This window comes from Corynebacterium sp. J010B-136 (assembly GCF_002967075.1).
Taxonomy (GTDB): domain Bacteria; phylum Actinomycetota; class Actinomycetes; order Mycobacteriales; family Mycobacteriaceae; genus Corynebacterium.
Genome location: NZ_PUGE01000001.1, coordinates 115344 through 346029, shown reverse-complemented (window position 1 = coordinate 346029; position 230686 = coordinate 115344). Strand labels below are relative to the sequence as shown.

197 protein-coding genes, 2 pseudogenes and 1 riboswitch (2 of these 200 only partly in view) are annotated in these 230686 nt (G+C 54.6%); of the genes and pseudogenes, 110 read left to right on the top strand and 89 right to left on the bottom strand.

The window, feature by feature from the left end:
• The 6 genes from C5Y44_RS01485 to C5Y44_RS01460 form a co-directional block, all read left to right on the top strand.
• On the top strand, positions 1–338 hold the 3' end of the coding sequence (locus C5Y44_RS01485) for an MFS transporter (protein ID WP_105323354.1). Its footprint begins 1006 nt before the window's first position; the window shows 338 of its 1344 coding nt (coding positions 1007–1344); the start codon falls outside the window, past its left edge; its stop codon occupies positions 336–338.
• Between the two features lie 109 nt (positions 339–447).
• Entirely contained in the window at positions 448–1356 is a 909-nt protein-coding gene (locus tag C5Y44_RS01480; RefSeq protein WP_105323353.1) for an exodeoxyribonuclease III, read from the top strand.
• 128 nt (positions 1357–1484) lie between these two features.
• Positions 1485–1676, top strand: a complete 192-nt coding sequence (locus C5Y44_RS01475) for a hypothetical protein (protein ID WP_105323352.1) — start codon at positions 1485–1487, stop codon at positions 1674–1676.
• A 159-nt stretch (positions 1677–1835) separates the two neighbouring features.
• A complete protein-coding gene (gene trpS, locus C5Y44_RS01470; RefSeq protein WP_105323351.1) occupies positions 1836–2888 on the top strand; it encodes a tryptophan--tRNA ligase in 1053 nt (350 codons plus the stop codon).
• Positions 2889–2943: 55 nt separating this feature from the next.
• Positions 2944–4026, top strand: a complete 1083-nt coding sequence (locus C5Y44_RS01465; protein ID WP_105323350.1) for a YhjD/YihY/BrkB family envelope integrity protein — start codon at positions 2944–2946, stop codon at positions 4024–4026.
• 108 nt (positions 4027–4134) lie between these two features.
• Positions 4135–5118: an RDD family protein gene (locus C5Y44_RS01460; protein ID WP_105323349.1), complete on the top strand. Its 984-nt coding sequence runs from the start codon at positions 4135–4137 to the stop codon at positions 5116–5118.
• Here the strand turns inward: C5Y44_RS01460 and C5Y44_RS01455 are convergent.
• Positions 5057–6472, bottom strand: coding sequence for a D-alanyl-D-alanine carboxypeptidase family protein (locus C5Y44_RS01455; RefSeq protein WP_105323348.1), 1416 nt, complete (start codon positions 6470–6472; stop codon positions 5057–5059). The genes C5Y44_RS01460 and C5Y44_RS01455 overlap by 62 nt on opposite strands.
• 39 nt (positions 6473–6511) lie before the next feature.
• Between C5Y44_RS01455 and C5Y44_RS01450 the strand changes: the two genes are divergently transcribed.
• Together C5Y44_RS01450 and C5Y44_RS01445 are read left to right on the top strand one after the other, a co-directional pair.
• Complete coding sequence (locus tag C5Y44_RS01450) at positions 6512–7435, top strand: adenosine deaminase (protein ID WP_233189780.1); 924 nt, start codon at positions 6512–6514, stop codon at positions 7433–7435.
• Positions 7374–8522, top strand: coding sequence for an alpha/beta hydrolase (locus tag C5Y44_RS01445; RefSeq protein ID WP_105323346.1), 1149 nt, complete (start codon positions 7374–7376; stop codon positions 8520–8522). The genes C5Y44_RS01450 and C5Y44_RS01445 overlap by 62 nt, the downstream gene beginning before the upstream one ends.
• A 9-nt stretch (positions 8523–8531) precedes the next feature.
• Here C5Y44_RS01445 and C5Y44_RS01440 read toward each other — a convergent pair whose 3' ends face one another.
• Genes C5Y44_RS01440 through C5Y44_RS01430 form a run of 3 tightly spaced genes read right to left on the bottom strand, consistent with a single transcriptional unit; the run spans position 8532 to position 11066 of the window.
• Positions 8532–9770, bottom strand: coding sequence for a hypothetical protein (locus C5Y44_RS01440; protein WP_105323345.1), 1239 nt, complete (start codon positions 9768–9770; stop codon positions 8532–8534).
• Positions 9771–9792: 22 nt separating this feature from the next.
• A complete protein-coding gene (locus C5Y44_RS01435) occupies positions 9793–10770 on the bottom strand; it encodes a C40 family peptidase (RefSeq protein WP_105323344.1) in 978 nt (325 codons plus the stop codon).
• A 2-nt stretch (positions 10771–10772) separates the two neighbouring features.
• Positions 10773–11066, bottom strand: a complete 294-nt coding sequence (locus C5Y44_RS01430; RefSeq protein ID WP_105323343.1) for a transducer protein Htr23 — start codon at positions 11064–11066, stop codon at positions 10773–10775.
• A 59-nt stretch (positions 11067–11125) separates the two neighbouring features.
• Here C5Y44_RS01430 and upp point away from each other — a divergent pair, with 59 nt between their 5' ends.
• The 5 genes from upp (at position 11126) to C5Y44_RS01405 (ending at position 16047) form a co-directional block, all read left to right on the top strand.
• Complete coding sequence (gene upp, locus C5Y44_RS01425; protein WP_075722420.1) at positions 11126–11761, top strand: uracil phosphoribosyltransferase; 636 nt, start codon at positions 11126–11128, stop codon at positions 11759–11761.
• 218 nt (positions 11762–11979) lie between these two features.
• A complete protein-coding gene (locus C5Y44_RS01420; RefSeq protein WP_105323342.1) occupies positions 11980–12606 on the top strand; it encodes a helix-turn-helix domain-containing protein in 627 nt (208 codons plus the stop codon).
• Between the two features lie 156 nt (positions 12607–12762).
• Positions 12763–13974, top strand: coding sequence for a M20 family metallopeptidase (locus C5Y44_RS01415; protein ID WP_105323341.1), 1212 nt, complete (start codon positions 12763–12765; stop codon positions 13972–13974).
• Between the two features lie 115 nt (positions 13975–14089).
• Positions 14090–15517 (top strand): NAD(P)H-quinone dehydrogenase, encoded by a 1428-nt coding sequence (locus C5Y44_RS01410; protein ID WP_105323340.1) that lies wholly within the window; start codon positions 14090–14092, stop codon positions 15515–15517.
• Between the two features lie 188 nt (positions 15518–15705).
• Complete coding sequence (locus tag C5Y44_RS01405) at positions 15706–16047, top strand: hypothetical protein (protein WP_066840324.1); 342 nt, start codon at positions 15706–15708, stop codon at positions 16045–16047.
• Between the two features lie 45 nt (positions 16048–16092).
• Here C5Y44_RS01405 and C5Y44_RS13220 read toward each other — a convergent pair whose 3' ends face one another.
• The 4 genes from C5Y44_RS13220 to C5Y44_RS01385 all read right to left on the bottom strand — a co-directional run bounded on the left by C5Y44_RS13220 (position 16093) and on the right by C5Y44_RS01385 (position 20338).
• Complete coding sequence (locus C5Y44_RS13220; RefSeq protein WP_146108463.1) at positions 16093–16743, bottom strand: hypothetical protein; 651 nt, start codon at positions 16741–16743, stop codon at positions 16093–16095.
• A 480-nt stretch (positions 16744–17223) separates the two neighbouring features.
• Positions 17224–18015 (bottom strand): Ltp family lipoprotein, encoded by a 792-nt coding sequence (locus tag C5Y44_RS01395; RefSeq protein ID WP_105323338.1) that lies wholly within the window; start codon positions 18013–18015, stop codon positions 17224–17226.
• Between the two features lie 176 nt (positions 18016–18191).
• The gene (locus C5Y44_RS01390) at positions 18192–18968 is read right to left on the bottom strand and encodes an Ltp family lipoprotein (protein ID WP_105323337.1); all 777 of its coding nucleotides are present in this window, start codon (positions 18966–18968) and stop codon (positions 18192–18194) included.
• Positions 18969–19015: 47 nt separating this feature from the next.
• A complete protein-coding gene (locus C5Y44_RS01385; RefSeq protein WP_105323336.1) occupies positions 19016–20338 on the bottom strand; it encodes a short-chain fatty acyl-CoA regulator family protein in 1323 nt (440 codons plus the stop codon).
• Positions 20339–20518: 180 nt separating this feature from the next.
• Between C5Y44_RS01385 and prpD the strand changes: the two genes are divergently transcribed.
• The 4 genes from prpD (at position 20519) to C5Y44_RS01365 (ending at position 28011) form a co-directional block, all read left to right on the top strand.
• On the top strand, positions 20519–22030 hold the full coding sequence (prpD, locus tag C5Y44_RS01380) for a 2-methylcitrate dehydratase PrpD (protein ID WP_105323335.1): 1512 nt from the start codon (positions 20519–20521) through the stop codon (positions 22028–22030).
• Entirely contained in the window at positions 22031–22960 is a 930-nt protein-coding gene (prpB, locus tag C5Y44_RS01375) for a methylisocitrate lyase (protein WP_105323334.1), read from the top strand. It abuts the gene before it with no gap.
• A gap of 10 nt (positions 22961–22970) precedes the next feature.
• Positions 22971–24119 carry a bifunctional 2-methylcitrate synthase/citrate synthase gene (locus C5Y44_RS01370; protein WP_066792556.1) on the top strand — a complete coding sequence of 383 codons (1149 nt, stop codon included), beginning with the start codon at positions 22971–22973 and terminating at the stop codon, positions 24117–24119.
• A 460-nt stretch (positions 24120–24579) separates the two neighbouring features.
• Positions 24580–28011 (top strand): pyruvate carboxylase, encoded by a 3432-nt coding sequence (locus C5Y44_RS01365; RefSeq protein ID WP_105323333.1) that lies wholly within the window; start codon positions 24580–24582, stop codon positions 28009–28011.
• Between the two features lie 97 nt (positions 28012–28108).
• On the opposite strand, the gene C5Y44_RS01360 is transcribed toward C5Y44_RS01365, so the two are convergent.
• From C5Y44_RS01360 to C5Y44_RS01350, 3 genes are all read right to left on the bottom strand, one after another.
• Positions 28109–28678, bottom strand: coding sequence for a GNAT family N-acetyltransferase (locus C5Y44_RS01360; protein WP_233189779.1), 570 nt, complete (start codon positions 28676–28678; stop codon positions 28109–28111).
• Between the two features lie 117 nt (positions 28679–28795).
• Positions 28796–30571, bottom strand: coding sequence for a biotin carboxylase N-terminal domain-containing protein (locus tag C5Y44_RS01355; RefSeq protein WP_105323332.1), 1776 nt, complete (start codon positions 30569–30571; stop codon positions 28796–28798).
• Positions 30572–30806: 235 nt separating this feature from the next.
• Complete coding sequence (locus C5Y44_RS01350; protein WP_105323656.1) at positions 30807–31676, bottom strand: sulfurtransferase; 870 nt, start codon at positions 31674–31676, stop codon at positions 30807–30809.
• A 364-nt stretch (positions 31677–32040) separates the two neighbouring features.
• On the opposite strand from C5Y44_RS01350, the gene C5Y44_RS01345 reads away from it, so the two are divergent.
• Positions 32041–33156, top strand: coding sequence for a Cj0069 family protein (locus C5Y44_RS01345; protein WP_105323331.1), 1116 nt, complete (start codon positions 32041–32043; stop codon positions 33154–33156).
• A 36-nt stretch (positions 33157–33192) separates the two neighbouring features.
• Here C5Y44_RS01345 and C5Y44_RS01340 read toward each other — a convergent pair whose 3' ends face one another.
• From C5Y44_RS01340 to C5Y44_RS01325, 4 genes are all read right to left on the bottom strand, one after another.
• Positions 33193–34749, bottom strand: coding sequence for a GMC family oxidoreductase (locus C5Y44_RS01340; protein ID WP_105323330.1), 1557 nt, complete (start codon positions 34747–34749; stop codon positions 33193–33195).
• Between the two features lie 53 nt (positions 34750–34802).
• Complete coding sequence (locus C5Y44_RS01335) at positions 34803–36290, bottom strand: aldehyde dehydrogenase family protein (RefSeq protein ID WP_105323329.1); 1488 nt, start codon at positions 36288–36290, stop codon at positions 34803–34805.
• 17 nt (positions 36291–36307) lie between these two features.
• The gene (betT, locus tag C5Y44_RS01330; protein WP_105323328.1) at positions 36308–38485 is read right to left on the bottom strand and encodes a choline BCCT transporter BetT; all 2178 of its coding nucleotides are present in this window, start codon (positions 38483–38485) and stop codon (positions 36308–36310) included.
• A gap of 159 nt (positions 38486–38644) precedes the next feature.
• Entirely contained in the window at positions 38645–39601 is a 957-nt protein-coding gene (locus C5Y44_RS01325; protein WP_105323327.1) for a GlxA family transcriptional regulator, read from the bottom strand.
• A gap of 138 nt (positions 39602–39739) precedes the next feature.
• Here C5Y44_RS01325 and C5Y44_RS01320 point away from each other — a divergent pair, with 138 nt between their 5' ends.
• The gene (locus C5Y44_RS01320; RefSeq protein WP_105323326.1) at positions 39740–40378 is read left to right on the top strand and encodes an HD domain-containing protein; all 639 of its coding nucleotides are present in this window, start codon (positions 39740–39742) and stop codon (positions 40376–40378) included.
• A gap of 13 nt (positions 40379–40391) precedes the next feature.
• Complete coding sequence (locus tag C5Y44_RS01315) at positions 40392–41897, top strand: acetyl-CoA hydrolase/transferase family protein (RefSeq protein ID WP_105323325.1); 1506 nt, start codon at positions 40392–40394, stop codon at positions 41895–41897.
• Between the two features lie 17 nt (positions 41898–41914).
• Here the strand turns inward: C5Y44_RS01315 and C5Y44_RS01310 are convergent, their stop codons facing one another.
• The 10 genes from C5Y44_RS01310 to C5Y44_RS01265 form a co-directional block, all read right to left on the bottom strand.
• A complete protein-coding gene (locus C5Y44_RS01310; RefSeq protein WP_105323324.1) occupies positions 41915–42739 on the bottom strand; it encodes an aldo/keto reductase in 825 nt (274 codons plus the stop codon).
• A gap of 81 nt (positions 42740–42820) precedes the next feature.
• Positions 42821–43264, bottom strand: coding sequence for a DUF3151 domain-containing protein (locus C5Y44_RS01305; protein ID WP_105323323.1), 444 nt, complete (start codon positions 43262–43264; stop codon positions 42821–42823).
• A 23-nt stretch (positions 43265–43287) separates the two neighbouring features.
• The gene (locus C5Y44_RS01300; RefSeq protein ID WP_233189778.1) at positions 43288–43956 is read right to left on the bottom strand and encodes a nucleoside triphosphate pyrophosphatase; all 669 of its coding nucleotides are present in this window, start codon (positions 43954–43956) and stop codon (positions 43288–43290) included.
• A 108-nt stretch (positions 43957–44064) separates the two neighbouring features.
• A complete protein-coding gene (locus C5Y44_RS01295; protein ID WP_105323322.1) occupies positions 44065–44328 on the bottom strand; it encodes an acyl-CoA carboxylase subunit epsilon in 264 nt (87 codons plus the stop codon).
• 28 nt (positions 44329–44356) lie between these two features.
• Positions 44357–45916 carry an acyl-CoA carboxylase subunit beta gene (locus C5Y44_RS01290; protein WP_105323321.1) on the bottom strand — a complete coding sequence of 520 codons (1560 nt, stop codon included), beginning with the start codon at positions 45914–45916 and terminating at the stop codon, positions 44357–44359.
• A gap of 62 nt (positions 45917–45978) precedes the next feature.
• Entirely contained in the window at positions 45979–47595 is a 1617-nt protein-coding gene (locus tag C5Y44_RS01285) for an acyl-CoA carboxylase subunit beta (protein WP_066792578.1), read from the bottom strand.
• A 162-nt stretch (positions 47596–47757) separates the two neighbouring features.
• Positions 47758–49404, bottom strand: a complete 1647-nt coding sequence (gene treS, locus C5Y44_RS01280) for a maltose alpha-D-glucosyltransferase (RefSeq protein ID WP_105323320.1) — start codon at positions 49402–49404, stop codon at positions 47758–47760.
• Positions 49405–49406: 2 nt separating this feature from the next.
• Entirely contained in the window at positions 49407–49637 is a 231-nt protein-coding gene (locus C5Y44_RS01275) for a hypothetical protein (RefSeq protein ID WP_105323319.1), read from the bottom strand.
• A 16-nt stretch (positions 49638–49653) separates the two neighbouring features.
• Positions 49654–50490 (bottom strand): carbohydrate ABC transporter permease, encoded by an 837-nt coding sequence (locus C5Y44_RS01270; RefSeq protein ID WP_105323318.1) that lies wholly within the window; start codon positions 50488–50490, stop codon positions 49654–49656.
• Positions 50490–51551 carry a carbohydrate ABC transporter permease gene (locus C5Y44_RS01265; RefSeq protein ID WP_105323317.1) on the bottom strand — a complete coding sequence of 354 codons (1062 nt, stop codon included), beginning with the start codon at positions 51549–51551 and terminating at the stop codon, positions 50490–50492. The genes C5Y44_RS01270 and C5Y44_RS01265 overlap by 1 nt, the downstream gene beginning before the upstream one ends.
• Before the next feature lie 340 nt (positions 51552–51891).
• Between C5Y44_RS01265 and C5Y44_RS01260 the strand changes: the two genes are divergently transcribed.
• Positions 51892–53148 (top strand): FAD-binding oxidoreductase, encoded by a 1257-nt coding sequence (locus C5Y44_RS01260; RefSeq protein ID WP_105323316.1) that lies wholly within the window; start codon positions 51892–51894, stop codon positions 53146–53148.
• Between the two features lie 131 nt (positions 53149–53279).
• Here C5Y44_RS01260 and C5Y44_RS01255 read toward each other — a convergent pair whose 3' ends face one another.
• Positions 53280–54572, bottom strand: coding sequence for an ABC transporter substrate-binding protein (locus C5Y44_RS01255; protein ID WP_105323315.1), 1293 nt, complete (start codon positions 54570–54572; stop codon positions 53280–53282).
• Between the two features lie 161 nt (positions 54573–54733).
• Between C5Y44_RS01255 and C5Y44_RS01250 the strand changes: the two genes are divergently transcribed.
• The 6 genes from C5Y44_RS01250 (at position 54734) to C5Y44_RS01225 (ending at position 59650) form a co-directional block, all read left to right on the top strand.
• A complete protein-coding gene (locus C5Y44_RS01250; protein ID WP_105323314.1) occupies positions 54734–55549 on the top strand; it encodes a biotin--[acetyl-CoA-carboxylase] ligase in 816 nt (271 codons plus the stop codon).
• Positions 55550–55567: 18 nt separating this feature from the next.
• Positions 55568–56050, top strand: a complete 483-nt coding sequence (locus C5Y44_RS01245) for a hypothetical protein (protein ID WP_066792596.1) — start codon at positions 55568–55570, stop codon at positions 56048–56050.
• Between the two features lie 60 nt (positions 56051–56110).
• Positions 56111–57355 carry a 5-(carboxyamino)imidazole ribonucleotide synthase gene (locus C5Y44_RS01240; protein ID WP_105323313.1) on the top strand — a complete coding sequence of 415 codons (1245 nt, stop codon included), beginning with the start codon at positions 56111–56113 and terminating at the stop codon, positions 57353–57355.
• Positions 57356–57385: 30 nt separating this feature from the next.
• On the top strand, positions 57386–57889 hold the full coding sequence (gene purE, locus C5Y44_RS01235; RefSeq protein ID WP_105323312.1) for a 5-(carboxyamino)imidazole ribonucleotide mutase: 504 nt from the start codon (positions 57386–57388) through the stop codon (positions 57887–57889).
• Positions 57890–57900: 11 nt separating this feature from the next.
• Positions 57901–58377: a YdcF family protein gene (locus C5Y44_RS01230; protein WP_105323311.1), complete on the top strand. Its 477-nt coding sequence runs from the start codon at positions 57901–57903 to the stop codon at positions 58375–58377.
• Positions 58378–58615: 238 nt separating this feature from the next.
• Positions 58616–59650, top strand: coding sequence for a bile acid:sodium symporter family protein (locus tag C5Y44_RS01225; protein ID WP_105323310.1), 1035 nt, complete (start codon positions 58616–58618; stop codon positions 59648–59650).
• 188 nt (positions 59651–59838) lie between these two features.
• Here the strand turns inward: C5Y44_RS01225 and C5Y44_RS01220 are convergent, their stop codons facing one another.
• Positions 59839–60963 (bottom strand): HNH endonuclease, encoded by a 1125-nt coding sequence (locus tag C5Y44_RS01220; protein ID WP_105323309.1) that lies wholly within the window; start codon positions 60961–60963, stop codon positions 59839–59841.
• Between the two features lie 388 nt (positions 60964–61351).
• On the opposite strand from C5Y44_RS01220, the gene C5Y44_RS01215 reads away from it, so the two are divergent.
• The 4 genes from C5Y44_RS01215 to C5Y44_RS01200 are packed head-to-tail and all read left to right on the top strand — an operon-like array spanning position 61352 to position 66839.
• Positions 61352–63007, top strand: a complete 1656-nt coding sequence (locus tag C5Y44_RS01215; RefSeq protein WP_066840356.1) for an ABC transporter substrate-binding protein — start codon at positions 61352–61354, stop codon at positions 63005–63007.
• 51 nt (positions 63008–63058) lie between these two features.
• Positions 63059–64138, top strand: a complete 1080-nt coding sequence (locus C5Y44_RS01210) for an ABC transporter permease (protein ID WP_066840358.1) — start codon at positions 63059–63061, stop codon at positions 64136–64138.
• Positions 64139–64144: 6 nt separating this feature from the next.
• Positions 64145–65146, top strand: a complete 1002-nt coding sequence (locus C5Y44_RS01205; protein ID WP_066840359.1) for an ABC transporter permease — start codon at positions 64145–64147, stop codon at positions 65144–65146.
• Positions 65139–66839: an ABC transporter ATP-binding protein gene (locus tag C5Y44_RS01200; RefSeq protein WP_105323308.1), complete on the top strand. Its 1701-nt coding sequence runs from the start codon at positions 65139–65141 to the stop codon at positions 66837–66839. Before C5Y44_RS01205 ends, C5Y44_RS01200 begins: the two co-directional genes overlap by 8 nt.
• A 9-nt stretch (positions 66840–66848) precedes the next feature.
• Here C5Y44_RS01200 and C5Y44_RS13430 read toward each other — a convergent pair whose 3' ends face one another.
• The gene (locus C5Y44_RS13430; RefSeq protein ID WP_233189777.1) at positions 66849–67376 is read right to left on the bottom strand and encodes an RNase H family protein; all 528 of its coding nucleotides are present in this window, start codon (positions 67374–67376) and stop codon (positions 66849–66851) included.
• Positions 67298–67984, bottom strand: a complete 687-nt coding sequence (locus tag C5Y44_RS13425) for a hypothetical protein (protein WP_233189776.1) — start codon at positions 67982–67984, stop codon at positions 67298–67300. The genes C5Y44_RS13430 and C5Y44_RS13425 overlap by 79 nt, the downstream gene beginning before the upstream one ends.
• A 331-nt stretch (positions 67985–68315) precedes the next feature.
• On the opposite strand from C5Y44_RS13425, the gene pcaH reads away from it, so the two are divergent.
• The 14 genes from pcaH (at position 68316) to C5Y44_RS01125 (ending at position 83368) form a co-directional block, all read left to right on the top strand.
• On the top strand, positions 68316–69020 hold the full coding sequence (gene pcaH / locus C5Y44_RS01190; RefSeq protein ID WP_066792615.1) for a protocatechuate 3,4-dioxygenase subunit beta: 705 nt from the start codon (positions 68316–68318) through the stop codon (positions 69018–69020).
• A gap of 28 nt (positions 69021–69048) precedes the next feature.
• A complete protein-coding gene (pcaG, locus tag C5Y44_RS01185; protein ID WP_105323307.1) occupies positions 69049–69711 on the top strand; it encodes a protocatechuate 3,4-dioxygenase subunit alpha in 663 nt (220 codons plus the stop codon).
• Between the two features lie 21 nt (positions 69712–69732).
• The gene (locus tag C5Y44_RS01180) at positions 69733–70959 is read left to right on the top strand and encodes a lyase family protein (RefSeq protein WP_105323306.1); all 1227 of its coding nucleotides are present in this window, start codon (positions 69733–69735) and stop codon (positions 70957–70959) included.
• Positions 70960–70961: 2 nt separating this feature from the next.
• Positions 70962–71375, top strand: a complete 414-nt coding sequence (gene pcaC, locus C5Y44_RS01175) for a 4-carboxymuconolactone decarboxylase (protein ID WP_066792619.1) — start codon at positions 70962–70964, stop codon at positions 71373–71375.
• A 6-nt stretch (positions 71376–71381) separates the two neighbouring features.
• On the top strand, positions 71382–73244 hold the full coding sequence (locus C5Y44_RS01170; RefSeq protein WP_105323305.1) for a sugar phosphate isomerase/epimerase and 4-hydroxyphenylpyruvate domain-containing protein: 1863 nt from the start codon (positions 71382–71384) through the stop codon (positions 73242–73244).
• Between the two features lie 39 nt (positions 73245–73283).
• On the top strand, positions 73284–74153 hold the full coding sequence (locus C5Y44_RS01165; RefSeq protein WP_105323304.1) for a shikimate dehydrogenase: 870 nt from the start codon (positions 73284–73286) through the stop codon (positions 74151–74153).
• Positions 74154–74195: 42 nt separating this feature from the next.
• The gene (locus C5Y44_RS01160; RefSeq protein WP_105323303.1) at positions 74196–74987 is read left to right on the top strand and encodes an IclR family transcriptional regulator; all 792 of its coding nucleotides are present in this window, start codon (positions 74196–74198) and stop codon (positions 74985–74987) included.
• Positions 74988–75249: 262 nt separating this feature from the next.
• Positions 75250–76605: an MFS transporter gene (locus tag C5Y44_RS01155; RefSeq protein ID WP_105323302.1), complete on the top strand. Its 1356-nt coding sequence runs from the start codon at positions 75250–75252 to the stop codon at positions 76603–76605.
• A gap of 4 nt (positions 76606–76609) precedes the next feature.
• Positions 76610–77713 (top strand): Gfo/Idh/MocA family protein, encoded by a 1104-nt coding sequence (locus C5Y44_RS01150; RefSeq protein WP_105323301.1) that lies wholly within the window; start codon positions 76610–76612, stop codon positions 77711–77713.
• A 29-nt stretch (positions 77714–77742) separates the two neighbouring features.
• Positions 77743–78564 carry a sugar phosphate isomerase/epimerase gene (locus C5Y44_RS01145; RefSeq protein ID WP_158255466.1) on the top strand — a complete coding sequence of 274 codons (822 nt, stop codon included), beginning with the start codon at positions 77743–77745 and terminating at the stop codon, positions 78562–78564.
• A gap of 39 nt (positions 78565–78603) precedes the next feature.
• A complete protein-coding gene (locus C5Y44_RS01140) occupies positions 78604–80364 on the top strand; it encodes an FAD-dependent oxidoreductase (RefSeq protein ID WP_105323299.1) in 1761 nt (586 codons plus the stop codon).
• A 62-nt stretch (positions 80365–80426) separates the two neighbouring features.
• Positions 80427–81056 (top strand): TRAP transporter small permease, encoded by a 630-nt coding sequence (locus C5Y44_RS01135; protein ID WP_199185956.1) that lies wholly within the window; start codon positions 80427–80429, stop codon positions 81054–81056.
• Positions 81056–82333 carry a TRAP transporter large permease gene (locus tag C5Y44_RS01130; RefSeq protein ID WP_105323298.1) on the top strand — a complete coding sequence of 426 codons (1278 nt, stop codon included), beginning with the start codon at positions 81056–81058 and terminating at the stop codon, positions 82331–82333. Before C5Y44_RS01135 ends, C5Y44_RS01130 begins: the two co-directional genes overlap by 1 nt.
• Before the next feature lie 12 nt (positions 82334–82345).
• Positions 82346–83368 carry a sialic acid TRAP transporter substrate-binding protein SiaP gene (locus tag C5Y44_RS01125; RefSeq protein ID WP_105323297.1) on the top strand — a complete coding sequence of 341 codons (1023 nt, stop codon included), beginning with the start codon at positions 82346–82348 and terminating at the stop codon, positions 83366–83368.
• Here the strand turns inward: C5Y44_RS01125 and C5Y44_RS01120 are convergent.
• Complete coding sequence (locus C5Y44_RS01120) at positions 83333–84574, bottom strand: PLP-dependent aminotransferase family protein (protein WP_105323296.1); 1242 nt, start codon at positions 84572–84574, stop codon at positions 83333–83335. The genes C5Y44_RS01125 and C5Y44_RS01120 overlap by 36 nt on opposite strands.
• A gap of 424 nt (positions 84575–84998) precedes the next feature.
• On the opposite strand from C5Y44_RS01120, the gene C5Y44_RS01115 reads away from it, so the two are divergent.
• The gene (locus tag C5Y44_RS01115; protein ID WP_105323654.1) at positions 84999–86894 is read left to right on the top strand and encodes a BCCT family transporter; all 1896 of its coding nucleotides are present in this window, start codon (positions 84999–85001) and stop codon (positions 86892–86894) included.
• On the opposite strand, the gene C5Y44_RS01110 is transcribed toward C5Y44_RS01115, so the two are convergent.
• Entirely contained in the window at positions 86891–87793 is a 903-nt protein-coding gene (locus C5Y44_RS01110) for an SGNH/GDSL hydrolase family protein (protein WP_105323653.1), read from the bottom strand. The genes C5Y44_RS01115 and C5Y44_RS01110 overlap by 4 nt on opposite strands.
• Before the next feature lie 155 nt (positions 87794–87948).
• A riboswitch (TPP riboswitch) is annotated at positions 87949–88058 on the top strand.
• A gap of 56 nt (positions 88059–88114) precedes the next feature.
• On the opposite strand from C5Y44_RS01110, the gene thiC reads away from it, so the two are divergent.
• A complete protein-coding gene (gene thiC, locus C5Y44_RS01105) occupies positions 88115–89857 on the top strand; it encodes a phosphomethylpyrimidine synthase ThiC (protein WP_255411975.1) in 1743 nt (580 codons plus the stop codon).
• A gap of 36 nt (positions 89858–89893) precedes the next feature.
• On the opposite strand, the gene C5Y44_RS01100 is transcribed toward thiC, so the two are convergent.
• Together C5Y44_RS01100 and C5Y44_RS01095 are read right to left on the bottom strand one after the other, a co-directional pair.
• The gene (locus C5Y44_RS01100) at positions 89894–90442 is read right to left on the bottom strand and encodes an OsmC family protein (RefSeq protein WP_105323295.1); all 549 of its coding nucleotides are present in this window, start codon (positions 90440–90442) and stop codon (positions 89894–89896) included.
• A 59-nt stretch (positions 90443–90501) separates the two neighbouring features.
• Entirely contained in the window at positions 90502–92499 is a 1998-nt protein-coding gene (locus C5Y44_RS01095; RefSeq protein ID WP_105323294.1) for an FAD/NAD(P)-binding protein, read from the bottom strand.
• Between the two features lie 601 nt (positions 92500–93100).
• On the opposite strand from C5Y44_RS01095, the gene C5Y44_RS01090 reads away from it, so the two are divergent.
• Both C5Y44_RS01090 and C5Y44_RS13420 read left to right on the top strand, forming a co-directional pair.
• Complete coding sequence (locus tag C5Y44_RS01090; protein WP_105323293.1) at positions 93101–93853, top strand: sulfite exporter TauE/SafE family protein; 753 nt, start codon at positions 93101–93103, stop codon at positions 93851–93853.
• A 341-nt stretch (positions 93854–94194) separates the two neighbouring features.
• A complete protein-coding gene (locus C5Y44_RS13420) occupies positions 94195–94473 on the top strand; it encodes an aldehyde dehydrogenase family protein (RefSeq protein ID WP_233189775.1) in 279 nt (92 codons plus the stop codon).
• 229 nt (positions 94474–94702) lie between these two features.
• Here the strand turns inward: C5Y44_RS13420 and C5Y44_RS01080 are convergent, their stop codons facing one another.
• Positions 94703–95464 carry a GntR family transcriptional regulator gene (locus C5Y44_RS01080; protein ID WP_105323292.1) on the bottom strand — a complete coding sequence of 254 codons (762 nt, stop codon included), beginning with the start codon at positions 95462–95464 and terminating at the stop codon, positions 94703–94705.
• A 476-nt stretch (positions 95465–95940) separates the two neighbouring features.
• Here C5Y44_RS01080 and iolC point away from each other — a divergent pair, with 476 nt between their 5' ends.
• The 10 genes from iolC to C5Y44_RS01030 all read left to right on the top strand — a co-directional run bounded on the left by iolC (position 95941) and on the right by C5Y44_RS01030 (position 107711).
• The gene (iolC, locus tag C5Y44_RS01075) at positions 95941–96897 is read left to right on the top strand and encodes a 5-dehydro-2-deoxygluconokinase (protein ID WP_105323291.1); all 957 of its coding nucleotides are present in this window, start codon (positions 95941–95943) and stop codon (positions 96895–96897) included.
• A 2-nt stretch (positions 96898–96899) separates the two neighbouring features.
• Positions 96900–97811 carry a class I fructose-bisphosphate aldolase gene (locus tag C5Y44_RS01070; RefSeq protein WP_199185955.1) on the top strand — a complete coding sequence of 304 codons (912 nt, stop codon included), beginning with the start codon at positions 96900–96902 and terminating at the stop codon, positions 97809–97811.
• A 38-nt stretch (positions 97812–97849) separates the two neighbouring features.
• On the top strand, positions 97850–99361 hold the full coding sequence (locus tag C5Y44_RS01065) for a CoA-acylating methylmalonate-semialdehyde dehydrogenase (protein WP_105323290.1): 1512 nt from the start codon (positions 97850–97852) through the stop codon (positions 99359–99361).
• Between the two features lie 29 nt (positions 99362–99390).
• A complete protein-coding gene (iolB, locus tag C5Y44_RS01060; RefSeq protein ID WP_369831064.1) occupies positions 99391–100296 on the top strand; it encodes a 5-deoxy-glucuronate isomerase in 906 nt (301 codons plus the stop codon).
• Positions 100297–100300: 4 nt separating this feature from the next.
• On the top strand, positions 100301–102214 hold the full coding sequence (gene iolD, locus C5Y44_RS01055; RefSeq protein ID WP_105323288.1) for a 3D-(3,5/4)-trihydroxycyclohexane-1,2-dione acylhydrolase (decyclizing): 1914 nt from the start codon (positions 100301–100303) through the stop codon (positions 102212–102214).
• Between the two features lie 63 nt (positions 102215–102277).
• Positions 102278–103234: a sugar phosphate isomerase/epimerase gene (locus C5Y44_RS01050; protein ID WP_105323287.1), complete on the top strand. Its 957-nt coding sequence runs from the start codon at positions 102278–102280 to the stop codon at positions 103232–103234.
• 40 nt (positions 103235–103274) lie between these two features.
• Positions 103275–104291, top strand: coding sequence for a Gfo/Idh/MocA family protein (locus C5Y44_RS01045; RefSeq protein ID WP_105323286.1), 1017 nt, complete (start codon positions 103275–103277; stop codon positions 104289–104291).
• Between the two features lie 36 nt (positions 104292–104327).
• Complete coding sequence (locus tag C5Y44_RS01040; protein WP_105323285.1) at positions 104328–105200, top strand: sugar phosphate isomerase/epimerase family protein; 873 nt, start codon at positions 104328–104330, stop codon at positions 105198–105200.
• 92 nt (positions 105201–105292) lie between these two features.
• Complete coding sequence (locus tag C5Y44_RS01035; RefSeq protein WP_105323284.1) at positions 105293–106642, top strand: MFS transporter; 1350 nt, start codon at positions 105293–105295, stop codon at positions 106640–106642.
• 43 nt (positions 106643–106685) lie between these two features.
• Positions 106686–107711 carry a Gfo/Idh/MocA family oxidoreductase gene (locus tag C5Y44_RS01030; protein ID WP_105323283.1) on the top strand — a complete coding sequence of 342 codons (1026 nt, stop codon included), beginning with the start codon at positions 106686–106688 and terminating at the stop codon, positions 107709–107711.
• An 88-nt stretch (positions 107712–107799) separates the two neighbouring features.
• Here the strand turns inward: C5Y44_RS01030 and C5Y44_RS01025 are convergent, their stop codons facing one another.
• Together C5Y44_RS01025 and C5Y44_RS01020 are read right to left on the bottom strand one after the other, a co-directional pair.
• Positions 107800–108903: an HNH endonuclease gene (locus tag C5Y44_RS01025; protein WP_105323282.1), complete on the bottom strand. Its 1104-nt coding sequence runs from the start codon at positions 108901–108903 to the stop codon at positions 107800–107802.
• Positions 108904–109026: 123 nt separating this feature from the next.
• Positions 109027–110040: a LacI family DNA-binding transcriptional regulator gene (locus C5Y44_RS01020; RefSeq protein WP_105323281.1), complete on the bottom strand. Its 1014-nt coding sequence runs from the start codon at positions 110038–110040 to the stop codon at positions 109027–109029.
• A 136-nt stretch (positions 110041–110176) separates the two neighbouring features.
• Here C5Y44_RS01020 and C5Y44_RS01015 point away from each other — a divergent pair, with 136 nt between their 5' ends.
• From C5Y44_RS01015 to C5Y44_RS01005, 3 genes are all read left to right on the top strand, one after another.
• Positions 110177–111427, top strand: coding sequence for a Gfo/Idh/MocA family protein (locus C5Y44_RS01015; protein WP_105323280.1), 1251 nt, complete (start codon positions 110177–110179; stop codon positions 111425–111427).
• A gap of 18 nt (positions 111428–111445) precedes the next feature.
• Positions 111446–112453, top strand: a complete 1008-nt coding sequence (locus C5Y44_RS01010; protein WP_105323279.1) for a sugar phosphate isomerase/epimerase — start codon at positions 111446–111448, stop codon at positions 112451–112453.
• 101 nt (positions 112454–112554) lie between these two features.
• Entirely contained in the window at positions 112555–113742 is a 1188-nt protein-coding gene (locus C5Y44_RS01005) for a Gfo/Idh/MocA family protein (RefSeq protein ID WP_105323278.1), read from the top strand.
• A gap of 1 nt (position 113743) precedes the next feature.
• Here the strand turns inward: C5Y44_RS01005 and C5Y44_RS01000 are convergent, their stop codons facing one another.
• The 8 genes from C5Y44_RS01000 to C5Y44_RS00970 all read right to left on the bottom strand — a co-directional run bounded on the left by C5Y44_RS01000 (position 113744) and on the right by C5Y44_RS00970 (position 122951).
• Positions 113744–114295, bottom strand: a complete 552-nt coding sequence (locus C5Y44_RS01000) for a cysteine hydrolase family protein (protein WP_105323277.1) — start codon at positions 114293–114295, stop codon at positions 113744–113746.
• Between the two features lies 1 nt (position 114296).
• Positions 114297–115661: a cytosine permease gene (locus tag C5Y44_RS00995; RefSeq protein ID WP_233189802.1), complete on the bottom strand. Its 1365-nt coding sequence runs from the start codon at positions 115659–115661 to the stop codon at positions 114297–114299.
• A 3-nt stretch (positions 115662–115664) separates the two neighbouring features.
• Positions 115665–115835: a hypothetical protein gene (locus tag C5Y44_RS13415; RefSeq protein WP_233189773.1), complete on the bottom strand. Its 171-nt coding sequence runs from the start codon at positions 115833–115835 to the stop codon at positions 115665–115667.
• Positions 115836–116080: 245 nt separating this feature from the next.
• Positions 116081–117562, bottom strand: a complete 1482-nt coding sequence (locus C5Y44_RS00990; protein ID WP_105323276.1) for a sugar porter family MFS transporter — start codon at positions 117560–117562, stop codon at positions 116081–116083.
• A gap of 483 nt (positions 117563–118045) precedes the next feature.
• Positions 118046–118960: an ornithine cyclodeaminase family protein gene (locus C5Y44_RS00985; RefSeq protein ID WP_105323275.1), complete on the bottom strand. Its 915-nt coding sequence runs from the start codon at positions 118958–118960 to the stop codon at positions 118046–118048.
• A 39-nt stretch (positions 118961–118999) separates the two neighbouring features.
• Complete coding sequence (locus C5Y44_RS00980) at positions 119000–119767, bottom strand: GntR family transcriptional regulator (RefSeq protein ID WP_105323274.1); 768 nt, start codon at positions 119765–119767, stop codon at positions 119000–119002.
• A 151-nt stretch (positions 119768–119918) separates the two neighbouring features.
• A complete protein-coding gene (locus C5Y44_RS00975) occupies positions 119919–121808 on the bottom strand; it encodes a BCCT family transporter (RefSeq protein ID WP_233189801.1) in 1890 nt (629 codons plus the stop codon).
• Between the two features lie 189 nt (positions 121809–121997).
• Positions 121998–122951: a flavin reductase gene (locus tag C5Y44_RS00970; protein ID WP_105323272.1), complete on the bottom strand. Its 954-nt coding sequence runs from the start codon at positions 122949–122951 to the stop codon at positions 121998–122000.
• Positions 122952–123131: 180 nt separating this feature from the next.
• On the opposite strand from C5Y44_RS00970, the gene C5Y44_RS00965 reads away from it, so the two are divergent.
• The 8 genes from C5Y44_RS00965 to C5Y44_RS00930 are packed head-to-tail and all read left to right on the top strand — an operon-like array spanning position 123132 to position 129090.
• On the top strand, positions 123132–123836 hold the full coding sequence (locus tag C5Y44_RS00965; RefSeq protein ID WP_105323271.1) for a GntR family transcriptional regulator: 705 nt from the start codon (positions 123132–123134) through the stop codon (positions 123834–123836).
• Between the two features lie 50 nt (positions 123837–123886).
• The gene (locus tag C5Y44_RS00960) at positions 123887–124528 is read left to right on the top strand and encodes an amino acid synthesis family protein (RefSeq protein WP_105323270.1); all 642 of its coding nucleotides are present in this window, start codon (positions 123887–123889) and stop codon (positions 124526–124528) included.
• The gene (locus tag C5Y44_RS00955; RefSeq protein ID WP_105323269.1) at positions 124528–125079 is read left to right on the top strand and encodes an amino acid synthesis family protein; all 552 of its coding nucleotides are present in this window, start codon (positions 124528–124530) and stop codon (positions 125077–125079) included. Before C5Y44_RS00960 ends, C5Y44_RS00955 begins: the two co-directional genes overlap by 1 nt.
• A 4-nt stretch (positions 125080–125083) precedes the next feature.
• The gene (locus C5Y44_RS00950; protein ID WP_105323268.1) at positions 125084–125836 is read left to right on the top strand and encodes an alpha/beta fold hydrolase; all 753 of its coding nucleotides are present in this window, start codon (positions 125084–125086) and stop codon (positions 125834–125836) included.
• Positions 125836–127317 (top strand): aldehyde dehydrogenase, encoded by a 1482-nt coding sequence (locus C5Y44_RS00945; RefSeq protein WP_105323267.1) that lies wholly within the window; start codon positions 125836–125838, stop codon positions 127315–127317. Before C5Y44_RS00950 ends, C5Y44_RS00945 begins: the two co-directional genes overlap by 1 nt.
• 4 nt (positions 127318–127321) lie before the next feature.
• Positions 127322–127549: a tautomerase family protein gene (locus C5Y44_RS00940; protein WP_105323266.1), complete on the top strand. Its 228-nt coding sequence runs from the start codon at positions 127322–127324 to the stop codon at positions 127547–127549.
• Positions 127550–127587: 38 nt separating this feature from the next.
• On the top strand, positions 127588–128631 hold the full coding sequence (locus tag C5Y44_RS00935) for an LLM class flavin-dependent oxidoreductase (RefSeq protein ID WP_105323265.1): 1044 nt from the start codon (positions 127588–127590) through the stop codon (positions 128629–128631).
• 42 nt (positions 128632–128673) lie between these two features.
• Positions 128674–129090 (top strand): riboflavin kinase, encoded by a 417-nt coding sequence (locus tag C5Y44_RS00930; RefSeq protein ID WP_105323264.1) that lies wholly within the window; start codon positions 128674–128676, stop codon positions 129088–129090.
• Between the two features lie 33 nt (positions 129091–129123).
• On the opposite strand, the gene C5Y44_RS00925 is transcribed toward C5Y44_RS00930, so the two are convergent.
• The 13 genes and pseudogenes from C5Y44_RS00925 to C5Y44_RS00865 form a co-directional block, all read right to left on the bottom strand.
• Complete coding sequence (locus tag C5Y44_RS00925) at positions 129124–132294, bottom strand: DUF3427 domain-containing protein (protein WP_105323263.1); 3171 nt, start codon at positions 132292–132294, stop codon at positions 129124–129126.
• Positions 132291–132683 (bottom strand): (deoxy)nucleoside triphosphate pyrophosphohydrolase, encoded by a 393-nt coding sequence (locus tag C5Y44_RS00920; RefSeq protein WP_105323262.1) that lies wholly within the window; start codon positions 132681–132683, stop codon positions 132291–132293. Before C5Y44_RS00920 ends, C5Y44_RS00925 begins: the two co-directional genes overlap by 4 nt.
• Before the next feature lie 59 nt (positions 132684–132742).
• Positions 132743–133282 (bottom strand): annotated as a pseudogene (locus C5Y44_RS00915) (tyrosine-type recombinase/integrase); the annotation flags it as partial.
• Positions 133283–133306: 24 nt separating this feature from the next.
• Positions 133307–133606 carry a hypothetical protein gene (locus C5Y44_RS00910; RefSeq protein ID WP_146108462.1) on the bottom strand — a complete coding sequence of 100 codons (300 nt, stop codon included), beginning with the start codon at positions 133604–133606 and terminating at the stop codon, positions 133307–133309.
• Positions 133607–134163: 557 nt separating this feature from the next.
• On the bottom strand, positions 134164–134883 hold the full coding sequence (locus C5Y44_RS00905; RefSeq protein ID WP_105323259.1) for a hypothetical protein: 720 nt from the start codon (positions 134881–134883) through the stop codon (positions 134164–134166).
• Positions 134880–135254: an ImmA/IrrE family metallo-endopeptidase gene (locus tag C5Y44_RS00900; RefSeq protein WP_105323258.1), complete on the bottom strand. Its 375-nt coding sequence runs from the start codon at positions 135252–135254 to the stop codon at positions 134880–134882. Before C5Y44_RS00900 ends, C5Y44_RS00905 begins: the two co-directional genes overlap by 4 nt.
• 179 nt (positions 135255–135433) lie before the next feature.
• Complete coding sequence (locus C5Y44_RS00895) at positions 135434–135697, bottom strand: hypothetical protein (RefSeq protein ID WP_105323257.1); 264 nt, start codon at positions 135695–135697, stop codon at positions 135434–135436.
• 93 nt (positions 135698–135790) lie between these two features.
• Complete coding sequence (gene rbsD, locus C5Y44_RS00890; RefSeq protein WP_105323256.1) at positions 135791–136183, bottom strand: D-ribose pyranase; 393 nt, start codon at positions 136181–136183, stop codon at positions 135791–135793.
• Positions 136176–137087: a ribokinase gene (locus tag C5Y44_RS00885; protein ID WP_105323255.1), complete on the bottom strand. Its 912-nt coding sequence runs from the start codon at positions 137085–137087 to the stop codon at positions 136176–136178. The genes rbsD and C5Y44_RS00885 overlap by 8 nt, the downstream gene beginning before the upstream one ends.
• 11 nt (positions 137088–137098) lie before the next feature.
• Positions 137099–138046: a D-ribose ABC transporter substrate-binding protein gene (locus tag C5Y44_RS00880; RefSeq protein WP_105323254.1), complete on the bottom strand. Its 948-nt coding sequence runs from the start codon at positions 138044–138046 to the stop codon at positions 137099–137101.
• Between the two features lie 54 nt (positions 138047–138100).
• Entirely contained in the window at positions 138101–139012 is a 912-nt protein-coding gene (locus tag C5Y44_RS00875; RefSeq protein ID WP_233189799.1) for an ABC transporter permease, read from the bottom strand.
• Between the two features lie 74 nt (positions 139013–139086).
• On the bottom strand, positions 139087–140661 hold the full coding sequence (locus C5Y44_RS00870; protein ID WP_105323253.1) for a sugar ABC transporter ATP-binding protein: 1575 nt from the start codon (positions 140659–140661) through the stop codon (positions 139087–139089).
• 21 nt (positions 140662–140682) lie between these two features.
• Complete coding sequence (locus tag C5Y44_RS00865) at positions 140683–141675, bottom strand: LacI family DNA-binding transcriptional regulator (protein ID WP_105323252.1); 993 nt, start codon at positions 141673–141675, stop codon at positions 140683–140685.
• Positions 141676–141910: 235 nt separating this feature from the next.
• Here C5Y44_RS00865 and C5Y44_RS00860 point away from each other — a divergent pair, with 235 nt between their 5' ends.
• On the top strand, positions 141911–143089 hold the full coding sequence (locus C5Y44_RS00860; RefSeq protein ID WP_105323251.1) for an SLC13 family permease: 1179 nt from the start codon (positions 141911–141913) through the stop codon (positions 143087–143089).
• Here the strand turns inward: C5Y44_RS00860 and C5Y44_RS00855 are convergent.
• The 6 genes from C5Y44_RS00855 to C5Y44_RS00830 form a co-directional block, all read right to left on the bottom strand.
• Positions 143086–144132: an ABC transporter ATP-binding protein gene (locus C5Y44_RS00855; RefSeq protein WP_105323250.1), complete on the bottom strand. Its 1047-nt coding sequence runs from the start codon at positions 144130–144132 to the stop codon at positions 143086–143088. The genes C5Y44_RS00860 and C5Y44_RS00855 overlap by 4 nt on opposite strands.
• A gap of 3 nt (positions 144133–144135) precedes the next feature.
• Positions 144136–145743, bottom strand: a complete 1608-nt coding sequence (locus C5Y44_RS00850) for an iron ABC transporter permease (RefSeq protein ID WP_105323249.1) — start codon at positions 145741–145743, stop codon at positions 144136–144138.
• Between the two features lie 27 nt (positions 145744–145770).
• Complete coding sequence (locus C5Y44_RS00845; protein ID WP_105323248.1) at positions 145771–146820, bottom strand: ABC transporter substrate-binding protein; 1050 nt, start codon at positions 146818–146820, stop codon at positions 145771–145773.
• Positions 146821–146994: 174 nt separating this feature from the next.
• The gene (locus C5Y44_RS00840; protein ID WP_105323247.1) at positions 146995–148659 is read right to left on the bottom strand and encodes a thiamine pyrophosphate-dependent enzyme; all 1665 of its coding nucleotides are present in this window, start codon (positions 148657–148659) and stop codon (positions 146995–146997) included.
• A gap of 57 nt (positions 148660–148716) precedes the next feature.
• Positions 148717–150099, bottom strand: coding sequence for an MFS transporter (locus C5Y44_RS00835; RefSeq protein ID WP_233189772.1), 1383 nt, complete (start codon positions 150097–150099; stop codon positions 148717–148719).
• A gap of 129 nt (positions 150100–150228) precedes the next feature.
• Positions 150229–151368, bottom strand: coding sequence for a helix-turn-helix domain-containing protein (locus tag C5Y44_RS00830; protein WP_105323246.1), 1140 nt, complete (start codon positions 151366–151368; stop codon positions 150229–150231).
• 125 nt (positions 151369–151493) lie between these two features.
• On the opposite strand from C5Y44_RS00830, the gene C5Y44_RS00825 reads away from it, so the two are divergent.
• Entirely contained in the window at positions 151494–153143 is a 1650-nt protein-coding gene (locus C5Y44_RS00825) for an amidohydrolase (RefSeq protein ID WP_105323245.1), read from the top strand.
• Between the two features lie 41 nt (positions 153144–153184).
• Positions 153185–154417 (top strand): M20 family metallo-hydrolase, encoded by a 1233-nt coding sequence (locus tag C5Y44_RS00820; RefSeq protein ID WP_105323244.1) that lies wholly within the window; start codon positions 153185–153187, stop codon positions 154415–154417.
• Here C5Y44_RS00820 and C5Y44_RS00815 read toward each other — a convergent pair.
• Entirely contained in the window at positions 154414–155859 is a 1446-nt protein-coding gene (locus tag C5Y44_RS00815) for a PucR family transcriptional regulator (RefSeq protein WP_105323243.1), read from the bottom strand. The genes C5Y44_RS00820 and C5Y44_RS00815 overlap by 4 nt on opposite strands.
• A 120-nt stretch (positions 155860–155979) precedes the next feature.
• Between C5Y44_RS00815 and gabT the strand changes: the two genes are divergently transcribed.
• Positions 155980–157293 carry a 4-aminobutyrate--2-oxoglutarate transaminase gene (gene gabT, locus C5Y44_RS00810; RefSeq protein WP_105323242.1) on the top strand — a complete coding sequence of 438 codons (1314 nt, stop codon included), beginning with the start codon at positions 155980–155982 and terminating at the stop codon, positions 157291–157293.
• Between the two features lie 158 nt (positions 157294–157451).
• Positions 157452–158621, top strand: coding sequence for an amino acid permease (locus tag C5Y44_RS00805; RefSeq protein WP_233189798.1), 1170 nt, complete (start codon positions 157452–157454; stop codon positions 158619–158621).
• A gap of 1 nt (position 158622) precedes the next feature.
• Here the strand turns inward: C5Y44_RS00805 and C5Y44_RS00800 are convergent, their stop codons facing one another.
• Genes C5Y44_RS00800 through C5Y44_RS00780 form a run of 5 tightly spaced genes read right to left on the bottom strand, consistent with a single transcriptional unit; the run spans position 158623 to position 164803 of the window.
• Entirely contained in the window at positions 158623–160233 is a 1611-nt protein-coding gene (locus tag C5Y44_RS00800; protein WP_105323240.1) for a thiamine pyrophosphate-binding protein, read from the bottom strand.
• Positions 160233–161222 (bottom strand): agmatinase, encoded by a 990-nt coding sequence (gene speB / locus C5Y44_RS00795; protein ID WP_105323239.1) that lies wholly within the window; start codon positions 161220–161222, stop codon positions 160233–160235. Before speB ends, C5Y44_RS00800 begins: the two co-directional genes overlap by 1 nt.
• Before the next feature lie 16 nt (positions 161223–161238).
• Positions 161239–162372, bottom strand: coding sequence for a pyridoxal phosphate-dependent aminotransferase (locus C5Y44_RS00790; RefSeq protein WP_105323238.1), 1134 nt, complete (start codon positions 162370–162372; stop codon positions 161239–161241).
• A 9-nt stretch (positions 162373–162381) separates the two neighbouring features.
• On the bottom strand, positions 162382–163248 hold the full coding sequence (locus C5Y44_RS00785; protein WP_105323237.1) for a glutamate ABC transporter substrate-binding protein: 867 nt from the start codon (positions 163246–163248) through the stop codon (positions 162382–162384).
• On the bottom strand, positions 163241–164803 hold the full coding sequence (locus C5Y44_RS00780; RefSeq protein ID WP_105323648.1) for a sodium:alanine symporter family protein: 1563 nt from the start codon (positions 164801–164803) through the stop codon (positions 163241–163243). Before C5Y44_RS00780 ends, C5Y44_RS00785 begins: the two co-directional genes overlap by 8 nt.
• A 252-nt stretch (positions 164804–165055) precedes the next feature.
• Between C5Y44_RS00780 and C5Y44_RS00775 the strand changes: the two genes are divergently transcribed.
• From C5Y44_RS00775 to C5Y44_RS00755, 5 genes are all read left to right on the top strand, one after another.
• Positions 165056–165766: a GntR family transcriptional regulator gene (locus tag C5Y44_RS00775; RefSeq protein WP_105323236.1), complete on the top strand. Its 711-nt coding sequence runs from the start codon at positions 165056–165058 to the stop codon at positions 165764–165766.
• A gap of 174 nt (positions 165767–165940) precedes the next feature.
• Positions 165941–167131 carry an FAD-binding oxidoreductase gene (locus tag C5Y44_RS00770; RefSeq protein WP_105323235.1) on the top strand — a complete coding sequence of 397 codons (1191 nt, stop codon included), beginning with the start codon at positions 165941–165943 and terminating at the stop codon, positions 167129–167131.
• Positions 167132–167149: 18 nt separating this feature from the next.
• Positions 167150–168550 (top strand): VOC family protein, encoded by a 1401-nt coding sequence (locus C5Y44_RS00765; RefSeq protein WP_105323234.1) that lies wholly within the window; start codon positions 167150–167152, stop codon positions 168548–168550.
• Between the two features lie 18 nt (positions 168551–168568).
• A complete protein-coding gene (locus C5Y44_RS00760; protein ID WP_105323233.1) occupies positions 168569–170092 on the top strand; it encodes an aldehyde dehydrogenase family protein in 1524 nt (507 codons plus the stop codon).
• On the top strand, positions 170092–172974 hold the full coding sequence (locus C5Y44_RS00755; RefSeq protein WP_105323232.1) for an FAD-binding and (Fe-S)-binding domain-containing protein: 2883 nt from the start codon (positions 170092–170094) through the stop codon (positions 172972–172974). The genes C5Y44_RS00760 and C5Y44_RS00755 overlap by 1 nt, the downstream gene beginning before the upstream one ends.
• A gap of 12 nt (positions 172975–172986) precedes the next feature.
• On the opposite strand, the gene C5Y44_RS00750 is transcribed toward C5Y44_RS00755, so the two are convergent.
• Positions 172987–174390 carry an MFS transporter gene (locus C5Y44_RS00750; RefSeq protein WP_105323231.1) on the bottom strand — a complete coding sequence of 468 codons (1404 nt, stop codon included), beginning with the start codon at positions 174388–174390 and terminating at the stop codon, positions 172987–172989.
• Between the two features lie 147 nt (positions 174391–174537).
• Between C5Y44_RS00750 and C5Y44_RS00745 the strand changes: the two genes are divergently transcribed.
• Positions 174538–175683, top strand: coding sequence for a CdaR family transcriptional regulator (locus tag C5Y44_RS00745; protein ID WP_105323230.1), 1146 nt, complete (start codon positions 174538–174540; stop codon positions 175681–175683).
• A gap of 184 nt (positions 175684–175867) precedes the next feature.
• Here C5Y44_RS00745 and C5Y44_RS00740 read toward each other — a convergent pair whose 3' ends face one another.
• The 3 genes from C5Y44_RS00740 to C5Y44_RS00730 are packed head-to-tail and all read right to left on the bottom strand — an operon-like array spanning position 175868 to position 181209.
• Complete coding sequence (locus C5Y44_RS00740) at positions 175868–177964, bottom strand: MMPL family transporter (RefSeq protein WP_105323229.1); 2097 nt, start codon at positions 177962–177964, stop codon at positions 175868–175870.
• A gap of 27 nt (positions 177965–177991) precedes the next feature.
• Positions 177992–179932, bottom strand: a complete 1941-nt coding sequence (locus C5Y44_RS00735; RefSeq protein ID WP_105323228.1) for a fructose-specific PTS transporter subunit EIIC — start codon at positions 179930–179932, stop codon at positions 177992–177994.
• Between the two features lie 17 nt (positions 179933–179949).
• The gene (locus tag C5Y44_RS00730; protein WP_105323227.1) at positions 179950–181209 is read right to left on the bottom strand and encodes an amino acid permease; all 1260 of its coding nucleotides are present in this window, start codon (positions 181207–181209) and stop codon (positions 179950–179952) included.
• A gap of 217 nt (positions 181210–181426) precedes the next feature.
• Here C5Y44_RS00730 and C5Y44_RS00725 point away from each other — a divergent pair, with 217 nt between their 5' ends.
• The 3 genes from C5Y44_RS00725 to C5Y44_RS00715 are packed head-to-tail and all read left to right on the top strand — an operon-like array spanning position 181427 to position 184422.
• Positions 181427–182596 (top strand): acetyl-CoA C-acyltransferase, encoded by a 1170-nt coding sequence (locus tag C5Y44_RS00725; protein ID WP_105323226.1) that lies wholly within the window; start codon positions 181427–181429, stop codon positions 182594–182596.
• 12 nt (positions 182597–182608) lie between these two features.
• Complete coding sequence (locus C5Y44_RS00720; protein WP_105323647.1) at positions 182609–183637, top strand: enoyl-CoA hydratase/isomerase family protein; 1029 nt, start codon at positions 182609–182611, stop codon at positions 183635–183637.
• An 11-nt stretch (positions 183638–183648) separates the two neighbouring features.
• Complete coding sequence (locus tag C5Y44_RS00715) at positions 183649–184422, top strand: enoyl-CoA hydratase (RefSeq protein ID WP_105323225.1); 774 nt, start codon at positions 183649–183651, stop codon at positions 184420–184422.
• Here C5Y44_RS00715 and C5Y44_RS00710 read toward each other — a convergent pair.
• The 3 genes from C5Y44_RS00710 to C5Y44_RS00700 all read right to left on the bottom strand — a co-directional run bounded on the left by C5Y44_RS00710 (position 184409) and on the right by C5Y44_RS00700 (position 187432).
• Positions 184409–184942, bottom strand: coding sequence for a MarR family winged helix-turn-helix transcriptional regulator (locus tag C5Y44_RS00710; protein ID WP_105323224.1), 534 nt, complete (start codon positions 184940–184942; stop codon positions 184409–184411). The genes C5Y44_RS00715 and C5Y44_RS00710 overlap by 14 nt on opposite strands.
• Before the next feature lie 42 nt (positions 184943–184984).
• The gene (locus C5Y44_RS00705; RefSeq protein ID WP_105323223.1) at positions 184985–186715 is read right to left on the bottom strand and encodes an AMP-binding protein; all 1731 of its coding nucleotides are present in this window, start codon (positions 186713–186715) and stop codon (positions 184985–184987) included.
• Between the two features lie 144 nt (positions 186716–186859).
• Positions 186860–187432 (bottom strand): TetR/AcrR family transcriptional regulator, encoded by a 573-nt coding sequence (locus C5Y44_RS00700; protein WP_105323222.1) that lies wholly within the window; start codon positions 187430–187432, stop codon positions 186860–186862.
• 136 nt (positions 187433–187568) lie between these two features.
• Here C5Y44_RS00700 and C5Y44_RS00695 point away from each other — a divergent pair, with 136 nt between their 5' ends.
• The gene (locus tag C5Y44_RS00695) at positions 187569–188777 is read left to right on the top strand and encodes an acyl-CoA dehydrogenase family protein (protein WP_105323221.1); all 1209 of its coding nucleotides are present in this window, start codon (positions 187569–187571) and stop codon (positions 188775–188777) included.
• Here C5Y44_RS00695 and C5Y44_RS00690 read toward each other — a convergent pair.
• A complete protein-coding gene (locus C5Y44_RS00690) occupies positions 188774–189892 on the bottom strand; it encodes an acetoin utilization protein AcuC (RefSeq protein ID WP_199185953.1) in 1119 nt (372 codons plus the stop codon). The genes C5Y44_RS00695 and C5Y44_RS00690 overlap by 4 nt on opposite strands.
• Positions 189893–189903: 11 nt before the next feature.
• Complete coding sequence (locus C5Y44_RS00685; protein WP_233189771.1) at positions 189904–192429, bottom strand: GNAT family N-acetyltransferase; 2526 nt, start codon at positions 192427–192429, stop codon at positions 189904–189906.
• Between the two features lie 308 nt (positions 192430–192737).
• Between C5Y44_RS00685 and C5Y44_RS00680 the strand changes: the two genes are divergently transcribed.
• Both C5Y44_RS00680 and mmsB read left to right on the top strand, forming a co-directional pair.
• Complete coding sequence (locus C5Y44_RS00680; protein WP_105323219.1) at positions 192738–194255, top strand: CoA-acylating methylmalonate-semialdehyde dehydrogenase; 1518 nt, start codon at positions 192738–192740, stop codon at positions 194253–194255.
• A gap of 20 nt (positions 194256–194275) precedes the next feature.
• On the top strand, positions 194276–195151 hold the full coding sequence (gene mmsB / locus C5Y44_RS00675; RefSeq protein ID WP_105323645.1) for a 3-hydroxyisobutyrate dehydrogenase: 876 nt from the start codon (positions 194276–194278) through the stop codon (positions 195149–195151).
• Here the strand turns inward: mmsB and C5Y44_RS00670 are convergent.
• Complete coding sequence (locus C5Y44_RS00670) at positions 195132–195692, bottom strand: TetR/AcrR family transcriptional regulator (RefSeq protein WP_105323218.1); 561 nt, start codon at positions 195690–195692, stop codon at positions 195132–195134. The genes mmsB and C5Y44_RS00670 overlap by 20 nt on opposite strands.
• A 56-nt stretch (positions 195693–195748) precedes the next feature.
• On the opposite strand from C5Y44_RS00670, the gene C5Y44_RS00665 reads away from it, so the two are divergent.
• Positions 195749–197209, top strand: a complete 1461-nt coding sequence (locus C5Y44_RS00665; protein WP_105323217.1) for a GntP family permease — start codon at positions 195749–195751, stop codon at positions 197207–197209.
• On the opposite strand, the gene C5Y44_RS00660 is transcribed toward C5Y44_RS00665, so the two are convergent.
• From C5Y44_RS00660 to acnA, 3 genes are read right to left on the bottom strand one after another with little or no spacing between them, the layout of a single operon-like run.
• Positions 197190–198227 (bottom strand): AbrB family transcriptional regulator, encoded by a 1038-nt coding sequence (locus tag C5Y44_RS00660; protein WP_105323216.1) that lies wholly within the window; start codon positions 198225–198227, stop codon positions 197190–197192. The two genes, C5Y44_RS00665 and C5Y44_RS00660, sit on opposite strands and share 20 nt — an antisense overlap.
• Positions 198224–198691 carry a ribonuclease E activity regulator RraA gene (rraA, locus tag C5Y44_RS00655; protein WP_105323215.1) on the bottom strand — a complete coding sequence of 156 codons (468 nt, stop codon included), beginning with the start codon at positions 198689–198691 and terminating at the stop codon, positions 198224–198226. Before rraA ends, C5Y44_RS00660 begins: the two co-directional genes overlap by 4 nt.
• A gap of 2 nt (positions 198692–198693) precedes the next feature.
• Positions 198694–201168, bottom strand: coding sequence for an aconitate hydratase AcnA (gene acnA / locus C5Y44_RS00650; RefSeq protein ID WP_105323214.1), 2475 nt, complete (start codon positions 201166–201168; stop codon positions 198694–198696).
• A gap of 96 nt (positions 201169–201264) precedes the next feature.
• Here acnA and C5Y44_RS00645 point away from each other — a divergent pair, with 96 nt between their 5' ends.
• The 4 genes from C5Y44_RS00645 to C5Y44_RS00630 all read left to right on the top strand — a co-directional run bounded on the left by C5Y44_RS00645 (position 201265) and on the right by C5Y44_RS00630 (position 205144).
• Complete coding sequence (locus tag C5Y44_RS00645) at positions 201265–201918, top strand: GntR family transcriptional regulator (protein ID WP_105323644.1); 654 nt, start codon at positions 201265–201267, stop codon at positions 201916–201918.
• 110 nt (positions 201919–202028) lie between these two features.
• Complete coding sequence (locus C5Y44_RS00640) at positions 202029–203018, top strand: tripartite tricarboxylate transporter substrate binding protein (RefSeq protein ID WP_105323213.1); 990 nt, start codon at positions 202029–202031, stop codon at positions 203016–203018.
• Between the two features lie 12 nt (positions 203019–203030).
• Positions 203031–203600, top strand: a complete 570-nt coding sequence (locus C5Y44_RS00635; RefSeq protein WP_105323212.1) for a tripartite tricarboxylate transporter TctB family protein — start codon at positions 203031–203033, stop codon at positions 203598–203600.
• Positions 203601–203602: 2 nt separating this feature from the next.
• On the top strand, positions 203603–205144 hold the full coding sequence (locus C5Y44_RS00630; RefSeq protein ID WP_105323643.1) for a tripartite tricarboxylate transporter permease: 1542 nt from the start codon (positions 203603–203605) through the stop codon (positions 205142–205144).
• Positions 205145–205150: 6 nt separating this feature from the next.
• Here the strand turns inward: C5Y44_RS00630 and C5Y44_RS00625 are convergent.
• Positions 205151–206530: pseudogene (locus C5Y44_RS00625) on the bottom strand (NAD-dependent succinate-semialdehyde dehydrogenase).
• A 345-nt stretch (positions 206531–206875) separates the two neighbouring features.
• On the opposite strand from C5Y44_RS00625, the gene C5Y44_RS00620 reads away from it, so the two are divergent.
• Both C5Y44_RS00620 and C5Y44_RS00615 read left to right on the top strand, forming a co-directional pair.
• The gene (locus C5Y44_RS00620) at positions 206876–208321 is read left to right on the top strand and encodes an HNH endonuclease signature motif containing protein (RefSeq protein WP_233189770.1); all 1446 of its coding nucleotides are present in this window, start codon (positions 206876–206878) and stop codon (positions 208319–208321) included.
• Positions 208322–208341: 20 nt separating this feature from the next.
• Positions 208342–208869: a gluconokinase gene (locus C5Y44_RS00615; protein ID WP_233189769.1), complete on the top strand. Its 528-nt coding sequence runs from the start codon at positions 208342–208344 to the stop codon at positions 208867–208869.
• Here C5Y44_RS00615 and C5Y44_RS00610 read toward each other — a convergent pair.
• A complete protein-coding gene (locus tag C5Y44_RS00610) occupies positions 208838–210217 on the bottom strand; it encodes a GntP family permease (protein ID WP_105323210.1) in 1380 nt (459 codons plus the stop codon). The genes C5Y44_RS00615 and C5Y44_RS00610 overlap by 32 nt on opposite strands.
• A gap of 61 nt (positions 210218–210278) precedes the next feature.
• On the opposite strand from C5Y44_RS00610, the gene C5Y44_RS00605 reads away from it, so the two are divergent.
• The 14 genes from C5Y44_RS00605 to C5Y44_RS00540 all read left to right on the top strand — a co-directional run bounded on the left by C5Y44_RS00605 (position 210279) and on the right by C5Y44_RS00540 (position 222191).
• The gene (locus C5Y44_RS00605; protein ID WP_105323209.1) at positions 210279–210620 is read left to right on the top strand and encodes a YidH family protein; all 342 of its coding nucleotides are present in this window, start codon (positions 210279–210281) and stop codon (positions 210618–210620) included.
• A gap of 5 nt (positions 210621–210625) precedes the next feature.
• Positions 210626–210943 carry a DUF202 domain-containing protein gene (locus tag C5Y44_RS00600; protein ID WP_105323641.1) on the top strand — a complete coding sequence of 106 codons (318 nt, stop codon included), beginning with the start codon at positions 210626–210628 and terminating at the stop codon, positions 210941–210943.
• A gap of 25 nt (positions 210944–210968) precedes the next feature.
• Entirely contained in the window at positions 210969–211577 is a 609-nt protein-coding gene (gene nadD / locus C5Y44_RS00595) for a nicotinate-nucleotide adenylyltransferase (RefSeq protein WP_066792784.1), read from the top strand.
• Between the two features lie 52 nt (positions 211578–211629).
• On the top strand, positions 211630–212091 hold the full coding sequence (gene rsfS / locus C5Y44_RS00590) for a ribosome silencing factor (RefSeq protein ID WP_066792785.1): 462 nt from the start codon (positions 211630–211632) through the stop codon (positions 212089–212091).
• 11 nt (positions 212092–212102) lie between these two features.
• The gene (locus C5Y44_RS00585; RefSeq protein WP_105323208.1) at positions 212103–212801 is read left to right on the top strand and encodes a histidine phosphatase family protein; all 699 of its coding nucleotides are present in this window, start codon (positions 212103–212105) and stop codon (positions 212799–212801) included.
• Positions 212801–213592, top strand: coding sequence for a DegV family protein (locus tag C5Y44_RS00580; protein WP_105323207.1), 792 nt, complete (start codon positions 212801–212803; stop codon positions 213590–213592). Before C5Y44_RS00585 ends, C5Y44_RS00580 begins: the two co-directional genes overlap by 1 nt.
• Positions 213592–214488, top strand: a complete 897-nt coding sequence (locus C5Y44_RS00575) for a LysR family transcriptional regulator (RefSeq protein ID WP_105323206.1) — start codon at positions 213592–213594, stop codon at positions 214486–214488. Before C5Y44_RS00580 ends, C5Y44_RS00575 begins: the two co-directional genes overlap by 1 nt.
• Before the next feature lie 236 nt (positions 214489–214724).
• Positions 214725–216065: an MFS transporter gene (locus C5Y44_RS00570; RefSeq protein ID WP_105323205.1), complete on the top strand. Its 1341-nt coding sequence runs from the start codon at positions 214725–214727 to the stop codon at positions 216063–216065.
• A gap of 7 nt (positions 216066–216072) precedes the next feature.
• On the top strand, positions 216073–217818 hold the full coding sequence (locus C5Y44_RS00565; RefSeq protein ID WP_105323204.1) for an FAD-dependent oxidoreductase: 1746 nt from the start codon (positions 216073–216075) through the stop codon (positions 217816–217818).
• Positions 217819–217882: 64 nt separating this feature from the next.
• Positions 217883–218551 (top strand): ComEA family DNA-binding protein, encoded by a 669-nt coding sequence (locus C5Y44_RS00560; RefSeq protein ID WP_105323203.1) that lies wholly within the window; start codon positions 217883–217885, stop codon positions 218549–218551.
• 6 nt (positions 218552–218557) lie between these two features.
• The gene (locus tag C5Y44_RS00555) at positions 218558–220165 is read left to right on the top strand and encodes a ComEC/Rec2 family competence protein (protein WP_105323202.1); all 1608 of its coding nucleotides are present in this window, start codon (positions 218558–218560) and stop codon (positions 220163–220165) included.
• 10 nt (positions 220166–220175) lie between these two features.
• Positions 220176–221147: a DNA polymerase III subunit delta gene (gene holA / locus C5Y44_RS00550; protein ID WP_105323640.1), complete on the top strand. Its 972-nt coding sequence runs from the start codon at positions 220176–220178 to the stop codon at positions 221145–221147.
• Between the two features lie 10 nt (positions 221148–221157).
• Positions 221158–221544 (top strand): ankyrin repeat domain-containing protein, encoded by a 387-nt coding sequence (locus tag C5Y44_RS00545; RefSeq protein ID WP_105323201.1) that lies wholly within the window; start codon positions 221158–221160, stop codon positions 221542–221544.
• A complete protein-coding gene (locus C5Y44_RS00540) occupies positions 221541–222191 on the top strand; it encodes a LysE family translocator (RefSeq protein WP_105323200.1) in 651 nt (216 codons plus the stop codon). The genes C5Y44_RS00545 and C5Y44_RS00540 overlap by 4 nt, the downstream gene beginning before the upstream one ends.
• On the opposite strand, the gene C5Y44_RS00535 is transcribed toward C5Y44_RS00540, so the two are convergent.
• From C5Y44_RS00535 to C5Y44_RS00520, 4 genes are all read right to left on the bottom strand, one after another.
• A complete protein-coding gene (locus C5Y44_RS00535; RefSeq protein ID WP_105323199.1) occupies positions 222188–223501 on the bottom strand; it encodes a hypothetical protein in 1314 nt (437 codons plus the stop codon). The genes C5Y44_RS00540 and C5Y44_RS00535 overlap by 4 nt on opposite strands.
• Positions 223491–224324: a DNA adenine methylase gene (locus C5Y44_RS00530; protein ID WP_199185952.1), complete on the bottom strand. Its 834-nt coding sequence runs from the start codon at positions 224322–224324 to the stop codon at positions 223491–223493. Before C5Y44_RS00530 ends, C5Y44_RS00535 begins: the two co-directional genes overlap by 11 nt.
• Positions 224325–224445: 121 nt before the next feature.
• Positions 224446–224709 carry a 30S ribosomal protein S20 gene (rpsT, locus tag C5Y44_RS00525; protein WP_105323198.1) on the bottom strand — a complete coding sequence of 88 codons (264 nt, stop codon included), beginning with the start codon at positions 224707–224709 and terminating at the stop codon, positions 224446–224448.
• A gap of 186 nt (positions 224710–224895) precedes the next feature.
• Positions 224896–225432 carry a type II toxin-antitoxin system PemK/MazF family toxin gene (locus C5Y44_RS00520; protein WP_191374203.1) on the bottom strand — a complete coding sequence of 179 codons (537 nt, stop codon included), beginning with the start codon at positions 225430–225432 and terminating at the stop codon, positions 224896–224898.
• 90 nt (positions 225433–225522) lie between these two features.
• On the opposite strand from C5Y44_RS00520, the gene lepA reads away from it, so the two are divergent.
• Together lepA and C5Y44_RS00510 are read left to right on the top strand one after the other, a co-directional pair.
• The gene (lepA, locus tag C5Y44_RS00515; protein ID WP_066792807.1) at positions 225523–227370 is read left to right on the top strand and encodes a translation elongation factor 4; all 1848 of its coding nucleotides are present in this window, start codon (positions 225523–225525) and stop codon (positions 227368–227370) included.
• A gap of 32 nt (positions 227371–227402) precedes the next feature.
• Entirely contained in the window at positions 227403–228821 is a 1419-nt protein-coding gene (locus C5Y44_RS00510; protein WP_105323197.1) for a M20 family metallopeptidase, read from the top strand.
• Here C5Y44_RS00510 and C5Y44_RS00505 read toward each other — a convergent pair.
• Positions 228818–230686 carry the 3' portion of a BCCT family transporter gene (locus tag C5Y44_RS00505; RefSeq protein ID WP_199185951.1) on the bottom strand. Its footprint extends 3 nt past the window's final position, so the window shows 1869 of its 1872 coding nt (coding positions 4–1872); its start codon lies off the right edge, out of view; the stop codon is at positions 228818–228820. The genes C5Y44_RS00510 and C5Y44_RS00505 overlap by 4 nt on opposite strands.

Below are 230686 nucleotides of genomic sequence, written 5' to 3'. Positions count from 1 at the left end.
TATTCTCCCTGATTACAATCACGTTGATTCTCGTGGCCTTCTTCTTTACCTCCCACAATCCAATCTTGGGCACCATTAACTTTGGACTTATCGGATTCTTTGGCGCATCCCTGACCCCAAGCCTGCAGATTCGTCTCATGGATGTTGCCGGCGATGCACAAACTTTGGCAGCGTCGCTGAACCACTCGGCATTGAACCTGGCTAATGCGGCTGGTGCTGCCATCGGTGGCGTTGTCGTGGGGGCTGGCATGGGATATGCATCCCCAGCGCTTGCGGGTGCGGCGCTTTCTGCGGTGGCAATTCTGATTTGGATTGGCGCTCAGTTTGTCAAGAAGTGACGTTACTTTTTTCAAGTAATGTCACCGAAGTCGTACCGAAGATGTACGGAGTATGTGCAGGATAAGGCTGATGCAGCAGGGAAGCCTGGCTGGTAGCTAGAATGTTGCCATGTCTTTAACTATCGCTTCGGTCAACGTCAACGGTATTCGCGCTGCCTGCAAGCAGCGCAATGAACTCAACCTGGGAATGAATGAATGGTTGAAAGAAACCAGCGCTGACATCGTGCTCATGCAAGAAGTGCGCGCTAATCCAGCCCAAACTGAGCTGGCTTTAAAACCAGCGCTGGAAGCAGGCTGGCACCTGGCCATGGCTGATGCCCTAACCCCAGGCGCCAAGGGACGCGCCGGGGTCGGAATCTTATCGCGTACTCCATTAACGGATGTTGAGATCGGATTCGGCTCCTTCCTGGAAGCTGGCCGTTGGATTGAGGCCACCACCGCTGGTGTGCGCGTGGCTTCGCTCTATCTGCCATCGGGTGATACCAACTCCCCGAAGCTGGATGAGAAGTACAACTTCTTAGATGAATTCGCGGAAATCCTAAAAGACCGTGCTAACCAGCATCCAGAGATGGTCATCGGCGGCGACTGGAATATCTGCCACCGCGCCCAAGACCTGAAAAATAACAAGCCGAATGAAAAGAAATCTGGCCACCTGCCAGAAGAGCGCGCCTTTATGGACCATGTCTTCGGAGCGTTCCCAGACGCTGAACCACAGGTGAAAAAGGGTCTGGGTGACTGGCTGGGAATTATTGACTATGAAACCAAGACCAACTGGGAAGCAGCTGCGGACCCGCAGTGGTTCGACGTGGCGCGTCGACTAGCGCCTGAGGCAGAAGGTCCTTATACCTGGTGGACCTACCGCGGCCAGGCCTTTAACAATGACGCAGGCTGGCGCATCGACTACCAGGCGGCAACCGATGCGATGCTGCAACGTGCACAGCGCAGCTGGGTAGAAAAGGCTCCAAGCGTTGAAGAGCGCTGGTCTGACCACTCGCCTTTGATGGTGGAATACAGCTAAGTGCGATTGGGGGTAAAGCTTAGTTTTTAGCTATGAGGGTGCTAAACTACCTGTGAACAATATTTGGTGAAGCTGGCTTTATCCTGATTTCACGTAGCTACCGTCATGACAGCAATGGAGTAGACCGTATGTCGCAAGCAATTCTTTACTACGTCCTCGGAGTCATTGGGCTCGTCGTGGGTATTTGGTGGTGGACCGTAGTTGGTCCGTCCTTCGCTTTCCTTGCTCCGTTGATCGTTATGTCCGCAGGTGGCGCATTCCTCGTCGCTGGCTTGGCAACAACCCTTGACGTTATCTCTCCAACGAGCCGCAAGATTTAAGAAAGAACGCTTGTCAATAGCGTGATTTCTTAAACTTTCCTTCATAAAGCGCCTTGGCCGGATAGACACACAAATTTCGTGTGCTCCGGACAAGGCGCTTTTACGGCTTTTTAGGAGCCAAGTCGTGCTCAATTTTTACAACACATTAAGGTATTTACTATGACTGAACCCACTTCCGCACCAGTAGCTGCTCCGACTCCACAGCTTGGCGATCGCATCTTGTCCGGTATTCAGCCCACGGCTGATTCTTACCACCTAGGAAATTACCTCGGTGCGCTTAAACAGTGGATTGATTTGCAGGACGGCTTTGATGCTTTCTACTTCATTCCTGACCTGCACGCGATCACCGTGGAACAAGACCCAGCGGAATTGCGCGAGCGCACCATCGCTGGTGCAGCGCAGCTGATTGCTTTGGGCATTGATCCGAAGCGTTCTACCTTGTACGTGCAATCGCAGGTACCGGCGCACGCGGAGCTGACATGGGTTTTGCAGTGCATGACTGGTTTCGGTGAGGCTTCGCGCATGACGCAGTTCAAGGACAAGGCGACGCGTCAGGGCCAGGACCGCACCTCGGTAGGTCTGTTTACCTACCCAGTGTTGATGGCAGCAGATATCTTGCTCTACTCGCCGGATTTCGTTCCGGTGGGCGAAGACCAGCGTCAGCACCTGGAATTAACGCGTAACTTAGCTGAGCGCTTTAACTCCCGCTACGGTGAGACCTTCCGTGTACCCGAGGCTTATATTCCGCAGGGCTCAGCGAAGATCTACGACCTGCAGGATCCAATGGCCAAGATGTCCAAGTCAGGTCCTAACCCCAAGGGCCTGATTAATCTCTTGGATACGCCGAAGACGTCCGCAAAGCGCATTCGCTCCGCGGTCACTGATGATTTGGGGGTAGTGAACTTCGATCGTGAAAACCAGCCTGGTGTATCTAACTTGTTGGCGATTCAGTCGGCGTTGACGGGCGAGGACATCGACAAGCTAGTAGCGCGTTACGACGGCCAAGGCTATGGTCAATTGAAGGTCGATACCGCTGATGCGCTGGAAACTTTCGTTACTCCGCTGAAGGCACGCTTTGATGAATTGATGGACGACCGCGGCGAAATTGAACGCTTGCTTGCCGATGGCGCCGATAAGGCCACGGAAGTTGCTACGCCACTTTTGGAAAACGTTTATGACAAAGTTGGGTTTCTTCCTGCACGCCGACGCTAAATCCGATCTACGCTAGGTAAAAGCCCGCTGAACGTTTCATAGAAAGGCCTTGACAATGGCTGCTCCAACGAAGCCTCGTGACAACAGGACTGATGAATCCGGCATTGAACGCACCCGGCAAGATGAGCCGGGCGCGGTTGATAAAATTCGTGAACGTTCTGGCTTTGTCGACCACATCATGCGCATGCAAAACCGGTACACAGCGCAGGGCGGCAACCAGTTTTCAGCCGGCGTTACCTACTATTCGGTTTTGGCGATTTTCCCACTCTTCATGCTGATGGTCGCAGTCGTGGCAACCGTGCTGGCCAACCGCGATGACTTGATGCAGCAAGTCCAAGATGCCATCACCGGGGCAGTCGAAGGTGATTTGGGCGAGACCATCAACCAGCTGTTGGTTACCGCCATTGACCAACGCGGCGCCATGTTTGGTGTCGCTGGTCTGACCACTTTGTGGTCTGGACTGGGTTGGATGAATAACCTGCGCATCGGTATTTCTGCCATGTGGGGACTCGATGCTAACGAAGGCGGCGGCAACTTCCTGGTTAAGAAGATTAATGACTTGCTTGGCCTGATTGGTTTGCTCGTTGCCTTAATTTTGGCCTTTGGCGTTACTGCTGCTGGTACCTCGGGCATCATCCCGAAGGTATTTGATTGGATTGGCCTAGACCACTTCCCAGGCATGAACTGGGTTATCTTCGCTGCTGGTCTGGCTATTGGTTTGCTGGCGAACTTCCTGGTGATGTGGTGGATGATTGTAGTCCTGCCGCGCACCAAGGTTCCGCTGAAATCCGGTGTCAAGGGCGCAGCACTGGGTGCCATCGCGCTGGAAGCTATCAAGCAGCTTTCTACCGTCATCATCTCTTCGGCTACTGGTAATCCAGCCGGTGCAGTCTTCGGCCCGGTCATCGTGTTGATGGTCATGATGTATCTGATCTGGCGCGTGGTCATGTACATCAACGCCTGGACTGCGACTACTGAAGAATCCCTGGCTTTGGAAGAGCCCTCTGTTCCCGAACCAGCTGTCATCCGAGTGCGCCAGGAAATCTCTTCTGGTCCTTCTGCTGGAGCCAGCTTCGGCGCTGGCGCTGCCATCGGCGCGATTGGCGCCGGTGCGGTTGCGCTGTTGCGCCGCAAATAATACTTCCGCCCGACCTTGAATAATGGGGTTGGGGTAAGGGTCAGGGGATCCACTGAGGTTGGATTAGTCCCCTGTTGGATGTGTAAGTCGCACGCTATAGTTGGGCATATGAGTCACAGTTTTGCTCCTGATCTGTACAAGCACATGAAGCTTGATAGCGCCGATGAATGCGCGGCCCTTGGCATTTTGCTGGCTGCGCGCGATGCAGACCTAGAAAGCCATGGTGTGACGGCAAATGATCCGCGCCGCAAGGAGATTCAACTGTGCTACTCCATCTTGTCCAAGCCTGAGGTGCGCAAGCACTATGATGACGCCATTTCGGCCGGACGGAAGATTACCTGGCCGGAAATTGAGCATCTCGCTAATTTCGGGAGCTGGCCTGATCCGGTTACGCGTATGAACGTGAGCGAGAACCCGCCGCAGACTCACGGCTGGTCGAGTCCGCAGGGAAGCCCCCAGCAAGGGCCGCAGAGGCAGTCTTTTATTCCGCCGCAGCCCCAGCAACAGCCGCAAGCCCAATCACAGCAGCAGCCTCCGTATGCGGCGCCTTATGCACAGCCCCAGCAGCCGGCGCAAAGCCCGTACGCGCAGCCTTTCAACCCGTATCAGCAAGCCAATTATCAGCACCAGCAGATGGTTCCGCAGCAGGCACAGGGTTTATATCAAACTCCAGTGGATAGCCGGATTGCTGATCGCCCGTCGTCGAGCACGCGAGTGGGCATGGCCTTTTTAGATTATTTCTTGCTATCGATTGTGCCTTTGGGGCTGCTCGCCGGTGACTCGATATTCGCCAGCGTTATCGCCGGAGTGTTGATGGCAGTAATTTTTGTCGGCACCGAAGTTGCCTTCGGCGGTTCCCCAGCGAAGCTGATGATGGGCTACCGGGTGCGCGATGTTGATACGCATGAAAAGCTCAGCATCGAGCAATCCATTAAACGCCAGTGGTTTAGAAGCATCCTGATTGTGCCAGGGCTCGGCCAAACCATCGGTTTCATCGGTGCGGTAGCAACGCAATTTACTATCAACCCAGCTAACGAGCAGCGTGGCGCCCACGACCGCTGGGCGAACGCAGAAGTAGTAAAGAAGAAATAATTACAAGAACCAGCACTGCTACACCGGCCACAATCAGCCACGGCATCCAGGTTGGGTGAGTGGGGCTTTCTGCTGCCGATGCCGCATCAGGTGCTGATACATTTTCTGCATTCGCCGCTGTTGCGGTAGCAGCAGGTGTTTCTTCTTCTTTGGTGATTTTCTCTGTTTCCTCCAGAGACGAGACGCCTTGGCCGGCGGGAATCTTATAGGCTTCATCGAGAAGCATTTGTGCTTGCTCCCACGCACGGGGACCGTGGTCGATGGTGGTGTCCAAAATGACCGCCATCAGCCGGCGCCCATCGCGGTCTAAGGCACCAACGAAGGTGTGGTTGGCATCATCGGTATAGCCGGTCTTACCACCAATTCCATCGGGGTCATTCATAAAGAGGCCATTGTCATTGCCCAGCTCGTAGCCTTCTAAATCACCGTAGCCGGGAAATTTCACGCTGTCGGTGCCCACGATGCGAGCAAAGGTGGGGTTTTCAAAAGCTGCGGTATAAAGCAGCGCCATATCGGCTGCCGAGGTAGACATACCTGGTGCATCGAGGCCAGAGTAGCTAGCCGCGAAGGTAGAGCGAGCACCCAGATCAGTCGCGAGCTTGTTGATCTTGGTTAAAGTCTCCTCATCGCCGCCGAGCTGTTGCGCCAACGCGTGCGCGGCATCATTGCCAGAGGCCATAAGTAGGCCTTGCAAAAGCTGCTCGACGGTATAGCGGCCCCCGGGGCCAAGGCCCACGGCGGAGCCATCGATAGCTGCATCTTCGTCGGTGCCAATGACCACCTTCTTCAAATCCAACTCATCGATAGCCTCGAGCGCCAGCAGGACTTTAAGAATAGAAGCCGGACGATAGCGGCCGTGGGGATCTTTCATCGCTACAATCTCCCCGGTATCCAGGTCAGAGACCATCCACGCGGATGCGCGCACGTCATCATTGACGTCGAATCCAGCAGGAGCTTGCACTCCACAGTTGGAATCTTGCACCTCGGGCAAAGGCGCTGGGGATTGCTGACCAGGTGCTACTACTTCAGAGGTTGTGACAGGTTCTGGGGGAAGCAGTGCCTGCGGGCAATTATCAGTATTGGGTGCGGCCTCGCGGGTCGATGAAGCAGGTGCATCTTCTTCCTCTTCGCCTAGCGGGGTGTCATCGAAAAGCCCATCAAATACCCCAGTAAGACCCTGTTCTGTGGGTTCTAAATCTTGCGCCAACACCGCCGGGACGGAGGTGCTAAGAATTGCCGCGCTGACTGCGGTGGCAACAAAGGTATTCAACGATAACCGCAAGCGTCGTGGAGTAGTTCCAGTACCAGTGGGTTTAGCTTCGGAAGTGGTAGTGCGAGAGGAAAAGACAGTCATTGTATGCAATATCTTAGGCTCAGGCTTAGGATGGCTCCCATGTATGACGCACCTTTAATTAGCCCAGAAAACAAAGATTCTTCCGCCGACACTTTGGCTTCCTTGCCCAAAGTAGCCCTTGCTGCGAAGGTTGCCGCAGGGCACAGTGTTTCTGACGCCGTGAAAACCGTCCTGGACAAGCTGCAGGCCGATAATGTGATTTACGCCGAGTTGCGCTTAAACCCGAATGATTTTGCGGACGCAGACGATGCATCGACAAGTGAAGCATTGCTTAGCGATGTCATCGCGCAGGCCACTTCCGCGCTTCATTCCCACGACGTCGATGCACGCATTATCCTGAGCGCCGATACCCAAGCAGCGAATGTCGCAGAGATTGCCGATGCTGCCATTGCCCACGACGAGGTCGCGGGCTTTGCGCTAGTTGGCGAGAATGTTGCCGCGCACGCAGGGGTTTTGGCCAAGCTGCAGGATAGTTTCGTACCTTTTGTCATCGATGGTGGCTTTGACGATATTGAAGCTGGCGTTAAAGCTGGTGCTACCCGCATTGCTGCTGGTGTGGATATCATCGATGACTTTTCCGCGACTGTCGAAGGAATTGCCCCAGGTAAGCTGACCAGCTGGATTCGGGATCGACACATCGCGGTGGAGATTACTCCCGATGAAAATATCGCCGCCGAGGAAGTAGATTCTTTGGCGGATCACCCCTTGCCGCTGTTGCAGCAGTTGGGCTTTACCTGCGCGGTGGGAGAATCTGCATTGACCGAGCAATTTGTCTCGCTCAATGAAGCTTTAGGTTATGGCCTGGAGGAATTCTTTGAGCTGACCGTGGCTGCGATGCAAAATAGCTTTAGTACCCAGGAACATCGCCAGCACCTGATTGAAAGCGTGATCTTGCCTGCTTATGAAGAACTTTCTGACACCGAGTTTGCCGAAGACGCCCAAGAACCTGAAGACGACGCCTAAGGCACGTGAAATTGCGTCCGCTGCCGTGGCCCTTGGTGTGGGCGCTTTTAGCGTCGGGGCTTTAGGTGCGGGGCTCAAGGCTTATAAGGAAAGCCGGGAGCCGTATCTGCGCCAGGTGGATCCTGAGTTGCGGACTTGGTCGTTGTATCTTCCCAACCACGTTATTTCGCCGGCGTTGATGTTATTTATCATGGGTTTGGTCTCTAAAATTGATGCGATTAGAGAGACCGACCGCGACGTTGACATCCGCCTCATTGATGGTGAAAGCCCTGATGATGGGCATCCGTTTAGCGCGCGGCATATTGTGCCGCAACGGTTAAGGGGTGCTGGAGCATCTGCTCCAGCACCCCTGCGCCCAGCGATGATCTGGACGCATGGCGGCGGGCACCTGATTGGTACGCCCGGATTTTATGACCCACAGAACGCGAAGATTGCTGATGAATTAAATATCTCGGTCTTCGCGCCGAGCTACCGGAAAGCCAATCAAGCTCCTTTTCCGGCGGACCTTGATGATTGCTATGCGCTGGTGCGTTGGGTGCAAGATAATGCGGAAGAATTGGGAGTTGATCCGCAGCGCATTGCCGTGTGTGGCGATAGCGCTGGTGGTGGTCTGGCGGCAGGCATCGTGCAGCGGGCGATTGATGACGGGCACCCCGTTGCCTTTCAAGGCTTGGTCTATCCCATGCTGGACCACCAAAGCGGCAATGTCTCTAGCGCGGGATTTGATGCCCATGAGCGCTCATGGGGGCAGTTTATCTGGACCGCGCGGTTGAATGCCGCAGCATGGAACCTGTATTTAGGCAATGACCATTTGGACTCAGAATTAGCGCCCTATGCGTCACCGCTGTATCGCGAGGACCTCACAGATTGCCCGCCGACGTGGATTGGCATTGGGGATTTGGACTTGTTTTACCCCGAGGCTTTAACCTTCGCGCAGCGCTTAGATAAAGCCGGCGTTCCCGTGGAATTTATTTCTTATGAGGGTGCCTATCACGGGTTCGACCACCTGGCGCCACAGTCGGAGAAAACAGCAAAGCTTCACGCAGATCTTATTGCGGCGCTGCGTGAAGCTTTGGAAACGGATTAGCTGGCGGAGTTAGAACTTCGAAAAACGCTTCGTCAGCATTTCTTCGAGGCCCTTCCACGCCTCTGCGTGATCATTGAAGGGCTTGGAAGGAACATAACCTGCGGTCTCGGTTGAACCCAGCATGTATCCCAGGTAGTCCTGGAAACGTGGGTGCTGCAGCATATACGAGTTAATCGAGTCATCTCCGGCCCAGTCAGCAGCATCCGCGCAGATTTCATAGCAGCTGCTCATCTGCTGTGCATCAACAGCTTCTGGGCCCTTGGTGATATCACGCACGATGCCATTGAAGGTGTACTGGTTATCTGGGTGAACTATAAATTCGAGTTCGCCGGCATTTGCCGCGGTGACCAATTCTTCCCAGGTGCTAACGCGTGCTAGGTCGTGATCATCATTTTCCATGATCCAACGCATGAGCTGCTTGGACGATGGGAAGGTGAAGATTTCGCCCCACTTGCCCAAAAAGACGGGGGATTCACCGATATAAGTGCGCAGGGTGTAAACCGAACGTGCATCGATGGTGATTTTGACTGGGTCGATACCGGCAGCAGCCCACGCGGATCCATCATAAGGATCTGCCGCCTGCTTTTCTTCCTTGCGCTGCTGTTCTAATTGTTCGCGCTTTTCTTGAGCAGCCTGTTTCGCAGTGGAAATCTTTGATGCAGCGGAGGTAACCGTGTCTTCGTTGAACTCAGTAGAAGGCACGATGCGGACCTGGGCGTCGAGGTCATCAATGACTTTTTGCCAATTGGTCAAGACAATGCGACCAATTGCAGTCCATTCCTGCAAACCTTGCTCGCCAGAGAAATGGTCCAAACCGCGTGCAGCGTTGCGCAGCAGGGAGTGGCTGGCGAAGAAAATGCTGGTTTGTTGCGCAGCTGTAACTGATGCGATGACCTCTGCCATCTGGAAGTTGCGTGCCACAGCGGAGATATTGGTGTGGCTCGGGCGGCCGGCTAAAAATTCTGGAGTTCCGATGAGATCGTAGGTATCACGCTCTTCGGGGCTGACGCGGTTTGCTGGACCCTGATTAAACTCTTCCCACTCTGGGTGGTCTTTAAGATCATGTGGTTTATCGGATTCAATGAAGGTCAAAAGCTCTGCTTCAGTGCGAAAGCCCAAGACAGATTCATCATCGCCTAAAAGGGCCTGCCATTCGGTGCCTTGCTGGCGCCATTTCGGGGCCCAAAGAGTATAGTAGTCGCCTTCAGTTAAAGAAATTTTAATCGGAACAATCGCGCGTGAGCTCATGGGCGATAATTCTACCCAAAGCCTAAGAAGTCGGACGCCAGAAGCCCTTGAATTCCATCCCCATGTTGGAGGTTCGCAGGGGATTGACCTGAACTGGGTCGCCGGCTTCGACAATTTGTCCATCACCGGCGTACATAGCAACATGCCCATCCCAGACCACTAAATCGCCTTTGACCAGCTCGTCGGCGCTGACCTGAGTGCCCACGGTTTGTTCTTCTGCCAAACGCGGGATATCTACCCCGGCTGCGCGGTAGGCATATTGGGTAAGACCCGAGCAGTCGAATCCTTGTGGGGTAGTCCCACCCCATACATACGGGGTTCCGACCATAGATAGAGCAGTATCAACTGCCTTTTCACCCGCCGCAGACCCCGTGGAAGAACCTGACGTAGACGAAGCCCCGGCGACAGAGCCTGCTGTATCTTCTTCGGCCATGGGAGCAACGCCCGCTGCCGACGAGCTTGCCGTTGTGGAACCTGCGGGAGTAAAACCTGCTTGCCCAGAGACTGCTTGAAGTTCCTTTAACGCGGGTTGTCCGCCATCGACGTGTGAGGAAATAGTACGCGTCGCGATCTCGGCCAGCGGTGCGCTAATCGCCGCTAGTTCATTGACCAGGCTGCCGGTACGCGCTACAGCCCGGCCAAGGTATTCCATTGCCAACGCTTTTAAGGCCGCCTCTGCACCCAGGCGCGCAGCGGGGTGGGGAACCAATAGTCCAACTGCTAATGGCACAGCGCGCGAGGCCAATTCCATAGCCAGCCCAATGAGATCCTGCGCGCAGGCGCCAATTAAGCCGCTGGCTTCACCGGCGATGCGGCGGATGGTGTCCTGATCTTTTTCCAGCACGCCGGCAGCACTTAGCATCTTGCTGGGGTCGGTTCCCGCAATGTTTGCCAGCGGTGAGACCGCAGAGATATCTGGAACATTTACTAAGGAAAGCTGCGGGAGGGAAGGCGGCTGCAGGCCGGCAACCTTCGCGATGGTATCAACAATGACATTCATCTTTATCCCACCTGGAAGCCATCAAACGCGGAACTGGCGGAAGAATCGGTGGCCTCGGCGGCATCGGCAAGCGCAAAGCCACTGCGGGCAATATGCGCGACATCGCTATGCAATTGCTGCGAACGTGCAGTGAGGTTATCCAAGGCCTGGTTGAGCGTGCCCACAAAATCAGCCAAGGTGGAATCAGTAGGCATGACAGTCGGCTGCGGCGGGGTAAAAGCCGCGGCCACATCCAAATCGCGGGCGAGCGAGCGCGTGTACTCTAGGTCAATTTCAAAAGTGTGAGCTGGGTTCATACTCAATTAAGACTGCGTGAATATAAGAATGGTTCCCGCGATGATTTACGATGTAGCTTATGGATATCCACGTAGTAGACCACCCACTTGCTTCATCTCGTCTGACGCTCATGCGCGATGAGCGCAGCGATAACGCAGCATTTCGTGCAGCCCTGGCTGATCTTGGCGGAATGTTAGTCTATGAAGCCTCTCGCAATCTGCCCGTTGAGCACTTCGAATGCAATACCCCAGTCGCTGTAGCCGACGGCACGCGTTTGCTTGACCCACCGATTATCGTGCCTATTATTCGCGCGGGTTTGGGCATGATTGACCCAGCACTGTCGATGATCCCAGATGCTCAAGTTGGCTTTATCGGCATGGCGCGCAACGAAGAAACTCATGAGCCAGTTCCGTATTTGGAAGCATTACCCGAAGACCTCAGCGGACGCACCGTCTTCCTGGTTGATCCGATGCTGGCCACCGGTGGTTCACTGCTTCACTCTTTGAAGCTGTTGGTGGACCGTGGCGCAACCGATATTGTTGCTATCTGCCTGATTTCAGCACAGCCTGGTGTTGATGCCCTCGCGGAGTCTGGCTACCCAGTGCGTTTGGTTACCGCCTGCATTGATCCTTCCTTGGATGAAAATGCCTACATCATTCCAGGCTTGGGCGATGCTGGTGACCGACTTTACGGTCCGCGCAACATCGATTTATAAAAGCGCACGCTCGGTGCCTAACGTGCGCCGAAGCATGTGTGCAACGCGCACAGTGACATTTTCAACGTGGAAAGATCGCCAAAGCTAGGTTAAGCTCGCAGACGTCCATGACTGCAAGGATCCTGGGGGGGAGCCTGAATGCACGTCAGGGGCGTCTTTTAGCTTTGATTGATAATTTTTAAGCAATCTTTTTGGACAGACCTTGGGGGGTGAGGTCCATGGCGCCAAGCGTTGGACGTTTGCTGTGGGCAAGTTATGGTTTTCGGTTTTCACAAAACCTGAAAAAGATTCGACGAAAACGCGGAGTGACGCAACAAGCATTGGCTGAAATTGCCGGTTTATCGCGGACACAAGTGTGCAATTTAGAACGCAATGAAAATAACTCTGGAACCAGTGCGGATCCGGCGCTATCAACGGTGTACAAGTTAGCGTTGGCGTTAGAGGTTCCACCAGCACTGTTATTGCCGCAACCAGAAGACAATGTGCAATCTGTGTGTGCAACACCTGCACCTCGGGTGCCGCAAGAGAAAATTCAACCCGCAGAACTTGCGGAGATTGCACCTGTCGATGCGATGCCCGCAGGCAGAGTGCAAGCACTTTTGGTGAAATCTGTACCGGCGCATCCAGCACCTAGCCAGCAGCATTTATTAAGCAGCGAGTTACAACAAGAAGGCGAGGGGAGCGGGTCTTCGTTAGAGGAATTAGCGCCATTTTCTCCTGAGTACACGGCGCATAAACGACTCGCAGCGAGCGCGAAGCACAGTGGTTCAGCGCCTAAGACCGCGCATTCACAGCGCACCAAAACTACCCGGAGGCTGCGAATAGGTGGTGTGCAGTTATCTTAAATTCTTTTTAAAATCACAGGTTGGCACATAGGTTGGCCTATCCTTGCACTGCTTGGATTTATGAACCGCACGGTCTAGTTGTAGAATCGGACGGAGCACAATAAATCTATTGCGCACCACTTTTAGGGCGCCGGGTGTATCAAGGAGGGTCTGACTATGACGCAGCCGACCGTTTCGGAATTCGTCAATGACTGGTTTGATACTCACCGTTCGGAGATCATTGGCTGGCGCCGGCATATCCACAGCCACCCAGAAACGTCCAATCAAGAGTTCGAGACCACCAATTATCTCGCCAAGATTTTAGGCGAGTACGGCATTGAAGCTCAGCGTTTTCCAGAAACCGGGCTCATGGTTGATATCGGACCTGATACCGAAGAAGGCCGCATTGCTTTCCGCGCGGATATTGATGCGCTGCCGGTACAAGAAGTAACTGGCCTCGAGTACAGCTCCCAAAGGCCTGGGGTGTCGCACTCCTGTGGACATGATGTGCACACCACTATTGCTTTGGGCGTGGCTTGCGCGGTGGCAGATTATAACCGCGAATTCCCGTTGAGCATTGGTGTGCGCGTTATTTTCCAGCCCGCAGAAGAAGTCTGGGTCGGTGGAGCAACTGACGTTATTGAATGGGGTGCGCTCGAAGGCGTGCACTCTATCTACGCCGTGCACGTGGAGCCCAAGCTGCGGGTTGGGCGCATCGGACTCCGCGCCGGTGCGATTACCTCTGCCACCGATATCGTCGAAATCGATATCAAAGGCCCCGGCGGGCATACCTCCCGGCCGCACCTGTCTGCTGATGTCATCTACGCCATGAGCAAGGTTGTTACTGATTTGCCGGCGTTATTATCGCGCCGGGTGGATCCGCGCACGGGCACGGTTTTGGTGTTCGGCACCATTAACTCTGGCTATGCTCCGAATGCCATTCCGCAAACCGGTTCGATATCCGGCACGTTGCGCACCGCTGATATTGGAATCTGGCGCGAAATTTCTGGCATCTTCCAGGAATTGGTTGAGCAGGTCCTTGCCCCAACGGGGGTCAAGCATGAACTGACTTATCATCGCGGTGTTCCGCCGGTGCTTAACGATGATGTAGCAACCGCGCTGATTGCATCGGCAGCTAAGGCGATTGACCCGCAATCTATCGTGCAAGCTCCGCAATCTTCTGGTGGGGAAGATTTCTCGTGGTACTTAGAGCACGTGCCAGGCTCTATGGTTCGCTTGGGCTGCTGGTCTGGTGACGGTGATATGCACGACCTGCACCAAGGAGACTTAGTTGTGGATGAGCGTGCGATTGGCGTGGGTATTAAGCTATTTAGTTCTGTAATTAGCCAATTTATGACGGCTATTGAAGAAGAAGCTGCCAAATCCTAGCGCTATTTTCTTTCATAGGCTGCTCCAACGGTTGCCCTGGCTAAGAACTTTTAACCTTTAACAGTTAGACTCTAAGGGAATAAATCCCCATGACTTTTAAAGGAGTCGGTTAAACATGGCTGAGCACCAAAAGCGCATTGTTATCATCGGCGGTGGCCCGGGCGGTTATGAAGCCGCGCAGGCAGGCGCCAAGTATGGCGCAGATATTACTGTCGTTGAAGATCAAGGCATGGGCGGCGCAAGTATCTTATTGGACTGTGTTCCATCCAAGTCTTTTATTGCAGGCGCAAATATTAAGACTGACCTCCGCCGTGCTGATGACATGGGGCTTAGCGGAGGATTCGCCAAGACTGAGTTGGCATTGCAAGCGCTTAATGAGCGTGTGACGGCACTTGCTGACCGCCAGTCGGATGACGTGCGAGCGCGTACTGAAGAGCTCGGTGTCCGCATCATTAACGGCCGGGGACGCTTTGACAAGGACCAGGTGTCGGCTTCCAGCGGTGGACACAAGGTCACCGTTACCCACAATGAAGATGGCCGCGAAGAGGTCCTGGATGCAGACCTGGTTTTGATTGCCACGGGTGCAACACCACGCGTGCTGCCAGGGGCAAAGCCTGATGGTGAGCGCATCTTGAACTGGCAGCAGGTCTATGACATCACTGAGTTGCCGGAGCACCTGATTGTTGTTGGTTCCGGTGTCACCGGTGCGGAATTTGTTTCCGCGTTTGCTGAGTTAGGCGTGAAGGTCACCATGGTGGCTTCCCGTGATCGCATTTTGCCTCACGATGACGCCGATGCCGCGGATGTTTTGGAAAAGGTTCTGGCTGAGCGCGGCGTGGAGCTGGAAAAGAACTGCCGCGTTGATACCGTCACCCGCACCGAAGATGGCGGCGTTGTAGTCAAGACCACCGATGGTCGTGAGATTTACGGTTCGCATGCTCTGATGTCCATTGGTTCGGTTCCTTCTACGGCTGAGCTTGGCTTGGAGCACGTCGGTGTGGAAACCGCACCTTCTGGTCACATCATGGTCGACCGCGTATCGCGCACCAATATCCCAGGTATCTACGCTGCCGGTGACTGTTCTGACCTGTTCCCGCTAGCTTCTGTTGCTGCGATGCAGGGCCGCATTGCGATGTACCACTCTTTGGGCGAAGGTGTATCGCCACTGCGTCTGAAGACTGTTGCGACCGCGGTATTTACTCGTCCGGAAATCGCCGCGGTTGGCTTCACCCAGAAGGAAATCGAAGCTGGCGAGGTTGCTGCGCGTACCGTCGTGATGCCTCTGTCGACCAACCCGCGCGCGAAGATGCGTTCGCTGCGCCACGGTTTTGTGAAGCTGTTCTGCCGCGCGACCTCTGGCCGCGTCATCGGTGGCGTTATCGTTGCACCTACTGCTTCCGAGCTGATTCTGCCTATTGCCGTTGCCGTGACCAACCAGCTGACTGTTAACCAGCTGGCTGACTCGATGGCTGTCTACCCATCCCTGTCCGGCACCATCACTGAGGCGGCCCGCCGCCTCGTTGCCCACGACGATCTGGAGTAGGTTCTCGATCGCCTGCTCAAGTTGCTAACTAAAAGAAAATTCTTAGAGATCCAGTGTCCTCAAGTACAGATCACAAATGTGCGAGTGACCCCAGGATTCTCTAAGATTTTCTATTTGCCTGTGAAATACAGTGGCCTTGAAAGCACTTATCTATGATTCCCTACTGAAAGAAACCGTAGACTGGCGATATGCATGTGATTCGACCTGATATTGAAGCATTTAGACTTCCGAACGATGAGAAAGAGAAACTTCCTGACTACATGGTCTTTTTCTGGAGGGAAGTTGAGGAGCAAGAATTCGACTGGAAATACTTAATCCAGGATTATGTCGTAGTCGAAGGAGCAGAAGACGCGTGTGAAGTGATCTCTTGGGCAAAAGATCAAGCGAAGGGCCGTATTATCGCGGTATATCTGATGGCTTATCCCAAGGTATCTCGCGAACCGTCTGTTGCCCAGCTAAGTCGAGTTTATGGCGACTATCCTGAAGGAGAAAAGCATCGTGAAGATGACTTTTTCGAATTCACGGTTTGATATCTCTTCCATTTTTGGGAAGGATTCGAAAGTCCAGAAAAGGGCTTAACAGACAACATATGCTTGTTTGACATATGAAGCGGTTCCTGTTTGAGGCCGTGCACCGAAGGGCGCGATCCAGTTGATATAAGTCGATGCCTTGTAGTGGTGCTTCTTTCCGTCACAACGCATGGATACGTTTTCTTTCCAAGATTTCTTATGCAAGACCCGAGGGCCAGTACTCGTCTTGCTTGTTTTATTATCACGGATGAGACGAACGAATCCATCGATTTCGGGAAGCGGGACCTGGCACGTGATTCGGGCCTGGGAATTTACTGTGCCAGGAACATGGTGAGAGTGATGAGGCGTATCAAGTGATCCTTTACACCGAACAGGCACGACTCCAGCTTTCGTGGTCAAATTGGCACGAGCAGACTGTTCCGACGGATAGGAGTTCGGAACTTTATGTCGCAGATCTTTGTCGCTTTGTTGGGCAGTCGGATCAGCATTATCCGGTTCCGTTGGATCGTCATTTGCAGGTACTTCGACTGTGAAATCGAAGTCGTAATCCAGCTGATTAAACTCTTCTGGAGAGGGCGTATCGCCTGTCAGTATGAGAGGAGCTGTGACTTCAGGGGTCTCTTTAGCAGTTGCTAAAGGCGTAGTAAAAGACAATATCGTGAGGATTGTGATCGCGTACGCGAGAGTTCTTTTCATGCGTAATGGTTCCTAAACCGGTAGGGAGATTTGAATCTCTATTTAAGCACGAGATCGAGCCAATTTGAGCAAACTTATCGGTTCCTACCACTGTAGTGAGCAACACGTAGTATCCAATTGTTTAGTGTGGATTCCTTGGCTTGCTATGGAAGTCACTACTAGCGTGGACTACAACGCGCTAATTGCGAAATTGTCGTTGGGTGGACCTCTCCACTCCGAGCATATGACCGTTCGCGGGGGAGCGGTTTGCGTCATTATTAAGGGGAAAGTACAGAAGTGTTTATTAGTATTCCATTATGAATGAAATTAGGGATAGGGGAAGGCTCCAACAACGTAGTTGCGGAGCCAGATCAGATATTGCCGGTGTACGAAAGTACCAATGCTTAAAATGTAGGTGATTGGCGCCTCGCCTAAATGTGAATGCTGCTCGGCGAGAATGGTGTTCAGAGAAGACCTTGTTCAGGTGGGATGCTAGTTTTGCTAGAGGCCAACTGCAGTGACGGCGTGCTGAGCTTGCTCCGGGGTGAACTTCTCGCCGTAATCGGAGGTGAGCTGGTTGAGCAATTCAGTACCCGACATTGGCATGAGTTCCTGGTAGCTTTCAGCGGCCTCAACAGCCTCGGCGTTCCAGTCTGCGTCAACGGTATCTACCGCGTACTGCGCTTGTTCGGGGGTGAACTGCTCGCCGTATTCAGAAGTGAGCTGGTCGTAGAGCCCCTGGTAGGAGAAGTGGCTGAACTCAAGGTAGTTCTCAGCGGACTCAAGTGCTTCAGTGTTCCAATCAACGGTGACAGTGTCCACGGCGTATTGGGCTGCATCGGCTGGGTACGCATCGGCGTATTCGGACGTCGATTGGTCATAGAGACCCTGGTACGAAAAGGAGCTGAAGTCCAGGTAGCGTTCAGCTGAGCGCAGTGCATTCTGAAATTCTTTGGAAACATTGTCGTCAACCTCGGCGGCAGCAGAGTCAGGGTTTTCTGCCGCGGTGTCTGCGCCACCTGCTGCTTCTGGCTCAGCCTCGGCTTCTGCTTCGGCAACCAAGTCGACGCTCTTGTTGGTATCGGCGGAATCGTCGGTGGTGGTGGCTACGTCATCGTCATCATCATTGTTGGTAAAAGCACTGAAGAGAACAACGACTGCAACGATACCGACGCCCCATTTTAGAAAGCCGCGCTTTTTCTTCTTAGGTTTCGCGGAGTCTTGCGGGGCGAAGTTAGGGGACTGGGAATCCTGGGGAAAGGTTCCATAGGGGTTGGGCTGGGAGCCAGACATACTAAGACATCCTTTGATAAGTGATAGGGAGGGAATAGATACTCAAGCAGCTACTGCTTGGGTACGTCACTTATCATGTCAAAGACGCTGGACAATGCCCTGAGACGAGCTAGAATTTATGTGCTAACCATTCGAAATGGAACAGGTAGAAGCACCTGGCGGTGTTCGAACAGGCTTTAAGAAATGCCCAGTTCGGCTAACGCGTGGTCAGCCTGCTGGTCGGTAAACCGGCCGATGGTATCGGAGACCAAAATATCGCGCAGCTCATCAGGGGTTATATCAATATTGTCATTGCTCCAGTAGGATTCGGCGGCCTCAACGGCCTCGGCATCCCAGTCGGCTTCGACATTATCTACCGCATACCGCGCCTGGGCATCAGTGAAGTTATCTGCTGACTCAGCGCTGAGCTGGTGGTGCAAACCTTCATAAGAGTAGTGGCTGTGTCGCAGATAGCTTTCGGCGGCCTCTAAGGCTTCGGCATTCCAATCGGCATCGATATTATCCAGCGCGTATTGCGCAGCTTGGTCGGTGTAGACCTCGCCATATGGGCTGGTGAGATATTCGGCGAGCTCGGATTCCGAATAATGACTTTGCTCAAGTGCTTCGCGGGCAGCGATCAAGGCTAACTCTCCATCGGTTGATGCATTGAGCTCATTGATGCGGTTGCTGCCTTCATCGATGGCACCGCTGATTCCATCAGTAATGCCGTCCTGGACTTTTTCATCCATCTCTGAATCCCACACGCTATTAAAACCAATAGCGCCGCCGATAACAATCACCATGGCAGCAATAGCAATGATTTTATTTCGATTCCCGCCGGATTTTTTCTGCTTTTTCTCTGGCTTCCGGTCGGAGGCAAATACCGCATTCTGCTTGAGGGATTCTTGGTATTCGGCATAGCTTTGGGTGGAATAATCCGCCTGTGGCTGCTGCTCATAGTTTGGGCCGGACATAAGATTCCTCCGCGGGAGATGAGTAAAAACTTTAGTAGATGCAGATTCTACGCTAGATCAAAAGGCGTATCCGAGGTGGTGTTGAGATTAATTGCATGCTCGCGGCCCTGCTGTGGGAAGGCACGCTGCGGGCAGGCCTCACGCGGGCAAATCGTACATCCCGGGCCGATGGGAGTTGCTGAGGCAGGGGAGAGGTTAAGCGCATCGGAGTAGATGAGCTTATCGGCATGCGAAATCATGCAGCCAAGTCCGACGGCGAATTCTTTGCGCGGGGTGCCGAAGGATTTCACCTGGCCTTGCACATGCCGTGCAATCCACAAATACGTGTGCCCATCGGGCATGGTGGCAACCTGCCGGGTGATGCGGTTCGGGGTTTCAAAGGCGCGGTGAATCGCCCACAGGGGGCAGGAGCCGCCAGTGCGAGAAAAGTGAAACGACGTTGCAGATTGGCGTTTGGAAATATTGCCAGCGCGGTCAGTGCGGATAAAGACAAAAGGTACACCGCGCGCACCGGGGCGCTGAAGCGTCGTTAAGCGCTGCGCGGTGGTTTCAAAACCTGTGCCGAAGATCGATGCAATCCGGTCGATGTCATAGCGGGTATTCTCCGCGGTCTCTAAAAACTCCGTATACGGTAGCGTGACCGCGGCGGCGAAGTATTGTGCCAGGCCATAGCGCCCAGTTTGCCGGGCGAGTCCCGTGGGCAGTTCGTGCACCAGGTTATCCAAGACGTCGGGGTAGGCGAGAAGGCAATATTGCATCGCTAGTTGGAAGGTCAGTTGGGCATCGGAAAGCCCTGCACGCAATGAAAGCTCACGCGAGGAAGCTTCAAAGATGCGCCTTTCGGTCTGCGCGGAGCGGCCAAAGCGCGTGTGCACATCAAATTCACGGTCCAGCAGGTTAGCCAAGTGATTCAGGCGCAAGATTTTATCGCCCAATTTCCCAGCGAGTTCTTCTGCCAACACATCCAATTCATGGATGTAGTTATGTGATTCAAAGAAGAACTTCTGCACCATATCCAGCGGGGAAGTCGGCGTCTCCTGCGGATCCGTTTGCGCAACAGACACCAAGTTCGGCATCAACTCCGGAAAGCGGGCGGCCAAATCATGCAGTGTGTCATCTTCTACCGTGGGAAATAAAGAGCGCAGCTCATTAACCACGCGCAGGTCTTTATCAGAAGAGAAATAGGTGCTATCAACATTGAATGCCTCGGCCAGCTGAATCAGCACGGTAACAGTGAGCGGGCGCTGGTCATTTTCCAGCTGGTTGAGGTAGCTGGTGGAAAGGTTAAGCTGCTTGGCCATCTCCACCTGGGTGAGCCCATGAGTCTTTCGCAGTGCATGGATCCGTGCCCCCGCATAGTGTTTGCTCATCGCATGCCTTTCTTCAAAACCCTGTATCACCTGCGGGTTACGCAAGTTTTGCAAGTTTTACAATTTAACACCACATTATTACACAAATCCATCTTATGGCGTAGGTCATTGGCTAATCTCTAGTGTGATGGGTAGCTCATATATTGGATGTGTTTGAAGAAAAGGACTTGTAAAAGCGACATGATCGAGCATTCAGTACGTACCCATAAGTCAGCAGAAGAATTCCCACTTGAGGAGCACTTGGCCTACAAGATTGCTCAGGTGGCGGCCGACCCGGTTGAGGTTGGGCAAGAAACCAAAGACATGATCATCAACCGCATCATTGATAACGCATCGGTTGCGGTGGCTTCGGTGATTCGCCGTCCAGTAACTTCCGCGCGTGTGATTGCACAAGGCCATGAGGTGGCAGAAGGCGGCGCGACCGTCTTTGGCGTCGATGGCAACTACTCCGCGGAGTGGGCTGCGCTTGCTAATGGCACCGCGGTGCGTGAGTTGGACTTCCACGATACTTTCTTGGCTGCGGACTACTCCCACCCCGGCGATAATATCCCGCCGATTCTGGCCGTAGCGCAGCACAAGGGCCTTGATGGCAAGGCGCTATTGCGCGGTATTGCTACCGGCTATGAAATTCAGGTCAACCTCGTGAAAGGTATTTGCCTGCACGAGTGGAAGATTGACCACGTGGCACACCTTGGCCCATCGGTCGCAGCGGGGCTGGGCACCATGCTGGATTTGGATGTGGACACCATCTATCAGGCTATTGGCCAGGCGCTGCACACCACCACGGCAACGCGTCAGTCCCGCAAGGGCTTGATTTCTTCCTGGAAGGCCTACGCACCAGCGTTCGCCGGCAAGATGGCCATCGAAGCCGTTGACCGTTCCATGCGTGGGGAAGGTGCACCAGCGCCGATTTGGGAAGGTGAAGATGGCTTCATCGCCTGGATGCTGCACTCGCCAGAGCGCACCTACACCGTGCCGTTGCCTGAGACAGGCGAGGAAAAGCGCGCCATTTTGGAGACCTATACCAAGGAACACTCTGCGGAATACCAGTCGCAGGCACCGATTGACCTGGCGCGCCGCATGAAGTCCACCTTGGAAGACAAGGGGCTTGTCACCGCCGATATTGAATCCATCGTCCTGCACACCTCGCACCACACGCACTACGTGATTGGCACCGGCGCGAATGACCCACAGAAGATGGATCCGAATGCCTCGCGTGAGACCCTGGATCACTCCATCATGTACATCTTTGCCGTAGCGCTGGAAGATGGCACCTGGCACCACGTCGATTCCTACGCGCCTGAGCGTGCGAATCGCCCGGAGACCATCGAGCTGTGGCACAAGGTTTCCACGGTCGAAGACGCTGAGTGGACCCGCCGCTACCACTCCCATGACCCGAATGAGAAGGCTTTTGGCGCGAAGGCAGTCATCACCTTTAAAGACGGCACTGTTATTGAAGATGAAATGGCTGTGGCCGATGCCCACCCGCTGGGCGCACGTCCATTCGCGCGCGAGCAATACATCGCTAAGTTCCGCACACTTGCCGATGGCCTTGTGTCCCCCGAAGAGCAAGACCGCTTCTTGGCAGCGGCTGAAAACGTTGAAAACCTCACCGACCTGCGTGAGCTCAACGTCCGGCTGACCGATGAAGCTCTTGCCCAGGCACCGCAGACTCCAGAAGGGATTTTCTAAATGGCTGGCCTGTTTGGCTCTACGAAAACCAATGCTGAGAAGCGCGCGGAGTTTCGTGCATCGCTCGAAAGCTCCGAGCTAACCAAGCTGCCGGGGGCCTTCAACCCGCTGACCGCACGGCTTATCCAGGACATCGGCGGCTTCGAAGGCGTCTACATCTCCGGCGCCGTGCTAGCCAATGACCTGGGTCTTCCCGATATCGGCTTGACCACCTTGACGGAGGTCGCACAGCGCGCCGGGCAGATCGCACGGGTTACGGATTTGCCAGTGCTTGTCGATGCCGACACCGGCTTCGGTGAGCCCATGTCCGCGGCACGGACCATCGCCACGCTCGAAGACGCCGGATTGGCTGGCTGCCACTTGGAAGACCAAGTCAATCCCAAGCGCTGTGGGCACCTCGATGGCAAGGAAGTGGTGCCGACCGATTTGATGGTGCGTCGCATCACCGCTGCCGTGAATGAACGTCGCGATGAGAATTTCATCATCTGTGCGCGTACCGATGCCGCGGGTATCCACGGCATTGAGGAAGCCATCGAACGCGCTAAGGCTTACGCCGATGCTGGCGCGGACATGATTTTCACCGAAGCTTTGTACACCGAGGAGGACTTCGCGAAGTTCCGCGCGGCCGTTGATATCCCGCTGCTGGCCAATATGACCGAATTCGGCAAAACGAAGCTGCTCTCGGCGCAGAAAATCCAGGACCTTGGTTACAACGCGGTTATCTGGCCGGTATCGACCCTGCGCGTGGCCATGGGTGCGACCGAAGAATTCCTCCGCGATATGCAGTCAGAAGGGCTGCAATCCGAGGAATGGCTAGAGCGTATGCAGCACCGCTCCCGGTTGTACGAACTTGTCCGCTATCAGGAATATAACGACTTCGACCAGTCCGTCTTTACCTACTCCCAAGAAAACTACAAGCCCACTTTTTAAGGAGAACACCATGTCTGAAACCCCAGAAATCCGCAAGGGCCTCTACGGCGTCGTCGTTGATGAAACCGCCGTGTCCAAGGTTGTCCCAGAGACCAACTCTTTGACCTACCGTGGCTACCCGGTCCAAGAGCTGGCGCGCTACTGCAGCTTTGAGGAAGTAGCCTACCTGCTGTGGAATGGCCGTTTACCCAAGCAAGAATCCCTCATCCGCTTCTCTGCGCGTGAAAAGGCCCTGCGCCACCTCGACCGCCACCTCATCGACCTGGTGATGTCCATGCCGCTGTCTTGCCACCCGATGGACGTGCTGCGCACCGCAGTTTCGTTTATCGGCGCCCAAGACCCAGATGCCTACACACGTAACTCTGAGCATGTGCGCCACTCGGCGCTCGAGCTGATGGCCAAGCTGCCGACGATCGTCGCGTTGGATATTCGCCGCCGCCAGGGCAAAGGCTACATTGAGCCTTCACGCAAGAAGGGGTTTGCAGAAAACTTCCTGTGGATGGTCTTCGGTGATGAAGAGGGATCGCCTGCGAATTCCCGCTCCGATATCGAAGCTTTTGATAAGTCGTTGATTCTCTACGCCGAGCACTCTTTCAACGCCTCGACATTTACTGGCCGTGTAGTGACCTCGACCATGTCCGATACCTACTCGGCAGTAGTGGCTGCTATCGGCGCGCTCAAGGGCCCGTTGCATGGTGGTGCCAACGAGGCCGTCATGCACAATATGCTGGAGATCGACGACCCATCGAAAGCTGAAGCCTGGGCGAAAGAAAAGCTCGCCAACAAGGACCTGATAATGGGCTTTGGGCACCGTGTCTACAAAAAGGGCGATTCTCGCGTGCCAACCATGGAAGCGGCATTTAAGGAATTGGCAGAAGAGCATGGCCAGACCAAATGGGTAGAAATCTACGACATCTTGGCTAAGACGATGGAGGAAAATACCTCCATCAAGATTAAGCCGAACCTGGACTTCCCAGCGGGTCCTGCGTACTATATCCTCGGTTTCCCAATTGAGTTCTTCACGCCCATCTTCGTCATGGCGCGCATTACCGGCTGGACTGCGCACATCGTGGAGCAAAATGAGAACAATTCCCTCATCCGTCCGCTGTCTGCTTATGTAGGCGAAGAGCAGCGTTCGGTTCCTCCACGCTCCTTCTAAAACCCTTGTTAAAGACTCGGTTGGCTTAAGAAGCGGAACAAATCCCGTATTTGGCAAATTTTGTTAAGTACGGGGTTCGCTTTTTGTTTACGGGCTTGACATGCGGCGAAGCCATGCCGTAGATAAGCGAGATGTCGTACGACAATGTCCACAATCTGCTGGTTGAGGCTCCTGTGTCCGTTGGCAGCGGAAAATTAGTGTGCCGGTCATGGACGTAAATCCACATCGATATAAGGTAGCTAGAATTCAATTTTGCGAAAATGTTTTGTGGAGCCACCAATAGACGTATAGTTATGGACGTCACCCTAGATGCGTCTGTGTTTAGGAGATGCTCTTATTCATCCCAGTCAGCACGATTGGTACTGCGTAACCGACACCCCGATAAGAAACTGGTGAACAAAGAAAAATCCAGTTTCGCGAGTGCTTAGATCTTGTTGGCTTTAGGAAAGGACATGTAACCGTGGTCGATTCCGCGCTTCCATCGTTTAAGAAGATTCTGGTCGCAAACCGCGGCGAGATTGCAGTTCGTGCATTCCGTGCCGCATATGAGACCGGTGCAAAGACTGTTGCTATTTATCCGCGTGAAGACCGTAACTCCTTCCACCGCGCATTTGCGGATGAAGCAGTTCGCATTGGTGTTGAGGGACAGCCTGTTAAGGCTTATCTCAACATTGATGAAGTCATTCGCGCTGCTAAAAAGTCAGGCGCGGACGCTATTTACCCCGGCTATGGATTCTTGTCCGAACGCGCCGAACTTGCGCGCGCGTGTGATGCTGAAGGCATTACCTTTATCGGACCGTCCGCGGACACGCTGGATCTCACCGGCGATAAGGCAGCAGCAGTTGAAGCGGCCACGGCTGCTGGTCTTCCAACCCTGCATGACTCCATCGCATCCACCGACGTGGACGAGCTTTTCGCAGCGTCCAAGGATTTTGAATACCCGATGTTCGCGAAGGCTTTAGCCGGTGGCGGTGGCCGCGGCATGCGCTTTATTGAAAATGAGAAGGAATTCAAAGAGCGCGTCGCGGAAGCCTCCCGTGAAGCTGAAGCAGCTTTCGGCGATGGTCGCGTGTACCTCGAGACTGCTGTAATTAAGCCACAGCACATCGAGGTGCAGATCCTGGCTGATGGCGAAGGCAATGTCATGCACCTATTTGAGCGCGACTGCTCGGTGCAGCGTCGTCACCAGAAGGTTGTGGAGATCGCCCCGGCGCCATTTTTGGATCCAGAGCTGCGTGACCGCATCTGCCAGGATGCGGTGAATTTCTGTAAGCACATCAACTACAAGGGTGCTGGCACCGTTGAGTTCTTGGTCGATGAGCGCGGCAACCACGTCTTCATTGAGATGAACCCGCGCGTGCAGGTAGAGCACACCGTGACCGAAGAGGTCACCGGCATCGATATCGTAAAGTCCCAGATGCAGATCGCCGCTGGCGCGACCTTGGAGGACTTAGACCTGCGCCAAGAAGACGTCAAGCTCAATGGCTTTGCGCTGCAGTGCCGCATTACTACCGAAGACCCTAATAACGGCTTCCGTCCAGATACCGGCACCCTGACCGCTTACCGTTCTCCGGGTGGCGCTGGTGTCCGCCTCGACGGTGCGACTTCCGTGGGTGCGGAAATCTCGCCGAACTTTGACTCTTTGCTGGTGAAGATGACCTGCCGTGGCAAGGATTTCCAGCAGGCAGTGCAGCGTACCCGCCGTGCGCTGAAGGAATTCAACATCGCTGGTGTTGCTACCAACATTGGTTTCTTGCGCGCGCTGTTGCGTGAGCCTGACTTTGTATCCAAGCGCATTGACACCAGCTTCATCAACAGCCACCCAGATTTGTTGAAGGCGCCTCCTGCATCCAATGAGCAAGACCGCATCTTGGAGTACTTGGCTGATATCACGGTCAATAAGCCCAATGGCAAGCGTCCAACGGATATTCGTCCTTTCGATAAGCTGCCAAAGATCGACCGCCAAAATATCGACCTTCCCCGCGGTTCACGTGATGAATTGCTGGAGCTGGGACCAAAGGGCTTTGCGGAAAAGATTCGCTCCCAGGACGCGCTGGCGGTTACCGATACCACCTTCCGTGACGCCCACCAGTCGCTGCTAGCAACGCGTGTGCGTGGTACCGCGCTTGTCACCGCAGCTGAGCACGTCGCGCGTTTGACCCCAGAGCTGTACTCCGTTGAAGCATGGGGTGGTGCGACCTACGACGTTGCTATGCGTTTCCTCTTCGAAGACCCATGGCAGCGCCTGGATCTTTTGCGTGAGGCCATGCCAAACGTGAATATCCAGATGTTGCTGCGTGGTCGCAACACGGTGGGCTACACGCCATACCCAGATAGCGTGTGCCGCGCTTTCGTGCAGGAGGCAGCGAAGTCTGGTGTGGACGTTTTCCGCATTTTCGATGCGCTTAACGATGTCTCCCAGATGCGCCCAGCCATCGAAGCCGTCCTGGAAACCAACACCACCGTCGCCGAGGTTGCCATGGCGTACTCCGGTAACTTGAGCGATCCAAATGAGAAGCTCTACACGCTGGATTACTACCTGAACTTGGCGGAAGAAATCGTCAAGTCCGGTGCACACGTATTGGCTATTAAGGATATGGCTGGTCTGCTGCGCCCAGATGCTGCTGCGACGCTCGTGACCGAGCTGCGCAAGAACTTCGACTTGCCAGTTCACGTACACACTCACGACACCGCTGGTGGTCAGCTGGCGACCTACTACGCAGCCGCATTGGCCGGCGCAGACGCCGTCGACGGTGCCTCGGCACCGCTGGCAGGTACGACCTCGCAGCCATCGCTTTCGGCCATCGTCGGCGCTTTTGCGAACACTCCTCGTGATACCCAGATTGATCTGGAAGCAATCTCCAACATGGAGCCGTACTGGGAGGCCGTGCGTCAGCTGTACGCACCATTCGAAAATGGCATCCCAGGACCTACCGGTCGCGTGTACAAGCACGAGATCCCAGGTGGTCAGCTATCCAACCTGCGCGCGCAGGCTTCGGCTCTGGGCCTGGCGGATCGCTTCGAGATCATCGAAGACAATTACGCAGCTGTCAACGAGATGCTGGGACGCCCAACCAAGGTCACCCCATCGTCCAAGGTCGTTGGTGACTTGGCCTTGCACCTTGTGGGCGCAGGTGTGGCTCCAGCTGATTTCGAAGAGAATCCAACCAAGTACGACATCCCGGATTCGGTTATTTCCTTCCTCCGCGGCGAGCTCGGTACTCCTCCAGGTGGCTGGCCACCGCTGCGCGATAAGATCTTGTCAGGCCGCAACGGTGAGCTTCAGCTTTCCGATGTCCCCGCAGAAGAAGCCGTTCATCTCGAATCGGAAGATTCCGCAGAGCGTCGCCCAGCGCTAAACCGCCTGCTCTTCCCGAAGCAGTGGGATGAGTTCAATGAGTTCCGTCGCCACTACGGCAACACGGAAGCTTTGAATGACGCTGACTTCTTCTACGGCCTCAATGAGGGCGAAGAACGCATCATCCACCTCTTCGCAGAAGGCTCCAACGATCGTGCCGATTTGAAGCAGATGGTTGTGCGTCTGGATGCCGTCGGCGAACCAGACGAAAAGGGCTTGCGTTCAGTCATCTTGAACGTCAACGGCCAGATTCGTCCGCTGAAGGTCCGCGATAACTCCGTCGAGTCTGTCACCTCCACGGTGGAAAAGGCGGACACGAAGAATGACGGCCACGTTGCAGCACCATTTTCCGGTGTGGTTAACCCAACCGTGCAGGTGGGTGACGAGGTCAAGGCCGGCGATCAGGTTGCTGTCATTGAAGCGATGAAGATGGAAGCATCCATCTCTGCTACCAAGGACGGCAAGATTGAGCGCGTTGCCATCGCACAAGCCACCAAGGTTGAAGGCGGCGACCTCATCGCTGTCATCAGCTAGACGCTAGGCGCTAGGCGCTAGGCGCACATAAAATGCCCTCTGCCTCCCATATTCCGGGAAGCAGAGGGCATTTGCGTGCCGTGAATGCGATTTAGAATTAGAAGTACTTGATCATCGCACCTGGTGCGGCATTAGGAATAGTGATGTCTTCAAAGCCGGCGCTTTCGTAGAGCTTGCGGGCGCGCGGATTCTCCGAATCTACCCACAATGCAATAGCCGGCGCGTCTTGTGCACGCGCAAGGTCGACAACATTTTTTAACAGAATCTCGCCCAAACCTTGGCCTGCATAGCGGCGTTCCACAGCGATGCATAGCTCCGGAATGGTCTCCGGATCGAACTCGGTGGCCCACAAGCTTTCATCATGCGGGTCAGCGCCAGGTTGCTGCGCACCCATAAACGCCGCACCCTTGTTCTCACCGGTGAAATAGCGCAACCAAGCCCCACCCGCTGGTACCTCGTGGTCGGATACGGCGATGACCCCGCCATCGACAAGCGGCGACCAATCGCCCACATAGCGCTCCACGTCTGGGATATGGAACTGCGGAATTTCGGCAGTTTCATCCCCAAAGACAGAGGTGAGGTACAAAAGCCGCAAGAGGTAGGTGCGGTCTTCTTCTTGGGCAAGCCGGACACGAAGTTGCGTGTCATTTACTTTGCTGAGATCCATATCCTCGAGCATAACCAGAGTGGGGGAGTATTCGCACGTGCTTATCGATGCATCAAGCTGCAGCACACCATATCCGGTGCCTGCAGCTTGATGCGTTTGCTAAGAAGCTAGTACAGCTTACTTAATCTCGAGAATTGGGTTGCCCTTGTTGATCTGGGAACCAGTTTCAACCGCCAAGTCGGAGATGATGCCGGACTTGTGTGCCTTGACTGGGTTTTCCATCTTCATGGCTTCCAGAACGACGATAACTTCGCCTTCTTCAACCTCTTGGCCGTTCTCAACATTGACCTTGATGACCGTGCCCTGCATTGGCGCTACTACAGTGTCACCGGAGACAGCAGCCTTGGCCCCAGCGCCGCGGCGCTTCTTGGACTTCTTACGTGGAGCTGCGCCGCCACCAACAACCAAGTTGCCAGGCAAAGCGACTTCGACGCGACGACCGTCTACTTCAACAACGTACTTCTGTGCTGGCAGCTCGTCAGATTCTTCTGCAGCTTCAGCTGGATCGACGTACGCAGGTACTTCGTTCTTCCACTCTTCTTCAATCCACTTGGTGTAGATATCGAAGCTCTCGCCATCACCAATGAACGCAGGATCTGCGGTGATTGCCTGGTGGAAAGGAATGACCGTTGGCATGCCTTCGACCTTGTACTCGGAAAGCGCACGACGCGAACGAGCAAGTGCTTCTTCACGGGTCTCGCCCCAGACAATCAGCTTGCCCAGCATGGAGTCGAACTGACCGCCGATGACAGAGCCCACGCGCATACCGGAGTCGACGCGAACGCCAGGACCAGCTGGCTCTTCGTAGCGGGTGACGGTACCTGGGGCTGGCATAAAGCCTGCGGCAGCGTCTTCACCGTTGATGCGGAACTCGAAAGCGTGGCCACGTGGGGCAGGATCTTCCTTGATACGCAGCTCTTGGCCTTCAGCGATGCGGAATTGCTCGCGCACCAAGTCCAAGCCGGTGGTTTCTTCAGTGATTGGGTGCTCAACCTGCAAACGAGTGTTGACCTCGAGGAAGGAGATGAGGCCATCGGAGCCGACCAGGTATTCTACGGTGCCGGCACCGTAGTAGCCTGCCTCGCGGCAGATGCGCTTTGCGGACTCGTGGATGGAAGCGCGCTGCTCATCGGTCAAGAATGGGGCAGGAGCTTCTTCGACCAGCTTCTGGAAACGACGCTGCAAGGAGCAGTCGCGGGTACCAGCAACAATGACGTTACCGTGCTGATCGGCAAGCACCTGAGCCTCGACGTGGCGAGCCTTATCCAGGTAGCGCTCAACAAAGCACTCACCACGGCCGAAGGCGCTAATTGCCTCACGCGTAGCGGACTCGAAAAGCTCTGCAACCTCAGACTTTTCATAAGCAACCTTCATACCGCGGCCACCGCCACCGAAAGCTGCCTTAATAGCGATAGGCAAACCGAATTCTTCAGCGAAAGCCTCTACCTCAGCAGCATCTGCCACTGGGTCCTTGGTGCCTGGGGTCATCGGTGCTTCTGCGCGCTCAGCAATGTGGCGTGCAGTGACCTTGTCACCCAGATCTGCGATGGACTGTGGTGATGGGCCGATCCAAATCAGGCCCGCGTCGATTACAGCTTGCGCAAATTCTGCATTCTCAGCCAAGAAACCGTATCCCGGGTGGACGGCATTTGCTCCTGACTTCTGCGCGGCATCCAACACCTTGTCAATGGCCAGGTAAGACTCTGCGGAAGTCTCACCGCCAAGGGCAAATGCTTCATCTGCAAGCTCTACGAATGGTGCATTTGCATCCGGTTCTGCGTACACAGCAACTGACGCGATGTCGGCATCGCGGGCGGCGCGAATAATGCGGACCGCGATTTCGCCGCGGTTGGCGATCAGAACCTTGGTGATCTTTCGGGATTCAACTGCCACGGCTAATAGACCTTCCTAAACATAACTACTTTGAACTCTAACTATTCTTACACACAGAAACATGAGAATACCGTCATATTTTGCTTTTTCGCAACAAACCATATTGAAAACGCCCGTACCTGCGTAAATACTTGCAGATACGGGCGTGTCTTTGGTTACATCTGGCTCAAACAGCCGTGGCGGCCGAGATGCAGAGGTTAAAAACTCCGTGGTTTAATTCTCAGTTACTTTTCAGTTACTTCTCGATGGGCATGCGAACCATGTTGCCCCACTCGGCCCACGAGCCGTCATAATTCCGAACATTTTCAAAGCCCAAGAGGAACTTCAGAACAAACCAAGTGTGGGCAGCCTGCGCGCCAACGTGGGAGTACAGAATTACTTCAGAAGCCGAACGCAAGTCGGCGTAAGTCTTTTCCAATTCTGCAAAGGGACGGAACGTGGCATTGGGATACGTCGCTGCGTCCCACTTGATGTGGGTAGCACCCGGGATATGTCCGTGGCGGAAAGTCGTGCCGTACTGGGAGTCGCCATTGGTGGAAAAGACAGTTGGCTCGCCGTTGAATTCCTCGGCGCTACGGGTATCAATCAGCGCTCGGTCCGCTTGCTTGTCGACGAGCTCCGCTACAAACGCGCGGTGCGCCGCATCATTGCGTGGGGTCTCTGGGTAATCCGACTCAGGGAAATCAGGAACCGCATAAGAGGTATCGCGCTCTTCGGCCATCCAGGAGTCACGTCCACCATTGAGTAGGCGAACGTCTTCATGGCCGTAAAGCTCAAAGATCCACAGAGCGAAAGCGGCCCACCAGTTGGATTTATCACCGTAGATAACAATGGTGTCATCGCGCTTGATGCCTTTAGAGCGCATTAAATTAGCAAACCCCGCGGAATCCACGACATCGCGGGTATTTTGATCTAATAGTTCAGTGTGGAAGTTGATTCTCGTGGCGGTGGGGATATGCCCGATATCGTAAAGCAGGGAATCTTCGTCAACTTCGATAACACGTAGTCCCTTGATGCCTAAACGTGCGGAAAGCCATGGTGCTGATACCAGGCGACCGGGGTGTGCATAATCCTGAAAAGGAGGGTGCGGATCAAATTCGGTCACGTTGGCGGCCTTTCTTTCGGGGGATACTTTCATGTGCTCCAATGCGTCGACTCAATCTTACAGTGCTCGGCTTTGAATGGTCACTTGGGATGGCAAAATGTGGTATTGGCTACAGCAAATCACACATCCGTATAAATACGATCTGGCCGTGCCGAAAAATCTTTATCTGACCTTGATTTTCTTGAATTCCTATCGTGCTAAAGGCAGTGGTTACCCCCATAAAAATCGCTGCCGTTCTAAGTGCGCACAACACGGGTTCATAGACTATTTTTCTCTAAGGAGGGTGCGGCTAAAAGTGATGAGCCTTGGCAGTACCCGCTACTTATCACTTTTTCTCACTAGCCCTTGAAGGGAGTGTTTCCCCATGCACAAAGCAATTGTGGTTTTCGAAGTCGAAGGCGGATCGGACAAATATTTCAACGGTCACCGCAAAGACACCATGCCGATCGTCAATTCCATTCTGGATGCCGGCTGGCACGCAGAAGTCGTGTATTTTCGCCCAGAATGGAGCGAAGACATCTTCACCTATGTTTCAGAAAACTTTGATGCCTATATCTCCCGCGTCAATCCCGGCAATATCCCCAGCGGAGAAAAGGTCTACTTCGAACTGCTCACCCAGCTTTCAGAGGCAGGGCTCGTGGGGATGTCTACTCCCGAAGAGATGATGGCCTATGGCGCCAAAGATGCTTTGGTCAAGCTCAAAGACACCGACCTGGTGCCATCAGATACCGCGGCATACTACGACGTGGAAACCTTCCACGACACTTTTCCTACCTCTTTGTCTTATGGCGAGCGTGTCCTCAAGCAAAACCGCGGCTCCACCGGCAGTGGTATCTGGCGCGTGCAGATTGAAGACAAGGAACTCGCCGCGAGCATCGTGCCTGGAACCCCGTTGCCGCTAGACACAGAACTCAAATGCACCGAGGCAGTGGATAATCACACGGAAATTCGCCAGCTGGGTGAGTTCATGAATTTCTGTGACCGCTACATCATCGGTGATAACGGCATGTTGGTGGATATGCGCTTTATGCCGCGCATCGTCGAAGGCGAAATTCGCATCCTGCTCGTAGGACCCGATCCAGTATTCGTTGTGCACAAAAAGCCTGCCGAAGGCGGCGATAACTTCTCTGCCACGTTGTTCTCTGGCGCTACCTATAGTTATGACAGCCCCGAAGCCTGGCCGGAGTTGGTGGAGATGTTCGCCGCGGCACGCCCAGTTATCGCCGAAAAGCTCGGCGGGGACAATATCCCGTTGGTTTGGACGGCTGATTTCATGCTTGCCGAGGCAGCCGACGGCCATGACACCTATGTTCTTGGAGAGATCAACTGCTCGTGTGTGGGCTTTACCTCTGAGCTAGACATGGGGATCCAAGAAAAGGTCGCCGCTATTGCTATTTCGCGTGTTGAGGAAAAGGAAAGAGCTCTTGCCGCCGGCGACCGTGGTGGTCGTGACGGACAAGAACTCCTCTTAAACCACTAATGCGTGCACAGGTAGAAACACTTGTGCCTTTAGTAGTTATTGTTCGCTGATTAGTTGTGCAGCGCGTTCCCCGATCATCATGCAGGTGATGTTCGGATTGACAGCAACGAGCTGTGGCATCACGGAGGCATCGGCAACGCGCAGACGGTTGACACCCTTGACTCGTAGTTCAGGATCGAGCGGCGACATGTCATCGTCAGCCGAGCCCATCCGGCAGGAACCTGCTGGGTGGTAAACGGTGTTGTGGGTCTTCGCAATGTAGTCGGCAATTTCCTCATCGGTTTGCACCTCAGGGCCAGGGGAAAGCTCACGCTTGACTACATCGGCAAGCGCTGATTGCGACGCAATCTTGCGGGCCAGCTTGATGCCTTCGACCGCAATGCGCATGTCGTAGCCTTCCTCATCGGTGAAGTAGCGAGGATCAACTGCAGGCTTGTCGCGGAAATCATTCGAGCGAAGACGCACCGTGCCACGGGACCGTGCGTGGGTCACGTTAGGTGTGAGCGCGAAAGAATTCTCCGCTGTTGGGTAGCCCTGACGCAGAGTGTGCATATCAAAAGGCACGGAACCGTAGTGCATCATTAAATCCGGCAGGTCGGTGTCTTCATCGATCTGGGTGAAAATACCGATCTCCCACCACTGCGTCGAATCCGAAACCATGTCAACAGTGGTTTCAAAGTTAATGACTGCTTCTGGGTGGTCCTGCAGGTTAGAACCCACGCCAGGAGAGTCAACGCGCACATCAATGCCGACCTCTTTAAGGTGATCAGCTGGGCCGATACCGGAGAGCATTAACAGCTGTGGCGTGTTAATCGCACCGGCAGAAATGATGACCTCACGCTTTGCGTTGAGAACTGCACGGCGGCCGAAAACATCGCGCTGGTATTCAATTCCGGTTGCGTTATTGTCTTCGTCGAAAACAATGCGGGAAACCCACATATCGGTGAGGATATCTAGATTCTCACGGCCCTCAATAGGGTGAAGGTAGGACACAGATGAAGACGAGCGGGTGCCATCCTGTTTCGAGTTGATCTGGAAGAAGTTTGCACCGTGCTTGACGGTTTCTCCCTTGTTGAATTCTTTTCGCGGAATGCCGGCCTCTTCGCAGGCATCCAACACCGCGACGCCAACCGGATCAGTTGCCGGAACAGTCATGAGGTTGACCGGACCATCATGGCCATTTTGATCACCCTCATGGTCATTGGTTTCCAGCTTTTTAATCAAAGGAAGCACATTCTCGCGGTTCCAGCCGGTTGCACCAAGCTTCTCCCACAAATCAACGTCTTCTGCAGGCGTGTGGAAAGCGATGCACGAGTTGTGGGAAGAACAGCCACCAAGCACCTTTGCGCGAGAGTGGCGCATAAAAGAGTTGCCATTTTCTTGCTTTTCGATGGGGTAGTCCCAGTCCAGCCCCGATTCCAGCAACTCTGGCCAACGGTTGAGTGTGAGCACCTCATCATGCTTTGAATCGTGCGGGCCTGCCTCAAGAAGGGCGACGGTCACGTCAGGGTTTTCACTCAGACGAGCAGCCAATGCAGCGCCACTCGATCCACCACCAACGATGATGTAGTCATAGTCCTTCTGATCAGCCATTAAATTCTCCTTTTCGGTCTTTGCTTTTCTTGCTCTGTCTTGCTCTGTCTTGCTTAGTTGCTGCTGGTCTTGTCTGGGAACCAACCCGTGACCGCAGGCTCAGTGTTTTGGTAGATGTGCTTTGGCTGCTGGTATTCCTCCAGCCCCGATGGTCCCAATTCGCGGCCTACACCGGACATCTTGAATCCACCCCACTCAGCTTGTGGCATGTATGGGTGGTAGTCATTGATCCAGATGGTGCCGTGGCGCAGCTTGCTAGAAACGCGGTGTGCCGTGCCCTGGTTAGAAGACCACACGGCGCCGGCAAGTCCGTAGTTAGTGTCATTGCCAAGAGCAATAGCTTCAGCTTCAGTCTTGAAGGTTTCCACGGTGATGACAGGGCCGAAACCTTCTTCTTGCACAGCGGGGTTATCGGATTTGACCTGGTCAATCACAGTTGGAGCATAGAAGTAGCCGTTAGCTAATTCATCTCCGCCCCAGTGGCCACCACAACGTAGACGTCCTCCGGCTTCGATGCCACGGTTGACGTATGAGGTGACCTTATCGCGGTGCTGCTCAGAAATGAGTGGTCCGGTCTCTGCCTTTTCATCGAAAGGCCCGCCCATGACAATGCCTTCGGCGCGGCGTACGAGCTCATCGACGAATCTCTCGGCGATAGATTCTTCAACAATCAGGCGGGTACCAGCGGAGCACACCAGTCCGGAATCCAGGAATCCGGCATTGAGCGCATTATCCACGGCGGCATCGAAATCGGCATCAGCGAAGACAATATTTGGGTTCTTGCCACCGAGCTCCAACGCGACCTTCTTTACGCCCTGCGCTGCGGATTCTGCAATCTTCTTGCCGGTCTCCAGACCGCCGGTAAAGGAGATGAGGTCAATTTCTGGGTGGGAAGAAAGCACCGAGCCGACATTTGCGCCGTCGCCCATAACTACGTTTGCCACGCCGGCTGGAAGACCAAGGGAATCCAGAACATCAGCAATCAACAGGGTGGTTGAAGGCGTGAGCTCTGAAGGTTTAATAACAAAAGAATTACCCGTTGCCAATGCTGGTGCAATCTTCCATGAAGCTTGCAACAGTGGGAAGTTCCACGGCGTAATCATTCCGCAGACACCCATTGGTTCATAAGCCACGCGGGAAAGAACCGTGGGGTCACCGGCATCAACGATCCGGCCCGGGTTGGAATCAGCGATCTTGCCGTAGTAGCGGAAGCAGTTAGCGATATCGTCCATATCGCCTTCGGCTTCAACAAGACGCTTACCGGTATCGAGTGCCTCTGCACGGGCGAACTCATCTTTGCGGCGTTCGATTTCCTCAGCGACCTTGATTAGGAAATCACCACGCTTGGAAGCTGCAACACCAGACCACACGCCGGACTCAAATGCCTCGCGTGCTGCCAAGATGGCCTTTTCTACATCTTCTTTGCCGCCTTCGGCTACCTCGGCAACGAACTCTCCGTTAGCAGGGCAGGTGATTGTACGAGTTGCGCCGGAAATGGAGTCGACCCATTCACCGTTAATGAAATGTTGATTCTTAGACATTTTCAGTACTCACTTTCCTAGTTAGAGTTGGTGTCATTTTCCGTTAGTTCGGAATCGACGGTACCTGTTCCATCCCACTCCGTGGGGGCCTCGGCTTCGACACCGGTAAAGGACGTGCCCGCGGTACCACCCATGGCCATGTAGGTGAGGTGGGTTTCGTAGGAACTGACAACATCCGCGATGACCTGGTCTTCTGTGAAATCCATGACGTTGACACCACGGGTTCCTCGCGCGGTAAATACCTCAACCGTGTGGTAGCTTTCCTCTTCCTCGTCCTGTTTTGGTGCCCACGTTGGGGTGGCATGTACAACAGGGCACAGTTGGTATTTGAAATCTTCCTGTTCGGGAAATTTGATCGTGAGGTCGACAAAAGGCATGCCATCTTCTGCTGATTCGCCCTTGGAGAGAGAAACGTCTGCACCCAAATTGCGAAGTTCTAGAGCAACAGTCTCTACCGCCGGTGTGCCAGTTGTTTCTACAAAGGATCGGGCTTGCTCCGGTCCTGGGAATGCCATGCGGCCAGCAAGACGCTCTTGCCATGAAAGTTGATCTGTGCCTGAGCCCGTGCCGCGGGATGCTAGAGCCACCGATTGGAGCCTGGAATCAAGGCTGCGGGTTTCCGCACGTAATGCCTTAAGCACACTGGCCATGAGTAGATACATCACCACAGAAAACGGCAGGCCGATCAATACCGCAGCGGCTTGAAGCGTGTAGACACCATCTATAAAGAGCATGACCAGGGTGAGTGCACCAGTAATGACTGCCCAGACAATGCGCAGCCAGGGTGCGCCATCGGAATCGCGTAACGATGCCTTCGATGACATATTGGCCATGACCAGTGAGCCGGAATCTGCTGAAGTGATGTAAAAGAGCATGCCCACGAATACTGCAACGGCGATGAGGACAGTGCCGCCTGGGTATTGCGACAGTAGGTTAAAGAATCCTGATTCGGGGAGATCAACTGCTTCCTGGAGGAATGCATCATCTCCTGCCTGAAAGTGGGACAAGGCTGCGTTGCCGAAGATGGAGACAAACAGCAGGATAAATCCGAATGGAATGATGAGCACGCCGAAGATGAATTCACGCAGTGTGCGTCCCCTGGAGATACGCGCGAGGAAGAGCCCAACGAATGGTGCCCAGGCCATCCACCACGCCCAGAAGAACAGGGTCCAGTCACCTAGCCATTGTTCAGTTGGGTAGCCAGGTGCGCCGTCAGTGTAGGCGAAGTTGTTGAGCAACATGCCTGGGAAACGGCTAAAGAAATCACCAACGTTTTGGACAAGTTGGCCAAGCAGCTCAGCGGTTTTACCCGTAACCAGAATCCATAGAAGTAGCCCGAGAGCCAACAATACGTTGAGCTCAGAGAGCCGGCGAATACCCTTGTCGACGCCCGATACTGTCGAGAAAATCGTGATCAGCACGGACAGGGCGATCAGAGCGACCTGCACGGCAGCGTTGGTTGGAAGCCCAAAGAGCTCTGAAAGGCCGTAGTTGAGAAAGACGACACCAATACCCAACGAGGTAGCGATACCAAAGATGGTTCCTAACGTTGCTGTGATATCAACAGCATTGCCGGTTGCGCCACGGATGCGCTTGCCAAAGATGGGAGCCAATGCCGAGCGGATACTCAGCGGCAAATGGTAGCGATATGCGAAAAGGCCTAGGGCAACCCCCATGAGTGCGTACATAGCCCATCCGGGAATGCCGTAATGGAACATGGTCCAAATTGCTGCCATGCGGGCGGCTTCATCCGAAAGCGGTTCTGCCTCAGGCGGTGTCAGATAGTTAGTTGCTGGCCCTGCGATGGAGAAGAACATGAGGTCGACGCCGATACCGGCGGCGAACAACATTGATGCCCACGTGAACATCCGATATTTGGGTCGAGAATGATCCGGTCCGAGCCGGGTATCGCCCACTCGGCTGAGGGCGATGATAATGACGAAAAGTACGATGATCCCCGCAGTAAGGATGTAGTACCAGCCAAGATTTGCAGCAATCCAATTCATGGAGCCGAAAATCACTGTTTCTGCCTGTCCAGGGGCTAACCAAGCCCACAGGACGAACGCGATAATCAAACCCGCGGCTGTGAAAAATACAGGCTTATTGACAGTTGAATGCTTGAATTCGTCTGAAGGACCAGTACTTGTCGGATCCTCAGAAGTGTCTCTTGAATGAGACTTGGCAAGATATGCCATGAAACCTCCGTAATCCTATTGCACGAAAAATACCTGCGCAGGCACTCGTTCCAGGGTAGGGGGCTAGTAGTTTTTAAGCAAGAATAGACATAATTTATATTTAGGTGGATTTCTTGAGGGTAAACTTATATAATCCCCAGAAGATTTTGCTGATGGTGTTTAACGGAACGTGGTGCGAAAGCGTGCGCGATATTCCGTCGGTGACATCCGGAAGCGGCGTTCAAAAGAGCGCCGCAGATTCTCATCGTTACCAAAGCCGGAATGCCGCGCAGCTGCGGTAATGCTGTGGCCTTCCAAGATCATGTCTTGGGCTGTTTGCAGCCGCATCCTTTCCATCCAGCGTCCCGGCGTCATGCCCAATTCCTGTCGGAAAAGTCTGCCGAGATGCCGCGAGCTCACGGCGACGGCCTCAGCCAGGGTGGTCAAAGAATGATCGCCGTGAGGTTCGGCTTTGAAAGTCTCCATCGCCTTTCGCACGATTGGATTGCTTATCGAAAGTGGTGCGTCGTGGCCGACAAATTGTGATTGGCCACCGGGGCGATGCATAAAGACCACCATGTCTTGGGCAATCGCACGCGCCGTGGCTGCGCCGTGGTCTTCTTCGACCAAGGACAACGCCAAGTCAATGCCGGCGGTAATACCCGCGGAAGTGATAAAACGGCCATCATGAACGTGCAGAGTGTCAGGGTCAACCTTAATCTGCGGATAACGCATGGCCAGCTCACGAGTATTTTGCCAATGTGTGGTGGCGTGCCTGCCATCTAAAAGGCCCAGTTCTGCCAACACGAATGCCCCCGTGCAGACACTTGCAATGCGGCTTTTACCCTCCATATTTGAAACCAAGAGGTCGACAGTCTCGAGCAGCCCTTTCGGCCATGGCTGCGCAGGAAGCCAATCGGCGCCGGCGATGATGAGGGTGTCGAGCAGGGAGGCATCGATAGGCGATGGCTTAACGGTGTCGGCGATAGGGATGTGGCTGGACGTTGCTACCGTGCCGCCGGCGGGGGAGAAGCACACAATCTCATAACCTGCCGCGCGGCTGAGCACTTCCGCGGGGCCGGAGACATCCATCAACGTCACACCGGGATAAACCAGAACGCCGATTCTGCGTTGCATTGTGCCTCAATTCCTAAGAAGCGCCAGCGCCACATGTCGCTTTTTGCTGTTTGTGTGGCCTAAATGACATGGCATCAGTGTAGTGCATCTTGAAAAGGTAATGGGTGAACCCGATATCTACTTCACAAGGAGCACGACATGGCAGAGATTATTTCCGGAATTACTATCCCTGATTCCAAACTTGCGCAGGAAGCGACTGAACTCGTTCGCGAATTCGCATCGCAGCTCATCTACGACCACTCGCGCCGCGTGTATGTCTTTGGCGCTTTGCGCGGGCAACAAGATGGTATTACCTATGACCCAGAGCTGCTATATGTTGGCGCGATGTTCCACGACTTAGGGTTGACGGATAAATATGCGCGCGATGACCAGCGGTTTGAAATCGACGGCGCCGATGAAGCCCGCCGCTTCTTGCTTTCGCACGGTGTGGCAGATGCGGACGCAGATAAGGTCTGGAATGCTATCGCGCTGCACACCACCCCGGAGATTCCACTGCATATGGCAGTGGAGGTCGCTTTGGTCACCCGCGGTGTTGAACATGATGTCCTGGGCATTGGCTTTGACACCATCACCGATAAACAGCGTGCGGAGATTGTGAAAGCGCACCCGCGTCCGGATTTCAAAAATCAGATCCTGCAAGCCTTCACTAATGGCATTAAGCACCGTCCAGAAACCACCTTCGGCAATGTGAAAGCCGATGTCTTAGAGCACTTTGTTCCAGGCTTTGAACGCGGCGACTTCGTGGAAGTTATCCGCGCGAATAAATGGCCCGAGTAGGAAGAAGAAAATCATGTCTGAAAGAATTGCCAGCAAATCTATGGCCGCAAAGGTCATGAGTGCTGAAGAAGCTGCAGAATTTATCAACCACGGCGATACCGTGGGCATGTCCGGATTTACCGGCGCAGCCTATCCCAAGGCCTTGCCTACTGCGATTGCCAACCGCGCGAAAGAAGCCCACGGTAGAGGCGATGAATTTACCATCAACCTGATTACTGGCGCCTCGACCGCACCGGACTGTGACGGCGTGCTGGCTGAGGCCGATGCCATCAACTACCGCATGCCCTATCAATCAGACCCAGAGATGCGCGCGAAGATTAACTCTGGGGAGATGAAATACCAAGACATTCACTTGTCACATTCAGGTCTGCAGGTGGAACAAGGATTCTTTGGCGAACTCGATGTCACCGTCGTGGAAGTTACCCGCATTACCGAAGAAGGACACCTCATTCCTTCCTCGGGTCTGGGCAATAACTTGGAGTGCATCGCTGCTGCCAAGAAGCTGATTATTGAGGTCAACTCTTGGCAATCGCTCGACCTTGAAGGCATGGCGGATGTTTATCATGTGCCGCATTTGCCAAACCGCACGCCGATTCCCATCAACAATGTCGGCGACCGGATTGGTGAGACCTTCATTCAGATTGATACGGAAAAGGTCGTGGCTGTCGTGGAAACCGATGCTCCAGACCGCAACAGCCCGTTTAAGCCTTTCGATGAAACCTCGAAACAAATTGCCGGCCACTTCCTGGATTTTCTCGAAGGAGAAGTCCAAGGTGGGCGTCTGCGATATGACGGATACATCATGCAATCTGGCGTCGGCAATGTGCCGAATGCTGTGATGGCAGGCCTTGTGGATTCGAAATTTGAAAATATCCAAGCCTATACGGAAGTTGTGCAAGACGGCATGCTGGATCTTATCGATGCAGGCAAGATGACCGTGGCCTCGGCAACTTCCTTTGCGCTCTCGCCGGAGTATGCAGAGAAAATGAACCGCGAAGCCACCAAGTACCGCAATCATTTGGTGCTGCGCCCGCTGCAAATCTCCAATAACCCCGAAGTTATTCGCCGCATGGGTCTGATTTCATCCAACGGCATGATTGAGGCAGATATCTACGGCAACGTGAACTCCACACACGTGGCGGGAACGCGCGTGATGAACGGAATTGGCGGCTCGGGAGATTTCACCCGCAATGCTTTTGCCTCGACGTTTATCTCGCCGGCGGCTGCGAAAGGGGATTCGATCTCAGCGATTGTGCCTTTTGCCTCCCACATCGACCACACCGAGCACGATGCCATGGTGATTATTACCGAATATGGTTATGCCGACTTGCGAGGATTAGCGCCGCGAGACCGCGTGCCGAAAATGATTGCGGTAGCGCACCCAGAATACCGCCCACTGTTGGAGGAGTATTTTGAGCGCGCCCGCAAGAATAAGTTCCAGCACACCCCGCATGACCTGCGCACGGCGTTAAGTTTCCATACGCGCTTTGAAGAAACCGGTTCTATGAAACCGGCCTAGGGTAAAGGAAGAATTCTTTAAAATTCTTCGTACACCGCTGGGTCTTGGTCCTTGATGCGGCCATCAGGGCGGCCCAGCGCGGTGATGGTTGCGATTTCTTCCGCGCTGAGCTGGATGTTGACCGCATCCAGGTTGGACTTCTGGCGCTCCGGCTTGGTGGATCGCGGAATCGGCACGATGCCGCGGGCGTGATGCCAGGCGAGCGCAACTTCGCCGCCGCCAACACCGTGGCGTTGGCCAATCTCGACCAAAGAAGGTTCTTCGACTAGGCCACGGCCATTGCTCAATGGGCTCCACGCTTCGGTGATAATGCCGCGGGCGTCGTGCCATTCCACCAGCTCTTGCTGCGGGAAGTAGGGGTGCAGCTCAACTTGGTTCACCGCGGGCAGCTCACCGGTTTCTTTCTCCAGGCGTTCCATGTGTTCAGGTAAGAAGTTGGAGACCCCGATGTGGCGCACGAGGCCGCGGTCGCGGGCATCGATAAGCGCCTGCCACGCCTCAACATAAAGGTCTTGACTTGGATTAGGCCAGTGGATAAGCAACAAGTCCAAGTGATCCAGACTGAGGCGGTAGAGGCTTTCTTCAATGCGCGGGCGCGCAAGGTCGAATTTGTGAAACCGGCCCGGCAGCTTACTGGTCACAATAAGTTCATCGCGCGGCACACCAGATTCACGCAGCGCCACGCCCACAGCGCCTTCGTTCTCGTAGTTATACGCGGTATCAATCAAGCGGTAGCCGGTCTGGATTGCCGAGGTCATTGCCTGGGCGCCGGCAGCGCCATCGAGATGCACCGTGCCAAAGCCAATTGGGGGAAGCGAAAGAGCAGAATTGTTTTTAGCCATGCTCGCCACCCTAATGAAAAAGCCTGCGTATCTCACTGCTTTGAGGAAGATACGCAGGCTACTGGGGTAAAATGCTAAATATTATTGACCGTCGAGCAGCGTTGCGACGGACGCGGGGTCGGCATCGGAAAGCATTTGGCGAAGACGGTCATATTCTTCCGTTTCACCAATTGCCTGAGACGCGTGACCAAGCGCGGCAATCGCGCGCAGCACGCCTTGGTTAGGCTCATGGTCAAATGGAACTGGACCCCAGCCCTTCCAGCCGTTGCCACGCAGGCGGTCGAGCCCGCGGTGATAGCCGGTGCGCGCGAAAGCATAGGCGGTGATGAAAGCAGCAGGCTCCGCGGTGTTATTCGCAGAAGACTGAGCTGCCTTCAATTCGGCTTCGGCAAGCTCGGCCCACGCATAGGGGCTGGCAGGAAACTTCGCCGCTAGTTCTTGTGGAGTGAAGTTTGAAGCCTCCGCCTGAGCCGGGTCTTCCGGCAGCTTTACTGGCGGTGGTGCAAGCATGTCATTAATTTCCATGCCTACCAATCTACCTGCCAGGGTTAAGTGGTGACGGCATTCATCGCGGCATCGGCCGGTTGTACCGCTTGCGCCGGTTGCTGGGCAGACTCGGTCTGGCCGGTATTCCACAATTCGCTGACGGAAAGGCCAAAGGAATACAGCGCGCGGCGAACCACTGGAAGTGAGAGACCGATGACCGAGGAAGGGTCGCCTTCGATGCGATCAATGAACCAGCCACCGATTGCTTCGAGCGTAAAGGCGCCTGCACACTCAAGCGGTTCCCCGGTGGAGGCATAGGCCCGGATATCAGCCAGAGTGGCCTGTGCGAAGCGCACAGTGGTGCGTGAGGTCTCCACATGGACTTGGTCGCCCCAGATGATGCAGTGGCCTGTTAGAAGCTCTGCGGTCTTGCCTGCTTGTTGCTCCCAGCGGGCGACGGTGGCGTCAACGGTGTGTGGTTTGCCTTGCAGTGTGCCATCTAAAAGCAGCATGGAGTCGCCGCCGATGACGATGTCGTTGGGAAAGTCTGGGGCGATTTCTTGTGCTTTGGCCATCGCCAGTTGGGAGACGACCTCAGCTGGAGCAGCATCACCGAGGGATTCGATAAGGCTTGCTTCATTCACGTGTGCCGGGCGCAGAACCGGCTCAACACCCGCGCCGCGCAAAATAGATGCGCGCGAAGGTGATTGAGAAGCGAGAATAATTTGCATGCGGGGAATTCTAGATCACCTTTGGTGCCTACACCTAAAAAGAAGCGGTGGTGCACAGATGTTTGCAATCGTGTGCACCACCGCTTTTACGCGAAGACTGAGCGAACTCTAGTAGAAACGAACATTTCTAAACGCAGCTGGGTTAAATTGCAGCTGGAAGTTGAAACGGTCCTCAGGACGGCCCCACAGGTTGCGCTCGCCGTGCTTGGAAACGCCAGCACCAGCAGCCTCGCGGCGGGACTGGTTGGAAAGCTGCGCAAATACTGCGGTCAGTGCTGCGATTTCACTTGCCGAAGGATTGCCTTTGACCACGCTAAACAGTGGTGCTGAGGGAGCCTTGGCGGCGGAGTCAGTAACAGTTGATGTGGTCATTTCTTTCTACTTTCCTTTGAAATACGGGTTATAGCGTGATGTTGCCGTGCTTTTTCAGCGCTGCGGGAACTACCTTGCGCTCAAGAAGGCGCAGGCCTTCGATGAGATGACCGCGGGTGGCATCAGGGGAGATAACTGCATCCACCATGCCGCGCTCGGCAGCTTGGTAAGGGCCCATGAACTTATCTTCCAGCGCTGCCTTTTGCTCTTCAGTTGCCTCAGCACCGTAGATGGACTCAGCCGCCTGGGAGGTCTGTGCTACTGCGATTTCTGCGGTTGGCCAGCCATAGGCAAGGTCTGCGCCGAGGTCTTTGGAACCCATGAATACATAAGCAGGTCCGAAGGCCTTGCGGGTGATCACCGTGATTTTGCCAACGGATGCTTCTGCGTAGGCATAGGCAAGCTTGGTAGCACGACGTACCAATCCAGCCTTTTCCACCTCCACGGAAGGGATGAAACCGGGGGAATCTACGAAGGTCACCACAGGGGTGTTGAAAGCATCGCAGGTGCGGATGAAACGCGCGGCTTTTTCTGCGGCTGCGGAATCAATGGCGCCAGCACCAGCTAAGGGCTGGTTGGCGACAATGCCTACGCTGCGGCCTTCGATACGTGCAAAACCGGTAAGCACGTTATCGGCAAAGCTGCCGCTGACTTCAAAAAACGATGCTTCGTCGACGATATTGTCAATGACTTCGCGCATGTCATAAGCGGAAGAGTCCTCATCCGGGATGATGCTCAACAGCTTCTTGTCATCTTCGCCGATATTTTCTGCAATCGAGCCAGCCATAATATCTGCCTCAGTGCGAGGTGCTTCCGCGCGGTTATTCACCGGCAGGTAGCCCAAAACATCGCGTGCCATAACCAGTGCTAGCTCATCGGTCTCAGCAACAAGTTGCGCGGTGCCATTATCAGCATGCACGGCAGCGCCGCCTAGCTCCGCAGCGGTGACTTCCTCACCAAAGACTTGAGCCACCGCACTAGGGCGTGCTTGGTGCAGCGCTGACTGCGTGGTCATGATGACAACATCGGACCAACCGGGAAGGAAAGACGCCATTCCTTCGGTATCGCCGACAACGATAGAAACCTGTGGAATCAGACCCGAGGCTGAAGTTGCACGCGCCATGATGCGGCCGTACATGCCTAAGGTGACAATGCCTTCTTCCACACGTGGGCCAGCAGAGGCGTGAATACCGACGATAGGAACACCCGTCTTGAGCGCAAGGTCATATAACTTGATGACCTTTTCGCCGTAAACCTCACCCAAGGTGCCATCAAAGATAGTTTCATCTTGGCTAAAGACACAGACCTTGCGGCCATCGATGGTGCCATAACCTGTCACTACGCCATCGGTTAATGGCTTGTCGTGCTCACGGTTAAAGTCCACCGAACGGTGGCGTGCTAAAGCGTCAGTTTCCACGAAAGAACCGGCATCGAGCAAAGCGTCAATTCTTGTCCGGGCAGTCAGCTGGCCTGCATCTTGGCCTGCGTCATCTGCGCCATCACCTAAAGGATGAACCGATTCGGTGAGACGACGATCTAAGTCTTCGATCTTGCCGGCTGTCGTTTTCAGATCCGGTTTATTAGTCATAAACAGCTAGTTTACAACCCCGACTAACTTCGACATAGCGAGGCCAATCGGGGCGCAACTTCTTACAGCGGAATATTGCCGTGCTTGCGTGCTGGACGTGCAACATTCTTATCTGCGTACAGGCGCAGGTTGCGTGCCACCATCTGGCGGGTTTCGGAAGGCAGGATAACTGCATCGATAAGCCCACGCTCAGCAGCCTTGTACGGGTTGAGCATGTGGTCTTCGTACTCGCGCTCGAAGGACTTCGCCAACTCTGCTACGTCTAGACCCTTCTCGTGTGCCTGCTTGAGCTCCTTGCGGTAGATGAAGCCGACAGCACCGGAAGCACCCATCACAGCAATCTGTGCGGTTGGCCACGCCAGGTTAACGTCAGCGCCCAGGCCCTTGGAACCCATCACGCAGTATGCGCCGCCGTAAGCCTTGCGCATGGTGACGGTGATCTTCGGAACGGTTGCTTCACCGTAAGCGTAAAGCAGCTTCGCGCCGCGACGCAGAATACCGCTGTGCTCCTGGTCCAGACCTGGCAAGAAGCCCGGTACGTCCACCAGCAGAACCAGTGGGATGTTGAAGGAATCACAGGTGCGGATGAATCGAGCAGCCTTCTCCGAGGAGTCAATGTCCAAGCAGCCAGCGAAGACGGTTGGCTGGTTTGCAACGAAACCAACGGTCTGGCCTTCGATGCGGCCAAATGCCACGACAACGTTTTCTGCGCGCTCTGCCTGAATCTCCAAGAACTCGCCATCATCGCTCAAAGACTCAATGACTTCGCGTACGTCATAAGGCTGGGTTGGGGAGTCTGGAATGATCTCATCCAGCTTGAGGTCCTCTTCGGTGATTTCCTCTTCGAAGTCGGTGAGTTCCAACGGCGCCTGCTGGCGGTTGTTGGAAGGCAGGTAAGCCACCAGGTCGTGTACCCAGTCCAAAGCCTCTTCATCGCTTTGTGCGGTGTAGTGGGAGTTACCAGCATTGGTCATGTGTGCAGAAGCGCCGCCCAGTTCTTCCTGGGTAACTTCTTCACCGGTAACGGTCTTAATAACGTCAGGGCCGGTAACAAACATCTTGGACTTCTTGTCCACCATGACGACAAAGTCAGTCAAAGCAGGGGAGTAAGCGTTGCCGCCAGCACAAGCGCCCATGATGACAGAAATCTGTGGAACTACACCAGATGCCTTGATGTTTTGATAGAAGGTCTGGGCAATCCAGTCCAGGGAGACGGAGCCTTCCTGGATACGTGCGCCAGCGCCTTCATAAAGACCAATCAATGGGCGGCCGGTGGTAATAGCCAGCTCCATGATCTTGATCATCTTTTCGCCGTAAACCTCGCCCAGAGCGCCGCCGAAGACGGTGCCGTCCTGGGAGAAGATGCAGACTTCGCGTCCGTCGATGGTGCCCCAGCCGGTAACGATACCGTCGGTGACAATCTTCTTCTTGGACATGCCGAAGTCGGTGGTGCGGTGCTTAGCAAGCATGTCGGTCTCAACGAAGGAGCCTTCGTCGAGCAGGTAGTCTAAGCGCTCGCGAGCGGTGAGGCGTTCTTGGGCGTGAACCTTCTCAACCGCAGTCTCACCCATGGGCAAGGTCGCTTCAGCGCGGCGACGCTTTAGTTCGGCAAGTTTGCCTGCGGTGGTGTTGTCGTCTTCCAAGCTGTCTAGATCCGTGAAAGGTGAGGAAATGGTCATGTTTCGAAATCCTAGACTCTATCCCCGTCAACGTCCACCATTGAATCCCGGTGATTCCCATCACACAACTAAATTGTGCTGGTCAGGGCTTTAAGATTATTCGAAAAAATATGAGAATTCCCTCGTGTTTTGACGAAGGTCACTTATTTTTCCCTCCAAAAGCTACTGCGCGGTAAGCCAGAAAAAGCCGAAAGCGGGAATCACATCGCCGCTGCGAATCTCGGTACCGGCCTCTACTGAGCCGATTTCCACGCGTCCGATTCCGCTGAGATTTGCCAAAGCTTGCGGAGGAATAGCTAGCGGATGGGGCGCAAAATTATACAAACAGACCAAAGGTGCTGAGCTTAAAGGATCTGAGGCAATAACGCGGTCTTCGGCCTTTAGTGTGCGCGTGATGGCTAACAGGGCAGGTTCCGCGACTTCAATTGCTTCATAGTTACCAATGCCAAGTTCTGGATGTGCCTTGCGTGCGGAAATGAGCGAACGGACAAACCGCAGCAGCGAGTGCGGGTCGTGGCGTTGTTCGGCCACCGAAATGCCCTCGCCGCCCACGATAGGGCGCTTGGGTGTGTCGGAGGTAGTAAATCCCGCTCCAGGGCCTGGTTCCCATTGCATCGGGGTGCGCACGGCATCCCGGTCTTGCAGCGAGGAATCATCGTGCATTCCGAATTCTTCGCCGTAGTACAAAAATGGCGCACCAGGCAGTCCGAACATCAGCGCAAACATCAGTTCAATCTTCGCGCGGTCATTATCCATCAAAGGCGCCAGGCGCCTTGCGATGCCCAAATGTGCACGCATCGAATCATCCGGCAAAAATGCCGAGTACAACAGGTCACGTTCAATCTCGGTGACCATCTCTAAGGTCAGCTCGTCGTGGTTGCGCAGGAAATTGCCCCATTGCGCACCTTTTGGCAGATGCAGCAGCTCCGGCATGATTTCTACAATCGGGCTGGCTTGGCTCGTCGCAATAGCCTGATACAGCCTCGGCATCAGCGGGAAATTAAACACCATGTGCACTCGGTCGCCGTCGCCGAAGTACTCACGGGTCTCAGCTGGGGGCTGGTTCGCCTCGGCCACCATAAAAGCATCGGGGTAGTGCTTATCCATGTGCGCGCGCAGCTTTTCGATGAATTCCAGCGTCTCCGGCAAGCTCTCACCTCCCAGGCCATCGCGCTCATAAAGGTAAGGAATAGCATCAAGGCGGAAGCCATCAAGGCCTTTGTCCATCCAAAAATCGATGAGGGATAAGACTTCCTCATGCACGGCGGGGTTGTCGTAATTTAAGTCCGGCTGCTCTTTGTAGAAGCGGTGGAAGTAGTACTGGCCGCGAACTTCATCGAAGCTCCAGTTGCTGGTTTCAACATCGGTGAAGATGATGCGGATTTCTGGATAGCGGTGCGGGTCATCGCCCCACACGTAATAATCGCCATACCGGCCGTGGGGATCCTTGCGGGATTCCTGGAACCAATGATGATCCATGGAGGTGTGGTTAAGCGCTAGATCCGTAATCAACTTCATGCCGCGGGAATGAACTGCGGCGATGAGATCTTCGAAGTCTTCCATGGTGCCGTAATCCGGGTGTACGGCGCGGTAATCTGCGATGTCGTAGCCGTCATCGCGAAGCGGAGAGGCATAAAACGGCGAAAGCCACAGGCAGTCGATGCCTAGCCACTGCAGGTAATCGAGCTTTTCCTCGATGCCCTTAAGCGTGCCGATGCCCCTGCCCTCAGTGTCGTTAAACACCCCGACCAGGATTTGATAAAACACGGCATTTTCATACCAACGGCGCGGAATATGAGCGTGTGTCATGGCTATTTCCAGCTTTCGTCGTAGTTGTCCCGAAAGTACTTTTTCTTCCTGCGGTAACACTGCCAGAAGGCGAACATGAAGCCTGCGGCAACAAATCCGGGCCAGATCAATGGATCGTCAGCAAAGACATTCAAGATTGCTTGCACAATAGCGAGCACGGTCATAAAACCTAGAAAGCCCAGTCCGGTATCCCATATGAGCTTGGCCTGTTCAGGATGGTATTTGCCAGACATACTGCAACCTTTCTGCTTAGCCCTTGACGCCACCGGCGGTAAGACCTGCAACGATGCGGTGCTGGAAAATGAGCACCATGATAATCAGCGGGATGGTCACCAACGCTCCTGCTGCCATGGTTGCGGCATAGGGGTATTCGAATGCAGAGGGGCCAGAAAAGCGCGCGATGGCCACGGTCACCGGCTCAGTTGCGGTTGTGGAGAGCTGTCGCGCAAGCATGAACTCATTCCAGGTGGTGATAAACGCGATAATCGCAGTCGTAAACAGTGCTGGTGCGGCAAGCGGCAACAAGATAAGGCGGAAGGCTTGGGCCTTGGTAGCGCCGTCGACACGCGCGGCTTCTTCCAATTCCCACGGCAATTGCCTAAAGAAGCTGACCAGCGTGTAAATCGTCAACGGCAGCGCGAAGGAAATATTAGGAATGATCATCGCGCGGTAGGTACCGATCCAGCCTAAGTCACCAAAGAGCTGGAACAGCGGGGTGACCAGCGCGATGCCGGGGAACATCGATGCAGCCAAGATGATGCCGGTGACAATACCTTTGCCGGGAAACTCCATGCGCGCGAGAACATAAGCGGTAAATACACCGATGGCCACGGCTAAAGCAGTGGTGCACAGCGAAATCAGCAAGGAGTTGCCAATCGCGCCGAGAAAGTCATTGCCTTTATCGGTAGCCAGGGCGTCTTTGAAGTTGTCTAAGGTGACATGCGTTGGCCAGGGGGTGGTATCGAAGGTGTAATTCGAGTCGCGCAGCGCTGTGACCACCATCCAGTAAAACGGAGCCAGGCCCCAAAACATGATGAAGATGATGCCAGCGTAGTGGCCGACCTGAGAGAGCTTAGACTGCTTCATTAGCGCTCCTCCTTCGTACTTTGCGCGTTGGCGATAGCGCCCACAGGTATCCCGTGATCGCCGTCATCGCCGTCATCGCCGTCGTCGTCAGCAGGCTTTTTCAAGCGCTTTGGCTTGTCGATGCCCGTTCCGCCCGCAATATCAGCCCCCAAGAACTTGATGAGGATGAATGCGACCGCGAAGATGAGCAAGAAGATGAGCGTGGACATGGCTGATGCGGAATTGAAGTTGCCTTGGCGCATGTCTTCGACCACCAGCTGGGAGATGGTAGCGGTAGGAGAGTTGGAAGAACCAGAAATCATAATCACCGGCAGGTCGTACATGCGCAGGGCATCTAGGGTGCGGAACAAGATTGCGACCATAAGTGCTGGTTTAACCAGTGGCAAGGTGATGTGGATGAAGGTTTGCCAGCGCGATGCGCCGTCGATGCGTGCGGCCTCGTAGACATCTTTGGGAATCATTTGCAGACCGGCCAAAATCAGCAGGGCCATAAAAGGAGCGGTCTTCCAGACATCGGCGATAATAACGGCTAGTCGCGCGGCCCACGGGTCGGTAGTCCACGCGATATTCTGCCCCAGCACGGAGTTGATGATGCCCTGCGGAGCAAACATAAATTGCCAGAGCTTGGCGGTCACGGCGGTAGGAATTGCCCACGGGATGAGTACGGCTGCGCGGACGAGTCCGCGGCCGCGGTAGTGGCCATTCATAATCAGCGCCATCATGATGCCCAACAGGGTTTCTAAAATCACCGTGGTGACGGCGAAGAAGAGGGTGATCTTGACGGCCGGCCAAAAGTCCGTGGCGATGACTCCGGGCGGGCAGACCGATACTTCACCGGTCGGTGACATACAACGACTGGTAATCCAGTAGAGGTAGTTTTCTAATCCGGCAAAGGCGCCTTCGACAAAAGTGCCGGTTTCGGGGTCGAGGCGGCGGTTGCCTTGGAAAGAGAGCATGATGGCGCGGATGACTGGGTAGCCAATAACCACGGCCAGAGTTAAAAGCGCAGGCGCGATCAATAACGCTGCGGGAAGGTACCGCTTGGCACGGGAATTTTTCACAGAAATAGTGTCATTCCTTTGTTTACTTGTGCACTGCGGTTGAAAGAGCCGTCCATCTTGGCAGACACTGTGCTGGTGTTGCTGGTGTTGCCTGTCACGTCATGCTCGCCTCAGCGCGTCTTGCCACTTGTTTGTTTGTCTAAAGACATTAGCACCCGCGCGGGACGGAAATAGAGTAAACCCGGGGTGAGACCTACCCCGAAAGAGCGCAATTTCGGTCAAATAACTCACCCAAATAGTCACTAGGTGATGTTAGGTTGCATAATTGGTGGGTGAGTTACAGCTCACATTTCTGTTGGGGTATAGAAAAGAAAGCCTCACAACTTTTCAAGGAGGATATGTGGCACGGGCAATTATCGTGGGTGCGGGCATGGTTGGTTTGGCAACCGCTTGGCATTTGCAAGAACGTGGCTATGACGTCAAGGTTGTTGACCGCAAGGGCGTTGCAGCTGGTTCATCATGGGGCAATGCAGGCTGGTTAGCGCCGGCTAAAACCATTCCACTGGCAGAAAGCGGCCTGTGGGGACAGGCTCCGTCTTTGCTGTTAGACCCAGATGCTGCACTATCGATGCCATTTAAAGTCGATGTTCGCTTGTGGTCATTCCTAGCGCAGTTCATGGCACATGCCTCTGACTCGGCGTGGGATAAGACGATGGAAAAGCTCACACCGATCGACAAGGTCGCTCTCGATGCCTTCGACGAGCTAGAACTCGGAGGCGTGGATGCAACGTCCCACAAGGGCCCATTTGTCATTGGTTTTAAGTCTGAGCCAGATTCTCGCGGCTTCTTTAAAGAAATTGCTGGCGCTATTCGCTATGGCCAGGAAGTTGAGATCAACCGCGTGGAAGATCCACAGTCCATGGTTCCAATTCTCTCGGATGAAATCCAGGCTGTTTACCGCCTCGAAGGCCAGCGCTTTATTGAGCCTGGCCCATACGTTGAAGCAATCGCTAAGGCCGTGACCGACCGCGGCGGCGAGGTTGTTACCGGAAAGACCGTCGAATCTGTCGAAGGCGGCGCTAAGGCAGCAGTAGTTTACGCTGACGGCACCCGCGAAGAAGCCGACAAGGTTGTCGTTGCTTCCGGTGCATGGCTATCCGACCTGGTCCGTGACCACGGCGTGAAGGTGCCAGTGCAAGCTGGCCGCGGCTACTCCTTCTCTGTAGCTACCCCAGAGCCCATCAAGCACTCGGTCTACCTGCCACAGCAGCGTATTGCATGTACTCCTTACCAGGGCCGCTTCCGTATCGCCGGAACCATGGAATTCCGCGACCCAGACGATCCGTTGATCCCACGTCGTATCGAATCCATCGTCAACAACTCCCGCGTTGCCTTCCGCGACGTTGACCTGGATGACCGTCAAGATGAGTGGGTAGGCTCGCGCCCAGTGACCCCAGACGGACTATCTCTGATTGGTGAAACCAAGTCCAAGAACGTCTTTGTTGCCGGTGGACACGGCATGTGGGGCGTTGTCCTGGGCCCTGCAACCGGTAAGTACCTGGCAGAGCTGATTGACACCGGTGTCACCAACGACATCATTAAGCCTATGGATCCGCTGCGCAAGAACCTCACCGCAGTTAATCCTTTCAAGAAGTAATAGCTAACAATTAACTACAGATAAAAAGCTCCTCTCCCTGACCAAATGTAAGTCGGGGAGAGGAGCTTTTGTGCTCGCCTCTGAAGGCTGCGCGCAAAAGCGTTAAGCGTATTTGCGCGCAGTACTTTGCCTTAAGAAGCGGACTCGATTGCCGTCTTCATGTCGGCGGTGGCGTCGTCGACAGACTTGCCATCGGTAAGCGCTGCGTAAGCGTTATCCTGGATAGCCTTAGAAATAGCTGGGTAGAACGGGGAAACCGGACGTGGAGAAGCGTTTTTCAAAGATTCCTTCAGCGCTGGCAGGTATGGGAACTGCTCAATGAGGGACTCATCATCATAGATAGAAGCCAGAACCGGTGGGAAGGAAGCTTCCGCAAAGGAGGTCTGGTTTTCTTCATTGATGACGAACTCGATGAAATCGCGCGCCGTGGCCTTGTTCTCCGAGTTGATGTTGATGCCGTTGTTGTAGCCACCCAAGGTGGAAACACCAACGCCGTCCTTGCCAACTAGTGGCTGTACTTCGACCTTGCCTGCGGTTGCTTCAGCTTCCTCAGCATTGGTGTACATGTAAGGCCAGTTGATAGCGAAAGCGGAATCGCCTTCGGTAAAGGTCAAGTTGGTCTCTTCCTCGGTTGCCGCGGTGGACTCACGAGAGATGGTGCCATCCTCGTATGCGTCGACGAGAGCCTGCAGGCCAGCCTTGGCCTCATCGGAGTCAACGGTGACGTTGCCGTCTTCATCCAGGACCTTGCCGCCCCAGCCTTCCATGAAGCCAATGGTGTTCACGGTGAGGCCTTCGTACTGCTTAAGCTGCGTGGTCAAACATGCGGTGCCCTCTTCGAGTGCTTCACACGCAGAAGCGAGCTCATCAAAGGTAGAAACCTCATCTGGTGCCAACTCGGTGTTGCGGAAGAGCAACTGGCCGTTGGTGTTTTGCGGAAGCGCGTAGAGGGTGTCGTTATAGGTTGCAGATTCTACGGTTGCTTCGAGTAGCTCGGAGGTATCAACTTCCAAGTCACCTTCTAGCGGTGCAAGCCATTGGTTCGCAGCAAAGTCGGCGGTCCAAATAACGTCCAAGGCCATGACGTCGTAGTCAGAGTTGCCAGCCTGCAGGGACTGCACGAGGGTTTCGCGCTGCGCGTCAGCTTCACCCGCGAGCTCCGACAAAGTGACTTCTTCATCAGGGTGTTCTTCATTCCACTTTTCGATGATCGGAATGAGCTTATCCGTGTCATTTTTACCCATGGCGAAGGTAATCGGACCGCGACCTTCAGAACTGGAGTCGTCGGAAGCTGCAGCATCCTCGCCATTATCGGATGCGGAATCTGTTGAAGAATCAGAGGAACATGCAGAAAGAGCCAACGCTGCAACAGCGGTGGTGACTACCACGCCGGTGCGAGTTGAGCGGAAGATGGACTTCTTCATAACGGTTGCTACCTTTTCTTTAGTGGAACACCAATTAAAATCACCCTAAGATATAGGCACTACCAAACGGTAGGTTTTAGGGAATTTCCCCCGCCACGGGGGTAAGCGTGGGGTGAAGTTTCTCGATCCAGTGTGCTTGTCGATGCACGTATGCTTGACGCATGGATAGTCGCACTGACACTTTGGATCTCGAAAGAATTCGCGCCGAGCTTGTCGATACAGGTTTGTATCCAGCAATTGAGCACGTGGCGCAAACCGGCTCGACCAATACTGATTTAATGCAGGCGGAAACCGTGGTGCACGGCCAAGTGCTGCTTGCCGATGAACAAGTATCGGGCAAGGGCCGCTTGGGCCGTGTGTGGTCCGCGCCAGCGCGGACACAAACTATTCAGTCAGTAGCTTTGTTGCCTACTTCTTTAGAGCGCTTAGGTCTTTTGCCTTTGGCTGCGGGCTTGGCCGTGACCGATATCGTCGACGGCGCACGCTTGAAGTGGCCGAATGATGTGCACATCGACGGCAAGAAACTGTGCGGCATCTTAAGCGAGGCCGGACCGGTCGGCGGGGCATCAAGCGCTGCGCAAGGAAGTGCTTTCGGTACTTCTGCTGCTGGCAGTGGCCCTGCCGCCCGGGTGATTTTGGGTATGGGGCTCAACGTGTCTTTAACTAAGGAGCAGTTACCGATAGACAATGCCACCTCCTTGGCGCTGGAAGGACTGGAAACCGATCGCACGGAGCTTACGATTTCCTTGCTGCGCGCATTGCGCACGCGCCTTGCACAATGGGAGCGCAATGACCCGCAGATGATGCAGGACTATAGGAAGGTCTCTGCATCGATAGGCATGAATGTGCGACTTGAAGCCCCCGGCGGCAACATCTACGGAGAAGTTTTAGGTGTGGCCGATGACGGGCGAATCAACGTCGGTGGCGAATACTACTCCGCAGGCGATGTGATTCATCTTCGCCCTGATAACCGCTAACTAGTAAGATAAACGCCCATGAGCATAGTGAAAATGGGACGCGGTGAGGTCAAACATGTCGACGTCACCGCGCCCTATCGCGCTTTGCTGTGGCCAGTACTGGAATTAATCCTCATTACCGGCATCTGCTGGATCGCCATTGGCTGGCTAGACGTTCAAGTCAACAACCAAGGATTAGACGTCGCTTTGCGCAATGCTGTGGTGGCACTATGGGCAGGGCTTTCGCTGTGGCGCTTTGTGCTGCCGGTGACGCGCCTGCGCCGCAAGCGATTTATCATCACCAACCAGCGCGTCATCGCCCGCGCCCCGACTCTGCAAGGTCAAACGGATTCGATTCCTTTGCACGATATCGTCGGCGTGCGCCGCCGCCGCGGCGGAATCTCTTTAGCCATCCGTGGCTATGACCGCGCGATCCATTTCCCGGATGTGCCGAAAACGAAGCGCATCGAAAAGCTGCTCAATCAGCAACTGTCTGAACTCGCCTCTCCTATCTGGCGATAGTGAGGGCTTACGGGGGAGGATACAGAGCCGAACACGGCTTTTTAGAGCCTTGCCGCTATTATGAAACGCGTGAGTGAACAAGCAGGAAACCCAGACGGAAACCCTCAAGCACATGTTCCCGGCATGCCGGTTATCGCCGTTATTGGTGATGGCCAGCTAGCTCGCATGATGCAAACCGCCGCCATTGAGCTCGGCCAATCGCTGCGCCTACTCGCCGGCGCGCGCGACGCCTCTGCAGCACAAGTATGCGCGGATGTAGTGCTTGGTGATTACACCAACTACGACGACTTGCTGAAAGCCGTCGACGGTGCCACCGCTGTCACTTTTGACCATGAGCACGTGCCTAATGAGCACCTCACCGCGCTGATCGATGCCGGCTACAACGTGCAGCCACAACCTGCTGCGCTGATTAATGCCCAAGATAAATTAGTTATGCGCGAGCGCCTCTCGGAGCTGGGAGCACCCGTGCCGCGCTTTGCACCGATTGAATCTGCCCAGGATGCATACGATTTTTGGACTTTGACGTCCGGGCAAGTCTGCCTGAAAGCGCGCCGGGGTGGCTACGACGGCAAAGGCGTGTGGTTTCCAAATGATGAATCTGAGCTGACTGCTTTGGTCTCTGACCTTTCGCGCCGCGGCGTGGCCTTGATGGCTGAGGAAAAAGTTGCGCTGGTCCGCGAGCTTTCCGTGCTGGTCGCGCGGACTCCCTCGGGAGAAGTTGCGACTTGGCCACTGACTGAGTCTGTGCAGCGCAACGGCGTGTGCGCGGAAGCTGTCGCGCCGGCGCCAGGTGTGAACCCGCAGCTGCAGCAACGCGCTGAGGCGTTGGGGGAGAAAATTGCTAGCGAACTGGGCGTTACCGGCGTGCTTGCGGTGGAACTCTTTGCTTTTGCGGATGAGTCTGGTGCGGAAGACATCGCGGTGAATGAACTGGCAATGCGCCCGCACAATACTGGCCACTGGACCCAGGATGGCTCGGTGACCTCGCAATTCGAGCAGCACCTGCGCGCGGTCATGGATGAGCCACTGGGCGATACTTCCACGCTTGCTCCAGTTACCGTGATGGCCAATGTCTTAGGCGCTGCCGAAGACCCAAAGATGCCAATGGGTGAGCGTGCCCGCGAAGTGTCGCGCCGTTTCCCGCGGGTAAAAATCCATCTCTACGGCAAGGGACATCGTCCAGGCCGTAAGATTGGCCACGTGAATCTCACCGGTGAGGACGTTGAGGCAACCCGTCGCGATGCGCGCTTGGCTGCGGATTTTCTCGTGAACGCCGCGTGGTCTGATAACTGGTCCGCTAAATAGCAAGATGTATCAAGATATATAAGGAAAGAAATGACTGCACCGCTAGTTGGGCTCATCATGGGCTCCGATTCTGATTGGCCAACCGTTGAACCAGCAGCTGAGGTTCTCGCGGAATTCGGTATTCCTTTTGAAGTGGGCGTGGTCTCCGCACACCGCACGCCGGAAAAGATGCTGGATTACGCCAAGCAGGCCCACACCCGCGGCATCAAGGTGATTGTGGCTTGTGCCGGTGGGGCAGCGCACCTACCAGGCATGGTGGCTGCGGCAACTCCTTTGCCAGTTATTGGTATTCCACGTGCCTTGAAGGACTTGGACGGTCTGGACTCTTTGCTGTCTATCGTGCAGATGCCAGCTGGGGTTCCGGTTGCGACCGTGTCTATCGGCGGCGCGAAGAATGCAGGCTTGCTCGCCATCCGTATCCTCGGCGTGCAGTACTCCGAGTTGGTTGAGCGCATGGCCGATTACCAAGAAAATATGGCCAAGGAAGTTGAGCAAAAAGACGCCAACCTCCGCGCCAAGCTCATGGGGGACTAGACCCTAGCGTCATGCACCATGCCGATCCTATCGTGGTACTAGGTTCCCGGGTGACCAATGGTCAGCCCGGGGCCTTATTGGTGTCGCGTTTAAACAAAGCACTAAAGCTCGCAGCAACCATGCCGGATTCCGCAGTTATTGTCTCCGGAGATGGGGAAGCAGCAGCGATGGCCAATTACTTAATTGAGCATGGGCTCGATCCTGCACGCATCGTGCAAGAACCAGCAGCTACTAGCACCAATGAGAATCTAGAAAATTGCTTCGCAGTCGTTGACAACGCCACGGCGCTGCACGTTGTCACCAATGAATTTCATAGTTTGCGCACGCGGCTGTGGGCATGGCATCTGAACATTCCCATTAAGATGCACGTCGCGCTTACTCCAGCGAAGCATCGGGCGCGCAATTACTCGCGTGAAATACTTGCCACCCCGCACTCTGCTGCACGCATCGTGTGGCGCAAAATTCGCGCGCGCTTTAAGAGCTTGTGAATAATCTTCTCAGCAAACTTCGCACAATACTGACCCCAAACTAGTGTGCGGGATCATAATCGAATTTGCCACCGCGCTGTTTCACACTACAATTTCGTTCAAGCCACAGAACGCTAAACCACCCACCATTCCGGTTTAGCGCTGCACGATGTCCCCACCCAGAGGACAGAGGCCATTTTTATTGGCTTTGGTGAATTTTTAAGAAGCAGAAATCTTTAGTTATCTGGGAGCAATCACTATGTCTGAAAAAGACGATGCCTTACAAGCATCCATGACCACGAAAGAACGTGCGCGTGAGGACCGTTCTGCGGCAATTGCAGTGACTGCTTTCCCCGTGTTTATTTTGCTCGGAACTGTACTCGCATGGATTTTCCCAGCACCGTTTCTCCCGTTAAGTGATTACATCAACCAATTTTTGATGGTGATCATGTTCGGTATGGGATTGACCCTAACAATCCCGGACTTCAAAGAAATTGCGCGACGCCCGCTGCCAATTTTGATCGGCGTTATTGCGCAGTTTGTCATCATGCCACTAACCGCAGTGTTCGTAGCCAAGGTACTTGGACTTAACCCCATGTTGACCGTTGGCTTGCTCATGCTTGGGTCGGTTCCCGGCGGTACTTCGTCGAATGTGATTACCTACCTGGCGCGCGGCGATGTCGCCCTTTCCGTTGCGATGACCTCCGTGTCTACATTGGTATCGCCAATCATGACGCCAATTCTGATGCTGCTTCTCGCAGGTGCCCAAACTGATGTTGACGGTGCTGGAATGGCATTGAGCCTGGTCCAAACTGTTCTGGTTCCTGTAATCGGTGGCCTAGTGTTGCGCTACCTGTTGGACCGTTGGATTGGCTACATTGCGCCAGTTCTTCCATGGATTTCTATCGTCGGTATTGGCGGCGTGGTTTTCCCAACCGTGGCTAATAACGTGGACCTGCTGGTTCAAATGGGTGTTATCGTCTTCGCAGCGGTGCTCCTACACAATGTTCTGGGCTACGTCCTGGGATACTTCACAGGCAAGGTGCTGAAGATGCCGGCTTCTTACAATCGCACCATGGCGGTTGAGATTGGTACCCAATCTGCTGGTTTGGCCTCTGGTATGTCTGCGAAGTTCTTTGCTCCCGAAGCTGCGCTTCCTGGTGCGTGTGCTGCGGTGCTGCACAACATTACTGGCGCAGTATTCTCTGCTATTGCTCGTAGGTTCCCAACTGAGGATCAGGTTCCAGTTGCAGCGCCTGACGATGCCAAGGCAACCGCACCTGTAAAGGCCTAATTCATAAGCCTCTTCTGATTTCCCTATCACTCACCTAGCTCCGAAGCATTTCCCGATAATGCTTCGGAGCTTTCTTTGTGGTACGCCTAGCTACGCCAGTTCAGCACGTGCTGAAAAAGGATCGCCGAATTGGCTAACCAGCCTGTTTGGCTAGTTAGCTTTTGCTAGCTGCGGGGATCGCCTTGGTTTTAGATGAGGTTCATCGCTCCCATGCTGCTTACGTGGTGCGTGTTGCCCACAAGTTTTCCGCCTGGGGTGTGCAGGCGGACTTTGCCGCGGTGGCGCCGCATTCTGCCACGGCTCGGTCGTTTTCTTTTCTGTGCCCCGGGATTACTCGGGTCATCGTCGTCGTTGACGCCGTTGTGATACTTACACAACATCGTCAGATTCGATGGCTTGGTGTGCCCGCCATGTTTGTGGGCGTCGATGTGGTGGACCTGGCACCTATCGGCGGGCACGTTGCAGTCTGGCCAGGGGCATACCAGGTTCTCTGCCATGGCTAGGATACGCAGCTTGTCCGATGCGAACCGCGCTTCGTAGAGATTCACGGGTCCAGCGGTGGGGTGGAAAAGCCCAACGTAGAGCTTGTCACCCAAAGCACCTTCCATCGCGGCGTTGATAAATTCTGCGCCGGTCATGGTGGTGCCATCGGAGAGACCGATGATGACTTCCTCGCCTTTGCCGCAGCTGACTTTCGCGAAGTCATCGAGGCCGATAGCGATAACGGTGCGGTATTCCGGCTTGATGAGGCCGGTGCCGTTTCCTTCGACGAGGCCCCAGAAGGGCTCGAGTAAAGCTTCGGAGCGTGGTTGGTCCTCATCGTGCTTGATGCCAGCATCAAGCGTCTTTTCTAAATCGGTAATGCGGCGTTGGGTGTCAGTGATAGAGATGGTGCGGAGGCCGTCGATAGCACGGCCTACGCGCACGCCGCGTTGTTTGGGTTTGTCGCCGCCTTCTTCGGTGACGCGTTTCTTGGCGTAGGCTTCGACTTCTTCGAAGGTGCCCTCAAACGCGATTAGTTCTGCACGCAGTTTCCACGCGGCGCCGCGGGTGTTGAGTTTTTTGGCGTGCTTGTTGACCATTTCTAAATATTCAAGGCTTAATTGCCGAGCTTCGGCAAGCGCGACCGAGTCGCGCTGTACTTTGGGCGAGTCAGCGGGGCCGAAGAATACTGTGGCTAGACGAGTGTATTTGCGTGCCGTATTCAGTGACATCAGGTCGCCGGCGAGGTCGTGTGGGGAGCACTCGTAAACGTCGCGGAGGATGGGTATTCCGCTGGTGTAGAAGAGTTTTATTATTTGTTGTCCGTTCATAACTTTGACACTAAAACGCCTTTGCAAGCCCCGGCTAGTGCAAGGTCAAAAATCTGTGGATAACTACGTTGACGCGTCACGCAACTGGCAAAGTTATCCACAGGCGGGCGCAAAAAGGACGAATTGCGCCATGTTTTGTGGATGTTGACACATCCCCCGCGCGGGGGTGTGGTAGTTCACAATGTATTTGAATTATTCTATGGTTAACACTGTGTGAACCTGCAGTTAGTGGACCTAATTAGTGCTTGCTCTTTCTTTTCGCCTCCTGATCGGAGGTGATTTGCTGGCGGAATTACATCAAAATCCCTCCAGAGGTACGGCATATTAATTCCAATGTGGATCCCACAAGGCCCCTTTAATTGGACCCCTATCAAGGAGAAAATTTAAAATGACTTCTTCCCGCCGACGGGCAAAATTTCTCGCTCCAGCTTTTGCACTAATGACCGGCCTTGCGCTTACCGCTTGCGCGAGCACTGGTGAGGACTCCGGCTCCAATGACGCGAGCGGTGACTCAGGCGCAGAGTCTTCATCCGGCGCCCTCGTAGTTGGTACCACCGATAAAATTACGCGCCTTGACCCCGCTGCCTCCTATGACAACGGCACCTCCCAGGTAGCGCGTCAGGTCTATGGCTACCTCATGGAATCTGAACCGGGTTCTGAGGACCCAACCCCTGTGCCATCGCTAGCTGAGAGCGGCGAATTCACCTCACCTGGTGAATTTACGGTGAAGCTCAAAGAAGGTCTGACCTTTGCCAACGGTAATGAACTTACCTCTTCGGACGTGAAGTTCTCCTTCGACCGCCAGATCGCGATTGATGACCCGAACGGCCCCGCATCATTGCTCGGCAACCTGGAATCGGTAGACACTCCAGACGATCTGACCGTGGTCTTTAACCTCAAGCAAGAAAATGACCAGACCTGGGTAGGCGTACTGAACTCGCCAGCTGGTCCGATTGTGGATGAAGAAGTATTTTCTGCAGACTCCGTACTCGATAACCAAGAAGTAGTCGATGCGGAGCCATTTGCAGGTCAGTACACGATTTCTAACTTCTCCGAAAATGAGCTCATTAGCTACACCCCGGTTGATACGTACCAAGGTGTTCTGGGCGAAGCGCAAAATGACGGCATTGACGTTCGCTACTATGCGGACGCTTCCAACATGAAGCTCGATATTGAACAAAATAATATCGATGCCGCCTACCGTTCACTGTCTGCAACCGATATTGAAGACCTCCGCAACGCAGATGGCGTGCAGGTCATCGACGGCCCCGGCGGCGAAATCCGCTACATCGTCTTCAACTTCAACACCCAGCCATTCGGTGCAACAACCGAAGAAGCTGATGAAGACAAGGCACGCGCCGTACGCCAGGCTGTTGCCGCATCGATTGACCGCGCAGCGATTGCGAAGGATATCTACCGCGATACCTTCGCGCCGCTGTACTCTGCAATCCCTGATGCGATGATTGGTGCCACCGAGCCGGTCAAGGACATGTACCTCACCTCCGATGGTGGTCCCGACGTCGATAAGGCAAAGCAGATTCTGGAAGACGCCGGTATTACTGAAACAGTCAACCTGGCGTTGCAGTACAACCCGGACCACTATGGGCCATCGTCAGGCGATGAATATGCGATGATCCGCTCCCAGCTTGAAGACACCGGACTATTCACCGTTGACCTGCAATCCACCGAGTGGGTGCAATACCAAAAAGACCGCGTCCAGGACGTCTACCCGCTGTACCAGTTGGGCTGGTTCCCAGACTTCTCTGACCCAGATAACTTCCTGACCCCATTTTTCACCAAGGACAACTTCCTCGGAAACCACTTTGACAACGACGAGGCAGATGCCTTGATTCGTCAGCAGGCAGTGACCGAAGACCAAGCAGAGCGTGAAGAACTACTGGGTCAAGCTCAGGAAATGATGGCTGAAGAACTCTCTACCGTGCCATTGCTGCAGGGACGTCAGTTCGCATTCGCGGCAGAGGGCGTAGAAGGCGTTGTCCTCGATGCTTCTTACTTGTTCCGTTACGGCTCTTTGTCGAAGTAAGCACGTCCTACTCCCAGGCGCAGCCCCTTACAGCGAAAGAAAAGTAGAGCTATGACAATCGCAGCCCCCGAAGTGGTTGCGGAAGAGCAAGAAACGGATAAGGCACGTGGTGGCGGCTTTTTGCGCTACGTCCTTATCCGTTTCTTGTTGATCTTCCCCACAATATTCATCCTCGTCACCACGGTCTTTTTCCTCATGCGTTCTACCGGTGACCCAATTACAGCGGCTCTAGGTGGCAGGCTTTCCGCCGCGGACCTGGAACGCCGCATTGTCGATGCCGGCTACGATCGCCCACTTTTGGTCCAATACTTTGAGTACCTAGGCGAAATTGTCCGCGGCGACTTTGGAACTACCTTTACCGATGGCCGCGAAGTAACCGCCATCTTGACCCAATATGGTGCGGCCACATTTGAACTGGTGCTTTATGCACTCATCGTGGCGCTAATCATTGGTATTCCTTTGGGAATGATTGCCGCGCGCTTTCGTGACCGTTGGCCCGATGGCATCCTGCGGGTCTTTGCCATCCTGGCTTATGCCACGCCGGTCTTTTTCGTCGGCCTGCTGCTGAAGCTAATCTTCTCTGTGCAGCTGGGCTGGTTTCCCATCTCCGGGCGGGTGTCGACTTCCGGCGCGAGCACTTTGAACCGAATTACAAATCCCACACCGTTTTATTTGCTTGACGCCATTCGGCTTGGCGATGTCGACCTGATCATTGATTGCCTACGTCACGCCGCCCTGCCGGCGTTGGCCTTAGGACTGTTGATTGGCGGCGTGTTCTTACGTCTGGTGCGCACCAACTTGATTGGCACCTTAGAGCGTCAGTACATCGAATCCGCTAGGTCTCGAGGTGTTAAAGAATCCCGTTTGGTGACAACTCACGCGCTGCGCCCGGCACTTATCCCGGTGATCACTGTGATGGGTATGCAGATTGCTTTGTCCTTGGGTGGGGCAGTGCTGACAGAGACCACCTTCGAGTGGAACGGCCTAGGTTTTGTGCTGGTCCAATACATGCAAGCCCGTGATTTCGTCGCGGTGCAAGGCATCGTGATGCTTATGGCAGTCATCGTGGCAGTTACCAACTTCATCGTTGACATCATCGCCGCGCTCATCGACCCGAGGGTGAGGTTCTAAGAAACCATGGCTACTAATCAACCTTCTTCACAGGCGCGCTGGAAGCGCTTGCCGATTATCAAAGACGTCATCCGTTCAGCTGGTCTGCAGCGCGCAATGCTGATTGCTGGTTTGATCATCACCATTGGGTTTTTGATCACCGCGCTTTTCGCACCGTTGATTGCTCCGTATACGTGGGCGCAAACCTCGGCGGAATTTGGATCTTTTGGCACCCAACAGCCACCGTCTTCCACCAATATCTGGGGAACCACGGTGTCTGGATTCGATGTCTTTTCCCGCGTTATCTGGGGAACCCGCACGGCCGTGGCAGTCATCGTTGCTGCGGTGGCAGCGTCGATGATTCTAGGTGTGCTCTTGGGGCTGGTCTCGGGCTATATCGGAGGCTGGCTCGACCGCATCTTGGTCATGATCGCTGATGCGGTTTATGCATTTCCTTCCCTGCTTTTGGCCATTGTCATGTCGATTGCTCTGACCGGTGGCCGGTCCAGCGCAATCGGTGGCATCGCGGCGGCAGCGCTATCAATCACGGTGGTGTTTATTCCGCAGTACTTCCGCGTTGTGCGCGCCGAAACCGTGCGGCTGAAGGCAGAGCCCTTTGTGGAATCAGCGCTCGTGGTCGGTGCCTCGCACTGGCGAGTAATGATTGTGCACATCTTCAAAAACGCCACGCGCACCTTGCCGCTGATTTTCACTCTCAATGCTGCTGAAGCGGTGCTAACGCTCGCAGGCCTGGGCTTTATCGGCTTCGGTATTGAACCTACCTCTGCTGCAGAGTGGGGCTATGACCTGAACCGGTCCATCTCCGATGTCACCTCTGGCATTTGGTGGACTTCCATTTTCCCTGGCTCGGCCATCGTCCTGGCAGTTCTGGGCGTGACGCTGGTGGGCGAATCGCTCAATGACTTAAACGACCCACGTCTGCGCATTCGCCGAAAGCGCAAAAAGACCCACGGTTCCCGATTCGATAGCGATAACGGCGAGAGCGTCCATGAGGTGAAAAATGTCTAACCCACAAGCAGCTGACCGCTCCATTAACCGCGTCAGCATTGAGAATCTCAACGTCGGCTTCGACACCGATGGTGGATTCGTGCACGCCGTACGCGGGGTGAACCTGGATGTCGGGCAAGGCGAAATTGTTGCGCTCGTCGGCGAATCCGGCTCCGGCAAGACTGTCACCGCGCGCTCCATTTTGTCCTTGGTGGGCGATACCGCGCACTCGGAAGGAATCGTCTTGGTCGAAGGCCAAGATGTTCTGGCTAAAACCGGGCAAGAACTACGCAAAATGCGCGGAAGCGATGTCTCTATGGTCTTTCAAGAGCCATCGAGTTCACTCAATCCTGTCTTTCCTATTTGGTGGCAGATGGCCGAAGGATTGCGCGCCCATAATCCAAAGATTAAACGCAAGGAAATCCGCCAGCGGTGCATTAAGGCGCTAACCGCCGTAGGCATTCCGGATCCGGAAAAGCGCATCGACCGCTACCCACATGAATTTTCAGGTGGGCAAAAGCAGCGCATCATGATCGCGACGGCGCTAGAACTGGGCGCGAAAACCATCGTGGCTGATGAACCAACCACGGCTTTGGATGTCACCGTGCAAGCAGAAATCCTGCAGCTGCTGCGTAATCTGCGTGATGAATACGGAACCTCCATCGTCATCATTACCCACAACATGGGCGTGGTTGCTGACCTCGCTGATTCCGTGGCCGTGATGTACGAAGGCCGTATCATTGAACGCGCACCGGTCCGTGAGCTTTTTGCGAATCCGCAGCAAGACTACACCCGCAAATTGCTCGCTGCGGTTCCGCACTTAGGCGAGAAGTCTTTGACCGGAAATTACACCGCCGAAGAATTTCAGGAGTTAGATTCCCGCAAAGTCATCGTGGAAGCCAAAGGTCTGGAAATCACTTACCCGGGACGCTTAGGCGCACCTGCCTTTAAAGCTGTCAAGGGGATAGATTTAACCATCCGCCAAGGTGAGGTTTATGGCCTGGTGGGAGAGTCCGGCTCCGGTAAGACCACCATCGGCCGCGCCATGGTGGGGCTAGAGAAGACCACCGGCGGATCGTTGAAAGTACTCGGCCAGGAGATGCGCGGGGTGAAAGGAAAAAGCGTGCGGGAGCTGCGTAAGCGCGTGGGCTTTATTTTCCAAGACCCTGCGACGTCCTTTAATCCTTATTTCACCATCGAGCAGTGCATCGCGGAGCCTTTGCTGATCAACCGACCAGAAATCTCCGTCTCCCAGCGTCGCGACCGAGTAAAAGAATTGCTCGAAGCGGTGGAACTGCCGGCGGCTTTTGCCGGACGCTATCCGCATGAGCTTTCCGGTGGTCAGCGCCAACGCGTATCGCTGGCGAGGGGACTGGTGCTCAATCCCGAGCTGGTAATCGCCGATGAGCCAACGTCAGCACTGGATGTTTCGGTCCAAGCGGTGGTCTTGGAGCTTTTCCAGTCGCTGCAAAAAGAGTTTGGCTTCGCCGCGCTGTTTATCTCCCACGACCTGGCAGTTATTGACATGGTCTCGCATACCGTGGGTGTCTTGTACCACGGCGAGCTGGTGGAATCTGGCCGCGGCGTTGATGTCATGCGCAACCCACAAGATGAGTACACCAAGAAGTTGGTGGCATCCCTGCCAGTACCCGATCCAGTGGAGCAAAAGAAGCGCCGTGAGCTTTTAGCGTCGCTGCGTAACGATGCTTCGTAGCGGTGCTTCCTAAGACTCAACACTTTCCACGGCATTCGATACGGCTTTCTTTAAAGCCTTATCGATGCCGTGTTTGAGTGTCGGACGGGATTGCTTCAAGGGGTGGGCAATAGCGCGCAGCCCCATATACGCAATCTGATCAGCGGCCTGGTTAAGCGGATCGCCGGCGTGGCCGAGCACTCTGCGAATTTCCACTTCGCAGTGGCCGTGGAGGTTTTTCCAGGCTTGATCAAAGCGCGAACGTGACGCTGGGCTCAGCCCGCGCCACCTGCGCGCCCGCGGATTTCTTCTGCGTGAGTTCTGCTCGCGCGAATTCCGTGAGCCATTTCGGCGGCGATCTGATTTCTCGCCGGAGAGAATATAGTCCACGGCCTCCAGGGCGGCGACGGAATCTGACTCAATGATTGCCTGTCGGGCACCAATTTTGTGAAGGTACTTCAGCGCCAGCGTAAGGGATTCTAATTCCAGCTCATCGGTGGAAGCTTTAGATTCTTGAGTGTGTAGTTGATAGTCGCCGGTGCTGGCAACAAAACACATAGCTCCTTTATAAACGGTATCGGAGGAGGCATCGGTAGCAATGCGCACCAGTTCATCCTCAGCAACTTGGGCTTTGGCCTGTGAAAACTGTGGCCACCAAAAGCTGGGGTAGTAGGTACCGGAGTGGACTGAATATTCTCAGGGCGCTCACCGGTTCTTTTCGCCTCGCGCAAAGCAGCGTGGTCGTCTTTCTTACGCTGCATGGCGGCGCGTTTACCGGCGCGATTCTTCTCCGAAAAACTTCCAGTGACCAGGTAGCCACGGTCTTCTAGAACGGCGCGCAATAAAGTCTGGCGCCGGCCAGTGACAATCCAGGCTTGTCCGGGAAGATTTTTTAAAGCGTTTTTCAACTCCGCGATGGTGCGTTCTACAACATCACCTTTGGTGGTGCGACCCCGGCGGACAAAGCGGGCGCGCTTGGAGTCAACCGCGATGACCCAGCCTTCGATCTTTTGATCTTTTGCGGATTTCCACGGCTGGTCCCACAACGCAATGGCGACGTGGATGGGGCGACGAACCATATCGTCGGTGACCTGGCGCGTTTTATAGGTGCGCGATTGCGTACCAAGCAGCGCTTCTAGGTCAAGACGTGGATCGGACATACCCACTAGTAAACCGCATCCTTGTGTACTAAGCACATCGTGGCGCGTGTAAACCCAAACGGCATACCACTTGACGCTGAAGTTGTGGGTTTCCACCCCCCGGGGACTAACCCTGTGACACCCACCCCCGAAACCTCACCCTTCCCGTTCAATGGAAGTAGACAAGTGCAGGTCACGCCGGTTTTCTGCCAAAATTCAAGTACGCTCAGCGCACTTTAATGAAAGGAGTAGGCGAACCACTAGTGTGATGTGTATTAACCTCGGCCATATCGTGACGCCCGTAACCCCATCCGCACGACGTGGTCAGGCAAGGATAAATTCTCAGGAGGATTTTGCGATGTCAGAACCAGTGACACCTTTGACCAACGTTGGAGTCGGTGATGTGTGGGCACCCCGTGCATTCCCGGAATACCGCACCACGATTAAGCGCAACCCAGGCAATGACCTCATCATGGTCAATGAGCGCCTCGGTGAAATCACCGGCCCAGTATTCGGTGAACAAGACTTGGGTGGTCTCGATAATGACATGACTTTGGTCAATGGTGGCGAAGCCGTCGGCCAGCGCATCTTGGTTCACGGCAAGGTCACAGGCTGGGATAACAAGCCCATCCCCAATACCTTGATTGAGGTATGGCAAGCGAATGCTGCTGGGCGCTACCGCCACAAGAACGATTCCTGGCCAGCACCTTTGGACCCACACTTCAATGGTGTCGCACGCTGCTTGACCGATGCTGAAGGTAACTACAGCTTCTACACCATTAAGCCTGGTGCCTACCCATGGGGCAACCACCACAATGCATGGCGCCCGGCGCACATCCACTTCTCGCTGTATGGCCGCCAGTTCGGTGAGCGCTTGGTCACTCAGATGTACTTCCCGGATGACCCAATGTTCTTCCAAGACCCAATCTTTAACTCGGTGCCAAAGGGCGAGCGTGAGCGTATGATCTCCGTCTTCGACTATGACCAGACCCGCGAAAACTGGGCACTGGGCTACAAGTTCGACATCGTCTTGCGCGGCAAGAACTCCACCCCGTTTGAATAAGCCGACCCAGATTTAAAAGGAGCAGAAAATGCGTATTGATAAATCTCCGAACGGTGAGTTCCGTTACGGCGAACCAGTTGTTGCAGACCAGGATGAAGCCGAATTCGGCGTCACTCCATCCCAGACCGTGGGCCCTTATGTGCACATCGGTCTGATCCGTGAAGGATCCGAGATCATCGCCGAGGGTGAAAACACCGTCGAAATCACCGTGACCACCATTGATGGTGATGGAAACGCGATTGCAGACTCGATGATCGAATTCTGGCAGCCTAATGCCGAGGGCGTATTCAACTCTGAATACGACCCACGTGCAGAAAATGTCAGCGCCGAGGGTTTTCGCGGTCTAGGTCGTGCTTTTGCCGATGAGACCGGTACCTCGACCTTGCGCACCATCATCCCGGGCCAGCTGGATGTCATCGAAGGCTATAGCCCGGCGCAGCAGGTAGAAGCCCCGCACATCAAGGTGGGGGTCTTTGCCCGCGGAATGCTGGAGCGCTTGTACACGCGTTTGTACTTCCCAGAATTTGCTGAGGCAAATGCGCAAGATCCTGTCTTGCAGCTTGTCGATGAAGCACGTCGCGACCTGCTCATCGCGCAGAAGACCGAGAAGGGCTACCACTTTGATATCTACGTCCAGCACGTAGATCCAGCCAAGGAAACCCCTTTCTTCGACATCGTGGCCGAGAACTAGGCCCGCATTACTGTAGGACACATGACATACCCGTATTCACGCAGCACTTATTCCGATATCGCAGGTGGGGACACTGCCGTCCACTCATTGATTTCAGATGAGCAGTTCCTCGGAGCCATTGTCGAATTTGAAAAAGCTTTGGCCACAGCCGCATTTGACTGTGGTTACTTGACCGAATCGGAACATGCCGCGGCTGTTTCGGCGATTGATACCTATGAGCTGGATGTAGAAGAGATCTCGCAGCTTTCTGCAGCGGGAGCGAACCCTGCGATTCCCATCGCTAAGCAGCTCAAAGCTCTCGCTGGTGAAGCAGGCATCAAAGGCATCCATACCGGTGCTACCAGTCAGGATGCCATTGATACGGCCCTGGTATTGGTGTTCAAACGCGGTGTCGCAGAGCTTATCGATGCCACCTCGCACACCATGCGCATCCTTGCCGGGTTGAGTGAGCTATTCGCTGACACCCCAGCTGTAGGCCGCACCCTGGGCCAAGCTGCGCAGCCGATGACCTTCGGTTTGATTGCGGCGAACTGGCTTGAGGTTCTTCATGATGCCTGCCAGGAAGTTGAGCGCGCTAGCGCATTACTTCCTGTGCAATACGGTGGCGCGACTGGAACTTTGGCCGCGACCCATCCTTATGGCGTGAAGATTCATGACAAGCTCGCGAACATTTTAAAGCTCGAATCTCATCCACGAGTTTGGCACACCAACCGTGTACCTTTTGCCCGTTTGGCCTCCTCGCTTGCAGTACTTGCTGGTGCAATCCGCAAGATTGCAGGCGACATCGTATTCATGTCTGCCACCGAGGTAGGGGAGCTAAGAGAAGCTACCCCGGGTGGCTCTTCTTCCATGCCACACAAGGCCAACCCAGCGGCCGCGATTGCTGCTGATGGATATGCCCGGCGTGCGCCGGGGCTTGCCAACACCATGTTGGAAGCGATGGATTCACGGATGCAGCGTGGTACTGGTAGCTGGCATGCCGAGTGGGCGAGCTTGCGTGAGCTGGTTGCGGTTACGGCTTCTGCACAGGCTCGTCTTTTCGCCAGTCTTGATGGAATTGGCATCAATAAAGAGGCGATGGAAAACAACCTGCTTGATACCGGCACCGTTGGCCATGCGCAGGAGTTGATCCAAGACATTCTTAATCGCGCGGAGTCGCTTCAAGATCCGCACCGTGAAGATGATTGTTCGTACTGCACGCCGTGGCCAGACGCGGTTCGTGACAGCAAGAAATTTATTAAGGAATAACAATGACTCAGCAGAATCCAGGACCTGACTATCAAACCGGACGCCAGGCAGCACACGATACCGGCATGGCTAATCGCCGCGCAGTCTTGGGGGATGCCCACGTTGATGCTTCCGTGGAGAAGATGACCCCGGTGACGGAGAAATTCCAAGATTTTATTACTCGCACCGCGTGGGGCGATGTCTGGCAGCGTGACGGACTGGACTTCACCGAGCGCCGTTTGCTCACCATCGCTATCTTGACCGCGGTGGGCAATGACGGCGAGCTGGACATGCACATTCGTGCTGCACTGCGCGCTGGCGTGGACGCGGACAAGATCGGTGAGGTGCTATTGCACACCGCCATTTATGCAGGTGTTCCTAATTCCAACCACGGCTTCGCCTTGCTCAACGCTGCAGTTAAAGAGCTTGAGGGATAGATAGTTATGCGTACTTCTATTGCAACGGTCTGCCTATCTGGCACGCTTGCAGAAAAGCTGCGCGCTGCTGCCGATGCAGGCTTTGACGGCGTAGAAATCTTCGAGCAAGACCTCGTTGTCTCCCCGCATTCCCCTGAACAGATCCGGGATCGGGCAGCCGAATTGGGCTTGACTTTAGATTTGTACCAGCCATTTCGTGACCTGTTGAGCGTGGAAGAAGATGTCTTCCAGGACAACTTGCGTCGGCTGGAATCAAAGTTTCAGCTCATGCAGCGCCTAGGCATGGACCAGATTCTGGTGTGCTCCAATGTTGCCACCGCAACGGTTGATGATGACAATGTGCGCGTGGATCAGCTTCGTCGCGCCGGTGAGTTAGCGCAGCGTTATGGCTGCTATATCTCTTATGAAGCATTGGCGTGGGGTAAATACGTCAACACTTATCAGCATGCTTATGACATTGTTGCCAAGGTGGATCATCCTCACGTGGGCACGTGCCTGGACTCATTCCATATTCTTTCGCGCGGGGATGATCCCAGCGGGATTGCGGATATGGACCCCGCCAAGATTTTCTTCTTGCAGCTTGCCGATGCCCCCTCGATGGAAATGGGCATCTTGCCCTGGTCGCGTCACCACCGGGTTTTCCCTGGCGAAGGCGATTTCGACCTAAAGTACTTCATGGAGCAGGTCGCGAAATCTGGCTATAACGGTCCTGTGTCTTTGGAGATTTTCAACGATAAGTTCCGCGAAGCTGATGTCGCGCGCACCGCGATTGATGGTCTGCGCTCTTTGATTTGGCTGGCGGATAAAACTGCTGGACGCGTGCCGGATTCGCAGATGGAATTTCCGCAGCTTGCCGCTGCCCAAGCGCCCCGTGGCTTTGATTTCGTCGAATTGCGCACGGGACGCCTTGGTGAAGTCACCCGGGCTTTGCACCAGCTGGGCTTTAGCCTTGGCGGCTACCACCAGTCCAAGCCAGAATTTCAGGCGTGGGTGCAAGGCGATGTTCGCATCATCGTTGAAGATGAGGGCCCTACCGGTGGCGCGACAGCGGTGACTGGGCTCGGTGTCATCGTTGATGATGCTACTGCAGCTGCCGAGCGCGCGATGTCTTTGAAAGCTACTCCAGTACCTCGCGTGACTGGGGAAGACGAAGAAGACCTTCATCCGGTTTATACCCCGAGTGGATCGGAACTGTATTTCTGCGGTCCTGGCCCGGATGGAAAGGGTCGCACTTGGGTTCCAGAATTCGGCTTTGACCCACAAGATATCATCAGCGGAAATGCCGATAAGGCCCTGATTAACTCGGTGCACCACATCGCTTTAGCGCAACCACGCCACACGGCTGCAGAGACCAGGCTGTTCTACTCCTCCGTATTGGGCTTGGATTCTGCAGCGCCGGAATTCTTGTCTTCGCCAGCAGGCCTTGTGCACAAACAAGCCATTGAAGGGGAGAAGGTTCGCTTTACGGTTTCCGCGGCGCCAGAAGGATCGGAGCAGGGTGGATTCTTTGCCGAAAACTACCCAGAGCACATCACCTTCCAAACGGATGACGTTTTTGCCGTCGCACAGCGTGCCGTCCAACGTGGTTTGAAGATGCTGGCTATTCCAGAAAATTACTACGACGATTTAGCAGCCCGCTTTGGCTTGGAACCGGCTTTTATCGCGCGCATCAAAGAGTTCAATATTTGCTACGACCGCAGTGGCAACGGTGAGTATCTGCACTTTTACACCGCACCTTTGGGCAACACCTTCTTTGAGGTTGCAGAACAACGTGGTGATTACAGCGGCTTTGGCTGGGCAGATGAACCTATTCGTTTGGCTGCACAGTATCGCGCCTTGCGTGACGATGTCCGCGGCATCCCGCGCTAACCCGCCTAATTCTTTAAATCACAGAAAGTTTAAGAAATTATGACAGATAAGACCCTGCTGCTTGGCCTGATTGGCCACGGAATTGCCAAGTCCCGTACCCCAGGGATGCAAGAAGCTGAAGGCCTGGCGCAAGGAATTCCAACGACCTACCGCATTATCGATACCGGCGAAGCGCCAGCCAAAGACTGGGCGCTGAAGGATCTTTTGTATGCCGCACGTACCCTGGGCTTTAACGGGCTCAACATCACCCACCCGCACAAGCAGGAAGTCTTGGAATTTCTGGATGAGGTTGACGAGCGCGCGGCAAAGATAGGTGCGGTCAACACCGTGGTAATCCGCGACGGCAAGTTCTACGGCTACAACACTGATGTCACGGGCTTTGGCCGCGGGCTCGAGCAGGGCCTTCCTGATGCGAAGATGGACTATGTCGTGCAGGTTGGCGCTGGGGGAGCGGGCAATGCCGTGGCACATTCGGTGATTGCGGCGGGTGCGAAGAACCTGTTTGTCGCCGATCTTGACCCGCAGCGCGCGCAGCAGTTGGCTGACAATGTCACGGCATCTTCGCCCGTCGAAGCGGGAACTTTCACCGTTACCGGCGTTGATATGGCTGATGTGGAAAAGTACATCGTCGAAGCTGACGGCGTTATCAACGCGACTCCCGTGGGTATGGCGCAGCTGCCAGGCACGGCTTTTGATACTTCTATCTTGAAGCCTTCGCAGTGGGTCAGTGACGTTATTTATCTGCCATTGGAGACGCAATTGCTGCGTGAAGCTAAAGAAATTGGCTGCTCCGTCATCGACGGCTCAGGCATGGCGGTGGGCCAAGCCCTGGATGCTTTCAAGCACTTCACCGGGCGAGATGCTTCTGCAGAGCGCATGCGCGAAACTTTTATCGCGCAAGGAGAATAAAACCTTATTTGGAAGCTCGGGCATTGAACGTATAGTTGATTCATGGCGAATTCAAAGTCCGGCGAAACCGTCCTTGAGCGCTGCGTTCGGGTGCTCGAGGCTTTTGATATCTCTCACTCATCGTTGACGGTGAGTGAGATTTCTCGTCGCGCGAATTTGCCGATGTCAACGGCGCATCGCCTCGTTGCCGAGCTCGTTGAAATTGGGCTATTAGACAGGCGAGAAGACAAGGCCCTGGTCATGGGGCAGCGCGCGTGGGAGATTTTTGCGCGCAGCAATCCGGTGGAAGAATTACGCTTTCGTGCGCGTCCCGTCTTAGAAGGCGTGCACTCAGCGGTGCAGCAGTTTACCTCGCTGGCCGTTCCGCAATTCGATGATGACCAGGTGCTCTTTATTGAGCGTTATACGCGTTTCGGGGACGCGAAGATCCGTGCGGCCCAAGGCGGGCGCATGGATTTGTTTGATAATTCCAATGGCATCATCTTTTTGGCGCATGCGCCTTTCGACGTGCTCGAGCGCGTCTTTTCAAAGCCCATGGTGTCTCAAACCGATGGCAAAACCTATGACCCGGATGTGGTGCAGGAGCAAATAGAATTTGCCCGCCGCATGGGTTATGCGCGAATTTCTAATGGCATGGTGCGCGAAAATGTTGCCTATGCCGTTCCTTTGATGGGCGCAGATGGCCGCGTAGTGGCTGCCATTTCAGTAGTCGGGCGCGCCGAAGAGTGCGATGACGACGTTATTTTGACCGTGCTTGCGGCATCAGGAAACCAGCTCTCGCATGGTGATAAGCCATTGATTCTGCCGCGTTTTCCACGTCATGGACGTGCCTAGACATGTATATCTGCCGTGCACAGCTCCTGTGCACGGCCCGCCGTTCGTGATATGAACTACTGTCCCATAGGCGAATCGGGGTAGATCACCCCTTACTACCCCCGTTTGGAAACCTATGGTCTTTGAGCTGTATCTTTTCCATGCCTCGGGTTCGGCTTCCGCACCAAAAACTATGTATTCCATTGAATGGAAAACAATTAGGAATGTGTTGTGCCTCTCACTAGATTACTCGTATCGCTTTAAATCACGTTAAGTAGGGAGAATGGTTGTGACTAAACAAATCGTAGGCACACTGCCCCAGGCGTCAGCCGCCCAGGCATCCGTCGAAGAATCGGCGCATGCCCACCGTCAAAGCCCTCGCAAAGCAGCTCTAGCTTCTTTCCTCGGTTCCACCCTCGAGTATTACGACTACGTGCTCTACGGCACGGCATCGGCTTTGGTATTTAGCCGTTTGTTCTTTGATTCCAACAACCCCACGATGGCCACCATCGGTGCCCTGATGACTTTCGGTGTTGCGTACATTGCCCGTCCTTTGGGCGGACTGGTCATGGCGCACATCGGTGACCGCATCGGACGCAAGACCGCGTTGATGATCACCTTGATGATCATGGGTATTTCTTCCATCGCTATTGGCCTGCTGCCAACCTATGAACAGATTGGTATCACCGCCACCGTCTTGTTGCTGGTCTGCCGCATCGCCCAGGGCTTCTCCGCAGGCGCAGAATCTGCCGGTGCATCGACAATGACCATGGAGCACTCGCCAGAAGGCAAGCGCGGATTCTTTACTTCATCCGTCATGCTGGGCTGTTCCGCAGGTAACGTACTGGCCGCTTTGGTCATGGTTCCGGTCATGATGATGCCCGAAGATGCCATGATGTCGTGGGGCTGGCGCATTCCCTTCCTGCTTTCTGCACTAGTGCTGGCAGTTGCATACTTCGTGCGTACCCACCTGGAAGAAACCCCAGTCTTTGAAGAAAATGAAGAAGAGACAGCTGAGCGTAAGGCACCTGCTCTTGAGGTGCTCAAGAAGCAGCCGCTGGATGTAGTTCGCGTCTTCTTCATCACCTTCTTCTCAGTCGTGCAGTCCACCTTCATGGTCTACGCGCTGAGCTATGCAACTGAGCACACCAATATTGAGCGCTCAACCATGCTGCTTGTTAACGCAGTAGCGATGGGTATCTCCATGATCACCATCCCGCTGGCAGCAATGCTGGGTGACCGTATCGGCCGCAAGCCCACCTTGCTGATCGGCGCAGTCGGCTGCATCATCACCACGTACTTCTACTTTGATGCGCTGACGAATGAAAATATCGTCCTCGTCTTCGCACTGTGCATCATCAACCAGGGCTTCTTCTACTCTTGCTGGAACGGCGTGTGGTGTGTCTTCTTCCCAGAAATGTTCGCTCAGGAATACCGCTACACCGGTATGGCAATGGGCAACCAGCTCGGCCTGGTTCTGACCGGCTTTGCTCCAGCCATCAGCGCGGCAATCTATGTCACCTTCAGCTGGCAGGGCGTTGTCTACTTCGTTGCAGGCTGCATCCTCATCTCGTGCGGATTTATCATCTCCACTCGCGAGACCGCTTTCACCAAGCTCGAAGAACTCGGACGAAAGTAAGACAATGACCCAGAACAGTCTCCGCGTCGGAATCATCGGTTGTGGCGTAATTGCTAAAAATCACGCCCTCGCTTTTCAGGCCCACCCGCAAGTTCACGTTGTTGGCGTCGTTGATGTTGACATCAATCGTGCCCAAGAATTTGCTACGCAGTGGAATATTTCCCAAGCATATTCGGATGTTGAAGAGCTTTTAAGCTCCGGTATCGACGCGGTGACAATCTGCACACCGCACCCCACCCACGAAGCACTTGTTATGCAAGCTGCTGCCGCCGGGGTGCACGTCATGTGCGAAAAGCCGCTCTCAACGGATTACCAGGCCACCCAACGCATGGTTGCAGCGTGCGAGGAAGCTGGGGTGTTACTCAGCGGCATGTTCCAACGCCGTTGGTGGCCAGCAGCCCAGGAAATCAAAGCGGCAGTCACTAAAAATCCCGCGATTTTGGGACATGTGCAGGTCGCCTTGCACCGCGAGCTGAGCTACTACACCAAGGATGCGTGGCGCGGGAGCTGGGATGCTGACGGCGGCGGGGTATTGATGAACCAAGCCGTGCACTACATTGACCTTTTGCTGTGGTTGATGGGCGAGGTCGTAGAAGTCAACGGCCGGATCAATTCCTTCAAGCACGCGGCAAATATCGAGGTTGAAGACTCCGCCGTGGCCACTTTAACCTTTGCCTCCGGGGCAATGGCCACCTTGAACTTGACCACCTCGGCCACTCCATCGTTAGGCGCTAGCGTGCACGTCACCACGGATAAGGGCAGTTCGTTGACCTTATTGGAATGGCCAGAAGGAGCCGAAGCACGGCTTATCACCAACGGCCACGATGATGAAGTCGATTCCTTGCCAGCCTATCCACCGGGCGTGTTCCCGAACGTGGATCTGCGCACCATCAACGATCAACACATTGGCTTTCATACCAAGCAGATCGCGAATTTCGTGGATGCCGTATTAGGGGAGCAAGAATTGCTTGTCGATGGCCCCGAGGCCACCAAAGCCCTGCGCACCCTACTTGCTATCTATGAATCCCATCGCACTGGACAGCCCGTGAAGCTCTCCGACGCGCCGTGGCCCACGGTTGTCACCGTGCCTGAGTCCGTGCACATTTAGGCGCTTTTAGACAGTTAAGGATTAGTAAATTGAGTACACGTGAGCTGGGAGTGGCTCCTTTATCCACGCTGACAACGCCACCGGATGAATTTATCTACCTGGCGCATGAAGTGGGCTTTGAATTTGTTGGTCTGCGCGTTATCCCCGTAACTCCGCAGGAACCGCAATATGATCTCTCACCTGGTTCGAAGCTGCATCGTAAAGTGACCCAGGCCTTGGAAGATACTGGTCTGCAGGTCAAAGACGCCGAGTTTATTCTGCTTAACGGCAGTGACCAGCGCACCGAGTGGATGACAGCTTTTGAGCGGGCTGCTTCCTTGGGTGCGCGCACGCTTACGGTGGCAGTCGGCATTACTGATATGGCAAAGACCGCAGAGATCGTCGCGCAGATGGTAGAAGCTGGTAAAGAGTTTGGAATTACCCCAGCTATTGAACCGATTTCCTACCAAGGTGTAAACAACCTCGACCAGGCGAAGCAGCTAGCTGCGACGGGGAGTTTGATTCTCCCGGATACCTTGCATCTGCACCGCGGCGGCATGAGTCCGCAGCAGCTTGCCGATGTCACCTCGCATATCCCGCTGATTCAAATCTGCGGTGCAGAAGCGCAGCGTCCAGCAACGCGTGAGGGATTAGTTGATGAATCCCGCGGGGCGCGTCTGGCACCTGATGAAGGCGCTAACGATGTTGCGGGCTTTGTCCGTGCGCTGCCACGCGAGATCCCCGTCAGCGTGGAATCGCCTAATGACTCCTTTGTTAATGAGCATGGCGCAAAAGCCTGGCTGGAAAAGCTTTTCCGCGCGGGCCAGGCAGTTATTGAAGCTGCGGATGCTGCCGATACCGCGAATCCTTAAATCCCTTCTAACCCTGAAAATCCCCTAAGGAATATGAACATGGCTAATTCTTCTACTTCTTCGGCTCCTTCTGAGTCTTTTGACGTAGTCATTGTCGGCTCGGGTGCCGGCGGATTATCCGCTGCGGTCACCGCGGCTTATCACGGTCTTTCAGTATGCGTGGTGGAAAAATCTGAGGTGCTAGGCGGCGCTACCTCATGGTCAGGCGGGTGGGCGTGGACGCCGGGCACGCACTTTGCCAAACAAGATGGGGTAGTAGAAAGCAAAGAAGAATTCCAGACCTACCTGCACAGTGTCTTGGGTGAGCGCTACGACATTGAAGCGAAGAATATCGATGCCTTCTTAGAAGCTGCTCCACACATGGTGGAGTTCTTTGCCAAGAAGACCTCCCTGGATTTCACCCCGGGCGCAAAAATCCGCGATATCTACGGCCAATTGCCATCGGCTGGTACCGGGCACCGCTCAGTTGGGCCAAAGCCTTTCAACTTGAAGGAAGTTAAACCATCGTTGCGCAAGAAGCTGCGCCACCAGCTATATGAAACTTCCTTCTTTGGCATGGGCATTATGGCAGGCGAGGACCTGACCAAGTTCTTATCTGCTTCCCAATTAGATCCACGCGGATGGATCCACGCTGCGCGCCGCGTTATCACCCATATCTTCGACCTTGTCTTGCATGGCCGCACCATGCACCTGGTCAACGGCACTGCGCTGACGGCACGACTGGCTAAATCCGCTGATGACCTTGGCGTGGAACTGCGCACTAACACCACGGCGTTAGAGCTTATTAAATCTGATTCCCGGATTTCCGGCGTGAAGGTGCAAGGCGAACAGGGCAGCTACATCCTCGAAGCGACAAAAGGTGTTGTGCTGGCAACTGGCGGCTTCCCGAATAACGTGGAGCTGCGCCGGGAGCTTTTCCCCAAGACCCCGACCGGGCAAGAGCACTTTACCCTTGCCCCTGAGACCACTACCGGCGATGGCTTGCGCATGGCGCGCGAGGTCGGCGCGCACTTTGTCGACGACAACCACTCGGCGGCAGCGTGGTGCCCAGTCTCACTCGTACCCTATTTCAACGGCAAGACAGGCGTCTTCCCGCACATCATGGACCGCGCTAAGCCAGGCTCCATTGGCGTTACCAAAGACGGCAAGCGCTTTGTCAATGAAGCCAATGGCTACTTCGACTACGTCGATGGCATGATCAAAGCAACTAAAGACGGGGACCCCGTCGCCTCCTGGCAAATCGCCGACGCCAGCTTCGTGCGTAAATACCCCTTAGGAATGGCGAAGCCGTTCCCCATGCCGCTGTTTCCATACCTTGCCTCCGGCTATTTGAAAAAGGGCAAGACCATTGAAGAACTCGCCCGCAAATGTGGCATCGACCCGCAAGGGCTCAAAGCCACGGTCGAGGAATTCAATGCCAATGCACGCGCTGGTAAGGACCCAGAATTTGGCCGCGGGGAAACAGAATTCAACCGCTATGGAGGAGACCCGAAGGTAGGTCCCAACCCGTCGTTGGGACCTATTGAAAAGGGACCTTTCTACGCGGTGAAAGTTCACCCAGGCAGTTTCGGTACCTTCGCCGGAATCGCTGCGGATGAACACGGCGCGGTATTAGATAAGGAAGGAGAAGCAATCGAAGGCCTGTTTACGGCAGGCAATGACCGTAATTCCATCATGGGTGGCTTTTATCCCGCCGGCGGCGTCAACCTTGGCCCCGCATTGGGATTTGGCTACATCATCGGCCGCACTTTAGCCGGTGCCAAAGAATATGAAGTTAGTGGAAATAACTCCACGCTTTAAAATCAACTATCTCGCGATAGTGTGAGCAATTCTCACTCCTTTAAACCCCAAGGACTACTGACATGACTGAAATGCCAGCTACACCTTCTTGGATGGGCGCGCCCAAGCGCCCAGCCTTCCTTATTTGGTTATCCAAAATCGAAGAAGTACTCGGAGCACTACTAGTACTTCTGATCTTTGTTCTTCTGACAATCCAGGTATTCCAGCGCTACCTACCGGTAGCCACCCAACCCTGGATTGGTGAAGTATCCCGCTATGCACTGATGGCCCTGGGCTTTATGCTCGTCGGCTCATTGATGGGGCAAGGCCGCCATCTCAGCATCGAAGCCATCATGAATGTCGGACGCCCTGCATTCAAGCGCTCCGTCGTGGTGATTTCTTCCATCCTCAGCGCGATTATCTGTGCCGTGTTGGCGCAAGACTCCTGGGCACTGATTTCCTCTGATACCGGACAAACGCTGCAGGTAACAGGATTCCCGATGTGGATCTTGTACATCATTCCTTTCTTCGCTTTTGTCTCCGGCACTATCCAGGCGTTGGCCAATATCATTTGGGCGCCTGTAGAAAACATTGAAACCATCGAAGAAGAAGCCATGCGTGCGGTAGAAGCCGAGACCTCGGTCGCTGCTTCCACGAACCCTTCGGGGGACAACCTCGATGGTGGAACCCTTGATGAGGAGGCACGTTCCTAATGACTATCGCAATTTTGATCATCGCCATCGCCATCTTGATGGCCATCCGCGTGCCTGTGGCACTTTCCATTTTGGGCCCCAGCTTGGTGTACATGCTGGCGACTGGAAACAGTCCTGGATTTGCCATGCGCATTGCGGCCGATGGCATCGCTAGCTTCCCGCTGCTTGCTGTACCGCTATTCATTCTGCTGGGCACCGTGGCAAACTATTCTGGCGTCGCAGATCGCCTTTTTGAATTCGCTGAATCCTTGCTACACCGCGTGACCGGCAACTTAGGCTATGTCAACGTCATGGCATCGGTGGGCTTTTCCTGGATGTCGGGCTCGGCGCTAGCCGACGCCGCCGCTATGGGTAAGACTTTGGTTCCAGCAATGGAGCGCGCCGGGTTCAAGAAATCCTTCGCGACGGGTCTAACTGCTTCCTCATCATTGATTTCGCCAGTGATGCCACCGTCCATCCCGGCTGTTATTTATGCCTCGGTCGCGGCAGTATCTACCGGCGCGCTCTTTGCAGCTTCTGTTCTTCCGGCGCTGCTGCTTGCTGGAGCATTGCTGGTCGTCGTGGCGTTATATATTGCCCGCCACAAAGATGAACTTGTCGGTTCTGCAGATGAGCCGCGCCCAATCGGCCAGGCCACCGTGCGCGTCTTGGGTGCATTGCTAACGCCCATTATCATCTTGGGCGGTATCCTCGGCGGATTCTTCACCCCGACTGAAGCCGCTGCCTTGGGTGCGCTCTACATCATCATCTTGGGCTTTATCTACAAGAAGCTCACCGTGGCAACGCTGTGGAAGGCCCTGCGGGAGACCGCAGTTACTACTGCGTCGATTATGTTGATCATCGTCGCCGCGACCATCTTGGGCTGGATTCTAGCGCGTGAGGAAGTTCCACAAGCGCTGTCGTCAGTGATGACGGGTAACCTGAACTCCGCTACGGCCTTCTTGCTGGTTACCGCTGCGTTGCTGCTGATTCTCGGTGCGTTCATCGATGCCACAGCCTTGCTGCTCATCACCGTGCCAATTCTGTTGCCAGTGGCCACCGAATTCGGCGTCGACCCAATCCACTTCGGTGTAATTACCATCCTGGCACTGATGATGGGCTTACTGACCCCGCCCGTAGGAACCGTGCTCTTTGTGATGAGTTCAGTTCTGCGCATGCCAGTCGGGGATGTATTCCGCGGCGTATTGCCATTCCTTGTACCGATCGGTGTGGTCTTGCTCTTGCTCATTTTCTTCCCGGCAATTGTCACCGCCGTTCCCGCCGTAATTGGAATGTAAGGAGAAATTCCGATGACTAAGAAATCTATTTCGACTGCGAGTTGGGGCGCGCTAGCTGCTGGTGCGGTACTCGTTGCAGGTTCCCTAATCGGCACCACTGTCTTGCACGATCATGCTGTTCGCGGCTCTGAGCAGCTGACCTTTGCCAATAGTTATAACCTCAACCACCACCACAATGCTTGTGGCACCGCACTTGTGCAACAGCAACTCGTTGCCAGTGATTCTGAGCTGCAGCTCACTGTCTTTCCTTCGAGCCAATTAGGCGGTGACGCGGAGAGAGTCGCCTCCTTGCTAGATGGCGATATTGATATTGACCTGCAGGGCTCTTCCGCACTGGCTTCTGTCTACGAACCTATTGGCGTGATGGACATGGCTTATGTCTTTGACAACCCAGATCACCTCTTCGAATGGTTCGATTCGGCAGCTTCTCAGCAAGTCAAAGATGATTTCGAAGAAGCGACCGGCGCGAAAATCTTAGGAGTTTGGTACCTGGGCGACCGCACTTTCTCCGCCAATGCTCCAGTGCGCACGCCGGAAGATCTGCACGGCTTGCGTTTGCGCTATCCAGAAACTCCCGCGCACCTTGCATCGGCTGCGGCGGTCGGTGCAGAACCAGTCGCTGTGGCTTTTGAGGAAGTCTATCTTTCCTTGCAGCAAGGGCTTGTCGATGGCCAAGAGAATCCCATCTCCCTGACCGCCGAAAACTCACTCGATGAAGTCGTGGACTATGTCAGCCTGTCCCGCCACGCGGTGGGCTCCCAGCTCATCATCGTCGCCGGTGATACCTGGGAGCGTCTGAGCGAACAAGAACAAGCGGACCTGCAAGCATCAATCTCTGATGTGCGTGCCCAAAACCGTCAGTGTGCTGATGAGGATGAGCAAGAAACCATGACGCGCTGGCAGGAACAAGGAACGCCGGAGATTATCGAAGATGTCGACCGCGAAGCCTTTATGGAAAAGGCGCATGCCTACTGGGAAGAAAACCTTAGCCCAGAAGAATTAGAGGTCTATAACTCTATTCGCTCGGTGCAGTAGCGCCCCTAAGCGGCGCGCTGCTTCACGGAGCGTGTCTTCATCAGCTTGGGAATACGACAAGCGCAACGCATTATGCCCGCGGCCATCGAGGAAGAAGGCCGTGCCCGGGATATATAAAATGCCTTCGTCCATTGCCTCATCCAATAAACCGGATGAGGCATCGATGTTTTCCGGCAACTCCACCCAAATGAAAAACGCACCGGTGGGCGTTACCCACTTACACCCTGCTGGAAGGTATTCCTGCAGGGCTGCATCGAGAGCCTGCGCACGTCGGTGATACATGTCCACGTTGGCGGCTAAGACTGAATGCCAATCGACCTCACGCAGGTATTTCGCGGCAATGGATTGGCTCAGCGGGGAAGGACAAATTGCGGAAGCTTCAGCTGCGGGCACCAAGCTGGCATGCACCATGGCCGGTGCATCAGTCCACCCAATACGAATGCCAGGCGCGAAAATCTTCGACAAGGAACCTAGATAAATCACATTATCTGGGTCAAGTGTGCGCAGCGCCGGCGGAAGATCCACCCCAAAGTTGATAAGGCCATAGGGATTATCTTCCACGATGATGATGTCGTGTTCCCGACACAGCTTCACGATGTCCATTCGTCGCCGATAGGACATCACCACACCCGAGGGATTGGCGAAGTTGGGAACCACATATAAAAGCTTGATATCGGACCCAGTGGCCTGCGCGTGAGCAATGGCTGCCTCGATGACATCGATAGTAATGCCTTCATCATCGCCTTCTAATTGGGCAACATGGGCCTGCATGCCGGCAAAAACATTCAGCGCACCGGAATAAGACGGCGCCGCTGCCAAGACCGTATCACCGGGGTTGAGAAAGAGCTTGGCTACCAAGTCCAAGGACATCTGCGAACCAGAAGTCACCAGAATGTCTTCGGGAACGGACTCGATGCCTTCAAGAGCCATGATCTTTTGGATTTCATCGATAAGCTCTGGCTGCCCGACGGTTGTTCCATACTGGAATGCCGAAAGGCCATGCTGGGTCACGACTTCGTTGCTGATGCGGGTAATCTCCTCCCACGGCAGGTGCGTCAGTTCCGGGTTGCCGCCGGCCAAGGAGATGACATCAGGGTTCATCTCCATCTCAAAGACAGCGCGAATGGGCGAGGGCGCAAAGTACTGCGCGCGGGAGGCAAAACGCTCATTGAGGGGGAGGGGACTAGTGCGCTTTGAAGCAGACATCAGTGATATTCCTTTTCATCTCATCACCGCCAGTGCAGGTGGGTGGCGGTAGATAACACTTGCGCTCTGTTTGAGCGCCCAGTGCAGTGCTTTCTTTCGATGCTATCCAATGCCTTCGCACAAAATAGGCACTTTGTTATGAATATGAGTCATTGCGGTGTCTGCTTCCGCGATCGCCTGACTGCTGCACTCCCTAAATCTGTTCATGAGCTGCGTGTTTGAGGTAAATCTTGAAGCCCTTGCGGTCGGCGGACGAATGTAAATATCTGGACAAATTAATTTTCTGAAGTAAATAAGCACCCTCATTAATGGTGACTTTCGTTACTTCGGCACAGTTTGTGAACTAATGTGGCTAATGTCCTAATCCCTCAATAGGAAGTAAAATAACGTGACTACCTCTCAACCCCAATCGAATAAGAATTCGGTGGCGAAGCCATTGGAGTCGGAGGAGAAAGCATCCAAGAAGAAAGGTCTGCGTCTGCAGACCGATCCTTTTATTTTCTTCGTCTCGGGTGGCTTTATCGTGGCCTTCGTTGCGCTGACTCTTGCCTTTGGTGAGCGCGCACGAAATGTGTACTCGGTTGTCTCAGGTTGGCTATTGGACAACCTGGGCTGGATGTACATTGGTGGCTACTCACTCATGTTCGTCTTCCTGATTGCCATTTTCGTATCGAAGTACGGAAACCTCCGGCTGGGAGACGATGATGAAAAGCCCGCCTACTCTGTACCCGTGTGGTTCGCCATGCTCTTTGCAGCAGGCCTGGGCGCGACTTTGATGTTCTGGGGTGCAGCTGAGCCTTTGCACCACAGCTTCAACCCGCCGCGCGGCGATTTCTTGCCAATGAGCCAAGAAGCCATTGACCAAGCATTTGAATTTACGTACTACCACTTTGCCGCACACATGTGGGTACCTTTCGTGCTGCCCGGTCTGGCCTTGGGCTATTTCATTTACAAGCGCAAGATGCCGGCGCGCTTGTCGTCGACATTTTCGCCGCTGCTCGGCGGCAAGGTGTACGAGTGGCCAGGCAAGCTTATCGATGCCCTCTCGATCATCGGCACCGTCTTCGGTCTCGCGGTCTCTGTGGGCCTTGGCGTGCTGCAGATCAACGCAGGTATGAACATCATGTGGGATGTTCCGCTTATCTCTGGTGTGGAATTGGCGATCATTATCGGCATTACCGTCGCTTCTTCTATCTCAGTGGCCTCTGGTCTTGACCGCGGCATTAAGATTCTGTCGAATATCAATATCGGCGCGGCCATCGTGCTGATGGTCTTCGTGTTGCTGATGGGCCCGACTTTGACGCTGCTGCGCCATACCGTGGAAGCATTCGGTAATTATGGCGCGGCTTTGCCGGAGATGATGTTCTGGACGGATTCCTTTGCTGAGAATCCTGGCTGGCAGGGTACGTGGACCGTGTTCTACTGGGCATGGACGATTTGCTGGTCACCATTTGTCGGTATGTTCATCGCGCGCATCTCGCGTGGCCGTACCGTGCGTGAATTCATCGGTGGCGTATTAGCACTGCCCACTGTTTTCGTGGTCATCTGGTTTTCTATCTTCGGCCGCGCGGCGATTGAGATGGAACTATCTGACCCCGGGGTTCTTACTGGACCGGTGGTCGAAGACGGCGATACTCCCGTCGCACTATTCGCGCTGTTGGAGCAGTACCCGATTTACGCAATCTCCGGTGCTTTGGCTGTCTTTGTCATCGTGATTTTCTTTGTCACCTCGATTGACTCCGCGGCCTTGGTCATGGACTCTTTTGCCACGGGTGAAGAAAGCAAGTCCCCGGTTTACTACCGCATCGGCTGGGCTGTTGCCGTGGGTGCAGTGACTGCTGCGCTGCTGTTTATCAACGACACAGGCATTGAAGCTATTCAAGAAGTCGTCATTATTGTCGCGCTGCCGTTCTTCCTCATGATGTTTTGCATGATGTACTCGCTGCTGAAAGGCATGGGCGATGACTATGCGGCTGAGCGTCGCATCGCCACGCGCCAGTGGGACAAGACTGACAGTCCAGAAAAGCTCGAGGAACAAGAATCGCGTCCCGCACCTGGCTACGATGCTGATGGTAACGAGCTTGGCGTACCTGAATTTGCCTATGACGAAGAAGGCCGCTTCCACATTCCTGGCCATGTGGTGGTTGACGGCGATGTCTACCTCGGCGGCGATGTCGACAATGACTACGAGCCTGAAAATCCTTTGGAAGTACCGCGCTCAAGCAAAGTGAAATTTATTGAAGTCACCGATGCTGAAGAAGTCACTGACGAACGCGACGACGATGGCAATGATGGCGAACTTGGACAGAGGACAGATTAAAGCTTCACACTAATAGCCTCACTGATGGCCTGAGCCATAGCTTCTTGCCCCAATGCGGTCGGGTGCATGGGATAGGCGCCTGTTTCAACACCCGACAGGTCTGTCCACCGCTGGCTAGGTTCCGCGCAGACCGTGTGCTCGGCGGCTTCCTCCGGCAAGACAAACGTAAAGTGCATTTCAGAAGCAATTTTAGAGATGAGTTCATTGAGCTCATTGGTTAAAGACACTGCCCATGCGCGGTCCTCATCCGAGATGAAGCCTGCGTCTGGGCAGTCGCCGTTTTCTGTAATCAACGGCAAGTACCCGGTGACGAAAACTTCTGCCTCAGGTGCCTTGTTCTGGATGCTGCTATAGGTGTGACCGAGCATTTCCGGGGTGGGGCCAAAAATCTCCGCGGTGTCGGGAAACCTCGAAGCGCAATCAGATTCTGTCCCAGCAGCAGCCGCTTCCTGGAAACAGCGGGCAATGTCTGGAAATCCAATGTCATTGCCGCCGATGGAAATGGTCACCAAATCTGTATCTTCATTAAGCGAATCCACCTGGGCGGGGATGAAGTTCTCTTCCCCGTTGCGCACGGAAGTGATGTCATGGGTGACAGCGCTTGCGCACGAAGCATCCACGAATTCCTCAATGCGATCATCATCGGCGAGCACCGCCGGATAATTATCACCGGAGCGGAAACACTCGGCGGGACCAGTTACTTGTGCGTCCCGCGAGCCCATCGCCGCATAAGAATCCCCAAGCGCCACATACTGCTGGTAGGTGGTTGGTTCTTCTGCCTGTTCCTGCGCTGTCTCGGGCGCGCTAATTTGGCTGGTGTCATCGGCGCTCGTACAAGACGTCAAAGTTGATGCGGCGGCGATGGTGATAAGAGCAGGGATCCCGAGAAGCTTCTTCATGGTGTTCCACCCTAGCCACATTTAAACCTTGCCCGTGGGGGAGAAGGGTTTAAAATTCAGTACTTTTGATTTTTATTTTATAGCCGCTGAACAGTCGCTTTCTACCGGAAACGAAAATAAGTGCTTGTCGGGGTTGAAAGTACGTGGTAGAGATAAGGAGTCCATGCGGGTGCCACTGACAGTGGCTGAGATCGGGCTATAGAAGTCCGAGACCGTCGAACCTGATCCGGTTAATGCCGGCGTAGGAAATAGGAGACTTCATTGTCTGATCTTGATGTAAATTTGCCGACCCCTTTGAACGCGAACAATAATGCGCGGGCGGTGCAGACATCCGAACAACATCCAGCGCACAGCCTGTCGTGGCTCGAAGACACTGAGCACGGAATCAAAGTGCCTGTGACTGCAATTGCGCAGGCAGACTCCCCAGATGGCACGCCAAATGAACCGTTGAAGGTCTACCGCACCATGGGCCCTGGCAGCATTCCGGAACAAGGCCTTGCACCCTGGCGCGCCGAGTGGATTGCCGCACGTGGTGACACAGAAACCTATGAAGCACGTGGCGCACGCCTCGAGGATGATGGCCGCACGGCGGTGCGTCGCGGGGCGCCCTCCCAACAATGGAAGGGAACTAAGCCGGAGCCGCTGCGCGCGAAAACCGGCAAGCGTGTTACCCAGATGCACTACGCGCGCCGCGGTGAGATAACCCCTGAAATGCGTTATGTGGCACTGCGCGAAAACGTTGACGTCGAGCTCGTTCGCAGTGAGGTTGCCGCCGGCCGAGCGATTATCCCGGCAAATATCAACCATCCCGAATCGGAGCCGATGATCATCGGCAAGCAATTTTTGGTGAAGATCAACGCCAATATCGGCAACTCCGCTGTCACCAGCTCCATCAATGAAGAAGTTTCCAAGCTCGAATGGGCTTCGAAGTGGGGCGCGGATACCCTGATGGATCTCTCCACTGGAAATGACATTCACACCACGCGCGAGTGGATTCTGCGCAATTCACCCATCCCGATTGGCACGGTCCCGATTTACCAGGCACTGGAGAAAGTTGATGGCGACGCCAATGCACTGACCTGGGAAATCTACCGCGATACCGTCATTGAGCAGTGTGAACAGGGCGTGGATTATATGACGGTTCACGCAGGTGTGCTGCTGCGTTATGTGCCGCTGACCGCGGACCGCGTTACGGGAATTGTCTCTCGCGGCGGCTCGATTATGGCCGGTTGGTGCCTCGCGCACCATCAAGAAAACTTCCTGTACACCCACTTTGATGAATTGTGCGAGATTTTCGCGGCTTATGACGTCGCATTTTCGCTTGGCGATGGCCTCCGTCCCGGCTCCATCGCCGATGCCAACGACGCCGCGCAATTCGCCGAACTAGACACCCTGGCTGAGCTGACCCAACGCGCGTGGGAATATGACGTACAGGTGATGGTCGAAGGGCCAGGGCATATTCCGCTGCACAAGGTTCGTGAAAACGTAGAGCGCCAGCAAGAGCTTTGCAAAGGAGCACCTTTTTATACGCTGGGCCCGCTGGTGACAGATATTGCGCCGGGCTATGACCACATCACTTCCGCCATCGGCGCAACCGAAATAGCGCGCTATGGCACCGCGATGCTGTGCTACGTCACCCCGAAAGAACACTTAGGTCTTCCCAATAGGGATGACGTAAAGACCGGCGTGATTACCTATAAAATCGCAGCGCACGCTGCCGATGTTGCTAAGGGGCACCCCGGTGCCACCGCGCGTGACGATGCCCTGTCCAAGGCACGTTTTGAATTCCGGTGGAACGACCAGTTCTCGCTGGGGCTGGATCCGGTGACAGCCCAAGAATATCACGATGAAACTTTGCCGGCAGAACCAGCAAAGACCGCACACTTTTGCTCAATGTGCGGTCCGAAGTTCTGCTCAATGCGGATATCTCAAGATATCCGCGACACCTACGGCAGTGCGGAGGCTCAGGCCGCGATTGCTGGGATGCAGCAAAAGAGCCAAGAATTCCTCAACGCCGGCGGGCAAGTTTATCTGCCGCAGCCAACCGTAGGTGCGCCCAAATAGTCAGCTGACTCGCAAGTTTGCTCTTACAAGCTGGTCTTAGACCAGCTTGTGGGTCAGGTTTGCTGGGCGGGTGTAGGTGTTGACCACAGGGGACCACTGGATTGCGTCATCAACAATCTTTTCTAGGGTCTCACGGTCGGCATCGCCGTCAACGTCAACGTTGACCTGAACATCGGAAACACCTGGGCGCTTGTCATCGCTCAAGTCGCCAACGCCCCAGACAGGGGAGACGTCAATGTTGGATTCAATATCGATGTCGATCTTGGTCAGGGTAACGCCACGGTGGGTAGCGATTGCCTGAATACCGACGGAGATGCACGCTGCAAGACCTGCCTGAGCGATTTCGGTTGGGTTCGGCGCGGAGTCATCGCCAAGCAATGCTGGTGGCTCAGAAACCAGAACTGGCTTCAGGTCGCGAACCTGGGTGTAATTGCGGAAGTGGCCGTCAGCCTCGGTGTGAGTCTTGATGACCTTCTTGCCGCCTTCTGGGTTATCGATATTCTTCTGGCGCAACGACGCCAGCTTCTCGGCATCGATAGCCTCGAGTGGTTCGCCGGCCTTGTGATTAGGGGTGAGATCAGACATTAAAAATTCTCCTTCTTTCGTGGAATGTTTCCCACAATACGCGCCTTGAATGTAAATTGCTAGACAGCTTGGTTCATTTTATTCAAACCGAGCGTTATATTAAATGCGCTCGTGGCGGCCTTGTCGGCTTCTTGAATAAACCAGGAGTCGGTTCCTGGCAGTGGTGGCGAAATGGTGGTGTCCGGGTACTGCGCGTGCGCGGGGATACCGACCATGTGCAGGCGTGGATCTTCGTGGCCTTCGGCATCAAGCACGCGGCGCGACTGCGGATGTTGTGCGACTGATGCGGTCGGCAGCTCGGTGCCATCTTCAGCGATATCGCTAAAGGCAACGACGCGCTTTTTCTCCACCAAGTCTTTCATGAAGGAATCCACCGGCATCTTGCGGATATCTGGCTTGTGTACCCAGGCATCGAAAAGCGTGGTGCCGCGGTAGCGCACGCCGCCGGAATAGGGCGAGCTCATGGTCCATTCACCGGTAGTACGGTCGGTATCGAGCAGGGGATAGCCACCGATGAACTTCACGATGCCTGCTTCCACGAGCGCCATGAGCTGACGCGTGCGGAAGATTGGTGGGCCGGAGCACGCCAGTTGCGCCAGCGCAATGGCCTTATCAAACATGTGGTGGCGTGATTCCACGGTGTATCGCCCTTCCGCACCCAGCACCTGGGAAGGCTTGCGGGAAAAGCCCAAAGACCACAGGGCAGCACGCACTGGGCTGTCCTGGCCTTGCTCGGCATCGCGTAGGTCTTCTTCCAGGCGCTGCATCAAATAAGCAGTGAGCTCTTCCGCATTATCGAAGTTCGCTGGCAAAAGATGCATCCAGCGCAGCAGTGAAAAACGCTTGGTGGTGTACTTTTCGATGACCTCATCCATCGCGCTGACGCCATTAAAGACCACACTGGCATCAACCTCAGCGTCATCGATAGCCTGCACAATGGTGTCCAAATCGGCCTTGAGTGCTGCTGGTTCCACGCGCGCCAAAGTCTTGACATAGGCGTGGTAAGCATCGCGCAGCACCGCCGGCCAGACTTCCACGTCATAGTCAATAGAGCGTCGGCCCTTTCGATCGGAAAGCTCGGCCACGACTTTCTTTAAGCGGGGAATCTCCGCTGCTGGTGGCAATCCACCATCATCAGACTGTGGCATAAACGGGTAGCCGCGTCGGGAGCTGGCGTAATACGTTGGCTCTTTACCGGTGGCAATATAACGCAGCCCACTGGCCGCATCCGGGTCCTCGACAAACTGCCCACCGCGTTCTTGCGTGGTCAAAATCAAAATATCGAAAAAGCCCATCCCTAAGCCGCGGGAGAGTACCTTTTCATTATCCTTGATGGAACTAACATCCTGCTCAATTGGGTTATTTGCCCGAATCCAGTTGAGATCCGGATGCGCATCTAAGGTTTCTTTAATCCACTTTTCCTGCGCGGCTAGGCCCTGGTTTTGCCAACCTGTAACTGCGATGGTGGCCGAAGCTTCGACGGTCTCACCATTATCCAAGGCAATAACGTCGTAATCTCCGGCTTCTTCGATGCTGGTGGCGCGCGCCTTATGGCTATGCACCGTTACCCACGACGGAATATCGTGCAGAACCGACTGATAAAACCACACTAAGTAATAGCCGTACAGCGCGCGTAGGGGATAAGACTCCGGGCGGAGTTCTTCTAATTCTTCGCGGCTAAAGCGCTCCCAAAGGCCATCGTCAAGCGGATGCTGTGTGACGTAATCCCGCTTTGCGCGGGTTACCTCCTCCTCGTGGCCTAAGTGCAGGCGAACCCACTCATAAATGGTGGGGCCTTCGACCACCGGCGCGTCTACCGTCGCGCCGGGCTCCGAAAAGAGTGTCATGCCGTGTGCGAAAGTGTTCATGCACAGCGCCTTGGTCTGCGAGGTATCCCAAATCCGGCCACCGCCATGCTGTGCGTCATCAATTAAATGTAGATGGAATTCTTGCGGCGGGTTTTCCACCACATTTAAGTGCGCAACAAGCCGCTCCAGCGTCGATACGCCGCGCGGCCCTAATCCGATGAGCGCAATGGAAGGCGAAATAGTTGGCATAAAAGTTTCATCCCTAAGATTCATAGACCATAAAGCCTGTCGTTTCTTCCGTCGACTATACCAACCTGTCTATCAAAATTAGTAAGAGCGGTTCATAAGCAGTTCTTCTTTGACTATTTATCCGCCAGCTAGACGTCTGACCACCAGCGCCGGTCTGCAGCAAAATCCGGAATTTCATTCAGAATGGCCAAGAATATAAATGGCCACTAGCAGAGCTTGTTGAATTAAAACTTCGAATAGCGCAGCAGTTCCTATTCTCTAGGTAGGAGAGTGCCGCTGATTGCGCGGTGCGACATTGTAAGCCTCTCGCCAGATCCGGGTGCACTAAGCGGCAAAACTATTGACTGTCTTGGGTTAGGGATTAGAGGTACCAGAATGCCTGCCGCCTCTTATCGGCCCGAGCGGCCTATTTTCGCGATTCTTAATGATATAGCCGCAGGTGGGCGAAGCTCTTCTCCGCATATGAGGAGGCCTAGATTTTCACAATCGATGCGAAAATAACGAGTTGTCCCAATCTGATTTACAGCGGGCGTGGATACAGGGGTGTGAAGCTAGCCCTGAAAGTAGGCAGCGGCGAAGCTGGCGCCTAAAGTAGCTCACTGTGTTAACAGTCGCAGCAGTCATTGTCGTAGCCATCCTCATCGGCGCTTTCTTCCAGCGCATCACAGGCCTTGGGGTGGGGCTCGTTGGTGGTCCGGTTCTATCTATCTTGCTGGGGCCGGTTGCTGGCATCACGATGGTTAACGGGCTATCCATTATCAATGCAGTTAACAATGCGTGGGCAGTGCGTAAGCAGACGGACTGGCGCAAGTTCCGCCTCATTTCGGGAGCACTGGTGGCGGGATCGCTGCCTGCAGTAGCTGTGATTTTCTTTCTCGAAGGTCCGTGGCTGCTCATAGCTATCGGTGCCTTTGTGCTCTTGGCGCTGGGTATCTCTCTTTTTCCGGCCGATAAATTTAACGTGTCGCCGAATGCCAAAGGCCCACTTTTGGCATTCGGTGCAGTCGGTGGATTTATGTCAACCATCGCGGGTATTGCAGGACCCTCGCTTACGGTGTATTCGCGGATTACTGGATGGGACTATCGGGAATTCGTGGCGACGCTGCATCCCGTTCTGGTTGTTGCGAATACCGTTTCTTTCCTGTTGAAGCTCGTCTTACTTGGCGGGGTCGATTTCACCGGTACTCCGCTGTGGCTGTGGGTGCTTGCCGTTGCGATGCTTTTTGTGGGGGCCTGGCTGGGCGACCGCGTAAGCGCCCGAATTTCCACCTCGATGGCGCGCTCTCTTGCTACTGCCTTGGCGGCCGCAGGAGCGGGCGCCGTATTGATTCGTGGGCTTATGCAGTTAGCGTAGGCTTCAGAGTTTTCCCAGGAGCAGTGCTGCGATGCTAAGTGAGATTGGTTCTCCATTACTCAACAGCTCATAGATAAGTACGCTGAGTAAAATCAGCGCGGCGCTACGACTCCGAAAGGGCTGCGAGCGAGCCACTGGAAGTAGCGCGTGACGATGTTAAAAGCACTGCGGATATCTTCCGCTTTTCCGCGGGAAGTAAGGGAAGCGCTGTCGCGCTACGAAGAGTTCGCTACGGTTGCCTTGACTGGCAGTGTCGGCAGTGACAGAGGCTGTCAGCGGCACATTAAAGCGCGTGCATCTGGAACTCGGGACAGGAGTGTGGTGCGGTTGCCCGCATCTTGGTGGATGCAGAAGTAGAATCTCAGCTGGTAGATAAATTAGTCAAGCAGATTAGCGCGCTGATGGTTGGGACCCCGACTGAAGGCGAGCACATCGAGCAGGGATTCTTGTCGTTTGCACAGCAAGAGGCCGCAGACCGTGACGGCTTTTACATCGCGCCAACTGTTCTTACTAATGTCTTGCTAGACACCGAAGCAGCACAGGAAGAAATCTTCGAATCCGAAGACGAAGCGATCAACCGCGCTAATCAAGCCCCGCATGGTTTGAGTGCGTCGGTATGAGCCTTTGATGCAGCGCACTCTATCATGTACCACGCAAGATCGTTGTAGGTACCGTATGAGTCAATTCCTACCTCGTGTTGGCCAATGAGGCTCACATTCGGATTAACCACGCCCGTCATGCACGCAAGTGCGTGCTTAACGGAAGCGCAACGTATGAGGTAGTCAAACGCACAAAGGCGTGGCCTAGAGATTTTCCTCGGACCAGATCTTCGCTATTTCATAAGCACAATTAGCGCCCTACTAGCGTGGTTTCAAAGTTATGCATATCGGGGCGGTAGCAGTGATTGCCTAATTCGATGACCTGCCCGGAATTGTCCAGGGCTACACGTTCAACGGTGAGTAGTGGGCCGCCGTCATCGACATGCAGCAGGCGGCTTTCATCACCAACCGCGCGCCGGGCGCCAATCTTTTGATTCGCAATCTTTAAATCCACACCGCGGCGGCGCAGTGCATCGTACATGCCGCCGTCTTCCAGCTCTTCGCGGGTGATGTCATTAAAGGCTGGGGGAATGTGGTTTTCCAAAATCGCCACGGGGGTATCACCAGCGGAGCGAATGCGGCGAATAAACAAAACCTCATCACCAACAGAGACACCAAGCTTTTCGGCGATGGTGGAATTCGCCGCCAGTAAGCGATGCTCTAAGACTTCGGTCTTTGGATCCAGGTTGGCGTTTTTCAAGTCATTGTAAAAAGACGTCAACTCTACCGGACGCGTCACGTGGCTTTGGACCACCTGCGTGCCCACGCCACGGCGGCGCACCAGCAAGCCTTTGTCCACGACTTCTTGGATGGCGCGACGCACGGTAGGGCGAGAAACGCTGAGGCGCTGTGCTAAAGAGATTTCGTTTTCCAAGCGCGTGCCGGGAGGTAAAACGCCATCGCGAATTCCGTCTTCCAGGCATTGCGCTACCTGGAAGTAAAGCGGGACCGGGCCGTTGCGGTCTAGGTCTTTAAAAAGTTCGGCGGGCCAGACCGGTGCGCTGGATGTCATGAGGCTTCCTTCTCTGCTCGTCTACCTTTTCGCATTCGATACGTTAGGACAATTGAACAATATTACTTTGACGGTGATTTGTCCAGAGCTTTTGAGTCTCCAGACCTGGGAAGAATTCACCTATCAGTTGGTTTATCTTGCGGTTTTGTAAAACGACGGTATCACCCGGCGCGCAAATTCGTGCAGTTTTAGAACTTTAAATGTGGTTTTTGTCAGCTTACAAGCCAACTTTGTTAGCTGTTTTAAAGAATAATACACCCAGTGGGGTGGCGTAAATACGCTGTCCGGGGGCAAAGTCCACGCTAGCCCGGCGGGGTGATGTGCGTGATGAGCTGCAGATATGTGTTTGTCCTGCGGATGGAAAAGAATTTTCAAAGAACCCCTTGCGACTTCCATTGAATGTGCTATTGTCAGGACATGCGGCCGTGAGGGTCGCCACAATAGATGTAATTTGAGTGAGAGGTTGCAGGAGTCTAATGGCGTATTTAACTAGCGCTCACGAAGTTCTGGCCATCGGCAGGCTTGGCGTGGATATCTATCCACTGCAGTCCGGCGTTGGGCTAGAAGAGGTATCTTCTTTTGGCAAATACCTGGGCGGATCCGCAGCAAATGTCTCTGTTGCCGCCGCACGGCACGGGCACAATTCCGCACTGCTATCACGAGTAGGCAATGACCCACTGGGGAAGTACCTGCTCAACGAACTAGAAAGGCTCGGGGTAGATAACCAGTACGTCGCTACTGATCCGACGTACAAAACCCCGCTGACTTTGTGCGAAATTTTCCCACCAGATGATTTCCCGCTGTACTTCTACCGCGAGCCCAAAGCCCCGGATATGTGCATCGAGTCCTCCGACGTCAACCTCGAAGACGTCCGCGATGCAGAAATCTTGTGGTTTACCCTGACCGGCTTAAGCGAAGAACCAAGCCGCGGAGCGCATAAAGAAATCCTAAACACCCGCGCCCGGCGCAAGCACACCATCTTGGACTTGGACTACCGCGACATGTTCTGGAATTCCAAGCAGGAAGCAACTGAGCAGGCACAGTGGGCACTCGAGCATGCCACCGTTGCGGTCGGCAACAAGGAAGAGTGCGAAGTCGCCATCGGTGAAACCGAACCAGAACGCGCCGGCAAGGCGTTGTTGGAACGCGGCGTGAAATTGGCCATCGTTAAGCAAGGCCCCAAAGGCGTGCTGGCTATGACCGAAGATGAAACCGTCGAAGTGCCACCGGTGTGGGTCGATGTTGTCAACGGTCTCGGCGCTGGCGATGCCTTCGGTGGCGCGCTGTGCCACGGCTTATTGTCCGACTGGCCACTCGAAAAAGTCCTGCGCTTTGCCAACGCGGCAGGCTCGGTGGTTGCCGGACGCCTGGAGTGCAGCACCGCCATGCCAACCACTGAAGAAGTTGAAGCAGCCCTAAGTCAGAAGGTCTAGAGATGACTGCACCACAAATTTCACCAGCGAGCTTTGAAAAGCTCCGCACCATACGCGCCGAGGATCCCAATGCGGTTGCGGAGAGTTTCCGCAGGCGTAAAAAGCGCACTTTGCTTGGCGATGATGGGAAGTTGTTCATCGTCGCCGCCGACCACCCGGCGCGCGGGGCATTGGCCGTGGGCGATAACCCCACCGCCATGGCCAACCGCTATGAACTTCTAGAACGCATGGCCATTGCGCTCTCGCGGCCCGGGGTAGACGGTGTGCTGGGAACCCCAGACATCATTGATGACCTCGCCGCACTGGGTTTGTTAGACGGGAAAATTATCGTCGGGTCCATGAACCGTGGTGGCCTGCGCGGGGCATCTTTTGAAATGGATGACCGCTACACCGGCTATGACGTGGCAAGCATGGCTGAAAATGGCATCGACTTTGCCAAAACCCTGGTGCGCATCAACCTAGACGATGCCGGTACCTCACCAACATTGGAAGCCACCGCAAAGGCAGTCAATGAAGCTGCTGCAGCGCAGCTGCCGATTATGTTGGAGCCCTTCATGAGCAACTGGGTTAACAACAAAGTCGTCAATGACTTAAGCCCCGATGCCGTCATCCAGTCCATCGGCATTGCAGCAGGCTTGGGCAATGATTCTTCCTATACCTGGATGAAACTGCCCGTGGTCGAAGAGATGGAACGCGTCATGGAAGCAACCACCATGCCGACCTTGCTGCTCGGCGGCGATAACGGCGGGGACCCAGATGCCACCTATACCTCCTGGCAAAACGCCCTGGCTCTGCCAGGTGTTCGCGGACTCACCGTGGGACGCACTTTGCTCTACCCACACGATGACGATGTCGCCGCTGCCGTCGATATCGCAGCAAATATGGTCCACCCGTCCTTGGTACCTTCCGCCTGATATCTAACCCTGAACTTCTATCCCTTAAAGGAACACACATGTCTGAAAAGCTCATTAACCACTGGATCGATGGCAAAGAAGCTCCATCGGCCTCAGGCAACACCGCCCCCGTATACAATCCCGCAACCGGTGAAGTCACCGGCCAGGTAGTACTAGCCAACCAAGAAGAAATCGATGCCACCATCGCATCCGCTGCCAAGGCGGCGAAGGTGTGGGGTGGGATGTCCATCGCCAAGCGACAAGCCGTTATTTTCAAGTTCCGTGAACTGCTCAACGAACGTCGCGGCGAATTGGCAGAGATCATCACCGCTGAACACGGCAAGGTGCTCTCCGATGCCATGGGTGAAATCATGCGCGGCCAGGAAGTAGTGGAGCTGGCGACCGGCTTCCCGCACCTGACCAAGGGTGCCTTCAACGAAAATGCCTCTAGCGGCATTGATGTCTATTCCATCAAGCAGCCACTGGGTGTTGTCGGCATTATTAGCCCATTTAATTTCCCGGCCATGGTGCCCATGTGGTTCTTCCCAATCGCGATTGCCGCCGGCAACGCGGTTATTTTGAAGCCTTCCGAAAAGGACCCATCTGCTGCACTGTGGATGGCGAACCTGTGGACTGAAGCAGGCCTGCCTGACGGTGTCTTCAACGTTCTGCAAGGTGACAAGCTGGCTGTCGATGGCCTGCTCAATAGCCCCGAGGTCTCCGCTATCTCGTTTGTGGGCTCCACTCCAATTGCGAAGTACATCTACGAAACCTCGGCGAAGAACGGTAAGCGCGTGCAGTCGCTGGGTGGCGCGAATAACCACATGTTGGTGCTGCCTGATGCTGACCTGGACTTGGTTGCTGACCAGGCTATTAACGCTGGTTACGGTGCTGCGGGTGAGCGCTGCATGGCGATTTCTACTGTCTTGGCGATTGACTCTATTGCTGATGAGCTCATTGCCAAGATTGAAGAGCGCATCGCGACCTTGCGCGTCGGCAACGGTGCTGGCGACGAAAACGGGGAGCCACACTTGGGCCCACTCATTTCCGAGGCACACCGCGAGCGCGTATCCGGCTACGTCGATATTGCGGAAGCCGACGGCGCAAAGATTGTTGTCGATGGCCGCAGCTGCAGCGTGGAAGGACACGAAGAAGGCTTTTTCTTCGGTCCAACGCTTATCGATGACATCCCCACCTCCTCCCGTGCCTACAAAGAAGAAATCTTCGGCCCGGTTCTGTCGGTTGTTCGTGTTGCTTCCTTTGATGAGGCAATCGCACTCATCAACTCCGGTGAGTTCGGCAACGGCACCGCAATCTTTACCAACGATGGTGGTGCGGCGCGCCGCTTCCAGCATGAGATTGAAGTCGGCATGATTGGCATCAACGTCCCCATCCCGGTGCCAGTTGCCTACCACTCCTTTGGCGGCTGGAAGAACTCACTCTTTGGCGACGCCAAGGCCTACGGCACCCACGGATTCGACTTCTTCACCCGGGAAAAGGCGATCACCAGCCGCTGGCTCGACCCAGCAACCCACGGTGGCATCAACCTGGGATTCCCACAAAACGACTAGCTAAGTGAGCAGGAGAGGACATGAGCACAATGGGCACAATGGGCACTGTGGAACGTTGGTTTCATAAAAAGGGCGATTTGGCTAGAGCTGGGTGGCAAACGGTCGTTGATTCGACCACCCCGGGATGGCAGTACACGGGCATTCGCATCGCAGAGCTTTCCGATGGCCAGTCTCTATCCTTAGATGATCTGGGCGTGGAGCGGATCTTCATCCCGCTCGCCGGGCACTTTCAAGTTGCACACAATGATGAAGTGACCACGCTGAATGGACGCAAGTCTGTCTTTGATGGGCCCACTGATGTGCTCTATCTTCCAACGAATACTGCTGCGACGTTATCCGGTGAAGGCCGGGTAGCAGTGGCGGAAGCACCAACCAAGGAGCCGAAAGAGTGGAAGTACATTCCACCAGCGGGCACCCCAGTGGAGCTGCGCGGCGCAGGTCGTTCGAGCCGCCAGGTGCACAACTTCGGCACTCCGGAAGCACTTGATGCCGCGCGGTTGATTGTGTGCGAAGTAATCACTCCTGGTGAGAACTGGAGCTCCTATCCACCGCACAAGCACGATGAGTACAAGCCGGGGCACGAGTCCAAGCTGGAAGAAATCTACTACTTCGAATCTGCTCCTTCACGCGTGGGTGGAAACCCCGACGCTGCCGATGGCGCCTTCGGAATGTTTTCCACGTACTCCTCACCGGCCGGCGATATTGATATCAACGCCATGGTCTACACCGGTGATGTGGCCCTTGTTCCTTATGGCTACCACGGCCCAGCTGTGGCAGCACCCGGCTATGACTTGTATTACCTCAATGTCATGGCAGGCCCTGATCCAGAACGCATCTGGTTGATTAATGACGACCCTGCGCACGCATGGGTTCGTGAGACTTGGAATGGGCAGGAATTTGATAACCGCCTGCCTTATGAACACCGGGAAGGCTAAATAAATGGCTTCTACAAAAACAATGACGGTCAGCCAGGCACTCGTTGAGTTCCTGGGGCACCAGTGGACCGTTGACGGTGAGCACCGCGAGCGCACCATCGCCGGCATGTTCGGCATCTTTGGCCACGGCAACGTTGCCGGTATTGGCCAGGCGTTGAAGCAATACAACGTGGATGAACCAGAGCTCATGCCGTACTACCAGGCGCGTAATGAACAGGCGATGGTTCACCAATCCGTCGGCTATGCGCGTATGCACCGCCGCCGGGGCACCTATGCATCGGCAGCTTCTGTTGGCCCAGGTGCAACCAACCTGCTCACCGGCGCGGCCCTGGCTACCACCAACCGCCTGCCAGCGCTGCTCTTGCCAAGCGATACCTTCGCCACGCGTGTGGCAGACCCTGTGTTGCAGCAGCTCGAGCAGCCATGGGATATCGGGCTGACAGTCAATGATGCATTCCGTCCGGTCTCTAAGTTCTTCGACCGCGTGCAGCGCCCGGAGCAGCTGTTTTCCATCGCACTTTCGGCAATGCGCGTGCTGACTGACCCAGCGGAAACCGGTGCTGTGACCATCGCTTTGCCCGAGGACGTCCAGGCGGAAACCTTCGAGGTTCCACTTGAATTCCTGCAAGACCGCGAATGGCACATCCGCCGCCCCCGCCCGGAGCGTGAGGCTATGGCGCGTGCTGTCGAGGTCATCCGTAATGCGAAGAATCCAATGATCATCGCTGGCGGCGGCGTGCTGTATTCCTCCGCAGAACAGCAGCTACAAGCCCTGGTTGAGCAGACCGGAATTCCGGTGGGCACTTCGCAGGCAGGCGGCGGCGTGCTGGATTGGGATCACGCGCAAAACCTCGGCGGTGTGGGTGCGACCGGTACCTTGGCCGCAAACCGCATTGCTGGCGAGGCGGACGTCATCATCGGCATTGGTACCCGCTACAGCGACTTCACTACCGCCTCGCGCACCGCGTTCCAAAACCCAGACGTCAAGTTCGTCAACATCAACGTCGCGTCTTTCGATGCCTACAAGCACGGTTCGCAGCTTCCCGTCATCGCCGATGCGCGCGAAGCAATCACAGAGCTTATCGATGCCCTCGCCGGCTTCCATATCTCCGAAGACTTCGCGCGTTCTATCGCCGAAGAAAAAGCTTCCTGGGATGCGGAGGTGGACAAGGCTTTCGCACCCTCGAAGCTGGCTCTTCCCGGACAGCCAGAAATCATTGGTGCGGTACAGGAGTCCACTGCACCAGAAGATGTCATCATCCAGGCCGCTGGTTCTTTGCCAGGGGATCTGCAAAAACTATGGCGCGTGCGCGATCCACTGGGCTACCACGTGGAATATGCCTTCTCCTGCATGGGCTATGAAATTGCTGGTGGTATCGGCGCCAAGCGTGGTCTTGATGCCGTCGGTGATGACCGCGATGTGGTCATCATGGTGGGCGACGGCTCCTATTTGATGCTCAACTCGGAGCTGGTTACCGCAGTGGCCGAAGGCATCAAGGTCATCATCGTGCTCATCCAAAACCACGGCTATGCTTCCATCGGGCACCTGTCCGAAACCGTTGGTTCGCAGCGCTTTGGTACCTGGTACCGCGAGTACGACGAAGAACAAAAGAACTTCCAAGGCGAGCAGATTTTGCCCGTTGACCTGGCCATGAATGCCCGCAGCTACGGCCTTGATGTCATCGAAGTCGAGCCCGGGGAGAACTCCATCGAGGACTTAAAGAAAGCCATGGCCACCGCCAAGGCATCTGACAAGTCGACTTTCATCCACATCAATTCCGACCCGCTTATCTACGCACCTGATGGCGCCGGCTGGTGGGATGTCCCGGTTTCCGAAACCGCGACCTTGGAATCGACCAACACCGCCCGCGAGGAATACCTCAAGCAACAAGCCTTCCAGCGCCCGCTTCTTGGCTAGACAACATTCGTTGTTACGCCAAGAAGCGAAAAGATGAATTCAACCGCAAAGTAAGGAACAACAATGACCACCTCTGTACCTTCTGACACCAAAGCCGCCTCCGTCGCCGGTGAAAACCCTGGCCTGCGCATCGGAACCGCACCTGATTCCTGGGGCGTCTGGTTCCCCGATGACCCGAAGCAGGTCCCGTGGGACCGCTTCCTGGATGAAGTAGTCAAAGCTGGCTACACCTGGATCGAGCTGGGCCCCTACGGCTACCTGCCCACCGACCCGCACCAGCTGGAAGACGAGCTCGGCAAGCGTAATCTCAAGCTTTCTGCCGGCACCGTATTCACCGGTTTCCATAAAGGTGAAGAACAGTGGAAGCGCGCCTGGGACCAAGCACTCGATGTCGCAGGTCTTGCATCCAAGCTGGGCGCTGAACACCTGGTTGTCATCCCAGACCTGTGGCGCTCCGATGCCACCAGTGAGGTGCTGGAATCGCGCACGCTCGACGATGAAAAGTGGGCTAAGCTCGCTGCCGGTCACGACCGCTTGGGCAAGGCCCTGCTGGAGGAATTCGGCATGAAGCAGCAATTCCACTCGCATGCTGACAGCCATATCGGCACCACCCGCGAAGTCCTGCGCTTCCTGGAAGAAACCGACCCACGCTACACCAACCTATGCCTGGACACCGGCCACTTTGCTTACTACGGCGGCGATAACGTCAAGCTCATCGAGGACCATCCAGAGCGCATCGGCTACCTGCACTTAAAGCAGGTCGACCCAAGCTTGCTTTTCGATATTTTGAAGAACGACGTGCCTTTTGCCGATGCCGTCGCCCAGGGCATCATGGTCGAACCACCACACGGCGTTCCAGATTTGGCGCCAATCATTGAAGCTGTCTCCAAAATTGACTCCGAAATCTTCGCCATCGTTGAACAAGACATGTACGGCTGCGATGTGGACTACCCATTCCCAATTGCTGAGCGCACCCGCAAGCACATCTTCGGCTGCACGCACTTCGCACGCATCAAGTAAGCCCTCCACCTGCCAAAACCAATCCAGTTAGGAAATTATTATGACTAAGAGTCTTCGCGTCGGCGTCGTTGGTGCCGGAGCAATGGGTGCAGACCATATCGATCGCATCAACAACCGCACCTCCGGTGCTCACATTTCCGCCATCGTTGAACCGGATGCAGGCCGTGCTGCCAAAGCAGCCGAAAGTGCACCAGGTGCGCAGACCTTCTCCAAGATTGAAGACGCCATTGCTGCCGATGCAGTCGACGCCGTTCTGATTGCCGTTCCTGGCCAATTCCATGAGCCGGTCCTTGTCCCAGCGCTGGAAGCCGGCCTACCCATTCTGTGTGAAAAGCCGTTGACCCCTGATTCTGAGTCTTCTCTTCGCATCGTGGAGCTTGAGCAGAAGCTGGACAAGCCACACATCCAGATTGGTTTCATGCGCCGCTTCGACCCGGAATACAACGAGCTGCGCAAGCTGGTGGAGTCGGCAGATGCCGGCGAGCTCCTCATGCTTCGCGGCGTGCACCGCAACCCAACCGTGGGGGAGAACTACTCCCAGGACATGTTGATCACTGACTCCGTGGTGCATGAGTTTGATGTCATTCCATGGCTCGCAGGCGCACGTGTGGTCAGTGTGGAAGTTAAGTACCCTAAGACAAACTCCTTGGCGCATGCGGGACTGAAAGAACCGATCTTGGTCATCATGGAACTCGAAAATGGCGTGCTGGTAGACGTGGAAATGAACGTGAATGTTCAATTCGGCTACCAGGTTGCAACCGAAGCAGTTTTTGAAAAGGGACTCGCCCGCATCGGTCAGCCAGCAGGTCTACAGCGCTGGAATGCAGGCCAGTTCATTATTAATGACCACACTGATTTCACCACTCGTTTCGCAACGGCATATGACCGCCAAATTCAGTCCTGGGTGGATGCAATTCATGAGGGTACTTTGGTGGCTGGTCCAAATGCATTCGATGGCTACCTGGTGGCATTGTCCTGCGAGGCAGGTGTCAAGGCATTGAACGAAGGCGGCGTTGTGCCAGTTGAAGCAGAACCACGCCCTGATTTCTACGCATAATTTTTCACGATTTCTGTTTAAGAAGGAGAATCCCTTATGGTTCGCATTGCTTTTGACCCAACGCCTTTGCATCATGACTATGACTTGCTGGAATTTCCAGATGTCACCGCACGCTTGGGCTATGAGTACATGCAGATCACTCCGCATGTGGACTTTGGTCCTTTCTTCCGCCATCCCAAGGCTGACGATGATCTGGTGCAAGCGCTAAAGAAGCGCGCCAAAGATGCGGGCGTCAAAATACCAGCCATCTTGCCGGTGCACCGTTTGTCCTGGCCTGATGAAAACCTGCGGGTAGCTGCGGTGCGCAATCTCAAGCGCATTATCCAGATTGCTGTAGATCTGGAAGTAGACACCCTGAACACGGAATTCTCGGGCCGACCCGAACGCCCTGAGGAATCAGAAGATGCTTTCTACCGCTCCATGGAAGAACTACTTCCTATCTTGGAGCGCGAAGGAATCAAGTTCAACATCGACCCGCACCCAGATGATTTTGTGGAAGACGGCGTTGAGGCGTGGCGCGTAATCCGCGGCCTGAATTCCAAGCAAGTGGGCTTTGTGTACGTTGCGCCGCACACTTTCCATATGGGAGACCAACCAGAAAAGATTCTCACCTCGGTCGGTGATCGTCTTGGGGCTGTGTATTTGTCAGATTCCTTCGACCATCACAAATCCCACGGTCTGCGCTACATCACCAACCCACCGGGCAATGCAGTACGCGTGCACCAGCACTTGAAGATCGGTGATGGTGACGTTGATTTTAACGAGCTGTTTAAGTTGCTTCGGACCACCGGCTACCTAGACCGCGAGGATGCCCTCTTGGTATCCAATGTCTTTGCCGAAGATGAGACCTTCCTCGATGTTTCGCGCTACCAGCTGCAAAAGATCAAAGAATTGGTCGACAACGCCTAAGCGCTAACACCAGATACGGCTCGGGAATCCTCCAGAAATTGCAGGGACTCCCGAGCCGTTATGTATTTCATCTCCACGAAAGGAGCACGCTTATGGCTCAGACACGGTCATTTAGCGTCTCTATCGCCTTGCTTGCGGCCGGCGCATTGTTCTTAGAAATTCTCGACGGCACAATCTTGACCACGGCGATTCCTGCCATCGCGAGCGAATTTGGTGTGGGTGCAGGCGATGTCAGCCTCGTGCTGGTGGCCTACCTTGTTGCGGCAGCTGTTGGCATCCCCGCGGCCGGCTGGCTATCAGATCGCTTTGGCGTGCGCCCAGTATTTCTGCTGGCACTTTTTGTATTCACTGTCGCATCGCTTATCTGCGCACTGGCTCCTAACTTAGGCATGCTCATTGCGGCACGTGTTTTGCAAGGCCTCGGTGGTGCGCTCCTTGTGCCGGTTGGAAGATTGGCCGTTATTCGCGGAACAGATCCCAAAGATCTCCTCGATGCCATCGCATTTTTAACCTGGCCAGCGCTTGTCGCACCAGTCATAGCGCCGGTGCTGGGTGGTTTGATTACAGACACGATTGGCTGGCGATGGATCTTCTTTATCAACGTGCCACTCGGAATAATTGCTCTGATCGCGGGAGCGTTCATCCTGCCTAAAGACACAAGGGTTTCCACAGGGCGTTTCGATGCAGTGGGGTTTATCGGCGTTGCCATCATCATGGTGGCGCTAACTATCTGCGCAGAACTTCTCACAACCGAAGTAGACCACCGCGGGCTTTATACCCTAGCGCTGGTTGCCATTGCCGCTATCACCACGGGGTTCATCACCTGGTGGCTGCGCACCCCGGGACGTCTTTTTGATTTAACAGTGTTGCGCATTCAGACGTTTCGAGTAGGGAATGCATCGGGAAGCATCTACCGGCTGATTATTACTGCCGTGCCGTTTATGTTTACCCTGTTATTCCAACTATCTTTTGGTTGGTCTGCGACCATGGCCGGCGCGATGGTCGTTGCGCTTTTCGCAGGAAACGTGGCGATTAAGCCTTTTACCACGCCCATCATTCGTAAATTCGCCTTCAAACCAGTGTTGATTTTCTCTAATGCCGCTGGTGCCATCGTTCTAGCATCGTTTCTGTTCGTCACGGCGGAAACACCGCTGGCAGTCATCGGTGCCTTGTTGTTCATCTCCGGGGCGCTGCGCTCATTGGGGTTTAGCGCCTACAACACTTTACAGTTTGTGGATATCGGACCTGAGCAAACCAATAACGCTAATGTTCTTTCAGCAACCCTGCACCAGCTCGGTATGTCTCTCGGCATTGCAGTCGGCGTCATAGCTATTTCGCTTGCGCCGACTTTCGCGTGGGCGTTTCCCCTCGCAGCCGCGCTATTCATCCTGCCTCTTTTGGGCGCTGCGATGCTCCACCAAGTTCCGGCGCTAGTGCCTTAGAAACCAAACAACCGAGATACCCCAAGAAAGTAAGTGAAAAGCCATGAATATCCGTATTGGATTAGTTGGTTATGGAACCGGTGGGCGCTATTTTCACGCGCCCTATATTGAAGCCTCCCCGCATTGTGAATTAGTGGGTGTGGTGGCACGTTCTGAAGCGTCGAAAGCAAAGGTCGAAGAAGATTTCCCTGGGCTTGAAACCGTGGATTCATTGGCGGAACTGGTAGAACTCGGTGTTGACGCGGTGGTTATTTCTACGCCACCCGATACGCGCCGAGACCTGGTTTTAGAAGCGATTGACGCAGGGGTGGCAGTGGTGGCTGATAAGCCTTTCGCCCCAAATGCTCAGGCCGCGCAAGAGCTTGTCGATGCCGCCGATAAAGCCGGCGTTCTTCTCAATGTTTTTCATAATCGTCGATATGACACGGACTTTGTCACGGCATTGAAAGTTCGACATTCGCTGGGGCAGCTGCACGGTTTGGATTTACGTTTTGATCTTGATGAGCCTGAATCTTTAGAGCTTGGACCCCAGGGAGGCTTGCTCCGGGATTTAGGCTCTCATGTAGTGGATCAAGCATTAACACTGATGGGACCAGCATATGAAGTAACTGCTCACCTTGGGTTCATCGAAAGCGCCCAGGGACGCACTGATAAGAGCTTTCGTATCATCCTCGAGCACGGCACAGGAGCGGTATCCACGATTTCTGCGAGCAAGGTGGATTGGCTCGTCTCGCGTGAGATTCGCCTAGTCGGGGAGCATGGTGCTTATGTCTCCGATTACCGCGACGTGCAAACGGAAGCCATCAAGAAAGGACAACGCCCTGCAGGAAAACGTGATGCGTGGGGCTATGAATCCCACGACAGGTGGGGGCAGTTGCGCACTGCTGATGGAGTGGAAACTATACGTTCAGAGCAAGGTGATTACACCAATTTCTACGATGAGTTCGCCCGCGCGATAGAAACCAAGACAGCTGGTCCGGTTCCTGCACAGCAAGGAGTCGAAGTTCTTAAAGTCTTGGATGCTGTGGTCGAAAGCGCGAAAGAAGGCCGAGCAGTTCGCATTCTTTAAGTGGTATTTTTCAAAAAGGGATCGCCGAATTGGCTAACCAGCCTGGTTGGCTAGTTAGCTTTTGCTAGCGGTGGGGAGCGCCCTGGTTTTAGATGAGGTTCATTGCTCCCATGCTGCTTACGTGGTGCGTGTTGCCCACAAGTTTTCCGCCTGGGGTGTGCAGGCGGACTTTGCCGCGGTGTCGTTTCATCCGACCACGTTTCTTCCTGCTTGGCCGCGTGGGGTCATCATCATTCACGCCGTTGTGGTACTTGCATAGCATCGTTAGATTCGATGGTTTGGTGTGCCCGCCATGTTTGTGGGCGTCGATGTGGTGGACTTGGCACCTATCGGCGGGCACGTTGCAGTCTGGCCAGGGGCATACCAGGTTCTCTGCCATGGCTAGGGTGCGTAGTTTCTCGGACGCGAAGCGTGCCTCGTAAAGATTCACGGGTCCGGCGGTGGGGTGGAAAAGCCCGACGTAGAGTTTGTCGCCGAGTGCGCCTTCCATTGCGGCGTTGATGAACTCGGCGCCGGTCATGGTCGTGCCGTCGGAAAGACCGATGATGACGTCGTCGCCCTTTCCGCAGGAGACTTTCGCGAAATCGTCGAGTCCAATAGCAATCACGGTGCGGTATCCCGGCTTGATAAGGCCGGTGCCGGTGCCTTCGACGAGGTCCCAGAATGGTTCCAGCAAAGCTTCGGAGCGTGGCTGGTCTTCATCGGTGATGGCGGCGTCGAGGGTCTTTTCTAAATCGGTGATTTTCCGTTGGGTATCGGTAATGCTAATGGTGCGTAGGCCGTCGATGACGCGGCCGAGACGCACCCCGGGTTTCTTTTTGGTGTCGCCGCCTTCTTCGGTGACGCGCTTTTTCGCGTGGGCTTCGACTTCTTCGAAGGTGCCTTCATACGCGATTAGTTCTGCACGCAGTTTCCACGCGGCGCCGCGGGTGTTGAGTTTTTTGGCGTGTTTGTTGACCATGTCTAAATACTCAACGCTTAATTGCCTTGCTTCAGCAAGCGCGACCGAGTCGCGCTGCACTTTGGGGGAATCAGCCGGGCCGAAGAGGACATCGGCAAGCCTGGTGTATTTTCGTGCGGCATTTAGTGGCATCAGGTCACCGGCAAGGTCATAAGGGGAGCACTGATAAACGTCGCGGAGGATGGGTATTCCGCTGGTGTAGAAGAGTTTTATTATTTGTTGTCCGTTCATAACTTCGACACTAAAGCGCCTTTGCAAGCCCTGGCTAGTGCAAGGTTGAAAATCTGTGGATAACTACGTTGACACGTCACGCAACTGGCAAAGTTATCCACAAGCAGTACCAAATGGCAGGAGTTATTCGCGTGGTGCTGCGGTGGTGCCGCGTTCAATGAGTCTCGGTACTAGCGTGTGCTCGACATCGGAGTAAGACTTCTTAGCTCCAAGTTTGTTTAAGAGTAAGTATGCGGCGTTGTGCCCCACGCCAATACTGTTGTCGTCGATGGTGGTCAGGGAAATTAATCGTGACTGCGCCAGGGGAGTGTTGTCGTATCCAACGACTGACAGATCCTCTGGCACGCGAAGGCCGCGCTCGCGTGCAGCGCCTAGAACACCGATGGCTGTGATGTCATTGGAAGCAAAGAAAGCCGTGATTTTGGGATGTGATTCCAGTAGCGCCAAAGCTTGGGTGTAGCCAAAATGCTCCGTTGCAGGCCCTGGAGTTTCATTGGCTAGTGGCACTAGGCCGTGTTCTTTCATCGACGCGATATAGCTTGCTAAACGCTTCTGTCCAGCACCGCTGTGGACGTTGATGTGTGCAATGTGTTTATGCCCAAGTCCAATGAGATGTTCCGTGGCAAGTTTGGCACCTAAGAAGTCATCATTCGACACAGCGTGGGTGGCACACTGCGTATCGCTTTCAAGAGGAGTGAATCGGGTGCCGGCCACGACAAACGGCGGCATGTTCTCAGGCAGTGATTTCTCTGCAATGTCTTGGGCGATGATGATTCCATCGGGGCGCATGGTTAGTGCATGCGTGATGGGATCGGTGTCCGAACCAGACGTTAAGGAGTCAATAACAGACATCCTGTACCCCCGCGGGGTGAGGATCTCACTGAGGGACTGAAGCATGTCAATGAACCAGGGGTTGGAATAGTCATCGATAAGCACGGCGACCAGATTGCGGCGCTTGGCTGCTAAGTCCGATGCGGCGCGATTGGGCTGGTAACCAAGCTTTTTAATCGCGTCATTAACCGCAGCAGCAGACCGGACGCTGACATTGTCAGAGCCGCGAAGAACTAAAGAAACCAGCGATTTTGAAACGCCAGCTTCCTTCGCAACATCATAAATTGTGGGCCGTGTACTGCTCATTTAAATAATCCTACTCATGATCTATTGACAGGACATAGTTTCGCCTATAGTTTTATTGGAACGCTCCAAATAAGGGTTCTGGATCACATTATAGGGGCGAGATAAACCAAAGCACACCTCTATCTAAGGAGTCACCATGGCCGAGCAAGTAAATAACCCACAGGGGATCCGCGTCGCCGTCATCGGCGCGGGCATGGCCGGAAAAGCGCATGCGGCGGGGTACCTGACCGCGCCAGCAACCTATGACAGCACGTTGCCCAAGGTCCGCCTGGTGTCTATTGCTGATGCCAATGCAGAACTGGCAGAATCCACCGCGGCACGTTTCGGCTTTGAGCGCTTTGATACCTCCTGGCAGGCAATTGCTGAAGCCGATGACATTGATGTAGTTAGCGTTGTGGTGGCTAACTTCCTGCACCGTGAAATTGTTGAGGCGCTGCTCGCATCCGGCAAGCACGTGCTGTGTGAGAAGCCGCTGTCCGACACAATCGAAGATGCACAGGCTATGATTCGTGCGGCTGAAGATGCAGAATCCAAGGGAGTTATCGCGCGCATTGGTCTGACCTACCGCCGCTCCCCAGCAGTAGCGCACATTCGTGACCTAGTGCTCTCGGGCGAATTGGGCAAGGTGCTGCACTTCTCGGGCCACTACTGGACTGACTATGGCTCTAACCCAATGGCGCCAATCAGCTGGCGCTACAAGGGACCAAACGGCTCCGGCGCCCTGGCTGATGTGGGCAGCCACTTGACCTACCTGGCTGAATTCGTTGCTGGTTCTGACTTCTCCGAGGTTCGCGGCGGGCAACTATCGACTGTAATTACGCAGCGTCCGAAGCCACTGGGCGCCGTGGTTGGCCATGAAGGCGGCGCGGTCTCTGATGAGTTCGAGCCTGTAGAAAATGATGACGTTGCGTCCTTCTCCGGCAACTTTGCCGGTGGCGGAACCGCAACCATTCAGGTAACCCGTATTTCGCAGGGCCACCCAAATACCCTGGGCTTTGAGCTGTTTTGTGAAAAGGGCTCGGTGTTCTTCGACTTCCGCAAGCCAGGTGAGTTCCACATCTTCACCCCAGCGACCTCATCGGATGCTTCCCAGGAAGCTGGTTACCGCACGATTACCCTTGGCCCAAACCACCCATACTGGCGCGCAGGTCTAGCTATGGATGCGCCGGGTGTGGGCATCGGCCAAAACGAAGGCTTTGTGTTCCAGGCGCGTTCTTTCCTCGAGGAAGTCGCAGGTATTTCTGAGGCAGACAGCTTGCCACGGTGCGCAACGATGGAAGAGGGCTTGCACAACATGCAGCTTATCGATGCCGTTTCGCAGTCCGCCGCCGAAAACGGTGCAACCGTTGCTGTCCCAGTCCAAAACGCCGCACGCGTAAACGCTTAAGAAATTTAGGTACCTTCGATGAAACTTGGTCTCTACAACGCGATCTTTCATGACCGCTCCTTGCCAGAAGCACTCACCGCCATTAAGGATGCAGGCCTTACCGGTATTGAGCTCAACACCGGTGGCTTCTTGCCAGCAAAGCACATCCCTACTTTCGATGACATCTTAGAAAGCGACGACGCCCGGGACGAATTCCTTGGCCAGTTTGATGGAACCGGCGTTGATATCTACGGGTTGAATTGCAACGGCAATCCGCTGCACCCAAATCGCGAGATAGGGGACAAACATGCCGAGGACATCCGTCGTTCGATTCGGCTTGCTGAGCGCCTTGGGCAAACCCGCGTGGTTACTATGTCGGGTCTTCCTGGCGGTGAACCCGGGACGAAGCGCCCGAACTGGATTGTCAATGCTTGGAACTCCGCGGCGCTGGATGTCTTGGACTATCAGTGGGATATCGCTGCTGACTTCTGGCGTGAGACTGACCGCTTAGCCGCTGACCACGGCGTCAAGGTTGCACTAGAGCTGCACCCACAGAACCTGATTTTCAACTCGGCGGATGTGCACAAGCTTATTGAGCTGACCAAGGCCACTAACGTCGGCGTTGAACTGGATGCATCGCACTTGTTCTGGCAGCAGATGGATCCAGTAGCTGTTATTGACCATCTCGGTGAGCTTGTTTTCCACGCAGCCGCAAAGGATGTGCGCATTAATAAGGAATGGGCGCAGCTAAACGGCGTGCTGGATAACAGTTTCCGCCGCCGTGACCCATCGGAAGAGCGCACCAACTTAGGTGGCGATGAGTGGGCTAATGAATGGCCGAAGAACTCCGCTTGGGACTTCGTTGCTCTTGGCAAAGGCCATGACGTGGAGTACTGGACTGAGTTCCTTCGCGCCTTGCACCGTGTTGACCCTGACATGCTCGTCAACATTGAGCACGAGGACGTCGAGCTCGGCCCTGAGGAAGGCGTAAAGATTGCCGCCGATGTCCTCAACGCTGCCAACGACGCTCTTGAGGCTTCCCTCTAGAGTCCAAAGCTTGCCGATGATGCCCAGATTCTTTAGTCCTTCTTAAAGAATCAGGGCAATTTCTGCTTTTATACTGACCCCTATCTCGAACGGAGAAATACATGTCTACTGAACGCCGCACACTCAATATTGGTGTCATTTCACTCGGCTGGATGGGCCGACTGCATGCGCGCTCTTACCTGGCAGTTGCCCAGCACTTTTCAGAACTTCCAGTCAAGGTTGTGCTACACACCGCCGCTGATCCAGACGAGAGCGGACGCAACTACGCCACCGAAGCACTGGGGTTTAAGAACGCCGTCAGTGACTACAAGGAACTACTTGCCAACCCAGAGATTGACGCTGTCTCCATTTGCTCGCCGAATTTCCTTCACCACGAAATCGCAATGGCGGCAATCGCAGCAGGTAAGCCCTTCTGGATTGAGAAGCCTATGGGCCGCAGCGCTGCTGAATCACAAGAAATCGCCACCGGTGCAACTGACGCTGGCTTGGTCACATCCGTCGGGTTCAATTACCGGCACGTGCCTGCTATCGCTGAAGCCCGTCGATTCGTGCGCGCCGGGGAGATTGGCACTATCAACAATGTGCGGGTCAGTTTCAAAGCCGACTACTCGGCTGATCCGCTGGGCGCTTTGACCTGGCGGTTTAAAAAGGAACTTGCCGGCTCCGGCGTCTTGGGAGACTTGATGTCCCATGGATTCGACTTGGCGCAGTTTATCGTGGGCAAACTAGATGCCGTGACCGCTACCAACGGCATCTTTATCCAGCAGCGACCATTGCCTACTAGCGGCGCTGCCAGCCACTTTTCACAAGGCGATAACAACGCCCCAAAGGGCGAGGTGGAAAATGAGGACTACACGGCAGTTCTGGGACGCTTCGAATCCGGTGCTCTTGGTGTATTCGAATCCAGCCGGGTTGCAGTCGGGCCGCGCGCGGAATACATCATTGAAGTCTATGGCTCGAAGGGCTCTTTGCGTTGGAATTTCCACCGACTCAATGAATTGGAGCTCGCTGATTCCCCCGATGGATATCGCACGATTATGGCCAGCCCGGCCTATGGTGAGTTCTCTCGTTTCCAACCGGGTGCCGGCACCAGCATGGGATTCGATGATCTAAAGACCATCGAGGCGTATCTTTACCTTCGCTCCATCTTGGAGGATAAGCAGTACGCCCCGTCGGTTGGCGATGGTTGGGCCGCAGCAGAAATTGCAGATGCGGCTCTCGAAAGTGCCGAGTCAGGGCAGTGGGTCGACATCAAGGCAGTTGACACTCCCACTACTTATGATCGCTAGCTTATAAAGATTTAAGCAGTTCTGCTGTCGTCGTTAGAGTGATCATGGGCGAGAGCAGACCAAGCAGATCTAAAGTTTGCTTCTGGGCTTCATCGCTGACTGCTCCGCAGGCATCAGTCACGATAGTGACTGAACGGCCAGCATCGATTGCTCCCAATGCAGTGGATAGGACACAACAGTCGGTTGCGACACCGCAAATAACTAACCGCGATTCCAGTGGTGCGATATCTGCTAATTCAGATCCCCACTTGGAAAAAGTCGGCAATGAGACAGTGGCATGCTCTGGTCGCGTTTCTAGCGTGATGTCCCATTGCTCCGAATCTTCATCAACCCGGAAGCTTGCCCAACGGTCATAGTAGTCAGCCCAAGCGCCTTGTTCTTCAGGATCTCTGACGAACTTCGTCCACACCACAGAGTCTTCAAAGGCCTCGACAAGCTGAGTTACCTGTGCTTCTACTTCCTTATACCGAGGGATAAACCAATCACTACTTGGCTCAGCGAATGCAACTTGCATATCAATTACCGCAAGCGTTGCGGCGTTTTTCTCACGCATTTTAGTTCTCGTCCTCATTTCCAGGTACAGCGTTCGGTGCCACGATGGCTGAAGAATGGTTCTTGCAACCTACGGAAATGTCGTTGTTGCGTCCGCGAACTGCGTGAATCGCCAAGTATGTCAGTGCAGAAGCAGCTGCGCCGATGAAGTAGGTGACATCGCCAGCGCCTTCAATCAGTGGGGCGAAAGGTCCAGTACCAAGCGGGGTGGTCCAGAACAATGCTGAAACCAAGCAACCTACTAGCCAGGAGATGCAACCCCACGAGATTTTGCGTTCTGGTTGGTCTAACTCGGCGATGGCCTCTGTCATGTGGTGACGGGTTCGAATGTAGTAATCAACCAGCAAGACCGTTGTAAATGGAACTACCAAGTAGCCCAGCATCGATAGGAAACCGTAGAAGCTGCCGTAGGGATCTCCCTGCATAAGCAGCGTGATTCCAAAGCTGATGAGCGCGGTGATGACAACACCCATGGTGCGACTCACTGGTACACGAATAGTCAGCAAGGAAAGTGCACCGCCGTAGAGGTTCATAGCACTAACCGGAATCGTGGAGAGTACAACGGTGAGCATGGCCAGCCATGCCCATGAACCAGTGAATTCATCAACGGCTTCTACTGCGCCGAGATCTCCCGCGAAGCTCGAGACCAAAACGCCGATACTTCCGAGCCACAGCAAAGAAAGGAATCCGCCGCCAGCAGTGTATGCCACGATCTTTCCCTTGGATACGCTGCGCGGGAGGTATCGGGAGAAATCAGAAGCAAAAGGCGTCCAAGTCATCACGTAGATGAAGAAGAAACCTGCGAATGTAACCCAGTCAGCAATTCCGCCACCGTCAGCACTTGGTGCTGCGGCACCAATTTCGACCTCAGTCAGTGCGAGTACCGTAATTACAGCAAATAACACTGTGAGAACGACCGTGGCGATCTTATTAACCAGGTGGATTAAGTTGTGTCCCCACACAGCAAAGAGTGCCTGGAATACGAACAGGATGAGCGAGCCAATCCAGAAGGGAATTGCGAAAAGCTCCTGCAGTGCAAGGACTGCAAAAACGGTATTAACCGCAACCCAGCCCACTGCGGATACGTTGGTCAGCAATGCCACCGGTACGAAGTTGGCGAAGAATCCCATTGGTCCGCGTGCCTGAACCTGCTGCGGCACGCCGAATCGCGTGCCGATACTTGCGAGTACGCCCATGACAAGAGCACCGGCAAGGCTACCGACAGCTACGGCAGATAAACCTTGGACGATTGAAAGCCCCAAAGAGCTAGCAAAGAAACCAGAAGCCAAAACGGCGAGCACCATATTGGCAGCGAACCAGAGAGTGAACTGGGAACGTGGATGTCCGTGACGCTCAGCATCCGGGATGGCTTAGGTGCCGTACGGTTCTGCCTTAGTGAGGGAACTACCGTACTTGACGCTAGTTTCTTCGGAATTGCTTAAATCAGGGGTAGGAGACCCAACGTCTCCCGGAGGGGTAGCGATGGCTTGGCCATCGAGTTGTGCGGTCATAATCATGCCCTTCTTTGTGATTACAGCCATTGGCGGCTAATTCGTGAGATTTAAATCACTTGTATGCAAGCTACCACAAAAATAAGGGAAGGCAAGCAGTTCTTAATTTCGCGCGCTGATAATAGGTCTCTTGCTGCACGTTAAAGTTTTATTCGGGGTTAGCGGGAAACTTTTCAATGTATACAAGAGCTCTTTGTGGGCATCGAAAAGCGGCAAAACATGAGTAGACCCTGAATCGGAACTTCCAATTCAGGGTCTACTGGGCTGTGGGTGAGTTAGTGCTTGATATCTTTGCCTTTGCGGATTTCCTTATCGAAGATGACGCCGCTGGTGACGTCTTCGTCGATTTCTTCAAGGGTCCGCCCGCGGGTTTCGGGGACAAGCGCGTAGATGAAAATTAAGGCGGCCACGCCGATGCCGGCGAAGAGGAAGAATGTGCCAGTCAGGCCGACGGCTTCCATCAGGGTGGGGAAGAATAGGCCCAGGAATGCGTTGGTCATCCAGAGGAAGAATACTGAGATACCGATTGCGGCGCCGCGCATTGCCAGTGGGAAGATTTCGGACAGCATCACCCAGGTGGCGACGTTGAGGAAGGTCTGCATTGAGCCTACGAAGATAACTACCAGCGTCAGGATGACGTAGGGGCGAAGGGGGTCACCAACTGGGAACATGAAGGACGCGATACCAATGAGTACGTGGGAGACCGTGGTCAAGGTGTAGCCGGTAATCAAGGTGGTGCGTCGGTTGACGCGGTCCATCATCCACAGTGCGATGAAGGCACCTACTACAGCGATAACACCTGGAGCGATATTTGCAATCAGGGCTGCGTTTTGGGAAAAGCCGGCTTCGACCAAGACGATCTGACCGTAGTACATAATCGAGTTAATGCCGGTGAGCTGCTGTGCAACGCCTAGACCGATACCGACGATGAGGATTCGAACTAGCCATTTATTGGTCAGAATCTCTTTGAAACTCATGGCTTTTTCGGAGACCTTTTGGTCTTCTTCTGCCATGATTTGGACGTCGGCAACCTCTGCGTGGGCGCGGTCTAGGGGGCGGATGGTTTCAAGAACCTTGCGCGCTTCATCGATACGGCCCTGTTCAACGAGCCAGCGTGGCGATTCGGGAACTCGGAGCATTCCGAAGAATAGTGCGATTGCTGGGATTGCGGCGATAGCGAGCATGTAGCGCCATACGCCTTCATGGTGGCCCCACACGTTGCCAATGATTGCGTTAATAACGAAGGCAGCTAGCTGACCAACAACGATCATCAGCTCATTGCGGCCGGCGAGAGAACCGCGAATCTCAAATGGGGCAAGTTCCGCCAGGTACACCGGAACCACTGTGGAAGCGCCACCCACGGCAAGACCGAGAATGATGCGGCCAACGACCATGATTTCAAAATTCGGCGTGAATACACACACCAAAGCGCCAATGAAGAAAGCAACTGCGAGAAGGATGATGGTCTTGCGTCGTCCCCACCTGTCGGAGACTCGGCCAAGAATCATTGCACCGACGGCTGCGCCGAAGAGCAGCGAGGAGGTGACAACGCCTTCGGTGAAGGCCGTAAGGCCAAGTTCTACGGTCATTGGTGCTAGTGCACCGTTGATGACGCCGGTGTCGTAACCGAAAAGTAGGCCACCGAATGTCGCAATCAGTGCGACATAGAACAGTTTCTTGCGGTATGGACCCTCCGTTAATGGAGGAAGTTTCCTGCTTGTATGCGGTTCTTCTGTGTCAGCAAACGCACTTACCATTATGTCTCCTAAGTATCCGGTAGCCGGTTAGGCAGGGGAGGGGAGCCTGCACAGGATATGCAGAGAGTGACTCCCATCACCAGTTGAAATGATTGTGTCATTCTCAATATGTCCTGTCAATCGTTTATGACATAGTTCTTTGATGGCTTGTCTTGGACTGAATGTGGGTGTGGAAATCTTCCTGAGGGCCCGGGTTTTGAAATTGCTTGCGTCTTGAAGTGTCCTGGCGTTGTGGCCTGCGCATTGCGAAAAATATGCTGCTGTCATTTGGTGTAGGGTCGACGCGGAGGGGTGTAAACTCTCACAATTCTGAGGTGTTCAATGGGGGTAATGGGGGTAGCAATTTGAAGGGCTTTGCCCTATTTGTTAGGTGACATTGTCAGGTCGATTGAAGTTCAAATATCCGAATGATCTAACAAAGTATTTGGGTGTTGCGAGTCGGGGAGTGGCCTTTTATTTGGCTGCTCCCCGGCGGAAAACGAATTAGAGTTGGGCGGAGATGGCCTCGGCGAGTACCAAGTCTTCCCACGGCATACCGGTGAATTTGAAAACTACTGGCGCATTGCGGTGAAGCTCGACCTCACCACGGACAACCTCAGCGAAGCTCACGAGCGATTCCTTATCGAGGTTGCCCTCATCAACGGCTTGGATGATATCGCCGGCTTCGCGAAAGGCAGCGGCTTCTTCTTCCATAATGACCTGCGCACGCGCGAGAAGCGTCCCTGGTAGCTCACGGGCATCGGGGGAGTGTGAGCCTACGGCGACGACTACGGCATCATCCCGCACGTCTGCGTCCTCGATTACTGGCTGCGGGGAGGTGGTCGTGGTGATAATCAGCTCGGCTTCGCGGATAGCCTTGCGGGCATCATCGCTGCCGCCCGCAAGCCAATTGTCTAGGTCAGCGGGCTGGGTGCGGCTGATGAAGGTGATATTGGTTTCGCGGATACCGTCGCATACCGACTCCACGGTTTTAGCGTGGGCGCGTCCCTGGGCTCCAACACCGACAATGACCGTGTTGAGCGGCTGAGACGAGTTGGTGAGCAAATGAGATACTCCCGCGAGCGATACAGCTGGTGTGCGCAGGTTAGTCAGCGCAACGCCGTCGATGGTGGCGGTGGGTTGCAGTGTATGGCCATCGAAAAGTACATAAATGCCGTTGACACTAGGAATGCTTGGGTCTGCTGTCTTGCCGGGGATGGAAATAAGCTTGATGCCAAAGCCTGTCGGCGAATTAGAAGGCATCAATAAAAAGTCACCATTGGTGATTTCTGTTCGGCTGCGTTCCAAATCGGTCGCGGGGTCGAAGCCTTGCTGGAGATAGTCGCGCAGTGCCTGAACTGCCTGCTTGGGGCTTAGCGTCTTTTCAACCTGCTGGGCGTCAATATGAGTCAGCGTCATCGCGGTGCCTTCCGTTGTTGGATGTTTAAATCCACTGTATTAGACACTGTGCACAGCCGTGGGCGGATTAGGAAGCAGCGTTGCCGGAGCCGGATTGCCGCGGGTCGCAGTAGTGGTGAAATGTGCGACCGTGCCGAGATAGCGCTCATCGGAGGCTTCAATCGGTGTGCCGTCGAGGGTATAAGAGCGACGTCGCACCCGCAGCAGCGGCGTGCCTGGCTCGATGTCGAGTAACTTGGCATTGTCTTGTTCCGCCGCAATGGCATCAACGGTGCGAGTGGCGTAATTGATATCCACGCCGGAATCTACAAGCTGCTGATAGATTGAGCCGGAGTCAGGATCAAACGCCAAGATATGTTTACCCACCTCCAGTGGATAGTTAAGGCGCTGCACCATGACCTTCTTCCCGTCCATCAGCCGCAGACGGTAGACGGAGACAATCGGAGTGCCCTCGGGAATTTCTAATAGCGCTGCCAACTCTGCATCTGCGAGGCGTCGCATGACATATTGAGTTTGTTGCCCAGGCTCAATGCCCAAAGCGCGGCACCATTGCGAAAAAGACAACACGCCATCAAAAGATTGAGTGGGAACAGTATCTAATACGCGCGTGCGGCGGCCTTGCCCAGAAGAAACCAGGCCTTCATTGCGCAGTGCAGTGATAGCTTGCCGAATGGTGCCGCGCGCGCAATCAAATTGCTGGCACAGCTCGGCCTCCGAAGGAATAGCTGCGCCGGGCGGGAGGGAACCGTTTTCGATCTGCTTGCGCAGATGCGCGGCAACTATTTGGTATTGCTGTTGTCGGCTCACTAGACAAGCTCCTTGGTGACATGGTTGAGGTTTAAAACCACTGGTTCGCTGTGCTTTTCGATGCTATCCCATTGCTGCTGTAGACAGCAGAAGTCCCTGCCCCTCATCGCACAGAATGTGGACGGGGACAGGGACTTTGACTACTCGCTATTTATACGGAGTCTTTAGCCTCGGGATTTGGCTCTGAGGTGTTTGAAGACTCCGGGCTTTCTGGTTCCTCTTGGTCACTCCACCTTCCGGTTTCATGATCGAACTCGATTTCATTGCCGTCTTCATCGGTGCGCTGGTACCACTCGGTGAGCTTTTCAGAGCTGGAATCGAAATTGGCGCCGGCTCCGCGTCCGTCAGGAGCGGTACATACTGATAGCTCAAAGTCATCGCCATGTTCTTCGAGGCCTCGAACTACCGCGTTTTGGACTGCCGCGGCTGCATACTTGCGGCGAATCGCTGCTGGGTCAGTCATTAAATCCCTGATGAAGCCGACGGTCATGAATATCAGAACAACAGAGAATGGCAGTGCGATAAGGATTGTCAGGTTCTGCAATGCGGTCAAGGTGGTCACGCCACCGGCCAACAGCATGACGATGGCAATGCCCATCATGCACAGACCCCAGAAGACAACGACCAACTTATTTGGCTCAGGGTTGCCCTTGGAGGACATTGTTCCCATCACGACGGATGCGGAGTCCGCGGAGGTGATGAAGAAAATTGCCAACACGACGATCAGGATGAATGGAGTAATGGCGTTGAGTGGGAGTTGATCGAAAAGCGCGAACAATACTTGCTCATTGCCAGCTGTGCCATCGAAAAGCGGCAAGCCGCCCAGGTGGAAGTTGACGGCAGCACCACCGAAGATGGTGAAAGCCAAAATCAGGATGAAAGTTGGTGCAGCGATAGTGATTAACGCGAATTCACGAAGGGTACGGCCTCGCGAAATACGTGCGATGAACATGCCCACGAATGGCGTCCATGCAATCCACCATGCCCAGTAGAACGCAGTCCAGCTGCCCTGGAAATCGATGGTCTCCTGGCCCCAGGACAAGGACTTGCCCATCATTGGCAGGTACTGGTCAATGTAGGTAGCGATGCCCGAAGGAATCAGGTTGAGCAGGAAGAGGCTCGGGCCGAAGATGAAGACGAATCCAATCAGGCACAAGGTCACCGTGATATTGATATTGGAAAGGTAGCGGATACCGCGGGCAACGCCGGAGACTGCGCTGATGATGAAGCAGACCCCCAAAACTCCGATGATCATGATGACGACGTTGTTGGCGATTTCGCTGGCGCCGGAGATAATTTGCACACCCTGGGAGATCTGCGTTGCAGAAAGTCCCAGCGTTGCCGCAGTACCAAAGAGGGTGGCAATAATAGCCATCATGTCGATGATTCGTCCCACGATGCCCTCGTGTGGCTTCGAGCCCAGCAGGGAGCGGAAAGTCGAGCTCAGCAGCGAAGGTCGTCCGCGGCGGTAGGTCGAGTACGCAAGAGCGCCGCCGACGAGTGCATATAGTCCCCAGATTGCGAGGCCCCAGTGGAAGTGCGACTGGGCCATTGCTTGGTGCAGTGCCGCTGGAGTAGCTGGATCAGCAGTGTGAGGAGGAGGAGACAGGAAGTAGGCCAGTGGCTCGGAGGGGCCGAAGAAGAAGATACCAACACCGATACCAGCGCCGAACATCATGGCTACCCAGGAAAAACGGGAAAACTCAGGTTTCTCATCGTCTTTGCCCAGTGGAATGGCACCGAAGCGGGAAAACGCCAAGAAGAGCATGACGAAAAGACCAAGACTCATGACAAGGTTGAGCAGCCACGCAACATTGTCCATTGACCATGCATAAGCTGATGCGGAAACAGTTGCCACCGATTCAGGGTTGGAGACACCCCAGATGATGAAAGAGACAATAGCGATCGCAGTAGCAGTGAAAACTAGCTTGTCGATGGCAAAAGAGTTCTTTTGATCCTCAACGCTCAGCCCAGGTACTAATCCGGGGTGCAGATCATGCGGGTAGAGTCCGACTGCTGACCTGCGGCCACGCTGCCGCACGGTATGAACAGGCCTTCCTTTTTCGGGATCGGCTTGTTCGGCGGGGTTATTTATGGTGGTAGACACTGAAACTCCTTATGTATTCAGTAGGTCGATTGCATCTAATGCTCTTTGTCGCTGCATTGGCGAGCCGTGCCCACGTCGATGCCCTCGTGGGGTGGCAATAGAGGAAGGAGAAGCCCCCGGGATTTAGTCCATTGGGTCGAGGTTGAGGCTGTCGTAGAACTTGCCAGCCTTGTAAATCAATGGCTCGGATTCACTTGCTTCAGCAGAGAGCACACGTCCGATGAATACGGTGTGGGTAAGCGCCTGGAAGCGTTCCTTGATTTCTACTTCGATAGACGCTGCCGAATTCGTGATCATCGGTGAACCGTAATCACCTTCGTGCCACTCAACCTGTGAGAACTTATCTTTATCGCGGGAAGCAAAGACGCCCAGGGTATCGCGCTGATCGCGGCTCATGATGTTGATGCCCATGTACTTGGAGCGGAACAGCGAAGGGTAAGTCGACGAGGTCTTCTGCACGCAAACCAGAACCAATGGTGGGTCCAAAGACACCGAGTTGTAGGAGTTTACGGCCAGTCCACGCGGAGCATTTTCTTCATCGCGCGTGGTCACCACGGTCACGCCGGTGATGAACTGACGGTTAAACGCCTTGAGTGCCTCCCGGGATGGTTCACCGGAGAAGTCTTCGTTGACGGATTCGACATCAAAGTCATCGAAAGCTGCACGCAGCGACTTCAGACCCATATCCGACAGCAAAGCGTGTGCGTCCCACGTGACGCGCTCGTGGTCGATCTTGCCATCCACGAACGTAATCAGGTTGGAACCGTAGGTGGTTACTTCAGCGCCGGTTGGTGGGACACCACTGAAAGACTCAGTGAAAGTGCCGGTGGAATGCCAGTAGATGGCACCGCGGTCTTCTTCAATCAGAATCTGATCGATGGTGGTCGTCAGATCCGGAAGTGCGGTTCGAATGTCCAAAATCTCTTGTTTCACACGGTCAATGTCTGAAACTTTCTGCGACTGGGTGCCTTTACGGGTGTAGGAATCGGTGATGATGTCGTCGAAAGCGTCGACGTCACCTTCATCCCATGCCTTAGACCAGGCCGCGACGATTTTGTCCTTGATTGGCGAATGCATACATGCCCTCCTGTAGGCCAGTTAACACTTATGTTCACAATGTGATGTGTACATCTGTTGTATGCAACAAAACCATAGCGCGCGTCACATTGAACGTCAACAACGATTTTGAAAATGGCTTTTACCTGCCAATTTGGAAAAGCTGTTGACTTGGACGGTGTGAAGATGTAGCTTTCAGGTATGCAACAAACTGTGATTCAAGGCAATAGGGACCCCCAGGATGAGCCAACTCTCTTTGAGAAGGTGCGCGCTCGTATCCTCAGCGGTGAGTTTGAACCTGGCAGCCTGGTCCCCGAGGCCGGGCTGGCAGATGACTTCGGAGTCAGTCGCACGCCAATTCGGGAAGTCTTGAAGCAGCTCGAACGACAAGGCTTAGTGGAAATTCAGCCGCGGGTTGGAACCTTTGTACACAAGCCAACTCGTCGCGAAATCGCTGAGCTTTTCCAGCTCAAAGAGGTTTTAGAAGGACTTGCGGCAGGGCTTTTAGCTCGTCGCGGGCCGGTGCCGGAGCTTGAAATCTTGCAGCGCAACTGCGAGGAGTCGGAGCTGGCAGTTGAGCAGAATAACTCCAAGCGTTATGCAGAGCTCGTTCACGAATTCCACTGGACGCTGGTCCGCGGCGCTGACAATAAGAAGTTGTATGAGCAATACGAGTGGATGATGCATCAGCTTGTATACCACCAGCTGGTGCTGAAAACAGTGACTAAGCCCAGCCGTTTGTTAGCTTCCAACTCGGAGCACCACCAGGTGCTGGAAGCCATTCGAGAAAAGGATGCCATGGCCGCGGAGTTCGCAATGCGCAGCCACGTGTATACCTCTAGCCAGCTCGCAATGGTTCCCGAGGAAGTGAAACAGACAACGTCAGAACCTTTTTACCTTCACTAATGCGAGACAAAAGAAATAAGCACTGTGCACTTATAAGAAAGGCCGGAATCATGACCACCACGATTGCAACCCAGCAAGAGTTTGTACTCTTGGCTCAGAAGCTGGGAGTACGAAAGATTTCTCTGGTTCGAGATGAAATTAGACAGGAAGCTGGAGTTTCACTCGACCAGCCAATCCAGCAAGCAGCTGCCATTGCTGTCTTGCCGAACCCCTGGGTGGGGAAGGGCGTTGATAGTGACCTTTCCGAAGAAGTAGAAAAGCTGGCCCCAGTACTCGCCAAGGTTTTAGCAGACAAGCTTATCGATGCCCTCGGCGGCGCCGACAACATCGAAGCTTTCGGCAAAGCCGGCCTGGTGGGAACCAATGGCGAGGTTGAGCACGCAGGTGCGCTCATCCACACCCCATACTTCGGAAATATTGTTCGCGAGTTGCTGGAAGGAACTTCCGTGCTGTGCTTTGCAGACGGCCGCGGTATTCCTTCGCAGAGTATCCGTGTTCCTATCTGGCATAAGACTCATGCAACATCGCGCGATCACTATCAAACCATGGACGTGCACCTGGCGGATGCGCCGCATGCCGATGAAATTTGTGTCATCGCTGCAGCTTCTACAGGTACTCGACCATTCCCTCGCATTGGTGACCGTCGTACTGATGGCAATGTCACTACCGAAATTTTGAAAGGACTCATCTAATGGAAATCCGTAAGATCACCACAATCACTGAAGAGATTCTCACCGAAGGCGGTAAGGAAGTTGACCCAGTAATCAACATCGCTGTGGTTGCTGCTGTCATCAAAAACCCATGGCACGGCCAGGGTTTCGTAGAAGACCTTAACCCAGGTATTGACGAAGTCGCATCGGATGTCGGCGCAGTTCTCGCCCCACGCGTGGTTAAATTGCTCGGAGGCAAGCTGGAAGCATACGGCAAGGCAGCTATCGTTGGCCTCGACGGCGAAATCGAGCACGGTTCTGCTCTGATTCACACGTTGAAGTTCGGCAACCACTTCCGCGATGCAGCAAACGCCACCACCTTGCTGCCAGCAGTAGAAAAGCGCGGTACCGCAGGTATCGTCTTCGATATTCCGCTGAAGCACTTCACCGATGCCACCATTCGCTCCCACCACCAGACCTTCGAGTGCCGTGTTGCAGATGCACCACACGCCGATGAAATTCTGATTGCACTTGCTGGCTCTTCCGGCGGTCGCCCACAGGAGCGCCTGGCAGTACTGAGCACCGAGCAGTAATGCCATGAACGCCGCAGCATCATCAGCCAAGCCAACTATTGTTCTCCTCCACGGGGTAGGGCTTGATAAGAGTGTGTGGAAGCCAGTTCAAGAATTACTGGATTTTGATTCAGTAGCGCTTGATCTTCCAGGCCACGGCCAACAGCCACCGCTGACAAGCACCGCAACTTTATCCGAGTTGGGTGATGATGTTGTGGCACGGCTTCCCGAGAGCCCAGTCCACCTGGTTGGGTTCTCGCTCGGAGCTTTAATCGCCTCCAATATCGCTATTCGTTTCCCGGAGAAGATCACATCTTTAACCTGTGTGAACGCAGTATGTGATCGCACTCCGGAAGAATCCGCACAAGTAGCAACCCGTCTTCAAGCTGCGCGCGATGACTTCGCCAACAGCATGAGCATCGCACTAGAGCGCTGGTTCCCAGAAGATACCCCTCAAAACCGCGCGCTGCGCGAGGAAACTGACAAGGTCCTAATGTCCAACGACGTCTCTTCCTACTTATACGCCTATGAAGTATTCGCCACCGGCGATAGGGAATTGGTCGCGAATCTAGCAACCATCACCGCCCCAACCCTGGCTATCACGGGCGAAAATGACCCGGGTTCGACTCCCGATATGAGCTATCGGATTGCGAAGCACATCCCGAATACTCAGGTGGAAATCGTTCCCGAAGCACGCCACATGATGCCAGTAACCCACCCGGACGTCCTGGCTCAACAACTTAACAACCACGTTCAGCAAGCAGAAAGGATAGCGTAATGACTACCCGTATTAATCATTTCATCAACGGAGAGTCCGTAGCTCCCAGTGAGAATGACTACCTGGAAAGTACTAACCCTGCGACGCTGGATGTGCTCTATGAATTCGCGCGCGGTAGCGAAAAGGACGTAGAGCGCGCAGTCAATGCTGCTGACGATGCCTTCCGGAACCCTGCGTGGGCGGGTCTCACCCAGACGCAGCGTGGACATCTTTTGCGCAAGCTTGGCGATGTCATCGGCGAGAACGCCGAAGAACTCGCACGCCTAGAGAGCTTGGACAATGGCAAGCTGCTGCGCGAGATGAAAGGCCAGCTCAAGGGTGTTCCGGAGTACCTGTACTACTACGGCGGCCTGGCCGACAAGATTCAGGGTTCGCAGATTCCAGCGAACTCCTTGGATATCATCAACTTCACCCAGCGCGAACCACTCGGTGTCGTTGGTGCGATTACGCCGTGGAACTCACCGCTGACCTTGACCATCTCCAAGCTGGCGCCGGCGCTCGCAGCCGGAAACACCCTGGTTATCAAGCCAAGTGAGTACACCTCCCGGACCATCGTGCGACTTGCTGAACTCGCCTACGAGGCTGGTTTCCCAGCCGGAGTCGTCAACGTGGTCACGGGCCTTGGCGGGGAAGCAGGTGCTGCATTGGTCAGCAACCACAAGCTCGCGAAGATTTCCTTTACCGGCTCCACCGCAACCGGCTCATCGATTGCCGCACAAACGGCCTCCCGCTTCATCGGCTCCACCCTCGAGCTCGGTGGCAAGAGCCCGAATATCGTCTTCGAAGACGCCAACGTCGCCAATGCCGCAGTCGGTGTCATCGCTGGTATCTTCGCCGCCGCAGGCCAGACCTGCATCGCCGGCAGCCGCGTCTTCGCACACCGCAGCGTCTACGATGAGCTGGTAGAACGCGTTACTGAGCGCGCCTCCACCATCATCATCGGTGACCCGCTCGAAGATAAGACTGAGCTTGGCCCACTGGCATTTAAGTCCCAGCTGGAAAAGGTCGAATCCTATGTCGGCATCGGTGTCGATGAAGGCGCGACCCTTCGCTACGGCGGCAAGCGCCCTGATGTTGGACTGCCAGGCTATTTCTTCGAGCCCACCGTGCTGACTGAAACCACCAATGACATGCGCGTGTGCCAGGAAGAAATCTTTGGACCCGTCGCAGCAATCATGCCTTTCGAAACCGAAGAAGAAGTTCTGCGTTTGGCCAATGACACCGAGTATGGCCTGGCAGCTGGTGTGTGGACCTCCAACCTGCAGCGTGCAATGCGCATGTCGCAAAAGTTGGACGCCGGCACCATCTGGCTCAACACCTACCGCGCGATGTCACCGATGTCCCCACGTCAAGGCTTCAAGAACTCCGGTGTAGGCATTGAGCACGGTCTGGAATCCATCAATGAATACACCCGCCTTAAGAGCGTGTGGATCAACACCAACGAAGACCCAGTAGCTGATCCATTCATCTTGAGGAGCTAGGGACATGCCGTCGATTGCCATCTCCATTGCCAAAGGGCGAACACCGCAACAGATTAGAAATCTGATTGATGCCGTTCACAAAGCAGCCGTAGACACCGTCGATGCGGTCGACGAAAACGTCGTGATTGTGGTTTCAGAAATTGAACACGAGCACTACAGCCGCGGCAATCTCACCATCAAGGAATCGCGAGCAGGCCTTAGCAACACCGCCGAGACTGCCAGCAGCAAATAAACCAGCAATAACAGCTAAGAAAGTAGAGGAGTTTTATAATGCGATTTTCACTCTTTATCCACATGGAACGCTGGGATGACTCACTGAGCCATGAAGAGCACTGGAAGAATTTGGTTGAGCTGGTGCAGATTGCTGAAGCCGGCGGCTTTGGAACCGTGTGGATTGGTGAGCACCACTCGATGGAGTACACCTCCTCGCCGAACCCCATCGCGCAGTTGTCCTACCTGGCGGCAGTAACCTCCAAGATTCGCCTGGGTGCGGGAACGATTATTGCTCCATTCTGGAACCCCATCCGCGCTGCTGGTGAGACTGCTTTGCTGGACGCGCTCAGTGGTGGCCGCGCCGAAGTTGGCGTTGCACGCGGTGCATACCAGTTCGAGTTCAACCGCTTGCTCGATGGCGCTCCAGCTGCCGAGGGCGGCAAGTACCTGCGTGAACTTATCCCCGCGATGCAGAAGCTGTGGGCTGGCGACTACACCCACGACGGTGATATTTGGAAGTTCCCAGTTTCTACCTCTGTGCCAAAGCCAGTACAGACCGCGCCGCCAGTATGGGTTGCTGCACGTAGCCCAGAGACCATGGAATGGGCAGTTGGCCAGGGCTGCAATATCCAGGTCACGCCTTTGATGAAGGGCGATGAAGAAGTCGAAGACTTGATGAACAAGTTCAATGCGGCGCTCGAAGCCAACCCAGAGATTGAAAAGCGTCCTGAGGTCATGGTTCTCAAGCACACTCACGTGCATTCGGAAGATGATCCAGACGGCTGGAAGCCAGCGGCTGAAGCAATCAACAAGTTCTACCGCACCTTCTCTGCATGGGCATTCGGCAAGGAAGACCCAGTCAATGGTTTCCTGGATCCACAGCCAGAAGAGCGTTTCGCGGAGCGTCCTGAGTTCGCGCCAGAGGCACTGCACAAGTCTGCGATGATTGGCACCCCGGACGAGGTCTCTGAGCGTATCGCTCACTACCAAGACTTGGGCTACGACGAGTACGCATTCTGGGCGGACAACTCCATGAGCCACGAAGAAAAGAAGCGCTCCCTGGAGCTATTCATCAAGGAAGTCGTTCCACGCTTTAGCTAGTTCTAATTGGCGTTACGGTAAATCCACAGAGGAGGTAAAAAGATGCTGACCATCAAAGGAAAAGTCGTTCACGGTGACAAGCGCGGACGAGAGCTCGGTTTTCCCACTGCAAATATTTCCATCCCGGAGTCCATGCGCGCTTATGAACATGAACTCGACGGAGTCTGGGCGGGAATCGCTGAGCTCGATGCAGATAATTACTGGCTGACCACTGTATCCATTGGAAGGCGCCCGACCTTCTACAATGCAGATGGCGAATTCCTGATGGAAGCATATCTACTGGATTTCTCGGGCGACCTTTACGGCAAGACATTGAATGTCAAGCTCTATGAGTACCTCCGTGGCCAGGAAAAATTTGACGATATTGATTCCCTCGTGGAGACAATGTGGGGTGATGTGCGCGCTACCCGCGACTTGCTCGGGCAAACCATCAAGCCAGTAGATCTCCACTTCCTTTAGTCCCACGATTAACTTAAAAAATTCTTATATTTTTTAAGCAACAGTCCGTCCCTCAACAAAGACCTTCTTTGGCATAGACCTGTGCAAAGCCCATTCAAATTGGATGGGCTTTTCGCCTCTGTGGGAGACATAGTCAATCTTGCCCAGGAAGGTATAGGCATTAGCCGTACCCACTTCATTCTCGCTATGAAACCGTGTCGCCATGACGATGTTATTTCCGCGTTCTTTGTGGTGGATGTAGCGCTGACCAGACGGACTTGCCAGCGTGGTGCGGTTTTGGGATTCCCAATGCAAAAGCTCCGGCGAGATCGGATAGTCGCGGTAGTCGGTGGCAGCACTTGTGCCTGCTCGCTTTTTAAAGGTCACGAGGAAAAGGTCAGTGCGCAGCTTTTCGATGTATCGTACGCCCTCGCGCGGTAGCGAAATCATGTCTTTCAAAGGTTTATCTTCTAAAGCACCGATGAGCTCCGCCAAGGAGTAATCCGCATGAGACTGCAAGATACTTACCCCAGTAGCCTGCGGAATAACGCGGGAAGCGCTAATGCCGTATTCCATAATCTGGCGTAGTTCTTCGCGCACGGCAGGGAAGCGGCGCAGGAGATTCACGGCATCGGCGAAGCCTGCCGGAAGAAGATTTTGCGGCTGATTCGCCCAGAAAGACAGCACGAACATCCGCGCATAGGAGCGCAGTTCTTCATCGAATGAATCAGGGTCAGGCCCTGCCGGATCCAATACGTGCAGGTAATTTTCTGCCCGCGTGCGGTCATTGATGTGCAACATCGTGCGCAACCTCTTCAGCAGAAACTCTTCCGTTGCGCGGTCGAGTTCTGGAACCGGAAGGAATGCGTCTGTGGCATCGATATTCTCTGTCTCTCGCACCAGCCGAGTCCACGAATATTGATTGGAGCTGCGGGTTTTATACAGGTCAGAAATCGGGATACCGGACTCGGCGAGAAACTCTGAGAGATCCGTGGTGTTAATATCCGCTGCCAGTGCTTTGATTTTCTTCAAAGAACTGCTGGCGGCATTGCGGATATTCTTCAATACCTGCTCTTGGGTTACGCGGTCCAAGCTGATGTTGGATCCTGCAGGCATGGATTTAAAGCCCGCTTCGATTTCCTGGATGAGGTTAGTACCACGCTTTTTGGTGAGTGCTTGGTAGCGCTCGGTGAAATCGAATTGGTTATTTTGCTGGCCGATGAAATCTAAAACCACGCAGGCATCTTTGCCGTGGGAAAGCCTCAACCCACGGCCGAGCTGTTGGATAAATAGCACCGGTGATTGAGAAGGACGCAGCAGCAACAAGGTATTGAGCTCAGGGATATCCACGCCCTCGTTGAAAAGGTCGACGGAGAAGATCGCCTTGATGACCCCGCTGCGCAAATCCGCGATGGCTTGCTGGCGTTGGGCCAGGGAAGTACCGCCGTGGATAGCTCGGGCAGGCAGGCCGAAAGTATTAAATTGCGCGGCCATGTACTCAGCATGCGCGATGGAAACGCAAAAGCCTAGAGCTTTGAGCTGAGAGATATCTAAAACGCGCTTTTGAATCTCGTTGATAATAAACTTGGTGCGCTTTTCACCGGCGTGCACATAAAGGTCACTTAGCTCCGCGGTGTCGTAGGCCTTCTGCGTACGATTCCACGTTAGACCGCTAAGGTCCGTGCCATCGGCGATGCCGTAATAGTGCATCGGCGTAAGCAACTGCAGGTGCAAAGCATCCCACAGGCGCAGCTCATGGGCTACGCGGTAATCGAAGAACTTCTGCACATTCTCGCCATCGGAACGCTCCGGGGTAGCGGTTAACCCGAGCAGTTCTTGAGGCTCAAGATGATCTAATAAACGCCGATAGGTCGCAGCTTCGGCGTGGTGGAACTCATCGATGACGACAAACTCGAAGTGCTTTGCCGGCAATTTATCTAGCACTGATTGCTTGAGTGATTGCACGCTGGCGAAAACAAAGTCCCACTCATGTGGACGCTGGCCGCCCACAAAGAGCTCGCCGAAGCCAGGATCAGATAGAACCTCGCGGTAGGTTCTTTGCGCTTGCTTCAAAATTCTTTCCTGGTGCGCGATAAAGAGCAGCCGCGGGCGCCGTCCCAAAGACTCACTGAAATTCCGGTAATCCAGGGCTGCCACCACGGTCTTGCCCGTACCAGTGGCCGCGACCAGCAGATTCCGGTGTCGGTCTTTAACATTGCGCTCGGCCTCTAATGCTTCGAGCATTTCCTGCTGATATGGATAAGGCTCCACGCGCAGCCCGGATAATTCCAAACGTTCATTTTCTCGCACGCCACCGTTACCGACGCTGCGTGCCTCGGCAAGGCTTTTGTCTAAACGGGCCAAGTCACGGGCAGGTTGAAATTCCACGAAGTGGTTATCGTGCCAGTAGGAATCAAAGGTCTTGATGAACTTATCGATGATTTCCGGGGTCGCAGGGCTCGAGCCGCGCACATTCCATTCCCAACCATCTATCAGGGCCGAGCGCGAGAGGTTGGAGCTGCCGATAAAAGCAGTATCGAAACCAGAATTGCGGCGAAACAGCCACGCCTTGGCGTGCAGCCGTGTGCTTTTGTGTTCGTAGCTCACACGCACCTTCGCTCCATAGCGTTCAACCAGTGCTTTTACAGCAGCTGCTTCGGTCGCCCCGCAGTAGGTAGAAGTAATCACCCGCAGGGGAATTCCATGGTCGCGTAAAAATTCGAGCTGGTCATTGAGGACCGAGATGCCAGAATTTTTCACAAAGGCGCACAACAGGTCCACCGAATCAGCGGTCTTGATTTCGCGGGCCAATTCCGTGGACAGGTTGGTATCACCAACGGCATTGGTAAATAGCGTGCTGGAGTGAAATGGAACCTCGGGCAGGGCGGGCGCTGCGGCAAGTTCGGTATCGAAGATGGCATAGAGCAACTCCTCAGAATCAATGACCTCATCGTTGCCCAAAACCTTGGTGATGGAATTGATCAGTGCCAAACGCTCTGCGGGGCTGTGCAGCTCAGCCAAGCGCTGTTCTAAAACCTTGGAAATACCCCGAGATACAGCCACTTGGTAGCGGTTGGCATGAGTGTCGTCATGTCCATCGATAAGCCGAATGCCAGCAGTCGGGTGCGCGCTCTTCGTGTGCTCCAATCTTTCGCGAACCCGAGCGTTAATGGGGGTTTCATAGACGCCGAAAGGCAAGACGGAATCATCGTGATTGGTGCTCATAGCCGATCCACCACCATGTTCACCGCGGGGATATCGGCGGGTGCCCACTGCAACTTCAACGCTTCTTCTTTTCTCACCCACCGGGTTTGATCATGGTCAACCAGCTGTGGAGTTCCGTCGAGGATCTCGCAATAAAAAGTAGTCAGTTCAATGGTGGCAAAGTCATAAACATGCGTTGTGGTGGTGATCTTTTCACCCACGTGCGCGCGGATGGAGAGCTCTTCGGCGATTTCGCGGGCAAGGGCTTGCTCAGTGCTTTCACCCGGCTCAATCTTGCCGCCGGGAAATTCCCAGTACCCGGCCAAAGATTTTCCGGGAGCTTTGCGGCAGGCAAGAACTGTGTTGTCACGGCAAAAGACGGCGGCCACAACGCGAATGACAGAACTCATTCTTACATTATGGACCACAAACCTGGGTAGGCGCCCGCCACCCCGCACAAACAGCAAGGTCACACACTATTCAATTCCTCACTCTCATCATTTCCTTTATCGCCATCCCGCAGGAATCCCGCAAGCGCATCAATCGCCGCCTGCGCAGCATCATCCTGCTCCGGCAAATAATGCGAATACACCTGCGCCGTAACATTTACATTCGCATACCCCATCAACATTGACACCACAGGCAAAGGAGAACCCGTAGCCAAAAGCCGCGACGCAAACAGATGCGGCAGAGAGTGGAAGTGAATCCGCCTATCCACACCCGTGGCCTTACGCGCCTTGTCCATCTCCCCAGTAATCCGCTTTGCATACAAATTGCAGCCCCTCGCAGATATCAACAAACGATCCTCCGGAGCAGCATCACGCCCAATAAGCGCAGTCGACAAGTCCAAAGCCAAATCCTCAGAAATAGGAATATCCCGCCGCGACTCCTCCGACTTAAGCGGAACAACATTCTCGCCACTCCCACGCTCCGCCTGGACCCGAACACGAATCACACGACGAATAAAATCAACATCCATCACCCGCAAGCCGCAGACTTCACTCGCACGAAGGCCAGCTTCTGCACCAAGCTGCTAAGCCAGGCGAAACCAGCAATCCGCATACTCATCAAGCGCTTTAATTTCTTTCGCCAGAGGGACGTAGAAATCAGTTTCCTCACCTACGTCAAATCCTTTTAGAGTGTTACCTAAAGGTCTGGGAAGCAGACCGTCCTCGTGGGCGCGGTTGAGCACGCCGCGCAGCTGACCAGCTTTTACCTTCACCGTGGATGCTGATAGTTTCTTATTGTTCTTCCACGGCCTGCCATCGCGGAGTTGGATAGCCCAATTCTTGATGTGTGATGCGCGAAGTTTAGATAGCGGAATATCTTTCAAATCCCCCAGATTGCTCTGCAACGACTCTCTGTCTTCACGTGTTCCTTTGTTTGGCGTGAGGTTGATGTATTCATCGACTAGCTCGCCTACGGTGACGCTTGAGTCTGCCGGATCAATCCATGTGCCTTTGTTGATGGATACTTTTTGCTCAGCTACCCAGTCTTCCGCGTCGCGCTCCCGGTCGAAGCTTTTGCTGTGTTCTTTACCGGTGAGGTCACGGTAGCGGGCTACTCACCGTGTTTTTCCTTTTGCCGTGGTTCGTTTCTGCGGAGCCATTGTTACACTTATCCTGTCTGATCGTTTGATGGGTTGGACACTGCCCCTTTTTCACCCGTTATGGTTTGGTCGCCTAGGTGGAAAAGGGGCTTATTTTTCGTTACTGGAGGCTGTTCAAAAGCGCGTCAGCAATATTCCCAGACGACATGTAACCGATGGTGCCGATGATGAGAATCGCTGGAACGGCAATCTTTGCGGCATCCATGGTGGTTCCTTTCGATAGGGATAGGCAAGTTTTACGACGTTGGCAAATCAGGATGGATGATGTGATCACGTGGGGGTTAGTTCAGGGTTTCGCGGCAATACTCTTCGGTGTTACCTGCGTCTAGACAGTCAACCCAGTCGATTTGTCCTTGCACCCAGGGGGATGGGGTTTGCTCGACTGGAGCGAGCTCACAGTCGGCGTAAGGACGTACGCTGCCATCGGTGAACTGTGCATATCCGTTCTCCCAGCAAGAGTTAAACACAGCATTCTCGGCGGTATCGGGGTACGGACTATCAGGCGTGGTGTAGCCCTCTTCCTCCATTTCGGCGTTTATCTCGGCTTCGACTTCGGTGAAGGCTTTCTCCATTTCGACCAGGAGCACGTCAGAGAATTGTGCGGCTATTTGGGCGACTTCATCCCAGGTGGCTAGTTCGGAGCAGGTGCCGGATTCGACAGGGGAGCCTTCGGCTTTTGTCAGGGTGCCGCCGTTACAGAACACGTAGTACTTGCCGGAGGGGTCGGCTATGTCGTGGGCGAGGAATATGCCTACGGTGTCTGAGGTGGCATTGACAGGGGTTAGGCGTGGGTCGCCTGGGTAGTAGTCGCTGGTGGTTGCTGCGGGTTCGATGGTGGGGGTTGGTTCTGCGCTAGTGGTGGGCGCGGCGCTCGACGTGGTGGTGCTTGTTGAACTCGTGGATGCGGTAACGCTCGTGGATTCCAGCGCAGGCGTGGATTCCGGCGCGCTACACGCCGTGAGCAACAATACGGACGCAACGATAGGGAATAGGCGTTTCATAATGCGATTTTGCTTTCGTGTAGGGTTTGCCAAGTTTTGAGGACGTTGACCGTCACGCCCAATTCGTGGGCAAGGCGTCCGGGGTGTGGTCCAAAGGTGGTTTCTAGAAGTCGGTAATCATCGGGGTTGATGAGTAGTTTCGCGGCAAACCGGTCGGCGCGAAGTTCGTGTGCGTCGAAGTGTCCTGGCGGGTCATCGTAATGCGCGTGGCCTAGCTCGTGAGCAAGGGCGCAGAGGGTCTGCACATCATCCATGCCGTGCCTAAGAGTGATGGCCTGCTGCTGTGGTAGCCATGCGGCTTTAGGCCCTTTGGTGTGCCACCGCACCCGGTATCCGCGCTTTTCTGCGGTGGTAATCAGCTTGTCTATCAATCGATCAAATCCTTACCTCGTTCTTCCCTAAGGGCTTGCTCATCATCGGAAGAGTCCGCGGCATACTCGCCATAGTCAAACTCCGCGACCGTGCCATCATTCATATCAAGAGCATCGGACAGAGGGTCTGGGCTGCGGTGATCATCTAAATCGATAACTCCCGGCTTGCCCTCCGCACGCTATAGGCGGCGCGCTTCGGGGTCATGGCGCTTATTCATTTCGGCAAGAATCTGAGAGTTCTTAGCCATTCCCAAGGCTTTCTCGATAGCAACCTCCATGACGGCCGCTTCGTCTACGAACCCCAAGTTGATGAGTGATTGAACTTCGTTGACGTTGTAAGCGCGTGCAATTTTTACAACAAATTCGGCAGTAGTTTTGCCGGTTTTCTCATGCCTTAAGAAGGTCGCTTTGGATACGCCTGCGAAGTCTGCCGCTTGGCTCACTGTAGGGGAGCCTGGGAGGGAGTCTAGCCACTCTTTAATGTTCGTAGGTTCATTATGGACCACCGCCTGGAGTTTGCTGTGATTGAAAGTGCTCTAGAAGGGCACCCCGCAGCGGAAGATGACATTGGCAAAAGGCGTGGTATCGCCGGTGCGAATGATCAGTTTGGCATCGTACAGCGATGCTTTGAGCTCTTCATGGCTGATATAGGTCACCGCGGTATCAGCCAGCTTGCCAGTTTCTTGCACCAAGGAGACAAAGTTCGCCGGGCTTTCCGATGCCACCGTAGCACCCTCCACGACTAGCTCCGCCATGACCGCGCGCATGACATCGTCCATGGAAGGAAGGCCAAAGGTGATGCTCAGATCGACGACTGCGACATCTTCTGGCAGCGGCAGACCCGCATCGGCGAAGACTACCGCGTCAGTGTGTCCCAGATGGGAGAGTGCTTCATTAAGCTGCGGGTTTAAAAGGCCGCGTTTAAGCATCTGTCACCTCACCTAGAACATCCGATGGCCGGGGATATGAAGCCTGCGCACCATTTTGCAGCGTGGAGGTCGCGCCCACGCGTGCAGCAAAAGTTGCTGCCTGCACGAGGTCGTCGCCTTCTAACAAGCGCGCGCACAGCGCGCCGGCGAAAGCATCACCCGCGCCGGTGGTATCCACGGCAGTGACCTTCGGCGTGGGAATATCGATGAGTTCCTTATCCGCTGCCACCAGTGCACCTTGGGCGCCGAGGGTGAGAACAACGGAGTTAAAGCCGGCATCGACAAGCGCTTGTGCGAGATCCTGTGGCGCATCCGACGTCGCTTTGGCCCCAAGCTGGTCCAAGATAAGGCCTGCTTCGTGTTCATTGGCAAGAAGCGGATCGGCTGCGAGCAAGGCCTTTTTATCTACCTCAATAACGGGCGCGAGGTTAACAATAACCCGGCCTTTGGCGGCTGCGACGGCAGCGGCGAAACCATCGGCAGGGATTTCGCCCTGCAATAGCACGATGTCAGCCTGCGCAATCGTTGAGTTACGCTCAGCAACGAAGTCAGAATCGACGTGTGCATTCGCGCCGGGGATGACCACGATGGTGTTCTCGCCATCATCAGACACAGTGATAATTGCAAGACCTGTCGTGTCATCGACTTCGGCGACCTGCGAAAGGTCCACGCCGGAATCACGCAGGTGCTTCAGCGCTGGTTCGACATAAGGATCTTTGCCCACCGCGCCGACAAAGGACACATTCGCGCCCAGGTATGCCGCGGCGACTGCTTGATTTGCGCCCTTGCCGCCGGCGGTAATGCCGCCGCCAGAACCCAGCAGGGTTTCTCCGGGATTGGGGTGGCGTGCCACGCGTGCGGTGAGGTCAGCGTTGATGGATCCGACTACAGTTAAAGTTTTCATACTCAATGAATTTACTTGAACTCGGCGACGTTCTCGTTGGTCACGGTGACAACCTCAACCGGAACTTCTTCCTCAGCGGTGCCGCCTTCTAAGATTGCGGCTGCCTGCTCGACTGCGCGTGCACCCAATTCATCTGGCTGCTGCGCAATGGTGCCCTCAAGCTTGCCGTCTTCGACAGCGGTGAGACCATCGGCGGTGCCGTCGAAGCCGAAGACCTTTACTTCCTCGCCAGCGCGTGCGCCCAATGCTTCAATGGCACCAAGGGCCATCTCGTCGTTTTCAGCGAAGATTGCCTTGATATTTGGGTTTGCCTGCAGCAGGTTAGTGGTGACGTTGAGTCCTTCGGTGCGGTCGAAGTTCGCGGTCTGCTTGGCTACAACCTCAATATTTGGGTATGCAGCGATGCCTTCTTCAAAGCCCTGGCCGCGGTCACGGGAGGCGGAAGAACCAGCGATACCCTGCAGGACCAGGATTTCGCCTTCCTCGCCGATGGCCTTGGCAAGTGCATCGGCAGCCTGCTTGCCGCCGGCAACGTTATCGGAAGCCACGAAACTTGCGACCTCACCGGAATTGGAGGAGCGGTCTACTGCGATAACTGGGATATCAGCGTTGTTTAGGGACTGCACGGCCGAGCCCACGGCATCGGAGTCAGTGGGGTTAACAATGACCACATCGGCGCCGGAGGTCTCCGCGTTGCGCAGCTGGTCGGCCTGGGTAGCAGCGTCATCGGAAGCGTCCTGGATATCCAAGTCGATGCCGAGCTCATCTGCCTTAGCCTGTGCGCCATCGCGCAGCTCAACGAAGAAAGGGTTGGTCTGGGTCGATAGCGCCAGGGTGACCGAGCCGCCGTCAGCACCGTCGGAGCTTTCGCCGCGGTTACATGCAACAGCGGAGACAGAAAGCGCTGCGATAGAAGCGATGGCTAGGGACTTACGAGCAGTGGTGGAAAGAGTAAACATGTGAAAGATTCCTTTGAATTTGGAGGGAGAAAGAAAGCTTGGGTGAACTGAGCGCTACTGCGCAGTCTTATTGCGGATGACGTCGAAGCCCACGGCCAGCGCGATGACCAAACCGATGACGATTTGTTGCCAGAACGAGGATACGTTGAGCAAGTTCAGGCCATTGCGAATAACTGCTAGCAGCAGCGCACCGACGAGTGTTCCGGTCGCGCGGCCTTGGCCACCGGCAAGCGATGCACCACCGATGACTACGGCAGCAATCGCATCGAGTTCATAGCCCACGCCGGCCTGCGGCTGCGCGGAACTTAGACGTCCCGCCATGACCAAACCAGCGAGCGCTGCGAATAGGCCAGAGAGACCAAAGACGATGATCTGGATGCGGCGAACTGGCAGACCAGATAGGCGGGCGGCCTCGAGGTTGCCGCCGATGGCGTACATCGAACGGCCCAGCACGGTGCGCTCCAGAATGAACCAGCACACCAGACCCGCAATCACCATCATGACGATTGGAATCGGAATGCCCGCGACGGTCGAGCCCAACCAGTTAACCGACGGTGCGGTTGCAATCGGGGAGCCATCAGAGATGACCAAGGTGGCACCGCGGGCAATCGACATCATCGCAAGTGTTGCAATAAAAGAGGGGATTTTGCCATATGCAGTAGCGATGCCACAGATCGCGCCGGCGGCAAGGCCCGTGAGAAGCCCGATAATGAGCGATAGCCAGCCCGGCAGGCTCAGGTCCGTAAAGAAAGACGCGGAGACCATCGCACCCAAGGCTGCAACCGAGCCGACCGACAGGTCAATGCCGGCGGTGATGATGACAAAGGTCATGCCGAAGGCCAAAATCGCCACGGTGGCGGCCTGAATGCCGATGTTGAGGAAGTTATTGACGGTTAAAAAGTGCGGGGTCGCGATGAACAAGGCGATGCACAAGATGAACAGTCCGACTAAAGCGCCGTTGTTCATGATCCACGTCAAAACCTTATTCGGTTTCTTCGCAGGTTTTTCTGCCGCGGGGGCAGCAGGATTGAGGGCGGTGGTCACTGGGAGTCCTCCTTTAAGGTGGCAAATGCCGCGTCGTGGTCGCTGTCGTGGACTGATTCGGCGCTGGCGGCGGATGAAACATTGGAAACCGCGAGCGCCATGATTTCGTCTTGGGTGGTGTCTTTGGGCAATTCGCCGGCGATTTTCCCGCCGGACATGACCAGGATGCGGTCGGACATGCCGAGGATTTCGGGCAAGTCGGAGGAGACCATCAGCACGGCACCACCATTGGCAGTTATTTCATTGATGATGTTGTAGATTTCCACCTTCGCGCCTACATCGACGCCACGGGTAGGTTCATCCAGCAACAACACCTTGGAGTTCGCCAGCACCCAGCGGCCAAAGACAGCCTTTTGCTGGTTGCCGCCGGAAAGGTTACGGATGGGTTGGTCAATATGAGCCATGCGAATGCGCAGCTTTTCCGCGACTTCACTCGCGCGACGCTTTTGCCCGGAACGGTCCGCCAGCCCAGCCTTGCTGGTGGCTGCCAAGGTGGCGTAGCCGAGGTTTTCATTGACCGTGCCATCCAGCACCAAGGCTTGGCCCTTGCGGTCTTCCGGAATATGGCCAACACCAGCGCGAATAGCGCCTTGGATATCGCCAGATTTGAGCTTTTTGCCGGCAACTTCCACCGAGCCCGCGTCATATTTATCCGCGCCGGCAATAGCGCGCACAACCTCGGTGCGGCCCGCGCCTACCAATCCTGCCAGGCCGACGATTTCGCCAGCGTGCACGGTAAAGGAGATATCGCTAAACTTGCTTGTCGATGTCAACCCCGCCACCTCCAACAGCGGCGCACCCGCTTCGGCAACCTCACCGCGCGGGTATTGCTCTTCGATGGCGCGACCAACCATGTGCTGGACCAAAGTATCTTCATCGGTTGAGGCTGGAACTTCAGCGACGAATTCGCCATCGCGCAAAATGGAGATGGTATCTGCAATACGTGCAAGCTCATCTAAGTGGTGCGAGATAAACACCATGGCCACGCCCTTGGCTTTGAGCTCATCGAGAATGGTGAACAGCGCGTCGACTTCTTTGCCCGTCAATGCGGCCGTTGGTTCATCCAGAATCAGGATGCGCGCATTCATCGATAGTGCCTTGGCGATTTCAATAAGCTGCTGCTTAGCAATACCGAGCTCACCTACGGGCTGTTTGAGCGGCACATCCAAACCAATCAGGTTCAACGCTGCTTGCGCCTGGGCATTGAGGTGCTTGCGGTTGACCATGCCAAAGCGCTTCGGTGTACGGCCGAGCATGATATTTTCGGCCACCGATAGCGTGGGCACCAAATTCAGCTCTTGGTGGATAGTGGCAATACCGTGCGCTTCGGAGTCATTGGTCGAAGCGATGGTGGCCTCGGAGCCATCGACAAGAATCTTGCCGGAATCTGGCTGGTGCACGCCGGCAATCATCTTGATGAGCGTGGATTTACCGGCGCCATTTTCCCCGAGCAGTGCTTGGACTTGTCCGCGGCGAACAGACAAGGTGACATCTTTAATCACGTTGACTGGGCCGAAGGACTTAGAGACGTTAACTAGCTGTAAAACTGTGTCGTCGGTGTGGTTGGGCATTAAGTGCACCTCCTTTTAGTATTAGGGAGAAAATTCAATGGATTCACGGGCGATGAACCGGGTTTGTACCACGGCTCCTTCCGGCGGGGATTTACCGGCGAAAGAAGCAACGAGGTTACGCAGTGCCGTGCGGCCCATCTCTTCGACGTTTTGGTCAATAATCGACACCGGCGCTGGTTGAATGCGCATGAAGACGAAGTCATCAAAGCCCACGAGAGCAATTTGCTTACCGATGTCCACGTTTTCCCGATACAACGCCTCCAACGCACCAAAGGTCATCATGGAGTCACCAGCGATAAGCGCCGTGGGATGTTGTTCCAGCAGCTTCTGCGTGCCGGTAAAACCTTCTTCATGCAGGTAGCCACCGTGGTGAATGATCTGCTCTAAGCCGAGCTCTTCACAAAAGCGCTGGAAGTCTTTCAAGCGTTCTAAACCAGTCGAGGTGGTTTGCGGGCCAGCCAGATAGCCAATCTTTTTATGCCCGCGCGATGCCAACGCCTCCAGCGCTGCTTTAATGCCAGGTGCGGAATTAGAAACCACCGCGGGGATATTGCTGCCGTGGATATAGCGGTCAATAAATAACAGGGGAGTAGAGCGCGCGACGTGCTCTAACATCTCTTTTGATTCAGCGTGTGGAACCGCGATGATGCCATCGACTTGGCGTGCGCGCAGCGCTTCAATGGCTTCAGTAATCTTCGGGGTATTTTCACCGCTACTGGTGATGATCGTGGCAAAACCGGCCTTGTTCGCCTCATCTTCAATAGCAGCCGCCATCGCGGAAAAGAACGGGTTGATAAGGCTGGGGACCACCACACCGATAGCGTCAGTACGCGAACTTTTTAGCGCACGCGCTTGTGCATTAGGGCGATAGTCCAGTTCCTTGGCTATAGCCTGGATCGATTCCCGAGTCTTTTTCGCAATCGCCGGATTATTAGCCAGTGCCCGGGATACGGTGGATACCGAAACCCCACAGGCGCGGGCGATGTCCCGCAGCGTGGCCGGAGCAGTCACCATGCCATGCTCCTTTGCGTGAGTCGAGGTAACCGTTTCTACGTTATGCAAACGTTTGCATTGTGTATGAATCTAAACCTAGTCAGTGCACATTTGGACTGTCAAGTGTCACAGCTCACCAACTTGATTTAAGCCTACCCCCGATTTACCACGCGGTAACTAGGTGACCAGCGCCGTGACGTGAATATCTGGGGGCAAAATGGTGGGTGCCGCTCCTTAGCCAGCATATGATGAGTGCGTGATTCAAAAGTTAAGTTCAACGGCGCTTTTGTCCGTGCTCTCAGCTGTGGCACTGGTGGGCCTGGGCCTAGTTGAGCTTTCCGCGTTGGGCGATTTGGTCTCACGACTTGTCCCGATTTTTGTCTTCGTCATCGCGATTTCCATCGTGGTCAATATTTCTTCCCAGGTGGGGCTTTTCGAGGAAGTTGTTTCCAAGCTAGAGAAGCTCGCCCCTAACCACCGGCTGTTGCGGCCGGCTGTGCTGTGGGTTTTGCTAGTGCTTCTCGCTGTGGTGGTCACGATATTTCTGTCGCTTGATACCACCGCGGTAATGATCACCGCTCTCGCAATCCCGCTGGCCAAACGCAATAACATCCCGGTTATTGGCGTGGCATTTGCAGTGGTGTGGATAGCTAATATTGCATCGATGCCGCTGCCAGTTTCTAACCTGACTAACCTGCTGGCGTTAGGCTCAGATGCTTTCTCGGGAACGCTCGACTACTTGTCTTATGCCTGGAAACCGGCGTTGACGGCGATTATTCTCGTCATCGCCGCAGCCGCCATCATCACCTTGTTCTACGCGCGTCTCTCAAAAGGGGAAGAGGACATTCGAGGGCAGGGGGCATCGACAAGCAAGCATGGCAACCTGTTGCTCATCTGTGCCGTGGTGGTTGGGGTCTTGATGCCGGTCTTGGTATCACCCATCCCGTACTGGTTAAGCACCACCATTGCCGCGCTTCTCATCATGGCAGCGTGCGTGAGGCACAATAAGTACCTGCTTTCTGTTGATTTGGTGCCGTGGAACTCTTTGCTGCTGGTTACCGCTGTGTCCGGCGTCGCCGCACTGGTGCACACCCTCGGTGGTGCCGGATGGCTGCGCGATTTAACCACTGGCGCCGATGGCTTTGTGGAACTTGTCGCCATTGCCGGCGCCGGTGGTGTGGCAGCGAATGTGATGAATAATATCCCAGCGTTCTTATTCTTAGAGCCAATGGTTACCACTCCGGTCAGCTATATTGCGCTGCTCATCGGCGTTAATGCGGGGCCGATTGTTACGCCTTGGGCAAGCCTTGCGACGCTATTGTGGCACGACCAACTGCGCCGCGCCGGGGTGGAAATCAAATGGGTAACCTTCATTATCCTGGGATGTATCTTGGCGCCGGTCGTTGTGCTGCTGTCTGTCGCGACGCTGGTTTAGTTTGGGTAGCTGAGCATTCGCTGCGGGATAATACCCACCTGGTCACCAATATTTGGCCGCTGCGTGCTGGTGGTGCGGAAGGTGTAAGCCCCGGCCTTCGCGGTGATGCTGAAGCGGTCGCGTTCGAAGAGGACGGATTCAATTGTGGCGGGGACTGCGCCGTCGGTGCCGGGGGAGACCAGCTGTGTGTCGGCGGGAAGGACTGCGAGCTTTATCGCGTCTGAATGCGCCATGCTTGTCGATGCTTGCTCGATGAGGTGGGCAGGCCAGGTGGTGCCGAGGGCATCGGCACGCGCGCCCGCGGCGGTCAGCTGAGCGGGGATGATGGTCGCATCGGACATGAATGCGGCGACTTCGGCAGTGTTGGGGCGTACCAGCAGCTCTTCGGGCGTGGAGACCTGCGCGATGCGCCCCTGCTGCAACACCACGATGCGATCCGCGATGGCGAGTGCTTCATTGCGGTCATGGGTGACGTGCACGGTGGTAAGACCCTCGCGCTTGGTAAGTGCAACCAGTTCGCGGCGCAAGCTATCGCGCAGGGGTTCGTCGAGGGCGGAGAGGGCTTCATCGAGAAGCAGCACCGTGGGATCGGCGATGATAGCGCGGGCGAGTGCTACGCGCTGCCGCTGCCCGCCGGAAAGGCTTCCCGGCTTGCGCTTTCCAAAGCCGTCAAGACCCACGAGTTCTAAGGTGCGCTGAATCTTTTCTTTGCGCAGCTGAGCTGAATCTTTGGTGAATTTCAGCGGGTAGCCGACGTTATCTGCCACGCTCATGTGCGGCCACACGGCATGCTGTTGAAAGACCATGCCCATCCCGCGCGATTCCGGGGATACACCCGTGAGGTCCTTGCCGCCGACTTCGACTTTGCCCTGGTTGGGGTGAAGAAATCCCGCGATGGTGCGCAGCAGCGTTGTCTTTCCTGAACCGGATGGCCCAACCAGCGCGATGAACTCATGCGGGGCGATATCCAGATTGATGTCCTGCAGGCCCTTGGTTCCATCCGCAAAGGTCACGGTGAGGTCTTGCAGGGAAATGGCAGACATGATTTATGAACCTACTTTCGGAGACTTCAGCGTGACAGACAGCGCTACGATGCCCACCAGCATAAACACCAGCGAGAGGGCAGAGGCCTGGTTATAGTTGCCTGCCTGCTGGAGATTGAATACCTGCACACCCAAGGTGGTGGTGCCTGGCGCGATGAGCAAAATGGATACGGTGAGCTCGCGGACCGCGGTGACAAGAACTAGTACCGCGCCGGAAATCGCAGCGGGAACAGTCATCATGGCGGTGGTGCTAAAGATTGCGCGCACCGGGCCGGCGCCGGAAATCCGGGCGGCTTCTTCGACTGCGATGGGAGTGTTTTGCAACGGCGCGCGAACAGCCTGCAACACCAGCGCGGTAAAGGCGCAGATATAGGCGCCGAGGATGACCCACACGGTGTTATAAATGCCGGTGTAGCGGCCAAAGATCAGCCAAGCCACGCCGATGATTAGCCCTGGCAGTGCAGTCGGCAGCAGCACCACAAGTGTTAGTGCAGTGTTGCCGAATAACTTGGTGCGGGTTACTAAAATGCCCACGAGCCAGCCGAGTATGCCGCAGACAATCGCCGCGGTAATGGCTAGGAAAGCGGAATTTTGGAATCCGTCGATAACGCGCGGATTGGACACGGCATTGGCGAAGTTATTCAGTGAAATATTGTCCAGCGTAAAGGGCACACCAGGGGCCGGCAGCAGTGCGCGATACGCCAAGCCGACGATAGGGGCGAGGGTGATGGTTAGCGCTAAAAGCCAGCTGACGATGCTCACCGGCACGCGCGCCGGGCCCAGCTCCATGCGGGCCGATGCCCCCGTATCTTGCAACGCCGACGCCGAAAACCGCGCGACGATGTGATCGGCGAATACGGCTGCGATGCCCAAAAACAGCAGCACGACACCGATGGTGGAGACAACCTGCAGTGGATTGTCCACGGTGCCGGAATCCATGAAGCGGTAGACCATGGTGGCAAGCGTTTCAAAGCGCGCCGGGGAACCCAACAGCGCCGGGATGCCGAAGTCTGAGAGGTTCGCAACGGCAGTCAGCGTAAATGCGGACAGTAATGCCGGGCGCAGCAACGGCAGGGTAATGGTGCGGATGGTGACAAAGCTGGACGCTCCAGAAATGCGAGCGGCTTGCTCCAAATCGCCGGGCAGCGAGCGCAGTGCATTGGAGACGATGATGTAGACCATCGGGTAGGAATGCAGAATAAGCAGCGAGGTCACACCATCAGCGCCGTAGATATTCCATACTTCTTGCCCAAAGAGCCGGTTTATTCCTAGCGCTGGTCCAAAGAGTTGCATCCACGCGATGGCGCCAATAAACGGCGGCACGAGCAGCGGCGAAAGCAACAGCAGGCGTAGCCACTTGCTGCCATAAGTATCGAGGCGGTCAGTGACCAATGCGACGGTGGTTCCAATAAGGACCGCGCCGATGGCAGAAAGCAGCGTTGTGTACAGCGAATTCCACGCTGCAGTACCCAATCCTTGATCAAGCAGGATGGGAATCTGGTTCCCGCCGAGTGCAAGGCTTATCACCATCGATAGCGGAACGAGGAAGAATCCCGCGATGATGAGCCACACGCCAAGGCGAAGGAAAGATATGGAGGACAGTAATTTCATAAAAGGTTACTTAAGCTTGCGAAGCACTTACTTCATCGCATCCTGGAAGGTTGCGACTGCAGCATCTTGTCCTTCAGTAACTGCTTCCAAGTCTGGGGTCAGCAGGTTGATATCTGCCAGCGCTGGGGTGCCCTCTGGGGTATCAACGGATTCACGCACCGGCAGGTAGGCCTGTTCCACAGCAATCTTCTGAGCTTCTTCAGAAAGCAGGAAATTGATGTAGGTCTCTGCTGCTTCCTTATTGTCAGAAGACTCAAAGACACCTGCTGGCTCCGTGATGTACGGTGCTCCTTCTTCTGGGTAAGCAGTTGCGATTGGGGAACCAGCAGCAGCCAGGTCACGCACAAGGTAGTCCACGACCACACCAACCGGGCGGGAACCCGAAGCAATTTCCTGGGAGGTCGGACCATTGGACTGTGCAATCATCGGCTGGTTCTCACCGAGTGCCGTGATCCATTCTTCGCCGAGCTCCTCAGACTCTAGCCACACCGAAGCATTGAAAGCTGCCGCACCGGATACCGCAGGGTCTGGCATGACCAGCTTGTCCTTGTACTGCGGGTCAACAAGGTCCTGCCATGACTGCGGTGCTTCGTCTTCGCTGATGACGTCGGTGTTATAAGCAATGACGGTTGGGATGATGCGCGTACCAACGTAGAAGCCCTCCTCGTCGATGACTTCTTCCATCACACCTTCGGTGTCCACGTTTTCCAGCTCCGCCAAGTCACCATCTGCGGCATAACCTTCGAAGGTCGGGGAGTCCGCTGCCCACAGAACATCTGCCTCGATGTCTCCGGATTGCTTCTCGGATGCAATACGCGCGTTCAAGTCACCAGTGCCGGCGCGGTAGACCTCAACGTTGATATCTGGATGCGCTTCCATGAAAGCCGCATTGATCTCATCGACCTTTTCCTCAGGCTCGGAGGTGTACACAGTGATGGTCACTTGCTCATCGCTTGACGATGCAGTGGAGTCAGCATCGCTGCCACCTTCAGTCGGCTCGGAGCAAGCAACCAAGACGAAAGCGGTGGCAGCTGCAGAAGCAACAGCAAGGGACGAGCGAAGGAAAGAACGAGACATGAAAGCTCCTATAGGAAATGCGGACTAACGAAGATTCGATAGTGCCTCATGAAAAAGACTTCAAGGTACACACATGGTTAACCAAAGCTTAATAATTCCACACTCAGCGTGCGAGATTCACCATAATGTGCAATTCCCGTGATGACTCTTACTTTCGCTTTTGCTTTTTGATGCCTAACTCGCAGGCAGTGAGAAGTCCTTATCCGCAATTACATTGATCAGCGCCGAACGCTTATCTTCCCTAACAGCCTTCAACGCCTGCTCAATTGCATCAGCAACCTCGTCATTCGAGCGTACGGTTTGCCCGAATGCACCGTAACCTTCAGCGACCTTTGCAAAATCCGGATTCTTAATTTGAGTACCGGAGATGCGGCGCGGGAAGTGGTTTTCTTGGTGGTCTCGAATGGTGCTGAACTCTCCATTGGAAACCACGACTATCAGGATTGGGGCGTCATATTGAACTGCCGTTGCTAGTTCTTGGGAGTTCATGAGGAACTCACCATCCCCAGCGATTGTCACCACCGTGCGCGAAGGATCCTCCAAGGCCGAGGCAACAGCTGCGGGCACGCTGTAGCCCATCGAGCCGTTCTTGACGCTGAGCTGCGAAGGGTACTGCTGGGTAGGCAAATAGCGCTGTGCCCAAATGCAGTGATTGCCTGCGCCGAAGGTGAAGAGCGCGGAATCATCCAACTGCTTCTGGAGCTGTTCAAAGACTACTTCCAAATTCACCGTGCCTTCCTTGGTATCCCGCAGCGGCGAATCTGCATCCGGTGTGGAAAATTCCTCGTGGGCCGCGCGTGCTTTTTCAAACCAGGCGGTACGGGCGGAGACATCGGCAAGCGAAAGCGAATCAAGAGAAGCAACAAGCTCGGTTGGACTGGCCACGATGTGGTGAGCCACCGGGCCAGAATTACCTTGCAGAGCTGTATCAATGTTGACGAAGATATTCTTCGCAGCAGGGGATTGGCGCAGCTTATATCCGTCGGTCGGGACATCGGTGAACAAGGCGCCAATGCCGATGACGAGGTCAGCGCTTTCAAACAGCTCAGCGGCGGCATCGGAGCGGCCATACCCCAACCACCCTGCATTGGCAGGGCTGTTGAAGGCAACGCGGTCCGATACCCGCCAGTCATGCAGCACCGGAATCTTGTTTGCCTCTGCAAATTTGGTCAAGGTTTGTGCTGACTCAGGAGTCCAACCCAGGCCACCTACATAGAGCACTGGACTTTGAGCTTTGCCAAGTTCTTGTTGCAAGTATTCAATGTCTGTCGTGGACACCGCGCCTTTGCTAACCGGGATGGGAGCTGCTTCGGCGCCCCCGAAAGGTTCATAGAGGACATCTTCGGGAAGACCGATGACAACTGGTCCTGGGCGTCCGGAGGTTGCTGCATGGAAAGCCTGTGCAACAATCTCGTGAGTGCGTGAGGGATCATCCAAAACAAATACCCTCTTGGTCTGCGTGCCGAACCAAGCCCTTGGGTCGAATTCCTGGAAGGACTCGCGGTCGCGGTCAGAGTTCGGAATCAAACCGATAAACATCACCAGCGGCGTAGCATCTTGCCACGCAGTATGGATACCGACGAATGCATTTGCTGCGCCGGGGCCACGGGTGACCATGGCAACGCCCGGAGTATTGGTTAACTTTCCATGTGCTTCAGCCATATAGGCCGCGCCGCCCTCATGACGGCACACGATGGTTTCAATATCGGTTTCATACAGGCCATCAAGAACGGGGAGGAAGCTTTCGCCGGGGACTTGGAAAACTCTTTTCACGTCGTGTGCCTGCAGTGCTGACACGATGGCTTGTCCAACGTGTTTGTGGCTGCTGGTGGATGACATTGGTGTGACCTTTCAAAAGCTCTTAGACAGAAGGTGATCAGGAGGAGCGTTGGGTGGTTAGGCTTCTTGGCTTACGACGTTATCCTTAACGCGGTACTTCTCGCCGACGAATCCGCCAACTGCCGTAATCAGCGCAACAATAATCAAAATGACAATGCCAGAGATTGAACTTGGCTGTTCATTGGTGGAATTCATCCAGGTGGCCAAGAACGGGAGCAGGCCCGAGATTGCGCCGGCAATATTGGCGCCAATCGCGACACCGGAGTAGCGCATTTCTGGAGGGAAAAGCTCGGACAAGAGCACGCCAGAAACAGAGTAGGTCACGGTTACTGCAGAAATACCCAAGCAGACAGCGATTGTCAGCGCGATGGCATTTCCGGAATCAATCATGGTCCAGATTGGCCAGGACAGTAGTGCCGTGGCGACGCCACCCCAACCGATGATGCGGCCCGGTCCGAACTTCTCGCCGAGGCGGCCGAAGAAGATGTTGATGAAGATCTGGCAGATTGCACCCAGCAGAGTCGCATTAACAACCATCTGGCGGTCGAGACCTAGGGTCTCGGTAGCGTAGCTAAGAACATAGGTACTCATAACGAAGAATCCGCCGATGCCCAACAATGCTGCTGCGGTTGCTAGTGCAAGCTGTGGCAAGTAATCGCGGAAGAGATCCTTGAGTGAACCCTTCTTTTTGTCGCCTTCCTCAACTGCACTGAGTGCTTCGAAGACCGGAGATTCTTCAACCTTCATACGAATCCACAGCGCAACGCCGAGGAATGGGAAGGCAATTAGGAATGGAATTCGCCAACCCCATGAGTCAACTGACTCTTCCGGAAGCATGAGCACTAGGGCGAAGATACCGGAGGAAAGCAAAGTACCAACTGGAGAACCAATCTGGACTAGCGCCGCGTAGCGTCCGCGCTTTTCTTCTGGTGCGTGCTCAATTGCCATGGTGGTCGCACCACCCCATTCGCCACCGACGGCGACACCCTGGAACAGTCGAAGCAACGTCAGCATGACTGGTGCCCAAACTCCAATTGAACCGTAGGTGGGGATTAAGCCGATGATGCCGGTTGCAACACCGATGACAACGATGGAGATAATCAGTGCTGGACGGCGTCCGTACTTGTCACCAATTTGGCCGAACAGGACAGCGCCCAGAGGGCGTGCCAAGAAGCCAACACCGAAGGTAGCGAATGCTGCGAGTGTGGCATTCGCGCCACCGGCACCTGCAAAGAAGAGGTGGTTGAACACAAGTGCCGAAGCAGTGCCAAAGAGAAAGAAGTCGTACCACTCAAGTGCCGTGCCGATGAAGGCTGCACGCGCAATACGGCCAACTTCTTTAGGATCGACTTCTACTTCTGCGCCTTGAGCAATTTGATCTTTGAGCTCAGCCGCTGACGGCTGACCCCGTCCCGGTTGATGGTTTGTCGATGAAGTCATTGTCAAGGACCCTTATCTATTCGGAATGGCATTTAGGTACGCGACATCACTTTATGAAAGCGTCTACTTGATTCCAATAGGTTGATAGAAACCTGGGCATTCCGCGAACTCTGCTGTTGATCGTTTGTGCTAAAGCACAGATTTGCCGGGGTGAGATAGAACCACGAGCGCGAGAGCGGCTTGCTCAGGAACGGTTATATCTAGCCCAGAACAGCTCTCAAACTGTTTGATTCGGTTTATTACTGTGTTGCGGTGGCAAAATGATAACTGCGCGGTTTGCTTGATGGAACCTGTCTTGAGGTAAGCGTCCACCGTAGGGAGAACGGGATCATTTTTGCTTTTTAGTTCATTGGTGTACGCAGTTAATTCTTCAATCCTTCGACGATAGACTGAGATGAGTGCTTTGCGGGCAACTGCCCACATTGCTTCGGTTATCGGTTCTAGGCGCGACGGGCGACCATAGGCGCCAAAAACCGCAGATGAAGAACGGACGACTTGTCGGACTTCGGATAGTCCGAAGACGGTCTCAAAACGGATTCCGGGTAAAAGAGCGGCATTTTTGATGTTCTCTTCGTTCGCTAGATTGTCCGACTTCCAAAACGCAGCAAAGCTGGTCCCGTAGCTTTGGCAGTAAATTTGGCCCGATGCCGATACTGAATCGAGCGCTGAGTGGGCTTGGTCGGCGGCAGAGGGGTGGAACACAATCACTTCACAAGGGGTTGATTCGCCAAAACCTAGGACTCGAGAGATTTCGCTTAAACCTCGTTCTCCCAAAGAACCTGAAGAAAACAGCCGGTCCAGATAACGAGAATTGAAAACACGTAAGTCGTGCGCAGTTCGAGCTTCTTCTCGTCTAAATGACGCTCGTGCATGGAATGCATATTCAGTAACTACGTAGTGGAGTTTGTCTACGTGATCTATTAACACCGCAAAGGAGTCTTCGCCCGCAGTCTTTTTCAGGTAGTTCCAAATAACTTTAAAGTCCAGTTGAATCGCGTCTACGAGCAAGGGCAATTGAATTCCTTGCCGTGCCCGTCGATGACCGAATCTCTCGGCATGTTCTTTAATCTTTGCCTGTTCTTCGGTAGAGGTGGTTGCGCGCAAAAGCAACGTTAAAACACTAAAAGCTGTCGATCTTAACTCAGAATCTGGGATCCCAGAGTCCCCATAGAGTCCGATTTCGTCGAATTCGCGGAGAAACTCTTCCACAATCTGCGGAATGTCGTTTAATGCTTGTGAGATTAACTCGGCCCATTGATTTTCGTGCATATGCACAACGATAGCTGTAAATCATTGAAGTATTTCCAACTTCGTCAACTACATCACAATCCTCACCTAGAAGAGACTACGTTGAACCCTAGTTTATGAACGAAAGCTAAGGTTTTAGAATCTTGATGCAATCTCCTTTGAATCATTCACCCGTCACCGTCATTGAAAACGCGCAGTTTCTGACCCAGGATCGGCAGAAGCCTCATGCTCGGGCAGTCGCGATCATTGAGGGGAAAATTGTCGCATTGGATGCTGCGGCGCGACAGTTTAGTCACGCAAGAAGAATTGACGCTGGCGGTGCGATAATTACGCCGGGGTTTAATGATGCGCACGCGCATACTGTGTGGTTCGGCCAGACACTTTTAGAAATTGATTTGAGCCACGCCAGTTCACCTGAAGACGTATATGAATCCATCTCCCAAGCACTAGACGTCGAAGACTCCAATGGCTCGGAAAAAGCAGATACGTGGGTTATCTCTTCGGGTTTCAACCCGAACTATCTTGAAGGTACCGACCTAGAGATTCACAAGCTCGACGTTGTTACCGGAGGGCGACCGCTGCTGATTAAGCACAACTCTGGACATGCCTACACCGTAAACACCAAGGCTTTGGAAATTGCAGGAGTTGATCCTCACAGCCCTCAGGCGATCGAAGGCGGAGAGATTGTCACCGATTCTGAGGGCAATGCCACCGGGCTGCTTGATGAAAACGCCATGCGCGTCATCCAGGATATTCTTCAGCCAGACGCAACGTCTGACTTGGTACAAGCGCTTGAGCGAGCGACAGCTCACTATGTTTCTGAGGGACTTACATCGGTTACAGACGCGGGTGTCGCTGGCGGATGGATTGGTCACTCTCCGCGTGAAATCGCTGCGTACCAGGAAGCGAAGTTACTTACTCGCATGCAGCTGATGCCAACCATCGATGTCCTGCATGATTTAGAGGGACACACTAGCGAGAAGACTGCTTTCGGTATAGATACTGGCCTTCGCACTGGGTTTGGTAATGACCGGCTGCAGATCGGCCCAACCAAGATTTTTACCGACGGTTCTCTCTTAGGCACAACCGCTGCGATGAGCGAGGACTACCAGTGCTGTTCGCATCATGGATACTTCCAAGGTGACGTGAAGGAGATGAAATCTCAAGCGCTTAAAGCAGCGTCACTAGGGTGGTCCTTAGCGCTGCACGCGATTGGTGATGCCGCGGTGGAGTTCGCAATCGAGGTCATTAGTGAAGCGACTTCTCGTTACGGCCAACCTTCGATGCCGCACCGAATTGAACACGGTGGTGTGGTGCAAGATTCACAAGTCAAGAAGATTGCAGAGTCTGGAATCATCTTGGTTCCTCAACCCCGTTTCATTCGGGAGTTTGGCGATTCCATGGCTGCCAAGATTGGCGAAGTTCGCACTAACCTGTCCTATCCAGCAAAGCGTTTGCTCGATGCAGGAATTGTTTTACCAGGAAGTTCCGACCGTCCAGTGGCTAACGGCTCGCCGCTGAAAGTCATGGAAGCCTTCGTGCTCCGTGAAACTGAAACTGGAGAGATCTATGGTGCCGATGAGCGAATCACTGCGGCTGAAGCACTCTATGCCTACACAGCAGGCTCTGCCTTTGCCACTGGTTGGGCGGGAAAGAAGGGCCAAATCAAACCGGGACAGCTCGCTGACTTGGTTGTGCTGGGGGACAACCCGCTGGAAGTTGAACCAAATGCGATTAGCGATATCGGCATCCTGGCCACCATGGTTGGCGGCGAATTGGTACACGGGCAGTTTTAACCGCACGTAAAGAATCTATGTGCACTACTGAAAGGAACAGCATGACTCAGGATTGGAATGAGCGCTTCCTCAATGACTTTGAAGCTATGAGCGCCAACGGTGCAACACCAGGGGGCGGAGTGGAACGCCAAGCTGCGAGTGAGGGCGATATCAAGAACCGTGAGTGGTTCGCTTCTCTCCTCAGTGGCTTAGGCGCGAAAGTTACTTATGACGACATTGGTAATCAGTATGGCTTGTTCGAATTTGATGCGGCGTTACCTTATGTCGGTCTCGGATCTCACCTAGATTCCCAGCCCCTAGCCGGGCGCTTCGATGGCGCCTACGGAGTTCTTGCCGGCGCACATGCAGCTGCGCGCCTCGTTGAGCGAATTAAGGAATCAGGGGAGAAGCCAACACGCAACATCGTGGTCATCAATTGGTTTAATGAGGAAGGCTCCCGCTTTGCGCCGTCGATGATGGGCAGTTCTGTATTCACCGGCAAGATGGATCTCAACACCGCATTAGAGTCCACGGATCTATCCGGAATTACAGTTAAGGAAGCCATCTCTCAAGCCAACTGGCAACCGGTCCAGGCACCGCCGAAGGTTTCAGAATATGCAGAAATTCACGTGGAGCAGGGTAAAGACCTCGAACACGCAGGGAATCAGATTGGATTGGTGACCGCGACCTGGGGCGCACGTAAATTCCAGCTAACGGTTAACGGCGAGCAAGGCCATACTGGCTCCACTCTCATGGCTGACCGCAAGGACGCACTTTTTGGCGCCTCCCTCGTGATTGCAGAAGTGCGTCGCCTTATAAACAATTATGAGCCCGGGCAGCTACAAGCTTCAGTCTCTCAGCTCACGCTGGAACCGAACTCACCAGTCACCATTGCGCGTGAAGTGAAGTTCAACGTTGACCTGCGATCGCCAGACTCTCAAGTATTGGAGTCGGCACAGGAGCAACTTGACTCCATCATCGCAGCGGCAGAGGAGGAGTCTAAGACCGCGATTGAGCGTGAACAGACACACTATTGGGATCTAAATCCATATCCATCAGCAGGCATCGAACTCAGCCGCGACGTAGTTAAGGAACTCGGGATTTCCCACCAAGAAATCTTTACCGTGGCTGGCCATGATTCCACCAACATGAAGGATCTGGTCCCAACCGTCATGCTGTTTGTTCCCAGCAAGGATGGAATCTCTCACAACGAAGCTGAGTACACGACGCCTGAGGACTGCCTTGCCGGCGTTGAAGTGTTTACCGAGGTTGCGGCAAAACTTATTTTCTCTTAGTCCAGGTCGGTGTCGGTATCTTGGACAATTGCGAAGAGCAGTTCCGCAAAGACTGTGGGCTCTGAAAGGTCGACCTCGCATAGTTCCTCAATGTGCGCGATGCGGTTTCGCGCGGTGTGCCGATGGATTTTCAAAGCTTCGGCGGTTTGCTTGAGCTGCCCGCCTTTTCTTAAGTAAACGGACAAAGTGCGGGCGAGTTCGGTGTTGCGTTCGGCATCGATGGTGCGTAGAACGTTGATGGTTTCGCGACGTCGGCTAGAAAGTGCTGTGCGAACTGCCTCGGAATTGAGCCATGGCATGCTTTGGCTGCGCGGGGAAAGATAATCTCCCAGCGGAAGTGGGCGAGCACGCGCCACGAGTTCTTCGACATGCTCAGAAGACAGTTCAGTGGAATGAATACGTTTGCCGATTGCCACGCGCAGGCGGCGCAGCGAGCCGGCGAACATCTCGAGCATTTCTTGTAATTCTGCATCGCCGCGGAACAAAACAAGGAAACTCAACGAATCTAACTGCGCTGTATAAAGGAATTGCCCGCGTTCCTCGAGGTTCGCATCCAGGGCGAGTTTGCCGCGTTCGAGGCTGCGGGTGTCATCGGCAAGCACTGCAACCGGACGTGTAAAACCTTCCTTATCCCGCGGGAAATCCAGCGTTGTGGGAAGCATCTGTGACGGCGAAGTAGTATCCGGAAGACCCAAACTCAAACGCAGCGCAAAAGAATTAAGCTCATTGCGCGCCTGGCGCAGCTCCACCGGCCGGGCAAGCAGCATGTCCGCCAAGCCTGCGCAATGCCGAATCAAAGAACGGTCTTCGGCCACGATGGGATGATTAGAATCAACCTTCAGCGTGTGCTGACGCTCACCATGGGCGGTCATCTCATAAGAACTGAAGTATTTCCGCTTCGCGGGCGGGGCAGTAGAGGCCACCACATCATCGCGCTCATTGATGATGGAGAGTTCAACGTCAATGAAGTACGCGGCCTCATGCAGCAACTCCTGCAGGTTTCCGCGGGTGGCGGTGTGGGTGAGCTTTTCCTGCGCGGCCAAAAGCCGCCGCTGGGCGATGTCATTTCGCCGGCTTTGTTCCTGATGTACCGCGGACACGATAGAAATGAAAGAAATCTGGCGCGGGACTTCGAAAAGCCCAATACCGAGTTCCTTAGCGGCGGTGATAACGGACTCCGGCACGGTGGGCAATATCAGACCGGTGCCAATACCAACTGCGACAGCGCCAGCACTAGCCAGGTGGGCGAGGTAGTCAGCCAACTCATCTTCGCGGTTCGCAAAAGCAATAGCAATGGTGAGAACTACAGAATCTTTCTGAATGAACTCCGTGGCGTCTTCAAGCTCATTGGTCTGAACTCCAGAAAAAGTGGTGGCACTGGGCGCGCAAATTGGGTTGATTTCGAGCGCTCCTTGGTTGAATAACCACTCAAATTCCAGCATCAAATGAAGTCCATTCTGTATAACTAGGCTGTAATCTTTCGCCATAGTGTACATGGTGTGCAACACAGCAGATCGTCATACTGAGTAAGAACACAAAGAAAGAGTCTTGAAGGAGGAGACATGAAGGACTTCGATTACCACCTGCCGCAGGAGCGTCGAGTAGTCACTGATGGAATGGGAGAGAAGAGCGCTGCGCTAAATGCGCGCCGTGAGGCTGCCATTGCACGTGCGTTGACCCCGGGTCTGCCAGGTTATGTCGTTGCTGCCGATGGTGGTGTCTTGGTCGATGCAGATGATAATTCCTACATCGATTTTGCATCTGGCATTGCTGTGACCTCCGTTGGTGCTTCCAATAAGCGCGTGGCAGATGCAGTGGCAAAGGCCGCTGCCGAATTTACCCACACCTGTTTCATGGTCTCGCCGTACGAGTCTTATGTTGCGGTGTGTGAGAAGCTAAACCAGCTGACCCCTGGTGATCATGAGAAGAAGTCGGTTCTTCTGAACTCCGGTGCTGAGGCGGTAGAAAACGCGGTGAAGATTGCGCGTAAGTACACCGGCAAGAATGCGGTGGCGGTCTTTGACTACGGCTACCACGGCCGCACCAACTTGACGATGTCCATGACGGCGAAGAACAAGCCGTACAAGACTGGTTTCGGCAGCTTGGCTAGCGATGTTCACCGCGTGCCGATGTCCTACCCAGCCCGCGATGGACTCAAGGGCGATCAGGCGGCGGCTCGTGCGATTAAGGTTTTGGATCAGCAGGTCGGCCCAGAGAACTTGGCTTGTGTTGTCATCGAGCCGGTACAGGGTGAAGGTGGCTTCATCGTGCCAGCAGAAGGCTTCCTGCCGGCTATTGCGCAGTGGTGCCGTGACAACGATGTTGTTTTCATCGCTGATGAAATCCAGTCTGGCTTTGGGCGCACTGGCCAGTGGTTTGCTTCAGAGAACGAGCAGGTCATTCCGGACCTGGTCACCACCGCTAAGGGCATTGCCGCCGGTATGCCGCTGTCTGGTGTGACTGGCCGTGCGGAAATCATGGACAGCCCAATCGCTGGTTCTTTGGGTGGAACCTACGGCGGAAACCCAGTGGCGTGTGCGGCTGCGCTTGCTGCCATTGAGGAATTCGAAACCCACGACCTGCCTGGCCGTGCGCGTGAAATCGAAGCGATTGTGCGCGAGTACTTCGAGCCTTTGGAAGAACTGGAATCCGTCCTGGATGTTCGCGGTCGCGGTGCGATGATGGCTATTGAACTCATCAACGGTGAAGTCACCGCTGAGGTCGCTGCAGCATGTAAGAAGCAGGGCGTTCTCATCTTGACCTGTGGTCTCGACGGCAACGTGGTTCGCCTGCTGCCAGCTCTGACCATCCCTGAGCACTTGCTGCGTGAGGGACTGGAGATTCTTACCAAGGAAATCCGTGCAGCACTGAGCTGATAAAACCTTCCCCGGTCGAGCATTGGTGGTGGACACCGCGCTGGCCGGGGATAGTGCTATTTCAACGTGTATTACTACGAAGGTAGAAAAATTTGAATAACAACATCAAGGTTGACGACACGGTCAATCCATCGAAAACAACTGAATCTGAAAGTCGTATTACCCCGTGGCAGGGAATAGCGCTCATCTTCGGTACCAATATCGGCGCCGGAATTTTGAGCCTTCCTTATGCCGGACGCAACGGCGGCTTCCTTGCGCTGTTCATCGCGCTGGCGATTGCAGGTATTTTGACCACGCTGTCGATGATGTACGTGGCGGAAGTTTCCCTGCGTACCAATAAGCCGCTGCAGCTATCCGGCTTGGCAGAACAGTACCTGGGGCACTGGGGTCGCTGGCTAGTCTTCGCCGCGATTGCCGTTAACGGCACCGGCGCGTTGATTGGTTATGCTGCAGGTTCCGGTGAGCTGCTGGATAACCTGCTGGGGATACCGCCGACCATCGGCACGCTGTTATTCTTCGCCCTGGGTACGTTCATCATGTACAAGGGCTTGGAAGCAACCGGTGTTGCAGAGGCAGTTATTACCATCGCGATGGCAGCGATTGTGGTCATCTTGGTGCTGTGGACAGTGGTTGGCCCAGGCATCGAGTTTGAGAACCTGTGGATTTTGCGCCCATACTTCATCATCCCGATTATGAACCTGGCTGTGTTCACGTTCATGGCACAGTACGTCGTGCCGGAACTCGCGCGCGGTATGCGTGACAAGCACCCAGAAAAGATTGTCTCCACCATTATCGGCGGCATGGTTGCCACCGGCATCACCCTGGCCGCGGTTCCTTTCGCAGCACTGGGTCTGATGGGCACCAACGTCTCTGAGGTGGTTACGGTGTCGTGGGGCGAGGAACTTGGCCCTATTGCGTACTACTTGGCTAACCTCTTTGCGCTCTTTGCGATGATGACCTCATTCCTCGCCATCGGCTACACCACCATGCGCAACGTGCTGGATATTTTCCACTGGCCACAGCATGGTTGGCAGCGCGGCGTCGCCGTTGCGATGACAGTTGGCTTGCCGTTGATCATCACCTTCGCGGGCTTTGGCGGATTCGTTTCGGCGCTAAGCTACGCGGGCGGTATCGCTGGCGTGGTCATGTCGATTATCCCAGTGATGCTGCTGCATGCTGCGCGCAAGCACGGCGACCGCAATCCAGAGTGGTCGCTCGGCTGGACTGCGCATCCAATTCTGCAGGCGACCATCATCATCGTCTACGGCTTGGCATTCCTCTATTCCATCGGCAGCATTTTGGGCATTGTCCCAGCCGGTTGGGCTTAGATTAGGTAATCTCCCACATCCTTAAATGGGTTTCCAACACCACGACGTTGGGTCCAGACTCTGCAGTGAGCGCTTGTGAAAGCACTTGCTGCAGGGTCTTTTTTGTTGCCTTAAACGCTGGTAAGCCGAAAGACTCCGCGAGTTTCACGAAATCAGGCCGCGCCAGCTCAGTGGCGGTGGCCTTGCCAAAAGCGTCGGTCATGTATTCGCGCAGGATGCCGTAGCCGCCGTCATCGACAATCAGCCAGGTGACCGGCACCTGGTGTTGGACTGCGGCCGCGAGCTCCGAGGTGGAATACAATGCAGAGCCATCCCCAGCGAGCGCAAAAGTGCGCTTGTCCAAGCCCACCGCGCCGCCGAAAGCGGCAGGGAAGGCATAGCCCAAACCGCCTGCGCCTTGCGCGGAGTGGAATTCGCCGTCTTTGGCATCCCACATATTCCACGCCCAGTAGGCGGCAATGGTCATATCCCAATAGGTTTGCATATCAGCGGGGACGGCTTGGCGAATAGCCTCCATGATCTGCTGTTCGTGTTCTAGTCCGAGACCATTCATGCGTTCTGCAACTTTGGCATTAACGTCTGCCGCCCGCTTCGCACCAGAATGTTCGGCCTGGTTGACCTTGGGCAGCAGCTGCGCCAAGAATTGAGAGATATCCGCGCGAATGCCCAAGCCCGGATGGTTCGAGGACAGCACCTTGGCTTCGGCATCGACTTGGATGATGGTGCCCTGGGGCTTCAATGTGTAGTAGTTGGAGGTGACCTCGCCAAGCGAGCTGCCGAGAACCAGCAAAGTTTCAGCATTATCCATCAAGTCTGTGACGTGGCGGTCTTCGATGAAATGCACCGCTAACCGGTGCCCGCGCGGCACCGTAGTATTACCTCCCACCGTGCATACAACCGGCGCATCAATCTTTTCAGCCAGCTGCAATAAAAGCTCGCCGGCACCCGATCGGCGCACGCCGCCACCGGCAACGATAACCGTGGAGCTTGCGTTCATAACTTCCGCCGCACGTTGCACCAGCACATCAGGTGCTTTCGGTTGCTTGATGTCCACGGCCAGAGACGAAATAGCCGGGACGCCATGCGCGGTGTCTTGAGATTCCAGCAAAATGTCTTGCGGAATCTCGATCCAGACAGGGCCTTGGGGAGCGGTCATCGCTACGCGGTAGGCATCTTCCAGCACGCTCGGAATCGCAGCAGCATGCTGTACCGTGGCCTGGAATTTGGTCACATTGCGCACGGATTCCGTCTGTTCATCCAGCTGGTGCAGCATTCCTTTGCGCCGCGCGCCGAGGCCTGCGGCGGGAATCTGCGAAGACACCACAATGATAGGCGCGCCCGTGGCATAAGCCTCTTGCAATCCAGCCAGCGAGGTCAGCGCGCCGGGCCCGGTGGATAAGAACAACGCGGCGGGATTACCGGTTGCGCGCGCATAGCCATCGGCAGCAAAAGCGGCATTGTTTTCCACGCGGCTGGAGTAAAAATGCAAGGGGCTGCGGCTAAGGGCATCGAAAAGCCCTAATGCGTGCTGGCCAGGAATGCCGAAGACATCCTTAATCCCCAGCGCCGTTAAGATTTCGACAACTACATCGCCGCCATTTCGTGGGGTCATTATTTCCCTCCGCGCAGATCAGCCATCAACGTAATTAGGTCATAAGCCACGTGCGATGCCGCAATGCCGGTGATTTCTGCGTGGTCATAGGCTGGGGCGACTTCTACAACATCGGCGCCAACGATGTTAAGCCCGCGCAGACCGCGAATGATTTCCAGCAGCTCCCGCGAGGTCAGCCCGCCTGCTTCCGGCGTGCCGGTGCCGGGCGCATGGGCGGGGTCGAGCACATCAATGTCGACGGAGATATACAGCGCGCGTTTGCCCACTCGGTCGCGCAGCTTAGCGATGATTTCATCCACCCCCTGCCGAAACACATCCGAGGAGGTGACAATGCCAAACCCGAAGCGGCAGTCGTCTTCGAGGTCCTTCTTGCCGTAGAGTGGCCCGCGCGTGCCCACGTGGCAGATGCCTTCGGTATCCAGGATGCCTTCTTCGACCGCGCGGCGAAATGGCGTGCCGTGGGTGTAGTCGGCGCCGAAGTAGCTGTCCCAGGTGTCTAGGTGGGCATCGAAATGCAGCAAAGCGACCGGCTCTTTCGCGCGTTTCGATGCCGCCCTCAGCAAAGGCAATGCAATCGTGTGATCGCCGCCGATAGTGAGCAATGACGAGCCGTCTGCCGTCAGATCCAAGGCGTCTTGCTCGATAGACTCGATGGCTTCGTTGATGTTGAAAGGGTTGACCGCCATGTCCCCGGCGTCCACCACCTGGGTTTGCGCGAACGGGGAAGTATCCGTTGCCGGATTATAAGGGCGCAGAAGACGCGAGGACTGGCGCACATGGTTGGAACCAAAGCGCGCGCCGGGCCGGTAGGAAACACCGGAGTCAAAAGGAACACCGACAACCTTGATGCCGGCGGTGCGGTCCGCGGCTTCAATATCGCGAAGTCGCGGCAGCAGGGCATAGGTGGATTCACCACCATAACGCGGAACCAATGCGGAATTTACCGGGCCAATGTGCCCGCCTTCTTCAACGCGTGGAATCTCAAACATCTGTGGGAGTCCTTTCTCAAGCTTCTTCGAAGTAGTGGCGAATGATTTCAATGCCGCGTTCGATATCTGCTTGCGAGGCTGCGAAAGACAAGCGAATGTGGTGCTCGGCGGCGGGGCCATATTCGGCACCAGCGCGCACTAGTACACCGCGTTCGGCCAGCTCGGCTGCGACCTGGGAAGACGGTTTGTCCAAGTCATAGGAGAAGAAGGCATAGAATGCGCCTTCGGGCTCGACGAGTTGGACGTGGGGGACATCGTTAAGCAAGCGAACCACCAGGTCGCGGCGCTGCGTATATTCTTCGAGCATAGGCGTGACCACGGACTCCGGCAATGTGATTGCGGCGAGCGCTGCCAGCTGCGCCTGCTCTGAGACGGAGCCGTTGAATGTGCGGTGCATCTGCGCAATCGCAGCAATCAAATCTTTCGCGCCCGCGACATAGCCGACGCGGAAACCCGTCATGCAGTATTTCTTGGAAAAAGTCTGCACGTACAACGTGCGCTCCTGCAAGCCAGGGACTTCTAAAGCGGAGGTGAAGGACTCGGCGGTATAGGTAAGGGCTGAGTAGGCCTCGTCAGAGACGACGAGGGTATCGGTGGCATCGAGAAGCTGTGCAAGCTTTTCCAGTTCATCCCGGGTATGCACGATTCCATTGGGATTAGAAGGATTAGAAAAGACCACCATCTTCGCGCCCTCAAGCGCCGTGGCGAGACGGTCAAAATCGAAGTGTAGGTCTTTGCCCATGGGAACAAATTCCACGGTGCCGCCGGCCAAGACCACCTGGTCGGCGTACAAAGAATAGGCCGGCTGCGGGATAACTACCTTGTCACCTGGTTCAATCAGCGCGAAAAATAGCGCGCCCAGACCGGCAGTCGCACCGTGTGTCACCACAATATTGTCTCGGTCCCAGTTCAAGGGGCGGGCGGGAAGTGCGGAGAGGAGGGCATCGCGAAGCTCAGCGATGCCGTGCTGATCCGTATAGTTGGTGCGGCCTTGGGCGACTGCTTGCGTGGTGGCATCGATAACCGCCTGCGGTGGGGCGAAGTCCGGCTCGCCCAACGCCAACGACACCGCGCCGGGCGGGACCATCCCAAGTGGTGGACGTAGGGAGGCTTGACGCTGGTCGATGATGCGCTGAGCGATGAAATCCATGCCTTTTCCTTATTTAATCTCAGATAGATCGCCAGGTGTGGTCTCTTCGATGGAATCCAGATCCCCGAAGTATTCCTCGATGATGGCGTCGAGCTCGCCGGACTCTTTCATGTCAGTTAGCACCTGGTTGACGGCATCGACGGATTCGGTGTCGTCTTTTTGCAGGCCAATGCCGTACCACTCGTTGGAGAAGAAGGAGCCGTCGGCTTTGGTCATATCGAGGACCTCGAACTTGCCGTCATATTGCCCGGCGTAGCCTGCGAGAATCGGAGCATCTGAGGTCAGCGCATCGACATTGCCTTGGGATAGCGCTTCGATGCAGCTGGAATTGGTGTCATATTCCTGCAGCTGCACGCTCGGGATTTCTTCCTTCACGCGCTGTGCCGGTTTGGAACCGGCAGTGGAGCACAAAATCTTGCCGTCGAGGTCATCCAGTGACTGGATGGAATCATCGTCCGTGCGCACCAGCAAAGCCTGGTGGGTCAGCAGCAGTGGACCGGCAAAGTCCACGATTTCCATGCGGTCCGGGGTGATGGAATAGCCGCCTTGAATCAGGTGCGCTTCACCGTTGCGCAGCAGGGTTTCGCGCTGTGCCGCCGGGGTTTCGCGGTACTGGATGTTGGGCGTATCCCAGCCATTTTCTTCAGCCAAGGTTTCCACGATCTTGGTGGCAATTTCTGTTTCAGCGCCGGTAAAAGAGCCATCGCCTTCGCGCAGTCCGATACCGGGCTGGTCGAATTTCACGCCGAGGACAACGTTGCCGGATTCGATAGCGCCCAAAAGGCCACCATCTGTTTCGCCGGAGGAAGAGCAGGCAGCAAGGGACAGGGCAGCGGTGCCGGCCAGTAGTGTTGCAGCGACTTTGTTCTTAGACATGAGGGTGTTCCTTCTTTTTGACTTGGTTAGTAGGGAAGCCGTTATCCAGCAAGTTCACGCGGTCTTTTTCTGGAACTGGTTGGATTTCACCGGCGGCAGCTGCCTTGCGATAAGAAGAGAGTTCTTTGCGCAGCGGCTTAGCCAGCAGGTAAATGCCCAGCAGGTTCGGGATGGCGACGAGGAAGAAAGTGGCATCGGAAAAGCGCACCACGGTGTCCAGGGATACGGAAGCGCCAACGACAATCATGATGATGTAGATAACGCTGTAGATCTGCTTCGCGCGCTTGTTGTCATTGAAGATGTAGCCGAAGTTGACCTGGCCGTAGTAGCAGTAAGACAGCACCGTGGAAAAGGCGAAGAGCACAATGCAGGCAGTCAGTACGAAGGTAAAGCCGTAGGAGACCGTCGCGAATGCATTGGTTGCCAAGGTGATGCCGTCCGCGCCTGAGTTGAGGTGTTCACCAGTAACAACAATGGCGATAGCGGTCAGGGTACACACGATAACGGAGTCCAAGAATGGCTCCCAAGCGGCAACCAAGCCTTCTTCAGCAGGGCGACGGTTCTTGGTCACGCCGTGTGCCAAAGCTGCGGTACCAACACCGGCGACGTTGGAGAACAGCGCACGTTGAATACCAATGATGGCCACGCCCAAGATGCCGCCGGAAATACCTTCCGGAGTGAATGCGCCCTGGAAAATCTGCACGAAGGCATTCGGGATGGCGGAGAAGTTAAAGCCCAGAACCACGAAAACAGCAACCGCGTAGAGCACCGACATCACCGGCACTAGGCGGCTGGTGGCATTAGCGATGGAATTGATTCCACCGATGAGTACGACCGCGGCAGGGATAGCCATGGCAATGCCAACAATCCAGCCGTTGCCGAATAAGAAGCTGTCCTCACCACCGGTGATATCAGTCAGGTGCATCGCCACCTGGTTGGCTTGGAAAATGTTGCCGGCACCCATAACTGCGAGCGCCATGCCGATGGCATAGAAATAGCCCAAGGACAGCCCGAGCTTTGGCTTGCCGATGGATTTTAGACCGTACTCCAAAAAGTACATCGGACCAGCAGCAACCGTGCCGTCATCGTTGACGCGCCGGAACATTTGCCCCAAGGTGGCCTCAGCGAGCTTAACGGCCATGCCGAGTACGCCAGCTGCGGCAATCCAGAAGGACGCGCCAGGCCCACCCATGGTGATGGCGACGGCAACGCCGGCGATATTGCCAAGACCAATCGTCCCGGCGAGTTCTGTGGCAAAGGCCTGGAAGCTGGTCACCTGGCCGGGGTCAGATTTCTTGGCCATCAATCCGCGCACAACGCGAATAGCCTGCTTGGCGTCTTTCAGTGGCCGGACGCGCAGGTAGACGTTACAAAATACGCCACCGGCAACGAGCCACACGACTACGAGCGGAAGGTCAGCGCCGAAGACGGGGATGGAAAAGAACACTGCCGTTTCCAGAAAGTCTACGAAGGGCCCAAAGACCGATTGGATGGCGCCGTCGATACCGCCGGGGCCTTCCTGGGCAAGAATGTGGGTAGTTAATGTGGGACTCAACTTCGGACCTTTCTGATTGATTAGCAAGGGGGTGAAGCGTGGAGACACTCGTGTCACAAATAGATGTGAGTTATAAAAGTCCTAGTTTGTGACGTGTAACTCATGTTATGTTATCGATAACCCATAAGTGAAGCGTTTGGGAAAAGTTTTTCTTTTGGAAAGTCATGTCCCGCCGTGAATCTAGGTTTCCGGGTTAGCGGGTGAATAGGATAAAACCGAGTAATAACAAGCAGAATTAAGGGGTGACCGGGAATGGCACCTGGTGACGAATGGGCCAAGCGGATAGAGCGGGTTGGGCGCGAGGCTAACCTGAGCCAGTCAACGTTAAAGCAGTCGACGCAGGCACTTATTCGCCAGCTGCTGTTTTCCGGAGTAATGGTTCCCGGGGAAATTTATTCGGCGAATTCTTTGGCCACCCACTTAGGCATTTCTAACTCGCCCGCACGCGAGGCGATGATGGCGCTGGCGGCCAATGGTCTGCTGGAACCAGTTCGCAACCGCGGCTTCAGGGTGGTGGAGCTATCTGAGCATGACCGCTTTGAGGTTTATGAAATGCGTGTGCTCATTGAGGTGGAAGCGGTGCGGCAGGCGGCGGCCCGTGATATCGGCGTCGAAGCGATTGAAAATATCGTCGACCTTGCGCAGAAATCCATCGAAAAGCTGCCGGCGTCGAATAAGGAACCGGCCTTGCCGTATCTCAATGCTGATCATGACTTTCATATGGCGCTGGTGGATGCCGTGGGAAACTCGCGCTGGTCAAAAATTGTCTCAAACCTGCGTGATGAGTCTCGTGTCAACGGCGCCTACCGGCATTTGGAAGACAATCAGGGCTTGCAACACTCTGCTCAGGAGCATATTGAGATTGCTCAGGCGATTCGAGATCGGGACCCGGAAAAGGCGGCCGCGCTCATGTTGAAGCATCTGGAATATGCTCGCCCGCACGGCTATCCACCCGTGAGCTAGCGTCCAGTCGCACTTTGGCCCTCATTTATCTTCAGAATTTCTGCAGGTAGATGAGGGTCTTTTATTTTCCTAAACCAATTCTATTGCGTGGCTCACATTGTTCAGGTTAGAGTTATCGATAACAGATAACCGGCTAAATGTGGCGGTTGCCATAAACTGTGGGAGGAGGAAAATGTGGTTGATGTGAAGGTTCCGCTCGTACCGAACTACGCGCAAACACAACCTGAGATTGCCAACATCGTCATCATCGGTGGAGGAATCATGGGCATGAGCACCGCGTTTCATTTGGCATCGCGCGGTGTCAAAGGCATTGTCGTGTTGGAACAACACGAAGTGGGCAGGGGCTCATCTGCTAAACCGATGGGCGGGGTACGTGCGAATTTCTCCGACCCCATGAATGTCATCTTGGGCAAGCGCTCCTTGGAAACTTTCCGCACCTGGAAAGAAGACTTTGGCACCAATATTGAACTGGCCAAAGTCGGCTACCTGTTCCTCGCGCGCACTGAGGAGGAAGTATCCAATCTGGAAGAGGCTACGAAAACCCAAAATGACCTGGGCGTGAATTCATCGATGATTAGCCCGGAACAGGTCGCCGAGGTCAATCCCTTCATTGACCCGAAGGCTATTTTGGCCGGTTCGCTTTCACCAGATGATGGCTATGCGTGCCCCGCCGCGGCCGTTGCTGGTTACACACGCGCAGCAATTGCCCTGGGTGTGACGGTCATGGACCACACTGAGGTGCTGGATATTGCCACCTCTGGCGGCGCGATTGAATCAGTCACCACCCAACGCGGAGTAATCCGCACGGAGCAGATTGTCTGCGCCGCCGGTGCGTGGTCAGCGAAGATCGGCGAGATGGCCGGGCACACCTTGCCTGTGGAGCCGGTCCGCCGCATGATCGGGCTGACCACACAGATGCCCCAAGCACACCCCACCGTGCCGTTTACATTGGATCTGTCCACCACCATGTATATGCACAACTATTACAACGGCATGTTGCTGGGCATCTCCCACCCACAAGAACCTGGCTTTAACCGCGATTACAGCTTTGAATGGCTTGACGCGTTTAACTCCGCGGCGAAGATTTTCGCACCATCCTTACAAAACCCGCAGCTAGATTCCGGCTGGGCAGGGTTTTATGAAAACACCCCAGACCGCAACGCGATCATCGGAGCATCAGACCGCGTGGCGGGTTTCTACTACTGCACGGGATTTTCCGGACACGGATTCCTCCAAGGACCTGCCGCCGGCGAGTTCATGGCAGACATCATCCAAGGCCGGGAATCTTTCCTTCCCCATGACGGATATTCCACCGCACGCTTTGAACAAGAGCTCAATTCAGTCATCGAAAAGAACATCATCTAGGAAACCAGAAGGAAAACAATGGTCTTTCAAGAAACATCAACGCTTCGCGCACGCTTCGCACGAAGTCTGTCAGATATGTACGGCCGCGAAGTCCCTGCTTACACCACGCTGGTGGAGGTATCGGAGGCAGTCAACACCGACTTCATGAACAAGATGGGCGCGGAAGCAGAACGCCTGGGCAGCATCGGCCGCGTAACTGCTGAACGCCACGGCGCGATTCGCGTCGGTTCGCCAAAAGAAATGAGCCAGGTGGCGCAGGTCTTCGCCGGTTTCGGCATGTACCCAGTCGGATTTTATGACTTGCGCGATGCCGCGAAGTCATCCGTGCCAGTCGTGTCCACGGCATTTCGCCCGACCGACAAGGATGAGTTGGCAAAGAATCCCTTCCGCGTCTTTACCTCTATGCTGGCAGCGGATGACCCTCGGTTTTTCTCGCCGGAGCTGCAGGAAAGGCTGCAGGGGTTCATCAATAAGCGAAGCATCTTTTCCGATGAACTCGTCGCGATGGCCAATAAAGCGGCAGAAAATAAAGGTTTAGAGGAGCAGGACGCCGATAAGTTCATCGAGCTGGCCACGGCAGCTTTTGAGCTTAACGATGAACCCATTGATGAACAGTGGTACCGCGAGCTTGAAGCGATTTCGGCTGTGGCCTCGGATATTGGCGGTGTGCGCTACACCCATATCAACCACCTGACCCCGCGCGTGCTGGATATTGATGATTTGTACAACCGCATGGAAGCCCGCGGCATCACCATGATTGATGAAATCCAAGGCCCACCGGATTGGGACGGTCCGGATATTTTGCTGCGCCAGACTTCTTTTCGCGCGCTCGACGAGGAACGTACTTTCAAGTTCGCCGACGGCACGGTGGGCCCGGGTGCGCTGCGGGTTCGCTTTGGTGAGGTCGAACAACGCGGCATTGCGCTGACACCCAAAGGTCGCGCGCTGTATGACACCATGAACACTCAGGTGGATGAAAAACTCGCGGCTGGCTCGGATAAAACCCGCGTGGAACTTGCCCGCGAGGTGTGGCAAGCCAACCTGCCGAATACGGAGAAAGGCCTGCGTGAGCAGGGCTTGGGCTACTTTACCTACGAGGTCACAGGGGAAGCTGCGCCGGGGGAATATACGGTTGAGCAGCTTATCGATGCCTCCGTTCTCACCGCCCAGCCCATTGTCTACGAGGACTTTCTTCCACGCTCGGCGGCAGGCATCTTCCAGTCGAACCTGAAAGATGAAGGAACTCGTGACAACGAACAGCAGGGAACTGACTATGACCTGCAGACAATGTCGAAGATTGTCGGCCGCGAGATTGTCGAGCCTTATGAGCTCTACAAAGCCCAGGAAGAAGCCTCTTTGAATGCCGCGGCGCAGCAACTAGGCATAACCATTCACCCAACCCCAGCACTTAACAACTAGTGAAAGGCACTAATTTCTATGACTACTCAGACTCATGACCAGCTTCTTTCCACCATCCAGGAGGCTTTGAAAGCCTGTGGCTACACTGGCTCGCTGGACGGCGGTAATGTGCAAACCCGCACGCCGTTGACCGGCGAGGACCTTTTTAAAATCCAGGGCACCACCAAAGAGCAAGCAACCGAGATGATCGCGGCTGCCGATGAAGCCTTCAAATCCTGGCGTGATGTACCAGCGCCGCGCCGCGGCAATGTGATTAAGCGCTGGGGTGAGCTGCTGACCGAACACAAGCATGACCTGGGAATTCTTGTTCAGGTGGAAGCCGGCAAGTCTATTTCTGAGGCTGAAGGCGAAGTCCAGGAGATGATTGATATCTGCGATTTCGCCCTGGGTCAATCCCGCATGCTCTATGGCAAGACTATGCCTTCGGAGCGCCCCGGTCACCGGCTCATGGAAACCTGGCACCCAATCGGTGTGGTAGGCGTGATTTCCGCGTTCAACTTCCCAGTCGCAGTGTACTCGTGGAATACCGCGAATGCCCTGGTCTGCGGTGACACCGTGGTGTGGAAGCCTTCAGAGATGTGTGCGCTTTCCGCCCTTGGTGCACATGCTTTGCTGGCGCGTGCGATTGAAGACTGCGGTGAAGATCAAAACATCAGCCACCTCATCCTTGGTGACCGCACCGTTGGTGAGGTGCTTCTCGATGACCCTCGCGTCGAACTCGTCTCCGCCACCGGTTCCACCCGCATGGGCCGCGAGGTTGCTCCACGCGTGGCGTCACGTTTTGGCCGCTACCTGCTAGAACTTGGCGGCAATAACGCAGCCATCGTTAGCCCCACTGCGGACCTTGACCTCGCCCTGCGCGGCATTGTCTTTGCTGCCGCCGGTACTGCTGGCCAGCGCTGCACCACCATGCGCCGGCTTATCGTGCACGAGTCCATCGCTGATGAACTAGTGGACAAGATTGTTGCAGCATACAAGACCCTCACCATTGGCGACCCGCGCGATGAGTCCGTCCTAGTCGGCCCGCTCATTAACCAAGGCGCTTTCGACGGCATGCGACAATCCCTCGAAGCAGCCAAGGAACAAGGTGGGGAAGTACTCGTCGGTGGCAATCGCGTCATTGTTGATGACACCGAGAAGTCTTTCTACGTCGAACCAGCCGTGGTGCGTATGCCCGAGCAATCCGAGGTTGTGCACAATGAAACCTTCGCGCCGATTCTGTACGTGATGACCTACTCCGACTTCGACGACGCAATCGCTCTGCACAACGCCGTGCCACAAGGACTGTCTTCCGCGATTTTCACCCAGGACAACTCCGAAGCAGAGCTCTTCTTGTCTGCTTCCGGCTCCGACTGCGGTATCGCCAACGTCAACATCGGTACTTCCGGTGCTGAAATCGGCGGCGCCTTCGGTGGCGAAAAGGAGACTGGCGGCGGCCGCGAATCCGGCTCCGACGCCTGGAAGACCTACATGCGCCGCGCGACCAACACCATCAACTACTCCGGCGAACTTCCACTGGCTCAAGGAGTAAAGTTCCTCTAATGTCCTCTGCCATGCCACAGCGAACCATCAAGTTTGACCGTCTGGACCCTTCGGTGTTCAAGAAGATGGCTCGTTCTGGCATGCGCGAAGATATGACCACGCGCGCCGCGTATTCTTCGGATGCCTCGATTTTCCGGCGCATTCCGAAGGCTGTGATTGAGCCAAAGTCAGTGGAGGACATCCGCGATGGCATCGAAATCGCCAAGCAACGTGGGTGGTCGATTATCTCGCGTGGTGGCGGCACCTCGGTTGCAGGCAATGCCATCGGTACGGGGTTGATTATTGATACCTCGCGCTATTTCAACCGCATCCTGGATATCGACGTCGAAAACCGCACGGCGACTGTTGAACCAGGCGTGGTCTGTGATGGGTTACGCGACGCGGTCGCCGAATTCGGGCTGACCTACGGCCCTGATCCGTCCACGCATTCACGCTGCACGATCGGTGGCATGGTCGCCAACAATGCCTGCGGTTCGCACTCGGTCGCGTATGGCACCGCGGCAGAAAACCTGGTCTCGGTCACTCTCATGCTAGCCAATGGTGAGGAAGTTACTTTCGATGGCAGTAAAGTAAGCGACGCAGGCATCGATAAGCAATTGCATCAGCTTGTCGATGCTAACGCTGACCTCATTGATACCGAACTTGGCCGATTCCCGCGCCAAGTATCCGGTTACGGGCTGCATTATCTGCTGGACAAGCACGGATTTGATGCGGCGAAGGCGATCGCGGGTTCGGAAGGCACCGTTGGCGTTATCACCAAAATGACGGTCAAGCTGGTGGAAGTACCCCAGGTTAAAGCCTTGGCTGTCCTGGCTTTTGAGACCGTTTACGATGCAGCATCGGCGGCGGCGGAACTGCGTCTTCCAGGTGTTGCGACCATTGAAGGCATGGGCGGTGACCTGCTTGATGCCCTGCGCAGCAAGCGCGGACAGGAGAAAGCCGGTGGGAATCTGCCTGGCAACCGCAAGGGAATTCCTGCTGGTGGCTGGCTGTATTGCGAAGTCGGCGGCGATACTCTTGCTGAGGCCGAAGCGTTGGCTGAAACTGTTGCTGCCTCGGTGGAGACTGTCGATACCGTCGTGGTTTCAAACCCGCAAGAAATGCGCGAGCTGTGGCGCATCCGCGAGGCTTCTGCCGGCGTGGTCACGCGCCTGCCGGACGGTGGGGAAGCGTGGCCGAACTGGGAGGATTCTGCTGTACCGCCGGAGAATCTTGCCGATTACCTGCGCGACCTCTACGCGCTGATGGACAAGTACTCCCTGCGCGGCATTCCTTTCGGGCACTTCGGCGAAGGCTGCGTACACGTGCGCATCTCCTTCGACTTTGGCAGCGATGAAGGCGTTGCGATTTTTAAGAAGTTCATGAATGAAGCCGCTGAGCTGGTCTCGTCCTATGGCGGCTCTTTATCCGGTGAACATGGCGATGGGCGTGCGCGCTCGGCGCTGCTGGACCGGATGTACTCCGAAGAAATGCGCGACTTATTCAAGCAGTTCAAGAACATCTTGGACCCCGATGGGCTATTTAACCCTGGCGTGCTTGTCGATGCCGATGAAGTCACCGATGGACTACGCATGGCCCCTGGGCAGCGGAAATTTGAACTCACGCCAGTGCACAAGTTCAGCCATGACAAGGGTTCTATGGTCAACGCGGTGAACCGTTGCGTCGGTGTTTCCGCCTGCCGTTCCGAAGAAAACTCCATGTGCCCGTCTTTCCAAATCACTGGCGACGAGGTCCATTCCACCCGCGGCCGTGCACGCTTGTTATCGGAGATGTTCCGCGGCGAATCAGTTGCCGATGGCTACAAGTCTGAGGAAGTCCTCGAAGCCCTTGACCTGTGCCTTTCGTGCAAGGCCTGCGCCTCGGAGTGCCCTGTCAACGTGGATATGGCGACCTATAAATCAGAGTTCCTGCACAAGCACTACCAAGGCAAGATTCGCCCGATGGCACATTACATGATGGGTTGGCTCCCGCTTCTTGGCCATATTGCGCACAAGATTCCACTGCTGCCACGTCTGATCGATACATCCATGCGCACGCCAGGCTTGAAGACACTCATCGCGAAAGTCGGCGGGCTGGATACCTCGCGCCCGCTCATCCGCTTTGCTCCGACGTCACTACGCAAGTGGCACAAGAAACGCAGCACCACACAGGCGACGAAAACTGTGGTCTTGTGGCCTGATTCTTTCAATGCCTCACTGGATACTTCACCTGCGACCGCCGCGGTTGAGGTGCTGGAATCGTTGGGATACAACGTCGAAATCCCGCAGGAGTTTGTCTGCTGTGGTCTTACCTGGCACTCTACTGGTCAACTGGATATGACCCAGCGCGTGCTCAAGCAAACCGCCAAAGTCATGAAACCTTATCTGGACCGTGGACTAACCGTCATCGGCATTGAGCCATCGTGCACAGTCATGCTCACTGGCGAAGCAACAGAGCTATCCAATGATCCCGCGATTGCCCAGCTTGCCGCCTCAACGATGAGCTTCGCGGAATTTGTTGCGCCGCTCATCAAAGAAAAGGTCGATGCCGGCGAAATCCAGCCTGCCAATATCAGCGCCTTGACCCAGGTTCATTGCCATGAGAAATCGCTCGGCGACCCGCAGCATTCCGCAAAGCTTCTCGATGCCCTCGGTGTTTCTCAATCCGACATCGAAACCGGCTGCTGCGGTTTGGCCGGCAACTGGGGTTTCGAGAAAGGCCATGCTGAGATGTCCATGGCCCTGGGAGAGCGCGAACTTTTCCCCAAAGTCCGCGAGGCGGGAGCTGACAGAAACGCTGTCATCGCCGATGGCTTTTCCTGTCGCACCCACATCGACCAGGGCACAGGTGTTGCCCCTCAACATATCGCGGAGATTGTGCGCAACGTGTTGAAGGGCAACTAAAGAAGAACAGTTTTACTGTGCTGGAGGAGTAACTTCCGGCGAAAGCTCTTCTTCGCGGTCGCCGGCATTGTGCGCTGCGATGCGGTCAAGAAGATGCTTTTCTGCCACCTTGACCTCCTGGTAGTGGCGTGGAGAAATGATGATGGAGGAGATAAGGGATAGTACTGCCGTACCGATAAAGAAGTACATCGGTGCGCGAATGTCGTCGGTGAGGTTGACCAGGTAAGTTGCGATAAATGGTGCAGAACCGCCGAATACGGCAACCGGAATGTTGTACGCCATGGAGATGCCAGTAGAACGAATCTGTGTCGGGATAAGATCGGTCATGATGGCGTATGGCATTGAGGAATACAGCCCAAACAGTACTGCGCAGCACATGAATGGCAAGAAAATTGAACTTGGTGTTGCTCCAGGTGCTGTGCTGAAGAACCACCACAATGCAGGGATGGTCAACGCTGATGTGGTGATGAGCAGTGGCCGGCGACCATAGATATCAGAGATCAGTCCACCTAGTGGCATCAAGCATGCCGCGGTCAGACCTGCGACAGTGATGAGCCAGAAGCGAGTAGTGGGGCTAAATCCCAGAGTGTTCACGAAGTAGGTGGATGCGTAGGTGAGAATCATGTAGAACATGGACGCGAGGAGGGCAATGGAGAAGGCGACTAAGAGCAGATTGCGGCTCCACGCAAAGCATGCACGAATAGGTGATTTTTCTTGGAAGCCAGAATTCGAAATGACTTCAAACTGTGCGGAGTCCTCGAGGCGTGAGCGGATGTACGCCGCCATGAGGCCGAGCGGCCCAGCAATGAGGAACGGAATGCGCCAGCCGTAGTCTTGCATTGCTGTTTCTCCTAGGATTGCTGCGAGACCATTCGCGACAATTGAACCGAGGAGAAGACCGGATACGGCGATAGTCATAAGCAAAGAGGTTGCGAGACCGCGACGCTTTTCGCCACCGAACTCAGCAACGTATGAGGTAACAGTGCCAATCTCGCCACCAGCTGAGAGGCCTTGAAGACAGCGAGCCAGAATCAGCAGCGCCGGTGCAAAGATACCGATGGAAGCATAAGTTGGCATAAGACCAATTGCGAAGGTCGACCCTGACATTAAGAACATGACTAGAGCCATAGTGTTCTTACGTCCAATGCGATCACCAAGTGGGCCAAATACAAGTCCACCGAGCGGACGCATAAAGAAGGAAAGTGCGAAAGTGGCAAAAGATGAGAGCAGCGCAATCGCCGGGGTAGACGCTGCGAAGAAGGCAGTACCAACGTAGACGGCCACAAAACCGTAAACACCGTAGTCATACCATTCAATGAGGTGCCCAGCGATAGCTCCAATGAAAGCTTTGCGCTTTTGCTTCTTTGTTCTTTCTGGCTGAATTGCTTCTGTGGTCGGTCGAATCGTTTGAGTCATGAGCGAAACCCTTTGCGTATTGGGGTGGGGAATGGAGAAGCGGCGTTAATTGCCGATGTGACAACTATGACGTGCGACACAAATGCCTTCAATGGATAAAGCTCTAATCTCTGACAAAACCGTTTGTAATTTTCTACAATCACTGTCATGTCGGATATTCATTACTCAACTATTAGTTCGGTCTTATCGCGACTAAGACAAGACCATGAAGAAATAGTGGTCGCCGCGGTGAATCGCATTTATAAAGAAATGCCTGAATATGCCCATGTTGAGAGAACTGACTTGGTGAACACAGTGGGTGAGATTATCGACCTGGTTCTGGACCAAATTGGGGTAGGTACCGTACCGGATTGGACGTCTAGTCTGCCTTTGGAATCAATAGTGACACGCAGGATTGGACAGAATATTGGCGTTGACTCGGTTATGCGCGGGCATCGCTTAACCCTTGCTTCGGCCCAGGACAGATTCAAGCAGTGTTCTGCTGAAATGGGGCTACCTTTTGATGACCGGTTAGAGGTCTTGGAAGTTTTCTGGGCTATGAGTGAAAAACTTATGACCGATGTGGCTCGTGATTATCGGCAGTATTCCGCAGGCGAGATTATGCACCGTAGGGCTGAGAAGAATGAGCTGATCATGCTGTTGCTGTCTTCCGAGCCAGATTCAATTGCGGTTGTAAATAGTGCTCGTAATCTCTCCCTCGACCCAACCTCGCAATACCGCGTGATGGTGGGGGACAGTGGTGGATTAGATTGGATTGACCTGGTTGAAAGGTCCTGTTCAACTGGTGATTCCCCGGCTATCGCTGGGGAATTTGATGGACTCCTAGCAGCCGTTGTGCCGGCTAGTCCCGCCCGGCTGAACCATTCGAAATGGCTATTTGCGGTGGGGGACCCGCGGACATTAAGCGGGCTGCCGGAGTCGATGGCTGAAGCCATTCTGGTGAAAAGATCGCTGCCAAAAGAGGCTACTGGTTGGCATGATATCCGGTCTCAATCTTGGCGTCTTGCTGTTCCGGGGATGCCTGCGATTGAACAGTTGGTGCACACAAATTACTTGCAGTCACTGGCAGATGAGCCTGATGGGGGAGATATGTTGTTGGACTCTGTGTGGGCATTTATTGAATCCGGATTTAGCTATCGCAAGGCTAGCGAGGTGCTGTTCGTGCATGAAAACACACTGCGTTACCGCATTTCCAAATTTGAAGAAAAGACGAGTCGATCGTTATTTGAAGTAGATACTCGAATGGAGCTGGCGTGGCTAAATCACCTGAAACTTCTGCGGAAAAGTTCATAGTTCAGCTGCGTTTGGTGGATATTTGAGCGAAATAGTACGAGTAACGGCAATTTCGTACTTTTGTTGAATCTCCCAGTTGACTTCAATCGCGGGCAGATTAGATGGCAGGGGAGACTTTTTCAGACAACAAAGGCGGGAGAACGACTTTGTTCAGTCGTTCTCCCGCCTTGCTCAGACTACGGGGCTATGAAGAGATTTCAGAAACTTCTTCTTGGGATTCTTTACTCTGGCGCGACGGCCACCAGACCTTCTGGCCGATGTCAGTGACCAAGCCTGGAATCAGCAGGGTGCGCACAATAAAAGTATCCAATAAGACACCGAAGGCAACGATGAATGCCAGCTGCACCATGAACATCAGTGGAATAACAGAAAGCGCAGCGAAGGTGGCCGCGAGGACCACACCGGCTGAGGTAATAACTCCACCGGTGACCGTGAGCGAGTGCAGTACCGCCTTCTTCGTGCCCTTTTCGGGCGTTTCTTCTTTTGCGCGGGTCATCAGGAAGATGGTGTAGTCCACGCCGAGCGCGACGAGGAAGATAAAGCCGTAGAGCGGCACGGTGGGATCGGCATTGGAGAAACCGAAGATATGGTTAAAGACCAGTGCGGATACACCCATTGCCGAAGCGAAGCTGATTACTGTTGCAAGCAGCAACAGCACCGGAAGCACAAAGGCGCGCAGCAAGATAATGAGCACGACGAGAACCACTGCTAAGACCAGTGGCACGATGACCCGGAGGTCTCGTTCAGCAGTGAGGTTCGAGTCCAAGGAAGTGGCAGATTCCCCACCCACGAGGATGTCGCCGTCAAGGGTAGCGAACTCATCGCGAAGCTGTGCGACCGTGTCTTGTGCTTCTAGTGAATCTGCTTCCTGGTTCAACGTGGCTTGGAAATAGATCCGGCCATCAACCACATTTGGTTCCAAGTTCATCGGGGGAGTATTCGCCGGTGCTCCCGATTCAGACGTCAACGTCACCTGGGAGATTTCGGGATGCTTTTCCAAAATCCCCATCACATCATCTTCTAATTCTTCAGGTGCGATGATGGAGGCAGGTGAACCAGCGCCAGCATCGAAGTGCTCATTGAGGATTTCTTGCCCGGCCTTGGCTTCGGTGTCGGAGAGCAAACTATCGGAGTTAGAAACTCCAGTGGCGTTGAGCGTTGGTAGCCAGGCGGCACCGGCGAAAAGCACGATTAAGGTGCCTGCCCAGACCTTGCGGGGGCTGCCTTCCACGAAATCAGCGACTTTGTTCCAGAATTTATGTGAGCTGCCGGATCCAGTAATCTTCGGGGTGACGGGCCAAAATGCCGCGCGTCCGCACAAAAATAGCAGTGCCGGTAACAGGGTTAATGCAGCGACCCAAGCAAAGAAGATGCCGGTGGCAGCGATAGGGCCTAAGGACTGGTTCGAATTGAGATCCGAAACCAACAAGCACAGCAGTGCGATGGCCACAGTTGCAGCTGATGCGGTGATAGCACCGAAGGAGGCCTTCCACGAGGTTTTTAGAGAATCCGCAACGGATTCTGTGTGCTGTAATTCTTCTCTTTGCCTTGCCACCAAAAGCAGTGAATAGTCGGTGGCTGCGCCAATAACCAAAATGGACAAGATGCCTTGGGACTGTCCGTTGAGGACAATGATTCCGGCTTTTGCCATCCAGTAGGTTGCCAAAATAGCTGCGCACAATCCGGCCACAGCGGTGAAAATGACAAGAAATGGCAGCAGCACGGCACGGTAGACCACAACCAAAATAACCAGCACTGCGGCAAGCGCGACTAACAATAGGATGCCGTCGATGCCTGCGAAAGCGTTGACCAGATCAGCGCTAAATCCGGCCGGCCCGGAAACATAGAAATCACCGTATTGGGATGGCTCAAATCCCTGGTCAGAAACCTCTGCAGATAGTTTTTCAACAACCTCGGTGGGGTCGGCGGACTCAGTATCGATGAGCGCAATGTATTCAACAGCCTCACCATCTTCGGAGATTTGTGGGCCAATGACCTGCAAGATGCCTTCGACAGAATCCAGAGCTTGCGCCCCGGACTCTAAGGCAGTGTCGTCGACCTCGGTGACCTTGCCTGTAATAATTGCAGGAATGCCTTGGTTATCTGAGAACTCTTCGGCCAGTTCACCCGCCCGCGTTGATTCCGCGGTAGCAGGCAAGAACGTGGACTTATCGTTGGTGCTAACTTCTGAAATTTTCCCAAAAGTGGGGCCGCCCACGCCGGCTATGGCAAGCCAAACAATGAGCAGCGCGAGGGCGCTTGCGATGCGGGTGAGTTTCATCCTCCCGACTTTACGTGAAAAGTACTGCTAATCCAGCACAGATTCAATCGTATTAACCGCATCTGTGGGGGTTGCAGCCGCATACAATTCTTCACGGAACTCTTCTTTCATGACATTTCGCGCAAGCTTCGACAACAGTTTGAGATGCGCCTTGCCCGCATCTTCTGGAACAGCGATGAGGAAGATGAGGCGTGATGGTTCTTCATCTTCGGCCCATTGCACACCAGGTTCACGTAGTCGTGCGAAAGCTAGGGTCGGTTGGGTCACCGCACTGCTGCGTGCGTGCGGGATTGCGACCTGGTGATCGACGCCGGTGGAATGCTGTTCTTCGCGGGCAAGTGCTGCCGAGATAACGTCGCTTGCGTTGCTGATTCTTCCGGCTTTGGCTGCCGTATCAACTAGCGCAGTGATTACTTCATCGCGGGAGTGAAATTCTGCGTCCAAAAGGACCACGTCTTCAGCAATGAGTGCTGTCTCAGTGCGGGTCTTCGTCGCTATGGCGGAACTGGCTGCGGGGACTGTTTCAGGAGTTTCGTGCGAGGTGTCATCTTCCTTATCGCCTCTGTTAGAAATCCCGACGAGGACAATAATGAGCAGGGCGTTAACGGCGATACCAGCTGCCATGGCGATGAAGAATCCGATGACATTATCGACAGCACCAAAGACCGCGACGATGGGGCCGCCGTGCATGACATTGTCTGCGACGCTGAACATACCGGCGAGTGCACCGGCGACCGCGCCGCCGATAATATTGGCCGGAATGACTTGAAGTGGACGAGCAGCGGCAAGTGGAATGGCGCCTTCAGTGATGCCGAAGAATCCCATAAAGAGCGCGGCGATGCCGGAGTCTTTTTCCGCCTTATTAAACCAGGTGCGACGAAGGAGTGTGGCCACGCCAACCGCGAGCGGTGGAACCGCAATGGCTGTGGCAGCCATACCCATGGGCAGGGGATTGCCCGCGGCAATAAGGCCACCACCGAAGAGGAATGCAGTCTTGTTGAACGGTCCACCCATATCGGCGGCGATCATCGCTCCGATGACTGCGCCCAAAACTAAGGTGGAGGCGCCTTGCATGCCGGCGAGGGCGACGGTGAGGGCATCGAAAAGCGATGCAATTGGCGCGCCGATGAGATAGATAAACAACAGTCCAACGACCACCGTGGTGATAATCGGAATGACAATAATCGGCCAAATCGGCGCGATAAACTTGTGTACCGGAATCTTTTTAATGGATAGGGCAACATAGCCCGATAAAATACCGGTGACGATACCGCCGATAAATCCGGCATTGGCTTCCGAGCCGTATAAATCGCCATTGACGGCAATAAGTCCGGTGATAAGACCCGGGGCAAGGCCAGGGCGGTCCGCGATACCGACGGCAATAAAGCCGGAAAGTACCGGAACCATAAGTGAAAAGGCCAACTCACCGATTTGGGAGATGATCATCCAGGGTGAGTCATCCGGGATGACCAGGCCTTCTGGTGTGGCTGTGCCGCCGAGCGATAGCGATAGGGCAAGCAGCAAACCGCCGGTGACCACGAATGGAATCATGTGCGAGACACCATTCATCAAGGCTTTATACAACGTTTGGCCAAAGCTTAAGCGCGAGGTGTCTTCATCGCTAGTTTCGCTTTGCGATGCCCCCTGATCATAAATCGGGGCCTCGAGCGATTTCTTAATCAGTTCTTTGGGCTGTTTGATAGCTGCATCAACACCGGTGGCAATCAGACGCTTACCGACGAACCGGTCCTTATTAATAACAGTATCGGCGCCGATGAGGATTGCATCAGCTTTGTCGATGTCTTCGGACGTGAAGTGCCCCTCCACGCCGATGGAACCGTGGGTTTCGATCTTGATGTCATAACCCAGCTCTTGGGCGGCAGCTTCGAGGTTTTCTGCCGCCATGTATGTGTGGGCGATGCCGGTGGGGCAGGCCGTAATCGCGAGGATTAAGGGAGGTTGTGTCATACCTCCCATTTAATCACTTAAGAGACCATGTCCCAGATAGTCGCGAACAAAACAATGACACCCATAACCATAACGAAGTAGTTGGTCTTGCGGTTGCGGAACCGCTTGAGTGCATCAACCTTGTACACCGCGAACATTGGTAGCAGGTAGGTCATTAGCGCGAAGAAGATACCGCCGACCACCGAAATCATGTCCAAGATGGATGGGTTAAGCACTGCAACAAGGGACGTGACCACGAAGATGAACAGGTAAGTCCACAGATCCATCTTGCGCGCTGGGATGTCCTTGGTCGAAGGAGCTACGAGGCCAACCAGATACTTGGTGCCTTCCACGGTGCCTAAAGAGTGGCCGAAGTAAGAAGACGCAATTGCACAAATAACGACGATTGGCGCCATGTAAGCCATAAATGGCGTGCCGGTGACATTAGCGAAGTAAGACAGAACCGGGAGGTTGAGCTCATTGGCAGTGTCCATGCCGTCTGCACCCATGGCCAGCGCGCTGGACCAGACGAAGAACATCGTGAATACGGTCAGCAAGACAACAGCATTGCGAATGACCTTGGTGGTCTGGCGGCCGTGGTTTTGGCCGTAGTTATTTTCCATATCCAATACGAACTGCGAAATTGCAGCGACGAAGGAGAAAGCGAAAACCAAGACCGGCAGGATAAGAATCATTGCGCTCACCATTCCGCCGGCGTCCTTAGGTCCTGCTTCCATGAAAGAGGCGATGTCCCACTGCGGAATCAGGTACAGCGACACTGCAGCCAGTGCGATGATCAGTGGGTAGACCACGAACTGCGCGACAATCAGCATGATCTTGTCACCGAAGGCCAGTGCCAGGGTCATAAGACCGACAAGGAGTGGAGCCAGAATCCAGCGGGAAATGGACGGGCCATCGAGCTGGTTGACTACGAAACTGTCTACGGTGTTGACGATACTAACGCCGTAGATCAATACCACTGGGAAGAATGTGAACCAGTAGATAATCGCGATAACAATGCCGGCCTTTTTGCCAAAGTAATCCGTGAGGATGACCAGCACATCTTCGCCCTGGAGACGAGAAGAGCTCATCATCCACGAAAATGCGAGGTGCGCGAAGTAGGTCATCGGGCCGATAAGCGCTGTTGCGATGAGCAACGGCCAGAAGCCGAAGCTGCCGGCGGAGATTGGCAAGAACAAAATTCCGGCACCCACTGCGGTGCCGAAAAGCGTAATCACCCAAGAATTATTTACCGACCGTTTGGTTTGAGGTTCTTGCGTGACCTGCGTATCAGACATTTATCGAATGCTCCTTGCTGTTGTGCAGTTAAGCCAAAGTGATTTCGGCGTTGATATGTTTTATCCCACCGACCAATCCACTATATGGCAGAAGTCACGTCTATGAAACTCCCGGGTCATAAATTGGAATTAGGTGACGTGCGCCATTGCGAAGGTGTACGATTGATTGAAATATCGTACTATTGGATTACTTCTTAGAACTTGCAAAGGTGTATCGATGGAACAATCAGACATTGTCATTGTTGGAGCAGCTAGGACACCATTTGGAAAACTCTTGGGTGGGCTTTCTAGCTTGGCTGCGACCGAGCTTGGTGCGCATGCAATACATGGCGCCTTAGAACAAGGTGGTGTTGATCCGTCGTTAGTGGATGCAGTCATAATGGGGCAGGTTCTGCAAGCTGGAGCTGGCCAAAACCCAGCAAAGCAAGCGGCTTTGGGTGCAGGAGTGCCTCCTAGCGCGCACACAACGACCGTTAATAAAGTCTGTCTCTCTGGGTTGAGCGCAATCATTGATGCTTCCCGTTTGTTGCGGTCCCAAGAGGCTGAGGTAGTGGTAGCAGGTGGCATGGAATCGATGTCGCAGGCTCCGCATTTGTTGCTAGGCCTACGCAAAGGCCACAAATATGGTCCTACTGTCATGATCGACCATATGGATCATGATGGACTCCGAGCCGCTGACTTGGAGATATCGATGGGCAGCCTTTCGGAGAAATATGCAGACCGTTATCCGGTGACGAGGCAAGAGCAAGATCATTGTTCTGTGCTATCGCATGAACGGGCGGCGACTGCGGATTTTTCGCATGAATTGGTAAACATTGAGGTCAAGAGTCGAAAAGGTGTCGAAGTAGTCGAAGCAGATGAAGGTATTCGTGAAGGCGTTACCGAAGAATCCTTAAGCAATTTGCGCCCAGCCTTTGAAAAAGATGGGTCGATTACCGCTGGAAATGCTTCCCCCATTTCAGATGGTGCAGCAGCTGTAGTGCTGACGACACGTGCAAAGGCTCAAGAAAATGGATGGGTTCCTTTGGCGACGTTGCGTGCCGCCGGACAGGTGGCAGGCCCGGATAGTTCCTTGCAGGCGCAGCCGGCCAATGCTCTCAAAGCAGCGTTGAATCGGCAACAGTGGGAGGTTGAAGACCTTGACGTTATCGAGATTAATGAAGCCTTCGCTGCTGTCGTGGTCCACTCCGCCAGAGAATTGGGGATAGATCCGGACAAAGTAAATGCACAGGGCGGCGCAATTGCAATGGGCCACCCCATTGGAGCATCAGGCGCCCGATTAGTGGTTCATGCCGCGCATCTTTTGGCTAATGGAGCACAGAAGGCAGGTATTGCTCTGTGTGGTGGTGGCGGTCAAGGTGAAGCACTACTTCTAGAAAGAAATTAGAGGAGAATGAAGATGACTGAAAAAGTGCTAGTGACCAAAAACGGGCACGCTGGCATTATTACTTTGAATCGTCCCGCAGCACTTAATGCATTGGACTTGGAGATGATTCGGGCACTGTCACAAACGCTCAAAGATTGGGCAAGTGATGATGATATTGCTCTTGTAGTTGTACGCGGAGCTGGAGATCGAGCTTTCTGTGCGGGGGGCGATATTGCCGCGTTATACGCAGATGCGGAATTGGGCCCGGTTTTCTTTAGAGAGGAATACGAGCTCAATCACCTCATCGCCTCGTATCCTAAACCCTACGTTCCGCTGATGAAGGGCATCGTTCTTGGTGGAGGAGTTGGTGTATCTTCCCACGGTTCGCACCGAATCGTAACTAATTCGACTCGCTTGGGAATGCCAGAAGTGGGAATCGGATTTGCTCCTGATGCAGGTGGTTCCTATATCTTGGCGCACTCAAGAGACCGGCTTGGTTACCATTTAGCGTATACCGCAGTTCACGTGGGAGCCGCAGAAGCAATTGATTTAGGTTTTGCTGATTTTTACGTCACCGATGACAAGTTGGATGAGTTGGTTGAAATACTGGCAGCTACAGGAAATGCGGCAGAGATAGAAAAGTTTGCCTCAGATCCTGGCGAGAGTTTTGCTGGTGATCGTTCAGAGATGGTTGACGTTTATTCAGCGGACAGCGTTGAAGAGACCCTCAAGCGACTTCAGAATCTAGCCGAAGGCAAACCCGATGATCATTGGTCGGTTAAAGCAGCTGAGAAGATCAGCAACCATCCGCCGTTATCGTTGAAAGTAACTGAGCTCCTGCTTGAGCGAGCTTCCGTCGGTACTCTGGGGGAAGCCTTAACGACGGAGTACTGGATGTCACTGAACATGCGCCAAGATGGCGACTTCTTAGAAGGCGTGCGTGCACTCATTATTGAAAAAGACAAAAATCCAAAGTGGAGTCATTCGCATCTTCAAGATGTGGATGCAGGTGCGGTAGTGGAAATCCTGGACCGTCGCGGAACTAATGGACCTAAGTTTTAAGGAGATAGACCATGGAATACAACAACATCATCGTTGAAACTCGTGAGAATGTTGGACTGATTACCCTCAATCGGCCTAAAGCTCTCAACGCCTTGAACAAGGAAACTCAAGAGGAAATCATCTCAGCAGCGCAAGCTTTTGATGCAGATGAAGCTGTTGGCGCAATCGTTCTTACAGGTTCTGAAAAGGCTTTTGCAGCTGGTGCTGACATTAAGGAAATGTCGTCTAAGACCAGCGTTGAAATGTACAAGGCAGACTGGTTCGCAAACTGGGATCAATTTGTAGCGGTCCGGACGCCAGTCATTGCTGCGGTCAACGGATATGCGCTGGGCGGCGGCTGCGAACTAGCAATGATGTGTGATTTTATTATTGCTGGTGAAAAGGCCAAGTTCGGGCAACCAGAAGTCAATTTGGGGATTACACCAGGAATGGGTGGATCCCAGCGTTTAACCCGTGCGGTCGGTAAGGCTAAAGCAATGGAAATGTGTCTAACCGGGCGCATGATGGATGCCGAAGAAGCCGAAAGAAGTGGCCTAGTTGCGCAGATTGTCGCTCCAGACGAGCTGTTAAATAAAGCTCTTGAGACTGCCAACCTGATTGCATCCAAGTCGCAGGTCACGACATCGATGATCAAAGAGCAGGTCAACGTAGTTTATGAGACATCACTGTCTCAGGGACTGTTGTTTGAACGCCGCACCTTCCATTCACTGTTTGCATCACAAGACCAAAAAGAGGGAATGGCAGCCTTTTCCGAAAAGCGTGAGCCGAACTTTAAGAATTCTTAAAGTTATTAAGTACCTGGTCGCCGGCCTGGATTCTAAGTTCCGCTGCAATGCGGCGGACGGAAGCCTGGTCGGCTTTGTCCATCGGTAGATTAGTGAAATATTCATTCAAAGCTGGGGTTGCGGTGCTTGAGAGTGCGATCCCTTGATCCGTGATATTGACAAGTGTTGAGCGCTTATCCTTTGGGTCACGGCTGCGTTCCACAAGTCCAGCGGATTCCAGTTTCGATACTGTGTGCGTTAATGATGCTGGTGGTAGCTGAAGGCGTGCACCAATCTTTGACATTGGTAAGCCACCCCGGCGGGAGTACACCAGCATAGTAAGCAGTTCAAAGTGTGCGAAAGTAATCCCATATGGCTTCAGAACTTTCTCTGCGCCTTGGAAAAGAATTTCAGTCATACGCGCTGCGGAGGACAAAACGGCGATTCCATCGGCGCTTTCAAGCGAATGATGCTTTTCCCACTGGCGATGGCCTTCGGCGATGGAATCAAAAGAAGCAGCAGCCCCGGAATATGGTGACATACTCTCCTCCTTGGCTGCTGCTTGACTGATTAAGCTCCTACCTTATCCTTTCAGTGCTGGAAAGTCAGAATCTGCGAACTCAGTAGATGCCTTATTTTCACCACCATCATCAGCATGAATTTCATTCTCACGCTTGCGCAGATCTACGCGGCGGATCTTGCCCGAAACAGTCTTTGGAAGTTCGAAGAATTCCAGTCGACGAATACGTTTATATGGTGCAAGTCCATCCCGGCAGTGCTTGAGGATTGACTCTGCGGTCTCGGCATCTGGCTCGAATCCTTTGGCCAGAGCCACGTAGGCTTTTGGAACTGCCAGTCGAATCGGATCTGGTGAAGGTACAACTGCAACTTCGGCGACGGCGGAGTGCTCAATGACGACGGACTCCAGCTCAAAGGGGGAGAGGCGGTAGTCCGAAGCTTTAAAAACATCGTCGGAGCGGCCAATGTAGGAGATATAGCCGTCTTTATCGCGCTCTGCGATATCGCCAGTGTGGTAGTAGCCATCACGGAATACTTCATCATTCTTTTCAGGAGATGCGACGTATCCACTAAAGAGTCCCACGGGGCGGGGGTCGAGTTTGATGCAGATTTCTCCGGTATCTCCGATTTCACCAGAGGCAGGATCAATTAATGCGATGTTGAATCCGGGGAGCGGCTTGCCCATGGAGCCTGGCTTAACTTTCTCACCACGGGTGTTTGCAATTTGCACGGAAGTTTCAGTTTGACCAAAGCCGTCGCGAATTTCGACGCCCCAACCCCGCTTGATGGCATTGAACAACTCAGGGTTGAGCGGTTCGCCAGCACCCACGATCTTTGTCGGGGGCTTTTTCATCAAGGAAAGATCTGCCTGTACGAGCATTCGCCATACAGTCGGTGGAGCGCAGAAACTGGTCACGCCTTCTTTATCCATCTGTGCCATGAGCGCAGCGGCATCAAAGCGAGAATAGTTGTAAATGAAGATGGTTGCGCCGGCAATCCATGGTGCGAAAAAGTTAGACCACGCGTGCTTGGCCCATCCCGGAGCAGCAACGTTTAAGTGAACATCGCCAGGTTCGATGCCAATCCAGTACATAGTACTGAGGTGCCCAACTGGATAAGACGTATGAGTGTGCTCTACTAGCTTGGCTTTTGAGGTGGTGCCTGAGGTGAAGTAGAGCAGGAGAGTTTCATCGCCGTGGGTTTGCTGTGTCGGAGTGTACTCAACTGCGGCATTGTGCGAGTCAGAGTAGTACAACGTGGGATGTGACGTTTGAGCGGGTTCACCGTCTTGGATCTGGATGACAGTGAAATCGCCAGTGACCCCTTGGAATTTCTGGGCGTCATCGCTATTAACAATGACCCAGGAGACTTCGGCACGTTCGGTGCGGTCTTGAAGATCGTCTGTGCCCAGCATGGCTGTTGCGGGATTAATTACAAAACCAGCGCGGATGCATGCCAACATGCTCTCCCAAAGCTCAAGCTGGTTGTTGAGCATCAGCATGACGTGATCTCCACGCTTGACGCCCTGGTCTGTTAGCCAATTTGCAAGCTGTTGGGAGCGCTTGGACATCTCGCTATATGTACGACGCGTGCTACTACCGTCTTGTTCATTAATGACGATGGCTTCACGGTTTTCGGATTCCGACTGCGTTGCCAGGTAGTCGAACCAATCAGTTGCAAAATTGAATGAATCAAACCGCGGCCACTCAAACTCATTTACTGCTGTGGTGTAATTTTCGCGGTTGGCCACGAGAAAGTCGCGTGCTGCTAGGAATTGTTCGGTAACCGGATTCATGAGACTCCTCAAGATAAGTCAAGGACACAACCCGTAGAAATGGCACAGATTTATGTGATGAACTACGTATCACGTCCGAATGTGATGTGTGTCCTACGTGACTTTACTTCGAAAGCGAAGTAAATGCTAGCGATTTTGAGGAAACTATTTTTTGCTTATGCCGTTAATGATGAGTCGGCCAAGGTGTGGGTAGGTCTCCTGTGGCTTCAGGATGTCGGAATAGGTTCCTTTTTGAATGCTGTCCATCGACTGCTGAATGATGCGGGAAGTCAGTTCGATTGAATCGATGGAAAATTCCCCAGACTCAACTCCGAGTTCGAGGAGGTTATGAATGATCCGAGTTGCGGCTTGGGTGTTGACCGCATAGATGTCATGCGCGACAGGGTCGCTGGCTAGGTCTTGCATAAATTTAGGGCTAGCTGCGGAAAGTGATTCCTTGATGTTGTCAAAGTATTCGATAAAGGCGTCTCGGTATGACTTGATGGAGGCGAGATCTGGGGTTGTTCGTCGCGTAACTTCCTTGAAATAACTCACCAGGATTCGTGACAGAATCTCATCGCGCGTAGTTCCGAGCCCGTAAATGGTCGACTTTGAGCAGTGGTAGCGTTTGCTCGCATTGTCGATGGTAAAAGACTCAAATCCCTCCTCTAAAAAGTCTCGCAATAGTGAGTTGAAGAGCTCTCGCTGGCGAGGGGTTAGTGGCGATTTCGATGACATGGGAATCCTTAGAGCTAATTTTTAAAGTTTGTAAAACACGCGACACGGTAAAAATTTACGTGTACGGTACTTAGTTAAATCGTACTGTCAGGCTAGGGGATGGGCTCTAGCCGCGTTAAGTTTGGAGAGTATATCCATGCCGCCGATTATAAATCTTGAAGATACAACGCAGCACTCGTTCCATGCTATTCCATTTCCACACGCAGATATCCTCGGCGTTGCTGACCAGCTAAACGCCGAAGAGTCTGACCGCTTGAATAACCTCCATGAGTTCCTGCAGACCGAAATATGCCCGGTAGCAGGAGAATACTGGGACCGCGAAGAATTCCCATTTGAATTGCTGCCACGACTTGCGGAATTTGGGCTCGGAGAAATTGCAATGTCTGGGACTTCACGCTTGTACCGCGGTTTGGCATATGCGGAAGTTACCCGAGCAGACGTATCCATTTCAGCGTTCGTTGGTATTCATAATGAATTGGTAGTGGCGTTGATTGATGCCTTAGCCAGTGATGCACAACGTGAAAAGTGGCTAGACGGTCTGCGATCATTTAAGAAGCTGGGCTGCTTTGCTCTGACTGAGCCTGAACACGGCTCGGATATTGCCGGGGGCTTGGCTACTACAGCGCAGCGAACCCAAGATGGTTGGGTAATTAATGGGCAAAAGCGCTGGATTGGGGCTGGAACCTTTGCTGACTTCGCCATCTGCTTTGCCCGGGATGTCGAGGATAATGCGGTGAAGGGATTCATCGTAGAGATGGATCGAGACGGCGTTACTACGGAGAAAATTTCCCGGAAGATGGGCTTGCGCATCATGCAGAACGCCAATATCCACTTCGATGACGTTCTGATTCCGCATGACAATCTCATTCCGGGCGCAGAGTCCTTTGCAAATACCAATGATTTTTTGTGCAGTTCCAGAGCTTGGGTTGCGTGGCAAGGAGCTGGTTTGCAGCTTGGAATTTTTGATAAAGCTCGTGAATACGCGGTCTCCCGTGATCAGTTTGGGCGTCCGATTGCGAAATTCCAGCTCATCCAGGAAGCCTTGGCGCGAATTCTTGGCAACGCCACCGTGTCGCTATCCATGATGTCTCAAATCGCAAGAAAGCAAGAGGCTGGGGAATTAGAAATGCCGCATGCTGCCTTGGCGAAAGCAACCACAACCCGTTTGGCTCGAGAATCCGCTGCTGCGGGTCGCAATATTGGCGGAGGCAACGGCATTCTGACAGATTATGACCTGTCAAAGATGATGAATGATGCGGAGATTTTGTACACCTACGAGGGGACGTACGAAATCAACTCCCTCATCGTGGGACGAGCCATTACTGGCGTTTCAGCATTTGTCTAGCCGTAAGGGCGCAATCCCCAATACGGAAATACAGCCCGTGATGTCGCAACCAGTGCAGGGCTTGGCTGGCTGGTTGTGACATGGCAGGGACTGAACTGCTCCAAGGCCCCCAAATCTACTCCTTCGTCACCCATATGTAGGTTCGGTGAGATTTTTGCGGTGACATCGATAAGCTGCTTGCTCACCGCAGCCAATACGTGCGTCCATGCCCTGGACACCCCAGAGGGCTGATAGCCCCCGCCGCCTAAGGCAACCCACTTTCCATTGGCGAACTGGTCAGCCCATGCACTCATGGAATGATAGGCAAGAGCCATCGCGTCCATGCTGAGCTCCAAGTCAGTCAAGGGGTCTAAGCGGTGGGGATCGGCGCCATGCTGGCTGATTATTAGCTCGGGCGCAAATTTTTGCAGAACCGCGGGGACAACCGCGTGGATGCTTTGTAGCCATTCATGGTCACCGGCATTTTTTGAAACCGCGATGTTGATTGCCGTCCCTGCAGCGCTCGGGCCTCCAATTTCATGAGCATGCCCGGTACCAGGAAACAGATAAAGCCCTGATTCGTGCACTGAGATGGTCAATACACGAGGATCATCCCAAAAGATCTTTTCCACGCCATCACCATGATGGGCATCAAAGTCAACATAGGCGACGCGCTCGATATTTGTATTCTCAAGCAGCCAGGTAATGGCTATTGCGGCGTCGTTATACATGCAAAAGCCTGACATAGCATCTGGAAATGCATGGTGCAGCCCACCAGCAAGATTAACCGCACGATCTGCCGTACCTTCCCACACCGCACGAGCTGCATGGAGAGTGCCGCTGCTGATACGACCTGCAACATCGGCAAGCCCTGGCACTACCGGGTTATCTACCGTACCGATTCCAAATAGTGGATTCGACTGATGAGCGCGTGTGGCTTGGATGTAGGCCTTGCTGTGGACAAGTTCAAGAATCTCATCGGTAGCTCCCTCTGGTTGGGATACTTCAAACGCGTCTAAGATTCCGAGCTGATGTGCAAGCTTTAAGGCAGCGTCAACGCGGTCTGGTCCCATGGGGTGCTCCGCGCCGAGGCTGTATCGGTGAATTTCGTCTGTATCAATTAATAGTAGTTTCACAGTCGCCCTGCCTACTGCGAAAAAGCACGCGCGAGGGGAGTACGCTGCGCGTCTATTGGGGCAATACGCATTTTTGCGCCAACTACTTCAGTGGAATTAACCCCGGCGATTACGGGCGTGAGCTCGACTTCTACAACGGAGCTAATGTCGTCCTTGAGACGTGCAAGGCGCATGATGATCTCTTCCACGGTTGACATCTGGGAAGGTTTGGCGCCGCGATATCCGGTGAGCAAGGGACTTGATGCGAGTGAATGAAGCATCGATCTAGCGTCAGAGCGGCGCATGGGAGGAACGCGCCATGCCTTGTCCTGAAGTAAATCATTGGCGATCCCGGAGATGCCCGCCGAAATAATGGGCCCAACGACGGTGCTTTCAACGCCCCGAATGGTAAGTGAAGCCCCTGTTGCGGCGTTGGCTTGAACCACAGGTTTTAGTTCCGTGATGTCATCGCTTGCCTCGTCAATGAGTGTTAACTCAATGGCCATTTCACGCAAGGTATTCCATGCTTCTTTCATGCTGTGTTCATCGCGAATATGTCGGATAACCGTGGGCCATTCAGATCTACCGCGCACCATCGGACTTACAGATTTAAGGACTACATCCCACCCCAAGCCTTCGCTGGCGGCGATTGCTTCATCCACGGTTTGGACAGCAAACCAGGGGACAAGTTCGATGTCATAGGCGGCGAGGATTTCTGCGCATTCGCTATCAGTTGCCCAGCGTCCATCGGGAGAATCCTGCAGAATCTTCTCTACTGTTTGCATTGCTCGCGGATAGTTTCCTTCAGCCAGCTCGTCGTCGGGGTGGGGGCGGGCTGCGCTTCGCCTGTGCTCATTGCTCACAATGACCTGCAGCGTTTCCAATGCATCAGCGTAAGTGTCAAATACTGGCAAGTATTTAGCAGCAACGGTTGGCTTGCCAAACCCGACGAAAGACCCAATAAGTGGTGTGTCTTGAGCTTGAGCAGCGATTTCATCCAACTCTTGGGTCAGCGAATCTAAGATGTGGCCAGTGCCGATTTCGACAACGGTCACCAAGACTGCATCGATAGCTGGGTTTGCAAGCGCGCGCTGTGCTTGCTCAGCAAGATTGTTTATAGTGGACTCATTTACCGTCATGGAATGAGGCTGGAGCCCAAATCTAGCGGCGGCTTGTTCCATGTGCATGGTCAGTCCCTCGCTATTGGAGAGGAGTGCCACTCGGTTGCCGCGCGGTAGGGGCTGCCGGGTAAGCAAATGGGCGATGTCGTACATGCTTTCCCTGCGGGTTACGACCATGGAGCCGGTATCGCGAATTATTTCATCCAAGGCCTGTGGATCTACTTCTTCTAATTCATAACCAGCATCGTCAGCAAAGTAGCGTGAAGATTTGAGAGCTCGGGAGGGAATGAATACCACCACGTGCTTTTCCAAAGCGAGTCGATGCAGGACGCGGAAGAATTTTCGGGGATTGCCAATGGAATCTAAAGAGAGCAGGCAAACGGATGTGTTGTCATCGGTACTCCAATATTGAATAACATCGTTGCCGGTGATGTCGGCAAAAGAGCCTGCGGCAATGAATGAACTGATTCCAAGGCCACGTTCAATCGCGCGGGAGAGAACCAGCGTCCCGACCCCGGCAGACTGGGTAAAGATGCCAATATTTCCAGCAGGTGGCATGGGGGCAGGGGTTGCATTTAGGCTTATCGATGCTTGGGTGTTGATGACACCCAATGCTGCCGGACCTAGTGCCCGCAGTCCAAAGTCGCGCGCTGTAAGAACCAATTCACGGCTGTCACTGGAAGATAGGTTTGGGTTGTGGTTACCTGCGACCACAATGATTCCTTTGGCGTTGCGCTGTGCGGCCGCAGCCATGATTGCTCCGAGGTTTTCTGGAGCATGTTCAATTAGCAGCAGGTCAACGTCTTCGTCGAGTCTTTCTAGCGATTCTAACGCGAAGTCCTCGCTGGAATTGGTCGTAAGAATATGAAGTTTTCCCTGGTAATTTCCCTGCACGAGCGAAGGGATTACAGATCCAAGACCTTCAATGGAGCCCACCACGGCTACGGAAGTTGGATTTAATATGCGAGCAATCGAATTGGCTTCTGCTCGCATTTCGCGACGTTCCATAACGTCGCGTGATTTGATATTGGGTTCGATTTCAAAGTCAACGGTCAGGTAACCATCTTCGAGTTCGGGAGCGGCAGAATATCCAGCGCGAATAAATACTTGGGACATCTGGCGGTTTGTCGTGAGCATTTCCGCATAGAACCGTTCCATACCGCCTTGCCTACCGATCTCCGCAAGGTGCTCCAGCAGAATGTTTCCGCAACCGCGGGCCTGGTGTGAGTCCTGTACTAAAAAGGAAACATCCCCCACGCGCGCGGGAAGAAAAGCATCAACTAGTTCATAACCGGCAACCGCGATGATATTGTCGCGTTCGATCATTACTAGGGTGACCTTGTCGTAGCCGTTGGTATCGAGCCACAGTTCGATGTCCCCATCGGTAAGCACGGGGTGCGCTGCAAAGAATCTCAGGTACTTTGAATGGTCGGACACGCGCGAATAGAATCGCCGAAGTTCTTCAGTGTCTGACCTTCGGATTGGGCGAAGCGAGGCGATACCGCCATCGTTCAGTATGACGTCGGCTTCCCAGTTCTCGTGTAATTGCCTGTGTTTCGGTGACATCGCGTTGGTATTCCTCCCGCAAATTCTGAGTGAATGGTGTACACCCATTCACTAAATCGTACTATGCAGTTAAGTGCGGCGGGGAGGGGGTGAATGGTGTTCTAGCGCACAGGATTGCATGACGGGTGTGATGCGTCTCATTAATGTGAGCTGTACATCGTTCACAGGAGGAGAACATCATGAACACCATTAAGCACTATGTAGACGGTCAAGAATATGCCGGAACGTCAGGAAAAACGCAGGCTGTACTGAATCCTTCCCTGGGTAAACCCCAATCCGAAGTCGTCCTGGCAAATGTCGATGATGTCAACCATGTCATCGAAAATTCCGCTCAAGCGCAAAAGGTCTGGGCGAAGCTCAATCCGCAGAAGCGAGTTCGCATCATCATGAAGTGGATTTCGCTCATCAATGAAAACATGGACCCGCTTGCAACGACCTTGTCTCTTGAGCATGGCAAGACTTTCCCAGACGCCAAGGGCGATATCCAGCGTGGCCTGGAAGTTTTGGAGTTTGCACTCGGTGCTCCGCACCAGCTCAAAGGTGAGTACTCCAGCGAGGTTGGCACTGGTATTGATACCTACTCAATGCGCCAGCCGCTCGGCGTCGTCGCAGGTATCACGCCTTTCAACTTCCCAGCGATGATTCCGCTGTGGAAGGCTGGTCCTGCGCTTGCAGCAGGTAACGCGTTCATTCTGAAGCCTTCTGAGCGTGATCCTTCCGTGCCTGTGAAACTAGCGGAGTTATTCATTGAAGCTGGCGCTCCCGCAGGTGTTCTCAATGTTGTCCACGGTGGTAAAGAATCAGTGGATGCATTGCTGGACTCTGACATTGTTCAGGCCATCGGATTTGTTGGTTCAACCCCGATTGCGCAGTACATTTATGAGCGGTGTGCTGCAACTGGCAAGCGGGCTCAGTGTTTCGGTGGTGCCAAGAACCATGCGATTGTCCTGCCCGATGCAGATATCGAAGCAACCGCAGACACCCTGGTGGGCGCTGCTTTCGGTTCTGCCGGTGAACGATGCATGGCGTTGTCCGTGGTTGTCCCAGTCGGGCAAGAAACCGCAGACAAGTTGCGCGATGCCCTGGTAGCGCGGATTCCTTCGCTTAAGGTTGGCCACAGTCTGGATGGGGCATCGGACTACGGACCTTTAGTTACCCAAGATGCTAAGGACCGGGTAGAAAGCTATATCCGACAGGGAGTTGATGCCGGAGCAGAATTGCTTGCCGATGGCCGCACGCTCGACATGTCGGATGCCTCCTATGAGGGAGAATCACTCGCGGGTGGTTTCTTTACTGGCCCCACATTCTTTGACCACGTCACTCCTGACATGTCGATCTATACCGATGAAATTTTTGGTCCAGTACTGTCCATGGTTCGCGCTGAAACTCTGGAAGAGGCAGTAAAGCTCCCAACTGAACACGAGTATGGCAATGGTGTTGCTATTTTCACCTCTAATGGTGGAGCCGCCCGTGACTTCGCAACCCAGGTCAATGTCGGAATGATTGGCATCAATGTTCCAATTCCGGTGCCGATTGCTTACCACACCTTTGGTGGTTGGAAAGCCTCCGGATTCGGTGACCTCAACCAGCATGGACCAGATTCCTTCCGCTTCTACACGAAGACGAAGACCGTCACCAGCCGCTGGCCGGACGACAGCAACGCAGGCCCTCAGTTCTCTATGCCGGTTATGGATTAAGAAAGGAGCACACCATGTCTATTTCGACAGTTGCGGTTATCGGATTGGGAAATATGGGCGGTCCGATGGCCATCAACCTTGCCAAAGCAGGCTTAGAAACGCGCGGGTTTGATGTATCTGACAAAGCACGCACGGCAGTCGCAGACGCAGGAGTCGCCACCTTTGATTCCGCTGTTGAAGCTGCCCAAGGAGCAGAAGCCGTAATCACGATGCTGCCCAATGGCGCGTTGGTGAAGAAGGTTATTGAGGAATTGGTGGAGGCAGACTCCGCGGCCAAGCTTTATATTGATTCCTCCACGATTTCGGTTCAGGATGCCCGTGAGGTAGGAGAATTTATCCAAGAACGGGGCTCATTATTTGTCGACGCCCCAGTTTCCGGGGGAGTCACAGGCTCTCAGGCAGGAACGCTGGCTTTTATGGTGGGCGGAACGGAAGAGGCCTTTAACAAGGCAAGGCCCCTGCTAGACATCATGGGCCGCTCGATCACTCATTGTGGGCAAAGCGGCAATGGCCAAGCTGTAAAAGCGTGCAACAATATGATCCTGGCTGTGCAGCAATTGGTGCTCTCAGAAGCAATTGTCATGGGAGAACGCTTGGGACTCGAGCATCAAGCATTCTTTGATGTGGTGTCCAATGCGACGGGCAACTCCTGGTCGCTTTCAGTAAATGCGCCAATTCCAGATGTGGTTCCTACCTCGCCTGCGAATAATGAGTTCAAGCCGGGGTTTTCATCGGCGCTTATGCTCAAAGACCTCAAACTGGCCATGGAATCCGCCGAGGCCACGGGAACCTCAACAGTACTCGGAAAGATTGCTGCTGACACTTACGCAGCATTCGTCGACGAAGGACATGGGAACCTGGATTTCTCCGCCGTGATTAACGAGCTTCGCCGTTGATAATCCGTTGGAGGATACGCGAATAGTGGTTTACGAGAGACGTTTCGCTGAATGCCAAAAAGTCGGTATCAGCGAAACGCCTCATCATTGATAGACCTAGCAAAAGCGACAAAGCAGACTGCGCGCGGAGTTCCGGTGACGGGTTTGGATACGGCGCTTCATTGCGGATGCGATTGACTAAGACTTCCTGCAGGTCTGAGCGGATACGTTTACCGATGGCATTCAAACTTTCGGGATTTCCCGTCGACACCGTGATCATGCGCGCCATGGAATAAGGCGCATTATGCGGAGCAGTAAGAGTCTCCCGAATCGCCGTTCGTCCCAGCTCTTCAAACGGCCCGGCAAACAGAGCCTCTGAAGAATTACTGAAATCCACGGTCGCTTCAAATAGCGAGTCTTTGTTGTGGAAATGCTTCACAATCAGCGCGACTGAAACCTCAGCTTCCTGGGCTATGTCTTTTAAGGACACTTGCGCAAATGTTCGTTCACTAAAAAGCCGACGTGAGCACGTCAAGATCCGGTCGCGGGCATCTGCAGTCATAAGACTTCATAGTAGTGCGCTTGCGACTGAAAAGATCTCAAATTTAAGGAGTTCCAGTGTTACTTGCACTTATAGGCGTGGTGATTTCTCTCGTTTTCTTGATCACCTTTGCGTATCGTGGGCATTCGGTTGTGGTCGTAGCACCTATCGCAGCGCTGATAGCCGTAGTCTTTTCCGGGCAGCCGATAATGGGTTCATATACCCAGATCTTCATGCCCGCTTTGGGTGGCTTCATTATCAGCTACTTCCCGCTATTTCTCTTTGGCGCTATTTTTGGCTATCTCATGACATCTACAGGGCTAGCTCGGTACTTGGCTAAAGCAATAACAACGCTTTTTGGCCCGAAACGTGCCATGCTTTCAACAGTTGTTGCAACTGCCTTGCTCACGTATGGAGGCGTTTCTGCGTGGGTCGTTGCATTTACCATTGTGCCAATTGCGACCGCGTTGTTTAAAGAGGCGGGGATTCCCAAGCGTTTAATGCCCGCTGCAATTGCATTAGGCACCATTACCTTTGCACTTGCTGCTCTGCCTGGTTCTCCACAGGTTCACAATGCAATCCCCACCAGTTATTTCGGCACCAATGTTTATGCAGCGCCGTACTTTGGCCTGGGCTCAGCTGCTGTCATGCTCATTGCCGGAATTGCGTGGCTTGAATACCGAATGAAGCAAATCAGAAAAACTGGCGAAGAATTTATGCCTATTGATTCTTCTGGCAACTTCATTCATACCCCAGCTGGGCTTGGCGAAAGTTCTGATGAGGGAGAGGAGAAGCTAAAAGCTTCCACTGCGCTGAAGAAGGACCCGTCGGTCACTATTCAAGGCTTGCTAGGCCTTATCCCTATCCTCGTGGTTATCATCGTCAACTTCTCCTTCGTATTCTATTTTGCGCAGCGAATGGATACCGGATACCTGGCAGAAGAGAAGTTTGGTTCGACCGATATCCAGGCACTCACAGGGGTATGGGGCCCGACTCTCTCATTGGCTTTGGCGATTGTGGTCATGGTGCTGATGTTTCCCAGCCGTATCCGGCAGTCCGTCCGGGAGTTTTCGGACGGAGCTAAGAATGCCATTTTCCCTTGTTTCACAACGGCTTCGGAAGTCGGATTCGGCGCGGTAATCGCATCACTTGCTGTCTTCGCGGCTGTACAAGAAAATATGCTGGATATTAGCGATAATGCTTTGGTAGTTTCCACTGTTTCTACCGCTGTTATTTCAGGAATTACAGGTTCTTCATCAGGTGGGCTGAGCATCACCATGCAAACCATGGGTGAGCAGCTGGCCCAGCTGGCTGCGGAGCAGGGGATAAGCATGGAACTCATGCACCGAGTTACTGCGATGGCTTCGGTTAGTTTTGACTCCATGCCGCATAACGGCGCAGTACTAACCATGCTTATTGTGTGCGGGATGACTCACCGCCTGTCCTATAAGGATATCGCCGTAGTAACCATCGCAATTCCATTGGCTACATTGCTGCTTTTTCTTGGCCTCAACACTTTTATCCCCGGCCTCTCTTAACGATCCACCGGATAATGGTGGACAGGTAGCCAGCCAAAAATAGCAGCGTCAGTAACCTGATTAGCTGCACGCTAATGACCGCAGGCCCGGAGCCGCCTTCGTGTGCGAGCGCGAGGACGGTTTCTAGGCCACCCGGGCTGGTTGCCAGGTAGGCATCAAAATAAGTGATGTCCATCCACCAGCTCAACAGCAGGGCAGTAGCGGCGCAGGTTGCGATGGTAATGATGATAAACAGCAGGGTCATCGGCAGCTGGCGGGCAAAAATCTTCAGTACCTGCACTGATAGTCCGCCGCCGCAGAACCAGCCGATTATCAAAAACGCAATGACCGTCACGAAATTCGGGATGACCAGCGCTTCAGGGATGAACTGCCCGGCCGCAATGGTCAGCAGTAGCGGCGCGAAGATGTGAGGTGCAGGAAAGTGCAAGAGCTTACCGATGTACGGTCCAGCCAACGCAAAGACCACCAAGAGCAGGGCACCCCACCAGGTGCCATGCTCTTCTGCGGCACCAGTGGCGGTGACATTAAAAATAGAGGTCACCAGCGGCAACGAGAGAGAAACAATGACCAAGCGCAGATATTGAGAGAGTGCCACCAAACGATAATCGGCCCCGGTTTCCATGGCGATCACCGGCAGTGTTGATGAACCTCCGGGGAGCATGCACAGGATTCCGGTTTGGGGAGAAATCTCTTTCACACTTTTTGCCAGCACCACGCCAGCGCTCATGCCGAGCGCCACGGTGATGACGGAAACCACCAGACCCGGCAGCACGTAGGGGGTAACTTCACCAATGCCGATCCCGACTAGGGGAAGCCCCGCCAAGACGCCGATAACGCCGCGACCAGCCTTTTCCACGTGGGAGTTAAGAGCCAGTTCTTCGCGGCGTACCAACGCCATGCCGCCGGCAACGATGATCCCTGCAAGAATCCACGCGGCAGCAACGTTGAAGTAATTAAAGAGCAGACCTAAAGCAATTGACGCGGGTACAACGAAAATCCACGTCAATGTACTTCTCATCGCTCTATCAACACTCCATCCGAATCGGCATAAACCATGGCATCAGGGGTTACTTTAATACCCGAAATGTCTAGTGTAACCCCGACCTCGCCGGTGCGCTCTTTCTTACTGCGCTTCGGGTTCGAGCCCATCGCCAGCACACCCAGGTCTATCTCGGCGAGCTCTGCGCGGTCGCGAATCGCGCCGACGATGACCACGCCGGCCCAGCCGCTTTCCTGAAACATCTTCGCCATGTTGCCGCCCATCAGCGCGCAGGTGATTTTCTCCTGGCCATCGACCACTAGGACGCGACCCTTGCCAGGTTGCTTCATTAATTCTTTGAGCAGCTGGTTATCCTCATCGACGCGCACGGTCTCCGCTGGGCCAGAGAAATGCTCAATGCGGCCGAGGTTTTCGAAGTTCAAAGGGAGAGAATCGACCTTTTCGCCGAGTTCGTCATAGGTATCGGAAGTAAAAGTAGTCATAGTTATCGCTTTCTTGTTGTGAGGGAAAGAATAGAAGGGATGACGCCGCCATCGACAAGCAATTGTGCTTCGTTGCCTGTCTCGACGGCTGCCATTGCCAGGTAGTTCACCGTCGAGCCATCAACCTTGTTGACGGTGACCGGGACCTGGCACCGCGGACTGATATCGACGGCTTCAACGCGGATGCTGTCGCCCGGTTCTAAGTCCACGAAGTCGCGGGGAATCTCCAGCGGCAAAATGCCCATACCGATGAGGTTCGTGCGGTGAATGCGTTCATAGCTGGTGGCCAACACAGCACGCACCCCCAGCAAGCGCTGGACTTTTGCAGCCCAGTCGCGCGAGGAACCCATGCCATAGCGATCACCTGCGACCACGACCACCGGCTGGTTTTCCTCCGCGTAGCGCCCGGCGGCATCCCAGACGCGCATGAGATCACCACTCGGGCTGTGCATGGTCATCGCGACACCGGGCGCATCCGTCAAAGCATTCTTCACAGCGCGTGCATAGAACGCACCACGTGCCATGACCTCCCAGTTGCCGCGACGAGAAGCAAAGACATTTAAGTCATTGCGGTCTTCGCCGCGCTCAACGAGGAAGTCTGCGACGAAGGAATCTTTCGGGATCGCACTGGCGGGGGAGATGTGGTCGGTGGTGATGTCATCGCCAAGCACTAGCAGCGGATAAGCATGATAGGTGCCTAGCAGTGACTTTTGGTCCAAGTCCGCGAAAGGCGGCGGGCGCAAAATCGTGGACTTTTCATCCCACGGAAACAGCGGGCCATCGGGTGCATCAATTTCATGCCAGAGCTTATTGTTGGAAGCCTCGTAGAAATCGGTGCCGAAGTCATCGGGGGCCATTGCCTTAGTAAAAGTCTCATCGATATCGTGCGGGCTGGGCCAAATCTCGTGCAGGTAGACCGGATTTCCGTTCTCGTCGGTGCCTAGCGACTCATTAGAGATATCAATATCCGCCCTTCCTGCCAGTGCGAATGCGATGACCGATGGCGGGGACATGAGGAAACCGTAGTCCAAGTCGGGGTGCACGCGGCCAGGGAAGTTGCGGTTGCCGGACAACACCGCCACGGGCGTGCCTTCTTGCTGGGAAATCTCAGGAGTCAACGGGCCCGAGTTACCGATACAAGTGGTGCAGCCAAAGCCGACGATGTCGAAACCAATCGCAGACAGGTCGTCCAACAGTCCGCCGCGCTCGAGATAGCTTGCCGCAGCAGGGGAGCCCGGTGCCAGCGAGGTCTTGACCCACTTCGGTGGAGTTAATCCTCTTGCCCGTGCATTGCGAGCAAGAAGGCCGGCAGTAATCAAAAGTCGCGGGTCGGTGGTGTTGGTGCAGCTGGTGATCGATGCAATGGCCAGCGGAAATGCCGGGGAGTCGGGCTCGGTATCAGCCATGACTTGAGCAAGTGTGTTGATAGCATTCAAGTCCTGTGGGCGACGTGGACCCGCGGCAGAAGGAAAGACTGTGGCGAGATCTAATTCCAGAGTCTGGTTGAAGGTAGGGTTTGCCTGCGGATCGAACCACAAGTCAGCTTCCTTGTAATAGGCGCGCACGAAATCGATGTGCTCGGCGCTGCGGCCGGTCATCGCAAGATACTCCATGCCGGCTTCATCGACAGGGAAGTATGCGGTGGTCGCACCAAATTCGGGCGCCATGTTTGCCACCACTGCACGGTCACCAACACTCAAGGTGGATACGCCAGGGCCGTAGAATTCCACGAACTTGCCGGTTACGCCGAATTTTCGCAGTTCACTGGTCAACGTCAGTGCCAGGTCGGTAGAGGTCACTCCCGCGGCTAGCTTGCCGATGAGTTTTACCCCGATCACTTCCGGCACCCGCAACGTAGTGGGCATTCCGAACATCAAAGTCTCTGCTTCCACGCCGCCGATGCCCCAGCCTAAAACACCTAAGCCGTTGATCATCGGGGTATGTGAATCAGTACCCAACATCATGTCGGGGAAGGCGTAGGTGCCATCGGTTGTGGCGACTGTGGCAAGTTGCTCCAAGTTGATGGTGTGCATAATGCCCGTACCCGGAGGGTTGATATGGATGCCCTCCATGGAATTCGATGCCCATTTGAGGAAGCGGTAGCGCTCCTTGTTGCGGCGAATTTCCTGGGCGATGTTGAGCTGGGCAGCATCGCGCCGGGCAAAATGTTCAACGGCCAGGGAATGGTCGATGGATACTTCAACCGGCAGATGCGGGCGAATGACCGTCGGATCCCCGCCAGCGCGGGCGACGGTATCGCGCATTGCGGCCATATCTACCAACGCCGGGGTGGAAGTGGTGTCGTGCATGAGCAGGCGGCCGGGGCTGAATTCGATTTCCGCGTCCAAGTCGCGGTCAATGATGGGCTGGGGGTCGCGTCCGTGGCGAACGAGGTTTTCGGCAAAGAGACGCAGGATCATCGGATAGCTGGCGAAATCATCGCCAAGCGTTGTGCGCGCAGGAAAGGAAGTGGTCATGGGTATCATCTCTTATAGTTTATATCTTATAACATGTAGGATTTAGCCGAAATTCTATATATGCTTGGAAAGAAGATCAATAGAGAGGTGATTGTCATGGATAACTTCCAGCTGGTCACGAAAAATGATTTCGCCTATCACAAGCTCAAAGAGCTCATCGTGACCTGCGAATTAGCGCCTGGGGAGACCCTGCAACAATCGGCCCTGGCGGCGAAGATTGGGGTATCGACGACCCCGCTGCGCGAGGCAATCAGACGGCTGAGCGGCGAAGGGCTCATCGACCTGGCTGCGCATAAAAACACCAAGGTTGCAGACGTGTCCGCGGATGAAGCACGTCACCTCTTAGAGGTCCGCCGCGCGCTGGAGCCTCTCGCAGCGCAGCTGGCCGCGACCCGGCGAACCCGTGAAGACATGGAGCTTATTCAGCGGAATCTGGCCAGGTTGGAACCTGTTTACCGGGATGTTGATGCGCTGCAGGCGCACCGCGAATTTCATCAGGCGATCTATTTTGCCTCCAAGAACCCCATTCTTGTGGAGGAGCTAGAGCGGCTGTGGGCAAAGGCGGATCGGTACCGCGTTATTGCCCTGGAGAAGAAGGATATTAGTCCTGCGCGTGAGCAGCAGATTCGAAATGAGCACCAGCAAATTGTTGATGCCATCGCAGAAGGTGATGGCGAAAGCGCACGTGCGGTCATGCAATTGCACGTCAGTAGGAGCTTGGGCAGCCAGGCTGTAAACTTGCTCGAATGATATCTAAGGGTGCCCCCAAACACCTGATTTTCTGAAAGTATTGCGGATCACACTTAACTTCTTATAGTTTATAACCTAATCTCATCAAATTGAGCTTAGGAGAACTATTAGTGAGTGCAACATCAAAACGGGTGGCGCAAGTTATCGCCATCATCGTCGGCGTTGTGTTGGTCATCTTCGGAGTCAAGGATGCAGCAGCATCTGACTCTGGAGCTGATGCACGCAGCGCCGTCAGTCTTATCGCCCCTGCAGGTGCAGGTGGTGGCTGGGACGGTGCCGCCCGTGAAATCCAACAAACCATGCGCGAGGAAAACGTCGTTGTTAACCCCACCGTCGTTAATATTCCTGGCGCCGGCGGAACCATCGGCCTGTCCCAGCTGATGGAAATGCCCGGAAACAACACAACCCTGATGGTCATGGGCATTACGATGCTCGGCGCCATCAACATCAATGGCTCTGGTGTATCCATTGATGAAGTAACCCCTATTGCCCGTATCACTGACGACTACGACGTACTTGTCGTACCAGCCGATTCCCCATATGAAACCGTCGATGACGTTATGCAGGAAATGGCTAAAGACCCACGCAACTTCCCATGGGGCGGTGGCTCACTTGGTTCTTTGGACCAGATGATCATCGCGCAGCTGGCAGAAGAAGCGGGCATTGATCCGAAGGAAGTCAACTACATGGCCCACTCCGGTGGTGCAGAGTTGGCAACCGCGCTGATGTCCGGAACTATCGACGCTTCGGTGTCCGGCTACAACGACTTCGCTGACCAGATTGAAGCCGGCCGGTTGAAGATGCTCGGCATTTCCGCAGAAGAGCCTGTCGATGGCATCGATACGCCGACGATGATCGAGCAAGGCTACGACGTCTCACTGGTGAACTGGCGCGGTGTCGTCGCACCTCCAGGGCTGGAAGATGAAGACATCGAAGAGCTTCGCACGATTATGCGCGAGGTTTTGGAATCTGACACTTGGGCTGACGTTTTGGAACGTAACCAGTGGGCAGATAGCTCTCTAATCGGTGAGGACTATGAAAAGAACCTCGCGGAAGAGCGCGCCATCGTTGACGATATTTGGAAGCAACTGGGCTACTAAGGACATTCCCTCATGACTAATACAGAATCACCGCAAACCCAAGAACCTCCCTCTTTGCCTGACCTGCCGTCTTTTAGGGGCTACGGCCCCTTGGTCATGGCTGCCTTCGTGTTCGCTTTTGCTTCCTACGTCACGTGGGGCATTGTAACGATGGAAGTGCCAGAGTCCGCGGCAACGCCAGGACCTAAGTTCTATCCCACAATTCTTGTTGTACTTTCCTATATTCTCGTAGCGATGCTGGTGGTCTCCACCATTCGCAAGCCATCGCCTGGCGATGAGCCCCGTTATGTCACCCCACTCGGTGAATACGGCGGTGATGCCCGCATCAACCCTGATTCGGCCCGTCGCTGGTCTTTGACCGCGTCCATCGTCATTTTCATTGTCTTCGTATTAATTCTTGAGCCAGTTGGCTGGATCATCTCCGCGGCACTTTTATTTGCCGGATTCTCCATCTGCATGGGGCACAAGAAATACCTCAACGCCATCGCCGTGGGAATTATCTTCTCCAGTGCGGTTCAGGTGGCGTTCTCAGCAGGTCTTGGACTTAACCTGCCTGCCGGAATCCTAGGAGGCATCTTCTAATGATGGAAACACTTTCTAACCTGATGATGGGTTTCGGCGATGCATTCTCGCCCATGAACCTCATCTACGTCTTCATCGGTGCGCTGCTCGGCACCGCCGTGGGCGTTCTGCCTGGCATGGGTTCTTCCATGGCCGTGGCGCTGCTTCTTCCTATTACTTTTACGCTGGACCCGACCGCCGCGTTCATTATGTTCGCTGGTGTTTACTTCGGTGGCCTCTTCGGTGACTCCACCATGGCGATTCTGGTCAACACCCCTGGTGGTTCGACCGCTATTGCAACAGCATTTGAGGGCCACAGAATGGCACTTAATGGGCGAGCCCCACAAGCCCTGGCTACCTCCGCGATTGGTGCCTTTACCGGTGGTCTGATTGCAACCACCTTGGTTGTATTCTTCGCTCCCAAGCTTGCCGAGTTCGCCATCCTCTTCGGCCCAGCCGAGTACTTTGCGCTAGCAATCTTCGCCTTCTTGGCATCGGCAGCCGTTGTGTCTGACTCTTTGCTCCGCGGCCTCATCTCCCTAGTGGTCGGCCTGTTGGTCGCTACCGTTGGTATCGATGAAATCTCTGGCGCCCAGCGCTTTACCGCCGGCATTCCAGAAATGTTCGATGGCATCGGCATCATTATCGTCACCGTCGGCATTCTGGCTCTGGGCGAGGTCTTCTACGTTATCTACGAGCAGAACAAGCCAGTTCCAAAGCTTCGTGATGGCAAAGTTGCCCGCGCCCGCCTGTCCTGGCCCGAATTCCGGGAAGCTCTCCCAGCATGGCTGCGCGGTACCAGCTTCGGAGTTCCTTTCGGCGTCATCCCAGTCGGTGGTGCAGAGGTTCCAACCTTTATGGCGTACGCAACCGAGCGCAACCTCGATGCCCGCCGCAAAGACCCACAGTTCGGTGACAAGGGTGCTATCCGTGGTGTAGCTGGCCCAGAAGCTGCTGGTAACGCAACCGCAGGTACCGCCATGGGCGCGCTGCTCGCGATGGGTCTTCCAACCTCTGCGACTGCCGCCATCATGCTGGCCGCATTCCAGCAGTACGGCATCCAGCCAGGTCCACTGCTTTTCGATCGCAACGCCGACCTCGTCTGGCCACTGCTAGCCTCCCTGTTTATTGGCCTGTTCGTCCTTTTGATTCTGAACCTGCCATTGGCACCAATGTGGGCCAAGCTGCTGCTGATTCCGCGCTACTACCTATACCCAGGTATTGCCGTATTCTGTGCGCTTGGTGTCTACGCGACCTCAGCTGCAATCGCTGACCTGTGGCTCGTCCTTGTCATCGGCCTCGTCGGTTTCGTTATGCGCCACTTCGATTTCCCGCTGGCACCAATCATGATTGGCGTCATCCTGGGACCACTCGCAGAATCCAGCTTCCGTAACGCCCTGCTGTCTTCCGGCGGCGAATACTCCATCCTGGTTGGCTCCCCAATCGCGATTGGTATGTACTCGCTGATGGGACTTGTCCTGGTCGCAGCGTTTGTTCGCCGCTTCCAGAACAAGCGCGCCGACGCGAAGCGCGAGAAAGAGGAAGAAGAAATGGCTACCGTTTAGTTCTTTTTAGTTCGCAACAAAGTACATCTGCTTATTGACGAACTCATCCATCGCTAACGGACCCAACTCACGCCCGAAGCCAGAGCGTTTGACGCCACCGAAAGGTAGCTCAGCGCCCTCGCCTGCGGGCGTGTTTACATTTGCCATCCCGACCGCCAGCCGCTTTGCGATGGCTTCGGCGCGCTCCGAATCTTCAGAAAACACCGCCCCGCCCAAACCAAAGTGGCAATCATTCGCCAGCTCGAGCGCCTCTTCATCGCTTGCAACTTTGTATACGGCAGCGACTGGTCCGAAGAATTCCTCATAATAAGAATCCGAATCACGCGGAATCCCTGTAACAACAGCGGGGGAGAAGTACGCCGTATCGTCTGAGAGCTGCCCACCTGCATGCAACGTCGCGCCTTCTTGCACCGCAATGCGCAACTGCTCATCCAGGCGCTCGGCCGCAGCTCGCGACGAGAGCGGACCATAAACATGCGTGCTCGTTCCATCCATTTTCTTCGGGTCCACCGGCTTCATCTGCTGGGCAAGCTCAACCAATTCCGCCACGAATTCATCGTAAATATCAGCGATAACGATCAGCCGCTTATTGGAATTACATGCCTGCCCCGTGTTATACATTCGAGTTTCCCACGCCAGTTTTGCCGCGGCCTGCACGTCTTTCGTATCGAGCACAATATAGGGATCTGAACCTCCCAGCTCCAGCACTACCTTCTTGAGATTCTTACCCGCCTGCGCACCGATAATCGCCCCTGCGCGTTCAGAGCCGGTCAGGGAAACACCTTGGATGCGAGGGTTAGCAATCATGTCCGCAATCTGATCATGTGAAGCGAAGACGTTGTTATAAACCCCTTGCGGCAGACCAGCATCGTTTAAAATCTGCGAAATTGCCAGCGCAGAACGCGGACATATCTCTGCGTGCTTCAAAATGATCGTATTGCCCAGCATGAGGTTCGGCGCAGCAAACCGTGCCACTTGGTAATACGGGAAATTCCACGGCATCACGCCCAGCAGTGCACCAATGGGCAAGCGACGAATCATCGCCCTGCCCGCAGAATTCGACGGAATTTCCAGGGCAGCAGCAAAATTATGCCCGTTATCCGCGTAGTATTTGAAAATCTATGCCGCAAACTCGGCTTCTTCGACGCCTTCTACCAGTGGCTTTCCCATTTCCTCGGCGATGATTTCTGCGAGGTCGTACTTCCTGGCATCGAAAAGCTCTGCTGCCTTCGTCACTATCGCCGCACGCTTTTCGATGCCCACCTGCCCCCATGACTTCGACGCCTCATCAGCGCCGATCGCGGTATGTTCAATTTCCACATTCGTTGCAGTTGGGAAAGTCTCAATCACTTCATCAGTAGCTGGGTTTTGCACTCTATATGTCACGGCCGAACTCTCCTTCGCATCGTTTGCTAGAGCCAATTGTGCCAAAGGAAATGGTGCCGTGCCGCGAGATTCGAAAACGTTGCCAATTCGTTACTTTGTTCGACTAGCGGGGTGGTGTCGGTTGTGTTTATTATGGTGATAGAAAATGAGTTCGATACAAGTGAGAGTGTAATGAGCCGTCCTTTCTATGCAGTTAATAACCCTAATAAACCGTTAGCCAGACTTTATTCCACAGCCCGCTGTACAGAATTTAACGCCTGGATGCAGTTGATTCCTGCGTTCGAAGAAGATTTCGATTTAACTAGTGAAGAGTGTGCCCGTCATTATGGTCAAAGTGCTCACAAGGTGGGGCAGATTTTTCTCGCATTACAACGAGTTATCTTTGAACTTCCCAAGCTGCACGCAGTGCTCCAAGACCATTGGCATTTAGATTTCCCACGCATCATCGCCATCGATGCAGCATTATCAAAACTGGGACCACATCCCGATTCCGAAGTAATTGAAGAGCTCGACGAGAAAATCGCCGAGTACCTGACCCCGCGTGTTGTAAATCAACACCTTCCATCATCCAACCGCATCGGTCGACGCGTACGGGAGATGGTTCATGAATATGATGACCGCGTACCGGTAACTGACCCGCGGCCGCAGCGCAGAATGGTTAAGACAAAGCTGACCGCAAACTCCTCGTCTTTAGCTGTGGAAGCTCCACACGAAGATATTCAAAAAGCCGAAGATTGCATGAAAGCCACCGCAGATGCGTTGGGGGTTTCTCGCGCGGAGGCGATGTTGCAAGTATTAACCGGCGAATATGAAAGTAAAAAGGCTGAAACTAAGCTGGTGCTCTTTTCTCCGAAAGGTATTGAGGGAGCTCCCGCTTATCTCCAAGGCTTCGGGTGGGTGGGCCCTGAGACCGTCGAGCGGCTGCGCGATGGCGCTACTGTTATCGACGCTGACGAGGTAGCAAATGCAGAAACCGCCAGCTACAAACCCACTGATGCGATACGCGCTTTCGTGGAAGGACGCGACGGGACGTGTCGCTGGCCAGGCTGTAGTGTTCCAGCGCAAAATTGCCAGCTTGACCATCGCCATAATTTCGACGAGGGCGGTCCCACTTCGCCGTCGAATCTATTCGCGCTCTGCCAGCATCATCACAACGTCAAAACTGATACCCGCGCAATGTACATCGTGGATCCTATCTCGGATGTCATTTACTGTCTTTTCGAAGATGGCACCTGGGTCTCGGATGTCGCGGAGGAAGGTCCAATCGGGCAGGGCTCCAAGCGGTGGATGCAAACCTACGGCCAGAAGTTGGTAAAGCGCCGCCAGAATGCGCAGGAAAGAGCGCATGAGCTTGCCGATGAAATCGATGACTACTACCGCGAGCGCGCCAAGCAAGACCAAATGGAACAAGAACAACGAGACATCATCGATGAGCTGTGGGTAGATGACATCAAACTACTGCGCGCGATGCTGGGGCAAGGGGAGTTCTCTGGTGAGATTCCACTTCCTGGTCACCTTAACGTCTTTCTAATTTTGGAAGCGGCGCAAAGGTTGGGCCTTGATTTCGAAGCTGCCGATGAAGTGGCGCCATGGGTTCGTGTTCATAAGAAGATTGTCGAGCATGAACGCCAAGAAAATGAGCGCAAGATTCTAGAAGAAGCCGAAGCGATGGCTCACGAGTTGGCCTTAAAGATTCTCAAGGAAAAAGAAAATGAGGAAAGTGGCGAAAACAACGAGGCCGAAGAAGAATTAGTGAAGGTACCGCAGAATCCGGAAGACCCACCGTTCTAAGAAATAAGTAAAGGTGGATAATGGAAAACATGAATCAACGGTCTTTAGTATCGCGCTACGTCGTTCTCATGGGAGTTTCGGGTTCCGGAAAATCTTCCGTGGGAGAAAAGTTGAGCCCTTTGGTGGGCCTGCCTTATAAAGACGGTGATGATATGCATCCGCAATCAAATATCGACAAAATGGAATCAGGCACCCCGCTCAATGATGAGGACAGGGCGCCGTGGTTGAAAAACATTGGTGAGGAACTCGCAGCCTCGGATGGTTTGATGATTGGGTGCAGTGCTTTGAAGCGCTCCTACCGCGATCTAATCCGCAGCTACTGCCCGGAGGCAGTATTCGTACATCTGGCGGGAGACTTTAAGCTGCTCAGCGAACGTATGAAAGCGCGCACCGGCCACTTCATGCCGGCGTCGCTGCTGAAGTCTCAGTTTGAAACTTTGGAGCAGCTGGAGCCGGACGAAAAAGGCGTAGTAATTGATATTGCGCCGTCAAAGGAAGCGGTTGTGCAAGCAGCGGCTAACTACTTGGCAGGATCGCCCACAGAATAAGGACGACGAGAAAACCGATTACGGAAATAAAGACCTGGTTTAAGGTCCAAGTGCGCAGGGTCGTGGAGACATCCATGCCCATGAGCCGGCCGACCAGCCAGAAACCGGAGTCGTTGACTAGGGAGGAGAATACGGAACCAGCGGCAGTGGCCAGAACCAACAGCGCGAGCTGAATCTCGTTCATGTTGGCGGCTTCGACAGCTGGGGCCATGAGTGCGGCAGCGGTGGTCAAAGCAACCGTTGCGGAACCTTGCGCCACGCGCAGGGCTGCGGCGACGAGGTATGCAGCGAAGATGACGGGGATGCCAAGGTCTGACATGGAATCAGCAAGTGCATCGCCGATACCGGAGGTGCGCAGGACACCGCCGAACATTCCGCCGGCACCAGTAATCAGGATGACGGAACAGATTGGTCCCAAAGCGCCGTCCATGAGCTTTTCGATGTTCTCGCGATCCTTCGGTCCAAGTACCGCCATCGCGATGATCAAAGTCAGAAGCAAAGCGATCGGGGTTTGACCGATGAAGGTGAGGATTTCTGCGAAGGTGCCGGTGGCATCGATCGTGCCAGCAGCCGAAAGAGTGTTGACACCGGTGTTGCAGAAGATGAGCAGCATCGGCAGTAGCATGACGCTGATGACCTTCAGGGGCGAAGCAGCGGTTGCGGGGTCGTGGTCGCTTTGCTCACCAAGCAGAGCATCGCTGACTTTGAAGGTGAACTTCGTACCGAGGAAGAGGCCCCACAAGTAGCCGGATACGTACCAGGTTGGCAGTGCAACGATGAGACCAAGTCCGAGGATGTAGCCGATATCAGCGCTGAAGAATTCAGCAGCGGTAACCGGTCCTGGGTGCGGTGGCAAAAATACGTGCATGACTGAGAATGCACCGGCGGCGGGCATGCCGTAGGCAAGGACTGGTCCATCGAGGCGTCGCGCGACCGCGAAGATGACCGGGAGCATGACGATGAGCCCGGCGTCGAAGAAGATCGGAAAGCCCATGATCAATGACGCGATACCCAGTGCGAGCGGGGCGCGTTTGGCGCCGAAGGCGTTGACGAGGGCATCGGCAAGCGATTGTGCACCGCCGGAAGCCTCGACGAGCCTGCCGATCATGGCGCCAAGGCCCACGAGCAATGCAACTGAAGCAATGGTTGAGCCAAAGCCATCGATCATGGTGGGCACAACACCGGCGATGGGGATGCCTGCAGCGATAGCTGTAAGCGCCGAGACGATGATGAGCGTGACAAATGCGTGGATTCGGAACTTGATGACAAGTAACAAGATCAGCACGATGGCTGCTAGTGCGATTCCGAGCAGGGGTCCTGCGGACATGGTGGGTTCCCAGGTCTCCATATAGTTCTCCTTATCTAAATGTTTCCCTGAGAATACACCGTGGGCGTTGTAGCATTAGAATATGAAATTTTGGGAGGAAGGCGAAGACCCCGATCCGCGCTTCACCTTGGCGAATGAGCGCACATTTTTGGCGTGGATCCGCTCATCTTTGGCCTTTCTAGCTGGTGGTATCGCGGTTGAGATTTTTAATATCGAAGGCGTTCCTGCCTGGATTAACTCGACAGTTTCATTCGTGGTGATTGTTACCGCAGCATTAGTAGCTGTTGGAGCAGCTTTTCGATGGGCCAAGGTTGAGCGCGCCATGCGAACCGGCAAGCCGATGCCTGCGCCCAGGCTGGTGCCAGTTTTGTCGGCTGCGGCGGCGATAGGCTGCGTCTTTGGTCTTGTGGTGATTTTGCTGTGAAAAATATGATGCGGCACCCCGATCCGGGTTTGCAGCCAGAGCGCACCGTCATGGCTTGGACACGTACGTTGGTCTCATTCCTGGTGGTCGCGGGGTTAAGCATGCGCGTGTCAGCGTCAGTCCATGATGCAGCCTTTATCGTGATCACGGTTATCGCCGGAATTGCAGCGCTGAATATTATGGTGCGCCAATCTGGGCGTTATCGGCGCACTAATGATGGACTGGTGCAGGAAAAAGTTAAACCTCAGGCGACATCTGTCATCGTTATGTCTGCGGCAGTGGCTCTTTTAGCTCTCGTCGTCTTGGCGATGAGGCTGATCTAAAGCAGCACAGTTAAGGTTAGGGACTATGAATAAAATCGGCATCATGGGTGGAACCTTCGACCCGATCCACCACGGCCACTTGGTGGCAGCCAGTGAGGCTGCATATCGCTTTGACTTGGATAAGGTCATCTTCGTGCCCACGGGGCAGCCTTGGCAAAAGGCAGATCGTGATGTCACGGATGCGGAGCATCGCTATTTGATGACGATGGTGGCAACGGCCTCCAACCCCCGCTTTACGGTATCAAGGGTGGATATTGACCGCGTGGGGCCGACATATACCATCGATACGCTGCGCGATATTCGCGAGTTTTACCCAGAAGCAGAGTTGTACTTTATTACCGGCGCGGATGCGCTGGCTTCGATTATGTCGTGGCGCGATTGGGAAGAGATGCTGGATATGGCGCACTTTGTTGGTGTGACCCGCCCTGGATATCCGCTGACTCGCGACATGGTGCCGGAAGGTCAGCGCGATAATATTGAGCTGATTGATATCCCGGCGATGGCTATTTCTTCGACGGATTGCCGTGAACGTGCCCGGGGTGGGGAACCAGTGTGGTACTTGGTGCCGGACGGGGTAGTGCAGTATATTGCGAAAAATCACCTGTATAGCCCAAATGAAGGTAAAGCGCTGTAGATCGCTGTAAAGTTATTACCTGCTATACATATCGAAAAAGTAAAGGATATTTGTGAGTATTACTGACGCAGCCCGCCGGATGGCGGAGTTGGCAGCGCATGCTGCTGATGAAAAGTCCGCCAGCAACATCGCTGTCATTGATGTCTCTGACGTTTTGGCTATCACGGAACTTTTCGTCATCGCGTCTGCAGACAATGAGCGCCAGGTGCGTTCCATTGTTGAAGAGGTAGAAGATGCTTTGACGGCCGAAGGTTTCGAGCCGAAGCGTCGCGAAGGTGTCCGGGAAAACCGCTGGGTATTGCTGGATTACGGCTTTACCATCGTGCATGTTCAGCGCGAGCAGGAACGCGAGTACTACGGCCTGGACCGTCTCTACCATGACTGCCCGCTCATTGAGATTGAAGGCATTGAACCGGCAACGCGTCCGGGCACGTGGGACAATATCCGCGATGCTCAGTCAATTGATGACATTCCTCTGGCTGAAAAAGAGCCGGAAGAAGACGAAGAGTACTAGACTAATTTTTCATGGGTCGCCGTCTAATCCTGATCAGGCATGGTCAGACTGTTTACAACGCCACCGGTCGAATGCAGGGCCACTTGGATACAGCGCTGTCCAATGAAGGTGAGAAGCAGGCTGAAGCTGCCGGGCGACTGCTGAAAAATCAAGGAATCACGCGCATTCTTGCCTCCGATTTGTCGCGGGCTAGGGTGACGGCGGAGCTCGTCGGCAAGCAATTAGGCGTCGACGTGGAAGTGGATGCGCGCCTTCGCGAAACCCATTTGGGTAAGTGGCAAGGCATGACTTCTTCTGAAGTCGATGAGCAATTTCCAGGCGCGCGCGCCATTTGGCGCCATGACCCGACCTGGGCACCACCGGGCGGGGAATCGCGCGTTGAAGTTGCAGAACGCGCACGCCCAGCTATTGATGATTTGATGCGCGAATATTCTGACTGGGACGGACATACCGTCTTGGTCGTCGCGCATGGTGGTGCGATTGCGGCGTTGACCTGCAATCTAATCGCATTGCACAGCCAGCAGTATCAGATGCTTTCTGGTCTGAAGAATACGCACTGGGCGCAGCTTACCGCCCGGCCCTCTTTTGATCCGCAGCATCCTAATGCGCCAGTGCGCTTTAACTCTGACAACGTTGAGAATGCGAACTGGTATTTTGACGGCTGGAATATGGGCGCCCACGTTATTGGTGGCGCGGGGGCTGATATTTAATGCCGGTTCGAATAGTGACCGACTCATCCGCAGGCTTGCCCGATGAGATTATTGAAGAATTAGATATCACGGTGTGCCAATTGCACGTGATGGAACATGAAGATTCGGAAGCTACGACTTCTGCTCTTTCCGCGCTGGAGATTGCCGCGGAATATGGCCGGCAAATGGAGCGCGGTGGCGATGAAGGTATCGTCGGGCTGCACTTGGCCAAAGAACTATCATCGACCTGGTCGGCCGCGGTTACTGCATCGGGAGTATTTCCTGATAATAAGGTGCGCGTGATTGAATCTGGTACTGCCGGCATGGTGCTGGGGGCGGCGGCGATGGCTGCTGCCAAGCTGGCAAAAGATGGCGCTGATGTCGATGAATGCTACGAAGCAGCGGAAGATACCCTCGCGCGTGGCAAGACCTGGGTCTATTTGAATTCAACCGATGAGATTCGCCGTTCCGGACGAATGTCCACAACAACGGCGATGATCTCTACGGCGCTGTTGGCGACTAAGCCCATTATGGCGCTTAACGATGGCAAATTGGAGCTCGTAGGCCGCACGCGCACGCAGACTAAAGGTTTTATCAAGCTGGTGGATCTGGTGGCATCGGAAGCCGGCGGCAAACCTGTGTTTGTAGCCTTGCAGCACAATGATGCCGAAGAAGAAGCCGAGATGCTGCAGGAGCTTTTAGAACAAGCGTTGCCGGAAGGCTCCAGTTTTATCCTGACTGAGCTCAATGAAGTCATCGGGGTGCACGTGGGTGCGGGCGCGATTGGTGTCTCTGCGGTCTACTCAGTCTGATGGATATTCGCTGGTTGGAAGGCTTCGTGGTGGTTGCCGAAGAATTACACTTCAGCAATGCCGCGAACCGTTTGGGTATCGCACAGTCTCCGTTGAGTCAGCTGATTCGCAAGCTGGAAAAGGAATTGGGGCAAAGCCTTTTCGACCGCAGCACCAGGTCGGTTGAACTAACCGCGGCGGGTAAGGCGTTGCTCCCTGAGGCACGCCGAATTCTTGCGACGATGTCCGAGGCCCGTGAATTGGTCAGCGCTGCCGAAGGTGACATCGTCGGTACCGTTCGCTTGGGCTATTCAGGTGTGCTGAATTACTCAACGCTGCCTTTGCTGACGAAAGAAGTGCAAAACCGTCTTCCGCTCGTAGATTTAGAACTCGTGGGCCAAAAGCTCACCCAGGAAGCACTCAATATGCTCCGCCAGGGACGGCTGGACATAGCGATGCTGGGGCTTCCCATCAATGATCCTGATGTGGAAACCTACATGATCCACCGCGAACCGCTGTGCGTTGTGCTGCCCGCAGATCACCGATTGGCTGGCGAAGAAATCATCGATCTGGCAGAGCTGTCTGGTGAAGGATTTGTGACTACGCCACAATTCGCTGGTTCGCTGTTTCGTGACTCGACCTTCCAGCTGTGCGCGGAAGCTGGATTCGTGCCGCGGATTTCCCAGCAGGTTCCGGATCCGTTCCTTGCGCTGCTGTTGGTTTCCGGTGGGGTAGGAGTCGCGGTAACAACTCGGAGCCTGGGCGAGCTTTCCCCGCCGAATACTGTGGCCATTCCAATGAAGCAAAACTCGGTGATGCTTAGGCACGGAATTGGGTGGATGAAGGGCTTTGATCGCGTTGCTCGTGACTCCGTTTTGGAGGTCATGAGGGATATTTTCCCACCCGAATCTAGGTAATTTTAAACTTATTTCGCAGCCCTAATGTCTGACTTTCCGTACATGGACTGCCCCGAAAAACGGGAGTATTCGCACTGTGGAGGTACTGTTCGCAACCCGTACCCTCCATTAAGTAATTTATCTACTTAAACTTAGTTGATTTCTGTATTTCTCTAGCAATGTGACGTTCATTAATGTGTTCTCCATTGGTTAACCAGTTCATATCCCGTCACCTTATGCGTTAGAGAGAGCCCGACATGACTACTTTCGAAGCGGCTCCCGCCTCACCCGCGGAGCAACCTCACAAACATCCGACTCAGGCGTCGCCACAGGCAAAGCGCGCCGCCATCTCGGCTTTTCTAGGTTCAACCCTGGAATACTATGACTTCTTTATCTATGGTTCTGCTGCCGCGTTGGTCTTTTCCCATGTCTTCTTCCCAGAAGGCTCAGCCAACGGCGTGCTGCTGTCTATCTCCACGCTTGGTGTTGCCTATGTAGCGCGCCCAGCCGGTGCAGTCTTGTTTGGTCACCTGGGTGATACCTTGGGCCGTCGAAAGACGCTGCTAGCCATCTTGTTCACCATGGGTATCGCGACCTTCCTGATTGGCTTGCTGCCAGGCTATAACCAGATCGGTATCGCTGCACCTATCCTGTTGGTCTTCCTACGTTTGCTGCAGGGATTATCTGCCGGTGGTGAATCACCAGGCGCAGCAGCACTGGCGATGGAACACGCCCCGGAACGCCGACGCGGATTCTTTTCTTCCTTCACTGCCTCCGGCATCATGTTCGGTATCGTGCTCTCATCCCTGGTGTTCATTCCAGTGGCAGCACTTCCAGATGAGCAGTTGTATTCATGGGGCTGGCGCATCCCATTTTTGATCAGTGCATTTTTGACCCTGATTGCGCTGTGGATTCGTGGTTCACTCTCTGAGTCCGAGACTTTCGAAGAAGATGTTGCCGAGGACAAGGAGGCGCCAAAGGTTCCTGTTATTGAGCTGTTCAAACACCACTGGGGTGCAGTTCTGCGCATCATGTTCTCCTCGACATTTACGATGATCAACACCATCTTGAACGTCTTTGGCCTTGCCTACGCCGTGCACAATGACGTCGAGCGTACGACCATGCTTGGTGTTATCGCCGCTGCCAACTTCGCAGCAGTCCTCACCCAGCCATTTTTGGCATTGCTTTCCGATGTCATCGGCCGCAAGCCAGTATTCATCGGCGGCGTGCTCGGTGCTAGCGGCATGATTTTCGTATTCTTTAACTCGATTTCCACTGGAAACACCCCACTGATTTACCTCACCGCGATGATTTTGATGGGTATCTTCTACTCAGCTCCGAATGGCACCTACATGACGGCCTTCCCAGAGCAGCTACCTGCCAACGTGCGCTACTCCGGCATGGCGATTGGTCTGATGCTGGGCTTGGTAGTGGCTGGATTCTCCCCGGCATTTGCAACGTGGCTCAACGGTGACGAGGCAGGAAACTGGTTGCCAGTGGCATGGCTGTGCTGTGGCTTCGCAGTTCTTTCTGCAGTCGCTTTTGCTACCGGCAAGGAAACCTACAAGGTTCCAACTCACGAACTAGGACTGAAATAAGTTACCCATGGCTCAGAAGGATTTTTGGGACAAGCAAGTCGATCTGCTGGTACTTGGTTCAGGTGCTGCTGGCTTGACCTCAGCGCTTACCGGTGCCGCAGAAGGGCTTGAGGTTCTGCTGCTGGAAAAGAGCGACTATATCGGCGGTACCACCGCCTATTCCGCGGGAACGGTGTGGGCGCCGGACAATAAGTTCCAGCGCCAAGCAGGCATCGTCGATGACCGTGTGAAAGTAGAGCGCTACCTGGACACGTTGATTGGCGAGAAGTCCGATAAGAAAATGCGCATGGCCTATGTGGACCAAGCAGGAGAGATGCTGGACTACATGGACAAGCTTGGCGTGGAATTCCTGCATTCGCCAAATGTCGTGGATTATCACTCCGAGCTACCGGAAACCGGTAAAACTGGACGAGCGTTAGAGCCTAAGCCTTTCGATGCCCGCAAACTCGGACGTGTAAATTTTTCCCACGTGCGCCCACCTGTCCCGGAATTCGCCCTGATGAATGGCACGTTGATGCTACGGCGCCCAGAAGTGGCAACCCTTCTGGGACTGTTTTCCAAGAAACCGAAAGAGACCGTAGCGGCCATCGCCACAGCAGCGAAGCTCGGCATTCGGTGGGCCCGGGATATGACCCGGTTCCACCGCGGCACACGCCTAGTTATGGGCAATGCGCTAACTGCCCGCATGTACCACCTGCTGCTCAAACGCGGCGGCGAAGTATGGCGCAATGCACTCACCGCGCAGCTCATCACTGATAAGGAAAACCCAAACAAAGTCATCGGTGCTGTGGTCAACTACGGCGGGGTTGCTCATCGCATCCGCGTGAACAAGGGAGTGGTGTTGGCCGCGGGCGGATTTTCTCAAAGCCCAAAGTTGCGTGAGCAGTACATGCCAAAACCCACCCCGCAGTTCTCGCGCGCAAATGAAAGCGCAACGGGGGACACTCTGGCCCTAGCGCAAGCAATTGGCGCGCGCTTGGGCGATGACAACGGCGAAAATGCGCTGTGGTTCCCATCGTCGATTGGCACTCGCGCCGACGGGTCCACCGCCGTATTCCCGCACATCTGGGATCGCGGCAAACCTGGTGTGATTGCAGTCGGTGCTGATGGCAAACGCTTCGTCGATGAGTCTGTGTCTTACCATCGCTTCGTGCGCGCGATGTACGACAACGATGTGGTGCCAGCCTGGCTCATCGTGGATTCCCGCACCTTGGCCAAGTATGGCCTAGGCATGATCACGATGCCGCATCTGCCGAAGTTCCTGCTGAAGAAATACATCGATTCCGGCTACCTGCACTCTGGAAAAACTCTCGAAGCATTGGCCAAGAATATCGGCGTCGACCCACAAGGCTTGCGCACGGAAGTAAAACGCTTCAACTCCTTTGCCGCATCAGGCGTGGATGAGGACTTCCACAAGGGCGAGCTGCTCTTTGGTCAGGTGGCTGGAGACCCAGAAAACACCCCGAATCCCAACCTGGCTCCTATTGCAAAAGGACCCTTCTACGCAATCAAAGTAGTGCCCACGCCACTGGCGACGTCTTTTGGAATCAGTATCAATGAACACGGTCGGGTTCTGGCCGAAAACGGCTCGGTAATTAGCGGCTTGTACTCCGCGGGCAATGACGCGCAGTCGGTCATGGGTTCCGAATATCCGGGCGCGGGGGCGCAGGTCGGTGCCGCGATGACCTTTGGTTGGGCGGTCGCCAAGCACGCGTCTGTGGATAACTCCGCCACTTCGGTGACGCGTCATTAAAGTTATCCACAGATTTTGAGCCTGGGGCTATCGCGAAGTATTGACTTCGTCTTAGTCTCAGGTCATGAACCGAATTAGTGACCGTTTGTCAGAACTGACCGCACCAACTGGTGAAGAATCTATCCTCGATGTTTCCTATCCGACCCCGCGTTTGAAAATCGCTCCTTGGCAGGCCATTGTCGCCGCCTTGGCAGTCATCATCAGCGTTTTATTATGGCTGGCGCTGACATCTCCGCCCGATTCAGAACATCTCCCGGCCATCGAAGCGGCCGAGCCCGTCGTCACATCGGAAGAAGCGCTGCCGGAAGAGGTGGTGGTCTCCCTCGTCGGGGCAGTAGAGCACCCCGGCATCATCACTTTGCCGCAAGGCTCGCGCATCGCTGATGCCTTGGAAGTTTCCGGACTCGCAGCCGATGCGGATATCGTTTCCATCAACCATGCTCAAGTGCTTGTCGATGGCGAACAGATCTACGTCCAAAAAATCGGCGAAGCCCCTCCTGCAGGTACCGAAGCAGATGGTGAAACTGGTGGCGGCGAGAGCTCAAAGATCAATCTCAACACCGCGTCGGCGACTGAACTAATGCAGCTACCTGGGGTGGGTGAAGTAACCGCGGAAGCGATTGTTTCCCACCGCGATACCGTGGGCACGTTCTCGGCGATCGAAGATCTTTTGGATATCAGCGGCATTGGTCCTGCAAAATTTGAGAAGCTCCAAGAGCTTGTGACTGTGTAGAAACGCATGCGTGAGCTTCGTCTGGTGCCCTCGGCGCTTGCTGTGTGGGCAGTAGCGCTTTTGGTCTTGTGCGGATATTTGCCAGTAGCAGCAATTGTATTGCTGATTGCCACGGCTGGGATGGTGATATTTAAACAGTTTGGACAAGCGATCTTATTAGCCGCACTGGGGCTGGTATCCATGCTGTTGACCCACGTGCGTATGCAGCGTGCGCCGGATGAGATATCTGTGGGAAAGGTGACGATGAGTCCGACGGAGACATCGTCAGGCTTTCTTATCCGGCTACACGCTGAGGGCGCTACCTATCCTGTCTTTGTTGAAGAACTTCCTGAGGGCATCGACACCGGCTCCGTGGTGGAGGTCAACGCGCGCTGGAGCGAGTCCAAATCACCGAGTGTTTCCGGCGTCATCGGCAACGGCACGGTGGCTGAGTTCACCGAGGCCACCGGAATCGCTGTGCGGGTCGCTGACAATTTCCGCGAGGTAGTGCAGGCATCTGTTGGCGAGGCCTCCCAAGGGTTGATCCCAGGCATGGTGCTTGGCGATACCTCGCTGCAAGACACCGCGCAGCAAGAGCTATTTATTGAAACCGGCCTTTCGCATCTCTCCGCGGTATCTGGTGCCAATGTTGCAATCGTGCTGACTGCTTTCTTCCTGTTGTGCCGGTGGATTGGATTGGGACCCCGCGTGCAGGTCATCTCTGCCGGCTTCGCACTCTTTGGCTTCGTGGTCTTAGTTGGAACAGAGCCCTCAGTCCTGCGCGCGAGCGTTGCCGGAGTCGTTGGGCTGCTGGCGGTGGTCAATTCCTCGCGGGCGGAACCGATTCATTCACTCTGTATTGGTGTCATCGGGCTGATTGTGTGGGATAGCGATATGGCCGCGAGCTTCGGCTTTGCGCTGTCGTGCGCGGCAACTGCATCTATCGTGGTGCTGACTCCCATGATGCACCGCGTGCTTGCGCCGTTGAAATGGCCGGATATTTTATCCCGTGCACTCGCCGTTGCAATTGCAGCAGACCTTGCCACCATGCCAATCGTGGCACTGATGGCCGGCGAAGTATCCCTGGTATCGGTGCTGGTCAATGTGCTGGTAGCGCCCGTCTCCGCGCCTATTACCATCGTCGGGCTTATCGCGGCAGGTCTTGCACAATTGCCTATCGATGCCCCCGCCATCCTCCTGCTGAAACTCATCGAACCCTGCACCTGGTGGATTTATCACATCGCGGCTGGCGCACAACAGCTTCCACTCGCCGTGATTGCCGCGTCACCTGTCGTGGTGTTGCTTGCCTACGGTTGGATTGTCGCGGGCCTTGTCTGCGGACATCCGCGAAAGACCTTCGCTGCCATCGCCACGCTGCTCATTATCTTCGGCGTTAACTTCCAACCGCGCCCGCAACCACTGGAGATTACGCAGGTGCACACCGTGAACCGGGAAGAAGAAATTGATAACGTTCCTGCTGGCACCCAGGCGATTATTGTCCTCGATGGCGAGGGGCACAAGAGCGGCCGCGGCATCCAAACCCCGGAAGGCATTCCGGTGCTCTATCCAAACCGCGATGGGGAAGTCACCGTGTATTCGGATGGAACCCAGCACGCTGCAGACGGGAGATTTTAGGTGTTCTATGATGGTCTGCATGGAACCGGTGCACCTGATTGTGGGCGATGATGATTTTTTGGCAGAGCGTGCCCGCAGGTCTATCCAAAAAGCGGTGGCAGAAGAAACCGGGGAGCAGCCGGAGCTGAAGATTCTGCGCGCGGCAGAAGTCACCGAATGGGAGCTGATTGAGGCGACTAGCCCGTCGCTCTTTGGTGAGACCCGCGTGATTGTCATCGCCGATACGGAGCGAGTTGGCTCGGCGCTGATCAAGCTCATCGTAGATGCGGCGAAAGATCCCGCGCCGGGCATGACGATGGTGATTAACTTCGCGACATCGCGGAAGAACTTGAAAAACCGTAAGAAACCGCCGGAGCTGATGGCGAAGCTGCAAAAGCTCGCGCGTGTGCATGAGGTCTTTAGCCTTTATGACAATGAGGTCAAGCCTTGGGCAACGCGTGAGTTCGCAGCGCACGGGATTCGGCCCACCCCGGATGTTGTGGATGCGTTGCTCTCGGGCGTCGGTTCAGATCTGCGGGCGCTCGCGGCAGCGATTTCGCAGCTCGTTGCTGACACCGGCGGCAACGTCACTCGGCAAACAGTCCAGCGATACTACGCCGGTGTTGCTGAGGTAGAAAACTGGGACATCGCTGATGCGGCGGTGGCAGGGCGCGCAGGCGAGGCCATCGCTACGTGTCGTCGTGCGCTGCAATTGGGCGCAGAACCCGTGGGGATTGCGGCGGCGCTGGCGAATAAGGTCGGCGTGATTGCCAGGCTCTATACCGCGCGTGGGGATAAGTTCTCTTTGGCGAAGCAATCGGGGTTGCACCCTTATGTCGCGGAGAAAACCGCGCCGATTGCCAGGCGCTGGTCGGGCGATAACATCAGCAAGGCTGTCATTATTGTTTCTGACCTCGATGGACAGGTTAAAAGCTTAGGCCGCGATGGTGCAGACTATGCGGTTGAGGCGGCCGTTAGGCAGATCGCGCAGCTTGCACGATAAACTAAACGGCATGAGTGAACAAAATAGTGAGCAGGAAATCGCTGAATTTGCGAGCAAACTTTTTGACTTAGCGCGCAACGGCGATATCACCCTGGTTGAGTACATTAAGCAGGGCGTTAGCGTAGATATGGTCAATCAAGATGGCCAGTCTTTTGTCATGCTCGCCGCATATAACGGGCATCCGGAGCTGGTCAGGGCTTTGGTCGAAGTAGGCGCAGATGTAAACCTGCTTAATGATCGCAACCAGTCGCCATTGGCGGGCGCTATTTTCAAGAAAGAAGACGCCGTCATCGACGCGCTACTAGAAGCCGGCGCCAACCCGAATGCTGGTACTCCCAATGCGGTTGATACCGCCAAAATGTTCGGCCGCGAGGATCTTCTGGGACGCTTCGAGTGAGTTTGTCGTCCCTTGCCACAATCGTTGTTCTAAACCTGTTGGGGGCGCTAAGCCCAGGCCCTGACACCATCCTGATTACGCGCCTAGCCACGAAATCGCGGCGCCATGCGGTCGCCGCGGTGACTGGTATTCAAGTGGGCGTGCTGATGTGGACCTCGCTCACTGTGCTGGGCGCGGCTGCCTTGCTAACAGCATTCCCGCAGCTTTTAGGTCTGATGCAGCTGCTCGGCGGTAGCTGGTTGGTCTACATGGGCTATTCCACCTTCAAAACAGGGTGGGATTCACGCAGCGCGGTGCCCATGTCACTCGCGGAGCAGGAAGCCCAGCTGGGCAGGATGCGGCATGCATTTCGCACAGGCTTAGCGACGAACCTCTCCAACCCCAAGATCGTCTTATTCCTCTCGGCGTTGATTGCGCCACTTTTGCCGGCGAGTCCATCGATAGGCGTAGCGATCACACTGATTTTGGCGATGAGCTTGTCGTGCTACGTAATGTTCGTCATTATCGCTTTCGTGGTCTCCACAAAGGCCGTGCGACGCAAGCTTTTGGCCGCGGGACCGTGGATTGATATCGCCGCTGGTTCCTTCTTTATGATTGCGGGTGTAGCGCTGGCAGTCACGGGATTGCGCGATATCGTCGGCTTTTAAAGCTTGAGCTCTTCGGTCGTTGCCAGCGACCAAACCCACTGCACCCACGACAACACGGTGCCCGCGCGGCGGGTAACGGTGGATTGAGATAGTTCCAGATTCGATGCCTCCATGATGGACACAATGGTGGCGCGGTCTGGAACTTCTCCTCTTTCTAGGGCCCGTGCTAATACCGCATGGAAGACTTCATGGCGCAGTAGCGCTTTGATGAGCGCTACGTTGCGCTCATTGCGTTCACTGGCCATGACTTTCGCGCCGAAATCCGTCAAGGACCACATGCGGTTGGTATCGTTAACCAGCCCCAGATACTTGGCTGCGCCGGTGTAATAGTTGGTCTGGCGCGAGGTGAAATCATAGTTCTCAGTAATCGCTTCAACACTGAGCTCAGAATCTTGCAGCTGCTCGCACAGGTTAATCACGCGCGCGAAGCTATCGGCCTGCGGGAAGGGGATAGCTTCCGGCTCCGCCATGATGGGCACTGTCTTGAGCAGCTTGTCGATGACATCCAGCGTGATACTCGACGGCGTCAGAGTATAGCGCGCCGACTTTACAAGCCGAATGGATTCTGGCCGCAGTATATCTTCGAAGTCGAAGCGGTAGAGGTGGAAAATACCGTTGGAATAGACCTGATAAACAGCTGCTACGGGCTTGGTCAGTGCTTGTGAGAAACGCCGGAAAGGGAAGTAGAGCTGGCGAATATTCAAATCATCCGACAGATGGTTCTTGGCCTCAATCAAGCCCAGCACATCTGCTGATTCCAAGCCGGCATCAATTTCCATCTGCGCCTTAGACACTTGGAAATCACCGCAGGCAAGGCGCACATCAATGGTTCCGGTAGACATTCTGCCCGCCACGGTTGCCTGCAACGTAGATGTTTCTAGAAAATCATCCAGGATATGAGACAGCGCAGATGCATTCAGCGCCGCTGCTTCAGAGGTGATGTCATCTGGATTCAGCGATTCAATATCATCCGGAAAAGGCATATACCGGACGGGGCCCAGCGTTTCTGGTTCGGGAAATTTCGCAAACAGGTCGAACTTGCCCACCAAGTATTCAAAACGCGAAAGCGGAATGATATTCAGGCCTAGTTCTTTAAAAATCCAGGGCCGGGCCGCTGTGGAATCATGCTTGGCCATCAAGCGGGGCTCACGCAGTGAGAGCTCTTTCAGCTCGGCGGCGGTGATGCGGAAGAAGCCGGCATCGTTAAGCTTTTTGTGCCTGAATACCCGCAACCAACCATAGTCATTGCGGCCTAGTGTCTGGCTACTTTTTATACCGAAGAATGTGCGGAGCTCAGCTTCACTTGTCATAGTTTCTTACTAGCACCTCATCGACCTTGCCGCGCTTGGACGCCACAGAATTAATCGCGCGTGATGCGCCTACGATATCAACGTGGTAATCCGTGTACAGCTCCCGAATGAATTCCGTGGCGGAATTAGATAGCATCCACTTCACGCCGCGGTCTGTGAGCTCATCGCACAGCTCTTTGAGCTCCAGCTGATTGTCGCGGCCGAATCCACCGGCGGCATAGCCAACAAAATTGCTGGTGACATTGACCGGGTCATAGGGCGGATCGAAATACACAAAGTCCCCTGCTTTGGCCGTAGCGACAGCGTCTTTGAAATCGCCATTTAAGAAGGTGACGTCATTGTCACACAGATAGACGTTGATGGCGTTGAGGGTCTTTTCATCACAGATGAGTGGCTTTTTATAGCGCCCAAAAGGCGAGTTGAACTGGCCTGCCTGGTTCACGCGATACAGCCCGTTGTAGCAGGTCTTGTTCAAATAAACCGTGCGAGCAGCGCGCTTTACAGGCGAGAGCGCTGCAAATACTTCGGCGTCGCGGTCCAGAGCACGTAGCTGGTAGAAGAATTCCTCATCATTGGGATAATCCTGAAGCTCCGCGATGAGCGCTTCCACATCCGTGCGAACCACGGTGTACAAGTTGATGAGCTCAACGTTGAGGTCATTGACCACGGCTTTTTCTGGAGCCAGGGACCACAAAACCGCGCCACCACCTAGAAAGGGCTCAAAATAGGTTGAGTAGCCCGTTGCCGGTAGGGCAGCGTGAATATGTGGCAAAAGCTGGCGTTTTCCGCCGACCCACTTTACCAAGGGCTTCAGGTTTGTCATCGTTAAAGTATCTTAGCCGCCCCGCCGGACTAACCCAGCATTAGTTCGAACATCATTAGAAAACACCTGGTGCCCCACACAATTGCTTGCATGGGGCACCAGGTGATGCTTTAAGCCAAGATTAGTTCATCTTGTTGAAAGCGGCAGCCATACCGGACTTCTTGTTAGCCGCGTTGTTGCGGTGGAAGACGCCCTTGGATACGGACTTGTCCAATGCGCGGGAAGCCTTGCGCAGCTGAAGTTCGGCACCAGCCTTGTCGCCAGCCTCAACCAAGGCGCGGAACTTGCGGATCTCGGTGCGGACTGCAGAGCGAACGGACTTGTTACGCAGACGTGCCTTCTCGTTGGTGAGAACGCGCTTTTGCTTGGACTTGATATTTGCCATGAGATATACCTCTTGTAAATCTATAGTGATTGGATATTTAACCTCATGTGCACAGCTCCCAACTTCCCGAAGGGAAGTTTTGGCGATTAACGAGCGGACCCAAGGTCCTGACCGCTAGCGCAATCGCGCACAAAAAGTTAACTAACCTGGATACAGTACCAAGGGCGGGGGCAAATATTCAAATTCTTATCCCCAGTGGAATTTCTGGCGCAAGCGGTTGGCAATGCGCTCAAAGCGGCGCTCGGGGAACAAGATGCCTTTGCGGCGTACTTGCTCCTCCGATACTTCTAATACGCGGTCGAGGCGCACCCAGCACTGCCGGCGTGAATCATCCCATTCACCGGAGCCGATGGCCAACCAGGCTTCGTCGTCAGCATGTGAAGCATTAGGGGAGATTAAAAGGCCTAAGACCGTGGAACGAGTACGGCCTACTAATAAAATGGCGCGCTCCGTCGGGGGCGAGCTGGGGCCTTCAGTTGGTGCCCATACCCACACCACTTCGCCGGAGTCGGCTTGGCCGTCCATGTCTGGTGCGAAAAAGATCGAGCGTGCGCGTGCCTCGGTGTGCTCTACACGAATTTTGGCAGGTTTGCGGGGATCAGTCCCGCCATGTGTTCCGTGCATGCCTAAGCGGGCATTGATGCGAGAAAGTCCAAGGTCTAAGGGCTCTTTCACCTCAATGCCAGCGACCTTGCGCAAGCGGGACACAAAGGTGTTATTCATATTCACCATCCTAACTCCTATTTTATAGGTTGTCTTCGGTATGGTTGGTACAAGCTTTCTTTATGTGCATGGAAATGGAATAGGAACCTTTTGACTAACAATTTTGCCGTTTCGACGTTGACGGATCCCGCCCGGATCCGGAACTTCTGCATCATCGCGCACATTGACCATGGTAAGTCGACGTTGGCAGACCGTATTTTGCAGCTGTCTAATGTTGTTGCAGCGCGCGATATGCGCGATCAGTATCTGGACAACATGGATATTGAGCGCGAACGCGGTATCACCATTAAGGCGCAGAACGTGCGTTTGCCGTGGATTCCTCGCTCGGGTGAGCACAAGGGACAAGAAATTGTCCTGCAGATGATTGACACCCCAGGTCACGTTGACTTCTCTTATGAGGTATCGCGCTCTTTGGATGCGTGTGAAGGAGCCATTTTGCTTGTCGATGCCGCCCAGGGCATCGAAGCACAAACGCTGGCTAACCTTTATATGGCGATGGAAAATGACCTGGAAATCATTCCAGTGCTCAATAAGATTGACCTGCCTAATGCTGAGCCAGAAAAGTATGCGCTAGAAATCGCGAATATTATTGGCGTGGAGCCAGAAGAAGTCCTGCGCGTTTCCGGTAAGACCGGTGAAGGCGTACCGGAGCTTTTGGACAAGGTTACTGAGCTTATCCCTGCGCCGAGCAGTGATTTCGGTGTGGATGCGCCAGCTCGTGCAATGATTTTTGACTCGGTCTATGACACCTACCGCGGCGTGGTTACCTACATCCGCATGGTGGATGGCAAATTGGAGCCGCGTCAAAAAGTCCGCATGATGAACACTGGCGTGGAGCTAGATATCTTAGAGCTCGGTGTGGTTTCCCCAACCCCAACACCGGTCAAGGGCTTAGGGCCTGGTGAGGTCGGCTACCTGATTACCGGCGTGAAAGACGTGCGTGAGACCAAGGTGGGCGACACCGTCACTTGGGCTGCCAAGGGCGCGGATGAGCCGCTGACCGGTTACGCCGATCCGAAGCCCATGGTGTACTCGGGTCTGTTCCCAATTTCGCAGGCAGATTTCCCGGCTTTGCGTGATGCGTTGCAAAAGCTTCAGCTTAACGATGCCTCCCTGACCTACGAACCAGAAACCTCCGTCGCGTTGGGCTTTGGTTTCCGCTGTGGCTTCTTGGGCCTTTTGCACATGGAAATTACCCGTGACCGCTTGCAGCGCGAGTTCGACCTGGATCTGATCTCCACGGCTCCTTCGGTGACCTACCGCGTCATTAGTGAAGATGGTTCGGAGCGAATGGTGCACAACCCTTCGGATTGGCCAAGTGGAAAAATTCCGGAGGTCTACGAGCCGATTGTCAAGATGACGATCATCGTCCCCGAGGCTTATGTCGGCCCGACCATGGAGCTGTGCCAGACCAAGCGTGGACAGATGCAGGGCATGGATTACCTGTCTGAAGACCGTGTGGAGTTGCGCTATGTCATGCCTTTGGGTGAGATCATCTTCGACTTCTTCGACATGCTCAAGTCCCGTACCAAGGGCTATGCTTCCTTGAACTATGAGGAAGCAGGCGAGCAGGAAGCAGACCTGGTCAAGGTTGATATCTTGCTCCAAGGCGAGCCAGTCGATGCTTTCTCGGCCATCGTGCACAAGGACAACGCTAATTACTACGGCAATAAGATGACCAAGAAGCTCAAAGAGCTCATCCCGCGCCAGCAATTCGAGGTGCCTATTCAGGCTGCGATTGGCTCGAAGATCATCAGCCGTGAGAATATTCGCGCAATGCGCAAGGACGTGTTGTCTAAGTGCTACGGCGGCGATATCTCCCGTAAGCGCAAGCTGCTGGAGAAGCAGAAGGCCGGTAAGAAGCGCATGAAGGCGATTGGTTCGGTCAACGTTCCACAGGAAGCATTCGTGGCGGCACTGTCTACGGATTCGGAATAAAACCGGAATAAACATCGCTAGACTTGGGTGGCATGGAATCACCTTCTGGAAATCCTTATAGCCAACTCAAGCCGAAGCGTAAGCTTCCACGGCAAGGGCAGCAGCTGCCGCCTTTGCCCTATGTAGCCTCGACCATTGAGGGGCGCAGTGCCGGTGAGGTCTTTCGGGAAACCGGCACCGCGATGGTCGAAGAGCTCCAAGAATTGCGGCGCACGCTGCACCGCTATCCAGAAATCGGGTTAGAGCTCCCGCGTACCCAAAAGGCCGTTTTGAATGCGCTGGAGGGCTTGCCGCTGGAGATTACCCTCGGCCAAGATTTAAGTTCTGTGACCGCCGTGATGCGCGGCGGCAAGCGCGGGGAGCGTCCCGTTTCGGTGCTCTTGCGCGCGGACATGGATGCCTTGGCGGTGAAAGAACGCACCGGCAGTCCTTTTGCGTCCACCAATGAGTACATGCACGCATGTGGACATGACTTGCACACCGCGGCCTTGGTGGGTGCCGCGCACATCTTGTCTAAGCACCGTGAAGAAATCGCAGGCGATGTCATCTTCATGTTCCAGCCGGGGGAAGAGGGCCCAGGCGGCGCAGACATCATGATTGATGAAGGCGTGTTGGATGTCGCCGGGCGCCGCCCGATTGCGGCCTATGGCTTGCATGTGGGCCCGCAAGATCGTGGCACTTTCCACTACATTAATGGCCCGACGATGGCCTCGTCCTCGAACTTGGCCGTGACAGTCTATGGCAAGGGCGGGCACGGTTCGCGCCCGCATGATGCCGTGGATCCGGTGACGTGTCTGGCGGAGATTATTACTTCGCTGCAAACCGCGATTACTCGCCGCTTCGACGCGCTTGAGCCCATCGTGTTGACGGTGACCAATCTGCGCGCAGGCGATGGGGCTTTCAACGCGATTCCTGATCAGGCATCGTTAGGCGCGACCGTGCGCGTGCTGCGCGATGAACAAATCAACGCCGTGCGCCAGGTCATCGGCGAAGTAACCTCCAATATCGCCGCAGCACATCGCTGCTCCGTGGAGGTTGATTTCGAGGTCCTGTATCCGACCACCAAGACCAATGCGCGTGAGAACCAATTCGCAGCGACCGTGTGGGGCGCGCAATTTGGACCAGACTCCATCCGCCAGTTTGAGGCACCAATGATGGCGTCTGAAGATTTCGGCGCGGTCCTTGCACAGGTCCCCGGCTCTTTCTTCTGGCTGGGTACTGCAAACCCGCAGACCCCTTATGCACAGCGCGAATGGAATCACTCGCCGCTCGCGCGTTTCGATGACTCCATTTTGGGGGATCAGGCAGCGGCGTTGGCATCGATAGCCTTTGAGCGCCTTGCTACCGAAGATCAACATCCCTCGACGATCACAAAGGCTGCCCGTACAGCAGTAAAAACGGGCAGCCCTAGTGCGAAAGCGGGAGAGCCAGTGAAGGCTCCAGAGGATTAATCCTTCTTGGACTCGTCTTCGTAGCCATCGGCCCATTCGCCGGTGTCGAAGTCGTAGTCGACGTTGTCTCCATCTTCGTCGGTGCGCTGGTACCACTCGGTGTAGCGCTCGGAGGTGGAGTCGAAGTCTGCTCCGGCGCCGCGGCCTTCTTCAGCTGGGCGCACGGTGAGCTCAAAGTCATCGCCGTGTTCTTCCAGACCGCGAATAACGGCATTGGCGACAGCGGTTTGCGCGTAGGTGCGGCGAATAAACATCGGGTCACTACGCAGGTCTTTAACAAAGGCGACCATCATCACTAGCAACACCACGCTAAATGGCAGCGCAGACAAGATGGTCAGGTTCTGCAGACCAGACAGCACATCTTCGCCGCCGGTGAGCAGCATGACGATGGCGATACCCATCATGCATAGACCCCAAAAGACTACGAGCAGCTTATTCGGGGTTGGGTTGCCCTTCGACGACATGGTGCCCATGACCACCGATGCCGAGTCAGCAGAGGTGATGAAGAAGATCGCCAGCACAAAGAGCAAGATAAACGGGGTGATTTGGCCGAGTGGGAGGTTTTGGAACATCGCAAATAGCACGGCCTCGCCACCTGCGGAGCCGTCGAAGCCTTCGACACCTTGCTGATGGAAAGTAATGGCGGTGCCGCCGAAGACGGTAAAGGCCAGAATCAAAATCAAGGTCGGCGCGAAGACAGTCACGACGGTGAATTCGCGTAGCGTTCGGCCGCGCGAGATGCGCGCTACGAACATGCCGACAAATGGTGTCCACGCAATCCACCACGCCCAGTAGAAGGCCGTCCAGTAGGACTGGAATTCGATGGTTTCATCGCCCCAGGACAAAGACTTGGCCATCATTGGCAGAAGCTCGTTGATGTACATCAAGATGCCGGAAGGCAAAAGGTTGAGCAGCAAGAGTGTTGGGCCGACGATGAAGACGAAGACCACAAAAGCCAGGGTGAGCGAGATATTGATATTGGACAGGTAGCGGATACCGCGCGATACGCCGGAGACGGCGGAGAAGATAAAGCCAATGCCCAAAATTGCGATGATGATAACCAACGTGGTGTTGGTGGCAGGACCTGCGCCGGAGACGATTTCCACGCCCTGGCCAATCTGCACGGCGGAAACACCCAAGGTTGCAGCGGTGCCGAACAAGGTGGCAATGAGTGCGAGAATATCGATGAGTTTGCCCAGCGGGCCATCGGTATCACGCGAGCCAAAGAGCGGCTTGAAAATAGAAGAAATCAAGGTCACGCGGCCGCGGCGGTAGGAAGAATACGCAATCGCGGCACCGACAAGGGCATAGGCTGCCCAGGGCGAAAGACCCCAGTGGAAGTGTGATTGGGCCATGGCTTGGTGCAAGGCTTCCACGCTATTGCCATCGACGGTGTGGGGCGGGGGAGTGATGTAGTGCGACAGCGGCTCGGAAGGTCCGTAGAAAAACAGACCGACGCCGATGCCCGCGCCGAACATCATGGCTACCCAGGAAAAGCGCCGGAATTCGGGCTCTTCGTCGTCTTTGCCTAACTTGATGCGCCCGAGCTTGGAGAATCCCACATAGGCCATGACCGCGACGGCCATGATCATGGTGAAGTTCAGCAGCCAGCCGGCGTTGGTAATGGCCCAGCTAAAGCCTGTCGATGCAGCCTCGGAGACCTGGTCGGGGCGCCACACGCCCCAGATGATGAAGCTAACAATGAGGACCGCGGTGACGGAGAAAATGATTTTATCGACTGCGAAGCGGTTGCGTTGTTCTTCAACCGGAATACCTGGAACTAGGCCAGGGTGCATATCGTGGGGATAAATTCCAACGGTTGTCTTGCGACTACCGCTAGGAGAAGGATGCGATGGTTTATCGCT

Bases quoted from the DNA above. Each gene is read 5' to 3' on its own strand.
- rbsD (WP_105323256.1), bottom strand. From the start codon at position 136,183: ATGCTTAAACGCGGCCTTTTAAACCCGCAGCTTAATGAAGCACTCTCC.
- C5Y44_RS00845 (WP_105323248.1), bottom strand. From the start codon at position 146,820: ATGTCTCGTTCTTTCCTTCGCTCGTCCCTTGCTGTTGCTTCTGCAGCT.
- C5Y44_RS01240 (WP_105323313.1), top strand. From the start codon at position 56,111: ATGAAACGCGTGAGTGAACAAGCAGGAAACCCAGACGGAAACCCTCAA.
- C5Y44_RS01205 (WP_066840359.1), top strand. From the start codon at position 64,145: ATGGCTACTAATCAACCTTCTTCACAGGCGCGCTGGAAGCGCTTGCCG.
- C5Y44_RS01160 (WP_105323303.1), top strand. From the start codon at position 74,196: ATGGCGAATTCAAAGTCCGGCGAAACCGTCCTTGAGCGCTGCGTTCGG.
- acnA (WP_105323214.1), bottom strand. From the start codon at position 201,168: ATGACCACTTCCTTTCCTGCGCGCACAACGCTTGGCGATGATTTCGCC.
- C5Y44_RS00565 (WP_105323204.1), top strand. From the start codon at position 216,073: ATGGCTCAGAAGGATTTTTGGGACAAGCAAGTCGATCTGCTGGTACTT.
- C5Y44_RS01125 (WP_105323297.1), top strand. From the start codon at position 82,346: ATGACTAAGAAATCTATTTCGACTGCGAGTTGGGGCGCGCTAGCTGCT.
- C5Y44_RS01005 (WP_105323278.1), top strand. From the start codon at position 112,555: ATGTCTACTGAACGCCGCACACTCAATATTGGTGTCATTTCACTCGGC.
- C5Y44_RS00760 (WP_105323233.1), top strand. From the start codon at position 168,569: ATGACTACTCAGACTCATGACCAGCTTCTTTCCACCATCCAGGAGGCT.
- C5Y44_RS01045 (WP_105323286.1), top strand. From the start codon at position 103,275: ATGACTAAGAGTCTTCGCGTCGGCGTCGTTGGTGCCGGAGCAATGGGT.
- C5Y44_RS00875 (WP_233189799.1), bottom strand. From the start codon at position 139,012: ATGAACAACGGCGCTTTAGTCGGACTGTTCATCTTGTGCATCGCCTTG.
- C5Y44_RS01070 (WP_199185955.1), top strand. From the start codon at position 96,900: ATGACTGCACCACAAATTTCACCAGCGAGCTTTGAAAAGCTCCGCACC.
- treS (WP_105323320.1), bottom strand. From the start codon at position 49,404: ATGACACACGCTCATATTCCGCGCCGTTGGTATGAAAATGCCGTGTTT.
- C5Y44_RS01335 (WP_105323329.1), bottom strand. From the start codon at position 36,290: ATGTCTAAGAATCAACATTTCATTAACGGTGAATGGGTCGACTCCATT.
- C5Y44_RS00530 (WP_199185952.1), bottom strand. From the start codon at position 224,324: ATGACAAACCTGAAGCCCTTGGTAAAGTGGGTCGGCGGAAAACGCCAG.
- C5Y44_RS00725 (WP_105323226.1), top strand. From the start codon at position 181,427: ATGGAACAATCAGACATTGTCATTGTTGGAGCAGCTAGGACACCATTT.
- C5Y44_RS01040 (WP_105323285.1), top strand. From the start codon at position 104,328: ATGGTTCGCATTGCTTTTGACCCAACGCCTTTGCATCATGACTATGAC.
- purE (WP_105323312.1), top strand. From the start codon at position 57,386: ATGACTGCACCGCTAGTTGGGCTCATCATGGGCTCCGATTCTGATTGG.
- C5Y44_RS01035 (WP_105323284.1), top strand. From the start codon at position 105,293: ATGGCTCAGACACGGTCATTTAGCGTCTCTATCGCCTTGCTTGCGGCC.
- prpD (WP_105323335.1), top strand. From the start codon at position 20,519: ATGATCGAGCATTCAGTACGTACCCATAAGTCAGCAGAAGAATTCCCA.
- C5Y44_RS01255 (WP_105323315.1), bottom strand. From the start codon at position 54,572: ATGAAGAAGTCCATCTTCCGCTCAACTCGCACCGGCGTGGTAGTCACC.
- C5Y44_RS00510 (WP_105323197.1), top strand. From the start codon at position 227,403: ATGGAATCACCTTCTGGAAATCCTTATAGCCAACTCAAGCCGAAGCGT.
- C5Y44_RS00905 (WP_105323259.1), bottom strand. From the start codon at position 134,883: ATGAAACGCCTATTCCCTATCGTTGCGTCCGTATTGTTGCTCACGGCG.
- C5Y44_RS00850 (WP_105323249.1), bottom strand. From the start codon at position 145,743: ATGAAATTACTGTCCTCCATATCTTTCCTTCGCCTTGGCGTGTGGCTC.
- C5Y44_RS00610 (WP_105323210.1), bottom strand. From the start codon at position 210,217: ATGGAGACCTGGGAACCCACCATGTCCGCAGGACCCCTGCTCGGAATC.
- C5Y44_RS00925 (WP_105323263.1), bottom strand. From the start codon at position 132,294: ATGAGCACCAATCACGATGATTCCGTCTTGCCTTTCGGCGTCTATGAA.
- pcaC (WP_066792619.1), top strand. From the start codon at position 70,962: ATGACTCAGCAGAATCCAGGACCTGACTATCAAACCGGACGCCAGGCA.
- C5Y44_RS01245 (WP_066792596.1), top strand. From the start codon at position 55,568: ATGAGCATAGTGAAAATGGGACGCGGTGAGGTCAAACATGTCGACGTC.
- C5Y44_RS01305 (WP_105323323.1), bottom strand. From the start codon at position 43,264: ATGGAAATTAATGACATGCTTGCACCACCGCCAGTAAAGCTGCCGGAA.
- C5Y44_RS00535 (WP_105323199.1), bottom strand. From the start codon at position 223,501: ATGACAAGTGAAGCTGAGCTCCGCACATTCTTCGGTATAAAAAGTAGC.
- C5Y44_RS01120 (WP_105323296.1), bottom strand. From the start codon at position 84,574: ATGTCTGCTTCAAAGCGCACTAGTCCCCTCCCCCTCAATGAGCGTTTT.
- C5Y44_RS01340 (WP_105323330.1), bottom strand. From the start codon at position 34,749: ATGGCTGATCAGAAGGACTATGACTACATCATCGTTGGTGGTGGATCG.
- C5Y44_RS00695 (WP_105323221.1), top strand. From the start codon at position 187,569: ATGCCGCCGATTATAAATCTTGAAGATACAACGCAGCACTCGTTCCAT.
- C5Y44_RS01395 (WP_105323338.1), bottom strand. From the start codon at position 18,015: ATGTCTGGCTCCCAGCCCAACCCCTATGGAACCTTTCCCCAGGATTCC.
- C5Y44_RS00575 (WP_105323206.1), top strand. From the start codon at position 213,592: ATGGATATTCGCTGGTTGGAAGGCTTCGTGGTGGTTGCCGAAGAATTA.
- C5Y44_RS00645 (WP_105323644.1), top strand. From the start codon at position 201,265: ATGGATAACTTCCAGCTGGTCACGAAAAATGATTTCGCCTATCACAAG.
- C5Y44_RS01390 (WP_105323337.1), bottom strand. From the start codon at position 18,968: ATGTCCGGCCCAAACTATGAGCAGCAGCCACAGGCGGATTATTCCACC.
- C5Y44_RS01150 (WP_105323301.1), top strand. From the start codon at position 76,610: ATGACCCAGAACAGTCTCCGCGTCGGAATCATCGGTTGTGGCGTAATT.
- C5Y44_RS01320 (WP_105323326.1), top strand. From the start codon at position 39,740: ATGGCAGAGATTATTTCCGGAATTACTATCCCTGATTCCAAACTTGCG.
- iolB (WP_369831064.1), top strand. From the start codon at position 99,391: ATGGGCACAATGGGCACTGTGGAACGTTGGTTTCATAAAAAGGGCGAT.
- C5Y44_RS00990 (WP_105323276.1), bottom strand. From the start codon at position 117,562: ATGGTAAGTGCGTTTGCTGACACAGAAGAACCGCATACAAGCAGGAAA.
- C5Y44_RS00955 (WP_105323269.1), top strand. From the start codon at position 124,528: ATGGAAATCCGTAAGATCACCACAATCACTGAAGAGATTCTCACCGAA.
- C5Y44_RS00775 (WP_105323236.1), top strand. From the start codon at position 165,056: ATGGCACCTGGTGACGAATGGGCCAAGCGGATAGAGCGGGTTGGGCGC.
- C5Y44_RS00750 (WP_105323231.1), bottom strand. From the start codon at position 174,390: ATGACTCAAACGATTCGACCGACCACAGAAGCAATTCAGCCAGAAAGA.
- C5Y44_RS00605 (WP_105323209.1), top strand. From the start codon at position 210,279: ATGAAATTTTGGGAGGAAGGCGAAGACCCCGATCCGCGCTTCACCTTG.
- C5Y44_RS01250 (WP_105323314.1), top strand. From the start codon at position 54,734: ATGGATAGTCGCACTGACACTTTGGATCTCGAAAGAATTCGCGCCGAG.
- C5Y44_RS00670 (WP_105323218.1), bottom strand. From the start codon at position 195,692: ATGACTGCAGATGCCCGCGACCGGATCTTGACGTGCTCACGTCGGCTT.
- C5Y44_RS01210 (WP_066840358.1), top strand. From the start codon at position 63,059: ATGACAATCGCAGCCCCCGAAGTGGTTGCGGAAGAGCAAGAAACGGAT.
- rraA (WP_105323215.1), bottom strand. From the start codon at position 198,691: ATGACTACTTTTACTTCCGATACCTATGACGAACTCGGCGAAAAGGTC.
- C5Y44_RS01275 (WP_105323319.1), bottom strand. From the start codon at position 49,637: ATGTCTGGCAAATACCATCCTGAACAGGCCAAGCTCATATGGGATACC.
- C5Y44_RS01310 (WP_105323324.1), bottom strand. From the start codon at position 42,739: ATGGCTAAAAACAATTCTGCTCTTTCGCTTCCCCCAATTGGCTTTGGC.
- C5Y44_RS13430 (WP_233189777.1), bottom strand. From the start codon at position 67,376: ATGTGTTTTGTTGCCAGCACCGGCGACTATCAACTACACACTCAAGAA.
- C5Y44_RS01370 (WP_066792556.1), top strand. From the start codon at position 22,971: ATGTCTGAAACCCCAGAAATCCGCAAGGGCCTCTACGGCGTCGTCGTT.
- C5Y44_RS01230 (WP_105323311.1), top strand. From the start codon at position 57,901: ATGCACCATGCCGATCCTATCGTGGTACTAGGTTCCCGGGTGACCAAT.
- C5Y44_RS01410 (WP_105323340.1), top strand. From the start codon at position 14,090: ATGGCTGAGCACCAAAAGCGCATTGTTATCATCGGCGGTGGCCCGGGC.
- C5Y44_RS00930 (WP_105323264.1), top strand. From the start codon at position 128,674: ATGCTGACCATCAAAGGAAAAGTCGTTCACGGTGACAAGCGCGGACGA.
- C5Y44_RS01415 (WP_105323341.1), top strand. From the start codon at position 12,763: ATGACGCAGCCGACCGTTTCGGAATTCGTCAATGACTGGTTTGATACT.
- C5Y44_RS00580 (WP_105323207.1), top strand. From the start codon at position 212,801: ATGCCGGTTCGAATAGTGACCGACTCATCCGCAGGCTTGCCCGATGAG.
- C5Y44_RS01165 (WP_105323304.1), top strand. From the start codon at position 73,284: ATGACAGATAAGACCCTGCTGCTTGGCCTGATTGGCCACGGAATTGCC.
- C5Y44_RS01225 (WP_105323310.1), top strand. From the start codon at position 58,616: ATGTCTGAAAAAGACGATGCCTTACAAGCATCCATGACCACGAAAGAA.
- C5Y44_RS13220 (WP_146108463.1), bottom strand. From the start codon at position 16,743: ATGAAAAGAACTCTCGCGTACGCGATCACAATCCTCACGATATTGTCT.
- C5Y44_RS00680 (WP_105323219.1), top strand. From the start codon at position 192,738: ATGAACACCATTAAGCACTATGTAGACGGTCAAGAATATGCCGGAACG.
- C5Y44_RS00615 (WP_233189769.1), top strand. From the start codon at position 208,342: ATGGAAAACATGAATCAACGGTCTTTAGTATCGCGCTACGTCGTTCTC.
- betT (WP_105323328.1), bottom strand. From the start codon at position 38,485: ATGGCATATCTTGCCAAGTCTCATTCAAGAGACACTTCTGAGGATCCG.
- rpsT (WP_105323198.1), bottom strand. From the start codon at position 224,709: ATGGCAAATATCAAGTCCAAGCAAAAGCGCGTTCTCACCAACGAGAAG.
- C5Y44_RS01435 (WP_105323344.1), bottom strand. From the start codon at position 10,770: ATGAATGTCATTGTTGATACCATCGCGAAGGTTGCCGGCCTGCAGCCG.
- C5Y44_RS01465 (WP_105323350.1), top strand. From the start codon at position 2,944: ATGGCTGCTCCAACGAAGCCTCGTGACAACAGGACTGATGAATCCGGC.
- C5Y44_RS01285 (WP_066792578.1), bottom strand. From the start codon at position 47,595: ATGACCATTTCCTCACCTTTCACGGATCTAGACAGCTTGGAAGACGAC.
- C5Y44_RS00740 (WP_105323229.1), bottom strand. From the start codon at position 177,964: ATGAAACTCACCCGCATCGCAAGCGCCCTCGCGCTGCTCATTGTTTGG.
- C5Y44_RS00885 (WP_105323255.1), bottom strand. From the start codon at position 137,087: ATGAAAACTTTAACTGTAGTCGGATCCATCAACGCTGACCTCACCGCA.
- C5Y44_RS00945 (WP_105323267.1), top strand. From the start codon at position 125,836: ATGACTACCCGTATTAATCATTTCATCAACGGAGAGTCCGTAGCTCCC.
- C5Y44_RS01025 (WP_105323282.1), bottom strand. From the start codon at position 108,903: ATGAACGGACAACAAATAATAAAACTCTTCTACACCAGCGGAATACCC.
- C5Y44_RS00700 (WP_105323222.1), bottom strand. From the start codon at position 187,432: ATGTCATCGAAATCGCCACTAACCCCTCGCCAGCGAGAGCTCTTCAAC.
- C5Y44_RS01325 (WP_105323327.1), bottom strand. From the start codon at position 39,601: ATGCAACGCAGAATCGGCGTTCTGGTTTATCCCGGTGTGACGTTGATG.
- C5Y44_RS01430 (WP_105323343.1), bottom strand. From the start codon at position 11,066: ATGAACCCAGCTCACACTTTTGAAATTGACCTAGAGTACACGCGCTCG.
- speB (WP_105323239.1), bottom strand. From the start codon at position 161,222: ATGTTTGAGATTCCACGCGTTGAAGAAGGCGGGCACATTGGCCCGGTA.
- iolC (WP_105323291.1), top strand. From the start codon at position 95,941: ATGGCGTATTTAACTAGCGCTCACGAAGTTCTGGCCATCGGCAGGCTT.
- C5Y44_RS00835 (WP_233189772.1), bottom strand. From the start codon at position 150,099: ATGACTTCATCGACAAACCATCAACCGGGACGGGGTCAGCCGTCAGCG.
- C5Y44_RS00755 (WP_105323232.1), top strand. From the start codon at position 170,092: ATGTCCTCTGCCATGCCACAGCGAACCATCAAGTTTGACCGTCTGGAC.
- C5Y44_RS01200 (WP_105323308.1), top strand. From the start codon at position 65,139: ATGTCTAACCCACAAGCAGCTGACCGCTCCATTAACCGCGTCAGCATT.
- C5Y44_RS01050 (WP_105323287.1), top strand. From the start codon at position 102,278: ATGACCACCTCTGTACCTTCTGACACCAAAGCCGCCTCCGTCGCCGGT.
- C5Y44_RS00785 (WP_105323237.1), bottom strand. From the start codon at position 163,248: ATGTCTAAGAACAAAGTCGCTGCAACACTACTGGCCGGCACCGCTGCC.
- C5Y44_RS01155 (WP_105323302.1), top strand. From the start codon at position 75,250: ATGGTTGTGACTAAACAAATCGTAGGCACACTGCCCCAGGCGTCAGCC.
- C5Y44_RS00745 (WP_105323230.1), top strand. From the start codon at position 174,538: ATGTCGGATATTCATTACTCAACTATTAGTTCGGTCTTATCGCGACTA.
- iolD (WP_105323288.1), top strand. From the start codon at position 100,301: ATGGCTTCTACAAAAACAATGACGGTCAGCCAGGCACTCGTTGAGTTC.
- C5Y44_RS00730 (WP_105323227.1), bottom strand. From the start codon at position 181,209: ATGTCTGATACGCAGGTCACGCAAGAACCTCAAACCAAACGGTCGGTA.
- C5Y44_RS01385 (WP_105323336.1), bottom strand. From the start codon at position 20,338: ATGAGCAAACACTATGCGGGGGCACGGATCCATGCACTGCGAAAGACT.
- C5Y44_RS01170 (WP_105323305.1), top strand. From the start codon at position 71,382: ATGCGTACTTCTATTGCAACGGTCTGCCTATCTGGCACGCTTGCAGAA.
- C5Y44_RS00960 (WP_105323270.1), top strand. From the start codon at position 123,887: ATGACCACCACGATTGCAACCCAGCAAGAGTTTGTACTCTTGGCTCAG.
- C5Y44_RS01295 (WP_105323322.1), bottom strand. From the start codon at position 44,328: ATGACCACATCAACTGTTACTGACTCCGCCGCCAAGGCTCCCTCAGCA.
- C5Y44_RS00855 (WP_105323250.1), bottom strand. From the start codon at position 144,132: ATGTCTGCCATTTCCCTGCAAGACCTCACCGTGACCTTTGCGGATGGA.
- C5Y44_RS00710 (WP_105323224.1), bottom strand. From the start codon at position 184,942: ATGTCACCATATTCCGGGGCTGCTGCTTCTTTTGATTCCATCGCCGAA.
- C5Y44_RS01420 (WP_105323342.1), top strand. From the start codon at position 11,980: ATGGCGCCAAGCGTTGGACGTTTGCTGTGGGCAAGTTATGGTTTTCGG.
- C5Y44_RS01315 (WP_105323325.1), top strand. From the start codon at position 40,392: ATGTCTGAAAGAATTGCCAGCAAATCTATGGCCGCAAAGGTCATGAGT.
- C5Y44_RS00570 (WP_105323205.1), top strand. From the start codon at position 214,725: ATGACTACTTTCGAAGCGGCTCCCGCCTCACCCGCGGAGCAACCTCAC.
- C5Y44_RS01100 (WP_105323295.1), bottom strand. From the start codon at position 90,442: ATGTCTGATCTCACCCCTAATCACAAGGCCGGCGAACCACTCGAGGCT.
- C5Y44_RS00545 (WP_105323201.1), top strand. From the start codon at position 221,158: ATGAGTGAACAAAATAGTGAGCAGGAAATCGCTGAATTTGCGAGCAAA.
- C5Y44_RS01080 (WP_105323292.1), bottom strand. From the start codon at position 95,464: ATGACATCCAGCGCACCGGTCTGGCCCGCCGAACTTTTTAAAGACCTA.
- C5Y44_RS01345 (WP_105323331.1), top strand. From the start codon at position 32,041: ATGCACAAAGCAATTGTGGTTTTCGAAGTCGAAGGCGGATCGGACAAA.
- C5Y44_RS01140 (WP_105323299.1), top strand. From the start codon at position 78,604: ATGGCTAATTCTTCTACTTCTTCGGCTCCTTCTGAGTCTTTTGACGTA.
- C5Y44_RS00720 (WP_105323647.1), top strand. From the start codon at position 182,609: ATGACTGAAAAAGTGCTAGTGACCAAAAACGGGCACGCTGGCATTATT.
- C5Y44_RS00970 (WP_105323272.1), bottom strand. From the start codon at position 122,951: ATGCATTCGCCAATCAAGGACAAAATCGTCGCGGCCTGGTCTAAGGCA.
- C5Y44_RS00635 (WP_105323212.1), top strand. From the start codon at position 203,031: ATGACTAATACAGAATCACCGCAAACCCAAGAACCTCCCTCTTTGCCT.
- nadD (WP_066792784.1), top strand. From the start codon at position 210,969: ATGAATAAAATCGGCATCATGGGTGGAACCTTCGACCCGATCCACCAC.
- prpB (WP_105323334.1), top strand. From the start codon at position 22,031: ATGGCTGGCCTGTTTGGCTCTACGAAAACCAATGCTGAGAAGCGCGCG.
- C5Y44_RS01300 (WP_233189778.1), bottom strand. From the start codon at position 43,956: ATGCAAATTATTCTCGCTTCTCAATCACCTTCGCGCGCATCTATTTTG.
- C5Y44_RS00715 (WP_105323225.1), top strand. From the start codon at position 183,649: ATGGAATACAACAACATCATCGTTGAAACTCGTGAGAATGTTGGACTG.
- C5Y44_RS01460 (WP_105323349.1), top strand. From the start codon at position 4,135: ATGAGTCACAGTTTTGCTCCTGATCTGTACAAGCACATGAAGCTTGAT.
- C5Y44_RS01290 (WP_105323321.1), bottom strand. From the start codon at position 45,916: ATGACTAATAAACCGGATCTGAAAACGACAGCCGGCAAGATCGAAGAC.
- C5Y44_RS00600 (WP_105323641.1), top strand. From the start codon at position 210,626: ATGATGCGGCACCCCGATCCGGGTTTGCAGCCAGAGCGCACCGTCATG.
- C5Y44_RS01440 (WP_105323345.1), bottom strand. From the start codon at position 9,770: ATGAGCTCACGCGCGATTGTTCCGATTAAAATTTCTTTAACTGAAGGC.
- C5Y44_RS00865 (WP_105323252.1), bottom strand. From the start codon at position 141,675: ATGGTGACTGCTCCGGCCACGCTGCGGGACATCGCCCGCGCCTGTGGG.
- C5Y44_RS00920 (WP_105323262.1), bottom strand. From the start codon at position 132,683: ATGAGTTCTGTCATTCGCGTTGTGGCCGCCGTCTTTTGCCGTGACAAC.
- C5Y44_RS00660 (WP_105323216.1), bottom strand. From the start codon at position 198,227: ATGAGAAGTACATTGACGTGGATTTTCGTTGTACCCGCGTCAATTGCT.
- C5Y44_RS00585 (WP_105323208.1), top strand. From the start codon at position 212,103: ATGGGTCGCCGTCTAATCCTGATCAGGCATGGTCAGACTGTTTACAAC.
- C5Y44_RS01015 (WP_105323280.1), top strand. From the start codon at position 110,177: ATGGCCGAGCAAGTAAATAACCCACAGGGGATCCGCGTCGCCGTCATC.
- C5Y44_RS00520 (WP_191374203.1), bottom strand. From the start codon at position 225,432: ATGAATAACACCTTTGTGTCCCGCTTGCGCAAGGTCGCTGGCATTGAG.
- C5Y44_RS01220 (WP_105323309.1), bottom strand. From the start codon at position 60,963: ATGAACGGACAACAAATAATAAAACTCTTCTACACCAGCGGAATACCC.
- pcaH (WP_066792615.1), top strand. From the start codon at position 68,316: ATGTCAGAACCAGTGACACCTTTGACCAACGTTGGAGTCGGTGATGTG.
- C5Y44_RS01030 (WP_105323283.1), top strand. From the start codon at position 106,686: ATGAATATCCGTATTGGATTAGTTGGTTATGGAACCGGTGGGCGCTAT.
- pcaG (WP_105323307.1), top strand. From the start codon at position 69,049: ATGCGTATTGATAAATCTCCGAACGGTGAGTTCCGTTACGGCGAACCA.
- C5Y44_RS01020 (WP_105323281.1), bottom strand. From the start codon at position 110,040: ATGAGCAGTACACGGCCCACAATTTATGATGTTGCGAAGGAAGCTGGC.
- C5Y44_RS00820 (WP_105323244.1), top strand. From the start codon at position 153,185: ATGACTCAGGATTGGAATGAGCGCTTCCTCAATGACTTTGAAGCTATG.
- C5Y44_RS01445 (WP_105323346.1), top strand. From the start codon at position 7,374: ATGAAGAACTTTCTGACACCGAGTTTGCCGAAGACGCCCAAGAACCTG.
- C5Y44_RS01000 (WP_105323277.1), bottom strand. From the start codon at position 114,295: ATGCGTGAGAAAAACGCCGCAACGCTTGCGGTAATTGATATGCAAGTT.
- C5Y44_RS00985 (WP_105323275.1), bottom strand. From the start codon at position 118,960: ATGACGCTGACTCATATTGACGCCCAGCAGGTTGAAAAGACGCTAAGC.
- C5Y44_RS01455 (WP_105323348.1), bottom strand. From the start codon at position 6,472: ATGACTGTCTTTTCCTCTCGCACTACCACTTCCGAAGCTAAACCCACT.
- C5Y44_RS01010 (WP_105323279.1), top strand. From the start codon at position 111,446: ATGAAACTTGGTCTCTACAACGCGATCTTTCATGACCGCTCCTTGCCA.
- C5Y44_RS01475 (WP_105323352.1), top strand. From the start codon at position 1,485: ATGTCGCAAGCAATTCTTTACTACGTCCTCGGAGTCATTGGGCTCGTC.
- trpS (WP_105323351.1), top strand. From the start codon at position 1,836: ATGACTGAACCCACTTCCGCACCAGTAGCTGCTCCGACTCCACAGCTT.
- C5Y44_RS00965 (WP_105323271.1), top strand. From the start codon at position 123,132: ATGCAACAAACTGTGATTCAAGGCAATAGGGACCCCCAGGATGAGCCA.
- C5Y44_RS01180 (WP_105323306.1), top strand. From the start codon at position 69,733: ATGACATACCCGTATTCACGCAGCACTTATTCCGATATCGCAGGTGGG.
- C5Y44_RS00880 (WP_105323254.1), bottom strand. From the start codon at position 138,046: ATGTTTACTCTTTCCACCACTGCTCGTAAGTCCCTAGCCATCGCTTCT.
- C5Y44_RS00815 (WP_105323243.1), bottom strand. From the start codon at position 155,859: ATGCTGGAATTTGAGTGGTTATTCAACCAAGGAGCGCTCGAAATCAAC.
- C5Y44_RS01480 (WP_105323353.1), top strand. From the start codon at position 448: ATGTCTTTAACTATCGCTTCGGTCAACGTCAACGGTATTCGCGCTGCC.
- C5Y44_RS00630 (WP_105323643.1), top strand. From the start codon at position 203,603: ATGGAAACACTTTCTAACCTGATGATGGGTTTCGGCGATGCATTCTCG.
- gabT (WP_105323242.1), top strand. From the start codon at position 155,980: ATGAAGGACTTCGATTACCACCTGCCGCAGGAGCGTCGAGTAGTCACT.
- C5Y44_RS00940 (WP_105323266.1), top strand. From the start codon at position 127,322: ATGCCGTCGATTGCCATCTCCATTGCCAAAGGGCGAACACCGCAACAG.
- C5Y44_RS00555 (WP_105323202.1), top strand. From the start codon at position 218,558: ATGCGTGAGCTTCGTCTGGTGCCCTCGGCGCTTGCTGTGTGGGCAGTA.
- holA (WP_105323640.1), top strand. From the start codon at position 220,176: ATGGTCTGCATGGAACCGGTGCACCTGATTGTGGGCGATGATGATTTT.
- C5Y44_RS00560 (WP_105323203.1), top strand. From the start codon at position 217,883: ATGAACCGAATTAGTGACCGTTTGTCAGAACTGACCGCACCAACTGGT.
- upp (WP_075722420.1), top strand. From the start codon at position 11,126: ATGGATATCCACGTAGTAGACCACCCACTTGCTTCATCTCGTCTGACG.
- C5Y44_RS01270 (WP_105323318.1), bottom strand. From the start codon at position 50,490: ATGAAGCAGTCTAAGCTCTCTCAGGTCGGCCACTACGCTGGCATCATC.
- C5Y44_RS00705 (WP_105323223.1), bottom strand. From the start codon at position 186,715: ATGAATCCGGTTACCGAACAATTCCTAGCAGCACGCGACTTTCTCGTG.
- C5Y44_RS00830 (WP_105323246.1), bottom strand. From the start codon at position 151,368: ATGCACGAAAATCAATGGGCCGAGTTAATCTCACAAGCATTAAACGAC.
- C5Y44_RS00935 (WP_105323265.1), top strand. From the start codon at position 127,588: ATGCGATTTTCACTCTTTATCCACATGGAACGCTGGGATGACTCACTG.
- C5Y44_RS00840 (WP_105323247.1), bottom strand. From the start codon at position 148,659: ATGTCATCCACCAGCAGCCACAAACACGTTGGACAAGCCATCGTGTCA.
- C5Y44_RS00870 (WP_105323253.1), bottom strand. From the start codon at position 140,661: ATGCCCAACCACACCGACGACACAGTTTTACAGCTAGTTAACGTCTCT.
- C5Y44_RS01065 (WP_105323290.1), top strand. From the start codon at position 97,850: ATGTCTGAAAAGCTCATTAACCACTGGATCGATGGCAAAGAAGCTCCA.
- C5Y44_RS01135 (WP_199185956.1), top strand. From the start codon at position 80,427: ATGACTGAAATGCCAGCTACACCTTCTTGGATGGGCGCGCCCAAGCGC.
- C5Y44_RS00790 (WP_105323238.1), bottom strand. From the start codon at position 162,372: ATGGATTTCATCGCTCAGCGCATCATCGACCAGCGTCAAGCCTCCCTA.
- C5Y44_RS00765 (WP_105323234.1), top strand. From the start codon at position 167,150: ATGGTCTTTCAAGAAACATCAACGCTTCGCGCACGCTTCGCACGAAGT.
- C5Y44_RS00950 (WP_105323268.1), top strand. From the start codon at position 125,084: ATGAACGCCGCAGCATCATCAGCCAAGCCAACTATTGTTCTCCTCCAC.
- C5Y44_RS01095 (WP_105323294.1), bottom strand. From the start codon at position 92,499: ATGCCAACTATTTCGCCTTCCATTGCGCTCATCGGATTAGGGCCGCGC.
- C5Y44_RS01130 (WP_105323298.1), top strand. From the start codon at position 81,056: ATGACTATCGCAATTTTGATCATCGCCATCGCCATCTTGATGGCCATC.
- C5Y44_RS13415 (WP_233189773.1), bottom strand. From the start codon at position 115,835: ATGGCTGTAATCACAAAGAAGGGCATGATTATGACCGCACAACTCGAT.
- C5Y44_RS01405 (WP_066840324.1), top strand. From the start codon at position 15,706: ATGCATGTGATTCGACCTGATATTGAAGCATTTAGACTTCCGAACGAT.
- C5Y44_RS00735 (WP_105323228.1), bottom strand. From the start codon at position 179,932: ATGACACAACCTCCCTTAATCCTCGCGATTACGGCCTGCCCCACCGGC.
- C5Y44_RS00825 (WP_105323245.1), top strand. From the start codon at position 151,494: ATGCAATCTCCTTTGAATCATTCACCCGTCACCGTCATTGAAAACGCG.
- C5Y44_RS00800 (WP_105323240.1), bottom strand. From the start codon at position 160,233: ATGACCCCACGAAATGGCGGCGATGTAGTTGTCGAAATCTTAACGGCG.
- C5Y44_RS01450 (WP_233189780.1), top strand. From the start codon at position 6,512: ATGTATGACGCACCTTTAATTAGCCCAGAAAACAAAGATTCTTCCGCC.
- C5Y44_RS01215 (WP_066840356.1), top strand. From the start codon at position 61,352: ATGACTTCTTCCCGCCGACGGGCAAAATTTCTCGCTCCAGCTTTTGCA.
- C5Y44_RS01360 (WP_233189779.1), bottom strand. From the start codon at position 28,678: ATGGATCTCAGCAAAGTAAATGACACGCAACTTCGTGTCCGGCTTGCC.
- C5Y44_RS01110 (WP_105323653.1), bottom strand. From the start codon at position 87,793: ATGAAGAAGCTTCTCGGGATCCCTGCTCTTATCACCATCGCCGCCGCA.